The 230,686-nt window shown below is 69.6% G+C and carries 201 protein-coding genes and 1 pseudogene (2 of these 202 running past the window's edge); 95 read left to right on the forward strand and 107 right to left on the reverse strand.

What is annotated here, in order from left to right; translation table 11 throughout:
- Positions 1–269, forward strand: the final stretch of a protein-coding gene (locus tag ACQP2T_RS19630) for a hypothetical protein (protein ID WP_433519801.1). The gene continues 283 nt to the left of window position 1, outside the view; 269 of the gene's 552 nt are visible here — the last part of the coding sequence; the start codon falls outside the window, past its left edge; it ends in the stop codon at positions 267–269.
- Between the two features lie 72 nt (positions 270–341).
- Here the strand turns inward: ACQP2T_RS19630 and ACQP2T_RS19635 are convergent, their stop codons facing one another.
- Complete coding sequence (locus ACQP2T_RS19635; protein WP_433517549.1) at positions 342–680, reverse strand: hypothetical protein; 339 nt, start codon at positions 678–680, stop codon at positions 342–344.
- Positions 681–906: 226 nt separating this feature from the next.
- On the opposite strand from ACQP2T_RS19635, the gene ACQP2T_RS19640 reads away from it, so the two are divergent.
- On the forward strand, positions 907–1,884 hold the full coding sequence (locus ACQP2T_RS19640) for a trypsin-like serine peptidase (protein ID WP_433517550.1): 978 nt from the start codon (positions 907–909) through the stop codon (positions 1,882–1,884).
- A 28-nt stretch (positions 1,885–1,912) separates the two neighbouring features.
- Here ACQP2T_RS19640 and ACQP2T_RS19645 read toward each other — a convergent pair whose 3' ends face one another.
- From ACQP2T_RS19645 to manD, 4 genes are read right to left on the reverse strand one after another with little or no spacing between them, the layout of a single operon-like run.
- The gene (locus ACQP2T_RS19645) at positions 1,913–2,950 is read right to left on the reverse strand and encodes an L-idonate 5-dehydrogenase (protein ID WP_433517551.1); all 1,038 of its coding nucleotides are present in this window, start codon (positions 2,948–2,950) and stop codon (positions 1,913–1,915) included.
- The gene (locus tag ACQP2T_RS19650; protein WP_433517552.1) at positions 2,947–4,329 is read right to left on the reverse strand and encodes an MFS transporter; all 1,383 of its coding nucleotides are present in this window, start codon (positions 4,327–4,329) and stop codon (positions 2,947–2,949) included. The genes ACQP2T_RS19645 and ACQP2T_RS19650 overlap by 4 nt, the downstream gene beginning before the upstream one ends.
- 13 nt (positions 4,330–4,342) lie before the next feature.
- Complete coding sequence (locus ACQP2T_RS19655; protein ID WP_433517553.1) at positions 4,343–5,839, reverse strand: mannitol dehydrogenase family protein; 1,497 nt, start codon at positions 5,837–5,839, stop codon at positions 4,343–4,345.
- Positions 5,836–7,044, reverse strand: coding sequence for a D-mannonate dehydratase ManD (gene manD / locus ACQP2T_RS19660; protein ID WP_433517554.1), 1,209 nt, complete (start codon positions 7,042–7,044; stop codon positions 5,836–5,838). Before manD ends, ACQP2T_RS19655 begins: the two co-directional genes overlap by 4 nt.
- Positions 7,045–7,160: 116 nt before the next feature.
- On the opposite strand from manD, the gene ACQP2T_RS19665 reads away from it, so the two are divergent.
- The 6 genes from ACQP2T_RS19665 (at position 7,161) to ACQP2T_RS19690 (ending at position 12,198) form a co-directional block, all read left to right on the forward strand.
- Positions 7,161–7,871 (forward strand): GntR family transcriptional regulator, encoded by a 711-nt coding sequence (locus ACQP2T_RS19665; RefSeq protein ID WP_433517555.1) that lies wholly within the window; start codon positions 7,161–7,163, stop codon positions 7,869–7,871.
- Positions 7,872–7,921: 50 nt separating this feature from the next.
- Entirely contained in the window at positions 7,922–8,893 is a 972-nt protein-coding gene (locus tag ACQP2T_RS19670) for a MerR family transcriptional regulator (protein WP_433517556.1), read from the forward strand.
- A gap of 17 nt (positions 8,894–8,910) precedes the next feature.
- Positions 8,911–10,299: an amino acid permease gene (locus ACQP2T_RS19675; protein ID WP_433517557.1), complete on the forward strand. Its 1,389-nt coding sequence runs from the start codon at positions 8,911–8,913 to the stop codon at positions 10,297–10,299.
- 92 nt (positions 10,300–10,391) lie between these two features.
- Positions 10,392–11,192: a PAS domain S-box protein gene (locus tag ACQP2T_RS19680; protein WP_433517558.1), complete on the forward strand. Its 801-nt coding sequence runs from the start codon at positions 10,392–10,394 to the stop codon at positions 11,190–11,192.
- Positions 11,176–11,643 carry a hypothetical protein gene (locus tag ACQP2T_RS19685; protein WP_433517559.1) on the forward strand — a complete coding sequence of 156 codons (468 nt, stop codon included), beginning with the start codon at positions 11,176–11,178 and terminating at the stop codon, positions 11,641–11,643. The genes ACQP2T_RS19680 and ACQP2T_RS19685 overlap by 17 nt, the downstream gene beginning before the upstream one ends.
- Positions 11,644–11,712: 69 nt before the next feature.
- Complete coding sequence (locus ACQP2T_RS19690; RefSeq protein WP_433517560.1) at positions 11,713–12,198, forward strand: DinB family protein; 486 nt, start codon at positions 11,713–11,715, stop codon at positions 12,196–12,198.
- A gap of 9 nt (positions 12,199–12,207) precedes the next feature.
- Here ACQP2T_RS19690 and ACQP2T_RS19695 read toward each other — a convergent pair whose 3' ends face one another.
- From ACQP2T_RS19695 to ACQP2T_RS19705, 3 genes are all read right to left on the reverse strand, one after another.
- The gene (locus ACQP2T_RS19695) at positions 12,208–13,542 is read right to left on the reverse strand and encodes an FtsX-like permease family protein (protein WP_433517561.1); all 1,335 of its coding nucleotides are present in this window, start codon (positions 13,540–13,542) and stop codon (positions 12,208–12,210) included.
- A gap of 73 nt (positions 13,543–13,615) precedes the next feature.
- Positions 13,616–14,281 (reverse strand): ABC transporter ATP-binding protein, encoded by a 666-nt coding sequence (locus ACQP2T_RS19700; RefSeq protein ID WP_433517562.1) that lies wholly within the window; start codon positions 14,279–14,281, stop codon positions 13,616–13,618.
- Positions 14,274–14,798, reverse strand: a complete 525-nt coding sequence (locus ACQP2T_RS19705; RefSeq protein WP_433517563.1) for a PadR family transcriptional regulator — start codon at positions 14,796–14,798, stop codon at positions 14,274–14,276. Before ACQP2T_RS19705 ends, ACQP2T_RS19700 begins: the two co-directional genes overlap by 8 nt.
- Positions 14,799–14,837: 39 nt before the next feature.
- Here ACQP2T_RS19705 and ACQP2T_RS19710 point away from each other — a divergent pair, with 39 nt between their 5' ends.
- Both ACQP2T_RS19710 and ACQP2T_RS19715 read left to right on the forward strand, forming a co-directional pair.
- Positions 14,838–15,836, forward strand: coding sequence for a phosphotransferase enzyme family protein (locus tag ACQP2T_RS19710; protein WP_433517564.1), 999 nt, complete (start codon positions 14,838–14,840; stop codon positions 15,834–15,836).
- A 103-nt stretch (positions 15,837–15,939) separates the two neighbouring features.
- Positions 15,940–18,687, forward strand: coding sequence for a hypothetical protein (locus ACQP2T_RS19715; protein ID WP_433517565.1), 2,748 nt, complete (start codon positions 15,940–15,942; stop codon positions 18,685–18,687).
- A gap of 5 nt (positions 18,688–18,692) precedes the next feature.
- On the opposite strand, the gene ACQP2T_RS19720 is transcribed toward ACQP2T_RS19715, so the two are convergent.
- Genes ACQP2T_RS19720 through ACQP2T_RS19740 form a run of 5 tightly spaced genes read right to left on the reverse strand, consistent with a single transcriptional unit; the run spans position 18,693 to position 23,025 of the window.
- A complete protein-coding gene (locus tag ACQP2T_RS19720; protein WP_433517566.1) occupies positions 18,693–19,349 on the reverse strand; it encodes a nucleoside/nucleotide kinase family protein in 657 nt (218 codons plus the stop codon).
- Positions 19,346–20,221 (reverse strand): sugar phosphate isomerase/epimerase family protein, encoded by an 876-nt coding sequence (locus ACQP2T_RS19725; protein ID WP_433517567.1) that lies wholly within the window; start codon positions 20,219–20,221, stop codon positions 19,346–19,348. Before ACQP2T_RS19725 ends, ACQP2T_RS19720 begins: the two co-directional genes overlap by 4 nt.
- Before the next feature lie 35 nt (positions 20,222–20,256).
- Positions 20,257–21,003 carry an ATP-binding cassette domain-containing protein gene (locus ACQP2T_RS19730; protein WP_433517568.1) on the reverse strand — a complete coding sequence of 249 codons (747 nt, stop codon included), beginning with the start codon at positions 21,001–21,003 and terminating at the stop codon, positions 20,257–20,259.
- Positions 21,000–21,974: an ABC transporter permease gene (locus ACQP2T_RS19735; protein WP_433517569.1), complete on the reverse strand. Its 975-nt coding sequence runs from the start codon at positions 21,972–21,974 to the stop codon at positions 21,000–21,002. Before ACQP2T_RS19735 ends, ACQP2T_RS19730 begins: the two co-directional genes overlap by 4 nt.
- A 7-nt stretch (positions 21,975–21,981) precedes the next feature.
- Positions 21,982–23,025, reverse strand: coding sequence for a substrate-binding domain-containing protein (locus ACQP2T_RS19740; RefSeq protein ID WP_433517570.1), 1,044 nt, complete (start codon positions 23,023–23,025; stop codon positions 21,982–21,984).
- A gap of 130 nt (positions 23,026–23,155) precedes the next feature.
- On the opposite strand from ACQP2T_RS19740, the gene ACQP2T_RS19745 reads away from it, so the two are divergent.
- Together ACQP2T_RS19745 and ACQP2T_RS19750 are read left to right on the forward strand one after the other, a co-directional pair.
- A complete protein-coding gene (locus tag ACQP2T_RS19745) occupies positions 23,156–24,400 on the forward strand; it encodes an ROK family protein (protein WP_433517571.1) in 1,245 nt (414 codons plus the stop codon).
- A gap of 3 nt (positions 24,401–24,403) precedes the next feature.
- Positions 24,404–25,072, forward strand: a complete 669-nt coding sequence (locus tag ACQP2T_RS19750; RefSeq protein ID WP_433517572.1) for an adenylate kinase family protein — start codon at positions 24,404–24,406, stop codon at positions 25,070–25,072.
- Here the strand turns inward: ACQP2T_RS19750 and ACQP2T_RS19755 are convergent.
- The 4 genes from ACQP2T_RS19755 to ACQP2T_RS19770 are packed head-to-tail and all read right to left on the reverse strand — an operon-like array spanning position 25,061 to position 29,982.
- Positions 25,061–26,200, reverse strand: coding sequence for an acyl-CoA dehydrogenase family protein (locus ACQP2T_RS19755; RefSeq protein WP_433517573.1), 1,140 nt, complete (start codon positions 26,198–26,200; stop codon positions 25,061–25,063). The genes ACQP2T_RS19750 and ACQP2T_RS19755 overlap by 12 nt on opposite strands.
- A gap of 2 nt (positions 26,201–26,202) precedes the next feature.
- Positions 26,203–27,765, reverse strand: a complete 1,563-nt coding sequence (locus ACQP2T_RS19760) for an AMP-binding protein (RefSeq protein ID WP_433517574.1) — start codon at positions 27,763–27,765, stop codon at positions 26,203–26,205.
- Positions 27,766–27,784: 19 nt separating this feature from the next.
- On the reverse strand, positions 27,785–28,693 hold the full coding sequence (locus ACQP2T_RS19765) for a sulfotransferase (RefSeq protein ID WP_433517575.1): 909 nt from the start codon (positions 28,691–28,693) through the stop codon (positions 27,785–27,787).
- Positions 28,690–29,982 (reverse strand): DegT/DnrJ/EryC1/StrS family aminotransferase, encoded by a 1,293-nt coding sequence (locus tag ACQP2T_RS19770; protein WP_433517576.1) that lies wholly within the window; start codon positions 29,980–29,982, stop codon positions 28,690–28,692. Before ACQP2T_RS19770 ends, ACQP2T_RS19765 begins: the two co-directional genes overlap by 4 nt.
- A 176-nt stretch (positions 29,983–30,158) precedes the next feature.
- On the opposite strand from ACQP2T_RS19770, the gene ACQP2T_RS19775 reads away from it, so the two are divergent.
- The 5 genes from ACQP2T_RS19775 (at position 30,159) to ACQP2T_RS19795 (ending at position 36,189) form a co-directional block, all read left to right on the forward strand.
- Positions 30,159–31,523, forward strand: a complete 1,365-nt coding sequence (locus ACQP2T_RS19775; RefSeq protein ID WP_433517577.1) for an FAD-binding oxidoreductase — start codon at positions 30,159–30,161, stop codon at positions 31,521–31,523.
- A gap of 117 nt (positions 31,524–31,640) precedes the next feature.
- Positions 31,641–33,425 (forward strand): carbamoyltransferase family protein, encoded by a 1,785-nt coding sequence (locus ACQP2T_RS19780; RefSeq protein ID WP_433517578.1) that lies wholly within the window; start codon positions 31,641–31,643, stop codon positions 33,423–33,425.
- Between the two features lie 25 nt (positions 33,426–33,450).
- Positions 33,451–34,248, forward strand: coding sequence for a family 3 encapsulin nanocompartment shell protein (locus ACQP2T_RS19785; RefSeq protein ID WP_433517579.1), 798 nt, complete (start codon positions 33,451–33,453; stop codon positions 34,246–34,248).
- Between the two features lie 13 nt (positions 34,249–34,261).
- Positions 34,262–35,026 (forward strand): SDR family NAD(P)-dependent oxidoreductase, encoded by a 765-nt coding sequence (locus tag ACQP2T_RS19790; protein ID WP_357960323.1) that lies wholly within the window; start codon positions 34,262–34,264, stop codon positions 35,024–35,026.
- Positions 35,027–35,064: 38 nt separating this feature from the next.
- On the forward strand, positions 35,065–36,189 hold the full coding sequence (locus ACQP2T_RS19795) for an MFS transporter (protein WP_433517580.1): 1,125 nt from the start codon (positions 35,065–35,067) through the stop codon (positions 36,187–36,189).
- A 25-nt stretch (positions 36,190–36,214) separates the two neighbouring features.
- Here ACQP2T_RS19795 and ACQP2T_RS19800 read toward each other — a convergent pair whose 3' ends face one another.
- From ACQP2T_RS19800 to ACQP2T_RS19810, 3 genes are all read right to left on the reverse strand, one after another.
- The gene (locus tag ACQP2T_RS19800; RefSeq protein ID WP_263654476.1) at positions 36,215–36,886 is read right to left on the reverse strand and encodes a response regulator; all 672 of its coding nucleotides are present in this window, start codon (positions 36,884–36,886) and stop codon (positions 36,215–36,217) included.
- Positions 36,887–37,395: 509 nt separating this feature from the next.
- On the reverse strand, positions 37,396–37,953 hold the full coding sequence (locus ACQP2T_RS19805) for an NUDIX domain-containing protein (protein WP_433517581.1): 558 nt from the start codon (positions 37,951–37,953) through the stop codon (positions 37,396–37,398).
- A 50-nt stretch (positions 37,954–38,003) separates the two neighbouring features.
- A complete protein-coding gene (locus ACQP2T_RS19810) occupies positions 38,004–38,549 on the reverse strand; it encodes a cupin domain-containing protein (RefSeq protein WP_433517582.1) in 546 nt (181 codons plus the stop codon).
- Positions 38,550–38,851: 302 nt separating this feature from the next.
- Here ACQP2T_RS19810 and ACQP2T_RS19815 point away from each other — a divergent pair, with 302 nt between their 5' ends.
- The 5 genes from ACQP2T_RS19815 to ACQP2T_RS19835 are packed head-to-tail and all read left to right on the forward strand — an operon-like array spanning position 38,852 to position 47,194.
- On the forward strand, positions 38,852–40,924 hold the full coding sequence (locus ACQP2T_RS19815) for an SWIM zinc finger family protein (RefSeq protein WP_433517583.1): 2,073 nt from the start codon (positions 38,852–38,854) through the stop codon (positions 40,922–40,924).
- On the forward strand, positions 40,921–42,465 hold the full coding sequence (locus ACQP2T_RS19820) for a DUF5691 domain-containing protein (RefSeq protein ID WP_433517584.1): 1,545 nt from the start codon (positions 40,921–40,923) through the stop codon (positions 42,463–42,465). Before ACQP2T_RS19815 ends, ACQP2T_RS19820 begins: the two co-directional genes overlap by 4 nt.
- Positions 42,462–43,526: an ATP-binding protein gene (locus ACQP2T_RS19825; RefSeq protein WP_219536275.1), complete on the forward strand. Its 1,065-nt coding sequence runs from the start codon at positions 42,462–42,464 to the stop codon at positions 43,524–43,526. Before ACQP2T_RS19820 ends, ACQP2T_RS19825 begins: the two co-directional genes overlap by 4 nt.
- Positions 43,523–45,970 (forward strand): DUF5682 family protein, encoded by a 2,448-nt coding sequence (locus ACQP2T_RS19830; RefSeq protein WP_433517585.1) that lies wholly within the window; start codon positions 43,523–43,525, stop codon positions 45,968–45,970. The genes ACQP2T_RS19825 and ACQP2T_RS19830 overlap by 4 nt, the downstream gene beginning before the upstream one ends.
- Before the next feature lie 45 nt (positions 45,971–46,015).
- Positions 46,016–47,194: a VWA domain-containing protein gene (locus ACQP2T_RS19835; protein WP_433517586.1), complete on the forward strand. Its 1,179-nt coding sequence runs from the start codon at positions 46,016–46,018 to the stop codon at positions 47,192–47,194.
- Positions 47,195–47,265: 71 nt separating this feature from the next.
- Here ACQP2T_RS19835 and ACQP2T_RS19840 read toward each other — a convergent pair whose 3' ends face one another.
- Positions 47,266–48,711: an MFS transporter gene (locus ACQP2T_RS19840; RefSeq protein WP_433517587.1), complete on the reverse strand. Its 1,446-nt coding sequence runs from the start codon at positions 48,709–48,711 to the stop codon at positions 47,266–47,268.
- 101 nt (positions 48,712–48,812) lie between these two features.
- Between ACQP2T_RS19840 and ACQP2T_RS19845 the strand changes: the two genes are divergently transcribed.
- From ACQP2T_RS19845 to ACQP2T_RS19870, 6 genes and pseudogenes are all read left to right on the forward strand, one after another.
- Positions 48,813–49,535 carry a TetR/AcrR family transcriptional regulator gene (locus ACQP2T_RS19845; protein ID WP_433517588.1) on the forward strand — a complete coding sequence of 241 codons (723 nt, stop codon included), beginning with the start codon at positions 48,813–48,815 and terminating at the stop codon, positions 49,533–49,535.
- A 110-nt stretch (positions 49,536–49,645) separates the two neighbouring features.
- Positions 49,646–51,019: an MFS transporter gene (locus ACQP2T_RS19850; protein ID WP_433517589.1), complete on the forward strand. Its 1,374-nt coding sequence runs from the start codon at positions 49,646–49,648 to the stop codon at positions 51,017–51,019.
- A gap of 21 nt (positions 51,020–51,040) precedes the next feature.
- Positions 51,041–52,045: an enolase C-terminal domain-like protein gene (locus tag ACQP2T_RS19855; protein WP_433517590.1), complete on the forward strand. Its 1,005-nt coding sequence runs from the start codon at positions 51,041–51,043 to the stop codon at positions 52,043–52,045.
- Between the two features lie 60 nt (positions 52,046–52,105).
- Positions 52,106–54,238 carry a methyltransferase domain-containing protein gene (locus ACQP2T_RS19860; protein WP_433517591.1) on the forward strand — a complete coding sequence of 711 codons (2,133 nt, stop codon included), beginning with the start codon at positions 52,106–52,108 and terminating at the stop codon, positions 54,236–54,238.
- Positions 54,239–54,526: 288 nt separating this feature from the next.
- Positions 54,527–55,191 (forward strand): annotated as a pseudogene (locus ACQP2T_RS19865) (alpha/beta hydrolase).
- A gap of 248 nt (positions 55,192–55,439) precedes the next feature.
- Complete coding sequence (locus ACQP2T_RS19870) at positions 55,440–56,027, forward strand: cysteine hydrolase family protein (protein ID WP_433517592.1); 588 nt, start codon at positions 55,440–55,442, stop codon at positions 56,025–56,027.
- Between the two features lie 4 nt (positions 56,028–56,031).
- On the opposite strand, the gene ACQP2T_RS19875 is transcribed toward ACQP2T_RS19870, so the two are convergent.
- The 11 genes from ACQP2T_RS19875 to ACQP2T_RS19925 form a co-directional block, all read right to left on the reverse strand.
- Positions 56,032–56,841 (reverse strand): hypothetical protein, encoded by an 810-nt coding sequence (locus ACQP2T_RS19875; RefSeq protein ID WP_433517593.1) that lies wholly within the window; start codon positions 56,839–56,841, stop codon positions 56,032–56,034.
- Positions 56,842–57,100: 259 nt separating this feature from the next.
- On the reverse strand, positions 57,101–58,261 hold the full coding sequence (locus tag ACQP2T_RS19880; RefSeq protein WP_433517594.1) for a methyltransferase domain-containing protein: 1,161 nt from the start codon (positions 58,259–58,261) through the stop codon (positions 57,101–57,103).
- A complete protein-coding gene (locus tag ACQP2T_RS19885) occupies positions 58,258–58,392 on the reverse strand; it encodes a hypothetical protein (protein ID WP_433517595.1) in 135 nt (44 codons plus the stop codon). Before ACQP2T_RS19885 ends, ACQP2T_RS19880 begins: the two co-directional genes overlap by 4 nt.
- Before the next feature lie 149 nt (positions 58,393–58,541).
- Positions 58,542–59,201 carry a hypothetical protein gene (locus ACQP2T_RS19890; RefSeq protein ID WP_433517596.1) on the reverse strand — a complete coding sequence of 220 codons (660 nt, stop codon included), beginning with the start codon at positions 59,199–59,201 and terminating at the stop codon, positions 58,542–58,544.
- Positions 59,202–59,464: 263 nt separating this feature from the next.
- Positions 59,465–60,313 (reverse strand): helix-turn-helix domain-containing protein, encoded by an 849-nt coding sequence (locus tag ACQP2T_RS19895; protein WP_433517597.1) that lies wholly within the window; start codon positions 60,311–60,313, stop codon positions 59,465–59,467.
- Positions 60,310–60,834, reverse strand: coding sequence for a DUF6879 family protein (locus tag ACQP2T_RS19900; protein ID WP_433517598.1), 525 nt, complete (start codon positions 60,832–60,834; stop codon positions 60,310–60,312). The genes ACQP2T_RS19895 and ACQP2T_RS19900 overlap by 4 nt, the downstream gene beginning before the upstream one ends.
- Before the next feature lie 2 nt (positions 60,835–60,836).
- A complete protein-coding gene (locus tag ACQP2T_RS19905) occupies positions 60,837–61,109 on the reverse strand; it encodes a hypothetical protein (protein ID WP_433517599.1) in 273 nt (90 codons plus the stop codon).
- 167 nt (positions 61,110–61,276) lie between these two features.
- On the reverse strand, positions 61,277–61,993 hold the full coding sequence (locus ACQP2T_RS19910) for a class I SAM-dependent methyltransferase (protein ID WP_433517600.1): 717 nt from the start codon (positions 61,991–61,993) through the stop codon (positions 61,277–61,279).
- Between the two features lie 73 nt (positions 61,994–62,066).
- On the reverse strand, positions 62,067–63,239 hold the full coding sequence (locus ACQP2T_RS19915) for a hypothetical protein (protein WP_433517601.1): 1,173 nt from the start codon (positions 63,237–63,239) through the stop codon (positions 62,067–62,069).
- Positions 63,236–63,766, reverse strand: a complete 531-nt coding sequence (locus tag ACQP2T_RS19920) for a SigE family RNA polymerase sigma factor (protein WP_433517602.1) — start codon at positions 63,764–63,766, stop codon at positions 63,236–63,238. The genes ACQP2T_RS19915 and ACQP2T_RS19920 overlap by 4 nt, the downstream gene beginning before the upstream one ends.
- An 85-nt stretch (positions 63,767–63,851) precedes the next feature.
- Positions 63,852–64,988: an ROK family protein gene (locus ACQP2T_RS19925; protein WP_433517603.1), complete on the reverse strand. Its 1,137-nt coding sequence runs from the start codon at positions 64,986–64,988 to the stop codon at positions 63,852–63,854.
- Positions 64,989–65,095: 107 nt separating this feature from the next.
- Here ACQP2T_RS19925 and ACQP2T_RS19930 point away from each other — a divergent pair, with 107 nt between their 5' ends.
- Genes ACQP2T_RS19930 through ACQP2T_RS19945 form a run of 4 tightly spaced genes read left to right on the forward strand, consistent with a single transcriptional unit; the run spans position 65,096 to position 68,504 of the window.
- Positions 65,096–66,010 carry a glutamate ABC transporter substrate-binding protein gene (locus ACQP2T_RS19930; protein ID WP_433517604.1) on the forward strand — a complete coding sequence of 305 codons (915 nt, stop codon included), beginning with the start codon at positions 65,096–65,098 and terminating at the stop codon, positions 66,008–66,010.
- Positions 66,010–66,654: an amino acid ABC transporter permease gene (locus ACQP2T_RS19935; RefSeq protein ID WP_433517605.1), complete on the forward strand. Its 645-nt coding sequence runs from the start codon at positions 66,010–66,012 to the stop codon at positions 66,652–66,654. Before ACQP2T_RS19930 ends, ACQP2T_RS19935 begins: the two co-directional genes overlap by 1 nt.
- 58 nt (positions 66,655–66,712) lie before the next feature.
- A complete protein-coding gene (locus ACQP2T_RS19940) occupies positions 66,713–67,555 on the forward strand; it encodes an amino acid ABC transporter permease (RefSeq protein ID WP_433517606.1) in 843 nt (280 codons plus the stop codon).
- The gene (locus ACQP2T_RS19945) at positions 67,548–68,504 is read left to right on the forward strand and encodes an asparaginase (RefSeq protein WP_433517607.1); all 957 of its coding nucleotides are present in this window, start codon (positions 67,548–67,550) and stop codon (positions 68,502–68,504) included. Before ACQP2T_RS19940 ends, ACQP2T_RS19945 begins: the two co-directional genes overlap by 8 nt.
- Here ACQP2T_RS19945 and ACQP2T_RS19950 read toward each other — a convergent pair.
- Entirely contained in the window at positions 68,479–69,903 is a 1,425-nt protein-coding gene (locus tag ACQP2T_RS19950) for an LCP family protein (protein WP_433517608.1), read from the reverse strand. The genes ACQP2T_RS19945 and ACQP2T_RS19950 overlap by 26 nt on opposite strands.
- A gap of 141 nt (positions 69,904–70,044) precedes the next feature.
- Between ACQP2T_RS19950 and ACQP2T_RS19955 the strand changes: the two genes are divergently transcribed.
- Both ACQP2T_RS19955 and ACQP2T_RS19960 read left to right on the forward strand, forming a co-directional pair.
- The gene (locus ACQP2T_RS19955) at positions 70,045–70,911 is read left to right on the forward strand and encodes an enoyl-CoA hydratase-related protein (RefSeq protein ID WP_433517609.1); all 867 of its coding nucleotides are present in this window, start codon (positions 70,045–70,047) and stop codon (positions 70,909–70,911) included.
- Between the two features lies 1 nt (position 70,912).
- Positions 70,913–71,827: an alpha/beta hydrolase gene (locus tag ACQP2T_RS19960; protein WP_433517610.1), complete on the forward strand. Its 915-nt coding sequence runs from the start codon at positions 70,913–70,915 to the stop codon at positions 71,825–71,827.
- A gap of 10 nt (positions 71,828–71,837) precedes the next feature.
- Here ACQP2T_RS19960 and ACQP2T_RS19965 read toward each other — a convergent pair whose 3' ends face one another.
- Positions 71,838–73,331 (reverse strand): alpha/beta hydrolase family protein, encoded by a 1,494-nt coding sequence (locus ACQP2T_RS19965; protein ID WP_433517611.1) that lies wholly within the window; start codon positions 73,329–73,331, stop codon positions 71,838–71,840.
- A 106-nt stretch (positions 73,332–73,437) separates the two neighbouring features.
- Between ACQP2T_RS19965 and ACQP2T_RS19970 the strand changes: the two genes are divergently transcribed.
- Together ACQP2T_RS19970 and ACQP2T_RS19975 are read left to right on the forward strand one after the other, a co-directional pair.
- On the forward strand, positions 73,438–74,550 hold the full coding sequence (locus ACQP2T_RS19970; protein ID WP_433517612.1) for an exonuclease SbcCD subunit D: 1,113 nt from the start codon (positions 73,438–73,440) through the stop codon (positions 74,548–74,550).
- A complete protein-coding gene (locus ACQP2T_RS19975) occupies positions 74,551–78,618 on the forward strand; it encodes an AAA family ATPase (protein WP_433517613.1) in 4,068 nt (1,355 codons plus the stop codon).
- A gap of 43 nt (positions 78,619–78,661) precedes the next feature.
- On the opposite strand, the gene ACQP2T_RS19980 is transcribed toward ACQP2T_RS19975, so the two are convergent.
- Together ACQP2T_RS19980 and ACQP2T_RS19985 are read right to left on the reverse strand one after the other, a co-directional pair.
- Entirely contained in the window at positions 78,662–79,618 is a 957-nt protein-coding gene (locus ACQP2T_RS19980; RefSeq protein WP_433517614.1) for a hypothetical protein, read from the reverse strand.
- Positions 79,619–80,023: 405 nt separating this feature from the next.
- The gene (locus ACQP2T_RS19985) at positions 80,024–80,380 is read right to left on the reverse strand and encodes a hypothetical protein (protein ID WP_433517615.1); all 357 of its coding nucleotides are present in this window, start codon (positions 80,378–80,380) and stop codon (positions 80,024–80,026) included.
- A 31-nt stretch (positions 80,381–80,411) separates the two neighbouring features.
- On the opposite strand from ACQP2T_RS19985, the gene ACQP2T_RS19990 reads away from it, so the two are divergent.
- Positions 80,412–81,341 (forward strand): dihydrodipicolinate synthase family protein, encoded by a 930-nt coding sequence (locus tag ACQP2T_RS19990; RefSeq protein ID WP_433517616.1) that lies wholly within the window; start codon positions 80,412–80,414, stop codon positions 81,339–81,341.
- Positions 81,342–81,350: 9 nt separating this feature from the next.
- On the opposite strand, the gene ACQP2T_RS19995 is transcribed toward ACQP2T_RS19990, so the two are convergent.
- From ACQP2T_RS19995 to ACQP2T_RS20020, 6 genes are all read right to left on the reverse strand, one after another.
- Positions 81,351–82,421, reverse strand: coding sequence for an ABC transporter substrate-binding protein (locus ACQP2T_RS19995; protein ID WP_433517617.1), 1,071 nt, complete (start codon positions 82,419–82,421; stop codon positions 81,351–81,353).
- Positions 82,418–82,945, reverse strand: coding sequence for a SigE family RNA polymerase sigma factor (locus tag ACQP2T_RS20000; RefSeq protein ID WP_433517618.1), 528 nt, complete (start codon positions 82,943–82,945; stop codon positions 82,418–82,420). The genes ACQP2T_RS19995 and ACQP2T_RS20000 overlap by 4 nt, the downstream gene beginning before the upstream one ends.
- 101 nt (positions 82,946–83,046) lie before the next feature.
- Entirely contained in the window at positions 83,047–83,907 is an 861-nt protein-coding gene (locus tag ACQP2T_RS20005; protein WP_433517619.1) for a carbohydrate ABC transporter permease, read from the reverse strand.
- Positions 83,904–84,788, reverse strand: a complete 885-nt coding sequence (locus ACQP2T_RS20010; protein WP_433517620.1) for a carbohydrate ABC transporter permease — start codon at positions 84,786–84,788, stop codon at positions 83,904–83,906. The genes ACQP2T_RS20005 and ACQP2T_RS20010 overlap by 4 nt, the downstream gene beginning before the upstream one ends.
- A complete protein-coding gene (locus ACQP2T_RS20015; protein ID WP_433517621.1) occupies positions 84,785–86,089 on the reverse strand; it encodes an ABC transporter substrate-binding protein in 1,305 nt (434 codons plus the stop codon). Before ACQP2T_RS20015 ends, ACQP2T_RS20010 begins: the two co-directional genes overlap by 4 nt.
- Positions 86,086–86,970, reverse strand: coding sequence for a PfkB family carbohydrate kinase (locus ACQP2T_RS20020; protein ID WP_433517622.1), 885 nt, complete (start codon positions 86,968–86,970; stop codon positions 86,086–86,088). Before ACQP2T_RS20020 ends, ACQP2T_RS20015 begins: the two co-directional genes overlap by 4 nt.
- Positions 86,971–87,131: 161 nt before the next feature.
- Here ACQP2T_RS20020 and ACQP2T_RS20025 point away from each other — a divergent pair, with 161 nt between their 5' ends.
- On the forward strand, positions 87,132–88,223 hold the full coding sequence (locus tag ACQP2T_RS20025; protein WP_433517623.1) for a LacI family DNA-binding transcriptional regulator: 1,092 nt from the start codon (positions 87,132–87,134) through the stop codon (positions 88,221–88,223).
- A 102-nt stretch (positions 88,224–88,325) separates the two neighbouring features.
- Here the strand turns inward: ACQP2T_RS20025 and ACQP2T_RS20030 are convergent, their stop codons facing one another.
- Positions 88,326–89,759: a vanadium-dependent haloperoxidase gene (locus tag ACQP2T_RS20030; RefSeq protein ID WP_433517624.1), complete on the reverse strand. Its 1,434-nt coding sequence runs from the start codon at positions 89,757–89,759 to the stop codon at positions 88,326–88,328.
- 357 nt (positions 89,760–90,116) lie between these two features.
- Positions 90,117–91,118 carry an SIS domain-containing protein gene (locus ACQP2T_RS20035; RefSeq protein WP_433517625.1) on the reverse strand — a complete coding sequence of 334 codons (1,002 nt, stop codon included), beginning with the start codon at positions 91,116–91,118 and terminating at the stop codon, positions 90,117–90,119.
- Positions 91,119–91,254: 136 nt separating this feature from the next.
- Here ACQP2T_RS20035 and ACQP2T_RS20040 point away from each other — a divergent pair, with 136 nt between their 5' ends.
- Complete coding sequence (locus ACQP2T_RS20040) at positions 91,255–91,419, forward strand: hypothetical protein (protein ID WP_433517626.1); 165 nt, start codon at positions 91,255–91,257, stop codon at positions 91,417–91,419.
- Here ACQP2T_RS20040 and ACQP2T_RS20045 read toward each other — a convergent pair.
- From ACQP2T_RS20045 to ACQP2T_RS20075, 7 genes are all read right to left on the reverse strand, one after another.
- Entirely contained in the window at positions 91,416–92,207 is a 792-nt protein-coding gene (locus ACQP2T_RS20045; RefSeq protein ID WP_433517627.1) for an AraC family transcriptional regulator, read from the reverse strand. The two genes, ACQP2T_RS20040 and ACQP2T_RS20045, sit on opposite strands and share 4 nt — an antisense overlap.
- A 28-nt stretch (positions 92,208–92,235) precedes the next feature.
- Positions 92,236–92,877, reverse strand: a complete 642-nt coding sequence (locus ACQP2T_RS20050) for a DUF1579 family protein (protein WP_433517628.1) — start codon at positions 92,875–92,877, stop codon at positions 92,236–92,238.
- Positions 92,874–93,464 carry a class I SAM-dependent methyltransferase gene (locus tag ACQP2T_RS20055; RefSeq protein ID WP_433517629.1) on the reverse strand — a complete coding sequence of 197 codons (591 nt, stop codon included), beginning with the start codon at positions 93,462–93,464 and terminating at the stop codon, positions 92,874–92,876. Before ACQP2T_RS20055 ends, ACQP2T_RS20050 begins: the two co-directional genes overlap by 4 nt.
- A 107-nt stretch (positions 93,465–93,571) precedes the next feature.
- A complete protein-coding gene (locus ACQP2T_RS20060; RefSeq protein ID WP_433517630.1) occupies positions 93,572–94,450 on the reverse strand; it encodes a hypothetical protein in 879 nt (292 codons plus the stop codon).
- A 53-nt stretch (positions 94,451–94,503) separates the two neighbouring features.
- Positions 94,504–95,337: a TauD/TfdA family dioxygenase gene (locus ACQP2T_RS20065; protein ID WP_433517631.1), complete on the reverse strand. Its 834-nt coding sequence runs from the start codon at positions 95,335–95,337 to the stop codon at positions 94,504–94,506.
- A gap of 94 nt (positions 95,338–95,431) precedes the next feature.
- Entirely contained in the window at positions 95,432–95,872 is a 441-nt protein-coding gene (locus tag ACQP2T_RS20070) for a GNAT family N-acetyltransferase (protein WP_433517632.1), read from the reverse strand.
- Between the two features lie 36 nt (positions 95,873–95,908).
- Positions 95,909–97,099, reverse strand: coding sequence for a homocitrate synthase/isopropylmalate synthase family protein (locus tag ACQP2T_RS20075; protein ID WP_433517633.1), 1,191 nt, complete (start codon positions 97,097–97,099; stop codon positions 95,909–95,911).
- A 92-nt stretch (positions 97,100–97,191) separates the two neighbouring features.
- Here ACQP2T_RS20075 and ACQP2T_RS20080 point away from each other — a divergent pair, with 92 nt between their 5' ends.
- Positions 97,192–98,493, forward strand: coding sequence for a citrate/2-methylcitrate synthase (locus ACQP2T_RS20080; RefSeq protein WP_433517634.1), 1,302 nt, complete (start codon positions 97,192–97,194; stop codon positions 98,491–98,493).
- A 75-nt stretch (positions 98,494–98,568) separates the two neighbouring features.
- Here ACQP2T_RS20080 and ACQP2T_RS20085 read toward each other — a convergent pair whose 3' ends face one another.
- The 3 genes from ACQP2T_RS20085 to ACQP2T_RS20095 all read right to left on the reverse strand — a co-directional run bounded on the left by ACQP2T_RS20085 (position 98,569) and on the right by ACQP2T_RS20095 (position 105,484).
- Complete coding sequence (locus tag ACQP2T_RS20085) at positions 98,569–101,979, reverse strand: chromosome partitioning protein ParA (RefSeq protein ID WP_433517635.1); 3,411 nt, start codon at positions 101,977–101,979, stop codon at positions 98,569–98,571.
- 344 nt (positions 101,980–102,323) lie between these two features.
- On the reverse strand, positions 102,324–103,892 hold the full coding sequence (locus tag ACQP2T_RS20090) for a hypothetical protein (RefSeq protein WP_433517636.1): 1,569 nt from the start codon (positions 103,890–103,892) through the stop codon (positions 102,324–102,326).
- A 395-nt stretch (positions 103,893–104,287) separates the two neighbouring features.
- A complete protein-coding gene (locus ACQP2T_RS20095; RefSeq protein WP_433517637.1) occupies positions 104,288–105,484 on the reverse strand; it encodes a hypothetical protein in 1,197 nt (398 codons plus the stop codon).
- Positions 105,485–105,678: 194 nt separating this feature from the next.
- Here ACQP2T_RS20095 and ACQP2T_RS20100 point away from each other — a divergent pair, with 194 nt between their 5' ends.
- From ACQP2T_RS20100 to ACQP2T_RS20125, 6 genes are all read left to right on the forward strand, one after another.
- A complete protein-coding gene (locus ACQP2T_RS20100) occupies positions 105,679–107,841 on the forward strand; it encodes a hypothetical protein (protein WP_433517638.1) in 2,163 nt (720 codons plus the stop codon).
- 15 nt (positions 107,842–107,856) lie between these two features.
- A complete protein-coding gene (locus tag ACQP2T_RS20105; protein ID WP_225289611.1) occupies positions 107,857–108,834 on the forward strand; it encodes an AAA family ATPase in 978 nt (325 codons plus the stop codon).
- The gene (locus ACQP2T_RS20110) at positions 108,835–109,911 is read left to right on the forward strand and encodes a DUF58 domain-containing protein (RefSeq protein ID WP_433517639.1); all 1,077 of its coding nucleotides are present in this window, start codon (positions 108,835–108,837) and stop codon (positions 109,909–109,911) included. It begins immediately after the preceding gene.
- Positions 109,908–112,094, forward strand: coding sequence for a transglutaminaseTgpA domain-containing protein (locus ACQP2T_RS20115; protein ID WP_433517640.1), 2,187 nt, complete (start codon positions 109,908–109,910; stop codon positions 112,092–112,094). Before ACQP2T_RS20110 ends, ACQP2T_RS20115 begins: the two co-directional genes overlap by 4 nt.
- 150 nt (positions 112,095–112,244) lie before the next feature.
- Complete coding sequence (locus ACQP2T_RS20120; protein ID WP_433517641.1) at positions 112,245–112,556, forward strand: DUF6247 family protein; 312 nt, start codon at positions 112,245–112,247, stop codon at positions 112,554–112,556.
- Positions 112,557–112,739: a hypothetical protein gene (locus ACQP2T_RS20125; protein ID WP_433517642.1), complete on the forward strand. Its 183-nt coding sequence runs from the start codon at positions 112,557–112,559 to the stop codon at positions 112,737–112,739. It abuts the gene before it with no gap.
- A gap of 104 nt (positions 112,740–112,843) precedes the next feature.
- Here the strand turns inward: ACQP2T_RS20125 and ACQP2T_RS20130 are convergent, their stop codons facing one another.
- From ACQP2T_RS20130 to ACQP2T_RS20140, 3 genes are all read right to left on the reverse strand, one after another.
- The gene (locus tag ACQP2T_RS20130) at positions 112,844–113,707 is read right to left on the reverse strand and encodes a hypothetical protein (protein ID WP_433517643.1); all 864 of its coding nucleotides are present in this window, start codon (positions 113,705–113,707) and stop codon (positions 112,844–112,846) included.
- Positions 113,704–114,279, reverse strand: coding sequence for an RNA polymerase sigma factor (locus ACQP2T_RS20135; RefSeq protein WP_433517644.1), 576 nt, complete (start codon positions 114,277–114,279; stop codon positions 113,704–113,706). Before ACQP2T_RS20135 ends, ACQP2T_RS20130 begins: the two co-directional genes overlap by 4 nt.
- Before the next feature lie 99 nt (positions 114,280–114,378).
- Complete coding sequence (locus ACQP2T_RS20140) at positions 114,379–114,627, reverse strand: hypothetical protein (protein ID WP_357960150.1); 249 nt, start codon at positions 114,625–114,627, stop codon at positions 114,379–114,381.
- 203 nt (positions 114,628–114,830) lie between these two features.
- Here ACQP2T_RS20140 and ACQP2T_RS20145 point away from each other — a divergent pair, with 203 nt between their 5' ends.
- The 6 genes from ACQP2T_RS20145 to ACQP2T_RS20170 all read left to right on the forward strand — a co-directional run bounded on the left by ACQP2T_RS20145 (position 114,831) and on the right by ACQP2T_RS20170 (position 118,991).
- A complete protein-coding gene (locus ACQP2T_RS20145; RefSeq protein WP_433517645.1) occupies positions 114,831–115,394 on the forward strand; it encodes an exonuclease domain-containing protein in 564 nt (187 codons plus the stop codon).
- 156 nt (positions 115,395–115,550) lie between these two features.
- Positions 115,551–117,047: a YHS domain-containing protein gene (locus ACQP2T_RS20150; protein WP_433517646.1), complete on the forward strand. Its 1,497-nt coding sequence runs from the start codon at positions 115,551–115,553 to the stop codon at positions 117,045–117,047.
- A 10-nt stretch (positions 117,048–117,057) separates the two neighbouring features.
- The gene (locus tag ACQP2T_RS20155; protein ID WP_433517647.1) at positions 117,058–117,309 is read left to right on the forward strand and encodes a toluene-4-monooxygenase system B family protein; all 252 of its coding nucleotides are present in this window, start codon (positions 117,058–117,060) and stop codon (positions 117,307–117,309) included.
- Positions 117,299–117,658, forward strand: coding sequence for a Rieske 2Fe-2S domain-containing protein (locus tag ACQP2T_RS20160; RefSeq protein ID WP_433517648.1), 360 nt, complete (start codon positions 117,299–117,301; stop codon positions 117,656–117,658). The genes ACQP2T_RS20155 and ACQP2T_RS20160 overlap by 11 nt, the downstream gene beginning before the upstream one ends.
- An 11-nt stretch (positions 117,659–117,669) precedes the next feature.
- Complete coding sequence (locus ACQP2T_RS20165; RefSeq protein ID WP_433517649.1) at positions 117,670–117,975, forward strand: MmoB/DmpM family protein; 306 nt, start codon at positions 117,670–117,672, stop codon at positions 117,973–117,975.
- A gap of 2 nt (positions 117,976–117,977) precedes the next feature.
- Complete coding sequence (locus ACQP2T_RS20170; protein WP_433517650.1) at positions 117,978–118,991, forward strand: aromatic/alkene monooxygenase hydroxylase subunit beta; 1,014 nt, start codon at positions 117,978–117,980, stop codon at positions 118,989–118,991.
- Positions 118,992–119,072: 81 nt separating this feature from the next.
- On the opposite strand, the gene ACQP2T_RS20175 is transcribed toward ACQP2T_RS20170, so the two are convergent.
- Together ACQP2T_RS20175 and ACQP2T_RS20180 are read right to left on the reverse strand one after the other, a co-directional pair.
- On the reverse strand, positions 119,073–120,953 hold the full coding sequence (locus ACQP2T_RS20175; protein WP_433517651.1) for a protein kinase domain-containing protein: 1,881 nt from the start codon (positions 120,951–120,953) through the stop codon (positions 119,073–119,075).
- 45 nt (positions 120,954–120,998) lie between these two features.
- Positions 120,999–121,697 (reverse strand): M50 family metallopeptidase, encoded by a 699-nt coding sequence (locus ACQP2T_RS20180; RefSeq protein WP_358436570.1) that lies wholly within the window; start codon positions 121,695–121,697, stop codon positions 120,999–121,001.
- A 241-nt stretch (positions 121,698–121,938) separates the two neighbouring features.
- On the opposite strand from ACQP2T_RS20180, the gene ACQP2T_RS20185 reads away from it, so the two are divergent.
- The gene (locus tag ACQP2T_RS20185) at positions 121,939–122,415 is read left to right on the forward strand and encodes a nuclear transport factor 2 family protein (protein ID WP_433517652.1); all 477 of its coding nucleotides are present in this window, start codon (positions 121,939–121,941) and stop codon (positions 122,413–122,415) included.
- Between the two features lie 23 nt (positions 122,416–122,438).
- Positions 122,439–123,560, forward strand: coding sequence for a magnesium/cobalt transporter CorA (corA, locus tag ACQP2T_RS20190; protein ID WP_433517653.1), 1,122 nt, complete (start codon positions 122,439–122,441; stop codon positions 123,558–123,560).
- Here corA and ACQP2T_RS20195 read toward each other — a convergent pair.
- Entirely contained in the window at positions 123,557–124,096 is a 540-nt protein-coding gene (locus ACQP2T_RS20195) for a hypothetical protein (protein WP_433517654.1), read from the reverse strand. The two genes, corA and ACQP2T_RS20195, sit on opposite strands and share 4 nt — an antisense overlap.
- A gap of 260 nt (positions 124,097–124,356) precedes the next feature.
- Between ACQP2T_RS20195 and ACQP2T_RS20200 the strand changes: the two genes are divergently transcribed.
- From ACQP2T_RS20200 to ACQP2T_RS20210, 3 genes are read left to right on the forward strand one after another with little or no spacing between them, the layout of a single operon-like run.
- Positions 124,357–124,602: a hypothetical protein gene (locus ACQP2T_RS20200; protein ID WP_433517655.1), complete on the forward strand. Its 246-nt coding sequence runs from the start codon at positions 124,357–124,359 to the stop codon at positions 124,600–124,602.
- Complete coding sequence (locus tag ACQP2T_RS20205) at positions 124,599–126,665, forward strand: hypothetical protein (protein WP_433517656.1); 2,067 nt, start codon at positions 124,599–124,601, stop codon at positions 126,663–126,665. Before ACQP2T_RS20200 ends, ACQP2T_RS20205 begins: the two co-directional genes overlap by 4 nt.
- A complete protein-coding gene (locus ACQP2T_RS20210) occupies positions 126,662–127,204 on the forward strand; it encodes a hypothetical protein (RefSeq protein ID WP_433517657.1) in 543 nt (180 codons plus the stop codon). The genes ACQP2T_RS20205 and ACQP2T_RS20210 overlap by 4 nt, the downstream gene beginning before the upstream one ends.
- On the opposite strand, the gene ACQP2T_RS20215 is transcribed toward ACQP2T_RS20210, so the two are convergent.
- The 4 genes from ACQP2T_RS20215 to ACQP2T_RS20230 form a co-directional block, all read right to left on the reverse strand.
- Entirely contained in the window at positions 127,173–128,579 is a 1,407-nt protein-coding gene (locus ACQP2T_RS20215; protein ID WP_433517658.1) for a hypothetical protein, read from the reverse strand. The two genes, ACQP2T_RS20210 and ACQP2T_RS20215, sit on opposite strands and share 32 nt — an antisense overlap.
- Before the next feature lie 255 nt (positions 128,580–128,834).
- The gene (locus ACQP2T_RS20220) at positions 128,835–129,206 is read right to left on the reverse strand and encodes a hypothetical protein (protein WP_433517659.1); all 372 of its coding nucleotides are present in this window, start codon (positions 129,204–129,206) and stop codon (positions 128,835–128,837) included.
- A gap of 62 nt (positions 129,207–129,268) precedes the next feature.
- Positions 129,269–129,514, reverse strand: coding sequence for a DUF6247 family protein (locus tag ACQP2T_RS20225; RefSeq protein WP_433517660.1), 246 nt, complete (start codon positions 129,512–129,514; stop codon positions 129,269–129,271).
- Positions 129,515–129,746: 232 nt separating this feature from the next.
- Positions 129,747–130,562 (reverse strand): SAM-dependent methyltransferase, encoded by an 816-nt coding sequence (locus ACQP2T_RS20230; RefSeq protein ID WP_433517661.1) that lies wholly within the window; start codon positions 130,560–130,562, stop codon positions 129,747–129,749.
- Between the two features lie 634 nt (positions 130,563–131,196).
- Between ACQP2T_RS20230 and ACQP2T_RS20235 the strand changes: the two genes are divergently transcribed.
- Positions 131,197–131,730, forward strand: a complete 534-nt coding sequence (locus ACQP2T_RS20235) for an ATP-binding protein (RefSeq protein ID WP_433517662.1) — start codon at positions 131,197–131,199, stop codon at positions 131,728–131,730.
- Positions 131,731–131,831: 101 nt separating this feature from the next.
- Here the strand turns inward: ACQP2T_RS20235 and gap are convergent, their stop codons facing one another.
- Complete coding sequence (gap, locus tag ACQP2T_RS20240; RefSeq protein ID WP_433517663.1) at positions 131,832–132,827, reverse strand: type I glyceraldehyde-3-phosphate dehydrogenase; 996 nt, start codon at positions 132,825–132,827, stop codon at positions 131,832–131,834.
- Positions 132,828–132,874: 47 nt separating this feature from the next.
- Between gap and ACQP2T_RS20245 the strand changes: the two genes are divergently transcribed.
- Positions 132,875–133,462, forward strand: coding sequence for a MarR family winged helix-turn-helix transcriptional regulator (locus tag ACQP2T_RS20245; RefSeq protein WP_433517664.1), 588 nt, complete (start codon positions 132,875–132,877; stop codon positions 133,460–133,462).
- A 152-nt stretch (positions 133,463–133,614) separates the two neighbouring features.
- Here the strand turns inward: ACQP2T_RS20245 and ACQP2T_RS20250 are convergent, their stop codons facing one another.
- The 4 genes from ACQP2T_RS20250 to ACQP2T_RS20265 form a co-directional block, all read right to left on the reverse strand.
- Positions 133,615–134,457: a hypothetical protein gene (locus ACQP2T_RS20250; RefSeq protein ID WP_433517665.1), complete on the reverse strand. Its 843-nt coding sequence runs from the start codon at positions 134,455–134,457 to the stop codon at positions 133,615–133,617.
- A 154-nt stretch (positions 134,458–134,611) separates the two neighbouring features.
- A complete protein-coding gene (locus ACQP2T_RS20255; RefSeq protein ID WP_433517666.1) occupies positions 134,612–135,043 on the reverse strand; it encodes a nuclear transport factor 2 family protein in 432 nt (143 codons plus the stop codon).
- A gap of 59 nt (positions 135,044–135,102) precedes the next feature.
- Entirely contained in the window at positions 135,103–135,750 is a 648-nt protein-coding gene (locus ACQP2T_RS20260) for a response regulator (RefSeq protein ID WP_433517667.1), read from the reverse strand.
- Positions 135,725–136,903: a sensor histidine kinase gene (locus tag ACQP2T_RS20265; RefSeq protein ID WP_433517668.1), complete on the reverse strand. Its 1,179-nt coding sequence runs from the start codon at positions 136,901–136,903 to the stop codon at positions 135,725–135,727. The genes ACQP2T_RS20260 and ACQP2T_RS20265 overlap by 26 nt, the downstream gene beginning before the upstream one ends.
- Positions 136,904–137,033: 130 nt before the next feature.
- On the opposite strand from ACQP2T_RS20265, the gene ACQP2T_RS20270 reads away from it, so the two are divergent.
- From ACQP2T_RS20270 to ACQP2T_RS20280, 3 genes are read left to right on the forward strand one after another with little or no spacing between them, the layout of a single operon-like run.
- The gene (locus ACQP2T_RS20270; protein WP_433517669.1) at positions 137,034–137,747 is read left to right on the forward strand and encodes an ABC transporter ATP-binding protein; all 714 of its coding nucleotides are present in this window, start codon (positions 137,034–137,036) and stop codon (positions 137,745–137,747) included.
- Positions 137,744–138,478, forward strand: a complete 735-nt coding sequence (locus ACQP2T_RS20275) for an ABC transporter permease (protein ID WP_433517670.1) — start codon at positions 137,744–137,746, stop codon at positions 138,476–138,478. Before ACQP2T_RS20270 ends, ACQP2T_RS20275 begins: the two co-directional genes overlap by 4 nt.
- A 1-nt stretch (position 138,479) precedes the next feature.
- Entirely contained in the window at positions 138,480–139,733 is a 1,254-nt protein-coding gene (locus tag ACQP2T_RS20280; protein ID WP_433517671.1) for an erythromycin esterase family protein, read from the forward strand.
- Here ACQP2T_RS20280 and ACQP2T_RS20285 read toward each other — a convergent pair whose 3' ends face one another.
- A complete protein-coding gene (locus ACQP2T_RS20285; protein ID WP_433517672.1) occupies positions 139,734–140,486 on the reverse strand; it encodes an IclR family transcriptional regulator in 753 nt (250 codons plus the stop codon).
- Between the two features lie 47 nt (positions 140,487–140,533).
- Between ACQP2T_RS20285 and ACQP2T_RS20290 the strand changes: the two genes are divergently transcribed.
- Genes ACQP2T_RS20290 through ACQP2T_RS20300 form a run of 3 tightly spaced genes read left to right on the forward strand, consistent with a single transcriptional unit; the run spans position 140,534 to position 143,187 of the window.
- Positions 140,534–141,574 carry a cupin domain-containing protein gene (locus ACQP2T_RS20290; protein WP_433517673.1) on the forward strand — a complete coding sequence of 347 codons (1,041 nt, stop codon included), beginning with the start codon at positions 140,534–140,536 and terminating at the stop codon, positions 141,572–141,574.
- 40 nt (positions 141,575–141,614) lie between these two features.
- A complete protein-coding gene (locus ACQP2T_RS20295) occupies positions 141,615–142,436 on the forward strand; it encodes a fumarylacetoacetate hydrolase family protein (protein WP_433517674.1) in 822 nt (273 codons plus the stop codon).
- The gene (locus ACQP2T_RS20300; RefSeq protein WP_433517675.1) at positions 142,429–143,187 is read left to right on the forward strand and encodes a maleylpyruvate isomerase family mycothiol-dependent enzyme; all 759 of its coding nucleotides are present in this window, start codon (positions 142,429–142,431) and stop codon (positions 143,185–143,187) included. Before ACQP2T_RS20295 ends, ACQP2T_RS20300 begins: the two co-directional genes overlap by 8 nt.
- A gap of 18 nt (positions 143,188–143,205) precedes the next feature.
- Here ACQP2T_RS20300 and ACQP2T_RS20305 read toward each other — a convergent pair whose 3' ends face one another.
- From ACQP2T_RS20305 to ACQP2T_RS20315, 3 genes are all read right to left on the reverse strand, one after another.
- Positions 143,206–144,777, reverse strand: a complete 1,572-nt coding sequence (locus tag ACQP2T_RS20305; RefSeq protein WP_433517676.1) for a heparinase II/III domain-containing protein — start codon at positions 144,775–144,777, stop codon at positions 143,206–143,208.
- 178 nt (positions 144,778–144,955) lie between these two features.
- Complete coding sequence (locus ACQP2T_RS20310) at positions 144,956–145,813, reverse strand: CU044_5270 family protein (protein WP_433517677.1); 858 nt, start codon at positions 145,811–145,813, stop codon at positions 144,956–144,958.
- A complete protein-coding gene (locus tag ACQP2T_RS20315; RefSeq protein ID WP_433517678.1) occupies positions 145,806–146,453 on the reverse strand; it encodes an RNA polymerase sigma factor in 648 nt (215 codons plus the stop codon). Before ACQP2T_RS20315 ends, ACQP2T_RS20310 begins: the two co-directional genes overlap by 8 nt.
- A 206-nt stretch (positions 146,454–146,659) precedes the next feature.
- On the opposite strand from ACQP2T_RS20315, the gene ACQP2T_RS20320 reads away from it, so the two are divergent.
- Positions 146,660–148,321, forward strand: coding sequence for an LLM class flavin-dependent oxidoreductase (locus ACQP2T_RS20320; RefSeq protein WP_433517679.1), 1,662 nt, complete (start codon positions 146,660–146,662; stop codon positions 148,319–148,321).
- A 40-nt stretch (positions 148,322–148,361) separates the two neighbouring features.
- On the opposite strand, the gene ACQP2T_RS20325 is transcribed toward ACQP2T_RS20320, so the two are convergent.
- Positions 148,362–150,581, reverse strand: coding sequence for a thiamine pyrophosphate-dependent enzyme (locus tag ACQP2T_RS20325; protein WP_433517680.1), 2,220 nt, complete (start codon positions 150,579–150,581; stop codon positions 148,362–148,364).
- A 198-nt stretch (positions 150,582–150,779) separates the two neighbouring features.
- Between ACQP2T_RS20325 and ACQP2T_RS20330 the strand changes: the two genes are divergently transcribed.
- Positions 150,780–152,129 (forward strand): hypothetical protein, encoded by a 1,350-nt coding sequence (locus ACQP2T_RS20330; RefSeq protein WP_433517681.1) that lies wholly within the window; start codon positions 150,780–150,782, stop codon positions 152,127–152,129.
- Positions 152,130–152,192: 63 nt separating this feature from the next.
- Here ACQP2T_RS20330 and ACQP2T_RS20335 read toward each other — a convergent pair whose 3' ends face one another.
- The 6 genes from ACQP2T_RS20335 to ACQP2T_RS20360 all read right to left on the reverse strand — a co-directional run bounded on the left by ACQP2T_RS20335 (position 152,193) and on the right by ACQP2T_RS20360 (position 156,135).
- Positions 152,193–152,714, reverse strand: a complete 522-nt coding sequence (locus ACQP2T_RS20335) for a hypothetical protein (RefSeq protein WP_433517682.1) — start codon at positions 152,712–152,714, stop codon at positions 152,193–152,195.
- A gap of 101 nt (positions 152,715–152,815) precedes the next feature.
- Complete coding sequence (locus ACQP2T_RS20340) at positions 152,816–153,670, reverse strand: ABC transporter permease (protein ID WP_433517683.1); 855 nt, start codon at positions 153,668–153,670, stop codon at positions 152,816–152,818.
- A gap of 2 nt (positions 153,671–153,672) precedes the next feature.
- Positions 153,673–153,867 (reverse strand): hypothetical protein, encoded by a 195-nt coding sequence (locus tag ACQP2T_RS20345; RefSeq protein WP_433517684.1) that lies wholly within the window; start codon positions 153,865–153,867, stop codon positions 153,673–153,675.
- Between the two features lie 2 nt (positions 153,868–153,869).
- Entirely contained in the window at positions 153,870–154,850 is a 981-nt protein-coding gene (locus ACQP2T_RS20350) for an ATP-binding cassette domain-containing protein (protein WP_433517685.1), read from the reverse strand.
- A gap of 3 nt (positions 154,851–154,853) precedes the next feature.
- Positions 154,854–155,465 (reverse strand): PadR family transcriptional regulator, encoded by a 612-nt coding sequence (locus ACQP2T_RS20355; protein ID WP_433517686.1) that lies wholly within the window; start codon positions 155,463–155,465, stop codon positions 154,854–154,856.
- Positions 155,466–155,550: 85 nt separating this feature from the next.
- On the reverse strand, positions 155,551–156,135 hold the full coding sequence (locus tag ACQP2T_RS20360; protein ID WP_433517687.1) for a TetR/AcrR family transcriptional regulator: 585 nt from the start codon (positions 156,133–156,135) through the stop codon (positions 155,551–155,553).
- A gap of 64 nt (positions 156,136–156,199) precedes the next feature.
- Here ACQP2T_RS20360 and ACQP2T_RS20365 point away from each other — a divergent pair, with 64 nt between their 5' ends.
- Genes ACQP2T_RS20365 through ACQP2T_RS20380 form a run of 4 tightly spaced genes read left to right on the forward strand, consistent with a single transcriptional unit; the run spans position 156,200 to position 161,903 of the window.
- Positions 156,200–157,768, forward strand: a complete 1,569-nt coding sequence (locus ACQP2T_RS20365; protein ID WP_433517688.1) for a carboxyl transferase domain-containing protein — start codon at positions 156,200–156,202, stop codon at positions 157,766–157,768.
- Positions 157,769–157,788: 20 nt separating this feature from the next.
- Positions 157,789–159,849, forward strand: coding sequence for a biotin carboxylase N-terminal domain-containing protein (locus ACQP2T_RS20370; protein ID WP_433519802.1), 2,061 nt, complete (start codon positions 157,789–157,791; stop codon positions 159,847–159,849).
- Positions 159,849–160,760 carry a hydroxymethylglutaryl-CoA lyase gene (locus ACQP2T_RS20375; RefSeq protein ID WP_433517689.1) on the forward strand — a complete coding sequence of 304 codons (912 nt, stop codon included), beginning with the start codon at positions 159,849–159,851 and terminating at the stop codon, positions 160,758–160,760. The genes ACQP2T_RS20370 and ACQP2T_RS20375 overlap by 1 nt, the downstream gene beginning before the upstream one ends.
- A 6-nt stretch (positions 160,761–160,766) precedes the next feature.
- Positions 160,767–161,903, forward strand: a complete 1,137-nt coding sequence (locus tag ACQP2T_RS20380; RefSeq protein WP_433517690.1) for an acyl-CoA dehydrogenase family protein — start codon at positions 160,767–160,769, stop codon at positions 161,901–161,903.
- On the opposite strand, the gene ACQP2T_RS20385 is transcribed toward ACQP2T_RS20380, so the two are convergent.
- Genes ACQP2T_RS20385 through ACQP2T_RS20400 form a run of 4 tightly spaced genes read right to left on the reverse strand, consistent with a single transcriptional unit; the run spans position 161,900 to position 167,349 of the window.
- Positions 161,900–162,664 carry a hypothetical protein gene (locus ACQP2T_RS20385; protein ID WP_433517691.1) on the reverse strand — a complete coding sequence of 255 codons (765 nt, stop codon included), beginning with the start codon at positions 162,662–162,664 and terminating at the stop codon, positions 161,900–161,902. The two genes, ACQP2T_RS20380 and ACQP2T_RS20385, sit on opposite strands and share 4 nt — an antisense overlap.
- Positions 162,661–164,229, reverse strand: coding sequence for a serine/threonine-protein kinase (locus tag ACQP2T_RS20390; RefSeq protein WP_433517692.1), 1,569 nt, complete (start codon positions 164,227–164,229; stop codon positions 162,661–162,663). Before ACQP2T_RS20390 ends, ACQP2T_RS20385 begins: the two co-directional genes overlap by 4 nt.
- 2 nt (positions 164,230–164,231) lie before the next feature.
- Entirely contained in the window at positions 164,232–165,833 is a 1,602-nt protein-coding gene (locus ACQP2T_RS20395; protein WP_433517693.1) for a serine/threonine-protein kinase, read from the reverse strand.
- Positions 165,834–165,837: 4 nt separating this feature from the next.
- Positions 165,838–167,349, reverse strand: coding sequence for a serine/threonine-protein kinase (locus ACQP2T_RS20400; protein WP_433517694.1), 1,512 nt, complete (start codon positions 167,347–167,349; stop codon positions 165,838–165,840).
- A 164-nt stretch (positions 167,350–167,513) separates the two neighbouring features.
- Here ACQP2T_RS20400 and ACQP2T_RS20405 point away from each other — a divergent pair, with 164 nt between their 5' ends.
- The 3 genes from ACQP2T_RS20405 to ACQP2T_RS20415 all read left to right on the forward strand — a co-directional run bounded on the left by ACQP2T_RS20405 (position 167,514) and on the right by ACQP2T_RS20415 (position 171,981).
- Positions 167,514–168,449 (forward strand): hypothetical protein, encoded by a 936-nt coding sequence (locus ACQP2T_RS20405; RefSeq protein ID WP_433517695.1) that lies wholly within the window; start codon positions 167,514–167,516, stop codon positions 168,447–168,449.
- Between the two features lie 109 nt (positions 168,450–168,558).
- On the forward strand, positions 168,559–168,993 hold the full coding sequence (locus ACQP2T_RS20410) for a GNAT family N-acetyltransferase (protein ID WP_225289643.1): 435 nt from the start codon (positions 168,559–168,561) through the stop codon (positions 168,991–168,993).
- 54 nt (positions 168,994–169,047) lie between these two features.
- Positions 169,048–171,981: a helix-turn-helix transcriptional regulator gene (locus ACQP2T_RS20415; protein ID WP_433517696.1), complete on the forward strand. Its 2,934-nt coding sequence runs from the start codon at positions 169,048–169,050 to the stop codon at positions 171,979–171,981.
- 52 nt (positions 171,982–172,033) lie between these two features.
- On the opposite strand, the gene ACQP2T_RS20420 is transcribed toward ACQP2T_RS20415, so the two are convergent.
- From ACQP2T_RS20420 to ACQP2T_RS20435, 4 genes are all read right to left on the reverse strand, one after another.
- Positions 172,034–174,856: a hypothetical protein gene (locus tag ACQP2T_RS20420; RefSeq protein ID WP_433517697.1), complete on the reverse strand. Its 2,823-nt coding sequence runs from the start codon at positions 174,854–174,856 to the stop codon at positions 172,034–172,036.
- 83 nt (positions 174,857–174,939) lie between these two features.
- Positions 174,940–175,869 carry a carbohydrate kinase family protein gene (locus ACQP2T_RS20425; protein WP_433517698.1) on the reverse strand — a complete coding sequence of 310 codons (930 nt, stop codon included), beginning with the start codon at positions 175,867–175,869 and terminating at the stop codon, positions 174,940–174,942.
- On the reverse strand, positions 175,866–176,792 hold the full coding sequence (locus tag ACQP2T_RS20430; RefSeq protein ID WP_433517699.1) for a pseudouridine-5'-phosphate glycosidase: 927 nt from the start codon (positions 176,790–176,792) through the stop codon (positions 175,866–175,868). The genes ACQP2T_RS20425 and ACQP2T_RS20430 overlap by 4 nt, the downstream gene beginning before the upstream one ends.
- A gap of 100 nt (positions 176,793–176,892) precedes the next feature.
- Positions 176,893–177,909, reverse strand: a complete 1,017-nt coding sequence (locus ACQP2T_RS20435; RefSeq protein WP_433517700.1) for a YeiH family protein — start codon at positions 177,907–177,909, stop codon at positions 176,893–176,895.
- A 70-nt stretch (positions 177,910–177,979) separates the two neighbouring features.
- Here ACQP2T_RS20435 and ACQP2T_RS20440 point away from each other — a divergent pair, with 70 nt between their 5' ends.
- From ACQP2T_RS20440 to ACQP2T_RS20450, 3 genes are all read left to right on the forward strand, one after another.
- Positions 177,980–178,870, forward strand: a complete 891-nt coding sequence (locus tag ACQP2T_RS20440; RefSeq protein WP_433517701.1) for a LysR substrate-binding domain-containing protein — start codon at positions 177,980–177,982, stop codon at positions 178,868–178,870.
- Between the two features lie 42 nt (positions 178,871–178,912).
- Entirely contained in the window at positions 178,913–179,776 is an 864-nt protein-coding gene (locus ACQP2T_RS20445) for an SDR family oxidoreductase (protein ID WP_433517702.1), read from the forward strand.
- Positions 179,777–179,859: 83 nt separating this feature from the next.
- Positions 179,860–181,362, forward strand: a complete 1,503-nt coding sequence (locus ACQP2T_RS20450) for a phytoene desaturase family protein (protein ID WP_433517703.1) — start codon at positions 179,860–179,862, stop codon at positions 181,360–181,362.
- Here ACQP2T_RS20450 and ACQP2T_RS20455 read toward each other — a convergent pair.
- Positions 181,351–181,926, reverse strand: coding sequence for a TetR/AcrR family transcriptional regulator (locus ACQP2T_RS20455; protein ID WP_433517704.1), 576 nt, complete (start codon positions 181,924–181,926; stop codon positions 181,351–181,353). The genes ACQP2T_RS20450 and ACQP2T_RS20455 overlap by 12 nt on opposite strands.
- Before the next feature lie 89 nt (positions 181,927–182,015).
- On the opposite strand from ACQP2T_RS20455, the gene ACQP2T_RS20460 reads away from it, so the two are divergent.
- The 13 genes from ACQP2T_RS20460 to ACQP2T_RS20520 all read left to right on the forward strand — a co-directional run bounded on the left by ACQP2T_RS20460 (position 182,016) and on the right by ACQP2T_RS20520 (position 208,976).
- A complete protein-coding gene (locus ACQP2T_RS20460; protein WP_433517705.1) occupies positions 182,016–183,215 on the forward strand; it encodes a cytochrome P450 in 1,200 nt (399 codons plus the stop codon).
- Between the two features lie 64 nt (positions 183,216–183,279).
- Positions 183,280–183,975, forward strand: a complete 696-nt coding sequence (locus ACQP2T_RS20465; protein WP_433517706.1) for a response regulator transcription factor — start codon at positions 183,280–183,282, stop codon at positions 183,973–183,975.
- Positions 183,972–185,309, forward strand: a complete 1,338-nt coding sequence (locus tag ACQP2T_RS20470; protein ID WP_433517707.1) for a sensor histidine kinase — start codon at positions 183,972–183,974, stop codon at positions 185,307–185,309. The genes ACQP2T_RS20465 and ACQP2T_RS20470 overlap by 4 nt, the downstream gene beginning before the upstream one ends.
- A gap of 43 nt (positions 185,310–185,352) precedes the next feature.
- Positions 185,353–186,522: a glycosyltransferase gene (locus ACQP2T_RS20475; protein ID WP_433517708.1), complete on the forward strand. Its 1,170-nt coding sequence runs from the start codon at positions 185,353–185,355 to the stop codon at positions 186,520–186,522.
- Positions 186,523–186,598: 76 nt separating this feature from the next.
- Positions 186,599–188,971, forward strand: coding sequence for an ArnT family glycosyltransferase (locus ACQP2T_RS20480; protein WP_433517709.1), 2,373 nt, complete (start codon positions 186,599–186,601; stop codon positions 188,969–188,971).
- A 204-nt stretch (positions 188,972–189,175) separates the two neighbouring features.
- Positions 189,176–189,373 carry a hypothetical protein gene (locus ACQP2T_RS20485; RefSeq protein WP_433517710.1) on the forward strand — a complete coding sequence of 66 codons (198 nt, stop codon included), beginning with the start codon at positions 189,176–189,178 and terminating at the stop codon, positions 189,371–189,373.
- A 75-nt stretch (positions 189,374–189,448) separates the two neighbouring features.
- On the forward strand, positions 189,449–190,225 hold the full coding sequence (locus tag ACQP2T_RS20490; RefSeq protein WP_433519803.1) for a type II toxin-antitoxin system VapC family toxin: 777 nt from the start codon (positions 189,449–189,451) through the stop codon (positions 190,223–190,225).
- Positions 190,226–190,476: 251 nt separating this feature from the next.
- Positions 190,477–197,895, forward strand: coding sequence for an RHS repeat-associated core domain-containing protein (locus tag ACQP2T_RS20495; protein WP_433517711.1), 7,419 nt, complete (start codon positions 190,477–190,479; stop codon positions 197,893–197,895).
- Between the two features lie 32 nt (positions 197,896–197,927).
- Entirely contained in the window at positions 197,928–198,422 is a 495-nt protein-coding gene (locus ACQP2T_RS20500) for a hypothetical protein (protein ID WP_433517712.1), read from the forward strand.
- A gap of 418 nt (positions 198,423–198,840) precedes the next feature.
- Positions 198,841–199,638, forward strand: coding sequence for a transposase family protein (locus ACQP2T_RS20505; RefSeq protein ID WP_433517713.1), 798 nt, complete (start codon positions 198,841–198,843; stop codon positions 199,636–199,638).
- Entirely contained in the window at positions 199,638–199,943 is a 306-nt protein-coding gene (locus ACQP2T_RS20510) for a hypothetical protein (protein WP_433517714.1), read from the forward strand. The genes ACQP2T_RS20505 and ACQP2T_RS20510 overlap by 1 nt, the downstream gene beginning before the upstream one ends.
- A gap of 598 nt (positions 199,944–200,541) precedes the next feature.
- Positions 200,542–208,533, forward strand: coding sequence for a polymorphic toxin-type HINT domain-containing protein (locus tag ACQP2T_RS20515; protein WP_433517715.1), 7,992 nt, complete (start codon positions 200,542–200,544; stop codon positions 208,531–208,533).
- Between the two features lie 23 nt (positions 208,534–208,556).
- Positions 208,557–208,976, forward strand: a complete 420-nt coding sequence (locus tag ACQP2T_RS20520) for a hypothetical protein (RefSeq protein WP_433517716.1) — start codon at positions 208,557–208,559, stop codon at positions 208,974–208,976.
- A gap of 254 nt (positions 208,977–209,230) precedes the next feature.
- Here ACQP2T_RS20520 and ACQP2T_RS20525 read toward each other — a convergent pair whose 3' ends face one another.
- From ACQP2T_RS20525 to ACQP2T_RS20545, 5 genes are all read right to left on the reverse strand, one after another.
- Complete coding sequence (locus tag ACQP2T_RS20525) at positions 209,231–209,395, reverse strand: hypothetical protein (protein WP_433517717.1); 165 nt, start codon at positions 209,393–209,395, stop codon at positions 209,231–209,233.
- Positions 209,396–209,468: 73 nt separating this feature from the next.
- Positions 209,469–210,011, reverse strand: a complete 543-nt coding sequence (locus ACQP2T_RS20530) for a hypothetical protein (protein ID WP_433517718.1) — start codon at positions 210,009–210,011, stop codon at positions 209,469–209,471.
- Between the two features lie 134 nt (positions 210,012–210,145).
- Positions 210,146–210,535: a hypothetical protein gene (locus ACQP2T_RS20535; protein WP_433517719.1), complete on the reverse strand. Its 390-nt coding sequence runs from the start codon at positions 210,533–210,535 to the stop codon at positions 210,146–210,148.
- Positions 210,532–211,860 (reverse strand): hypothetical protein, encoded by a 1,329-nt coding sequence (locus tag ACQP2T_RS20540; RefSeq protein WP_433517720.1) that lies wholly within the window; start codon positions 211,858–211,860, stop codon positions 210,532–210,534. Before ACQP2T_RS20540 ends, ACQP2T_RS20535 begins: the two co-directional genes overlap by 4 nt.
- Positions 211,857–213,044 (reverse strand): hypothetical protein, encoded by a 1,188-nt coding sequence (locus ACQP2T_RS20545; RefSeq protein WP_433517721.1) that lies wholly within the window; start codon positions 213,042–213,044, stop codon positions 211,857–211,859. The genes ACQP2T_RS20540 and ACQP2T_RS20545 overlap by 4 nt, the downstream gene beginning before the upstream one ends.
- Before the next feature lie 333 nt (positions 213,045–213,377).
- Here ACQP2T_RS20545 and ACQP2T_RS20550 point away from each other — a divergent pair, with 333 nt between their 5' ends.
- From ACQP2T_RS20550 to ACQP2T_RS20565, 4 genes are read left to right on the forward strand one after another with little or no spacing between them, the layout of a single operon-like run.
- Positions 213,378–214,142: an ATP-binding cassette domain-containing protein gene (locus ACQP2T_RS20550; RefSeq protein ID WP_433517722.1), complete on the forward strand. Its 765-nt coding sequence runs from the start codon at positions 213,378–213,380 to the stop codon at positions 214,140–214,142.
- Positions 214,139–215,122 carry an ABC transporter permease gene (locus ACQP2T_RS20555; protein ID WP_433517723.1) on the forward strand — a complete coding sequence of 328 codons (984 nt, stop codon included), beginning with the start codon at positions 214,139–214,141 and terminating at the stop codon, positions 215,120–215,122. The genes ACQP2T_RS20550 and ACQP2T_RS20555 overlap by 4 nt, the downstream gene beginning before the upstream one ends.
- 10 nt (positions 215,123–215,132) lie before the next feature.
- Positions 215,133–216,092, forward strand: coding sequence for an ABC transporter substrate-binding protein (locus tag ACQP2T_RS20560; protein WP_433517724.1), 960 nt, complete (start codon positions 215,133–215,135; stop codon positions 216,090–216,092).
- Positions 216,093–216,111: 19 nt separating this feature from the next.
- On the forward strand, positions 216,112–216,729 hold the full coding sequence (locus tag ACQP2T_RS20565; protein ID WP_433517725.1) for a TetR/AcrR family transcriptional regulator: 618 nt from the start codon (positions 216,112–216,114) through the stop codon (positions 216,727–216,729).
- Positions 216,730–216,765: 36 nt separating this feature from the next.
- On the opposite strand, the gene ACQP2T_RS20570 is transcribed toward ACQP2T_RS20565, so the two are convergent.
- From ACQP2T_RS20570 to ACQP2T_RS20590, 5 genes are all read right to left on the reverse strand, one after another.
- Positions 216,766–217,032: a hypothetical protein gene (locus tag ACQP2T_RS20570; protein WP_358175893.1), complete on the reverse strand. Its 267-nt coding sequence runs from the start codon at positions 217,030–217,032 to the stop codon at positions 216,766–216,768.
- Between the two features lie 69 nt (positions 217,033–217,101).
- Positions 217,102–217,953: a helix-turn-helix domain-containing protein gene (locus ACQP2T_RS20575; protein WP_433517726.1), complete on the reverse strand. Its 852-nt coding sequence runs from the start codon at positions 217,951–217,953 to the stop codon at positions 217,102–217,104.
- Between the two features lie 56 nt (positions 217,954–218,009).
- Entirely contained in the window at positions 218,010–218,270 is a 261-nt protein-coding gene (locus ACQP2T_RS20580; protein ID WP_433517727.1) for a hypothetical protein, read from the reverse strand.
- Between the two features lie 88 nt (positions 218,271–218,358).
- Positions 218,359–219,369: a phosphotransferase family protein gene (locus tag ACQP2T_RS20585; RefSeq protein ID WP_433517728.1), complete on the reverse strand. Its 1,011-nt coding sequence runs from the start codon at positions 219,367–219,369 to the stop codon at positions 218,359–218,361.
- A gap of 56 nt (positions 219,370–219,425) precedes the next feature.
- The gene (locus ACQP2T_RS20590) at positions 219,426–220,232 is read right to left on the reverse strand and encodes a GNAT family N-acetyltransferase (protein ID WP_433517729.1); all 807 of its coding nucleotides are present in this window, start codon (positions 220,230–220,232) and stop codon (positions 219,426–219,428) included.
- A 65-nt stretch (positions 220,233–220,297) separates the two neighbouring features.
- Between ACQP2T_RS20590 and ACQP2T_RS20595 the strand changes: the two genes are divergently transcribed.
- Positions 220,298–221,170: an ROK family protein gene (locus ACQP2T_RS20595; RefSeq protein WP_433517730.1), complete on the forward strand. Its 873-nt coding sequence runs from the start codon at positions 220,298–220,300 to the stop codon at positions 221,168–221,170.
- Position 221,171: 1 nt separating this feature from the next.
- Here the strand turns inward: ACQP2T_RS20595 and ACQP2T_RS20600 are convergent, their stop codons facing one another.
- The 8 genes from ACQP2T_RS20600 to ACQP2T_RS20635 all read right to left on the reverse strand — a co-directional run.
- Entirely contained in the window at positions 221,172–222,302 is a 1,131-nt protein-coding gene (locus tag ACQP2T_RS20600) for a methyltransferase domain-containing protein (protein ID WP_433517731.1), read from the reverse strand.
- Entirely contained in the window at positions 222,299–222,448 is a 150-nt protein-coding gene (locus tag ACQP2T_RS20605) for a hypothetical protein (RefSeq protein WP_357951012.1), read from the reverse strand. The genes ACQP2T_RS20600 and ACQP2T_RS20605 overlap by 4 nt, the downstream gene beginning before the upstream one ends.
- A gap of 59 nt (positions 222,449–222,507) precedes the next feature.
- A complete protein-coding gene (locus tag ACQP2T_RS20610) occupies positions 222,508–224,223 on the reverse strand; it encodes an acyclic terpene utilization AtuA family protein (protein ID WP_433517732.1) in 1,716 nt (571 codons plus the stop codon).
- Complete coding sequence (locus ACQP2T_RS20615; RefSeq protein ID WP_433517733.1) at positions 224,220–225,002, reverse strand: enoyl-CoA hydratase-related protein; 783 nt, start codon at positions 225,000–225,002, stop codon at positions 224,220–224,222. The genes ACQP2T_RS20610 and ACQP2T_RS20615 overlap by 4 nt, the downstream gene beginning before the upstream one ends.
- On the reverse strand, positions 224,999–226,852 hold the full coding sequence (locus ACQP2T_RS20620; protein WP_433517734.1) for a biotin carboxylase N-terminal domain-containing protein: 1,854 nt from the start codon (positions 226,850–226,852) through the stop codon (positions 224,999–225,001). Before ACQP2T_RS20620 ends, ACQP2T_RS20615 begins: the two co-directional genes overlap by 4 nt.
- The gene (locus ACQP2T_RS20625; protein WP_433519804.1) at positions 226,849–228,381 is read right to left on the reverse strand and encodes an acyl-CoA carboxylase subunit beta; all 1,533 of its coding nucleotides are present in this window, start codon (positions 228,379–228,381) and stop codon (positions 226,849–226,851) included. Before ACQP2T_RS20625 ends, ACQP2T_RS20620 begins: the two co-directional genes overlap by 4 nt.
- A 53-nt stretch (positions 228,382–228,434) precedes the next feature.
- Entirely contained in the window at positions 228,435–229,067 is a 633-nt protein-coding gene (locus ACQP2T_RS20630) for a TetR/AcrR family transcriptional regulator (RefSeq protein ID WP_357951022.1), read from the reverse strand.
- Between the two features lie 86 nt (positions 229,068–229,153).
- On the reverse strand, positions 229,154–230,686 hold the 3' portion of the coding sequence (locus tag ACQP2T_RS20635) for a serine/threonine protein kinase (protein WP_433517735.1). 780 nt of this gene lie beyond the right edge of the window; only the last 1,533 of its 2,313 coding nucleotides appear in the window; its start codon lies off the right edge, out of view — the gene reads right to left on this strand; its stop codon occupies positions 229,154–229,156.

The raw sequence follows: 230,686 nt of genomic DNA on the forward strand, positions 1-230,686 counted from the left end.
AACGCCTCGGCCTGACGATCGTCCAGGTCGACCCGCCACAGAGCGCCGACGAGGTCTTCCTGACGCCGACCCCGCCGGAGGGCGCGATCGGCGAGTCGTGGGAGCTGCCGTACGACGAGCTGGACCAGCTGTGGCAGCACCTCGGAGTGCGCGATGACGCACCCCGTGAGGTGAAGAAGGTCAAGCTGGCGGCGATGACCCGGGCTCCCGTCTGGTCCTCCGCCCCGGTCCGGCTACGCCGTCAAGCCGCTGACTTCCTGCGCGACTGACGCCCAGCAGGAAACTCACCGACGGCCCGCTGACTGCGACCGCCTCACTGACGCCGGCTGACCGCGACCGCCTCACCGTCTGCCGATGAACGTCTGACCGAGCAACTCCTGAGACAGATCCCTGGCCAGGCCCGCGAGCGCCTCCCCGCTGTCGCCAGGCCCGAAGGCGGCGCCGGGGGACAGGCGCGCGGCCAGCTCGTCCAGCAGGTCGGCGATGATCATCGCCTGGAGCTCCGTGACGGTCACGTTGCGGGCCGGCTCGCCGGGCTGCCGGTCGTCGAGCCCACGATCGCCGGCCAGCCGCTGCCGCAGGTCCGCCGCCCGCTGCTCCAGAGTGATGGGCTCGCCCGGACCGTCCCCCTCATAGCGCAGGGACGTCAGGCAGTGCCGGGACGGATCCAGCTGCGACATTCGGGCTTCGTCCTCTCAGCGGGCGACATCGTCAGGACCGCCATGCTACTCGCGACGGATCACCCGTGCCCTGTCCTGGATGGGTGACCGCGCTCGCGCCGCCCAGGTCGTGCGCGAGGCGAGCCGGCCGCCCCTCACCTCCTGCCAGCGGCGTACCTGCGGTAATTGCAAGCTTTGTCAACTTCTGTGGTAAATCTCCGTAGTCACGGTTGTCACGGAGGTTCGCATGCGTATCTTGGCCATCGCCGGTATCACCAGCCTCGTGCTGGGATTGAGCGTTCCGGCGGGGTCCGCCGATTCCGCTCCCGAAGAGGGGCCGGTCGGTCACGTGGCGCCCACGACGTTCGCCGCGGCGGGGGAGTATTGGACGCCGGAGCGCATGCGTGACGCCGAGCCGCTGGTGGAGCCGGCGCAGGGCGCGAGCCCCTCAGTGGCCGCGGTCCCGAAGGCCGCCGGGGAGCAGGTGGACCTGCCTCCCCTGGTCGTCGCCCAGACCAGCAGCTGGGTCCGCCCGTACGCCGCCTCGGCCGCCAAGCAGCAGACGTGGCGCTCCGGCGGTCTCATCGCCAAGACCGCCGGCAAGGTCTTCGGCACCGGCGGCAACGGCAACGACTTCGTGGCCTCCGGGAACGTGGTGCGCAGTAAGGACGGCGACGTGGTCGTCACCGTGGGGCACGCGCTCGTCGACGGCCAGGGCCGGTGGAGCAAGAACCTCGTCTTCGTCCCGGCCTACAAGAACGGGGCGGCTCCGTACGGCAAGTTCGCGGCGCGGAAGATGTACATCTGGTCCGGGTACATCAAGGACAACGCTCACTATCCGCCGTTCGACTTCGGCATGCTGGTCGTCAATCCGGTGAAGGGCAAGAAGGTCCAGCAGACCGTGGGGGCGCAGGGCATCCGGTTCAACGCGACCGCCGCCGGCGCCTCCAACCTGCTGCTCGGTTACCCCAGCAACGGCAACGGCGGTCGTACCCTGCAGTACTGCAGCGGCGCCTCGGTGACGCCGAGCTACAGCATGAAGTACGCGATGGTGTGCGACATGGGCGGCGGCTCCAGCGGCGGGCCGTGGTTCCAGGACTTCAACAAGATCACCGGGACCGGCTACCAGATCTCCGCGCACGCGCTGCGCAACACCACCACGAGCTATGGCGCCTACTTCGGCCCCGAGGCGCTGAAGACCTTCCGCGCCGCCGAGGCTTCCTGACCCTTGGCCGAAGCCGCCTGACCCGCGCTCACCGCGCCGTCCCGCCGAGCCGCAGCATCACCTTGCCGCTGCCGCTCGCGGGGTCGGCGGCGATGGCGAGCGCCTCGGCCGCCCGGTCGAGGTCGAAGCGGTGGCTGATGATCGGGGAGACGTCGAGGCCGTCCCGCATGGCGCTCAGGGCCTCGTCGATCTCCTCGGCGAAGCGGTAGGAGCCGATCCAGGTGATCTCCCTGGTCACCAGGTCGCCGAGGGCCGCCGAGACGGCCGTGCCGGGCAGGCTGCCGACCTGGACGAGGGTGCCGCCACGGGCGGTCGCCCGCAGGACGGAGCCGAGCGCGGCCGGGCTGCCCGAGGCCTCGAAGACCAGCTCGACGTCCTGGGGGAGCGTGGCGTCCCCGCCGACCTCGACGGTCTCGTCCGCGCCCATCGCGCGGGCGACGGCGAGCGAGGCCGCGGAGAGGTCCGAGGCGATGATCATGCCCGCCCCACGGTGTTTCGCGGCGGCCACGACCAGTGAGCCGATCGAGCCGGAGCCGTTGACCAGCACGGTCTTCCCGCGCAGGTCCCCGGCGCGGCGCACCGCGTGCATCGCCACGGCGAGGGGCTCGGCGAGGGCGCCGCGCTCGGTGTCCACGCCCTCGGGCAGCGGCCGGATCTGATCAGCGCGGACCACCCGGTACTCGCTGAACCCGCCGTCGGTGTGCGGGTCGAAGGCGGCCGACCCGAAGTAGCGGACCCGGGGGTAGAGGTTCGTGCGGCCGGCGAGCCGTTCGGGCAGGCGGCCGTCGCCGACCAGTTCGGCCGGGTGCACGGTGACCGGCTGCCCGACCGTCAGTCCGCTGACGCCCGCGCCGATCCCGGCGATCCGGCCGGCGACCTCGTGTCCGAGCACCAGAGGGTGCTTGAGCACGGCGGTCCCGGACGCCCCGTTCTTCCAGTACGAGATGTCGGAGCCGCAGATTCCGCCCCACTCCATGGCGAGCAGGACCTGCCCTTCGCCCGCCACCGGGTCGGGGCGCTCGTCGATCCGGAGGTCACCGGGACCGTGTACGACGGCCGACTTCATACCGCGTCCTCCAACCGGACCAGGTCGCGCTCGCGGGTCTCAGGGGAGAGGACCGCGGACAGCAGGGTGATGAGCGAGTAGACGACGAGCATCGCCGCGATGGGCCACCAGCTGCCGGTGACGGCGGTGAGGGTGGCGGCCAGGACCGGGCCGATGGCGGTGGCCAGGATGCCGCCGATCTCCTTGGCGAGCGCGAGCTGGGTGAAGCGGGTCCGGGAGCCGAACAGCTCGGCCATCGTGACGCTCTCCAGCGAGAACAGGCTCAGGACGCCGATGTTCAGCCCCAGGATCATGCCCAGCATCAGGGCCGCCGTGCTGCCGGAGATGATCATCAGCATCATCGGGAACGCGAAGGCGATGGTCAGCAGCGTGACCGCGATGTACATCGGGCGGCGGCCGAAGCGGTCACCGAGCAGGCCGACCACCGGCACGGTGACGAAGCCCAGCAGCGAGCCGTAGACGATGGCGCTGGTCGGGATCGACCGGTCGACGAGCAGCGTGGCGGCGATGTAGCCGACGAGGAAGGTCTGGGCCAGGCCCGAGTTGCCGGCCTGGCCGAACCGCAGGCCCAGGGCCAGGAAGAACGCCTTGCCCTTGCGCTGCTTGAGCCCGGCTTCGAGCACGCCCTCGTCCTTCTTCTGGAAGGCGGCCTCAGCCTGGCTACGGGACATCGCGACGCCGTCCACGACGTCGGGGCGTTCCTCGAAGACCGGGCTTTCCTTGAGATTGCGGCGTACCCAGACCGCGAAGATCATGAGCACGAAGCTCAGCAGGAACGGCACCCGCCAGCCCCACGACAGCAGCTGATCCTCACTCAGGACGGCGAGCAGGATCGCCCACAGGCCCGACGCCGCCAGCGTGCCGGTGTTGGTGCCGAGCGACACCAGTGAGGCGACCAGGCCGCGACGCCGCACGGGGGCGTACTCCGCGAGCATGACGGTGGCCCCGGCGATCTCGGCGCCGGCCCCGAAGCCCTGGATGAGCCGCAGGGCGACCAGCAGGATCGGGGCGAGGATGCCGATCACCGCGTAGGTCGGCAGAACGCCGATCAGCGTGGTCGAGGCGCCCATGAGCAGGATGGTGATGATCAGGACCTTCTTGCGGCCGATCCGGTCGCCCATCCGGCCGAAGTAGATGGCGCCGGCCAGCCGGGCGACGTACCCGACGCCGTAGGTGGCCATGGCGGCGATCAGGCCGATGGCCGGGCTGACGTCCGGGAAGAAGATCTTGTTGAAGACGATGGCGGCCGCCAGCGAGTACAGCTGGAAGTCCATGAACTCCATCGCCGTGCCGAGCCAGCCGGACATGGCCGCCCTGACGAGGTCGCGGGTCGTTCTGGTCACGGCGCCCGCGGGCTCCATGTGCGTGCTGTCTGTCATGGTGAACTCCGGATCAGATTTCGACATGGCCGGCCCGCAGAGCGGGCAGCCGGTCGGCGATGCCGGCGACGAGCGCGCCGTCACCGGCCAGGTCCGCCGCGCCGAGCACGTGAAGCAGGCGGCGGATGGTGTCTTGGTGGTCGGCCGCCTCACGCCAGCAGGCCGCCAGCTGCGCGGCGGCCGGGTCGGTCGTGCCGAACAACTGGCCGGTGGGATCTGGCGCGTCGGACGGACGGCCGCCGTCGGCGGGGCGGGTGGCGTTCGCCCATGCGGCGAGCGCCAGTTCGAGCGCCAGGGTGCCGGCGCGGGCGGCGCGCAGCGAGCGCAGGGCGCCGAACCAGCGTTCCGGGATCTTCCGGGAGCCGTCGGAGCCGATCTGCCGGAGCAGGTGCCGAATTTTGCGGTTACGGAACCGTTTGACCAGGTCATCAGTGTAGGCGAGCGGGTCGGGGCCGCCCTCGGGCAGCGTCGGCGTGACCTCCGCGCTCAGCGCCCGGACCAGCCGCTCCCCCCAGCCGGTCTCCAGGACGTCGGCGATCGTCGCGCAGCCGGCCGCCGCGCCGAGATAGGCCAGGGCCGAGTGGGACCCGTTCAGCAACCGCAGCTTGATGAGCTGGTACGGCACGACGTCGGGGACGAACAGCGCGCCGTCGAGCTCCCATGACGGCCGGGGTCCGGCGAAGGAGTCCTCCAGGACCCACTGCCGGTACGGCTCGCCGACCACCGGCACCTCGTCCCACACGCCGAGCGCGGCGCGGGCCGCCTCCCGGTCCGCGTCGGTCGTCGCCGGCACGATGCGGTCGACGATCGTCGAAGGAAAGGCCACCGACGTCGCCATCCAGTCGAGGACGGCCTGCCGGTCCGGCCACGACGAGGCTTCGACGAAGCCGCGTACCACCGTGCCGAGCGCGGCGCCGTTGGCGGCCATGTTGTCGCAGGACACGACGCTGATCGGGGCGCCGCCGGCGCGCATCCGCGCGGCGAGCCCCACGGCGAGCCGGCCGACGACCGTGGCGATGTCCGCGGTCCGCGCCGCCGCGAGGTCCGCCGCGATCTCCGGGGCGCCGGTGTCGAGCCCGTCGGCTCCGGGGCGGCGGTAGTGGCCCGCCTCGGTGATCGTCAGGGTCAGCACCGTGACGCCGGGATCGGCGAGCAGCTCGTCGACCCGCTCGGCGTCCTGGCGCATCCCCAGGGCGCCGACGATGGATCCGATCGCGCGGGTGGTGGTGGCCGCGGGGTGGCGCTCGGCCGCCGAGTACAGGCAGTCCTGCACGCGCATCGCCTTGACCACCCGCGTCGAGCGTGGGGCCACGGCGACGATTCCCCACGGCTCGCCGCTACGGGCCGCCGCGCTCTCGGTGTAGACCGCCTGGTGGGCCCGGTGGAACGCGCCGAGGCCGAAGTGGACGACCTTCGGGCGCAGTTCCCGGGGATCGACGGCCGGGCGCAGGTCAGGCGCGATCCGGTCGAGCGTGGCGAGGCTCAGCGAGGGCACGATCGAGCTCTTCACCAGTCATGCACCGAGCCGTCGAGGCGCCGCGCGACGGGCAGGTAGCGAGCCTCATAGGGGAAGCGCGCTGCCTCCTTCTCGTCGTACTCGACGCCGAGACCGGGCTCCTCCGACGGGTTGAGCATGCCGTCGGCCAGCGTCACCCCGCTGCGGAAGACCTCCGCGGCCTCGTCGGGGTGGCCCATGTACTCCTGGATGCCGAAGTTCGGCACCGAGAGGTCGATGTGCACCGCGGCGGCCAGGGTGATCGGTGAGAGGTCCGTCGCCCCGTGGGAACCGGTTCTGACCTGGTAGAGCGCGGCCAGGTCGAAGATCCGGCGCAGGTGCGTGATCCCGCCGGCGTGGACGACGGTGGTGCGCACGTAGTCGATGAGCTGCTCGGTGATCAGATGCTGGACGTCCCAGATCGAGGTCAGCGTCTCCCCGACCGCGATCGGCGTCGTCGTGTGGTGACGGATGAGCCGGAACGACTCCTGGTTCTCGGCCGGTGTCGGGTCCTCCATCCAGAACAGCCGGCAGTCCTCCACCCGCTTGCCGAAGCGGGCCGCCTCGATCGGCGTGAGCCGGTGGTGGATGTCGTGCAGGAGGTGGAAGCCGAAGCCGAAGCGCTCGCGTACGGCTTCGAGGTAGGTCGGGGCGAATCCGAGATAAGCCTCGGTGTCCCAGGGCTGCTCGTCGGGCAGCGAGGACGCGGCCGGTTCGTACACCTTGCCCTTGCGGATCCCGTAGGTGCCGCCGACGTCCGGGACGGCGGCCTGGGCGCGGACGGCCTTGTAGCCGAGGTCGAGGAACCGTTCGACGTCGTCGAGCAGGGAGGGGACGTCCACGCCGCTGGCGTGCGAGTAGACCATGACGCCGTCGCGGGAGCGCCCGCCGAGCAGTTGGTAGACCGGCAGGCCGGCGACCTTGCCCTTGATGTCCCACAGGGCCGTGTCCACGGCGGAGATGGCCGTCATCGTGACCGGGCCGCGACGCCAGTACGCGCCACGGTAGAGGTACTGCCACATGTCCTCGATCCGCGCCGGATCCTTGCCGATCAGCAGCGGTACGAGGTGCTCCTGCAGGTAGCTCGCCACGGCCAGCTCACGGCCGTTCAGTGTGGCGTCGCCGAGGCCGGTCACACCGTCCGAGGTCGTGATGCGCAAGGTGACGAAGGTCCGCCCCGGGGAGGCGACGAACACCTCGGCACGCTCGATCTTGCTCACAGATGCCACTCCTTCGGACGATCTCCGACATTCGGTAGTCGAGCAGTACTGATATACAAGCATCTGTCGCACAGATGCGCAATACTAGTTGTGCGATGACCGGGTAGGGTGGGCGTGTGGCCGGATCGAACCAGCGGCGGACCAGCCGTCGCACTGTTTACGAGGCTCTGCGCCGCAAGGTCCTGACCCTTGAGCTCCCGCCGGGGACCGCCCTGTCCGAGAACGAGCTCGCGGCCGCGCTCAAGGTGAGCCGCACGCCGGTTCGGGAGAGTCTGATCCTGCTGTCCGAAGAGGGCCTGGTCCAGATCTTCCCCCAGGTCGGCTCGTTCGTCTCCCGCGTCGACCCGGCCAGGGTGGCCGACGCGCAGTTCCTGCGTGAGGCCGTGGAGCTGGCCTCACTCGACGACCTGCCCGCCGAGCTCGACCCCGGCCTGATCGAGGAGCTGCGGCAGAACCTCAGGGACCAGCAGCGGCCCGACCTCGACATCGAGGGGTTCTTCGCCCTCGACGAGGCCTTCCACCAGGGCCTGCTGCGGCTGAGCGGGCACGGCAACGCCTGGACGACCGTGGCCTCGGCCAAGGGGCATCTCGACCGCGCGCGCCGGCTCGGCCTCCATGTGACCTCCCCGACGAGCTTCGCCGCCCAGCACGTCGAGATCCTCGACGCGGTGGTCCGCGGCGACGTGGTGCTGGCCCGCACGGCCATGCGCACCCACCTGAGGGCGGTCTTCAACGACGTCGAACGCATCCGGGAGCACTCGCCGGAGCTGTTCGCCACGGACTCCGGCTCGGCTCCGGTGCGCCGCAACGTCGTCGTCTGGGAGTAATGGGATGTGCGCTTGAGTCTCCACTAAGGGGAGGCACAAGGGTGGAAGGCATGGACGGCGACACGCTCTACTCGATCGGCGAACTGGCGCGGCGGACCGGCCTGACGGTCAAGGCCATCCGGTTCTACTCCGACCGCGGGATCGTGCCGCCGGCCGGCCGAAGCCCGGCCGGCTACCGCCGCTACGACGTCGACGCCCTCGCCCGCCTCGAACTGGTGCGGACGCTGCGCGATCTCGGGCTGGACCTGCCCACGATCCGGAAGGTCGTGGACCGGGAGGTCTCGCTCGCCGAGGTCGCCGCGGCGCACGCCGACGCGCTGGCGGTGCAGATCCGCACGCTGCGGCTGCGGCGCGCGGTGCTGACGGCGGTGGCCAGGCGCGGGTCCACCCCTGAGGAGACGGATCTCATGCACAAGCTGGCCAAGCTCTCCGAGGACGAACGCCGCCGGTTGATCGGCGACTTCCTCGACACCGCCTTCGGCGGCCTGGACGCCCACCCCGAGTTCGCGGGCGCCAGAAGCTCGATGACCCCCGAACTGCCCGACAATCCCGAACCCGAGCAGGTCGAGGCATGGGTGGAGCTCGCCGAGCTGTCCCAGGACCCGGACTTCCGGGCCGTCATGCGGCGCCTGGCCGAGCAGCACGCGGCCGAGCGGGCCTGGGGCGACACCACACTCCCGCGCCGCGGCTCCGCCGCGATGGTCCGTGACGAGGCGGGCCCGGCCCTGGCGGCCGGCATCGACCCGGTCTCGCCCCAGGCGGAGGCGGTCGTGGCGGCGGTCACGGCCCGATACGCGCACGTATTCGGCCGCCCCGACGACGCCGATCTCCGGCGCCGCCTGCTGGTACGGCTGGAGAGCGCGAACGACCCTCGCCGGGAGCGCTACCTGCGGCTGCTCGCGGTGATCAACGGCTGGCCCGCCCCGGAGAGCCTGGCGCCGGTGCTCGACTGGTTCATCCGCGCCCTGCGGGCCGGCGGCACGCATAGTGCCAGTTCAGAGGGGAAAGAGGGACGCATGTAGCCATTGATGGGGGCGTCATGGTCTCTTCGCAGGGTGTCTTCAGGCGCAAACCGGTGGAGCAGATCGCCACCGAGCACGAGGGAGAGCTGTCCAGGTCACTCGGTCTGTGGCAGCTCACCGCCATCGGAGTGGGCGGCATCATCGGCGCGGGGATCTTCGCCCTGGCCGGCGCGGTCGCCAACCAGACGGCGGGGCCGGCCGTGCTGGTGTCCTTCCTCATCGCGGGGGTGGCCAGTGCCGCCGCCGCGTTCTCCTACGCCGAGTTCGCGGGCATGATCCCGAAGTCGGGCTCCGCCTACACCTACGGGTACGCGGTCCTGGGAGAGATCGTCGGCTGGTTCATCGGCTGGGACCTCCTGCTGGAGTACACCGCCATCGTCGCGGTCGTGGCCATCGGCATCTCGGGCTACTTCGGCTTCCTCGTCCAGCAACTCGGCTTCACGCTGCCCGCGTGGATGCTCGGCGCGCCCGGCACCGGCACCGGGCACGTGGTGGACCTGTTCGCGGTCCTGTTGTGCCTGCTCATCGCGTACCTGCTGAACCTCGGCATCCGCGCCGCCGCCAGGTTCGAGACGTGGGTGGTGGCCATCAAGGTCGCCGTCGTGGTGCTGGTGATCGCGGTCGGCTTCTTCTACATCAAGCCCGCCAACTACACGCCGTTCTTCCCCTTCGGAGTCAGCGGCGCGATCACCGGGGCCGCCACCGTGTTCTTCGCGGTGTTCGGCTACGACGCGATGAGCACCGCGGCCGAGGAGTCGCGGGACGCCCAGCGGCACATGCCGAAAGCGATCGTCTACTCGCTCACCGTCTCGATGATCCTGTACGTGCTGGCCACGCTCGTGCTCACCGGCATGCAGAACTACCGCGACATCGACCCGGAGAGCGGCTTCGCCACGGCGTTCGCCTCCGTCGGGCTGTCCGGGCTGGCCTCGCTGATCGCGGCCGGCGCCGTGGTGGGCATCCTCACGGTCATGTTCACGTTCATGCTGGGCGTCACCCGGGTCTGGTTCTCGATGAGCCGCGACGGGCTGCTGCCGCAGTGGTTCGCCAAGCTGCACCCGGTACGCCGGGTGCCCACGCGGGTCACGTGGATCGTGGGAGTCGCGTCGGCGGTGATCGCCGGGTTCCTGCCCATCCGGGAGGCCGCAGAGCTGACGAACATCGGGATCCTGCTCGCGTTCGTGGTCGTGTGCGTGGCGGTGATCGTGCTCCGCTACCGGCAGCCCGAGCTGCCGCGCACGTTCCGCACACCGGGCATGCCGGTGGTGCCGGCCCTCGGGGCGCTGTTCTCGATCTGGCTGATCACGTTCCTGGATCCGCTGACGTGGCTGCGGTTCGCCGTCTGGTTCGTACTGGGCCTGATCATCTACTTCACTTACAGCCGTCGGCACTCTCAGCTGGCCTGACGCTCCCTGGACCAGTTCCCGAGGGGTGAGGCCGCGCGGGTGGGGTGTGGATAAACCCTCGATGGCTAACTATGTGCATTAGCCTAACCACCGTGAGTAACAGAGCCGTTGCCGGCACCCCCCTCTTTCGCCGTACGATCGCCCGCGTTCTGCGCCGCATCGGGCGGCGCGGCGCCTCCCTGGCGTTCGTCGGTCTGCTGAGCATGGCCATCGCCGCGTCCCTCGCGTTCGTGCCGGCCGACCAGCGGGTCGCCCCCGGCTACGCCATGCTGGCCTCCATCGCCCCCTTGACCGTCTGGGCGGTGGTCTGGTGCGCCACCGGCGCTCTGTGCCTGGTGCAGATGTTCATGCGCTCGGATCGGGTGGCCTTCGCCGCCGCCACCGCGCTGCTCATGATGTACGGCCTGGTCTACCTGCTCTCGACGTTCACCGGCGTCAACCCACGGGGGTGGGTCGGCGGCGCGGTCTGGCTGGCCTTCGGCGGCTGGATCGCGCTGATCGCCACCTGGCCCGAGGCCGTCGTGGTGAGCCGCTTGCCGGGTGACCGGGCCGACCCGGCGGCCGTCATCGTCGCCGACGGCGCCGGAGTCATCCGGTCGTGGAATCCCCAGGCCGCGACCCTGTTCGGCTGGAGCATCGACGAGGCGGTCGGACGGTCGCTGACGATCCTGATGCCGCCCCGCTTCCGCGGCCAGCACGCCGCCGGCCTGGCCAGGGTGGGCTCCACCGGCCGCTCCGACCTGGCCGGGCGGGACATCCCGCTGGTCGGCCTGCACCGCGACGGCAGCGAATTCGCCATCGCCCTGACCGTCAACGCCTGGCACAGCGATGACGGCGTCACCTATACCGGCGTGGTGCGGCCAGTCGGAGGCGGCAGTGTCCAACCTGAGTAACATCCTCATCCAGCTCTCCGTAGGCATCGTCCCGCTCGGCGTGGCCTACCTCGCCTTCCGCTCGGCCACCGACGCCAACAAGAAGACGCAGCAGACGGCGCTGATGCAGGCCGAACGCCACGCCGAGCTCGAACGCTCCAAGGTGGACGCCGACGCCTTCGTCCGCGCCAAAACGATCTACGAAGACGCGTTGACCCAGATGGAGAAACAGGTCGCCCGTTTGCAGAGCCAAGCCGCCCAGGTCAGCGCCGACCTGGTCAGCGAGCAGACCGGCGCGGCCGCGATGCGCGAGCAGATCAGCCAGTTCCAGGCCCAGATCCGCGCCCTCGAACGTACGGTGATCGCGCTGCGCGCCCAGCTCATCGCGGCCGGGCTCTCTCCCGTGGCCGTCGCCGAGACCACCGGCCCGTTCATGATCGGGCATCCGCCGCGCCCCCGAACGGCGGAATGAGGCGGTCTGTCATCACCGCGCGGGCGGTCGCTAAGATCGGCGCCACCCCGAACGGTGGAGGAACCGACCATGACCAAGGAGACGGAGACGCTCCTCGCGTCCCTGAACAGCCAGCGTGAGCACGTGCTCGGGATCCTGGACGGCCTTCCGGCGGACGCGCTGCGGCGGCCGGTGCTGCCGTCGGGGTGGACGTGCCTGGGACTCGTCCGCCACCTCGCCCTCGACGTCGAGCGCTTCTGGTTCCGCGCCGTCGTGGCCGGCGAATCGGTCGAGCTCGAAAGCGGGGACGCCGCCTGGCAGGTCGCCCCGGACGAACCGGTCGAGACCGTGCTGGACTTGTACCGGCGGGAGATCGAGCTGGCGAACGCCGTCATCGCCGCCACCCCTCTCGACGCCGGACCGGCCTGGTGGCCCGACGAGCTCTTCGGCGGCCCACCGCCCCGGGACCTGTTCGCGGTCATCCTGCATGTGATCACCGAGACGGCGTGCCATGCCGGGCACCTCGACGCGGCACGCGAGCTGACCGATGGCCGGACCTGGCTGGTCCTGACGTAGCCCGGCCCGTCACTCGGTACGGAGTTCCTCGGGGTGCAGGGTGCGGCGGAGGAGGGGGCGGGCGGCGCTGGCCATCAGGACTGCTGTCACTACGCCGATCAGCACCATGAGGATCGCGCGGATCGCCGTCCAGATGAGCGCTTCCGGCTGGTCCTGGAAGGCGCTGCTGCTGGGGATCACGGCGACGCCTACCCCGGTGAGGGCGGCGACCAGGCACACCGGGATCGACGCGGTGAGTGCCTGGCGGATGAGGACTTGGCCCAAGGCGGCCACGGGCGTGCCGCCGCCGGCCAGGGCTGCGAACGAACGTCGATGATCCAGCAACGCCTCCGCCTGATGCACGACGAGGGCGGCGGCGGAGGTGGCCAGCGCTACCAGCAGAGCGAGGTCTATCAGCAGGTAGGCCGTCATGAAGTAAGAAGGGATGTCGCTGACGCCATGAGAGAAGGCGATCCCCTGGTTGGCGCCCACAGCCGAGCCGAAGAACACGGTCAGTCCCACCACTGACAGGGCGCGGGCCCAGCCCCGTGGGTCTGCTTCCACGAGCCGGGCCGCGAGCAGGGTCTCGGCCGCTTGTGCGCGTCGCCCTACCCACCGTGCGGCTGCCCTGATCAGCCAAGCGGTGGCGAGGACCAGGCCGAACAGCAGGAGCACCATGCCGATGACCATGATCAACGCCGCGCCATACGGCCCGATCAGCCAGAGATACTCGCTGACGAAGTCTCGGCCCTTGAGGGTCGCCATGGCGGCGAGCGCCCCTACCCCCACCGCGACCAGCACCAGGTCGAGCGCTCTCGGGCCGGTCGGCCGCGCTCGCCGGACCACACCCAGCGGAGAGGACACCACGTGCCGTCCCGCCTTGAGCCCTGAGTATGTGCCGCTGAACGTCACTACGGCGAGGATCGCCGGCATCAGGAGGGGGCGGTGCAGCGGCAGCGGCCACGTCAGCGCCAGGTCGATCAGCAGGTACACCGCGATGCCGATCAGCCCGCCCAGCGCCGACCGCCATCCGCTCTCGTAGGCCCCGAGCAGGCGCACGTGGCGCGGCGTGGCCCCGGCCAGCCGGAGGGCGGCCAGCCGCCGTTCCCTGGTGGCGCCGGCCAGCCGGCTCACCTGGTAGAGGAAGGCCATCGCCGGGAGGATCAGCAGGGCCAGCCCCAGCGAGGTGAGGGCGCGCCCGTCTTCGCTGAAGAAGGCGTCGACACGGGCGTCCCACGCCTGCAGCAGGCTCACCGCCACGCAGAACAGGAAGGTCGCGAGCGCCGCCCCCGTGGTCATGAGGCGCCCCCGAATCCGTTCGCGTCGCGACCCGCCCTTGGCGAGCATGCGCATCACGGCGATCATGCGGTCACCTCCGCCGCGAGCACGCGGAGGACGGCGATCACGTTGCTGACGGCGATCGCGTCTTGGATGGCGATCACGCGGCCACCTCCGCCGCGAGTTCGCCGTCGCGCAGCACGAGCTCCCGGTCGGCGTAGGCGGCCACCCGGTTGTCATGCGTGACGATCACCAGGGTGGTCCCGTCGGCGCGGGCCTTACGGGTGAGCTCGTCCATCAGTTGTTCGCCGGCCAGCGAGTCGAGCGCGCCGGTCGGCTCGTCGGCGAAGACCACGCGCGGGCCGGTGACCAGCGCGCGGGCCATGGCGACGCGCTGGATCTGGCCGCCGGACAGCGTGCCGGGCCGCTGGTCGCCGCAGTCGGCCGCGTTCAGGCGCTCCAGCCAGGAGCGGGCGGCCTTCAGCGACTCCTGGCGGCCGTGCCGGTCGAACAGCAGCGGTAGCGCCACGTTCTCCGCCGCCGTCAGCTCGGGCACCAGCTGGCCGAACTGGAAGACGACGCCGAAGCTCTGCCTGCGCAGGTTCGTCCGGTCGTTCTCGCCGAGCGTGTCGATGCGTTTGCCGTCGAAGCGGACCTCGCCCGACTCCGGGCGGATGATCCCGGCAAGGCAGTGCAGCAGCGTGGACTTGCCGGAGCCGCTCGGCCCGGTGATCGCCACGATCTCGCCCGCGCCGATCTCCAGGGAGACCCCGTCCAAGGCGACGGTCGAGGCGAACGTCTTGCGCAGCGCGCGTGCTTCAAGCATCAGAGTCCTCCTTCAGATCGGCCAGCCGTCGCATGGCCGTCTCGATCCAGCGCAGGTCGGCGTCGAGGTGCTGGAGCGCGTAGTCGGCGGCCAGCGCCTGGGCGGGGGAGCCCGCCGAGCGCTCCGCGGTGAGCTCGCGCATCCGCGCCAGATGCGCGGCCCGCTGCCGCGACAGATAGCCGTCGGCGGCGCCGCCGGCCACGGACGCCACCACCACGCGCGACAGCAGTGCGCTGGACAGATGCGGCGCCGGCGCCTCCACCCCGTCCAGCCACTGGGCGAGCTCGGCGAGCCCTTCGCCGGTGATGGCGTACACCGTGCGTTCCGGGCCGCCGTCCTGCACCGTCTCCGCGACCTCGGCGAACCCGTCGCGCTGCAGGCGCTGCAACGTCGCGTACACCTGGCCATAGGCGAGCGGCTTGGCGCCGGGCAGGCGCCGGTCGTGCTCGCGTTTGAGTTCGTATCCATGCTTCGGGCGCTCCACGAGCAGCCCGAGCATGACATGTCCGGTCGACATGGCCAGGACTATACATTGAATGAATAGTGAAGCGCGATCATGGTCGATAACCTGGCGGGCATGAAGGACCGGCCGGCGGGAGTCGACGAGCGGGCGTTGCGGGATGCCCTGGAGAAGTGGGGGATCGGGGCCGTCTCGCTGGAGTACGCGCCGGTCGGGTTCGGGGACTACCACTGGATCGCGGCTGACGCGGATGGGCCGCGGTGGTTCGTCACGGTCGCGGACCTGGCGCAGAAAGGCCAGGCCGGGGACGGGGAGAGCGCGCTACGCCGGGCCATGGACACCGCCGTCGCCCTGCGCGGGCAGGGGCTCGACTTCGTCGTCGCGCCTTTGGCGGATGCTGGGGGCGAAACGCTTCAGCTGCTCGGGTCCCGGCACGCGGTGAGTGTCTTTCCGCTGGTGAGCGGGCGTCCCGGGGAGTTCGGCGACCGCCTGACGGCCGACGAGCGCCGGAAGACCGTGGAGATGCTCGCCGAGTTGCACCGTACGCCGCCCCCGGCGTCGACTCCCGTCCGGCCGTTGCGCGTTCCGATGCGGGGCCGGCTGGAGGAGGCCATCGAGGCGTCGGGCGGCGGGGTTTGGCGGGGTGGGCCGTACGCGGAGCCCGCCCGCGCTCTGGTGGCCGACTCCGCCGGGCGGTTGCGGGAGCGGCTGGCGGAGTTCGATCGGCGGGTCGATGAGGCGAGCGGCGCGGACCTCGTGGTGACCCACGGAGAGCCGCATCCCGGCAACCTGGTGATGGTCGAGGGCAGCCCGGTGCTGGTGGATTGGGACACGGTGGGGCTGGCGCCACCCGAGCGGGATCTGTGGCTGGTCGCCGGCGGGCCGGATGACCTGGCGCGTTACGCGGAGCTCACCGGGCGGCGGCCCGACCCGGAGGTGATGGAGCTCTTCCGCCTGCGCTGGGCCATCGAGGACGTGGCCCTCTACGTCGAGGATCTGCGCTCGCCCCATGAGCTGAGCGCAGACACCCGGGAGGCGTGGGAAGCCCTCACCGACACCGTGCGTGAGCTGACAGCTCCGGTGTCAAACAGCTGACATCTCCTGCAAGGTGCGGAAAATCTCGGCATAGTAGGAGAGATCGTGGTGTGCCGGAGAAAGAAGAGGATCCCGAGGGCTGAGTTCCATGTGGCTTGACGGGATGGAGATCCCCGGGTGGCTGCGGCCGTGGGTCGGCTGGGTGGTGGGCTCGGACTGGCCCCAGGCCGACGAGCGGGTGCTGTTCCGGATGGCAGACGCGTTGGTGCGGGCCGCGCGGCGGATCGTGGCCACGGACGACGAGTCGGGACAATGGCTGACCGGCGGGGTACGGGGGGAGTGGGACGGCGACGCGCTCAAGGCGTTCGTGAAACGGGTGGGGGAGGTCGTCGGGGGGCGGCAGGCCGATCTCGTGGAACAGCTGGTCACCATGGCCATCGGGCTTAACGACCTGGGTGTGCAGGTGCAGTACACCAAGCGGATGATCAAGCTGACCGTGCTGCTGTTCGTGGTGCAGATGTTGTGGCTGACGTGGGCGCTGCTGCATCCCGCCGGCCGGCTGACGGTGCGGGGGCTGTTCAAGGCACGGGCGCAGGTGGCGCGGTGGACGGTCCGGCAGTTCGGACAGCGCCTGGCGGTCAACGTGGCCTCTTTCGGGCTCCTGATGGGCGCTATGGACCTGTACGTGCAGGGGACCCAGTCGCGGCGCGACGCCATCGACTGGAAGCAGGTCGGCACGTCGGCGGGGATGGGGGCGCTGAACGGCGGGTTGCTCACGGGGCTGGCGTGGGCGCTCCCGACGCGGTCGTTGTGGATGTTGATGGGGCACACGGGGGTGGCGTCCGCGGGTGCGACGGTGGCGGGTGCGCTGCTGAGCGGTCAGCCGGTCAGCTTGAAGATGGTGGCCGAGGCGTTCACCTCGGGTGTGGTCAGTGTCGCGGACGGCCATCTGGCTAGCTGGAGTCCGCACGGCCCCCGCGCCGACGGTGGCGGGGCGGCCCGGCCCGATGCCGAGCGGCCGGCCCGCATCGGGGGCGAGGATCCGAGGCCGCAGGAGCCGGTGTCCGCACCTGAGGGGCCCGAACCGCACGTGGCGCAGGGTGCGGACGCGCCCCACACCGACCTCGCCCAGGTACGAGAGGGCACCCACGGCCGCAGCATCGACCAGCTCATCAACCGGGGCGAAGACGCTCTGGTGCACCACTTCGGCCGGAACGGCGATGAACCGAACGCTCAGCACCACGTCGGACGGGACACCGAGGTGGCGGGCACCGTCTACCGGAGGGTCGACTTCCCGGTCAGGGACATGCGGCCGGGCGCCGAGTTCACCCTGCCCGACACGGTGCTCAACACGCGGTCCTACACCGCCGATCACCTCGCCCCAACGGAGATCGTCACCTTCTCCAGAACGGGCAGGGACCTCGGCGACGGTCAGGTGGCCCAGGCGCCGGGCACCAAGATGCGGGTCCTCGGCGCGCACGAGGGCGCCTACATCGCGCCGGACGGCCAGGCCGGGACCAGGGTCTACCTGGTCGAGATCGGGCAAGACCCGTTACCCGTACAGCCGGCGCCGCACCTCGAACCCCGGCACGCGGAGATGATCGGCCGCTTCCGGGAGGAGGTCGCGGCGGGCGTGTGGTACCGCGACCCGGGGTCCATGTCGATGCCCACCGCCGACCCGCGGCTGCTGTCGCCCACCTCCGGCATCATCGACGTCGGCGTCGCCGCGGACGGCACCCACTTCCTCATCGGCGAGCATCGGCTGACCGCCGGCGATCTCGGCACCATGCTCGTGCACGACCCCCGGCTGGTGGCCGCGCCCGACGCGGCCCTGCGGGTGCTCGGTTGTGAGACCGCCACCAACCTCGGCCTGCTGCAGGAGCTGGCCGACACCACCGGCCGCGAGGTGATCGCGGGCGACAGGTACGTCTACATCGGCGCCGACCGGCAGGCGCACACCGCGAACATCCAGGGCTATACGGCGGACGGCCGCCCGATGTTCCCCCACCGGGGTGACGGCGCCTGGCACATCGCCATGCCGGAGGCCAGGGTCGAACGGCCGGCGGTGGCCGCCGAGGTGAAGCCGCCGAGGGCGGGCGTACCGGCGGCTCCCGAGTCGCTGCGCGCGGCGATCGACGCGGAGGACGCGACCTACGTCCCCATCCGAGGGGGATCGGATGGGAAAGTCGACATCATCACGCTGGACGACGTGCCACAGGCCGTCAGGAAGGAGATGCACGGCAGGGCGGAGCGCCCGGCGCGCATCGAGGTGGTGGTCTCCCAGGTGGGGCGGGCGATCGGGGCCAACGTGGCCCGCGCCATGCTGGACCCCTATGCCAAGGGCGCCGTGCTCGCCGACTTCATCAACGCCTCGGGCGCCGACAAGGTGGCCCACATCCTGTCCGGCTTCAAGGGCAGGCGGGACGCGATCCTCATCGGCCTGCTCGACGTGCTGACGGCGAACTCCGACCGGGCCGCCCGCAACCTGATGCGGACCGACGACGGCCGGTTCTTCGCCATCGACCACGCGCGGTCGTTCGACGGCGACCGGATCACCATGCACCGGGACCAGCCGTTCGCCTCGAACTTCGTCGGGCGGCGGCCCGACGGCCTGTTCGGCTGGGTCGACAACCCGCTCACCAGGCAGGACGTCGACCTCATCACCGAACGCCTCCAGGCACTGCGGCCCGAGTTCGAACGGTATGGCCTGCACGCCGAGTACGAGGTCATGATGGACCGCCTCTACCAGGTGGCCGACCACGCGACAGGGCGCACCTCGCTCATCGCCGTCGGGTCCGGCCCGTCCGCCCGGCTCGAGCACCACTTCGGCTGGGACCTCGGCGCCCTCCGGTGGATCTACGACGAGGCCGTCCACCGCCTCGAACAGGGCGAGGACCCCGGCGCGATGTGAGGGGGTCAGGCTTTCAGCGTGCGGAGGGTCGGGTCGGAGATCACCAGGTCGGCGTGCGAGCGGGTGCCGTTGACCAGGTTCGCGTTGCGCTGGTCGGTCCCCATCACCCAGGCCACGGCCGCGTCGTGCTCCTTGCCGAACCGCTCGTGGCGGGCCACGAGCCGCCGCACGCGCTCGTCCTCGTCGAGATCGCAGTACCAGACCTCGTCGAGCTCGGGCCGCACCCGGGCCCAGTCGCCGTCGTGGAGCAGCAGGTAGTTGCCCTCGGTGACGATGAGGCGGGCGGTGCGCGGGACCGGGATGCTGCCCGCGATCGGTTGCTCCAGGTCGCGTTCGAACGCGGGGGCGTAGATCACGTCGTCCTCGTCCTGGCGCAGGCGGCGGAGCAGCGCGGCGTACCCGGCGGCGTCGAAGGTGTCGGGGGCGCCCTTGCGGTCGCGCCGGCCGAGCCGATCCAGCTCCACGTCGGCGAGGTGGAAGCCGTCCATCGGCACGTGCGACACCCAGTCGAGCGCGGGCTGATCCTGTCGCAGCAACTGGACCAGGTTCTCGGCGAGCGTGGACTTGCCGGCTCCGGGGCTGCCCGTGATGCCCAGGACCGCGCGGTGGCCGTCGCGTACGAGGGAGCGGGCGCGGGCCGCCAGATCGTGGAGGGTCATCATCGAGCCCGGCTCGCGTGGAGCTGGCCGGTGATGAAGCCGTGGGCGTGACGGGCCAGGTCCTCGCCGTCGGACCACAGGTTGCGCCAGATGGCCAGGTCGTTCGACAGCCCGCGCATCACCACGGCCGAGGAGAAGGACTCGAAGGTGATCGGCCCCTGGTAGCCGATGTCGGCCAGCGCGTGGAAGAACGAGGTGAAGTCCAGGTGGCCGGAGCCGAGGTAGCCCCGGTGGTTCTCGCCGATGTGGACGTAGCCGAGCCGGTCGCCGACGTCGTGCACCGGGCGTACGAGATCGTCCTCTTCGATGTTCATATGGTAAGTGTCGAGGTGAATGAGGACGTTGTCCTCCCCGATGTCATCGGCGAGCCGCAGCGCGTCGCGCGCGGTGTTGATGACGTTGGTCTCGTAGCGGTTGCAGATCTCCAGGCCGAGCGTCATGCCGCGCCCCCGCGCCTCCTGCGCCAGGCGGCGCAGCACCGTCACCACGTTGCGGCGTCCGGCCAGGGTGAGCGGGCGGTCGTACTTGCCCAGGGCGCTGTACAGGGCGCCGGTGAAGTGCGTGCCGCCGAGCTCGTGGGTGACGATGAGCGAGTCGTGCAGCAGCTTCTCGCCACGCGCGACCACGTCGGTGTCGTCGCTGGAGACGTCGGCGTCGAAGGCGAGGCCGCGCGAGCAGGCCACGCCGAGGCCCGCCGACCGCAGGGCCTCACGGGCGGCCGCGACGTCGAGGTTGGCGGAGTCGTGCAGGGACAGTTCGAGCAGGTCGAACCCGGCCTCCTTCGTCTTGCGGATCGCGTGCTCCACCGACGCGGGCGTGGTGTCACCGACCCAGACGAGGGCGTGCACGCCGATGGGGTTGGTCGTGGTGGTCATTCTGGTGCTTTCTCTTTGGTGGACAGGTACGGGGCTCACTGGCCGGCGGCGCCGGTGACCAGGGAGACGATCTCCTCGCCGGTGATCTCGGACGTACGGCGGCCGCCGACGCAGCGGCCGGCGCGCATCACCCAGACCTGGTCGCTCAGCCGCATGACCTGCGCGAAGTTGTGGCTGATGAGCAGCACCGTGTGCCCCTCGTCACGCAGTCGCAGGATGAGCTCCTCGACCCGGGCCGTCTCCTGGACGCCGAGCGCGGCCGTCGGCTCGTCCATGATGACCAGCCGGGAGCTGAAGCCCGCCGCGCGGCAGATGGCGACGGCCTGGCGCTGCCCGCCGGACAGCCGGCGGACGCGGGACTTCACCGCGGGGACGTTGACCGCGAGCGTGGAGACCATCTCCCGCGCGCGGGCCTGCATCGCCCGCCGGTCCAGGAACGCGATGGGACCGAACCCGCGGACGAGCTCGCGGTTGAGGAAGAGGTTCTGCCACACGGTGAGGTCCTCGACGAGGGCCAGGTTCTGGTGGACGGTCTCGATGCCCGCCGTACGGGCCTCGTCGGGGGAGTGGAAGTCGGCCTTCTCCCCCTCGAAGAGGATGTGGCCGCTGTCGGGCCGGTGGATCCCGGAGATGCAGCGCACCAGTGTGGACTTGCCCGCGCCGTTGTCGCCGACCAGCGCCGTGATCTCTCCTTTGCGCAGGGAGAGCGAGACGTCGGCGAGGGCGCGGACGTTGCCGAACGACAGGGACACGTTCTGACAGTCGAGCAGGGTGTTCGTCATCGCTGGAACCTTGTCAGGAGCGCGGCCAGCACCACGACGATGCCGACGGCGAGAGGCTGGTAGAACTGCGAGACGCCGAGCAGTGTCAGCCCGTTGACCAGCGCGACGAGCAGGAGCGCGCCGATGACCGGGCCGATGATGCTGCCCCGCCCGCCGAACAGGCTCACCCCGCCGAGCACGACCGCGGCCACGGAGTTGAGCAGGAACGAGGTGTTGGCGGCCGGCTCGGCCGCGCCGATCCGGGCCACCAGCAGGATGGCCCCGAGCCCGGCGAGCACGCCGGAGATCGTGTAGACGGCGATCTTGACGCGCTGGGTGCTGATCCCCATGGCCGTCGCGGACTCCGCCGCCCCGCCCGTGGCCAGCACGTGCGTGCCGAACCGGGTGCGGAACAGCAGGACGTGCCCCACCACCGCGACGACCGCCGCGATGATGAACGACCAGCCGAAGATCCCGATCCCGCCGGTCGACAGGCGCAGCAGCGCCGCGTCGATGATCGTCACGGGCTTGCCCTCGGACAGGATCAGCGCCAGCCCGGAGGCCGCGGAAAGGGTGCCGAGTGTCACGATGAAGTCGGTGATCTTGCCTCGGGCGATGATCACCCCGTTGACCACGCCGACCAGGCCCGAGGCCACGATGGCAGCCAGGCACGACAGCGTCAGCCCCCAGCCCATCGAGTAGGCCTGGCCGAAGGCGACCGCGCCCAAGGTCATCGCGGAGGCGATCGACAGGTCGATGCCCGCCGTGGCGATGACGAACGTCTGGCCCACGCTCAGGATGATCAGGATCGCCGCGGCGACCAGCATCGAGGCGATGTTGCCGGCGCTGAGGAAGGTGGGGTTCAGCGCCTGGAAGACGATCACCAGGACGATCAGCCCGACGAGGGCCGCCCACTCGGCCCAGAAGCCGACGTCCTTCAGGCGCGCGGCCCAGGCATCGTGGTTGGGTGCGGCGATTGCGGTGTTTGCCATCTCTGTCCTACTGGATGAGGCTCTTGAAGGGGTCGGTGTAGGTGCCGAACGGCTTGGGAGTGGCCGCCAGCGCCTTGTCCGCGTTGTCCTTGGTGACCAGCTCGACCGGGGACTTCACCTTGGCCGGCAGTGTCTTGCCCTTCGTGGCGGCCTGGCACGCCTCGACGCCCATCAGGCCCATCGCGTACGGGTACTGGGCGACGGTGCCGTCCAGCGTGCCGGCCTTGACCGCGTCGAGGGCGTCCTTGATGCCGTCGACGCTGATGACCTTGATCTGTCCCGCCTTGCCGGCATTGGCGATGGCCCGCGCCACGCCGAGCCCCATGTCGTCGTTGGCGACGAAGAAGCCCCGCAGATCCGGCTTCGCGCGCATGACGTCGGTCGCGGCGGTGAGCGCGGTCTGGCGCTCCCAGTTGGCGGCGACGGTCTGGACGACCTTGAGATTGGGCCCGATGCCCTGCTGGAACCCCTCGACCCGGGCGCCGCTCGTGACGTCGCCCGCGATGCCGCCGATGACCGCGACGTCACCGGCCGGCACGAGCTCGCTCATCCGCTTGCCGGCCATCTTGCCGGCCTCGACGTTGTCCGTGCCGATGTAGGTGGCCAGCTTGACGTTGGCGCTGCCGGCCGCCCCGGCGTCGACCGGGCTGTCGATGTTGACGATGGGCTTGTTCTGCGCGCCGATCTTGGCCAGGCCCTGGATGAGGTTGGTGCCGGAGATCGGGTTGACCACGAAGCAGGAGAAGGGCTGCCCGGCCAGGCCGTTGAGCTTGTCCGCCTGCCCGGTGGTGTCGGTGATGGAGGTGGCCGCCTGGACCGTGAGAGACAGGCCGCCCGTCTTGGCCTGGTCGTCCATGCCCTGCTTCATCGTCTGGAAGAAGGGGTTGTCCAGTCCTTTGATCACCGCGGCGACGCTCGGGGCTTCGGCGGCGGCGCTCTTGCCGGACGGACCGGCGGACACGCTGGAGCCGCAGGCTCCCAGAGCCAGTGTCCCGGCCGCCAGCACGGCGGTGACCGTCGTCGCTCGCCTTCCATGCGAGGTGATGTGCATCGGATGCCCCTTTCGGCGTCAATGGGATGACCGTATGACTACTTCTGGCCCCTGACAACCCATGTTTCGACTTTTTAAGTCGAAACATTCTTGACTTACGAGCACTCCCGGTCGCCGATAGAGTGGGTTAATGGCCATAACCGGTGTGTCCGCCCTGCGGATGGGAGTCAGCTCGGGCGAGATCCTCAGCCTGTTCCGCGACATCCCCGACGGGCTCACCAAGGCCGACGTCATGCGGCATACCGGCCTGTCGCGCACCACGGTCAACCAGCGCCTCGACGGGCTGCTCAGCGCCGGGCTGCTCATCCCCGCGCCCACGGAGGCGCGCACGGGCGGGCGGCCCGCCGGTCAGTTCGTCGTCAACCGCGACCGGGGCGTGCTGCTGGTGGCCGACGTGGGCGCCACCGGCCTGCGCACCGCCCTGTGCGACCTGGGCGGGAAGGTGCGGGCCGAGCGGGACGTCCGCGCCGAGGTGACCAGCGGCCCGGAGGCGATCCTCACGATCGTGTCCGAGCTGTTCGCCGAGCTGCTGGACGAGCGCGGCCACCAGCCGGGCGACGTGCTCGGCATCGGCATCGACGTGCCCGGTCCCGTCGACTTCGCGAGCGGGCGGGTGGTCAGCCCGCCGATCATGACCGGCTGGGACCGCTTCGACATCCCCGGCTGGTTCACCGCCCGCTACAACTGCCCGGTGCTCGTCGACAAGGACGTCAACGCGATGGCGTTCGGCGAGCAGCGCCTGCGCTACCCCGACGTCCCGCACCTGCTCATGGTCAAGATCGGCACCGGCGTCGGCACCGGCCTCATCGCGGGCGGCCAGGTCCACCGGGGCGCCGACGGCGCGGCCGGCGACATCGGCCACATCCAGGTCGTGGTCGACGACGTGGCCGAGCCGCCGTTGTGCCGGTGCGGCAACCTCGGCTGCGTGGAGGCCTACGCCGGGGGCTGGGCGCTCGTCCGCGATCTCCAGGCGGCGGGCCACGACATCACCACCGTCGACGACGCCGTACGCCTGATCCGCTCAGGAGATCTGGCCGCGGTACGCCTGGCGCGGCGCGCCGCCCGCATCCTCGGCGGCGCCATCGCCGACACGGTCAACCTGTTCAACCCGCGCATCATCGCGATCGGTGGCCAGCTCGCGCACACCGACGAGCAGCTCTTCGCCGGCATCCGCGAGATCGTCTACCGGCGGTCACTGCCGCTGGCCACCCGCAATCTCCAGATCGTCCGCAGCGACCTCGACCCCGACGCGGGCATACTCGGGCTCGCGCAGCTCCTCGTGGACGGGATCTACGCTCCCCAGCGGGTTCAGGAGCTCGTCGATCGCGGTGCGGCGGGCGCTGAGATCATGCTCCCCGTCTCCGGGGGACAATGAGACATGCGGAAATACGTGATCCTCGGGGTGCAGGGCAGCGGCAAGGGCACCCAGAGCACCCTGCTGGCCACCGACCTCGACCTCGTGCACATCAGCGTCGGCGACATCTTCCGCTGGCATGTCAAGAGCCACACCAAGCTCGGCGCCCAGGTCCGCCGCCTGGTCGCGGCCGGTGAGCTCGTGGGCGACGACCTGGTCGAGGCCGTCGTCAGGGAGCGCCTCCAGCAGCACGACTGGAACTGGGGCTTCATCATCGACGGCTTCCCGCGCAGCCGGCGGCAGGCGGAGTTCTTCCTGGAGAGCTACGACATCGACGGCGTGATCCACCTCGACCTGCCCGACGCGGAGGTGCGGCGGCGGGTGCTGGCCAGGCGGCTGTGCTCGCGCTGCGGCATGGACTACAACCTGATCGCCCACCGGCCCGCGACCGAGGGCAGGTGCGACGTGTGCGGCGGCGAGCTCGTCACCCGCGAGGACGACGCCCCGGACGCGCTCGCCACGCGGCTGCGCGAATACCACGACAAGATCGACCCGGTCGTGGAGCTGTTCCGCGGCAAGGAGTACGTCGTGTCGGTCGACGCCCGCGACGACAAGGCCACCGTCCAGCGCAACATCCGCGACCGCCTCAACCTGCCGCCGTACGCCCCAGAGACGGCAACCTCAGGGCGCTGAGTCGCGGCCGAGTAGCTGCCGGGCGACCACCAGCTTGGTGATCTGGGCGGTGCCGTCGGCGATCTGCAGCGCGATCACGTCGCGCAGCCGCTGGGCCTGCCGCAGCTCCTCCGAGTAGCCGGCCTGCCCGAACGTGAGCAGCGCCTGCTGGACGGCGTCCGCGGCCATCCTCGGCACCCACCACTTGACCATGTTCGCCTCGGTCGTGTGCGGGAGTCCCTGGTCCTTGCGCCACAGTGCCTCGTAGCAGAGCGCTCTGCCCGCCCGCAGCTGCGTGGCGTACTCCACCAGGGGGAAGCTGAGCCCCTGGAAGGCGCCCAGCGGACGGCCGAAGGCGCTGCGGGTGCGCGCCCGCTCCAGCGCGTCGTCGATCGCCGCCTGCGCGGTGCCCGTCGCCATCAACGCGATCAGCGCCCGCGAGTAGTCGAAGCCCCGCATGACCTGGACGAAGCCGAGGCCCTCGCCGCCCACGATCGTCTCGGGCCCGGTGGTCAGGCCGTCGAAGGTCAGGTGGGCGCGGCCCACGGCCCGATTGCCGAGGTCGGTGAACGCCTCCCGCTTCGCCGCGGCCAGGTCGGCGAGGAAGGCGGTGACGCCGCGCGCGCCAGGACCGCCCGTCCTGGCGAAGACCAGGCCGTGCGTGGCGGTCATGCCGAGCATGATCGAGGTCTTCTCGCCGTGCAGCAGCCAGGCATCGTCCTGGACAGTGGCGCGGAACTCTATGGCGGCGGCGTCCGAGCCGTGCTCGGGCTCCGTCAGGCAGATGGCCGGGATCAGCTCTCCCGAGGCCAGGGCGGGCAGCCAGTCTCCCCGCTGCTCCGGCGAGGCGTTGGCCTGCAGGATGTCGGCCACGAGCGCGGCGTTGAGCACCAGGTAGCAGCTGTTCACGTCGGCGCGGGCGAGCTCTTCGAGCACCAGGCCGGTGGTCACGGCGTCGGCGCCCGCGCCGCCGTACTCCTTACGGACGCGCAGGCCGAGCAGGCCCATGCGGGCCAGCTCGCCGGGCAGCTCGGGGCGCATGGCCGCGGCCCGGTCGTCGGACTGGTAGTGCGGGGCGAGGCGCTCGGCCGCGAAGTCGCGCACCCGGGCGCGCAGCCGCTCCTGCTCGTCGTCGAACGCGAAGTCCATGCTCAGCCCATCCGTTCGCGCAGCTCGAACTTCTGTACCTTGCCCGACGCCGTCTTCGGCAGCTCGGCGACGACCGTCAGGCGTTCCGGCCAGAACTGCCGGGCCATGCCGAGCCGTTCCAGATGCAGCTGTACGTCGGCGAGCGACGGCGGCTCCCCGTCCGGGACGACGAAGGCGCACGCCCGCTCGCCGAGACGCTCGTCGGGGTAGGCCACCAGCGCGGCCTCCTTGATCCGCGGGTGCCGCCACAGCGCGGCCTCCACCTCGACCACGGGGATCTTCTCTCCACCCCTGACGATCAGGTCCTTGGCCCGGCCGGTGATCCGGATGCCGCCCTCGCCGTCGTCCCTGGCCAGGTCGCCCGTGTCGAACCAGCCGTCGCCGGTGAGAGATTCGGCGTACAGGTCGGGGCGTTTCCAGTAGCCCACGCACTGGTTCGCGCCGCGTACCTGAAGGCGGTCGCCGGCGATCCGGACCTGCATCCAGGGGGCGGGCCGGCCGTCGGAGCGCGCGGCGAGATCCGGCGGGTCCTCGGGGCGGGTGATCGTGACCGTGGCGTTCTCCGTCATGCCCCACAGCGCGTACATGCGCACGCCGAGCACCTCGCCCGCCTCCTCCACGACCTTCGGCGGGATCGGCGACCCGCCGCACGCGAAGGAGTCGAGGGTCCGCAGGTCCCGGGGCCGGGCCCGCTGCGCGGCGATGGCGTCGACCACGAACGTGGTGGCGCCCATGCCGAAGTTGACGCCCTCCGACTCGACCAGGCCGAGCATGACGTCCGGGTCCCACACGTCCTGGAACACCGCCCGGCCGCCGAGCTGGAGCGGCATCAGGAAGCAGTAGAGGTACCCGGCCTGGTGGGTGAGCGGCGAGCCCATGTGGACGACCAGGTCCTCGTCCAGCCCGAGGGCCTCCGCCTCGGTGCGGATGCCGGCGTACAGCGTGTTGTGGGTGTGCATGACGCCCTTGGGCTCGCCCGTCGTGCCCGAGGTGAACATCACCTGGGCCAGGTCGTCGGGGCCCGCCTCCGGCTGACCGAGCCGGACGTCGCCGCCGGACATGAAGACGTCGTCGAAGTCGAGCGGGCCGCCACCGATGGTCACCGCGTGCCGCAGCGTCGGCACCTCCTTGGCGATCTCGGCGAGCATCCCGGCGTGGTCGAAGCCGCGGAACGACGCGGGCGCGACGCAGACCTTCGCTTCCGTACGTTCCAGCATGAAGCCGACCTCGCGTTTGCGGAGGATCGGGATGATGGGGTTGACGGCCGCGCCGACCCGCATGCAGGCCAGCGCGAGCGGCGGGAACTGCCACCAGTTCGGCAACTGCAGCCCGACCACGTCACCCGGGCCGACGCCCAGCTCGGTCAGGGCCCCGGCGAACCGCTCCACGAGTCGCGATAAATCCGCGTACGTCAGTTTGACCAGGTCGGCGGCGCCCGCCTGGTGCGCCGTGATCGCGACGCGGCCCGGTGAGCGCTCCACGGCCCGCCGGAGATCGTCCAGAGGCGTGCCGTCGCGCCACCAGCCTTCCCGGTAGCAGTGCTCGGCGTCGCTTCGCCAGTTCATGGGTGCTCCCATCGGCTTGTCAGAGGCGGTAGCCGTACCTGCTCATGAGCGGCAGCGCGGCGAGGGTGCTCAGCGCGACGCTCGAGGCCGGCAGTGCGGTGCGCCAGGCGTCGTCGGGCCTGATGGCCACCGGCCCGGTGCGCAACCGGTCGGGATTGCCGGTCACGGTGTGATTGACGCCGAGCCGGGCGGCGTTCCCGTCGATCACCGGGCCGGGCGGCGGGAGACCCGCCCACGCCATGACCTGGCCGATCGTCTCGGCGGGCCGCGCGGCGAAGTCCTCGTACCTGAGCCTGAGGCACCTGCCGGGATAGGCGCGCGCGATCCACTCCGACGCCGCGTTGAAGCCGGTCCAGTACGCGCTGCTGCGCAGAGGGCTCATGGCCGGGATGTAGCCCTTGGCGCGGTGCCACGAGTAGGCCGTCGCCCTGGGGTCGCGCACCAGGTGCAGCACCTGGGGCCGCAGGTCGGGCAGGCCCATGAGGTGGGCCGCCTCGGCGGGGAACTTGGAGGTGTCGACGATCACCTCGGCGTCCAGCGCCGCGCCGATCGCGGTGTAGAGCCGCCGCTTGACCTCGCTGATGCGCCGCACGTCGCGCGGCGGCCGGGCCATGCCCCGGGCCTCGCGCAGCCGCTCCTGGGTGAAGCGGGTGCGCAGGCGCGCGTTGTGCAGGCCGATCATCTCCGTCGCGAGGGTGTGACCGTCCAGCTCACGCAGCACCCGCCGCCACACGTCGCAGTCCTGGAGGTCCTTGCCGCAGCCGCAGGTGCTGTTGGTGCCGGCGCCGAGCACGCCGTTGGACCACAGGTAGTTGAGCTCGCCCACGTGGGCGACGCCCGGCAGCTCGTTGAGCAGGTTGCCGAGCAGCGTGCTGCCCGACCTGCACCAGCCCGTGACGTAGAGCACTCGCGGCGCTGTGGGCGTCATCGGCTCGCGGTCCGTCCGGCGACCGCGCTCTCGCTGCCGGGCCCTGCGACGGCGGGCTTCGCGACGGGTGCTCTTCCGGTGGCGGCCCTTCTGACGGCGGCTTTTCTGACGGCGGTCACCAGGCGGTCGCAGTCGGCCAGGTCCAGGTTCGCCGAGAGCGGGATGTCGATCGCCTCGCTGACATAGCGCGCCGACGTCGGGAAGAGGCTCCGCGCGGCCTCCGGGTCGTCGCCGAGCAGGAAGCGCCAGTTCCAGAAGGCGCGTACGTTGACGTCGTCGCGGTCGCCGAGCGCGCGGGCGTCGACCCCTTCCGCCTTGACGGCCTCGGCGAACGCGACGCATTCGCGCGGCGTGGCCCCCGGCAGCCGGAAGACCAGCGCCTCGCCGAGGTAGGCGCCCGGCGCCACGGGCTGCCGCAGCGCGATCCCGTCCAGGTCCGCCAGCCGCTCGGCCACGTGGTCGTGGTTGCGGCGATGGGCGGCCAGCCGGTCGGGCAGCCGCTGGAGCAGGGCTCCGGCCAGCGCCGCCCTGATCTCGTCCATGCGGAAGCTGAAAATGGGGTACGCCCGATCGTCGACCTCCGGCACCTTGCCGGGGAAGTGGCGGGCCATCCGGCCTTCGTAGGCGCCGCTGTAGACCACCGCGCGGGCGTACGCCTCGGGGTCGTCCGTGAGCAGGAACCCGCCTTCGCCGGTGTTGAGCGACTTGTCGGACTGGGTGCTGAAGGCGCCGAAGTGGCCGAACGTACCCAGGTAGCGGCCGTCGAGCCGCGCGCCGAGGGCGGGCACCGCGTCCTCGACCACCAAGGCGCCGTACTCCTCCGCCAGCCGGCATATTTCCGGCATGTCGCTGGCGAAGCCGCGCATGTGCACCACCACGACCGCCTTGGCGCCCTCGTCGAACACCCGGCGCAGGTCGCGCACGTCCAGGTGCAGGTTCTCGTCGCACTCCACGAGCACCGGCCGGTGCCCGGCGAGCAGGATCGCGCTCGGCGTGGCCGCGAAGGTGAACGCGGGGCAGGCGATCGGCGAGCCGGCGGGCAGCTGGAGCGCGAACAGGCTCAGGGTGATCGCGGTGGTGCCGCTGGCGCAGGCCAGCGCGTGCCCGGCGCCGAACACCTCGCACAGCCGCCGTTCGAAGAGCCCGGTAAATGTCTCCTCGTGCGGCCGGAAATCGTAACGGAAGAACAGCCGGGCGCGCAGCGCCTCGATCGCCGCGGCGATGTCCTCCGGGCTGAGGAAGACATCTCCCTTGTCATAAGTGGGCCAGGTGGTCAGGGGTGGATTCACCGGTCCCTCGAATCTGTTGGTACAAATAACGTGAGCTATTTGGTCGGGTAGTGAATTACGCGCTGGACCTAAGAGCCGACTATCGCGGCAAGTCTCCGGAAAGACAACCCCCTCGCGTGTGTCACAAATGCGTGATAAGCCGTCGAAGAACCTCGGCCCGAGAAAGGAACGAGCCAGTGACGGTCTCCACGCTGAACGCCCTGAACGCCGCCTGCCCCGATCGGGTGGTCGGACCCGGCCACCCCGCTTATGACGAGGTGCGGCTGCTCTTCAACGGCATGCACGATCTGCGGCCACGGCTGATCTGCCTGCCGCGTGACGTCGCGGAGCTGCGCGCGGTGATCCGTACCGCCCGCGAGTCCGGGCTGGTCACGGCGGTACGCGGCGGCGGGCACAACGTCGCCGGGTACGCCTCCGTCGAGGACGGGTTGGTCATCGACCTGCGGCTGATGAGCTCGGTGACGGTCGATCCGGGCGAGCGCACCGCCACGGTCGGCGGCGGCGCCACCTGGAGCCAGATGGACCTGGCGACCACCGCGTACGGGTTGGCCACCACGGGCGGCACCTTCGACACCACCGGCGTCGGCGGCCTGACCCTGGGCGGCGGCCTCGGACACCTGATGGGCAGATACGGCCTGACCTGCGACAACGTGCTCTCCTACCAGCTCGTCACGGCCGCGGGGGAGGTGGTCGAGGTGGACGCGGAGCGTGATCCGGAGCTCGACTGGGCGCTGCGCGGCGCGGGCCACAACTTCGGCGTGGTGACGGAGTTCCGCTTCCGTACGCACCCGGTGGGCCTGCTCTACGGGGGCTGCGTGGCCTATCCGCGCGCCGAGCTCGGTCGGGCCGTGCGCCTGTTCCGCGAGCTCATGCTCGACGCGCCCGACGAGCTCAACTGCACGCTGTTTCTGAAGAGGTACGGACCCACGCACGTCCCGGCGGCGGTGATCTGCGTGGCCTACAGCGGCGATGACGAGGGATACCGGACGGCGCTGGAGAAGCGGCTGCGCGGGCCGGAGATCCTCGACTGGCAGCTCATGCCCAGGTCGTACCTGTCGCTGCAGGCCGCGCTCGGCCGCCTGGCGTTCGGGCTGCGGCACTACTGGAGCGCCCGCTTCGCCGACGCCCTGCCGGACGCGCTGGCAGACGCGCTGGTCGAGCGGTTCCTGGCCGGCCGCTGGCTGGGGCCCTTCAGGGACGGGATCCTCGTCGAGGCGCTGCACGGCGCGGTGCGGCGGGTGCCCGCCGAGGCCACGGCCGTGCCCTTCCGCGGCGCCGCCTTCAACGTCACGGGCACCGCGATCTGGGCCGACCCGGCCGCCGACGAGGAGCAGACCGCCTGGGCGCGGTCCGTCTCGGCCGCCGCCGAGCCGTACAGCCGCTGGGGCGACGGCTACATCAACTATGCGTCCACCGGCGACCGAGCCAGGAAGACCTTCGGCGAGACGGCCTTCGACCGGCTGACCTCGGTGAAACGGCGGCTGGACCCGGACAACTTCTTCCGCGCCAACTACAACGTCGCGCCCTCACCCGTCCGCTGAGCCGCGTCCACCGGCTCAACGATGCGTCGCCCCCGGGGTCATCACCAGGTGGACGCCGTCCAGGGCGGCATGACCTTCACTGGTGGGACCCGAGTCCTTCACCGCCAAGGAGTTCTCGTGATCGTCCTCGGATACAACGGGTTCGGTAAGGTCGCCGAACTCTTCGCGCGTTATTACGGGTCGACGGGAATCGACCGCCACATGCTCTACGGCCACGATTCGTCGGCGGCCCTCATGGTGGACGGGGAATTGGTCGCGGCCGTCGAGGAGGAACGGCTCAATCGCGAGAAGAAGACCGCCAGGTTTCCGGCCCGGGCCATCGAATGGGTCTTGCGAGAGGCCGGGAAAACGTACGAAGAGGTCGATGTCTTCGCGCATTCCTGGCGTTTCTCACAGGACGTCATGAACAATATGATCGCCGAGATCGTGGACGCCGACGCGCCGGTGGACAAGAAATTCGCCAGGCTGCGGCGGCTCGACGACACCTATACCAGGATATTCAGCCAGGAGGCCATTCTCGCCGACTTCCGCGAGCACACGGGCCACCCGCTGACCGCCGAGAAGCTGGTCACGGTGCCCCATCACCTCGCCCACCTGATGACGGGATACCACCTGTCCGGAGGCCGGGAGGCGGCCTTCGTGGTCAGCGACGGCCGGGCGGAGTGGCTGTCGGCGATCCTCGGCGAGGTACGCGACGGCAAGGTGCGCCTGTTCGACGACGCGACCGTGGACGGGGACAACTCGCTGGCCCTGCTGTTCGCGGTGCTGACCAGGTATCTCGGCTTCATGCCCAACAACGACGAGTACAAGGTCATGGGCCTGGCCGGCCACGGCCCGCCGCCAGAGCCCAACCCGCTGCTCAAGCACGTGGTGGCGCTGACGGACAACGGCCGCTACACCATCCCCTACGCGCCGCGGGCCGTACGCGCCTATTACGCGCTGTTCGACCGGATCTTCGACACGGACCCGGACGGCAGGGAGGACTTCGACGTGCGGGTCCGGGTCGCCGCGGCCGCCCAGGAGATGGTCGAGGCGGTGACGGCCCACCAGCTGCGCGCGCTGGAGGAGCGCAGCGCGCTCCCGAGGCTGCTGTTCGAGGGCGGCCTGGCGCTGAACTGCGTCAACAACACCAAGCTGCTCGAAGGCTCCAGGTTCGCCGAGATGGAGGTGAGCTTCGGCGCCAGCGACCCGGGTGTGGCCATCGGCGCCGCCTTCTACGCCAGTCAGGAGGCGGGCGACAAGCCGCGGGTCTCCGGCTCGCCGTACCTGGGGCCCGCGTACGGCGACGACGAGATCCTCGCCACGCTCGAAGCCCACGCGGGGGGCGTCGAATGGCGCGAGCTGGCACCCGGTGACGTGGCGCGGGAGACGGCCACGCTGCTGCGGGAGAAGTGCGTGCTCGGCTGGTTCCAGGGCCGGACCGAATACGGGCCGCGCGCGCTGGGCAACCGGAGCATCCTGGCCAATCCCTGGTTCGGCGATATCAAGGACATCATCAACGACCGGATCAAGCACCGGGAGCCGTTCCGGCCGTTCGCGCCCGTCGTCCTGGAGGACGTGGCCCCCGAGGTGTTCGAGATGGGGAAGAAGCGGGCCTCGCCGTACATGACGTTCGTCTTCCCCGTACGGCCCGGCTACCGCGACCTGATTCCCGGCGCCACGCACGTGGACGGCACGTCCAGGATTCAGACGATCCGTGAGGAGGACAACCCGCTGCTGGCGGAGTTGCTGCGTGCCTTCACCGAGCTGACCGGGGTGCCCTGTCTCATCAACACCTCGTTCAACGTGGCCGGCGAGCCCATCGTGTGCTCTCCGGCCGACGCCATGGACTGCTTCCTGAAGACCGAGATGGATTACCTCGTGCTCGGACGGTTTGTAGCCACCAAATCAGCTCAGCGTTGACAACGATTTCAACGGAGGGACGGGCATGTCTCCTGGCGAGGAGTTCGCGTGGGCGGTGGCGGGCTCGCGGAACGGCGGCGACGTCGAGGTACCGTACCGGCTGGCGCTGACCGAGGCGTTCCCGCTGTTCAAGACCCGGCCGCGCTACACGGTCCGGCACCTGCTGAAGAGCGTGAAGGTGGGCGACGGGCAGGTGCCCTACGTCCACGAGGCGCCACCGCGCGAGCTGACGCCGTCGGGGACGTCGTACGCCGAGACGCCCGAGTCCGTCTTCGCCGCCAGCGTCCGCGTGGCCGGCCTGACCGAGGTCAAGGTCGGCGTGCCCGTGCCCAAGGGCGTGCTCGACGAGCCCGGCCTGCTCGCCGCCTTCGTGGACTACCGCGTGCTCGTACGGCTGTCCACGGTCGAGAACCAGATCCTGCTGCACGGATCTGGCGACGGCGCGATCGACGGGCTGCTGCACCTGGCGGAGTCGCGCCACGCGCCGTTCGACGGCGATCCCGAGGACGTGCTGACCGAGGCGGCGGCCGAGGTCGAGGAGACCGGCGGCTCGTGCGACGGCATCGTCACCCACCCCGGCCTGTACTGGAAGCTGGTCCGGGACGGCGCGCTCGACCGGCTGGCGACGGCCGGGATCCGCGTCTCGCGCACCCGCATGATCGGCGCGGGGGACGCACTGCTCGGCGACTTCCGCGCGGCCGTGACACTGCTCGACCCCGCGCAGTCCACGCTGCGGCTGCGCAGGGACACCGAGGTCATTGAGGCGAGCACCCGCGTCGGCCTGGCCGTACATCTGCCGCAGCACTTCCTGCTGGTCTCCTGAGAGGTGTCTGGTCATGGACCTTGGGTTGAACGGACGGGTCGCGCTCGTGGCGGCGGCCAGCAGCGGGCTCGGGCTGGCCGTTGCCCGCACGCTGGCGGCCGAGGGCGCGCACGTGTCCATCTGCGCGCGCGAGCCCGACCGGCTGGCGCGGGCGCACGCCGAGATCGACGCCGCGGGTCCGGGACGGGTGCTCAGCACCAGCGTGGACGTGCGCGACGAGGCGGCCGTGGCCAAGTGGGTGGGGCGCACCGCTGACGAGTTCGGCTCGCTGCACATCGTGGTCAGCAGCTCGGGCGGGGTGCCGCACGGGTCGCTGGAGGAGTTCGACGTGCCCGTGTACCGGCGGGCGCTGGAGGACAACACGATCCCGCACGTGAGCGTCGTCCTGGCCGCCCTGCCGCACCTGGACACCGGCTGGGGCAGGGTGCTGATGCTCACCTCCGAGGCGGTACGCCAGCCGCTGCCCCTGACCGGCCTGTCGGCCGTCGCCCGGCTCGGCGTGCTGGGCTTCGCCAAGGGGCTCGTACCGAGCCTCGGCCCGCGCGGCATCACCGTGAACGTCCTCGCCCAGGGCTTCCACCGCACGCCCGCGCTGGACCACCAGTTCGGCGACGAGGCGGACGCGGCGCTGGCACGGGTGGCCGAGGGCCTGCCGATGCGCAGGATCGGGCGGCCGGGCGACTTCGGGGCGATCGCCGCGTTCCTGGCCAGTGAGCACACCTCCTTCATCACGGGTGTGGTGCTGCTGGTGGACGGTGGCAACACCCGCGGCCTGTGAGCGGTCCCGCTGATGAACGACGGACGATGATGCCCTGGGTGCGGACGTTCGCCGGGCTGATGGTTACGCTGTTCGTCACGTTCACGGCGTTCGGCGCGGCGGTGCCGGTGATCCCGCGGCTGGTGACCGAGGAACTGGGCGGCACCCCGTTCGCCGTGGGCGCGGCCTTCACCGCGACCGCGGCGGTGACACTGGCGCTGCGCCCCTACGGCGGGCAGCTGGCGCAGCGGTTCGGCGGTCGCCGGCTGATGCTGGCCGGCTCGGCGCTGGCCGCCGTCGTCGGCGCCCTGTACGCGCTCCCGTGGGGCCTGCCCGGCCTCATCACCACCCGGCTCGTCATGGGCGTCGCCGAGGCGCTCCTGTTCACGGCGGGCTCGGTGTGGACGGTCCAGCTCGCGCCCGAGAACCGCCGGGGACAGATCGTCGGCTGGTACGGCCTGGCGATGTGGGGCGGCTTCATGGCCGGGCCCGCCCTGGGCGAGTCGCTGTATCGTTTCGGCTCCTACCCGGCGGTGTGGGCCGCCGCCGTGCTCCTGCCGCTCCTCGCCGTCGCGGTGCTGAGCCTGCTGCCGTCCGGCGCGCGGCTGCCGGTCGTGTCGCGCAAGCTCATCCCGGGCGCGGCGGTGCTGCCGGGGCTGGCGCTGGGCATGGGGGCGTTCGGGTACGGCGTGCTGGTCGGCTTCGGCGCGCTGGCCCTGTCTTCCAGAGGGATCTCCAACGGGCCCGTACTGCTGAGCGTGTTCAGCGCCGCGTACATTGTGACCCGGCTCGTGGCCGGGCGCCTCCCGGACCGGCTCGGCCCGATGCCGGTGATCGTCGCGTCGAGCCTCGCGCAGGCCGCCGGCCTGGCCATGATCGGATTCGCGCCCGGCTGGTGGGTGGCGGCGGTGGGGGCGGTGCTGTCGGGGGCGGGGTTCACCCTGCTCTACCCGTCCCTTGCGATGATCACGATCAGCCGGGCGCCGGAGGCGGAGCGGGGGGCGGCGCTGGGGGCGCTGAGCTCGCTGTACGACATCTTCTTCGGGCTCGCGGGGCTGGTCGGCGGGGTGGTCGCGGACATCAGCTACCCGGGGACGTTCGCGCTGGCGGCGGCCGTCGTACTCGGCTCACTCGCGCTCGGCCCGCTGGCGACGCGCCAGACCTCTGCGCGGCGGTCAGGTTGATCTGGGGCCTGAGCGGCAACGGCCGTCAGGTTGACATGAGGCCGGAACGGTAGGCGAAGGAGACCAGCTGGGCTCGGTCCTTCGCCTTCAACTTCGCGCGGAGCCGGTGCAAATGTGTCCGTACCGTACTGACCCCGATGTACAACTCGCCCGCCACCTCCTCGGTCGACCGCCCCTGCGCGACCAGGAGCAGCACCTGCTGTTCGCGCGGCGTCAGCCCGGCCAGCGTGGGCTGCTCCAGCTCGGCGGGAGGGGGCTCCCGCTGCCTGAACCAGTCGACCAGCCGCTGGGTCACGACGGGCGAGAGCATGGTCTGGCCCCGGCCCGCCGCCCTGATAACGGCGACGACCTCGTCCTGCGTGGAATCCTGGGTCAGCAGCCCGTTCGCGCCCGCGCGCAGCACGTCGGTGACCGTCTGGTCGGTGTGGTCGACGGTGAACACGACCACCCGAGGCTCAGGGTCCAGCTTCTCGGCCCGTAATCGCTGGATCAGCTCCAGCCCGGACAGCCCGCCGAGGGTCAGCCCCGTGACCACGACCTCAGGATGATGCTTGCGGGCGAGCATGATCGCATGGACTCCGCTGTCGGTGGTCTCGATCACGTTGACGTCGTCCCGGGAGGCCAGGATCGACAGTAGGCCGAACCGCGTAATCGCGTATTTATCACAGATAATCACTCTTAGTGACGCACCGCACATGCGAACTCTTTTCCGTGATTTGTGGGCAGCATGTCACATCTGTTCGGTTACGCCGGGGATGTACACGCGAAATCAGGGATTTCTAGGGGGTGCGGCATCTTGACATTTGGTCCGACTTGGAGCTGGACGAGTGGGTAATGCGCCGTGGCGTGTGCGACAGGTGGGGCTGGCGGTGGCCACTGTCCGTCTTCACGGCTTGTCCCGTCGCCCGCTCAATGGCCTCGTGATCACCCCGCCGTCCCGCCGCGCTGCTGCTCAACGCCCCGGCCGCCGGGTAACCCTGGCGTGGCCGCGCGGATTCCGGAACCGCTCGCGGGCGTGGCCGCGCGGATCCGGGAACCGCTCGCGGTGGCTCCCTTGCGAGGAAGCTGTGGAAGCCGCGGGGCGAAAAGGCGCAATTCCCTGCAGACGGGGCTTTAGCTGCCGTCCTATGGAATCCGAGGACCCAGCGGAATTCTCGATCCCGTCTTTAAGCCGATTTGCCCTTGGTGTCGTTCGAGCGGGATGACCTACTGGTTCGAGAGCAAGAACAGTGTGTAGGCCGCCAGCGTCGCGGCGTCCGTGATCTCGCCGTCGCGGATCATGGCCTCGAAGTCCGCGCGCTTGAACCACCGATGCAGCAGGTCCTGCTCCTCGACCTCCAGCTCGTTGGGCCCCGGCTCCAGCCCGGTGGCCACGAACACGTCGAAGCTCTGTGACGACATGCCCTTGGCGCAACTCAGCCGGCCCAGGTGCCGCATGTCCGCCGCCGTCAGGCCGGTCTCCTGGCGCAGCTCCTCGCGTGCCAGGTGCTCGGGGTCACCGGTCCGCATCTCCGGGAACGTGCCCTGCGGGAACTCCCACGACCGGGCGCGGATCGGGTAGCGGTACTGCTCCACCAGGTGCAGCCCGTCGTTCTCGACCGGGATGACCAGCGCGTAGTCGGGCTTCTCGACGTACGAGTAGATGCCTTCGGACCCGTCCAGGCGGCGGATGCGGTCCTCGCGCATGCGCAGGTACGGGCTCTCGTACACGACCTCGGTCGAGAGGCGCCTGATCGGGTGCTCGCTGTCGGGTCGTACGTCCATGGCTCCTGCTCGATTCGCGCGGTGAAGTCCGTCCATGGCTTCCACTCGATTCACGCGGTGAAGTCGGCGAAGTCGAATCCCGGTGAGACGACGCAGCTGACCAGGACCTCCTCGCCGCCGGCGGGCCGGGCCGACTGCCACACGCCACCCGGCACCACGGCCTGCGGCACCTGGCCGTCCTCGACCAGCGGGCCCAGGATGACGCTCTCGTCGCCGATGGTCAGGTCCAGCGGGCCGCCCCGATGCCACAGCCACACCTCGTCGGACCGGACCACGTGCGGCACCGACTCCTCACCGGGACCCAGCAGGAAGTAGATGCCGGTGGCGGAGGCGCGGGGCCCGGGATAACCGGCGGGCAGGAAGGTGACGGGACTCCGCCAGGTCTCGCGGAACCAGCCGCCCTCGGGATGGGGCAGCAGGTCCAGGGCGCGGGCGATGGGCGGGCGCTCCACGAACGCGATCGCCGCGCCGGTGACGTCACGGCGCAGGAAGCGGGTGCCGTCGAGGACCAGCTGGCCGTCCAGCTCACTGGCCAGGGCCTCGGCCTCGTCGGCGACCTTGATGGACGGGCCACTGGGATAGATCGTCAGCTCCACGTGGGTGATCCTACGTGCTGGAGTTCGCGACAGCGGTGAGGTCGTTTGGTGGCGAACGGATCGCCTGGGTGCCGACGAGTGCGGTGGACCGAGCGACAGGAGTGGGGTGGACCGAGCGACAGGAGTGGGGTGGACCGAGCGACAGGAGTGGGGTGGACCGACTGACAGGAGCGCAGGGGAGCGACCGACAGGAGTGAGGTGGAGCGACGTCATCTCACCCTGACCAGCAGCCGTGTGGATCTTCTTGGTGGATCGGTTGGAGCGGGCAGTAATTGTCGGTCGAGCTGGCTAGTCTGCGGCAAGTGATCGAACGGTGGAGCCGTGATCAGGTGCTCGCTCTCGCCCCCGACGCCTCGTCCCAGAAGGCGGCGCAGGGCGTGGCGGCACCTGGCAAATGGAGCTTGCGCGGCACGACTGACGACGTGCTGTTCGGTGAGTGCAAGGGGAGTGGAGCCACGCCCTACATGGCGTGTGTCGATCTCTCCGAGCCCGCATATCGGTGCAGCTGCCCCAGCCGGAAGTTTCCGTGCAAGCACGCGCTCGGGCTGCTGCTCATGTGGTCGGCAGACGGGGTTCCGGCCGCCGATTCGCTGCCGCCGTGGGCGGCGGAGTGGATCGCCATGCGTACGGAACGTGCCGCCAAGGCGGCGGCCAAGCTCGAGGCCGCCCGCGCCCGTGCCGCCGAAGAGGCCGAGAGCGACCCGGAATTGGCCGACTGGCCCGACTCGGATCCGACGCCGAACGCCGGGTCGAGTGCCGACCCAAGCACCGCGTCGGATCTGGGCACAGGCTTGGACGAAGGGTCTCTTTCGGAAGGCGTATCGGGTACGGCGTCGAGCACGGGCATGGGCCTGGGCGGCGGGTCCGGTTCGGAAGGCGGATCGGGTACGGCGTCGGGCATGGGCTTGGGCGGCGGGCCGGGAACGATCTCGGGCACTGATTCGGGTGCGGCCTCGGGCCCGGATGGTGGGCTGGGCTCAGATTCGGGCTTGGCCTCGGGTGCGGGCACGGCCTCGGGCTTGGGCGTGGAAGGTGGGCGTAGCTCGGGCTTGGCGGCCGGTGATGGTTCCGGTCTGGGCTCGGGGGCGTCGTCCACTGGTAGGTCGGGTGGTGGGCGGGGTGCGGGGTTCGAGTCCGTTCGGCATGCGCGGGTCAGTGCCGGACTGGCCGAGCTCGAACGGTGGCTGGCCGACCAGGTGCGGCAGGGCCTGGCGGGGACCGATGCCGACGAATGGGACGACCTGGCCAAACGCCTCGTCGACGCCCAGGCGCCCGGCGTCGCCAACACGCTCTCCCGGTTACGGGAGGTGCGCATGGCCGACGACTGGCCGAGTCGGTTGCTGGCCGAATACTCGCTGATCAACCTGCTGGCGGTCGCCTACCGGCGGCGAGCCGAGCTGCCGGGGCCGTTGCGCCAGACCGTCCTGATCCGCGCGGGCTTCCCCGTCGCGCGGGAGGACGTGCTGGTCCGGCCGGTCGTACGCGACCGGTGGCACGTGGTGGGCAGGCGAGACGAGGAACACGACCGGCTGACCGCCCGCCGGGTCTGGCTCCGGGGCCACGACACGGGCCGGGCGGCGCTGATCCTGTCCTTCGCCGCCTCCGGCCAGCCGCTCGACGCCTCGCTGGTCACCGGCACCACGATCGACGCCGACGTCGCCTTCTACCCAGGCGCCGCACCCCTCCGCGCCCTGGTGGCCACCCGCCACGCCACCTCTCGAAGCCTTCCCGCTGACCGGATGACCTTCGCAGGCCAGAGCGACGCCGCAGGCCGGAGCGCCCCCAACGGCCGGGCGGGCCTTGCCGGTGGACCGGATTCCGGAGGCCGGAGCGTCCCTGACAGTCGGGCGGATCTCGATAGTGGGAGTGATCTAGGCAGTCGGACAGACCTTGCCGGTGGACCGGATTCCGGAGATCGGAGCGTCCCCGACAGCCGGATGGATCTCGACGGTCGGACGGGTTCCGGCAGCCGGAGTGATCTCGTCGGCCCTATGGACCCCGCTGGTGGGGCGGATCTCGACGACCGGGCGGAACTCGGCAGCCGGAGTGAGCTCACCGGTCGGGGTGATCTCGACGGTCGGAGTGAGTTCGCCGGTCGGGTTCCGCCCGGGGTGTCGCCGGAGGAGGCGCTTGGCGAGATCGCCGCCGCCGTGACCGCCGACCCGTGGACCGACTCCTGGCCCGTCGTGCTTGCGGGCGTGGTTCCTGGCCGCACTTCTGTGGGCGGGTTCCCGCTGCACCCGAGGTCACATGACCCGTGGCGGCTGATCGCCGTCTCCGGCGGGCGGCCGGTGACCGTGGCCGCCGAGTGGACCCCACTGGGCCTGCGCCCGCTGACCACCTGGGCCGACGACGGAACGGCGGTGATCCTGTGACCTGGGACGACCTGGCATCGACGGCATTGGTCGGCACCGACCGCAGGCCGTACGAGGGGGACCTGCTTGAAAGCGCCGCCGTAGAAGTGGTGCGCCGCCGCGCCGGCCAGCAACTCATCGAGCCGTCCAGGAACGGCAGGACCGAGGACCAGACGACAGCGGGCGAGCAGGCCGAGGGCGAGTCGACCGAGGGTCAGAGGGCCGGGGGCGAGACGACAGCGCGTGAGGCGACAGCACGCGAGAGGGCCGAGGGCCGGACGACAGCGCGTGAGGCGACGGCAGGCGAGGGGGCCGAGAGCAAGGCGCTGGCGGGTGAGACGACGGCGGGTGAGGCCACCGAGCAGGGGTGGGCGAACGACGAGGAGTTGCCCGCCGTGACCGCCCAGGCCGCCGAGCGCCTGGCCAGGATCCTGGGCGGCGAGTACGACCGCCTGCTCCCCGAATGGCTGGCCGCCGCCTCCACCGCAGGCCGCAGAGTGCCCCCGTACGTCCTGCCCGAACTCCTCGACCGGGGCAGACGCGACCAGTCGATCAGAGCGAATCTCGGCCTGGTCGCCGGGCAGCGCGGCAGGTGGCTGGCCGCCCTGAACCCGGACTGGGCGTACCTGCTCGAAGAGCCGACCGGCGAGACATGGGAGCTGGGCAGCTCGGCCGACCGGCGCGCCTACCTGAGCCACCTCCGAAGGCACGACCCCAAGCAGGCCAGGGCGCTGCTGGAGGCGGGCTGGGAGCGTGAGGGGCCGGACGACCGGGCGGCGTTCGTCGAGGTGCTGGCCGACGGGCTGTCGATGGACGACGAGCCGTTCCTGGAGCAGGCCCTCGACGACCGCAGGAGAGAGGTACGCCAGCAGGCCGCCAACCTCCTCACCCGCCTCCCCGAGTCGCGGCTGGCCCAGCGCATGGCCGTACGCGCGCGAAGCTGCCTGACCGTCACCAGAAGCACGATCATCGTCGAGGCGCCCACAGCGTGCGACAAGGCGATGGAGCGTGACGGCATCCGGGCCAAGCCCCCGCGAGGCACCGGAGAGCGGGCCTGGTGGCTCCAGCAGGTCATCGCCCGCGCGCCCCTCGCTCTCTGGGGCAGCCCCGCCAAGCTGCTCAAGATGAAGATCCCTGACTGGGACGGTGAGGTGAAGACCGCCTGGGTGCGCGCGGCCGTGCTGCAGCGGGATCCGGAGTGGGCGCGGGCGATGTTCGCGTGGGACCCGATCGCGGACCTGCTGGAGGCGCTGGGGTCGGACGAGCAGCAACAGCTTGCCGCCGATTTCGTGAAAAAGCATGACCTGGACAGCCAATTGATCATGGTGCTGGGCGGCGTGTCCTCGCACTGGCGGGAGAAGCTGGCGACGGCGGTCCTCCGCAAGATCACCAAGGTGGCCACCACTCAGCCGTGGAACCTCGGCGAGCTGATCAAACTGGCCGGCGAGCACATCGACCCGGCGCTCGCCGAGCTGGCCGAGAACTACTCGCCCGTCCAGCCCATCCAGCAGGTCGCCGCCCTGCTGCGCTTCCGTGCCGACCTGATGAAGGAGCTCTCATGACCGTTCTGCGCCCCCATGCGGAAGATCAGTACGCCGAGGAGCTGGCCGTACTCGCCAAGGACGACGACCGGACCAGGCCACCCGGCTGGAAGCTGTCACCGTGGGCCGTGACCACGTACATCCTTGGCGACGGCCGGCAGATCACCCCGAAATACGTGGGCGCCCGCCGCATCGTCGAGGTCGCCGTCGCCACCCTGGCCACCGACCGCGCGCTGCTGCTGCTCGGTGTGCCCGGCACGGCCAAGACCTGGCTGTCCGAACACCTGGCCGCCGCGATCAGCGGCGACTCCACCCTTTTGGTGCAGGGTACGGCCGGGACGGCAGAAGAGGCCATCCGCTACGGCTGGAACTACGCGCGGCTGCTGGCCGAGGGCCCGTCCGTGGAAGCGATGACCCCGTCGCCCGTCATGCGGGCCATGGCCGAGGGCCGGATCGCCCGCGTCGAGGAGCTCACCCGCATGCCCTCCGACGTACAGGACGCCCTGATCACCGTCCTGTCGGAGAAGACGCTGCCGATCCCCGAGCTCAACCGGGAGGTCCAGGCCGAACGCGGCTTCAACGTCATCGCCACCGCCAACGACCGCGACCGGGGCGTCAACGAGCTGTCCAGCGCCCTGCGCCGCCGCTTCAACACCGTCGTGCTCCCGGTGCCCGCCACCGCCGAGGAGGAGGTGGACATCGTCTCGCGCCGCGTCACCCAGCTCGGCCGCTCGCTGGAGCTGCCCGAGACCAGCACGGGGCTGGCGGAGATCCGCCGCGTGGTGACGGTGTTCCGGGAGCTGCGCACGGGTGTGACGGAGGACGGCCGTACCAAGGTCAAATCACCCAGCGGCACCCTGTCCACGGCCGAGGCCATCTCGGTGCTGACCAGCGGCATCGCCCTCGCGGCCCACTTCGGCGACGGCGTGCTACGACCCTCTGACGTGGCCGCCGGGATCGTGGGCGCGGTGGTGCAGGAGCCGGTGTCCGACCGGGTGGTGTGGCGCGAATACCTCGAAACGGTCGTCCGCGAGCGCTCCGACTGGCGCGACTTCTACCGCGCCTGCCGCGAGGTGTCATGAGCGTCTCGATCCTTGGTGTCCGGCACCACGGCCCCGGCTCGGCGCGCGCCGTGCGGGCGGAGCTCGAACGCCTCCGCCCCGACCTGATCCTCATCGAGGGACCGCCGGAGGCCGACGCGCTGGTGGCCCTCGCGCCCGAGCTCGAACCGCCGGTCGCACTGCTCGCGCACGTGCCCGGCCAGGCGTCCAGCGCGGCCTTCTGGCCGTTCGCCGGGTTCTCGCCCGAGTGGCAGGCCATCCTGTACGGCACGGCGGCCGGCATCCCGGTACGTTTCTGCGACCTCCCGGCAGCCCACACCCTGGCCGAGCCCCCCGACACCGACGCCTCCGAGACCGTCACTCCCGACGCTCTTGACGCTGACGCCCCCGAAAGCGTCACTCCCGGCACCTCCGACGCCGACAGCCCTAACCCCGACAGCCCCAATCTTCGGGCTGCCAACCCTGAGCCAGGCCCCGACGCGGGTCCCGAGCCCGGCCCCGAGGCGCGTCCCGAGGCGGGTCCTGAGCCCCGGCCGGGCTCCGATCCCGAGCGTCTGCGGGTCGATCCCATCGGCACCCTGGCCGCCGCAGCCGGTTACGACGATCCCGAGCGCTGGTGGGAGGACGTCGTCGAGCACCGGGGCGACACGCCGTTCGAGGTGATCGCCGAGGCCATGGCCGCGGTCCGCGAGGGCCACGAGCCCGACGAGCGTGAGGCCAGGCGCGAGGCGTACATGCGCAAGACCCTCCGCACCGCCATCAGACAGGGCCACGACCGCATCGCGGTGATCTGCGGTGCCTGGCACGTCCCCGCCCTGACCGCCCCGCTGCCCCCGGCCAAGGCCGACGACGCCCTTCTGCGCGGCCTGCCCAAGGTGAAGGCGCAGCTGACGTGGGTGCCGTGGACGTACGGGCGGCTGGCCTCGTGGAGCGGCTACGGCGCGGGCATCTCCTCGCCCGGCTGGTACCACCACCTGTTCACCGCCCCCGACCGCCCCGTGGAGCGGTGGCTGGCCGGAGCGGCGGCGGTGCTCCGCGACGAAGGGCTCGCGGTGTCGTCCGCGCACGTCATCGAGTCCGTACGCCTCGCGCACAGCCTGGCCACCCTGCGCGGACGCCCGCTGGCCGGGCTCGGCGAGGTCACCGAGGCGGCCAGGGCGGTGCTGTGCGAGGGCGACGACCTGGCGGTGGAGCTGATCCAGCGGCGCCTGGTCGTCGGCGACCGGCTCGGCCACGTCTCCGACGGCACGCCCATGGTGCCGCTCCAGCGCGATCTGCGTGAGCAGCAGCGACGGCTCAAGCTGAAGCCCGAGGCGCTGGACCGCGCGTTCGGGCTCGACCTGCGCAAACCGCTCGACCTCGACCGCAGCCACCTGCTGCACCGGCTGCGGCTGCTCGACGTGGAGTGGGGGGTGCTCGGGGAGGCCAGGGGGAAGGGGACGTTCAGGGAGACGTGGACGCTGCAGTGGCGGCCCGAGTTCGACCTGGCGCTCGTCGAGGCGGCGGCCCTCGGCATCACGGTCGCCTCCGCCGCCGCGCAGCGGGCCCGCGACCTCGCCTCGGCGGCGTCGGTGACGCTGGCCGACCTGACCGGGCTGGTCGAACGCTGCCTGCTGGCCGACCTGCCGGAGGCGCTGCCCGAGGTCCTGGCCGCCCTCTCGGCCAAGGCCGCGCTCGACACCGACGTCACCCACCTGATGGCCGCGCTGCCGGCGATGGTCCGCGCCCATCGCTACGGCGATGTACGCGGCACGTCGGCCGAGGGCCTGGCGGTGATCGTCCGGTCCATGCTCGACCGCATCTGCGTCGGCCTGCCCGTCGCGGTCACCGGCCTCGACGACGAGGCGGCCGCCGCACTGCTCACCGGCGTCGATGCCGTCCACGCGGCCGTCGCACTGATGTCAGAGGAACCGACCGGCTCACCGCCGGAAAATCCCGCCGGGCAGGAGCCGACCTCCCGTCAGGCGGCGTCGCCGCTCAGCCGGTGGCTGGTCACGTTGCGTGGGATGAGTGACCGCCCCGACCTGCACGGGCTGATCGAGGGGCGGCTGACCAGGATCCTGCTCGACGCCGGCGAGCTCGACGACGCCGGCGACCGGATGTCGCGGGCGATGTCCAGGGGCCACGCGCCCACCAGGGCCGCCTCGTGGATCGAGGGCTTCCTGGGCGGCGGCGGGCTGCTGCTGGTGCACGACCCGAGGCTGCTCGGCCTGGTCGACGCCTGGCTGACCGGGCTGGACGGCGAGCAGTTCGTCGATGTGCTGCCGCTGCTCCGTCGTACGTTCGGGAGCTTCGCCGCACCCGAACGCCGGGCGATCGGCGAGCGCGTCCGATCGGCGGAGCGGTCGGACTGGTCGGGACGGGCGGGGGAGCAGGCCGTGGACGAACAGCGGGCGGCGGCGGCCGAGCGGACCGTACTGGCGATTCTGGGGAGAGCGCGGATCGGCAGGGGAGAGCATGGCTGAGCGTGCTGGCGATCTTAGGGAGAGCGCGGAACGGCGGGAGAGAGCATGACTGAGCGGATGGACGAGCGGCTGCGCAGGTGGCGGCTGGTGCTGGGCGGTGGCGACGCCGACGGCATCTGCGCCGGTCGCCAAGGAGGCGCGGGCGGGGCGGGCCTCAGCGGGCTTGAGGGCGCCGACGCGGACATGGACCGGGCGCTGGCCGCCGTGTACGACCGCGACGGCGGTCTAGGCGCCTCGGCGCCCCGGGTGGCGCGGTGGCTGGGCGACATCAGAACCTATTTCCCCTCGACCGTCGTCCAGGTCATGCAGAAGGACGCGATCCAGCGGCTCAATCTCACCAGGCTGCTGCTCGAACCCGAGATGCTGGAGGCCGTCGAGCCCGACGTACACCTGGTCGGCACGCTGCTGGCGCTCAACCGGGTCATGCCCGACCAAGCACGCGAGTCGGCCAGGGCGGTGGTGCGCAGGGTCGTACAGGAGCTCGAACGCAGGCTCGCCCAGAAGACCAGGGCCGCCGTCACCGGCGCGCTCGACCGCTCGGCCAGGACCCACCGGCCCAAGCGGGTGTCCGACATCGACTGGGACCGGACGATCAGGGCGAACCTCAAGAATTACCTGCCCGAGAAGAACACGGTCGTCCCCTCGCGGCTCGTCGGCTACGCGCGCAGGCAGCGGTCCGTGCAGCGCGAGGTGGTGCTCGCCATCGACCAGAGCGGGTCGATGGCGGCCTCGGTGGTCTACTCGAGCGTGTTCGGCGCGGTGCTGGCATCGATGCGGTCGCTCAAGACGTCGCTGGTGGTGTTCGACACGGCCGTGGTGGACCTGACGGATCAGCTGCATGATCCGGTCGAGCTGCTGTTCGGCACGCAGTTGGGCGGCGGTACGGACATCAACCGGGCCATCGCCTACAGCCAGGGCCTCATCACGCGGCCGGCCAACTCGATCTTCATCCTCATCAGCGACCTCTACGAGGGCGGCGTACGGCAGGAGATGCTGCGCAGGGTCGCCGCGATGACCCAGGCAGGCGTTCAGGTGATCGTGCTGCTGGCGCTGTCCGACGAGGGCGCGCCCTTCTACGACCACGAGAACGCCGCCGCGCTGGCCGCGATGGGGGTCCCGGCCTTCGCGTGTACGCCCGACGCGTTCCCGGACCTGATGGCCGCCGCGATCGAACGGCGCGACATCGCCCAGTGGGTCGAACGGCACGTCGGCATGGGTTCCTGAAACATGGCGAAAGGGCCGCGACACCAGGTCGCGGCCCTTTGGAACAGGTGTGGGTTTCAGAAGCAGGTGGGTCAGTGCCCGGGCTGCTCCACGCTGGCCTTACGCGGCAGCAGGTACGCCAGCAGGAAGGTCAGCACCAGCAGCCCGATCTCGACCCAGATGGTGACCTGCATCGCCGAGCCGAAGCTCCACTGGCTCTTGAGCAGGTTGAAGAAGAGCGTGCCGAGCAGGGCGCTGCCGAGCGCGCCGCCGAGCTGCTGGGTCGCGGTCAGCGTGCCCGACGCCGAGCCGGACTCGTGCGGCTCGACGCCCGAGAGCACGATGTCGAAGAACGGCGCCATGGTCAGGCCCATCCCGATGCCCACGAAGGCCAGACCGGGGGACAGCTGCCAGGGGCTGACGTCGGTGCCGACCAGGTGGATGGTCAGGCCCAGCACGCCCGCGCCCACCGCCATCACCGCGGTGCCGATCTGCAGCAGGCCCCGCCCGAGCTTCTCCTGCAGGCCCGACATGGCCAGGCCGAAGCCGATCACGCCGCCGATGGCCTGCGGCAGACCGGTGAGGCCGGCCTTGAGCGGGCTGTAGCCGAGCCCGACCTGGGTGTAGAGGGTGAAGACGAGGCTGAGGCCGATCATGCCGGAGAAGAAGGCCAGCCCGGCCACCAGGCCGCCGGTGAAGGCGCGCTTGCGGAACAGGCTCGGCGTGACCAGCGGGTCCTTGCCGGAAGCGGCGCGGCGGCTCTCGTACCGGCCGAAGACGGCGAACACCACGATCGAGGCGGCCATCGACACGAACGTCCAGGCGGGCCAGTCCAGCTCGCGGCCCTGGATGAGCGGGAAGATCAGCAGGAACGCGGCGGCCGAGACCAGCAGCATGCCGACCAGGTCGAGCCGGGTGGCGTTGGAGAGCCTGAACTCCGGCAGGAACCGCATCCCGGCCAGCGCGGCGGCCAGCCCGAGTGGCAGGTTGATCAGGAAGATCATGCGCCAGCCGGTGCCGAACAGGTCGGCGTCGATCAGCCAGCCGGCCAGGATCGGGCCGCCCACGGACGAGATCGTCATGACCGGGCCGAACATGCCGAACGCCTTGCCCATCTCCTGCGGCGGGAACATCTCCTTGATCAGACCGAGCCCCTGCGGCAGCATCACGGCGCCGAACAGGCCCTGCACAACGCGACCGGCGATCAGCATCTCCGGGTTCGCGGCGATCCCGCACAGCAATGAGGCGGCGGTGAAGCCCAGGGCGCCGATCACGAACATCCGCTTGCGGCCGTAGAGGTCGCCGAGTCGGCCACCGGTGATCAGGCCGACGGCCATGGCCAGCGTGTAACCGGCCACCAGCCACTGCACCAGGCTCGACGAGCCGCCCAGATCCTTCTGGATGGTCGGTGCGGCGATGGAGGTGACCAGCGCGTCCAGCAGGTCCATGACCTCGGCGGCCAGGATGACGAACAGCGCGACCCAGCGCCAGCGGTAGGGCTGGACCTCCGAGTCCGCCTGGGGGGCGGTGACGGTCATGGGGGACTCCTTGGTAGAACACCGTTTTTAACTACGAACACCGTTCGCTACGAACACCGTTTTAGTGGCGAACAGTGTTCGTGTCAAGTACAGTGTTCGTCATGGGAAGCAGCGAGAACGTCCCGACCCCGCCGTGGCGTAAGGCGCGTAAGCCGGTTCAGCTCAGGCGGCAGCTGAGCCAGGACCTGATCGTCGAGACGGGATCGCGGATCCTTGACGCCGAGGGCCTCGACGGGCTGAGCATGCGCCGCGTCGCGCAGGAGCTCGACACCGGGCCCGCCTCGCTCTACGCGCACGTCGCCAACAAGGAGGAGCTCCTGGAGCTCATCTATGACCGGGTGCTCGGCGAGATCCACCTGGCCGACCCCGACCCGGCCCGCTGGAAGGAGCAGCTGCGCGAGTACGCGATCGAGTGCCACCGGGTGCTGGGCAGCCATGCCGACGTGGCCAGGGCCGCGCTGGCCAGCATCCCCGTCGGCCCGAACGCGCTGCGGATCGCCGAATACGTCTTCGGCCTGCTCATCGACGCCGGCATGGCGCCGCGTGACGCCTCGCTCGCCGTCGACCGGATCTCCCTCTACATCACCGGCGACGCCTTCGAGGGCTCGCTGCACTTCGGCAGGATGCGGGCCACGGGTCTCGGCCTGGAGGAATACTTCAAGTCGTTCGTCGGCCACATCGAGAGCCACTACCGCGCCCTGCCTGCCGAGCGGTTCCCGCACATCGCCGAGCACGTCGACGATCTGATCGCCGACGACGGGCAGGCGCGCTTCGAGTACGGCCTCGACCTGATGATCGACGGTCTCGCGGCGCGGATGCCTTAGGCCACGGGCCCCGGATGCCTTAGGGCGACCGGCCCCGGATGCCCTAAGCCCAAGGGCCTAGGGCCGGCGCCCGATGTGCTGAGCAGGGGGTTCGGCATAGTTTGCCGAGCATGACCGCAACTCTTGAAGCACCTCCCGTCAGTGTGGTGTCGGCGAAGTACCGGGCGCTCAGCGTGGGGCTGGTGGCGCTCGTCATGTTGGTGGCGTTCGAGGCGATGGCGGTGGCGACGGCGATGCCCGTCGTGGCGCGCGAGCTCGGCGGCATGCACCTGTACAACCTGGCCTTCAGCGCCACCCTCGCCGCCAGCGTGATCGCCACCGTGCTCGGCGGCAGGTGGAGCGACGTGAAGGGCCCGCTGCCGGCGGTCGGCACCGGCGTGGCGGGCTTCGTGGCGGGACTGCTGGTGGCCGGGTTCGCGCCGAACATGGAGGTGTTCGTCGCCGGACGGTTCATCCAGGGGCTCGGCGCGGGCCTGATCCAGGTGGCCCTCTATGTGCTGGTGGCGAGGGTCTATCCGGGTGAGATGCATCCCAAGGTGTTCGCACTGTTCTCGGCCGCATGGGTGGTGCCGTCCATGGTCGGCCCGGCCATCGCCGGATTCGTGGTGGAGAACGCCGACTGGCGGTGGATCTTCCTCGGCGTCTCCCTGATCGTCGTGCCCAGCGCGCTGCTTCTGTGGCGCGGCACCGCGGGCGCGGGCCTGCGCGGCGGCGAGGCCGAGCCCGCCCCCGGCCTCGGGCGCAAGCTGGTCTGGGCCACGCTGACCGCCGTCGCCGCCGCGCTGATCCAGTACGGCAGCGCGCTCCAGCTCCGCGGCCTGCCCCTGCTCGCGGGCGGGATCGTCCTGCTGGCCGTGTCCCTGCCCAGGCTGCTGCCCCGCGGCTCGCTCCGGGCCGCCCGCGGGCTGCCGAGCGCCCCGGTGCTCCGCGGCCTGGCCTACGGCTCGCTGGTGGCGGCCGAGGTTCTCATCCCGCTCATGCTGATCAGCGATCGTGGCCTGACGCCCACGGGCGCCGGCATCGTCCTGACCGTCGGCGCGCTCGGCTGGTCCACCGGATCCTGGATCAAGGGCCGCGGCACCATCAGCCACCTGGCCGCGCTGCGCGGTGGCGCCATCATGATCGCCACCGGCATCGCGCTGATGTCGCTCGTGCTGATCGACTCCGTGCCGATCGCCCTCGCGTACGTGGCCATGGCCATCTCCGGGCTCGGCATCGGCGCGCTGCATCCCACGGTGTCCGTACTGGTGCTGGAGATGTCCGCGACCGGAGAGGAGGGCCAGAACACCGCGGCCCTCGGCGTCGGCGAGTCCGTGTTCACCGTCGTCGCCGTCGCGGTCACCGGGGCCCTGTTCACCGCCACCGGCGAGACCTATCTGGTGGGCTTCGCCTTCACCTTCGCCCTCGCCGTGCTGGCCGCCGTCATCGCCCCGCGTTTTGCCCAGCACACGAAGGCAGGCACACTGGAAGGAGTCGTTTCTTAGCTTCGTCGCAGAGGGGGGTACATGCCGCGAGTGCGGGAGCTAGAGGTCTTCCGGCTGGTCCTGCCGTACGGTAGGCGGTCGGAGAGCCTGCTCGTCAAGCTCACCGACTACGCCGGCATGACCGGCTGGGGTGAGGCGCTGGATCCCCAGCCCAAGACCTGGGCCCGGCTGGAGGAGTCGCTGGCCGCCCAGCTCATCGGCGTCGACTGGGAGCACCCCGACGCCGTCCTGAGCGGTGACCCGGCCGTCGACATGGCCTGCTGGGACCTGTGGACCAGGATGCGCGGCGTGCCGCTCGCCGAGGCGATCGGCGGCACCCGCACCTCCCTGGTGGCCACCGTCCGGCTCGAACCCGACCCGTCGCTCGAAAGCCTGGTCTCACGGGTCAACCAGCAGGTCTGCGCGGGCTACGGCCACGTGACGCTGGACGTGCGTCCCGGCTGGGACGTCGAGCCGGTGCGGGCCGTACGCCTGGCCTATCCGGCTCTGACGCTGGCCGTCGACGGCGGCTGCGCCTATTCCGAGGGCGGGCAGCTCGCGGCGCTGGACTCGTACGGCATCGAGGTCATCGAACGGCCCTTCCCCGTCGGCGACGTCTACGCGCACGCCTCGCTGCAGGACGAGGTGACGGCGTCGGTGGCGGTCGAGGTGCGCTCGTCGGCGGAGCTCGACGACTACCTGACCCTGCGGGCCGCGCGGGTGCTGATCCTGCGGCCCACCGCCTTCTCGTCGCTCAGCGAGGCCCGCCGGGCGCACGACCGGGCCGCCGCGGCCGGCTGGGACATCCAGTGCGCGGGCGGCCAGGGCGCCGGACTGGCCCGGGCGGCCACGGTGGCGCTGGCCAGCCTGCCGGGATGCACGCTGCCGTGCGACGTGACGCAGCCGCCGCGCAACAACCAGATCGTGACACCGATCGTGGGGGCGAACGGCGGGGTGGTGGCGGTGCCGCTGACGCAGGCGGGGCTGGGGCACGTCATCGACGAGGCCCGGGTACGCCGGATGGCCAAGGACTCGTTTCTCGCGTGACGGCTATGTGATCTAACCCCCCTACCTTTATCCCGAAATTTCGCGATAAAGGGGCTTGATGTGGGGGATGTACCGGCGTTGACCAGGTGGCGGACGCTGGTCGCCATTCTGCGACTGAACCCAGGGGGTTTGGGGCCGGAGTGGCTGCAACTGCTCGTCCGCCTGGCCGCTGTCGGTGGTGTGGGCGGCGGGCTCATGTACGTGGCCGCACCGCTCGACTTCCTGGCGTCGATGTTGGCGACAGGGGCCCTCGCCGCATGCCTGATCTCCGGAGCGAAGAGCTGGTGGCCTCGGGCAGAATGGAGATCACCGACCCTGCCTCTGGACGATCATCCGCGGCTGCGTCGCGTCCTCGACTCGGCGTCCGAGCTGGCGGGCTGGCGGCCCACCTCGGTCGAGGTCCGCCTGAGCGCCTGGCCTCGTCTGGCGGCCTGGCCCGACCGGCGCGACGGATATGTCCTCTTCCTCGGCCTGCCGCTGCTCATGGGCTTGGACGAGGACGATCTGCGCGCTCTGATCGTCAGGGAGCTGACCCTCGCCCCGTCGGCGACCTGGCGGGTGCGCTGGATCCTCTACCTCAATTTCCTGGACCGCGGCCGGGAGGTGAAGGGCAAGTCGCTGCCACAGCGGGAATGGCTGCGGGTGCACGCGCACCGGATCCGCAGTGACCTCTGGTCGGCGACCGCCGAGCTGGTGGGACGTGATGTACTGGCCCGCGCCACGCGACGGGCTTGCATGATCGACTGCGCCTTCGACTGGCACCTTGAGCGGTACGTGGGCCTGGTGATGTCGCCTGGCGGGGGTTATGTCTCGGACATCTATGAGAGCTTCCTCTGGAAGATCAGGGAAGACGGCCTACTCGGGCGAATGCAGCCGAATGTCGACTCCTTCGTGGCGGAGGATTTCGAGCGCTACGAGGCGAGGCTGCTGGAGGAACTGGGGTGGAACACCGGCGAGCCCGTTGACCCGGTCGCCGACCCGGTCGTCGCCGGCGTCACGGAGAAGCTGGAACGCAGGCTCGGGCAGGTCGTCCTGTGGGAAGTCACCAAGGCCGCCAGCCCGCGCATTCCCTCCCACTCCCTGCATGACATTCCTTGGGACGAATGGGGCTCGCTTCAAGCACATTGGCGGGACCAGGTCATCGGCGCCGCGAGCAAGCTGCTTGGGCAGGAGGCCACCGCGCGGGACATCGTCCAGCTGGCCGTCGACGGCCGGGCGGGGGAGCTCTCCTGGTGGCACGCCGACCTCCCATGCCCTCACCCCAGCCCGGCCGTCTGCGTGCTGATGCCGTTCATCGACATCGAGTTGCGGCGTTTGGGGTACGTTGCCCAGTTTCTTCAGCAGCGCAGCTTTGTCGGGCCGCTGGGCGATACGGTCGACTTGGTGGCACTGGTTGACAGAGCGGGGCGCGGGCTGTCGTATGGGCTCGAGCTTGGAGGATCCTTGACGGAGCGGGACCGGGACGAGGACTCCCGGCGGCTGGCGGCGGAGTCACTGGCGGCCGGCGATCCGACGGGGTGGTTCGAGCGCCTGTACGCGGAGTCGGCGACGGGTGAGGCGATCGTCCCGTGGGACTCACAGACACCTCACCCACTGCTCGTCGAGTGGCTCTCTTCAGCGTCGGGTTCCGGCTCGGCTTCCGGCCCCGGTCTGGGCTTGGGTTCCGGCTTCACCCCCAGCTTCGGGGCGGAAGCGGGGGCCAGATCGGGGGCGGGTCGGCGAGCGCTGGTGGTCGGGTGCGGGCTGGGGGACGACGCCGAGTACGTGGCGCGGTTCGGCTACGACACGGTCGCCTTCGACGTCAGCGAGTCGGCCGTACGTCTGGCCCAGGAGCGCTTTCCGGACTCCACGGTGGACTATCGAGCCGCCGACCTGCTCGCCCCGCCCACCGAGTGGCGCCACGCGTTCGACCTGGTGGTGGAGATCATGACCGTCCAAGCCCTGCCGGAGCACCTCCACGCGCAGGCCATCGACTCGGTCTCCGGCTTTGTCGGGCCGGGCGGCTCGCTCCTGGTGATCGCCTCGGCCCGGGAGGAGGGCGGCCCGGTGTTCGCGCCGCCGTGGCCTCTCACGCCGTCCGAGATCGCGGTCTTCGCATCGGAGGGACTGGTCGTGGACCGCGTCGAAGACCTCCGCGACCCGGAACGCCACCGCTGCCGCGCCGCCTTCCACCGCCCCGCTGCCAGCGAGTAAGACAACGGCAGCGTCAGCGGGGAAGACCGCCCTGCCGTCGACGAGTAAGACCGCGGCAGCGTCAGCGAGGAAGGCCGTGACTTTCCTCCCCTTAAAGGGTGACTTAAAGGACGACCTCTATCATTCGTTGGCGTGTCCCGATATCTCGCCAGTGAACTCCGTGAGAGCGCGCGGAGCCGGAACGGCACCCGACCGAAGGGGCCCGGCCTGCCGCACGTCGCGGACGTGACCGGCCCCTCAGATCTGCCGCTGCGCCACTATCGGCCGTCCGTCGAGCCGCGCCCCCTGATGGTGTTCCTGCACGGTGGCGGATGGGTCTTCGGTGACCTGGAGACGCACGACAGGACCTGTCGCCGCATCGCCAAGGAGTGCGATGTCGAGGTGCTGGCGGTGGACTACCGGCTGGCTCCGGAGCATCCGTTTCCGCCGCGATCGACGACGTCGTTGACGTGCTTCGCTGGGCCGGGCCGGTGGCCGTGGCGGGTGACAGCGCGGGAGGATATCTCGCTGCCATGGCCTGCCTGCGGTTGCGGGACGAGGGCGGTCCGCTGCCTGCCGTACAAATCTTGATATGTCCGAACACCGATCTCACACTCTCCCAGCCGAGCGTCACCGAGAAGGGGACCGGCTACGGGCTCGACGCCGACATACTGGGCTGGTTCGTCGCCCAGTGGGTGCCTGACCCGGCTGGGCGCCGGTCGGCGAGTCTCCTGCACCAGCCGGACCTGTCCGGTCTGCCGACCGCCCTGGTGGTGACCGCCGAACACGACGCGCTGCGCGACGAGGGCGACGCCTACGCCCGCCGCCTGGCCGAAGCCGGAGTCGACGTCACGCACCGGTGCGAACCCGGCCTCGTCCACGGATTCATCCAAGGCATGGACCTGACCAGCCCGGAGGCGGCGGCCGCGCACAAACGGTTCTTCGCCGACGTCCGGGGGCTGATCCCGCGATAGAGGGTCCCGCGTGGCCTCCGGACCTCGGTGTACGACCCCGAGAGCGGCCGGTTGCGCCTCGGCGCCGAGGCGCAACCGGCCAACGGCGCGATGGCGGCCAAAGGGGCCGGCCGAGTCGAAAAGCAGAAGCGATTCTGGAAACCGACCACCAGCCCTGGTGCGCCTTCGCGATGGGAGTGGATTCTGTTTCTTGTGGGGCCGACCATCGGCCGCGCGGGATCCCCTCGCCAACCTCGAAGGAAGCGCCGATGAACGCCGCCGCCGTCCTCGTCATCGACATGCAGAACGGGTTCTGTCATCCCCGAGGTTCCATCGCGTCTCTGGGAGGCGAGCTGCCCGACCTGCCCTCGGTCGTCGCCGCGAACCAGGAACTGCTCACCGCCGCGCGTGCCGTTCACCTGCCGGTGATCTATACGCGGCATGTCTTCCGACCCGGCCTGATCGACATGCCGGCCCGCTCCGCGAACCTGTGGCCGCGCGATCCGGAGCCGCTCGTACGGGGGTCCTGGGACGCCGACATCATCGACGAGCTCACACCTGTAGAGGGCGACCACGTCATTGACAAGAACCGCTACGACGCCTTCCTCTACACCGATCTCGAGGTCCTGCTCCGCGGCCTGGGGATCAAGCGGCTGCTCGTCGCCGGCATCCTCACCAACGTCTGCGTGGAGACCACGGTGCGCTCCGCCGACCAGCGCGGCTTCGACCCGTATGTGGCCAGTGACTGCACGACCGCCTACGGAGAGGCGCGTGACCCGGCGCTGGCCGCGATGTCCGTGGTGTTCGCCACGGTCGGCAAATGGCGCGAGCTGTTCGACCTGGTGGGCGAGGAGTAGCGCGTCAGCAGCGTCGGGTCCAGTGCTTGCGGGCCCAGATATTGCGGCACTTTCTTGACGGCGTCCCGAGATAACCGTCCTCGGTCCTGGTGCAGACGCCGTTCATCGTTTCTGTGCACTCATTGGTGGCGACGCACTCATTGTTGACGGTCGTGGTGCAGTATTCCTCGTCATCGCCGTCCTCTGTATCGCCGTCGTCTGTATCGCCGTCCTCTTCCTCGGGGTCGGGGGCGTCCGGATCCTCGTAACCGATCGCTGCCTTGGCAGCGTCGCCGCCTTTGCCACGCGCGTTGTACGCCTCCGCGTACGGCTCACGGAAAGAGCCGTCGTCGGCTTTCTCGCCCATCGCCGGGACGGTTCCGTCGATGCGAATGTAATACCAGCCGTATCCCTTCTCGCCGTCGTCGCACCTGATGTTCGCGACCCGGATCCGCGTGGCCTTTCGCACGCAGACCTTCACCCGGTCGTCGACGTCGGCGATCATCACGTCCGAGCCCGAGCCACCCTTGGCGGGGGCTCGATACGCGTCGCCTCGTGGCTGCTTGAACGAGCCGTGCTTGGCCTTGGAGCCGGTGGCGGTCACTCGCGCCTCCAGCGGGAAGAAGTACCAGGCGGCGCCGGGCCGCGCGTCGTCACACGGCCGATAGTTGATCCGCAGGCGCGTCTTCTTGTTGACGCAGATCTCGAAGAAGCCCGCGTCATCGTCGTCCGCCGAATTCGTCGAATCCTCCGGCGTCGGTTGTTCGGCGACGGGATCAGCGGTTTTGGTCTCGGCCGGTGGGCTGGTGGTGGTGCATCCGGCGACCAGGAACATGGAGGTGAAGAGGAAAACGAGTCGTAACGGGATGGGCGACAAAGGACCTCACATTGTGCGACGACGACTGGGATCCCGATTTATCAAAGGCACGTTAGCGTAAAAGCGCCCGCCACCGTGGTGACGGGCGCTTCGGGCGTGTCACGAGGACTAATGGCCACCTGAACCAGACCACCGCCTGAATCAGATGACGCCTGAACCGGACGGCCCCTAACCAGCGCCGCTTCCGGCAGGAGCGCTCCGCGCGTCTGTTCAGGGCTCAGGTGCTGCTCAGCACTCGTTTCGGTGTGTCCAGCCAGATCGACTGGCCGTCCGGCGTGACGGTGAGGCCGTAGCGGCGCCAGTGCGGTTCGCCCCAGCTCACCCATTGCGTGTACGCCTGGACGACCTCGTCCCACACCGGTCGGTTGCCTACCTGCTGAACCCCATGGCCCGCTCTGTCGGGCCGCCACGTGGCTACGGCCCACGAGCGGGCGTCGTCCGGATCGTAGATCCACGTGCGCACGTACTGGCCGTCCTCATCAGCGCCTTCGGTGGTGTGCGACCGTAGACCTGTCAGCGCACCGATGGCCAGATCCGCGCTCGCGCCCAGCTGGTCCAGCGCTCGTGGGTCGAGTGCCGTCCGGTAGTGCCGACGGCCTTTGCCCGGAGGCGGGTCCTCGCTCGGTCTCGGACGCTGGGATCGCATCATCATGTAGCCGGCGTACCCGACCATCCGCCCGATGGCGGTGCCGTCGTGTTGCACTTCCAGGCGTAGTGCGTGGCTGGTGCCGTAGCCGGGATGCCACGGCAGCACGATCACGCCGCCGGGGCGGGTCTGCGTCACCCAGGCGTAGGGAATCGTGCGGATGCCGCAGGTGATGTGCACCCGGTCGTACGGCTGTCCGTCCGTGTGGCCGAGCGCGCCGTCGCCGACGAGCAGCCGCGGATGGGTCCCGGACGCGGCGAGGTTCTTCGCCGCCTGCTCGGCAACCTGTGGGTCCACCTCGATGGAGGTCACCTCCCCTTGATCTCCGACGAGATGGGACAGCAGCGCGGCGGTGTATCCGGTCCCCGTACCGATCTCCAGCACTCGATGGCCGGGCTCCAGCCGCAAGTGGTTGAGCAGGTCGGCGACCGTGGACGGTGCGGAGGCCGACGAGGTGGAGTCGCCCCGCAGCTCGCTCAGTTCGGTGGCGCCGTCGTCGAGTTGCGTGACGATGATGCTGCGCGAGTAGACGGTGTCCCACCAGGTGCCGGGATCGGCTTTCCGGTCTATCAGGTATGGCTCTCCCTCTTCGACGACCAGACCGACCGGGGGGATGAACAGGTGGCGTGGCACAGCGCGGACGGCGTCCAGGATGGGCTTGCTGATGTCTCCGGATCCCTCGGGGTCGAGCGCGGTGATCAGTCGTGCGAGGCGCTCGGGTGTGGCCCTCACTTCCCCTTGCCCTTTCCGTCCGCGTGGTCGCCCTGGGGTTCCTGCTGCTGGTCGTTGGTGCTGCCGGTGCCGCCCTCCTTGCCGGTGACCTCCTTATCCTTGGGACTGTTCGGGTCTTCGTGTCGGCCCACTGCTGTCTCCTCTCGTGGTGTGGTGGCGGGGTGAGACCTGGCAGGTAGGTATCTGGCCGGTCCTGCCTGGGATCTTGGGGCGGAGCGGCGGCCTTTGGAGGGGTGAGGCGGACCACCGCCGAGTCCGGCGGTGACGTGCCGGGCCGTCTTCAGTCGCGCCCTGGTATGGGCTCGTCTCTCATGTCCTCCAAGGCCAGCCACGGCTGCTTGCCAAGCGCGAAGCGCCGCCAGTACGCCGTCTCTGGCCCGTACGGGATGTTGATCTCGTGTCGGACCTTCACGGCCAGGGCCGGGAAACCCTCGCCCGGCTCGTACAGGTCGGCGGTGACCGCGAACGGCCTGGTGCTCGCTACGGTGACGAGCCGGGCCCGCTCGATCAGGCGCGGGCACGTCGCCAGCGACTCCGGAATGCAGTCAGGGCACGTGGGCGGCAGGTTCGTGATCGGCGTGCCGTCCGGTGCGGTCGCGGGGTCGTCCACGAACAGCCACGTGGTCCGGCCGCCCTTCTTCCAGCGGCACGAGCCGGTGCACACCATGCACAGGTGATCGTTCATCATGCGGCGGGTGCGTGGCGTGTTGATCGCCCGCCACTTGTACGCCCCGGACCGGTCCTGACCGTGCCGCAACCAGAGAAGGCCGTGTTCCCAGTCGTCCGGGCGTGGGTCCTCGTACGTCAGGAACAGCGCGCTGGCTGCGAGGTCGAGGGCGAACGCGAGTGGGCGCTCCTCGACCTCGCCGGTCCAGAGGTTCTGGTCCGGGATCCGCCAGCCGCCCCGAGTGCGGTGCACGGCGTGGATGGGGGCGGTCACTGGGTCAGCTGCGCGAACTCGATCAGGTGCCTGGCCAGCGCGACCACCTCCGTGCAGTGCAGCCGCGCGACCGACATCCTGTCGCGGTGGAGGTGAGTCAGCGGCCAGTTGGCGCCGAGTCACGGCGTCGGTGCCGACCGGCCTGCATGTGACGCCTGTGTCCGGCGGCATCGGGGCGGGCTTTTGCCAAGGAGGTTCGGACCCGTGACTGTCCATGCACGGAACGCTACGTACTGAGGAGTGCGGAGCTCAACGAAGTTGCTCTAGATTTCTCCTTGATCGGTCAATGCGCGTTCGACCAGGCGGCGTGCCGCCTCGCCGCGCACCGCCAAGGCCAGCAGGCGATCGAATGCCTTCTCATAGATCGTGACTTCGTGGCGCTGTCGCAGCGTCAGCTCGGCGGTGTACGTGGCCACGGTCACCATGCGGCTGTCGTAGATGGTGAACGCGTTGTTCCTGGGAACCGTGTACGGCGCTGCCAGCGGCACGATGCCGAGGCTGAGACGCGGCGCACGAGTGGCATCCAGTAGCCGGCGCAGCTGCTCCGCCATCGTCGCGCGGTCGCCGACGGCGGTGTACAGCGCTGCCTCGCCGAGGAGGAACAGGAACCGGCGATGGGCGCGGTCGAGCACCCGCTGGGCCTGCAGCCGGGCCTGTACGCCCTCCTCGACGTCGTCAGGGATGCCGTGGAAATCGACAACCGTCGTCAGGATGCCGCGCGCGTACGGGGCCGTCTGGAGCAACCCAGGGATGACCGTGGGCTCCCAGGACCGGATGAGCTGGGTCTTCTCGTAGGCATCGATGTTGGCGCGCTGGCGACGCCGCGTACCGGTCTTGAGGGAGCGCCTCCAGTCCATGTACTGAGCGTCGATCGAGCGGACAGACTCGATCAGATCGCTGATCTCGCTTGGGAATTGGCAGGCCACACACCAGTCTCGGATGTCGTCCTCAGAGGGAACCTGCTTCCCGAGCTCGATCTTCGACACCTTCGACGGCACCCATCCGCACGAGATGGCGAGCGCGCGGCCAGTCAGCCCGGCATCGCGCCTCAGGTCTCGCAGGCGGATGCCGAGTGCTTGAACGGCTTGCTGGCCGAGGAGGGGTTGATTCACAGGAGGTGCGCGGCGAATTCGTCCAGCAATTGGGCGTGCTTCAGGGCCAGGTCCTGCCACACCAGGTGACGCGAGATGGCCTCGCGATCGGTGATGAGCTCGGCGCCGACGAACGTGTCGTCGGCGTCGTCGAAGTGCAACCAGATCAGGCGGGAGTCGTCGAGCAGCCAGGCGTCATACGGGTCGAGGCCGAACTGCTCGGCCGCGTCGCGGCGCAGATAACGGATGTCCTCCCCGGCACGCACGCTGAGCTGAGCCACCTCTATGCCGTACCTCGTGTAGTCGGACGGCGGCATGGACACGATGCGGACTCGCTGCCAGGTCTTCCCGGACGCGACGTCACGGCTGATCTTCTCCATCCAAGACCGATGCCACGCGTAGTCGTCCGGCTCACCGGCCTGCCACTTGCGGAACGACTCGGCGCCTACGGTGCTGTTGTAGCGCTCGCGTAGCTCGAACCGGAATGCGCTGGTGGTGAAGGTGGCGAGCAGGTGACCCAGCTCTGCCTCGGATAGAAGCACGGTCAGGCCCGGGGGAAGTGCGGCAGAAGGTCCTTGGGGATCTCGATGATGATCTCGTCGGGGGCCAGATTAACGGCATCGCCGAGGGCATCGGGGTCGGTGATCGCCTTTCCCTGGACTGCGATCGTGCCGCGGTCCGTCTCGTAGACGGCGGGGCAGGTGCCTTGCTCACTAGTTGCTTCCGAGGAATCGCAGGCGCATGGCCACTCCTTGATCGGATTGCTTGAAATTTCTCGACTCTCGCTGATCGTCCATCGGCATTTAGGCCCTGTCAAGGACGACGCGACACCTCTCCCGGCGTAAGGAGATGACGGGGCCCATCCGGCTGCAGCACGGCCCGGAGGCAGGTTGATGATGCGTCTGGTGGGCCTTCCCCACATCGGCTGCCGGACGCCCGGCTGTGCGGCCCCCAGAGTCGTGCTTGTTCTCATCAATTCAAACCTCAGCGGCGTACGGCGATCACGCTGAGCCACGTGCGATAGGCGGTGTGCAGTCCGTGCCCGACGACCTCGAAGCCGGTCCTGGCAAGCAGGTCCAGCAGCGCTCGCGGGTCGCGGTGCACGAACCAGCGGTGAACCTCGGTGGCGTACGGAACGGGCTCCCAGCCCTCGCCGTCGCCCGCCGAGGTGCTCAGGCCCAGCGCTCCACCCGGACGCAGGGTTTGCGACCAGGTGCGGAGCGTGTTCTCCGTGTCCTGCGGGGGCACGTGCAGGAGGGCCGCGGACGACCACAAGCCGGTCAGTGAGCCGGGCGCGAGCGGTGGCCGGCGCAGGTCGCCGAGAAGGACGGGCACGCCGCGGGCCGCGGCCAGGCGGGCCATCCCGGGCGAGAGGTCCACCCCGATCACCCGGTGCCCCAGCCCGGCGAGCCAGGCGGCGTCGCGGCCGGGCCCGCAGCCCAGGTCGGCCACCGTGCCGCCGGAGGGGATCGTGTCGGCGAAACGCCGCCTGTGCTGGACGAACACGTCGTCAGGCTGCTTGGTGCGGGCATCGAACACAGAGGCGATGCGGTCGTAACCGGCGGTGGTGACCGCGATCGGATCGCTCGGGCGGCCTCCGGCGGTGGTGACCGCGATCGGATCGCTCGGGCGGCCTCCGGCGGTGGTGACCGCGATCGGGTCGTTCGGGCCTCCGGGGGTGGGGAAGATCGGCTCGCTCATGCCGGTGAGACTGCCATGTTTCGGTGCGGGACGGGCGTGGGTACGATCGCCGCTCGGTCACATCGAATGTGCGTCAGAAGCCGGGGATCGACATGTCACCCGCCCATGCGCGATAGGTGTACTTGGCGAGCATGCGGACCCGACCGGAGATGACGTCAACGCCGTAGGTGATGTCCCCCAAGGTCGGTACGGATTCCGGACCGCTTCCACCCCACGCCCCGCGCGCCTGGTCGGCAACGATCACTTCTGTGGGGCTGAGCCAGCCGCCGATCCGCATGGGGAGGAAGCGCTTCGGCGCCTCGCGCAACTCGATCTTGCCCGAGGTCTTTCCCGACGGCAGGTAGATGGTGTGAAGGGTGAGGTTCAGCTTTCCCATGCCGCTGCGGACCGTGCCGGAGTCCATATAGGCCAGCGTGTGCCCGTCCGGCGACAGTTCGCTGACGTTGAGCACGTTGGCATCGGTGGTGAGGGCTTTGACCTGGCCATCGGTCAGCAAGCCGAGCTGGCGATCCTTCATCACGACCACCGGGGCGCCGCCGTTGGGCACGCGCCGTACCTGCCAGCCCTGGGGAACCTCCGTCATCTTTCCGGTCTCCACCTCGAGGACCGCGCTCGGCCGGCCTGCGCCGGACATGCCGAGGAAGCGTCCGTCCGGTGAGATCTGCAGCAGCCCGCCCGACTTGACCATGGCCGCTCTGGTGACGGTCTGCGGCGAGAGCCAGATTCGGCCGCTGGACAGGTCACGGACCGCGAACCGCTGGTCCTTCCCGCTGTAGTAGGCGATCCGCCGTCCATCGGAGCTGATCTCCAAGGGGCCGGAGGTGTTCATGTAGTTTTCGGCGCTCTGCTCGCTGTAGACGCTCACCGCCTCCGGCACCCTGAAACTCTGGCCGGTACGGGTCACCAGCCGCCACTGGGCGCACGTCCTGTCGCCGAGGGCGGCGGTGTTGCGTCCGGGGTTCCACTGCCGGCCGCAGAAGTTGTGATAGGCGTGACTCGCCGCGCCCACGCCGGACGCGGGCAGGACGTCCGTCACCTTGCCGCTGATGGTGCCGCCGCCCTGCGAGCCGCCCATCACGACGGCGCCGGTCAGGGTCAGGGCGAGCAGCGCCGCCGTCACGCTCGCCAGGGTGAACGTCCTCTTCCTCTGGCGCCGGTTGCCGCGCAGCGCCTTTTCGGCCAGGTCGGCCGGGCCGTCCGACGCCTGGTCGGCGATCAGCCGGAGTTCGTCGCTGAATCTCGTCATCGGACCGCCTCCTGAGGATCGACATCGTGGAGCAGGTAGGCCAGTTCGGGGGCCAGGACGCGCAACCGGCCGAGGGCGTGGCTGGTCTGGCTCTTGACCGTGCCGGCCGAGCAGCCGAGCAGGTCCGCGGTCTCTTCGACGCTGCGGTCCTCGTAGTACCGCAGCACCAGGACGGCGCGCTGCCGCGGCGTCAGTCGCAGGAGAGCCTCGTGGAGCGCGAGGCGGTGCAGGCTCTCGTCGCTCGGATCGCGCCCCTGCCCGGCTTCCGGCAGGTCGGCGCGCGGAGTCTCCACGCGGCCACGAGTGCGCCGATACCAAGAGACGTGCTCGTTGTACAACGCCCTGCGCACGTACGCCTCGGGGTTGGCGTCGGAGGCCAGCTTGCGCCAGTGCTTGGCAGTCCGCATCAGCGCCGTCTGTAACAGGTCCTCGGCCTGTGGGCTGTTGCCGGTGAGCAGGTACGCGGTGCGCATCAGCGCGGGCTGGCGCAGGCGTACGAACTCCCGGAAGCCCTCATATGGATCCATGAAACTCCCTTCACCCGGTATCAAACGTGGGTGAAGCCGTTCGCGTTGGAACCCGCCTAAGCCGCCGCTCTCGTTGGAATCCCGCCTAAGCCAGCGCCGCTTCCAGCAAAAGTGCTCCGGCGCCCAGGAGGGCGGCGTCCCGGCCGGCCCGGGCCGGGGCGATCTCCAGGTCGCGGGTCGCCAACGGCAGGCAACGCTCGTACACCGCCGCCCTGATGGAGGTGATCAGCGGTTCGGCCGCAGACAGACTGCCGCCCACCGCGATCACGTCCGGGTTGAAGAAGTTGACCAGCACGGTGAGCACCTCGCCGATCCGCCTCCCCGCGCCCCGGACCAGGCTGGTGGCTTCGGGGATCGCGTCGTCCACCAGGCTCACGATGTCCGCGGGACGGGCCACGGTGATCCCGGAGTCGGCGAGGGCCGACATGAGGGCGGCCCCGCTCGCGTACGCCTCCAGGCAGTCGGGGTGGCCACAGGCGCACAGGACGGAAGAGTCGGAACGTACCCGAACGTGGCTGATGTCGCCCGCCGCGCCCCGGCCCCGGTGCAGGTGGCCGTTGACGATCACGCCGCAGCCGATGCCGGTCCCCGCCTTGAGCACCATGAGGTTGTCGCAGCCGGGCCAGTGCCTGGCCTCGCCGGCGGCCATCAGGTTGGCGTCGTTCTCGACGAGGATCGGCAGGTCGTAGCGCAGGCCCAGGTGTTCGGCGACGGGGAAGCCGTTCCAGCCGGGCATCCGCGACGGCGTGACCACGCGGCTGGTGGCCGGGTCCACCGGGCCGGGGATGCCGGTCCCGACCCCGCGCAACGGCACGTCATCCGGCACATGTACGGCCAGCAACTCGTCGAAGGCGTCCGACAGGAGGTCCAGCGTGGCCTCCGGACCCCGGGCGATCTCGCAGGGCCGCTCCTCGATCACCAGCGGGGCGCCGCTGAGGTCGAGCAGCCCGAGCCGGGCATGGTGCGCGCCGAGGTCGGCGACCGCCAGCACCCCCGCCGACGGCGACAGGCGCAGCCGCCTGGGTCGCCGCCCGCCCCGTGACGTGCCCGAGCCCTCCTCGCCGAGCAGGCCCAGCGAGATCAGCTCCTCGACCCGGAGCGACACGCTGGAGGCGGCCAGCCCGGATAAGCGGGCGAGGTCGGCCCGCGACTCGGCCCGGCCGGTGGCCACGAGACGCAGCAGGTCTCCCTGTGCCCCGCTCACGGGCAGCCGCTGGTTCATGCTGAGAGGAATATCATGTCCGGACTTCCTGCGACAACGTATTGACTTCGTACGAAATTTCCCACTACGTTCCGCTTCATCTTCGATTTCGAAGGAAGTGGATGGTCATGAAGAGACTTGTCGCTGCCGTCGCCGTTTCCCTGTTAGGCCTGGCGGCCTGCGGCGAGACGAGCAGCCCCGCCGTGCCCGGAGGAGAGACCAAGAAGGACGCCACCACAGACGTCCTCGCGCAGGCGCCGGTCGCGGCCGCCGCGGACATCCTGCCCGGCTCCACCATGGAGAAGATCAAGCAGCGCGGCGAGCTGATCGTCGGCGGCTCGCTGGACGCGCCGTTGCTCTCCCAGCAGAACCCGGCCACCGGCCAGGTCGAGGGCTTCGACGCCGATCTGGGCAAGGCGCTGGCCAAGTACATCATCGGCCAGCCCAAGGTGAAGATCGTCAACTCGGCCTCGGAGACCCGCGAGGCGCTGCTCGCCAACGGCACCGTGGACGTCGTCTTCCAGACGTACACGATCACGCCGGAACGGGCGAAGCAGGTGGCGTTCGCCGGGCCGTACTACACCTCCGGCCTGACCATCGCGGTGAAGAAGGGCGCGACGGGCATCGCCAAGCCCGAGGACCTGAACGGCAAGAAGGTCCTCGCCGGCGCCAACACGCCCGCCATCCCCGCGATCAAGAAGTTCGCGCCGCAGGCGGAGATCATCACGTTCGGCAGCGACCCGGAGTGCCTGCAGGCGCTCAAGCAGGACCGAGGCGTCGCCTACGTCCAGGACGAGACGCTGCTGATCGCCGACGCCAAGAAGGACCCGTCGATCCAGATCGTCACCAAGCCCTTCACCGTCGACCCCTACGGCATCGGGCTCAAGCACGGTGACGACCAGTTCAAGACGTTCACCAACGCCTGGCTGAAGAAGATGCAGGACGCCGGGGCCTGGCAGAAGATCTGGAAGAACTCCATCGGCACGGTCGTCGTGGGCGACGCTCCGCCGCCGCCCCAGATCGGCTCCGTGCCGGGGTCCTGATGTCCGTCCTCCTCGACCACCTGCCCGAGCTGTGGCAGGGGCTGCTCGTGACGTTCCAGCTGACCGCCGCGTCGTTCCTCGGCGCGGCGGTCCTGGGCGTGCTGGTCACCGCCCTGCGGGTGAGCCCGGTACGGGTGCTGCGCGCCCTCGGCGCCGCCTACGTGGAGACCTTCCAGAACCTGCCGCTGCTGGTGCTGCTCGTCCTGGCGTTCTTCGGCCTGCCGGAGATCGGCATCAAGGCCGACCTGAAGGTGACGGCCATCGCGGTGATCGCCGTCTACGAGGCCGCCTACATCGGCGAGGCGCTGCGGTCCGGGGTGAACTCGGTGGCCAAGGGGCAGGGCGAGGCGGCCCGCGCGATCGGGCTGACGTTCGCCCAGTCGCTGCGGCACGTCATCCTGCCGCAGGCGCTGCGTACGGTGGTGCAGCCGATCGGCAACATCTTCATCGCGCTCACCATGAACACGGCGCTCGCGGCGGCCGTCGGCGTCGTCGACCTGACCGCGGCGGCCAACCGGGTGAACCTCCTCGAGGCCCAGCCCATCCCGATCTTCGTCGGCGCGGGCGCGGCGTACGCGCTGATCGCCGCCTGCGCGGGCTTCGTCACCGGCCGGCTCGAACGACGACTGGCGATCCTGCGATGAGCATCGGCGATCTCAAAAGAGCACTGGGCGATTTCAACAGAGCACCGGGGGTAAGGCCATGAGCACCGCTCTGTTCGACGAGCCGGGCCCCCGGGCGCGGCGGCGCATCCGGATCGCGACCGTCGTCGGCGTACTCGCCGCCGTCGCCCTGCTCGCGCTGGCCGTCCGGCAGTTCGCCGCCAACGGGCAGCTCGACGCCGCGCGCTGGCAGCCGTACGCCACCTGGCCCATGTGGCGCTATCTCCTGACCGGGCTGTGGTCCACCGCGCTGGCCGCGGTGGTCTCGGCCGCGCTGGCGATGGCGCTCGGGCTGGTGCTGGCCCTGGGCCGGCTGTCGCGCCACCGCTTCCTGCGCGTCCCCGCCGCCGTCTACGTCGAGGTGGTCAGGACCATCCCGGCACTGCTGCTGGTGTACGTGGTGCTGTTCGCGCTGCCGAAGTACGGGCTGGACCTGCCGTTGTTCTGGAAGCTCGTGGTGCCGCTGTCGGTGTCGAACGCGGCGGCGTTCGCCGAGATCTTCCGCGCCGGGATCCGCTCCATCGAGCGCGGCCAGGGCGAGGCGGGCCTGGCGGTCGGCCTCACCCACGGCCAGACCATGCGCCTGATCGTGCTGCCGCAGGCCGCCCGCCGGGTGCTGCCGTCGATCGTCAGCCAGTCGGTCGGGCTGCTCAAGGACACCGCGCTCGGGTTCGTCGTCAGCTACGCCGAACTGCTCTACAGCGGCAAGGTCCTGGCCGCCTACAACGGCTATCTCATCCAGACCTACCTCGTCGTCGCGCTGGTCTACCTGGTGGTCAACGCGTCGCTGTCCAAACTGGCCCGTACGCTGGAGGCCCGCCGCGCGGCCCCCGTCAGTCCCAGAACCATCCCCAGAACCAGAAGGAGATTCGCTCGTGCCTGAACTCGCCCTCCTCGCCGAGGTCGTGCGCTCCGGATTCGTCGAGAGCCTCCACTACGGCAGCGCCGTCGGCCTCGACCCGTCGGGCCGGGCCGCGGTCGAGCTCGGCCGGGTCGAGGCTCCGGTGCTGCCCCGCTCGTCGGCCAAGCCGTTCCAGGCGCTGGCCTGCCTCGTCGCGGGCGCCGCCCTGACGGGGCCGAGCCTGGCGATCGCCGCGGGCAGCCACACGGGCGAGGACTTCCACGTACGGCTGGTCGGTGAGCTGCTGGCCGACTACGGGCTGGACTTCGGGGCGCTCGGCTGCCCGGCGACCTGGCCCGAGGACCAGGCCACCATGCACGCGCTGATCAGGCAGGACCAGGGCGTCTCCCGCGAGCGGATGAACTGCTCGGGCAAGCACGCCGCGATGCTGGCCGCGGCCGTGGCCAACGGCTGGGACGTGGACTCCTACCTGGCCGCCGAGCACCCGGTGCAGCTCCGGGTGCGTTCGGTCACCGAGGACCTGGCGGGGGAGAAGGCCGCCCACGTGGCCGTGGACGGCTGCGGGGCGCCCTTGTTCGGGCTCTCGCTGACCGGCCTGGCGCGGGCCGTACAGGGGCTCGTGCTCGCCGCGCCCGGCAGCGCGCCGCGCCAGGTCGCCGACGCGATGCGCGAGCACCCCGAGTACGTCGGCGGGACCGGCCACCAGAACACCGAGCTCATGCGCGCCCTGCCCGGCGCCCTGGTCAAGGGCGGCGCGGAAGGCGTGCTGGTCGTGGCGATGGAGTCCGGGCACTCGGTCGCGGTGAAGGTCATCGACGGCAGCCCGCGCGCCACCACGGTCATCGCTCTGTCCGTGCTCCGCGAGATGGGCTGTGAGGTGTCCTCGGCCGCCGCGTTCGAGAGCGTGGCCGTGCTCGGCGGCGGCGCGCCGGTCGGCCGGATCGTCACAGCGAGCCGCAGCCCTCGGTAAGGGTCTTGGTCGGGTCGCTCTCCTTCGGCTTCTTCGGCGACTTGGTGGACTTGGGTGTCGACTCCGGAGAAGCGGTCGCCGCGGTCGGCCGCCCGCCCGCCGAATCCCGGATGGCCTTCTCGGTGATGGAGCGGATCTTCGCCCAGTCCGGGGAGACGGTGCTGATCAGCGGCGGCACGAACTGGATGCTCGTCACCTTGGCGTTCTTGACCTGCAGCGCCAGCGGCACCAGGTGCTTGAGCATCGGCCGGGGGATGTCGGTCCTGATCAGCTCCTTGGTGGCCCCGGCGATCCGGTTGAACCTGGTCAGCACGGTCGCCGGGTCGGCCTGGTCGAGCAGCGCGCCGATCACGCACCGCTGACGGCGCATCCGGGTGAAGTCATCGCTGAAGGTACGCGAGCGGGCGTACCACATCGCGTCGGCGCCCTTCAGCTTGCGCGTGCCCGCCTTGACCAGGCCCTCGTTGTAGCGGCCGAACACCACGTCCTGCTCGACCGTGAGCGTGACCCCGCCGATCGCGTCGATCAACCGGGCGAACCCCCACATGTTGACCAGGGCGTACCAGTCGACCTTGAGCCCGAGGGTGTAGCCGATCGTGTCCATCAGCACCTTGGGGCCCTGGTGCTGCTTGCCGCCGAAGATCTCGGGGTGCGCGTCGGCGTACTCCCAGACGCTGTTGAGCAGGTCGCTGCGGCCGCCGCCCGGATCGGGCGGCAGGCGGAACCCGTTGGGGAAGTGCTGGGCCATCGGCGTGCCCGGACGGAACCGTACGTTCTCCAGGTTGCGCGGGAGGCTGACCAGCACGGTGTTGCCGGTCTTCACGTCGACGGTGGCCACGTTCATGCTGTCGGTGCGTACGCCGATCCGGTTGTCGTCGGCGTCGCCGCCGATGAGCAGGATGTTCACCCTCGTACGGCCTGCCCACGGGTCCTCGGGGCGGGGCGTCGTCTGCTCGGCCTGCGGGTCGGGGGTGTCCTCGGTGCCCTCATTCACGAAGATGTCGTTGAGCGCGTTCCGGGACGTCCAGACGTAGCTCGTGACCATCCCGAACGGCAGCACGACCATGACGGCGAGCAGCCCCGCGAACGTGCCCACCAGGACCTGCCCGGCCTGCGGCAGACTGCCGGGCCGCAGCACGATGAACGAGTGGACGATCAGCGCGAACCACGCCACCCCGAGCACGACGGCGCCGGCGGTGATGCCTGTCAGCCAGCTGTCCTGGGTCAGATCGCCCAGCAGGTTGTCGGTGCTCAGCCTGACGGCGAGAAGGGCGAGCAGTCCCGCCGCGTAACAGTTGAGCAGTATCAGACCCGTCTTGCGCCATCCGGCCCGCAGATGGGCGGCTCCTGGCGCGAGCGCGGCCAGCACCAGCCAGCCGAGAACCGCCGCGGCGCTCACCGGTTTCCTTGCCTGCTTCACGCCATCCCCGTTTCCCCGCGAACTTCACCGTAGGCCGAATCGCGGCGGCAGCCTACGGACAGAATGCGAAATATGTCTTTAGGGGAGAGTGAACATTAGTAACCGAATAAGATTCGGCCTATGTCCTTCTCCCAGATCGACTACGGCGTGACCAGCCGGGTCGCCACGATCACATTGAAGCGCCCCGAGAGGCTGAACGCCTTCACCTTTGCCATGCGCGGAGAGTTGATAAAGGCGTTTGACCTCGCGGACGCCGATGACGACGTACGTGCCGTCGTGGTCACCGGCGCGGGCCGGGCCTTCTGCGCCGGGGCCGATCTGGGCGGCGGCGGTGACACCTTCAGCCAGCGCGAGGCCGGCGAAGGCGAACTCGTCGACGGCGTGCCGCGCGACGGCGGCGGCACGGTCGCGCTGCGCATCGCCCGGTCGCTCAAGCCGGTCATCGGCGCCATCAACGGCCCCGCCGTCGGCGTGGGCGTCACGATGACGCTGCCGATGGACGTCCGGCTGGCCGCCGACACCGCGAAATTCGGCTTCGTCTTCGCCCGCCGAGGGATCGTCACCGAGGCCGCGTCGAGCTGGTTCCTGCCCAGGCTCGTCGGCATCGCGCAGGCCATGGAGTGGGTGGCCACCGGGCGTGTCTTCCCCGCCTCCGAGGCGCTGGAGGGCCGTCTGGTGTCCCGCGTACTGCCCGCCGAGGAGCTTTTGCCCGCCGCCTACGCGCTGGCCCAGGAGATCGCCGACAACACCTCCGCCGTGTCGGTCGCCGCGATCCGCAGGCTGATGTGGTCGGGGCTGTCGGCCTCGTCGCCCTGGGAGGCGCACGCGGCCGACTCCCGGCTGATGGCCGAGCTCGGGTCCGCGCCGGACACCGTGGAGGGAGTGACGGCGTTCCTGGAGAAGCGGCCGGCCGAGTTCCCGATGAAGATCAGTGAGGACCTACCGGGGAGTGTCCCGTCTTGGCCGGTCAATCCTTATCGTGTCTAGCATGTACGACACCACCGTTCTGTCCATGGCGCCCGACTACGAAGGCGACGTCGTAGCGACGCTGATCTCCCGCCGAGCCGGTTCCCGCAGGGCGGTGCTCTATCTTCACGGGTTCACCGACTACTTCTTCCAGGACCACCTCGCCGACCACTACCTCGGGCGCGGCATCGACTTCTACGCCCTCGACCTGCGCAAGTACGGCAGGTCGCTGCTGCCGCACCAGACCAGGGGCCTGGTCAGGAGCGTCACGGAGTACTTCCCGGAGATCGACGAGGCCGTACGCGTCATCAGGCGCGACCACGACGAGCTGACGATCAACGCGCACTCGACCGGCGGCCTGGTCGCGCCGCTGTGGGCCGACCGCGTCCGCGGCCAGGGCCTGGTGCAGGGACTCGTGCTCAACAGCCCGTTCTTCGACCTGAACGTGCCCGCTCCGCTCCGCCTGGCCGCCGACCTGCTCAAGACGCCGCTGTCGTACTCCAGCCGGGCGCTGCCGCTGGGCGTCAGCTTCGCGTACGGCCAGAGCCTGCACCGCACCGAACAGGGCGAATGGGACTACGACCTGGAGCTCAAGCCGCTCGGCGGCTTCTCCGTGCACGCCACCTGGCTGGCCGCCATCCGGCGGGCGCAGCGGCGGCTGCACGCCGGGCTGGCCGTGGACGTGCCGGTCCTCGTGCTCGCCTCGAGCACGGGCCTGCGGGTACGCGACTTCGTCCCCGAAGCCCGCTCGGCCGACACCGTACTCGACCCCCGGCACATCGCCCGCTGGGCCACCTGCGTGGGCCCGCACGTCACCTGCGTACGCATCCCCGACGGCATGCACGACCTGGTGCTGTCCGCCGAGCCGGTACGCAAGCAGGTGTTCGCCGAGATCGACAGGTGGCTGAACGCCTTCGTCCACCAGACCGGAAGCTGAGCGCGTTCCTTCACCAGGGGAACGCGAACAACCCGTAATAGGCCGCCGCCACCAGCAGCAGCCCCGTGCCGCCGAGCACGCCCGCGATCGCCACGTGCTGCCAGCGGCTCGGCCGCATGCCCTCCCGCAGCCCCGCCACAACCGCCGCCACCGCCGTGACCTCCTGCACCAGCATCAGTACGGCCAGCACCCGCACCACCAGCCAGCCGGCCAGCACGGCCGGCCAGGCCCCGGCCTGGTTCACCGAGAACAGCACCAGCACCGTGATGAACGCCAGCACCGAGACCAGCAGCCCCAGCCCCGTCCACGCCATCCGGCGCAGCCTGCGCCTGATCGGCGGCCAGAGCCGGGCGTTGGTGTCGGCCGGGGTCTGCTGACGGCCGCGCAGGCGTACCACCATCGCGGCCACGGGACCCGCCACATAGCCGACGGCGGCCAGGCAGATCGTCAGCCCCAGCATCGTGCCGCCCGCGTACCACGGAGCGGCGGGGACGTCGCTGGCCTCGAAGCGCTGCACCGGCGTCGTGCCCGCCACGTGCAGCTGGGGCCGCGCCGTGCCGGGCAGGCCGATGATCCAGTTCGCCAGCGTCTCCAGGTAGCCGTGCGCGAACGGGCCGCCGTTGATCCGCATGGCGTGGTCGGCCTTGTCCATGAAGCGGATCGTGTACTGGTCGTTGCCCGCCGCCTTGAGCGCGGTGATCAGGGATTGGGACGACTCCACGAACGGGATGGACGGGTCCATCGTCCCGTAGAACGCCAGCACCGGCTGCCTGATCTGGCGCAGCGCGGGCATCGCGTCATAGCGGAGGAAGTTGAAGCCCACCCCGCCCATCGCCCTGGTGAGCAGGTCGCGCACGCCGATCGGCGCGCGCAGGCGCAGCAACTGCTCGTTCAGCGCCCAGGCCACCTGCCTGAGCGGCGACACGTTCGGCGACGACACCAGCACCGCGAACCCCACGTCGCGGCTCTTGGCCGCCGCGATGGGCACCACCCAGCCGCCCTCGCTGACCCCCCACAGCCCGGTGCGCGCGGGGTCCACGTCGGGACGCGTGCGCATGTACTCGACCATGCGCAGCGCGTCGTCCGCGAGCAGCCCGAAGTCCCGGTCGCGGAAGTTGTAGCCGACCGTCCGCTTGTCGAAGGCCAGCGTCACCACGCCCGCCTTGGCCAGGAACTCCGCCTGCGGCGTGAACTCCGTCCGCGAGCCGTTGCCCGACCCCGACACGAACACCATCGCCGGATGCCGTCCCGGCGTCATGGGGGCCCGGACCGTTCCGAACAGTGTCTGGCCCTCAGCCGGGAGCGAGATCTCCTCGCGGTGCACGGGAGTCACCGCGACCACGGGCCGCAGCTCGTTCGCGGGCTGGGGCGGGAGCGCCTGCATCGTGTGATCGGCCTGGAGTGGCGGAGGGTTGAACGCGGGTGGCAGAACGTAGCCGACCGCGGCCAAGGCCACCAGCACCAAACCTGCGGCGACGCTCACGGTGCCACGGCCAGTGCGCATCGGCCTCCCCATGTGGGTTGAATTGCCCGCCGATCAATCAGCCTACTCCTGAGACGTGTGACGCAGGGGACCGCATTTGTCGGTGAGACCTGTTAGCTTCCTGCGAATGCGGATCCTGCACACCTCCGACTGGCACCTGGGGCGTTCGTTCCATCGCGAGAGCCTGCTCGAAGGTCAGGCCGCGTACATCGACCACCTGATCGAGACGGTGCGTGCCGAGAAGGTCGACGTCGTGGTGGTGTCCGGCGACGTCTACGACCGCGCCCTGCCGCCGGTCGACGCGGTCGCGCTCTGCGGCGACGCGCTGCGCCGCCTGATGGGCACCGGCGCCCGCACCGTGCTGATCAGCGGCAACCACGACTCGGCGCGCCGGCTCGGGTTCGGCGCCGACCTGATCGACGCCGCCGGGGTCCACCTGCGCACCGACCCGTCCCGCGCCTGGGAGCCGGTGCTGGTGGACGACGTCGCCTTCTACGGCATCCCCTACCTGGAGCCCGAGCTGGTCCGCGGCCCCTGGGAACTGCCCGACCGCAGCCACACCGCCGCACTGTCCCACGCCATGGCGCACATCCGCGCAGACGCCCCGCGACACCGCCACTCGGTGGTCCTGGCCCACGCCTTCGTCACCGGAGGAGAGGCCAGCGACAGCGAGCGCGACATCAGCGTGGGCGGGGTGGCCCATGTGCCGCTGTCGGCCTTCGAGGGGGTCGACTACGTCGCGCTCGGCCACCTGCACGGCCGCCAGCGGATGTCGGAGACGGTCCGCTACTCCGGCTCCCCTCTGGCCTACTCCTTCTCGGAGGTCAACCAGAAGAAGGGGTCGTGGCTGGTCACGCTCGGTTCTATGGAGATCGACTTCGTACCCGCACCCGTGCCCCGGCCGATCGGCCGCCTGCGCGGCCTGCTGGAGGACCTGCTGACCTCCTCCGCATATGACGACGTGGAAGACCATTGGCTGCAGGTCATCCTGACCGACCCGATCCGCCCCAAATCAGCCATGGACCGGCTGCGCGCCCGCTTCCCCCACACGCTGGCGCTGTCCTTCGAGCCTTCAGGCGGAGCCCCCGTCTCCCAGCCCGCCCGCCTCAGCGGCCGGCCGGAGGCGGAGGTGGCGCTCGACTTCATTCGGGAAGTACGCGGCGAGCCTGCCGGACGTGACGAGGAAGACCTGCTAAGACAGGCGATCGAGGCGTCCAGGGTGAAGGAGACGATGGCGTAGATGCGGCCGCACCGGCTCTCGCTCACGGCTTTCGGGTCCTTCCCCGGTTCGGAGACGGTCGACTTCGACGCTCTGGCGGAGGCGGGCCTGTTCCTCGTCCACGGGCCGACGGGCGCGGGCAAGACCACGATCCTCGACGCCCTCTGCTTCGCCCTCTACGGCCAGGTCCCGGGCCAGCGCAACAGCGCCCGCGCGCTGCGCTGCGACCACGCCCCGCCCTCGGCCGGGCCCTCGGTCTCGCTCGAGGTGTCGCTGCGGGGCCGGTTACTGCGCATCCAGCGTTCTCCGGTGTGGCAGCGGCCCAAGTTGCGCGGGTCCGGGTTCACCGAGGAGAAGGCCAAGGTCATCGTCGAGGAACGGGTCGGGTCCGCCTGGCACGGCCTGACGACCCGCTCCGACGAGGCCGGTGACCTGGTGGGCGGGCTGCTCGGCATGAACGCCGACCAGTTCTGCCAGGTCGCGATGCTGCCGCAGGGGGATTTCGCCAGGTTCCTGCGCGCCGACGGGGATGACCGGCGGCGGCTGCTGGAGCGGCTGTTCACCGTGAAGGTGTTCACCCAGACGGAGGCCTGGCTGGCCGAGCACCGCAAGGCGGCTTGGCGGGATCAGCAGGAGCTGCGGCAGCAGGTGGACTTCGCGATCCAACGCTTGGAGGAGGCGGCAGGCGACCTCACTTCTCCCGCTGCCCTTACGTCCGCTACCGCCCTCACGGCTGCCACTCCCTTCACGTCCGCTCCCTCCTTCGCCTCTGCGACTTCCTCCGCCCCGCCTTCGGAAGTCGCTTCCCCGTCCGGTGCCGACGCCGCGCTGTCCGATGCCGCCGCGTCCGGTGCCGCCGCCGCTGCGCCCGATGTTGCCGCGTCCGGGGCCGACGCCGCCGCGCCCGGTGCTGACGCCGAGCCGCCTGATTCGGACACCGACCCGCTGGGGTGGGCCGGAGCGCTGCTCGCCGCCGCCCGCGCAGTCGTCGTCCGGACGGCCGAGCGACACGCGGCTGCCGGGCACGCGCTGCGTTCGGCGCGTACCCGCTTCGAGCAGGCGACGTCGCTGGCCGACCGCCAGCGCCGCCACGCCGAGGCCCTGACGCTGCGTCGCACCCTCGACGAGCGAGCCGAGGAACGCGCCGAGCTCCAGGCCATCCTCGACGACGCCGCCCGCGCGGACCGCGTGCTTCCGCTCATCCGAGCCGCCCGCCAACGCGCCGAAGCCGCCGCCAAGGCCCACTCCCTGGCCACGGACGCCGTCGCCCGCGCCTACCCCCTCCTGAAGGCCACCCCCACCCCGGCCACCCCGAAAGCCACCTCCTCCCCGGCAGCCCCGTCGGCCCACGCGCCCACCGGACCCTCCACCCGCGCCGACGCCGCGCCCACCGCGCCTTCCACACGCGCCGACATCGCGCCTTCCACCTCCGCTGTCGCGGCCGACGCCGCGTCCGCACCTCTGGCTCCCGTCGATGCTGCGTCCGGACCTCCGACTCTCCCCGATGCACCGTCCGGACCTCCGGCTCACGCCGAGGCGCCTGCGGCCTACCCCGTTGACTGGCCGCTCACCGAGTCCTCCGATCCCTTCTCCGACTTGTTCGACTTTTCGGACGACGGTGGCGAGTCCCGGGACGGCGGTGCTCCGGCGGCTAGGGTGGGAAGTCTGGTCGGGTGGGTCGAGCCCGAGCGGCTGCATGCCATGGAGCGAGCCCGGCAGGCGGAGATCGCCCGCCTGTCGGAGCTGCTCACCGAGGAGGCCAGACTGCTGGTCGTCCGCCGCGACCTCCAGCGCGTCGAGCAGGAGCTGACCGGGCTGGCCGCCGAGGATGAGACCGCCGCCACCCGGCTCGCCGCCTTGCCCGCGCTCGTCGAGGAGGCCGAACGCAAGCTGGCGCGGGCCCGCCTGGACGCCGCCAGGATCCCGGCGGCCGAGGCCGTACGGACCGCGGCGGCCGAGCTGATCGCCGTCGACCGGGAGCTGGCCGGCCTGGCCGTGGAGCTGGACCGCCTCACCCAACGCGAGGCCGAGGTGGCCGCCGCCGACGCGGAGTTGCCCGGACGGCTGGCCGACGTCAATGCCCGCCTCGCGGAGGTACGAGCCGAGACGGCCGCCATCCCCGCCGCCGTCGCGACACTCGACGCGGCCAGGGCCGTAAGAGATGCCGCCCACCGGGCCGAGACGCTGGCCGCCGAGCTGGAGTCCGCCACCGCCGACCACCAATCGCTTGTGGACCGGGCCCAAGGCCTGCGCGAGCACTGGCTGGACGTACGGCAGGCACGCATCGACGGCATGGCCGCCGAGCTGGCACGCGACCTGTCCGACGGCAGCCCGTGCTCCGTGTGCGGCTCCGACCACCACCCCCACCCGGCTTCACCCGCCCCCAGCGCCCCGTCCGCCGACGACGAACTGGCGGCGGAGCAAGCCCACGAGGCGGCCCTCTCCGAACGCGAGGCGGCCGAACGCACACTCGCCTCCCTGGAGTCCCGCCACGCCGACGCCGTGTCGGCGGCGGGCGGCCTCGACCCCGGCACCGCGGAGACCACGGCACTCCAGGCGCGGGAGGAGCTGGCCCGCCTGGAGGCAATCGCCGAACGCGAGCCCGCACTGGCCGCCGAGTTGGACCGCATCGAGACGGAACGCGACCGCGTCCGAGACCAGGCCCGCGAGCTCGGCGAACTCCTCACGGCCCACCGCACCCACCACACCCACTACCAGGCCGAACGCACTCGCCTCGTCACCCGCCTCCTCCAGAGCGGCCTCCTCGACACTGACGCCCGGTTCCCCGACTCCGACATCCGCGGTGGAGCGGAGATCGGTCCCGAGTCGGCGCCCTCCGTGCTGGCCCAGGCCGAGACAGAAGTGCAGCGGCTTCGGGAGTCGGCCGGGCGGGAGCCCGGGCTGGCGCGGGAGGCCGCCGGGCTCAACCAGGAGCGGGTGACGCTGGAAGAGCGGGCGCGCCGGGTCACCGCCCGCCTGGCCGCCTGCCGTACCAGGCAAGAGGAGCTCAGCGGTGACGCGGGACGGCTCACCGCGCGGCTCGACAGCGCGCGCGGCGACGATCCCACGCTCACCGCCCGCCTGTCCAGGCTGAACGACGAGGCCGAACTGCTACGGGAGGCCCTGGAAGCCACGCAGGCCGCCGCCGCCACCGAGGCTGAGCGGCTCAGCGCGGTGGAGGCGGCCCGACGGGCGGCTCTGGAGGCGGGGTTCGGCGACGTGGCCGACGTGGAGGCCGCCGCCAGGAGCGAGTACGAGCGGGACGGCAAGGCCGAGCTGCTGCGGCGCCTCGACGCGCAGCACGCGGCCGTGACCAGCACGTTGGCCGATCCCGAGTTGGTGGCCGCCGCGCGGCAGGACGTACCCGATCTGGCCGCCGCCGAGGCGGCGCGTGACGAGGCCGAGCAGGCGCACACAGCACTGGCGTCGGCCAGGGACCGAGCCGCGCGGCGGGAGGAGCGGGTGGCCGAGCTGGGCGCGGAGCTGGCCGCGTGCATCGAGCGGTGGCAGCCCGCCGCCGACCGGCACCGGCTGGCCGAGCGGCTGGCGGCACTGGCCAGTGGTACGTCGAGTGACAATCAGTGGAACATGAGTCTGTCGTCGTTCGTGCTCGGCGAACGGCTCCGGCAGGTGGTGGACGCCGCCAACGAGCGTCTCGACCACATGTCGGCCGGGCGTTATCTGCTGCGGCACGACCTGCGGAAGACGGCCGGAGCCAGAGGGCGTTCGGGTGGCGGGCTGGGGTTGCGCGTGGCCGACGGGTGGACGGGCGTCGACCGTGACCCGGCCACGCTGTCGGGCGGGGAGAGCTTCATCACCTCGCTGGCCCTCGCGCTCGGCCTGGCCGACGTGGTGACCGCCGAGGCGGGTGGCGCCGAGATCGGCACGCTCTTCGTGGACGAGGGCTTCGGCACGCTCGACGAGGACACGCTCGACGGCGTGCTCGACATCCTCGACGGGCTGCGCGACGGAGGGCGGGCGGTCGGCATCATCAGCCATGTCGCCGAGCTGCGATCGAGGATCCCAGCCCAGCTCAGGGTCTCCAAGGCGCGCACCGGATCTACGCTGTCGGCGGTCGGGGTGAGCTGACGACCGGTCTGGGCCAGCGCCCAGCCTGGGGGCGCGCGCCGTCTCATCGGGGAATCGGCAGCACGCGGTCGGGCTGGTCCTGCTGGTACGCCTGGCCATCCGGATATATACGCCACGAGTCGCCCGACACCCGCAATATTGGGCTCCGCCACGCCTCGGTCGGGCGCGGAAGCACGATGTGCCGGACACGCCGCAACGCGTCCCAGATCAGCAGCCCGCGGATCTCTCCGAGCAAATTGATCTTGGCCGGATCGTAGAGCGGATGGTCCCAAAGGCCGCCGATCTCGGTACAGACGAAGCGATCGTCCAGCCATTCGGCGAACTGCTCGCACAACGGACCAAAGTCCTGGTCACACGGCACCGGCACCGACTCGCCGTCGACCCAGAGCAGCGTACCGATCCAGTCCGGCCCTCCGATCAACATCGCTTGATGCCGAAGATCGGCGGAGAAGAAGACACGGATCGTGCTCTTCCCCGTCTCGTCGAGGTAGTTGAACGCGCACCGCTCGTCCTCGAACTCGTAGCCCAGCTCCCGGTAATCGGCAGGCGTCACGCCAGCGGGCGGAGCCGGGTACACCTGTGCCCATCCGCGCCGGTCGCGCGCCGCGATGCGCCCAACCTCGGTCATCCAGCCCCACATCGACAGGGCGAGCGCCGGGTCCTCTCCGTCGCCCAGGACCCTCATGGTGAAGCGATGCTCCAGCCAATGTGCCAAGGACGCGCTCCTGACGCCGCCGTCGAGACCGACCGGCGCCGACGCCCGGCGGCCGTCGATCCACACGAACGTCCCGTGCCTGTCTCGGCGCGCTTCGAGCAGCACGGCGTGGTGCCGCGCGTCATAGGAGAAGTAAACGCGTACTGTGACGCCCGCGTGGGAGCGTCTCAGGCAGTTGCCGTACGGCCGAAAGCCCGCGCCCAGGCAGTCCTCAACGGTCAAGCCGGTCGGCGGGGCCGCAGGCTCATCCGCGGCATGCGCTGCGCCCCACTCGACCTCGCCCACGGCACCGCGCCCAGGACGCGTCGCTCCGCGCCCGACCTCGCCCACGGCACCGCGCCCATGACGCGTCGCGACACGCACGGCGTCGTCCATCCATTGCGTCAGCGCCTCAGGACTCATCCGCGCCAACCGCCGCAGTCACGCTTCACATCCTGGATCACCTATCCCTGTCACACCGGTATCTGACGCTATTTCGGCGTATGACGCCACTTCATATGCGAAAGACCCTCGGTGGCACGTGGGGCAGCATGTGGCCTAGCCGGTCTGCGCCAGATCCAGTGCGCCGCATCTGACCTGCACGGCCGGAGGGGAGAGGTACGCAGACGCTTCGGCCGTCAGGCATCGACTCGTGCACGAGTCGGCGGCGGAACCCGTCGAAGGAAACGCCGCCGCGCGTCTGCTCAGGACTCAGGTGCTGCTCAGCACCCGTTTCGGTGTGTCCAGCCAGACCGACTGGCCGTCCGGCGTGACGGTGAGGCCGTAGCGGCGCCAGTGCGGTTCGCCCCAGCTCACCCATTGCGCGTACGCCTGGACGACCTCATCCCACACCGGCCGGTCGCCTACCTGCTGAACCCCATGGCCCGCTCTGTCGGGCCGCCACGTGGCTACGGCCCACGAGCGGGCGTCGTCCGGATCGTAGATCCACGTGCGCACGTACCGGCCGTCCTCATCAGCGCCTTCGCTGGTGTGCGACCGCAGACCTGTCAGCGCACCGATGGCCAGATCCGCGCCCGCGCCCAACTGGTCCAGCGCGCGTCTACCCATGCCGCACCGGTGTCTGATGATATTTGGGCCTATGGCGCTTCTTCTTACGCGAAAGACCCTCGGTGGTACGTGGGGCACCGTCCTGCTGCCGCTTCGCCCTGACGACTCCATCGACTTCGCCCGGCTGGTCGACGAGCTGGACCGGCTGGCCGTGGCGGGTCTGGACGGCGTGTACGCCCACGGCACGGCGGGGGAGTTCCACGCCATAACCGATGAGGAATACCAGCAGGTCAACGAGTTGCTCGCCGAGCGTTGCGCCGGCCTGCCGTACCAGATAGGCGCCAGTCACATGAGCGCCACCACCTGCCTGCGACGAGTGGAGCTCGCCCGTGAGCTCCGCCCCGGGGCCATCCAGGTGATCCTGCCGGACTGGGCGCCGGCGTCGCCTCCCGAGGTGGTGGCCTTCCTTGAGCGAGTCGCCGAGGTCGCCGATCCTGTGCCGCTGGTCCTGTACAACCCGCCGCACGCCAAAACCCGTCTCACGCCCGCCGACTTCGGCATGCTGGCCGCACGGGTTCCCGCGCTGGTCGGGGTGAAGGTCGCGGGTGGGGATGCGGGTTGGTATCGCGAGATGGGGGACGAGGCGGCCGATCTGCCGGTGTTCGTGGCGGGGCACACCCTTGCCACCGGTATGGAGCTGGGCGCGGCGGGGTCCTACTCGAACATCGCGGCGTTCAGCCCGGCCGGCGCCATGGCCTGGCAGCACCTCATGCGCACCGACCAGGCGGCGGCGCGCGACGTGGAGCGCCGGATCGGGCTGTTCTTCGCCGAGCACGTCCAGCCGCTGGCCTCCGGTGGGTACGCCAATCCGGCGCTCGACAAGTTCCTCGCTCATGTCGGTGGCTGGGCGGACATCGGTACCCGGGTCCGCTGGCCGTACCGGTCGGTGGAGGAGGAGCACGCCGAGCGGCTCCGCCCGATCGCCAGGGCGGCCCTGCCGGAGTTGTTCCCCCTCCCGTAGCGCCCGGGCTCACCCGCCCTTCACAACCGTGTTCCTGACGTCTACCGGGTGTTTGACCAGCTTGTAGGCGCGGGCTAGATCAGCGACCCGCTGGAGTTCTGTCAGATCCAGCCGGGCGGGATAGGAGCCGAACGCAACGCCTGCCGCCAAATTCGGGGGGACCTTGGCGAATTTGAGCAGAGCGTCGCGCATCGACTGGGGGTCGGTCGAGATCAGGCGCTGCGCCTTGGCCAGCGCCCGCTGAAAGGCCGCCAGCGTGCGAGGGTGCTCGCGAACCCACTTGTCATCGGCCATCATGCCTGCGGTGTACAGGTTCGCGAACTCCTGGGTCATCACGTCAGCCACGATCCGTACGTGCCTGATCTCGCGGCCTACAGTGATGAACGGTTCGGTCATCAGGGCAGCGTCAACCTGCCCCTTGGCCATCGCGATGAAGATGTAGTGATCGGGCACCACGGTCAGCCGGACGTCGTTCATGGTCAGTCCGCCCCGCTTCAGTAGGGCGGTCAGCGCCAACTGCCCGATCCCCGCGAGGCTCGAGACCGCGATCCTCTTGCGTTTGAGGTCGGCCACCGTCTTGATCTTGGACTTGGGGTTCACGGCTACCGCGAAACTTCCTGGCGCGGCCTGATACAGGCTGGAGACGATCTTGAACTTCTTGCCCACCTCGTTCGCCAGGAAGACTGTGACGTAGTCGGTCTGCGCCAGATCCAGCGCGCCGCTTTCAATCTGGGAGAACGCGGCCGGCGGGGCGACGATGGTTCTCGACTCCACCGTCAGTCCTTCCTCCTTGAAATAGCCTTTGTTCAGGGCCACGACCACGGGCACCGACTCCACGGTCGGCACCACCCCGACCCTGATGGTGGACTGCTCGGGCGGGGGAGTGGCGGCGCGCGGCTCCGCGGGCAGCGCCCGTACCGCGACGGTGGCGGCGAGCACGGTGACCACGACCACCACGGCGGCGGTGAGCGCCATGAAGTTGCGCCGCCTGCGCTGATGGATCTCGCGCGCCCTGGCGGCCAGATCGCGCTCCGGCATGTCGTCCGCGATGCGGCCGAGTTGCTCTCCGAGCCAGGTCATCGGCGTGCCTCCGCACTGTGGTCGTCCAGAACGGGCAGTCTCGGCGCCAACTCGGGTGCCAGCGCGCGCAGGCGGGCCAAAGCGTGGTGCGCCTGGCTCTTCACGGTGCCGACGGAGCAGCCCAGCAGGTCGGCGACGTCACGTTCGGTCCGATCCTCGTAGAAGCGCAGGACGAGTACGGCGCGCTGCTTGGGCGTCAGCCGCATGAGTGCCTGACGCAGGACGATCCGCAGGACGGCGGAGTCCTCGGGCGAGTAGGCGCGGTCGGGTGGCTCCGCGCTCGGCACCTCGTCGGAGCCGCGGCGCCGCCGCCACGAGATGTACTGGTTCACCATGGTCTTGCGCGCGTACGCGTCGAGGTTGTCGATGTGGCCTAACTTCGCCCACCGCCCGATCATGCGGACCAGCACGCTCTGCACGAGGTCCTCCGCGAGGTGGACCTCTCCGGTGAGCAGATAGGCCAGGCGCATCAACGGGCGTTGGTGAGCAGCCACGAACGCCTGGAAACTGGCATCGCGATCCAACGTCTCTCCTCAAGTCGACAACCTCCAGACGCAGTGGGCGCGGCGAAAGGTTGGCACTCCTGAGGTCGGATGTCACCCGTTGAGACGTCAGGGCCGCGCGGTCACTTGCCCGCCCCTTCCGTGAGGCCGCGCAGGAACTGCCGCTGGCCGATCAGGAACAGCACGATCGTCGGCAGCGCTGCCATGGTCAGCCCAGCCATCATCACAGGCCAGTCCGTGAGCAGGCGGCTCTGCATGGCCATCAGCCCGACCGGCAGCGTCTTCAGCGCGTCGTCACTGACGAACACCAGCGCGAACGCGAACTCGTTCCACGCGAACAGCGCCTGCAGCAACGCCGCCGACACCAGGATGGGCCGCGACATCGGCAGGATGATCCGCCAGAAGATCTGCGTGGTTGACGCGCCGTCGATGGTGGCCGCCTCGTCCACGGAGCGCGGCAGCTCGATCATGTACGCCCGGATCAGGAAAATCGTGAAAGGCACCCGAAAAGCGGTATAAAGCACGATCAATGCCCAGTACGTGTCGAAGAGCCCGATCGACGTCAGCAGCCGGAAGAGCGGGATCAGCGCCACCGTCGGCGACAGCAGCAGCCCGCCCAGCACCAGCAACGCCACCCCGTTCCCGAACGGCAGCCGCAACCGGCACATCCCGTAGGCCGCCCACGCGCTGATCAGCGTCGTGGCCACGATCGACGCCGAGGTGACGATCACGCTGTTGGTGAAGTAGCGGACGACACCCAGGTCCCAGGCCCGCGCCCAGTTGTCCCAGCGCAGCTCGCCGGGCAGCCCCCACGGCTGGTTGAAGATCTCCTGGTTGTCCTTGAACCCGCTGAGCACCATCCACAGCACCGGATAGAGCACGGCGATCCCGAACCCGGCCAGCAGGCTCCACCCCAGCAGCCGCCCGACCACCGCCCTCAACCGGATGGACGCGGCCGGGCGGGTCAGGCTGGTCGAGATCACGAGTCGTACCTCCGGCGGCGGGACACGGCCAGTTGCCCGGCTGCGATGGCGAACGTGATGACGAAGATCACTGTGGCTACGGTGGCCGCGTAGCCCATGTCGTCCTCCATGAACGCCTTGCGGTACAGCCACGTGCCGAGCACCTGGCTGGAGTTGTCAGGGCCGCCGGCCGTCATCACCATGACCTCGTTGAACACCAGGAAGGCGCCCGAGATCGTGAGGATGACCACCAGCGTCGTCATCTCCCTGACCATGGGCAGCGTGATGGAGAAGAACGTACGCACCGGGCCGCCGCCGTCGACCTTGGCGGCCTCGTAGTACTCGCGGGGGATGCGCCGGATGGCCACCACGAACAGCACGGCGGTGTAGCCGACCGACTGCCACTGGCTCATCGCGATGACGCTCCAGATGGCCGAGCCCTCCTCGCCCAGCCACGCCCTGGCCAGGTGACCGAGGCCGAGGCCGTTGAGCGCTTCGTTCAGCAGGCCGTACCGAGGGTTGTACAGGAAGGAGAACAGCACCCCCACGACCGTGATCGACATCGCGGCGGGGATGAAGTAGAGCGTGCGCAGCAGGCCGCGCGTCCGCCGCCCGACGAGCTCCTCCAGCAGCGCGGCCAGCACCAGCGACAGCCCGCCCTGGAAGACCAGTGAGACCACGGCGTAGGCGGCGTTGTTGCCCAGCGCCCGCCAGAACACCGGGTCGCCGAACGCCTCGGCGTAGTTGTCCAGGCCCACGAACCGGGGCTCGGGCGAGAAGGCGTTCCAGGAGAACAGGCTCAGCCGCAGGTTGTCGGCGATCGGGTAGTAGACGAACACCAGCAGGAGGACGACGGCGGGCAGCACCCAGGCCCAGGCCCGCCACCGCCTCAGCACGCTCACCCGACTTCCTTCTTGGCCTTGGCCGCCGCCTTCTGGACGCCGGCCATGACCTGCTCGGGAGTGCGGGAGCCGGACAGCATGCCCTCGACTCCGGACAGGTACGCGCCGGCCACCTCGGCGTTGGTGATCGTGTCCAGCCAGATGGCGAAGCTGCCGGCCTTGCCGATGTCCTTCAGGGCGTCGGTGAGCTGCGGGTAGGAGTTCGCGGAGGTGGCCGAGTCCTTGACCGGGCTGAGCCAGCCGATGTCCTTGGTCATCGTGGCCGCGTTCTCCTTGCTGGACAGGAACTTCAGGAAGTCCACGGCGAGGCCCGCGTTCTTGCTCTGACCGTTGACCAGGAAGCCGTCGGGGGCGCCGGTCAGCGCGTTCGTGTCGCCGGGGGCGCTCGCCGGGGCCGGCAGGCGCAGGAAGCTCCAGTCGAGCTCCGACTTGTCGAGCACGTCGAACTCGACCGACTCCAGATAGTGCATGGCCGCCTTCCCGGACAGGAACTGCGCCTGCGCGGTCTCGTGCGACAGCCCGTTGGCGTCCTTGGTGCCGCAGCGGGACACCAGATCGCCGAACTGCTTGAGCGCCGTGACGTAGCCGGGATCGGTGAAGGCGCCCGTCGCCGGGGCGTAGTCGGTCTCCAGCGTCTTGGGGGCCACGTCGTAGGCGTTCAGCTGGGTGATGAAGTGGATGGCCGCCCAGCCGTACTGGTTGCCGAAGGCGATCGGCTGCACGCCCCCGGACTTGAGCGTGTCGCAGGCGGTCAGCAGCTCCTCGAACGTCTTGGGCACCTGAACGTCCGCCTTGGTGAAGACCGCCTTGTTGTAGGCGAGGTACTTGCCGTCGAGGTCGACCGGCATGCCGTAGTACTTGCCGTTGTACTGGAACGCCTTCAGCGCGGCCGGCGCGAACGTCGAGCCCCACGGTGTGTCCGGGCCGATGACGCCGGTCAGGTCGGCGGCGAGCCCGGCCCGGACGAACTTGTTGGCGAAGTCGCCGGCCCAGGAGAAGTAGATGTCCGGCAGGTCCTTCGACGCCGTGAGCACCCGGATCTTGTCCTTGTACGGCTGGTCGCCGACCTGTTCGAGCTTGATGTCGACCTTCGGATTGGCCGCCTTGTACGCCGCCACGACCTTCTCGAAGTAAGGAGCGTACTTCGGATCGGCGAACTTGGTGACCATCGTCAGCGTGCCCGACTTGTCCTTGGGCGCGGACAGATCGGCCTTGGCGGGCGCGCCGGCCGAGCCGCCGCCGCAACCGGCGGTGACCAGCGCCGTGCCCAGCAGTAGGGCGGTCCAGCGGTGCGTGTTCATCGGGTCTCCTTGCTCAGGGGGGCTTCGTGTCCGAAGGCACCGTAGGAGGTGCAGGCGTGGGAGGCGTAGGCGGTGGCCGCGACGGCCAGCGCGGGCAGGTCCTCGCCGCGGGCCAGGCCGACCAGCAGGCGGGCGATGAACGCGTCACCGGCGCCGAGCGTGTCCACCACGGCGACTGGCTCGGCGGCACCCCAGGCGACCACGTCCCCGGAGCCGCCTAAGGACCCGGCCGCTTCAGCAGCGGATCCGGCCGCTTCAGCGGCTTCCGAGACCAGGACGGCGCCGTGGGCGCCGAGGGTGACCGCCACCGTGGCCGGGCCCAGCGCCCGTACCCGCCGCGCCAGCGCGAGCGCCTTGTCCCGCGAGCCGGACGGGCTGGACAGGATCGCGATCCCGGCGTGCCGGGCATGCTCCTCGACGTAGTCCCACGGGCGTTCGGAGAAGTCGAACGACAGCCGCCTGGCGTGCGCGGCCAGCTGGTCGAGCTGGCCCTCCAGGAACGAGCACTCGCCGGTGTGCACGATGTCGGCCGCCGCCAGCCGTACCAGATCCGCGGGGGAGAGGCGGAAGCGCGAGACGCCCTCGCGCCCGCCGGTGAACCTGCGCTCGCCCGCGACGAGACGGACGGTGGCGAAGGCGTTCGGCCCGTCCACCGTCCGCAGCAGTGACAGGTCCACGCCCTCGGCGGCCAGCGCGTCGCGCACCACGCGCCCGGCCTCGTCGGTGCCGACCGCGCCCAGGTAGCCCGACTCGGCGCCGGTACGGCGGGCGTGCACGGCGACGTTCACGGCGTTGCCGCCCGGATACATGACGCCGAGATCGGGATAGCGGTCGACGACGTTGTCCCCGACGGCCACCAGGCGAATCAAGCGTGGCTGCACACGTTCTCCTGAGAATGGGAAGGTTCTCACTCGCTTGAGTGAGAACGTTCTCAATCGCTGAGACGCATGTCAATAGCCCTCGGTAAATCCGCTACGGTGATCGCCTCCCGTCAGTGGGAGCATGATGGTGTGGACACGATCTAGCAGCACCGGGGGTGCGGATGAGCGGCAGCGCTCGGCGGAGCATGCCGTCGATCGAGGTCGTCGCCAAGGAGGCAGGGGTCTCCACCGCGACGGCCGGGCGGGCACTCGGCGGCTACGGCTCGGTGAGCGGCAAGAGCCGCGAGGCGGTGCTGGCCGCGGCCGAACGCCTCGGCTACCGGGCCAACAGCCTGGCGCGCAGCATGATCACCGGGCTGACCCACACGCTCGGCGTGCTCGTACCCGACATCGAGAACCCGTTCTTCTCCCGCGCCCTGCGCGGCATCGCGGACGTGGCGCACGAGCGCGGCTGGGAGGTGCTGCTGGTCAACACCGACGAGGACCTCTCGCTCGAACGCAAGGCGCTCGGCGTGCTCGCCGAGCGGCGCGTCGACGGCCTGGTCGTCGCGCCCACCGACACCGCCGACCGCGACGCGCTGAAGGATGTCATCGACGCCGGGATCCCCGTCGTCCTGCTCGACCGGCGGGTCCCGGGGCTCGAGGCCGACACGGTCGGCATCGACAACCGCGCCGCCGCCAAGGACGCCACCGAACGCCTGCTCGCGCTGGGACACCGCAACATCGCCTTACTGACCGGCGGCGATGAGAAGCTGCGGCCCCGGCTGGCCCGCCCGGGGCTGCGCGGCGTCGAACGCCTGGGCGCCACCACGGTCGGCGCCCGCGCGGCCGGATACCGCGACGCCCTGGTCGAAAGCGGCATCGAGCCCCGGCCCGAGCTGGTCAGCGCCGAGGGCTTTCGCAGGGAGGACGCCGCCGCGGCCACAACCCGGCTGCTCGCACTGCCCGACCCGCCGACCGCGATACTCGCCCTCGACAGCCTGCTCGCGCTCGGGGTGCTCCAGGCGCTGCGGCGGCTGGGGCTGCGCTGTCCCGCCGACGTGTCGCTGGTGGGCTTCGACGACGCCGACTGGGCGGAGGCGATCTCCCCGCCGCTCAGTGTGGTGGCCCAGCCGGTGTACGAGCTGGGGGCGGAGGCGGGCCGCCTGCTTCTGGACCGCGTCCAGGGCACCGACCGCCGCCCCGTACACCGCCGCCTGCCCACCCGCTTCGTCGAGCGCGAGTCGGCCAGATCCGTCCGGACGCCCGCCTGATCGACGGGCAGAGAATCCCCGTAGCCGAAGCGATCAGAGGGCCGTGTCGTACGCGGCGTGGCACGCCGTCCGTGCGTGCCACGCCCAGCGTGTGGTGCTCTCTCAGCCGCGTCCCGACCAGTAGGCCGCCGCGCGCTGCCACGCCGCGACGCCCACCGCCCGGCCGAGGGTGCGGCCCTGTAGGTCGCCGGCCCGGAAGTGGATGCCGCCGTATCTCCGCGACATCCCGGCCTCGTCGGCGGCGTCGCTGAAGGTGCGCCAGCTCAGCGTCAGGTCGTTGGCGGGACTCACCCCGGGCTCCACCAGCGACGATCCCTTGGCGATCAGCGCCGAGCCGCCGAACGCGTCGCCGCCGGTGAAGCGCCGCAACACCTCGGCCGCCGCCGCGCTGAACGTGCTGTGGCCCGAGACGTACTCGGCGAATGGCGGCGTCGGGAACGTCGGCACCTGATAGGGCACCCACGTCGCGCCGTCGATCACCCGGCCGCCCCAGGTGGCGATCTGCTGCCCCTGGTAGAGGAAGCGGACCGCGGTGATCGGGCGTACGGAGTCGAAGACGCGCTTGACCTCCCACGAGGCGATCCCGGCGTCCTGCACCGAGTTGGCCAGCGCGAAGAACATCTTCACGTCCTGGTCCAGGCCATGATGGTCACGCGCCGACACCTGCTGGGCGAACAGACTCCAGTGGCCGGGCGGCGTCTCGCTGTTGGGGCCGTCGGCCCAGTATTCCGCGATCGCCTTCTGGCGGTCGGTCAGCGCGGCGGTGCCCGCCACGATCTCGGCGGCCTGGGTGCGGTAGGCGGCCGAGCCGTACGTCGCCGGCGCGGGCACCTTGTCGGCCAGGTCGCGCGCGTGACCGCTGAAGGAGGCGACCCCGCCCCAGTGCGGCGCGAGGAACGGTGGCGTGACCACCACGCCCGCCTTGTTGCGGAAGGTGAGCGGCTGCCAGCGGCTCGGGTCGTTGACCGTGGTCAGCGGATCGGCGACCACCATCGGAGCGTTGACCGGCGCGTAGCCGGTGGTGTCGGCGTAGCCGCCGAGCTGGTTGGAGCCGTCGGCGTGCCGGTATTGGAGCACGGCCGTGCAGGCGGCCAGGCCGGTCTGGGCCGGCTGGCTGGACTGGTCGGCCGGGTCATAGCCCAGCTCGGTCATCAACGCGTCGAAGGTCGCCCGCTGCGCCGGATAGAGGTCCACGGCCGCCTGGTGGGCCGCGTAGCTGATCGCCTGGGCCCGGTTGGCGTCCGTGCGTTCGGCGACGGGCCGCCGCAGCGTGCCGCCCAGCCGGGTGCCGACGGCGACCGGATCGTAGGCGGCCCAGGCGTCATAGGCGCAGGTGTGCACGGTGGCCAGCGCCCTGGCCACCAGCGGCGGCCCCAGCGTGCCGCCGCGCACCGCCGCCAGCAGCGCCGTGTTCCACCTGACCACCACGTTGGGCTGCGCCGTCGCCGCCGGGTGGGCGGGTGTGACGGGTAAGACGAGCGCGGCGCCGGTCACCAAGGTGAGCGCTGCCGCGCGTAAGGACATCAGAACGGGCATGGCAAGTCTCCTCGCGTCGTGGGCCCCCGTGCGCCCCCATACGGAGAGGCTAGGTTTCCATGCTCGAACTCACTTTCGAGCTATCTCGCGGGTAAGAGCTGCCTTCCCCCATGGGTTCGGCACCCTGATGCGCCTCCTGGTTGCCGGGGCAGGAGGCGCACGTAGCGGCGGCCCGCCCCGTGCGGGGTCAGCAGGCGTATTCCTGGAGGCCCTCAGCCACGTGCGGTGGGTGGGGCCGGCCCATGCTTGCCGTACAAAAGGAGGTCTTAGGTAGGAAACGGAGAGCGGCGCTCAGGCAGAAGGTCGGTGCCGCCGGGCGGCGGAGTGCCGCCCGGCGACGGTCCTGGAACGTGCGGATCAGTAGTCCACCTGGAACATGTAGTTGCGCTTGTCCAGGTCGTGACCGCGCACCGCCTCGTAATGGCGGGCCAGCCGGTCCATGAGCACGGCGATCGCCAGCGGGGACACCTCGCCGCGCAACGCCTTCGGGATGCCGGGCAGCGTGAGGTCCGCCGTGTCGATGTGGAAGGTCTTCTTGGTCGCGTACGTGTCGAGGAAGCGCCTGGCCCGTTCGGCCATGGCCCGCGACGGGTCCTCGCCCAGCAGGTTGATCACCGCCACGTCGTCGTTGACCACCTCGAACGCGCCCTGGAAGAACTCGCCCGAGTTGAAGCCCGCCGCGTGCTTCCACTGCATCTCCTGCAGGAAGCACATGGCCAGCCCGTACGCCCACGCGTAGCTGGGACCCGAGCCGAGCACGTACGTGATCGGCTCGTCCTTCAGCGTCTCGGCGATGACCCGCGCCCGCTCCTCACCCTCGTGCGCGGTGGCCACCAGGGCGTCCGGAAGCGCGTCGAGAGCCTGGTCGAGCAGCGCCCAGTCACGTTCGACCCCGGCCCTGCGTAGCAGGGCATAGGCCGCCAGCTGCATGAACAGGTCACTCTTGCCGGTGAAGGCAACGTCGGCCGCCTCGGCCAGCGGGCCGCCCTCCTGGGTCACCACGACCACGGTCGCGCCGGTGGTCCTGGCGTACTGCGCGGCGGCGACGGTCTCCTTGGTCTTGCCGGTGTACGAGGCCAGGAAGACCAGGGAGCCCTCGCCCATGCGCCGGGGGCGGGCGGTGTTGAGCTCGTCGCTCTGCAGCTTGTAGACGGGCCAGGTGCCTTCGCGTTCGAGCAGGTAGTGGGCCGGGTAGGCGGCGATGAGCGAGCCGCCGGCGCCCACGAAGAACACATTGCGCAGACCCTTGTCGATGACGTCCGAGACGAGCTCCGCCAGCTGGGGGTGTTGGTCGAGCGTCGCGCGGATCTTGTCGGCCAGGTCGGACTCGATCGGTTTGAGCGGCAGCAGGTCGGTCACAGGAGGCTCCCTTTTGAGAACGTTCTCAGTCAGACGTTGATAACGTTCTCACTCAGAGCGAGAATGAGTCAAGAGGTCACATGGCAGCCCGGCTGACAGCGTCTGCGTATCACTCCGCAAGACACGGATTCGCATAGTGAGACGTCATGCCACTTTCCCCACAACCAGGACGGCGCCCGGCCGGTCGAACGTCGCGGCCGTCTCGATGCCGGTCATGGGTCTGTCCATGGTCGCGATCGGGCTGCCGCCCGGCCACGCGATGCTGCTCGGCCTGCCGGAGGCGGGGGAGCGGCCTCTCTAGGCGCGGTCGTCGCGCCAGGCGGTCGGGCCGGTACGTCCGAAGAAGGACGCGGGCGTCACGCCGATTTCGCGGCAAAAGGCGGCGACAAAGGCGCTGGGCGTTTCGTACCCGACTCTGTGGGCGACGGCGGCCACGCTCATGCCCGACGCGAGGTGCGGGAGTGACTCTCGTATGCGCAATGTCATGCGCCATTGCCGGAAGGTGAGCCCGGTCTCCTGGGTGAAGAGGCGGGTCAAGGTGCGTTCGCTGGTGTGTACGGCGCGCGCCCATGCCTGCAGAGACCGGCAATCGGACGGATCGGCGATCAGGGCATCGGCGATGTGGCCGGCTCTCGGGTCGGTGGGCATCGGCAGCCGGACCGAGGTGACGGCAACGGGCTCGAAGAGGTCGAAGACGACCGCCTCCGCACGTAACCGGGCGTCATCGCTGAGCCCGTCCCGAGCGAGGTACTCGATGAGCTGGTGAAGGAGCGCGCTCACGCTGAGGACCGTGGGCGTGGGCCAGCGGACGGGGCACCGTTCGGGACTGAAGTACAGGCAGCGCATGGCGGCGCCGAACGTGGTGTCGATCGCATGCCGGTGCCCCCCTGGGATCCAGAGCGCGCGCGAGGAGGGCAGGACCCAGGTGTCGGCCGCCGACGATCCCTCGATGGTCACCGTCAGCACGCCCTTGGACGCCCACGTCAGCTGATGGGTGGCATGCTCGTGGGGCTTGAAGCGATCTCCCTGACGCAGGCTGAATGTGCGCACCACGAGGGCGCCCGTGGCTCGGTGGCTAGAATTCGGCATTTATCGGGATTTTATGCTGTTCTCGCCATCATGACCCGGCCTTTCGGGTGTAGACGACGCGGTCCACCAGACGCTCCCGTTGCCCGGGTGGCGTGAAGTACAGGTCGAAGACGTGCCGGTTCTTCGATTCGATCTTTATCACGGAGCGCATCGGGATGCGCTTGCCGGTGTACTCGGGGCCGAGCACACCCGGGTCGGTGAACGCTCCAGGAATGGAGATCGTGGAGGAATCACCGGTATCCCGCTCGCCGCGATAGGTCATGCTCGTCGGGGTGACGCTGTCGAAAGTGGTCCACTCGAAACGCCGGTCGACGTTCGAGTAGCCCATGACACCCAGCCGATAGTACGGCCGGCCGCCCAGCGTTCCCTCGGTCTTCTCCTCCAGGAACCGGCCACCCGTCTTCGTGATCCAGCGGGTCTGGACCTTGAAGTCGCGGGACACGATCGGCCGGCCGTTCTTGCCGAGGATCCAGTTGTACTTGGTCGCCTTCCAGGTCCCCACCAGCGGATCGAGTCGACGGTGCTGTTTGCCTGGCGTGAGAGTGTCCTCCTGGCCGGGCGAACTCGGGCGGATCGCCGTGGTGCGCGGTGCGGCGGATGCGTGGGCCGTACCGAAAAGCCCGGCAAGCGCGAGGATGGACCCGATGATCAACGTCGTACTTCTGGTCATGAGTTCTCTCCCTCGGCTTTGCGGGCGGCGAATCGAAATGATCTCCTCGGCTTGGCCGCCCGCTCGATCCGGACATCGGCGAAGCCGGCCCTTCTCAGGCGTCCGTCGAACGTGTCCGGATCGACCACCACCATGGTGTCGCCCAGATGAAGCAGCCGGAAAGGAAGGGACATCCCGCTGTCGCTGCCCGCGAAGACGCCCCCGGGCCGCAGCACTCGGCGTGCCTCGGCGAAGAGCCGGTCTTGCAGCTCGGCGGACGGGATGTGGTGCAGCATCGTGAAGCACACGACGGCGCTGAACGAGTCGCCGGCGAACGGCATCGCCGAGCCGTCACCGTGAACGATGGTCGCCCGGTCGCCCAGTGTGCGTTCCAGGTCGCCGGCGAGCAGCGGATCGAGCTCGACGGCCGTGAGGTTCGGAACGAGGTCGATCAGCGCCCGGGTGGTCGGGCCGTACCCCGGCCCGATCTCGAGCACATCGTCGCCGAGGTCCAGGCCGTGCAGCGCCCATGGGATCATCCACTCGTTCACGCCCCGGGCCCATTCGTCGGACTGGCACAGGCGCTGGTGCGCGCGGTTCATCGGCATGTGCTCGACGATGACACGACGGCGGGACGGCGTGAACAGCGCAAACTGTCACCCGATATCGCGTTTCGGACAGGCCGCCTCGGCCGACGCGCCCGGAACGGCCGCGCTCAGAGCTTCCAGCGGCCGAACTCGGAGTCGAGGCGGTCGCCGATGCGCCCGGCCTTGGGGAAGAAGACGGAGTAGAAGTCCTTGCCGCACTCGAGGTCGTCGAGGGCGGCCTTGATCTCCTTGGCGAGATACTGATTCGCGGCCGCCTGCGACAGCCGTGGCTGGTAGACGGTGTTCTCGTCGGCGTCTTCTTCGGCCTGGCCCTGCTTCTTGGCGATGGCGTTCATTTGTGCCGAGAACTCTCGCCAGCCGCGCTCCGCCATGCTCGTCGGGCTGACGGAGTCCACACGGTAGCCCTTGCCCTTGACGCAGTCGCCCATGGTCGCGGCCAGCTCGACCAGCTTGGGGTCGCCGTTCAGCTCACGGTCGCTGGCGGCTTTGTAGGCCTTCTCGTACTGCTCGTACTCGTCGTCCATGCTCTTGACGACCTTGCCGGTCACGTCCTTGAGGGCCTTGACGTTGCAGTCGTCGAGGACCTTGTCGTAGCTGCGCAACTGCGCCTTCGACAGCGAGTCCCTGATCGGGGAGTTGGGATCGTCGTCGCGGGTGTAGGCGGCCTGCTTCCGCATGGCGGCAGGGTCGGCGACTGGGTAGAAGACATTGAAGCCCTGCTTCGAGCGCACCCGCTTCATGTCGTCGTAGTCGCCGCTGACGCCCTTTTGAGTCTCCGTCTCCGGCTTGGGCTGCGGGACCCAGGCGACGTAACGGAATCCCTTCTGCTTCATACAGTCGGCGATGGCCGACTGAATCCTCTGCGGTTTGTCCGACTTGCCGCTTACGGCCGTCGTCTTGGCAGGCTGTGCCTCTGGGCCGGAGGAGCAGCCGGCGAGCGTGACGGCGCACAGCATGGTCACGGCAAGAGTTGATCTCTTGAGCATGCGGGAGACAATACTCCGTTAAACGAAATATGGTCAACTTGCCTTCAGGGTGCTCAGTCCAGCCAGATCCGGGCCAGGCGGCGACGGGCGCGCGGGTCTTCGGTGAACGCCGTACGGCCGTGCAGGACCACGTCATTGTTGACGAGCAGCAGATCACAGGGGCGCAGTGGGAAGCGCAGGACCATGTCCCGGTCGGCGAGGATCCCGTCGAAGGCGTCCAGCGCGGCCACGGCGCCGGAGGTCAGCGGTTTCCCGGCGGCTTCCTGGCCGCGTTCGATCCAGTGGCGGTTGTACTGGACGCGGAGCCGCCCCGCGCGCCACTCGAAGACGGGGTAGACGCGGTCGAAGTTCGAGACCGGGCCCGCGCCGAAATGGAAGTTCTCATAGAGCTCGGCCAGCAGGTCGGGCCGCTCATCCAGCAGCCGGTCGTGTACGGCGTGGCCGCTCACCAGCAGGGATTCCCCACCGTGGACGGCCGCGCGCAGGCAGAGCAGGCCCAGCAGGTGCGGTGGCCCGGGCGGTCCGGCCCGGTCGGTGTGGAAGGCCAGCCCTTGGTCGTCCATGCCTCTGCGGGAGTTCTCGCCGGTGGTCACCAGACCGGCCTTCTGGGTACGCGGGGTGCCGATGAGCGAGCCGAACGTGTAGCACAGAAGATCGATCTGCTCCTCGGGCCAGTCCGCGATCGACCATCCCCGGATCACCACCAGGCCGGGACCCGCTTCGAGCGCGGTCTTGGCTCTCTCGGCCAGGAGCGTCAAGGCCGGGACGTGGAGCTCGGGTTGGGTCCGGGTGAGTGGTTGGTCGATGTGGAGCAGCCAGTCCTGTTCGCGCAGGGTGGACCGGGTCCATGCGGAGGGCCCGCCGACCGGTGTCGCGTTGGTCCGCATCGTGGTCTCTCCCGGTGGTCGTGCCGCCTGCTTTACGGCTTACCCGCCCGGGGCACGAGGTCCACGCGCCGGCGGCTGGGGGAGGGGTGTGGGCTCAGAAGAAGCCCAGGGTCTTCTGGTAGCAGCGGGTCAGCGGCTGGTCCACGTACATCCCGTACGACTCGACAAGCACATACCCGCTGCTCTCGTACAAGGCGATGGCCTCAGGCTGCTTGACCCCGGTCGCCAAGCGCACGATCTCGTAGCCCATGTCCCGAGCCAGATCCTCCAAGGCCGCCAAGAGCCGTCTGGCGATCCCCTGACCTCGGAACGCGGGATCCACGTACATCCTCTTGAGCTCTCCCATATCCGGACCCACCGGCTGGATGGCACCACATCCGGCGGGGTGCTCCCCGGCGTAGGCGACGAGGTAGCGGGCCTGCGCCTTGACGACGGAACGCCCTTCGGGCCCGTAGCGCTTCACCAGCTCGTCGAAGGCGGCCGCGAGCAGGGCGGTCAGGTCGGCGTCGGCAACGGTCCGTTCCTCGATCTGCATGCGCTCATGCTATGAGCCGCCAATTAGGCCGGGGTTTCACGCGTACTCCGGGAACAGCAGCGCCAGCTCCCGCGGATACTCGGCGATCAGCCGCAGCTCATCATCGGTGAGCGGCCGGCCGGTCATCGCGTTGCAGAGCTGCACCAGCCGGAACGCCAGGTCCTCCTCCCGCACGTCCACGCCGAGCCCGTCCATGACGTGCCGGAATCCGGCCTTTCCGCCGTACTCGCCGGTCAGCACGACCCGCCCGGCGCGCGCGTGCCAGTCCTCGGGGAACGGCCCGAGCGTCGCCTCGTCGTACAACTCGTAGTTGCCGTGATCCTTCAGCGCCCCGTCGGCGTGGATGCCCGACTCGTGCGCGAACGCGTTGCGCCCCACCCCCACCTGGTTGTACGGCAACGGCTGCCCGAACGCGTAACTCGCCCACAGCCCGAACCTGCGCGCCCACGACAGGTCGATGGCGTCACCGATCTCCGCCTGCAGCCCGAAGCCGTGCTCGAAGGCGAGGATCGTGGACAGCAGGTCGGCGTTGCCGGAACGCTCGCCGATGCCGTTCACGCAGGTGTTGATCCACGCGTCCTGCCCGGCCTCCAGGTCGCCGAGCGCGCCCGAGATGGAGTTGGCCACGGCCAGGCCGAGGTCGTTGTGGCAGTGCGTCTCGATGGGCATCCCGACGGCCGAGGCCAGCTTGGCGAAGCGTTCGCGGATCCGGTCGGGGGTGTCGCCGCCGATCGTGTCGCAGTAGCGGACCCGGTCGGCGCCCGCCTCCTTGGCCGCCAGCGCGAACTCCAGCAAGAACCCGTCATCCGTCCGCGACCCGTCCTCCGCGTTGACGCCCACGGTCAGCGCGCCCGCCGCCTTGGCCGCCCGCACGGCCGCCGTCATTTCCCGCATGATCGCGCCGCGGTCGAGGCGGCCGCGGAACTTGTTCTGGATCATGTAGTCCGAGGTAGAGATGGACAGGTTGTAGTGCTTCAGGCCGAGCGGCGCCGCCTTCTCCACGTCCTGCGGCACGCCACGGCACCAGCCCGACAGCCGAAGCTCGCCGAACGCGCCCGCCTCGGCCAGCGCCGTCTGCGCCCGTACGTAGGGCACCTCGTGGAACAGGAAGGGGAAACCGATCTCGGACTGAGCCACCCCGAGCTTGGCCAGATAGAAGTTGACCATGGTCTTGCCGAACTTCGACAGGCCGGTGCGCGCGGTCTGCACGCCGTCTCGGTTGGTCACGTCAAGAAAGTGAACTTTGGGCATGGCCACACGTTGACACGCTTGCTCAATGTGTATCAATATTGATTTTCATCAATATGGGAGGCTTTGGCGTGGAGTGGATCGACGCGGCGACGGCAGCCGAGCGGCTCGGCGTGAAGCCCGCCACTCTCTACGCGTACGTGAGCCGGGGCGTGCTCAAGCGACGTCACAGCGAGGACCGGCGCAGCCTGTTCGACGCGGCGGAGATCGAGCAATTGGCCCGGCGCGGGCGGCCACGCGGCCAGCCGCCGGAGCTGGTCATCGAGTCCGGCATCACCGCGCTCGGTCTCGACCGCCCTTACTACCGCGGCCGCGACGCCCTCACCCTGGCCCGAACCGCCGCCTTCGAGACGGTGGCCGAATGGCTGTGGACAGGCGACCCTGACGTCTTCGCCTCGGACCATGCGGCGCGGAGCCGGGTACGTGGTCCAGAGATGTCCGGCAGTGGGGCGCGCGATCCAGAGACCTCGGACGGCCGGGTGCGTGATTCCGAGGCGTCAACCGGTGCGGCGTGGGGTTGGGCGCGTGATCCGGAGACATCGCAGGTCGCCATCGCGGCTCAGCGCGGTCTTCCCGAGGGTCTGCCGCTTCTGGACCGCCTCCAGGTGATCACCACGGTCCTCGGCGCCGCCGACTCCCTCCGCTATCAGCTCGATCCCGCCTCCGTCGTCGCCACCGGCCGACGCCTCATCTCCGGTCTGGTCGACGCCCTCCCAGCGCTCCAGCCCCCCGGCGGTGAGTCGATCGCCGAGCGGCTCTGGTCCCGTCTGTGCCCGCGGCCCGCGACCCCCGCCCTCCTGGCCGCGCTGCGGGCCGCGCTCGTGCTGCTCGCCGACCACGAACTGGCCGCCTCTACGCTGGCCGCCCGGGTCGCCGCCTCCGCTCGCGCCGACCCGTACGCCGTGGTGCTGACCGGCCTCGGCGTGCTCGGCGGCCCCCTGCACGGCGGCGCGTCCCACGCGGCCGAACGGCTGCTGGCCGAGGTGACCGAACCCGGCCAGGCCCCGCGCGCGATCACCGATCGGGTACGTCGGGGCGAGCGCATCCCCGGCTTCGGCCACAGCGTCTACAAGAACGGCGACGCACGCGGCGGCCTCCTGCTCGACCTGGTGAAGCAGGCCGCGCCGGACCACGAACGCGTCGCCGTGGTCCAGGCCGTACTGGCTGAAGTCCGTCGGCGTCGCCTGCCCGAACAGAACGTCGACTTCGCGCTCGCCACCCTCGCCGGAGTCGCCGGGATGGTGCCCGGCTCCGGCGAGGCGATCTTCGCGGTGGCCAGGACCGCCGGGTGGCTGGCCCACGCGATGGAGGAATACGCCAAGGGCTCCCTCCTCCGCCTCCGCGCCTCGTACGTCGGCCCGGCGATCAGGTGACAGCCCCACGTATGGGGCGCGTCCGCTGATCACGTCGGGTCCGCACGCGCATGGAGCGGACCCGCTGATCAGGGGTCAGGTGACAGCCACGGGGGAGGGCCCGCTCCTGTCCACGTAGGCGGCCAACGCCCGCACGCGCTCCGCGTGCTCGTCGTGCCCGACGATCACCGGTGGCTCGTTGTACGGCATCGCGTCCGACGAGCGCCTGAGCTTGATGTACTGTCCGCAGGCGTCGATCGCGTACGGCTCCATGTCGTCCTGGAGCGCCCCGATCACCGTGATCCCGTACGTCTCGCCGATCCGCCGGAACAGCGCCACCGCCTCCCGCCGGTGCTCCTTGCCCAGGTTGCGGCCGAGCTCGTCGAGCACCAGGCACAGATGCCCGCCCCCGGACGACGCGATCGCCGCCGCGCACACCAGCTTGACCGCCTTCTCGTCCATGAGCGCGGTGTTGGCCCGCCGGTTGTACGGGACGAAGCCCTGGCCCTCGCCGCGCCGCCACTTGGGCGTGACGCGCCATTGCCAGCGCTGTTCCGGGTCGGCGGGCGCCGGTGGCACCGGGAACTCCAGCGTTGCCCCGTAACCTCCGTAGGACGTGTCGAGCTGCTCGAACTCCTCGGCGACCCGTGTGAGCCGAGCCTTGATCGCCGCCGTCAGCGCCGCCCGGTGCACGGCCGTCGAACTGGCCGCCTCCTCCGCCCCCTTGTCGGCCGCGGCCAGGTCACGCTGCCTCGACACGACCTGCGCCTCGATCTGACGCCGCTGGTGCTTCTCGTACTCTTCCTGCCCGCGCAGGTAGGAGGCCAGCGAGCCGCACACCGCCGCGAACGTCGCCTGCTCCCGCGCCGTGCTCCCCCCACGCTCGGACAGCAGGAACCGCAGCTCCTCCGGAATCTCCGCGTCCTCCTCCGGGAACGTGTCGCGCAACGCCTGGTCGAAGTGCCGTTCGGCGACGCGCCACCATTCCTCGGTGGTGCGCGCTCGTTCGCCCTCGGGCAGCGCCTTGAGCCACTCCCGCGCCCCCTCGGCGGTGCCGCCCCAGTCGGCGGCCAGCGCCTCGACCTTGAGCGCCTCCCGTTCGCCGCTCACCCTCGTCTCGTCCTGGCGCGACCGGGCCCGCTCGCCCTCGTGCCGCTGCCGCCGCCCCTCCAGGCGTTCGATCTCCATGTCCTTCGTGCGGGCCCGGAAGTCGAGCGCGGCCGCCTGCCGCTCGGCCTCCGCCACCGCGGGCGCCAGCTCCTCCAGCGCCGTCGTCAGCTCGCCCAGCCGCGCCCGCCGCCCGGCCAGCTTGGTCTCCAGCTCAGCGAGCCGTACTCCCGCTTGCGCCCCCTCCAGCCGCCGCTGTCCCTCCGCGACACCTTCCTCCCCATCGCGTACGGTCTGCGCCGCGGTCTCCTGGGTGTCCTTGGCCCGGTTGAGCCGGTGCTCGGCGGCCTTGATCCGCGCCTCCCGGCCGGTCGCCTCCCCGTCGAACGCCCCCACGACGCTCACCCCGGCGGCACTCACCAGGACCGAACCGGGCAGCTCGACCAAGGCCGCGGCGGCCGCGTCGAGCTGGCCGGCGTCGACGATCACGGCGTGCTCGTGCGGCCACCCCCGCAACTCCTCCAACCCGAGCCCGGCCCCACCAGCGTTCGCGACTCCTCCGCCGGCCGCCCCAGCGTTCGCGACTCCTCCGCCGACCGCCACAGTGTTCGCGATTCCTCCACCGGCCGCCCCAGCGGTCGCTTGACCGGCGACCCTCGCGGCTGCCTTGGGGGATGTCCGGCCGGCGGAATCACCATGAGCGTGGGAGTAGTCGCGAGCTTGTTCGGCCACGTCCAGCGCGTCCAGGAGACCTGTCGCCACGACGCCCGCCGCGGCCAGCGCGTTGAGCTGGGCGGCGGCCGGGCCGCCCTCGGCGTCGTCCAGCGCGGCCTGGGCGGAGGCCACCTCGCGATCGGCCACGCCCAACGCTTTCAGCGCCTCGTTCAGCCGCAGCCGCGCCTCCCGCAGCTCCCGCTCGGCCGTGGGCACATCGCGGCCGTCCGAGAACCGGCGCGTCTCCTCCAGCGCCGGGATCAGGCCGCGCAACTCGTCGGCGGAGTTCTCCGCCACGGCCCGGTCGGCGTCGAGCTTGGCGGCCCGCGCCTGCATCGCGGCCAGCTCCTTGCGCGCCTCCGCCACCCTCCGGTCGAGCGTGTCGTCCTTCAGGGTGGTGATCTCGGCCTTCACTATGGACAGCGCCTCGGCCGCCGTCTCGCCCGCGGTCCGGTGCCGTTCGAGCTCGGCGACCAGCAGCTCGTCCTTGGCCGCCGCGTCGTCCAGCTTGCGAGCCTGGCGCCCACGCCAGCATCGCAGGGCGTCGGCCAGCCGGATCCGGGCCTGATCGCGCCGGTCGAACGTGGTCAGCAACGCCCGCGACTCCGCCTCGAACTCGGCCAGCCGATCGGCCGCCTGCGCCGCCCGTACACGCTTGGCGTGCTCGTCCCGGCGAGCCTCGCGCTCCTGCTCGAGCTCGGCGTCGAGGCCGGTCAGGGCTGCGATGGCCTCGAACACGCGCTCCGGCGAGATCTCGTTGAGCGGCTGGGAGAGCAGGTTGGTGGCGACCTTGCTCCGGACCGAGGTCGACAGGAACGACACGCAGCGGATGCGGTCGCCGTAGAGCACCTTGGTCAGGTCGCGGGCCACCACATCGCGGCGCCCGGCGGACTTGGGCAGCGTCGCCCACATCTCGTCGGCACGCACCACGCGCTCGGCCTCGGACGCGGCGGAGGCCAGGTGCACGCCCTCACGCCAGCGGATCTCCAGGTGGGGGGCCTCCTGGTTGACCTTGAGCCACACGGTGACGGCCCCGCCGGATGTGTCGGGCACGGAGAACAACTCACCGTCATCCGGTACGTCCGGCTCCACGCCCACGCTGATCTGCTGAGACCCGGCTCCGTTGCGGGTACGAGCCTCCGAGGTCTCCAGCGTCGCCGCCACGCGAGACGCTGAGCGCTCGGACGCAGGAGTTACCTCGCCAGGAGCCACATCGTCCGAGGCGGAGTCGTCACGCCCCGGTCTGGTGGCTTGGTCCGTAGTGGAGGCGCCATGCCCTGGTCCGGAGGTCTCTTCTGAGGCGACGGCGCCGGGAACCGGGCCGGTGGCCCGCAGGGGCAGGTCGTAGGACGCGCCGGGCCGCCCGAACACGCCGACGATGTAGCCGTGATCGGCGCTGGCCCACTGGCGGGCGCCCGCGCCACTGGCCAGCTCGGCGTTGAACAGCAGCTCCGACACCGCCTTCGCGCCCGAGGCGAAACGCCACTGCTCGTCACCCAGCAACGCCGTGATCGACGCGATGAACGACGACTTGCCCGCGCCGTTGGAGTCCTTGGGCCCGGCCCCCGCGACGACGATGAGCGTGCCGGGGACGGTCGGCACCGGATGGGTCGAGAGCCGTGAGATGTTGACCGCCTGCATGGCGATCAACACCCGGTCCCCGACGACGTTCTCCACCTGCGACACCTGTGACCCCCGTAGTCCTTCCGTTTCACCGCGCCGACCCGGGCGGGGCTGACGCATGCTGTCTGTTCGCCGTGCCGCCCGGGTGAGGGCGGACGCTTGCTGCTCGTACCCGCGCCGACCCGAGCGGGCCGACGCTTGCTGTCTGTTCACCGTGCCGACCCGGCGAGGGCGACGCTTGCTGCTTGTTCACCGCATCGACCCGGCGGGGCTGACGCTTGCTGTCCTTGCACCGTGCCGCCCGGTCGAGGACGCTTAGCTCCTGTTCACCGCGCTACCCGACCGTGTTTGACGCTTGGCGCCTGCCAGGCCCCGGGTGGCAATCCGGGCCTGGCAGGTCCGGGTGGCTACCCTGTCGATCTCCGCGCTCGTACGGCCGCGGCCAGCGGGCTGTGTGGTCCGGCCGCCAGGATCAGCTCCTCCTGCAGCCGTCGCCGCGCCGCCGGAGTGAGCCGGTGGAACTGCGGCCCTGGCGCGTAACCTCCGGCTTCCTCACCCGCTTTGACCTGAGTCAGCAGCCCGGCATGTCGCAGCATCCGTAGCGCCGCCTCCAGCTCGCCGATCGGCAACTGGGTGTGGCGGCGCAGCTCGTCGACGGGAGTCGGGTGCGGCGAGAGCCAGGTGTCGTCGGGCAGCAGCCCCTCCGCCCTCGGGATCGCCACCGAATGCACCAGCACCAGCGTCAACACCGCCCGCTCACTCTCACCAAGCCCCGCCGCTGCCCCGGACCCGGACGACCCGGCCCCGACCCCGGACCCGGCGCCCGCGGGCGCCGGCTCGGCGCGGTAGGCGTCGTCGTAGCCCGAGGTCCATCGCTCGCGGTGCTGGATCAGCGTCCGGCCTCGCCGGGCGAGCATCTCGCCCAGCGTGTGGCGGAGCGCGGGGTCGCGCAGCCCACCGAACCGAGCCTCCAGCACCGGCTCGGCGCCATGCTCCACGGCCATGAACGCCGCCACCAACTCGGCCCGCCGCCGCTCGTCATAGCCGCCCAGCAGCTCGTCGAACTCCGCCGCACCGCCTTCGACCCGGCCTGCTACCGCCGTTGGCGCCATCGCCGTTGCCGCCACCGCCACTGTCGTTTTCGCCGCCACCGTCGCTGTCGTCCTCGCCGTCGCGGGATCCTGTGCCTGGACCCGCGCCTCGGACGTCTGCTGCACGGTGGGTGGTTCTTGTGCGTCAGGTGATGGCCGCACGACCAGCGGTCCTTGCGCGAGAGGCGATGCCTGCGCCTCAGATGGTCGCTGCGCAGCGGGCGTTTCCTGCGCCTCGGGCGGTTTCTCTGCGGTGGGCGGTCCTTCCACGGTGGAGGGCTGCTGTACGCCCAGCGGTCCTGGCGCGGCGGAAGGTTGTTCCGCAGCGGGTGGTTCCTGCAGCCCTTGGGATTCCTGCGTGGCGGCTGCCACGATGTCGGCGTCCGCGACCACCGTGAGGTCCCGTTGCTCCGGTGTGGGAATGCGCCGGACCAGCTCCTTCAGCTGGGCGTGCGACTCGACCGGCCACAGGGCGCAGCGCGGGCCCAGCGAGACCACGCCGTCGGACATGACGATCCACGCCGAGTCGTGCAGTCGACGCAGCGCCCCGATGGCCCAGTTGCGCATCAGGTCGTCGGCCCGGCCGATCAGCGCCCGGTAGGTGTCGAGGATCAGCTCGACCGGCGCCGGCGTGCCTGGCCACGGGTCGACGGACAGGTCGCTCCAGCAGCACTTGAGCGTCGCCGCCAGCACTCGCCGGGTCTCGCCCGAACGTTCGACCGGGACCGGAGCCACCTGGTATTCGTCGAGGAGTGACGGGGTGGCCGCGTCGGGCCACACCGGCAGGGCCTGGCCGGTGGAGTCGGGGCGCGTGAGCCGTACCATCCCGGGTGGCGCCGCGACGCCGGCCCCCAGCCGCAGCGGCCCGCCCGACCGCGCCCGCACGTGAGCGACCGCGTCGTCCCCGAGCGCACGCCGCGCACCAGCGCCTCCCGAAGCGCGGCCCCCACCCGTACCCGCCGAGGTGCGACCCCCACCGACGCCCGCTGAAGTGCGACCCGCAGCGGAGCCCGCCGAAGATCGACCCCCACCGGCGTCCGCCGTAGTGGAGCCCTCCGAAGTGCGACCGGCACTGGCGCCTTCCGAAGTGCGATCTGCACCGGTGCCATCCGACGTGCTACCGGCGCCTACCGCAGAGCGATCTGTAGCGGTGCCATCAGGAATGCGACCGGCGCCTTCCGAAGAGCGATCCGCAGCGGAACCCCCTGAGGAGCCGCGCGGACCAGCGCCCTCCGAGGAGGGAAGGTCCGGGCCGGCGGCCTCTGACGAGAGTCGGGTCATCAGGTGCGCTCCAGGTAGCCGTGGGACAGCCAGGCCGGTTCGCCTCCTGGCGAGATCGTGAGGTCGTCGGCCCACACGAGCCGATAAGGCAGCTCAGGCCGCAGATCGACCGTCGTCAGGTCGGCCAGCAGCCGGCGGGCCGACGGCCAGTCGGACCGGAGCACGTCGGCCAGGGCCACCCGCGTCGACGCCCCCAGCAGCGATTCCGCCACTTCGGTCAGCCGCTCGATCGCCGCGTTGGGCGCGGAGTCGAGCGAGCCCTCGGGGCCCGCGTCGGCGAGGTTGGAGCGTGGGGGAGTGGGCTGGGCCGGAGCCGGGCGGGGTGCCTCGTCGACCGCGCGGGCGATCGCCGCCGGGTCGTGCCAGGGCGCCGGAGCGTCGAACACGAAGCCGTCGAGCACCGCCGCGAGCCGCTCGCGCGAAGCGGTCTGCGAGAACGTGCGCCACGTCTCGGTGGGCAGCAGTGTCAGGTTGCGGGTCGTGCCCGCCGAGTCGGCCAGGCGCCCCGCCGCCCGCCGGGAGGCGTCGCTGTAGGCGTAGATGGCCGCCCGCAGATCGGTGCAGACCCGGTCGAGCGCGGGCCAGCGGGTCAGGATCGTGCCGTGCAGGCTCTGCGCCCGGCGCGCGATCTCCTCGGTGCCCCACAGCTTGGGCGCCTGCTCGCGCAGCTCCTCGATGGTGCCCATGGTGAGCGTGATCAGCTCCAGCGCCCACAGCCGGAACGCCCTGGCCAGGTTGGCGGCGCTCTGCCTGGCCTCCTCCATCGTGGTGCGCGGGTCGGCGACGTTGAGGTCTTCGAGCGCGAGCAGCCGGTGCATCTCCGACTGGCCGCCGTCGTCCATCATCCGCCTGATGAACATCAGCCCGACCACGCTGGTGAACGACGCCCGATAGCGCAGCTGGTTGGGCTTGGGGAACACCTCGCGGATCGCGCCCAGCCCCTTGAGCACGCGCAGCCGGTTGTCGAACTGGTCGCCGGGATAGGCGCGGCAGGCGAAGCGCATCTGCTCGTGCGTCAGCCACTCCTCGCCCGCCTCGGCGAACGCCGCGAACAGCGTCTCGGCGATGTCGACCAGGGCCGGGTCGTCGACGACCGCGCCGCTGTCGCGGGCCAGCGCCGCGAACATCCGGCGGTAGGTCGACAGCACCGCCTCCTCCGAGAGGGCGGCGTCGAGGGTCAAGGGCTGTTCGGACACGGGCTCTAAGGTACGGCTTCGGGCCGACAATCTCGGCCCGACCTGACGGGCTCAGCTGCGAGTAGTGCCCGACCTGGCTGGCTTTCTTGCGAGTAGTGCCCAAACCTGCCGTGCTTACCTGCGAGTAGTCACGCCGCACGCTAGGGTGATCCAGGGTAATACGGGGGCAAACGTTCAGTAATCGTACGTACGGGGTGAGTGACGCCTTGCGTATCCGCGTACTTCGCGGAGACCGTGCCACGGCCGTGATCGCCGGCGCGGTGGCCGTGATCCTGGTCGCCTTGGCGGCCGTCTTCGGCGTGGGCGTCTCCAGCGCCACACCCAAACTGGCCGACGTCGGCGCCTGGCTCTGGACCCAGGCCCGAGGCAAGATCGTGCACGTCAACGGCCTGTCCGGCGAGGTCGACGGCTACCTCGACAAGAAGTCGGCCCAGCGGCTGCGCATCGTCCAGGACGGCTCGAACGTCCTGCTCGTCGACGACGGCAGCGGCTACGTCAGCCGGATCGAGCCCGGCCAGCTCAGCGTCGCGCAGACCCGTAACTTCGGCACGGCCGGCCTGCAGATCGTCGTCTCGGGCGCCGCCGGCTACGCGGTGGATCCGGAGGGCAAGGTTCAGCAGATCGACCCGGCCACGCTCAACTCGGTCGGCGCGCCGCTGTCGCTGCCGGGCCCGCTCGGCTCGGCCCGCATCGACGGTGGCGGGCGGCTCTGGGTGCCGGTGACCGCCAAAGGCGAGGTCGTACCGGTGACCAAGGGCGTCGCCGCGAGCGCCGTCAAGGTCGGCGAGCCGGGCGAGGAGCTGGCCGTCACGATCGCGGGCGGCCTGCCGGTGATCGTCAACACCCGCGCCGCGACCGCCACGATCGTCGGCGCGGACGGCGGCGTGGGCGAGATCACGCTGCCCAAGGAGGTCGCCCAGGCCGCCAAGGGCGGCGTCCTGGCGCCGGCCTCGACCGAGGGCTCGCAGGTGCCGCTGCTCACGCCCGGCGACTCCGGGCTCCTCGTGGTGGTCGACACGGAGTCGAACTCGGTGCTCAACACCAAGTTCGCGGTGAAGGACCCGGCCGCGCTCGGCGTGCCGCAGATGCTCGGCTCGAAGGTGTACGTCCCGGACCGCAGCACGGGCGGCCTGATCGTGTGGGACAGCGCTGCGGGCGGTCAGCCCACCAAGCTCCAGGTGGCGCAGGGGCCCGGCCCGGTCGACGTGTTCGTCAAGGACGGCCTGCTCTGGGCGAACGACGAGAACGGCGACAAGGCCGTCGTCGTCGACACCGAAGGCCGCAAGCACGACGTCGACAAGGACGACTCGGACGTACCAGGACCCACCAACACCCCCAAGCCCAAGCAGACGCCACGGCCCGAGCCGACGAACACCGACCCCAGGCCCGACCCGACCAGGACGACGGACGCCCCGGAGCCGACGCGGACGGACGCCCCGGAGCCGTCGCGCAAGCCCACCAAGACCCCGACGTCGACCCCGACCCCGTCCTCGGCCACCCGCAGCCCCACTCCCACCCCCACGCCCAGCGCGCCCACCAAACCCGGCGCCGTCAGCGCCAAGTCGGGCCCCGGCCACGTCAGCGTGAACTTCAGCCCGTCCAGCGGCGGCAAGGTCGACCGCTACACGCTCAAGGTGTCCGGCGGCGACGGCAGGACCACGCCGCAGTCGGTGGACGCCGACGGGCCGTTCCAGTTCGAGTTCTCCGGCGGGAGCTGCGGCGCCGAGTACACCTTCACGGTCGTCGCCCACTGGTCGGGCGGCCAGGTCGAGTCGGAGCCCAGCGCCGGGGTCAAGCCGTGCGTGGCCCCCGGCAAACCGGCCAACTTCGCGGCCAAGCCCAAGAACCGCGGCGCCGAGCTGACCTGGGACGCCCCGGAGAGCGGCGGCGAAGGCATCACGTACGTGCTCTCCGGCGCGGTGAGCAACGACAGCGTCAAGGGCACGTCGTTCACCGCCGAAGGGCTCAAGAACAACCAGAAGCACGAGTTCAGGCTCAAGGCCAAGAACGACGCGGGGGAGAGCCAGGACGCCGCCACGACGGACGTGGACCTGGCCTACCCGCGGCAGCAGTACCAGAACGCCAGCAACAACGACACCAACACGCTCATCCGGCCGGGCCCGTCGGCCGACGGCGACGCCAAGACGGGGACGATCCCGAAGGGGCAGTACATCACGCTGACCGTGATCTGCCAGGTCAAGGGCGCGGCCTACACCGACTCCTCCACCGGCAAGTCCAGCGACATCTGGAACCGGATCGAGTCGTCGGCGGGCAACGGCTACCTCAACGACACGCTGGTGGCCACACCGGACGGGGGCGGCTTCCCGGAGGCTCCGCTCTTCGAATGCACCGACTGAGATAGGGGACCTCAGTTGTACAACGAGCAGACGCAGCAACCGCAGCAGCTTGCGGCACAGTTCGCCCAGCGCTTCCAGATGCTGGCCCAGAACATCGAGCGCATCATCCGCGGCAAGCACGAAGCCATCGAGCTGGCCCTGATCTGCCTGTTCTCCGAAGGACACCTGCTGATCGAGGACGTGCCCGGCACCGGCAAGACCACGCTGGCCAGGTCCATCGCCGCCAGTGTGGACGCCGAGTGGCGGCGCATCCAGTTCACGCCCGACCTGCTGCCCAGCGACATCACCGGCGTGTCGATCTTCAACCAGGCGCACCAGAAGTTCGAGTTCCACCAGGGGCCGGTGTTCGCCAACATCGTGCTCGCCGACGAGATCAACCGCGCCTCGCCGAAGACGCAGTCCGCGCTGCTGGAGGTCATGGAGGAGCGCCGGGTCACGGTCGACGCCGAGCCGCATCCCGTACCCAGGCCGTTCCTGGTGGTCGCCACGCAGAACCCCGTCGACATGGACGGCACCTACCCGCTGCCGGAGGCCCAGCTCGACCGCTTTCTCATGCGGATCTCCGTCGGCTACCCCGACCACGTCTCGGAGGTCGAGGTGCTCAAGGGCATGCCGACCGGGCCGCAGGTCGAGCGGCTGCCCGTGGTGGCCCGCGCGTCGGATGTGGCCGGGATGATCGAGTTCGCCACCCGCATCCACGTCGCCGACCCGGTCTACGACTACATCGTCGCCCTGTGCGGCGCCACGCGCACCAACCCGCACCTGCGGCTCGGCGCCTCCCCGCGAGGCAGCCTCGCGCTGCTGCGGGCCGCCCGTGTCAAGGCCGCCGCCGCCGGACGCCACTACGTCGTGCCGGAGGACGTCAAGGCCCTGGCCGTCCCGGTCATCGCGCACCGGCTGATCCTCACCCCGGAGGCCGAACTACGCGAGGTCACCGCGGCGCACGTGCTCGGCGAGCTTCTCGCCGGGATGCCGGTGCCGCAGGCGGCCTAGGTGCTGACACCGCTGGGGTGGGGCACGCTCGCCGGCTCCGTGATCCTTTACGCGGCCGGGTTCGCGCTCGGCTACCCGGAGCCCGTCGTGCTGGCCACCGGCGGGGTGCTCGCGCTCGCCGCCGCCCTCGCCTGGACCGCCCCCAGACCGAGTCTGGAGGTGCACCGCGAGGTCACTCCGCTCAAGGTGCCGCGCGGGGACGCGGCCGTGGCGGTCCTTCACGTACGCAATCTCGGCCGCCGGGGCCTGTCAGGGCTGCGCGCGCAGGACCGGATCGGTACGGCCGAGCACACGGTGGACCTGCCCCGCCTGCCCCGGAACGCCACCAGGACGGTGTCGTACCCGCTGCCCACCGGCGTGCGCGGCGAGATCCCCGTCGGCCCGCTCCTGCTCGTCCGCGCCGACCCGTTCGGCCTGACCCGCAGGATCAGGCGGTACGGCCAGACGGCCACGCTCCTGGTCCGCCCGCGTACGGTCGCGCTGCCGGTGCCCGCGTCGGGCAAGGCCCATCACCTGGAGGGCCCCACCAGCGACAACGCCCCCAGCGGCACGGTCACCTTCCACACCCTGCGCGAGTACGTCGTCGGCGACGACCTGCGCCACGTCCACTGGAAGTCCAGCGCGCGCACCGGCACGCTCATGGTGCGCCAGCTCATCGACGCCAGCCTGCCCACCACGACGGTCGTCCTCGACACCCGTCACCTCACCGAACTGGCCGTGGACGCCGCCGCCTCGGCCGCCGTCGCCGCCGCCCGGTCCGGTTTCCCCGTGCGGGTGCTCACGGGCGACGGGCCGCTCGCCGAGACCAAGACCGACCCCGAGCTGCTGCTGGACCGCCTCGCCCTGGTCGGATCCGGTACGTCCGGCGTCGGCGAGGCGGTGCGGCTGGCCCGCGGCGGCTCGCTCGTCGTCATCACCGGCGACCCGGCCGAGGCCGCCCGAGCGGCGGGGGCGCGCCGACGGTTCGACCGCATCATCTGCGTATATGTCGGCACAGGTCCACTCAGCGCCCCCGGCGTGACGGTCGTCCCCGTCACGGAGCTGGCCGCGCTACCGCCGGCCTGGGGCACGCGATGAAACGCCGCCGAATGGAGCCCGGCGACGGCCCCCAGCCGGGCCCAGGTCCGGCCCCGCCCCACCGATCTCCGTCGGCCACGCCGCCGATGCCCGTACCTCCGCAGATCGCCGCCTCTCCGAGCGGCACGCGGCGCGACGGTGGGCCGGTGTGGCGGCGGGCGGCCGGATTGGTCGTCGTGGCGGCCGTCACCGGGGCCGGTGGGTGGGGGTTCCATCGCGTCTTCCCCGACACCGAGCTGCTCCTGGCCGTAGTACCCGCTGCGACGGTCCCCGCCCTGGTGGCCACGCTCACCTGGCGGCGGCCTCTCTGGCTGGCGCTGGTGCTCGACCTGGTCCTGTGGTTCGGCGGGACCGTGCCGCTGTACAAGGGCATCGCGCCCGGCCTGCTCGGTGACCTGGCCGACTCGTGGCGGGCGCTGCTCACCACGCTCCTGCCCGCCCAGCCGGAGCCGCGGCTGCTGGTCCTCGTGCACACGCTCGTCTGGGCCGCCGCCGTGGTCGGCACCGAGACGATGACCCGCACCAGGACCCGCGTGGCCGCCGCGGTGCCCGGACTCGTGGTGTACGGGGTGGCGCTGCTGTTCGGGGTGGACGGGGCGGGCTCGAACCTGCCCGTCGCCGCGGCCCTCGTGGTGCTCATCGCGGCCCTGGCCCTGCTCCGGGACGACCGGCCGGCGCTGTGGCTGCTCGCCGGCATCCCGGCCGCCGCCGCGCTGGCCGCCGTCGCCCTGGTCGCCGGGCCGCTGCTGCCCATCGCCGCCGAGCCGTACAACCCGCGCGACGACGCCGAACCCCCGCCCCCGGTACGCGTCGACAGCGTCAGCCCGCTCGACCGCGTGTCCGCCTGGCTGCAGATCCCCGACCGTGACCTGTTCACCGTCAAGGCGGCCAAGCCCCTCAACTGGCGGCTGGCCGTACTCGACCGCTATGACGGCGTCCGCTGGACGTCCGGCGCCCGCTTCCAGCCGACGGGCGGGCGGGTGCCCGCGGGGGACTGGACGGGCAAGGCGCAGACCGTACGCCAGACGATCACGTTCAGCGGCCTGCCCGGCACCTGGCTGCCCGGCGCCGAACGTCCCGTCGAGGTGGACGGCGTACGCGGCCTGGCCGTCGACCCCGGAAGCGGCGCGCTGCTGGCCGCGAGCCGGCCGGCCAAGGGGTTCACGTACGAGGTGACGTCGCGGGTGGCGGAGCCGTCGAAGGCCGACCTGCTCGCGGCCACGCCGGTCGATGATCCCGCGCTGACCGCGTTCCCGGCCGGGCCTCAGGAGGCGCTGTTCCGCAAGCTCGCCCAGCAGGCCACCAAGGGCGCGGACGTGCCGATCAAGCAGGCGTACCGGCTGCAGAGCTACCTGCGCACCAGCGCCACCTACGACGTCACCGCGCCGCCCGGGCACTCGCTCAAGGGCCTGGAGTTCTTCCTGGAGACCACGCACAGGGGGACGTCGGAGCAGTTCGCGTCGACGTTCGCGCTCATGGCCAGGACGCTCGGGCTGCCGTCGAGGGTCGTGGTGGGATTCCGGCCGGGGCAGGCGTCCGACGGGATTTACCACGTTAAATCTGGTCATGTCATGGCGTGGGCGGAGATCAAGTTCGACAAGCTCGGCTGGCGGCCCTTCTACCCCACGCCCGGCCGCGGCGGCGCGAAGGACGACCACGACGTGGTGTCCTCCGCTCTCAAGGAGAGCGAGGAACTGGAGGGCGAGTTCACCCAGGGCACGGTGAACAAGCCGAAGGCCGGTCAGAAGCCCACGGCGGGCGGCGGCCGCGAGACCTCGGCCGGGCCGCCGCTGTGGGTGATCGTCCCGGTGGTGGGGGCGGGGATCCTGGTGGTGTACGCGGGTACGGCGATGGTGCTGCCGTGGTGGCGCAGGCGGGCCCGCAGGAGCGTGACGGGCGCGGAGCGGCGGGTGCTCGGCGCGTGGTCGCAGACCTGCGACGACCTCGGCCTGAAGGGGGAGCGGGCACTGACCGCCGAGGACGTGGTGGCCCGGCACCCAGCCGACATATCCGCCCATCTCCGACCACTCGCCGATATTTCCAACTTCGTCCGCTACGCCCCTGACGACGTGGCCCACGAGGCCGCCGACGCGGCCTGGCGCCACAGCGACGCCGTCCGCCGGGCCGTACGCGCCAGAACGCCGCTCAAAACCCGCCTCCGCAAGCGACTGCTCCTCCGGTGACCGCATAGGGGACCATTGCCGGCATGAGAAGCGTCGAAGCCCAGCTGCCGCACCGCCCGCCGGGCCTGTGCGCAGGTGGGATCGCGAACGTCCGGCGATTCCTCGGCTGTCCTCGGTAGGGTGTTACGTGTACCGAGAGGAGCCGCTGCCATGACCGCCCAACCGCATGAAGTCTCCAGCTCGGCAATCGAGCGAACGTTCACCGCAGTGAGGGCGTCGCTGCCTGCCGTCAACGTGGCCGCGTTCGACGCCGAACTCGCGGCGATCACTCATGCGGACGTGGTGGACCTGGCCGCGTTGGACGACTTTCTCACTGGATGGTGGCGCATCGCGGTCCGGGCGGCCGGTGACCCCGAGGACTGGCAGCGCATGCACACCGAGGCTGAGTTGATTCGCTCCGGCGAGCGCTCAGCGAGCCCGTCGCTGGCCGAGGTCCTGGCCCGGCGGGGAGTCCAGATCTAGGTGTACGACATCAGGATGGGCAGCTCGATCGCCGAAGCCCAGATCGACGCCATGTCCGACCCGGAGATTGACACCCTGCTGGAGATCTACGAGGTGCTGCGGCTGAAGCCGGGCAACGGTCGCCAGCTCACCCTGACCGGCAATATGCACGTGTGGGACCACAAGGGCATCTCGGTTACTTAGGTCCTCATGGACCCTCAGCGCGAGGTCGTGGTGCTGCGTGTCGACCGCCACCCGATCTAGCCGTACATGGCGACCGCGCCTCTCACGCAGTCGGCGCGGTATCGCTAGGGCTTCTGGAGTTTCTGCGTGACCATCAGGCGGATCACTCCCTTCTCCGGCTCGTCCGCCTGCCAGACGAACCAGTCCGCACCCACCGGAGTGCCCTGCTTGGTGGGGTACATCAGGTACGGGTCGCCCGGATAGCGCTCGGGAGGGACTTCGGTGATCAGGTAGGTGACCTTGAGGCCGCGCTTTTCGACCTCCCGCAGGACCTCGCCCACGGTTTTGCCCTCCACTCGGTACTCGCCCAGCGACGTGGCCTCCAGGAAGGGCATCTTCGGCACGACGTGCTGTACGTCGTCGGGGACCAGCTCGCAGGGCGCCACCGGGTCCCGCATGAGGATCGTGGTGGTGCCGATCCATCCCATGACGGGATCTTCCTCAAGGGTCCAGACGAAGGTCTGGCCGGGCTTGAACAGCTTGGTGTTGATCTGCATCTGCCAGCCCGGGCCATTGTCGTCCCCAGGGATGTTCCTGGGCGCGTAGTACAGGCCGCGCGGGATGTCCGTCACGATTTCAGCGCGCGGTTCCTTGCACTTCTGGCCCGCCGGGACGAAGTCCACGATGGCCGGCACATTGAGGCTCCTGAGCTGCTTGGTCAGTCCCTCCACGTCCCGGAAGTCCCGTACGGTGACGTACACGATGCCGTCGGAGTCCTTGGTGACGGCGTAGGCGCGGTCGGCCCCGCCCATGGACGAGACCGTGACCACGCTCGATACGGCGGCGACCGCCACCCCCGCCGCCACGGCCAGGACGGCCCGGCGGCGCGGCCGCCTGGCGCTGGCCCGCTCGGCCGCCGCCCGCTCCGCCACATGCTCCTTCAGCTCGGCCAACCGGCGCTCTTCGAATCCGGCGAGAGATCTGTTCATGACGATCCTTCCAAGATGGCTTCCGGGTGGTCGCCGGACTCGATCATGAGCCGGCGGTGCGCGCGATGCAGCCGCACCCGGGCGGTGCCGACGCGGATGCGCAGGGCCATGGCGGCGTCGGCGACCGACAGGCCGTCGATGTCCACCAGTTCGGCTACGGCCCTCAGGCTCTTGGGCAGCTTCGCGATGGCCGACAGCAGCGGGCGGGCGGCCCGCTCGGCGTCGATGCGCTCCTCCAAGCGGGCGATGTCGTCGGCGTCCAGCGTGCGCCGTCCGGCCGCCCTGCCGCTCTTGTGCAGCTCTCTGGCCGCTCTGCGCAGCTCGGACGCCACCACGTTGCGCGCGATGCCGAACAGCCACGCCACCTCGCCGCCCCGCTCGGCCTGGTACGTGCCCGCGGTGTCGATGGCGGCCAGGAAGATCTCGGTGGTGAGGTCGTCCACCGTGTGCGGATCGGTCACCTGGCGGGCCACGAAGCGGCTCACGCGTTCGGCATGTCTTCGGTAGAAGACCTCGAACGCCGCAGGATCCCGCATCGTCCGCAGGAGGCCCTCCGATGAATTGTCTGCCATCCACTGCGCCTTCCGCTTGCTCGGGGCTTTCCCCTTATTGGCGAGCAAGGGCGCAGAACATTACATCCCTGGCAGATCTCTGCAAGGCGGGCGAACGCCTCAGTTCACGTAGGCCCACAGGTCGTAGGTGTAGAACATCGGGTTTTCGGGCTGGTGGGTGCTGCACCACCAGGTCTGCCAGCGTCCGGTCTCCTGGCCCGACCGGCCGAAGCTGATGCAGACGTCATAGGGCAGGTTGCTGTAGACGACTTGGAGCGTGGACGAGGCGTGCGCTGGCGTGCTCGTGGCCAGGATCGGCGTCAGAGCGGTGACCGCGAGAAGTGACAAGGCGGTGATTCGGCGACGCACCAGTTCTCCCCTCATGAAGGGCCGGAAATCGCGAAGAGCGATCACCGTGAATTGGACGACAAGCACCGCACCGCCGCAAGATCCGCCCCCGCTCGGCCCCGGCGACCAGCGCGAACATCGCGGACGCGATGAAAGCTTCATCTCGGGCCCCGCCAGCGAAATCCTGATGACCCGGGGCAAGGCTGCTTCTACGCTCACTCCTCATGGACGTTAACGAGCACCTGCTGAACGTGGTCGATGTCGAAGCGACATGCTGGGAGGGACAGCCGCCGCCCGGCCAGGTGAGCGAAATCATCGAAATCGGGCTCACTGTCGTTGATCTGCGCGCGGGCGAGCGCCTCGCCAAGCACCGGCTGCTTGTACGCCCAGCCCGATCGAGGGTGAGCCCGTTCTGTACGGAGCTGACAGGGCTGACGCAGACCGAGGTAGACGGGGGCCTTCCCTTTGCTGAGGCGTGCCGAGCGCTGGCGGCTCGGCATCAGACGGCCTTGCTGCCCTGGGCCAGTTGGGGTGACTACGATCGTAACCAGTTCACCCGCCAGTGCCACCAGACAGGTACGGAGTACCCCTTCTGCCGCCGTCACACCAACGCGAAGGTCGCCTTCACCGTCTCTAACGGCCTGCGACGACGCCCTGGAATGGCCCAGGCGTTGATGATGGCCGGCCTCCCGCTGGAGGGCCGCCACCACCGAGGCGACGACGACGCGTGGAACATCGCTGCCCTCGTGCTCCATCTGGCGAGGCGCGGAGACTGGCCTGCCGGCTAGCCTTCCCGATTCACGGGGACTGATGGACACAGTTATTTGACACAAGCGCGATTCCGTGACACCGAAGAGTCTGGAATGGTTCTTCCCTCGGAATCGAGGGAGCCGTCGTGAAGTCCGTACGCCAACGAATGGTTCGGGCGCCGGGAAGGGGCAGTGATGCCGAAGCTTTCACGTAGCGACTGGTACGACCTATCACGCGACACCAATTGGACGTTCCGCTATGTCACCGAAGAAGCGGCATTTCCGGAGGAGTTATCCGGCTCTCACCGAGTTTCCAGTGAGGCATGGACGCGATGGGATGAGCCGTACAAGATCAGTTACCGCGAGTACGTCCACAACCAGGTCACCAAGGACACCGCCACTTACTCGCTGAAGAACGCGATCAGCCGCTCCAAGCTGTTCGACCAGCTGGACCCCGGCTGGAAATCGGTGATTCTCGCGCACTACGGGGCCATCACGATGCCGGAGTATCTGGCCGCCATCGGGGAGGCGCGCATGGCCCGGTTCGGCAGGTCGGCGGCCTGGCGCAACACGGCGACCTTCGGCGCGCTGGACGAGATGCGGCACGGGCAGATCCAGGCGTTCTTCCCGTACGGGCTGCTGGACAAGGAGCCGCGTGCCGACTGGGCGTTGAAGTCGTTCCACACGAACAACTGGGTAGTGCTCGCCGTCCGGCACCTCTTCGACGACATGTTCGTCGCCAACGACGCGGTCTCCATCGCGCTGCAACTCACCTTCACCTTCGAGACGGGTTTCACGAACCTGCAGTTCCTCGGCATGGCGGCCGACGCGATGGATGTCGGCGACCTGGAATTCGGCGCGCTGATCTCCAGTATCCAGACCGACGAGGCGCGCCATTCCCAGCAGGGCGAGCCGACCATCAAGGTGCTCATCGACAATGGGCACAAGGAATGGGGGCAGTTTCTGATCGACCAGATGTTCTGGCGTTCCTGGAGAGCGTTCGCGGTGCTCACGGGGCTGTCGATGGATTACTACATGCCGCTGGAAAGCCGCCGGATGTCGTTCAAGGAATTCATCGAGGACTGGGTCGTCAAGCAGTTCGCCGAGCAGTTCCGTGATTTCGGCCTGGACCATCCCTGGTATTGGGACCAGTTCATCGACGAACTCACCTGGTACCACCACGCCGTCCACCTCGGCGTCTGGAACTACCGGCCCACCGTGTGGTGGAACCCGGACGCGGGCGTCTCCGCCGACGAACGCCAATGGCTGGAGGAGAAGTACCCGGGCTGGAACAGCACGTTCGGCCGCAACTGGGACGTCATCCAGGACAACGTGCGCAGCGGGAACATCGCGGCGACCTTTCCCCGGACACTGCCAATCACCTGCAACCTCTGCCAGATCCCGATCGTCCGCGCGGCGGGCGTCATGGCGGGCGCGCTCGACTCGGCCGCCCCGCTGCGGCACACCCACCACGGCCGGACGTACCTGTTCTGCTCGGAGCCGTGCAAGTGGATCTTCACCCAGCGGCCGGAACGGTTCGCCGGGCACAAGTCGCTCATCGACCGCTTCCTGAGCGGCGACATCGCTCCCCCTGATCTGGCCGGCGCGCTCGCTTACATGGGGCTGTCCGAGGCCGAGCAGGGCCGCGACGCCACCGACTACGCCTGGGCATTCGGCCCGGCCGCCGATTGAGGGGGATCTGATGGCGTTGCTACCGCTGAGCGCGAATTTCGAGAACGATCTGGTCGCGCTGCTCGTCCCCGTCGACGATCAGGACACGGCGGAGGTCGTCGGCCAGAAGATCGCCGAGTACACCGTCGGTCACCGGGTGGCGGCCAGGCCGGCCCCGATCCGCGTTCGCCATGAGGGCCGCGTGCTGCCGCCCGAGCAACGCATCGGCGAGGCGGGGGTGGGGCCGCTCGATCACGTGGAAGCGTTCTTCGATGAATCCTGAGGAACCGTCGTGGACGGGCGTCTGCACCCTCGACGAACTGTGGGAAGGCGATATCGCCGAGGTCACGGTGGGGGAGGACCAGGTGCTGCTGGTCCATCTGCCGGGCGGCGAGTTGCGGGCCTACCAGGGTATGTGCCCGCATTCTGAGGTTCCGTTGGCGGAAGGCGAGTTCGACGGCGAGGTGCTCACCTGCTCGGGCCACGGGTGGGAGTTCGATCTGACGACCGGCCGGGGGAACAACCCGGACACCTGCCGGCTGTACGCCTTCCCGGTTCGCCTGGTCGGCGAGCGGATCTACGTAGCCGTGCCGGCGGACGGCCGGCGTCACCACAACCGATGCCGCGGATGAGGAGCACAGTCGTGGCCGATGACCGCAAGCAACTGGTGGGACCCGTGGCCAGGGGATTCGATCCCGAGGTCGTGGACGCGCTGGTGACCGCACTTGAGAAGGACAATCCAGACAAGGAGCTCCGCGTCGAGGACCACGGCGGCTATGTGCGCATCCACGCTCCCCATCTGCTGCGCCTGACCCGCGCCAGCCTGGAAGATGCCGCGGGACATCCGTTCCCGCTGGCAGCTCTGGAACCCGCGATCGCGAGCTTCGCGGGCCGCATGCGGTACATCGGTGACGACGAACTCGTCTGGTACCTGACCAGGGAGGATTGACCATGGCCACGACCCGGCGGCGCACCTGGAGCCTGTTCGACGGCGAACGCCGCAGGCCCACCGAGTACGACATCGTCACCCGCGGCTTCCACTACCACTACGGCCGGCAGCCGGCCCCGTTCGACCTCGACCCCGGCAGCGCGATCAACCAGTGGTACCTGCGGCACCGGGAGGGCTCGCCCCTGCAGGCCCCCGACTGGGACGGCTTCCGCGACCCCGCGCAGCTCAACTACCGGCGCTACATCGCCCTGCAGCACGAACGCGAGATCTACGCCGAGGGCGTCGTCGACAGCTTCGAGGCCGACGACCACGACGCGTGCCTCGACCCCGCCTGGGTCGCCGTGCTCGGCCGCCTGTACCTACCGGCCCGTTTCGCCTTCCACGTTCTGCAGATCACCAGCGAGTACGTCGGCCAGCTCGCCCCGAGCACCGCCATCATGAACGCGGCACTGTTCCAGGGCGCCGACGAACTACGCGCGCTGCAATGGATCGCCTACCGGGCCAAGTCGCTGTCGCTCACGCACGGCGCCGCACTCGCCGACGGGACCACGGCACGCGCCATCTGGGAGGACGACCCGGCCTGGCAGCCCGCCCGGGAGACTCTGGAGACGCTCCTGCTCGCCTACGACTGGGGCGAGGCGTTCACCGCACTCAACCTCGTCGTCAAACCCGCCTTCGACGCCCTGCTCAAGCAGTGCTTCGCCGATCTCGCCCTGGCCAACGGCGACGGCCTGACCACCCGGCTCCTGCGCGACTCCGGGGCCGACACCGCCCGCAGCCAGGACTGGAGTGCGGCACTGGCCCGGTACGCCATCGCCGCCCGCCCGGAGAACCTGAAGACCATCACCGCATGGGAGGACACCTGGCGGCCCCGTGCCATGGCCGCGGTCGAGGGCCTGGCCACGCTGTTCGCCGCGGCCCCGAAGCCCGCCGATCCCGGCGAGGCGGTGACCGCCATCACCGCGACGGCCGAGCGATTCCGCTCGACCATCCTCACCGGCCAGAGCGAACGGTGACGCCTGTACGGGACGACCGGCGGGAGTTCAGCTGCGCCGGCGCTGTACGGGACGGCCAGCGGGAGTTCAGCCGCGCTGGCGCTAGCCGTTCTTGGCCACCGCGCCTCTGACGCAGACGGGCTTGGACCAGGCGACCTTGCTCGTCTTCGAGATCTGCAGCGGTACGCCCACCAGGAAGCAGTAGCCGGTGTCCGGGTCCAGGCCGCTCACTCGGGCCGAGGTGGTGCCGGGCTGGAGGGCGGTGATCGCCTGCTCGCCCTGCTTGGCCGGGGAGCGCTGGACCACGACCGGGTAGCGGGCGGACTCCTTGGGCAGTGCCCACCGCAGCTCCACCAGTGTGCTGCGGTCGGCCACCACGCGTACCCGACGCGGGGCCAGTGCGGCCAGGGCTTCCTTGCCGACGTTCTCGGACGGCTCGGCGGCGGTCGACGGGGGCTGGGACCGCTGCGGGTCGGCCTGGGGGGCTTCGTTCTGTATCGACAGGTAGACGGCGAATCCGGCGCCGGCGAGTGCCACGATCGTGGCGGCGGCTCCGATCGCCATCACCCGGGTCCTCGTACCGCCAGGCGCCCCCCTACCGTCAGACGGAAGTCCGCTCGACACGTGCGCGGGACCGGCTGGGTATGCGGCGCCGAACGAGGAGCCGGTCTGCGCCGGGTGCGCCGGTGGGACCGTGGCGGGGGCGCTCGACCCGTCCGTGCCGAGTTGGGAACCGGTCGCGTGCGGGCCGCCGAACTGCGGGCCCGACGGCTGGAGCCCAGCGGGGTGGTAGCCGGACTGGTGCGCGCCGGACGGCTGCGGCGCGAAAGGACTCTGACCAGGCGGTTGAGGTCCCGAGGGCTGGGGCGGCGCGAAAGGGCTCTGATCAGGCTGCCGAGGTCCAGATGGCTGCGGGGCGAAGGGGCTCAGATCAGGCGGTTGAGGTCCCGACGGCTGCGGCGCGAAAGGGCTGTAGCCGGTCGGCTGAGGGCCGTTCGCCTGGCCCGCCGGGTTGGGTGCGTAGGCACCAGTCGCGGGCCCGGCCAAGTGCGCGCCCGTCGAGGGGCCGGGCATCGGGGGCTCGCCGCTGTCGGCTCGCCGGGGACCGGTCGAAGGCACCGGCCCCGGATCCTGCCCGACCAGGTCCGTCACCGATAGTCCCAGCTCCGCCTGCACCTGCCGCAGCCGCTGCGCCAACTCGCGCGCCGAGCCGTACCGTACCTCCGGCTGCTTCGCCATCGCCCGCAGCACCGTCTCGAACACCACCGGCGGCACGTCGGCGCGGTTGATCGGCGGCGGATCCGCGCTCAGCACCCGGTACATCAGCGGCGCGATCGACGGGTCCGTCGGGCTGTGGAAGGCGGGCTGCCCGGCGAGCAGATGGTAGAGCGTCGAGCCGAGCGAATAGATGTCGGACGAGGCGGAGTGCGGTTGGCCGGTCAGCACCTCCGGCGCCGCGTGCAGCGGCGTGAACGCCTGCGCCGTGGCCGAGATCTCCGCCGAGTCGACGACCCTGGCCACGCCGAAGTCGGCCACGGCCGGCTCACCGTATCGGGAGATGAGGATGTTCTGCGGTTTGATGTCGCCGTGCAGGACCCCCGCCTCGTGTACGGCGGCCAGCGCCCCGGCCAGCTTCACGCCGGTGCGCAGCACGTCGGCCACCTGCAGCGGCCCCTCCTTGCGGACCTTGTCGCGCAGCGAGCCGTTCTCGAAGAAGTCCATGGCGATGTACGGCTTGCCGGAGCGCGTCACGCCGGTGTCGAACACGGTGACCACGTTCGGATGGCCGGTGAGCCGGCCGGTGAGCTGGAGTTCGCGCTGGAACCTGCGCATGGTCCGCTGGTCGACCCGGTCCACGGACAGGACTTTCAGCGCCACGATCCGGTCGAGGCGCTCCTGGTAGGCGCGGTAGACGATGGCGAACCCGCCCTGGCCGGCCTGATCGAGTACCCGGTAGCCGGGCGCGTCCTCGACTGGCAGCACAGTACTCCCCCCTGTCACGGGCGAGTTTAATGTGATTTTTCCTGACTAGAGCGGATTCATGAGATAGGCGCCCGCCACCACGGAGGCGCCCGCCACGAGCAGGAAGAAGAACACATAGAAGCCGCCGGGCAGGATGGTCAGCCTGGCGAGCTGGTCGGCGTCGGAGTCGCGCGCCTGCCGCCTGCGCCGCTTGCGCTGTAACTCGATGATCGGCCGCACCCCGCCGAACAGCAGGAACCAGACCGCCACCAGGGCCACGACCTGCTGCACGTTGTCCGGCGCGTACATCGACAGGGCGAACACCGCGCCACCCGTCGCCAGCAGGATCAGCGCGCCGTACAGGTTGCGGATCAGCAGCAGCATGCAGACCAGGAACAGCAGCACGGTCCACATCAGCAACGTGATGCGTCCCTGCTCGGTCAGCCACGCGGCGGCCAGTCCGAGCAACGACGGCGCCAGATAGCCCGCCAGCGCGGTCAGCACCATGCCGGGGCCGGTGGGCCGGCCTCTGGTCAGCGTTACGCCGGAGGTGTCGGAATGCAGGCGAATGCCTTCGAGTTTCCGGCGGGTGACCAGCGCCATCAGCGCGTGGCCGCCTTCGTGGGCGATCGTGATCAGGCCCCTGGACAGTTGCCAGGACATGCCGAAACTGACGATCGCGAGCGCGACGAGTGCCGAGACCACCACGACCCACGGGTCGGGGGCAGGCTGAACCTCGATCAGGTGAGCCCAGAGCTTGTCCATCGAGGTATGACCCTATCCAGGTAAAGACCCGCTCGTGCTCACAGAATAAGATTCTGACGCCGTACGTCTTTTCCGCCAAGTCGCCGCTTGATCTGGTTCCTGCGGGGAAGGTGGTGCACGGCACAGATTTCCCGACAATTCCCCACTCGTACGCGCACAGGCCGGCCGCTCTTCACCCGTTCGACCTGGGAGACGACTGGCCGGGGGCCGTATGCTGGCATAACGGTACAACCATGATCTGATGGGCAAGGTGAACGACCAGCACGTGGCGCTGATCCGCGCCTTCTACGAGGCACTCGGCCGCACCGACTACGCGGCGATGGAGAGTTGCTACCACCCGGAGGTGAGCTTCGGCGACCCCGTCTTCCAGGAAGTGGAGGGACGGCCCAGGGTGATGGCCATGTGGCGGCTGCAGCTGGGCGTGAGCGACGGGCTGAAGTCGGAGTTCAGGGACGTGACGGCCGACGACTTCACCGGCACGGCGCGCTGGACCTCCCGCTACACCTTCTCCCGTACGGGTCGCGAAGTGGTCAACGAGATCGACGCGCTGTTCAGGTTCGAGGACGGCCTGATCGTCAGGCACCACGACGACTTCGACTTCAAACGCTGGTCCCGGATGGCGCTGGGCAGGCCGCACGGCCTGCTGTTCGGCTGGACGCCCATGTGGCGCAAGTCGATCAGGGACCGGGCGACGCGGGCACTCGACGACCTCGAGTAGGGATTTTGGCTAAGGGGCGGGCAATGGCACGGATGAAGGGGTTCGGACGCGGCGGCGGCAGCGCCCGCGAGCCGGCGCCTGAGCACTCGATGGATCCGCGAGCCGGCGAAGAGGCCCCCTATCAGCCCACCGTCATCGACAACGCGATCTACCAGGACGGCAAGCGGATCGACAACCCCGCCTCGCTGGCCGACGCCTTCGAACGCCTCAAGGAAATGCCGGACAGCCTCGCCTGGATCGGCCTCTACCGGCCGAAGGACTGGGAGCTGGCCAAGCTGGCGGAGGAGTTCCAGCTGCACCCGCTGGCCATCGAGGACGCCATCGTGGGCTCCCAGCGGCCCAAGGCCGACCGCTACGGCGACATGCTGTTCGTCGTCCTGCGCGCCGCCCGCTACCTCGACGACGTCGAGGAGGTCGCGTTCGGCGAGCTGCACGTCTTCGTCGGGCCCAACTTCGTGATCACCGTACGGCACGCGGAGGCGCCTGACCTGCAGGCCGTACGCAAGCGCATGGAATCGGACCCCGACCTGCTCCGCCAGGGCCCGCAGGCGGTGCTGTACGCCATCCTCGACGCCGTGGTCGACGGCTACGCCCCGGTGGTCGCCGGGCTGCAGAAGGACATCGAGGAGATCGAGGCCCAGGTGTTCGGCGGCGACCCGTCGGTCTCCCGGCGCGTCTACGAGCTGTCGGGCGAGGTCATCGAGTTCCAGCGGGCCACCACGCCGCTGGTACGGATGATCGACGGGTTCATCGCCGGGGCGACCAAGTACGGAGTCAACGAGGAGCTGCAGAGCTACCTGCGTGACGTGGCCGACCACGCCATCACGGTCAACGAACGCGTGGCCTCCTTCCGGCAGATGCTCCAGGACATCCTGCTGGTCAACTCGACGCTGGTGACCCAGGCGCAGAACGAGGAGATCGCCAGGATGACGGAGGCCAGCATCCGGCAGGGCGAGGAGGTCAAGAAGATCTCCGCGTGGGCGGCCATCCTGTTCGCCCCGACCTTGGTCGGCACCATTTACGGGATGAACTTCGACTTCATGCCCGAGACGCACTGGGTGTTCGGCTACCCGTTCGCGATGCTGCTGATGGGCCTGGTCTGCCTGGTCCTCTACACGGTCTTCAAGCGCCGCGACTGGCTCTAGCAGGCCAGTTCGAGCGCCATGCGGGCAATGCGGCTCTCGTCCCCCGTCTTGACGCCGCACTCCACCGTCCCGCCGGAGTCGCCGTACTGCCAGGAGGTGGCGTGTCCCGAGCCGAGCCGCTTCCCACCGCATTCCATGACGAAGTCGGCGTCTACCAGGTGAGGCGCCACCTGGTAGACGACGTACCGTCCCGCGGCACCGAAAGAGTTCTCACCGTGACGACCCTTGGACGGATACATCTGGCCGATCGGTGCCAACGACTGGCCGACCCGCTTGCCCAACGACGTGATCGCCGTCTGCGGGTTGTCGAGCTTCACCCCGGTCACCTGCGCGACGCCCGACCGCAGCACATGCATGGACGGGACCCACTTCTCGCCCTTTGCCAACGTTCTCGCTTCGGAGACCGCGGTGAGGACGTCACGGTCGTCGATGTTGGACCAGGTGAACGTGCACGACTCCTGGGAGGCAGTCACGGCTGTCGTGGTGCAGGCGGACGAAAAGATGAGGATGCCGCCCCCGATGATGGCTGCGGTCACGATCTTATGCATGATGCGTAGGACGCGAAGAACATCCCAAAGGTTCCCACGCGCCATGGCGATGGCCAACCAGGACCTCACACCAGAACGTCGGCGGATCCGCTGATCTCAACTCCGTACAGGCCCTCTAGGCCATTCACCCGGAATCCGCGCGCATACATAGCCATTCCGCTTAATTGCCGCATTCCGCTTCAACATCTTCTTCTCCCTGGTTACCATCCAATCGACCCCGCCTCCACGAGATCGGGCGAGATCAGGCCATGATGGCGACGCAGGCACAGATCGACGCCGCCAGGCGGCAGATCGAACAGCTACGCGATCAGCATGCGAATGACGTGATCGCGCTGGCTCGCCTGGTCGATGACGGCGCGCTCAAAGGCTCGGCCGGGGACAGACTCGCCGCCGATCTACGCGCGTGGGACAAGGGCTTCAAGGACCTGTTCACCCGGGCCTTGTCGCTGCTGGACTCTGTCAAGCCGTCCGATCCGGAGGCGTCCACCCGATGAGTCCGCAGGTCGGCATCAACCCCACGCTGATGACGCAGCTGATCAACGGCATGAAGCGGGTCAGCACCACGATTCCGGACGTCGGCCTCCAGGTGGAACGAGCCCTGACCTCGCTGAACATCCCCCTGTGGGGCCCGACCCCGCTCCCGGCCATCGGCCGCCAGATGAGCGACCAGATCCCCTCACTCCAGGGCCGCCTCGACCTGATTCTCGCCGAACCGGACCGCAAATCCGGCAAGGGCGGCATCCTCTGGGCCAACGAATCCGACTGGCTGTCGAAGTCTCCCGCCGAGGGCGCGGCATCCGCCAAGACCCTGGCCACGAAGTTACGGGATCAGGTCGAGAGCCACTCACTCGACGCCAAGACGGTGGCCGAACTCGAGCGGCACAAGAACGATCCGTTCTTCGCCGTGGCCTTCGCCAAGGAAATAGCGCCACGTGAGCTGAAAGCCCTGATCTCCAGGGCGTACGGGTCCGATCTCCCGCCGTCGGAACGCCCGCTCCAGCACGACGTCGCCACGCAGGAGCGGCTCGTCACCATGCTCAGCACGATTCTGGGTACGGCCTCGCGTGGAGTGGGCCGGCTGAAGCTGGCCGACGACTACGCCGACCAACTGGTCGACCGCATCGAGGACCCGCAGAACGCGTTCGCGGTGAAAAGGCTGCTCCAGGACGGCGAGTTCGACCATGCGTTCCTGCTCACGCTGGCCCGGAAGCTCTACGACAAAGACGTGGCGCATCCCCCTGACCCGGCCCGCCAGCGAGACCCCTGGGCGAGGCCCGGTGCCAAGGACATGTCACCGGGCGACCTCAGCCCCTTGGGTACGGCGTTGGTCGCGCTGGCTCACCATCCTGCGGTCGCCCAGGATTTCTTCACTGACCCGCAGCGCAAGCCCCTGGCTTACCTGATGAGGCAGCACTCCTGGGATGGTGACGCGGACGGGGATCTTGGCTGGGCCATCGAGGTGGCGAGTACGGAGTTCCGCGACCATGATCTGCCGCCGGGTAATTCGCGTGGTTACAAGTCCGCGCTGATCGCCTCGTGGGCGGTCCGGTTCTGGAGCGACGACAAGGTTCAGGCGAATCTTCCTCATTCTCGCGCGCACCTTGGCACGGTCTTGGCGCAGTACATCGGGGACGTGCATCGCGACACGGAGTCCTTCACCAACAAAATGCCGGGCGTGGTGACGGCCCAGGACCCGGACAAGAACCTGCAAGGCGCAGAACCATTTGGTGCCAAGTTCACCGCGAATGAGATCAAGAAGGCCATGACATGGGCGTTTGAGGACGACGACGCGTTCCAGACCGTGGCCGCTGCGCATGGGCAATATTCCAGCAAGATGCTGGACGAGTTGGCCACCAAGATCGCAGCGGAGGTCAAGACCGACTTCACGGCCTGGCAGAAGTCGCACCCGGACGCCACGCGCCAGGAAATTGACGCCATGCGACAGGACATACTCGAAGAGCGTATGAGCCGCAGTGGCGGTAGGGAGTTTGCCCGAGCGGCGCGTGGCCTCAGCGTAACGACCTGGGTGATCACCGATGCTTCCAACATCGCCAACATCGAAGAGGCGAAGGCGCACGACGCACGCTTCGCCGCCTTCAAGGAAATGACCGAAAAAGTGGTTGGGTTGGCCCCAGGGCCGCCGGGGAAGTTTGTCGGGCTCTTGGTCGACACGGCTAAGGGGTCGATCTTCGGAAAGATCAAGTCCGGCCACGAGGACCAGGCTCGCGCGGACGCGGACACCGCGTTGGGAGCGGCCAAGCACATGTTCGCCGATCTTACGGCCGCCGCGATGATGCGGCACGGCTTGTTCGGAGACGGATCGGTGCCCGCCGAGACGCACCCATACCGCCACAAGGACTTCTCCCCAGCCTCAAAAGGTCATTTTATGGAGAATGGGAAGATCAAGCCCTGGGCTGAGATGAATGCCGACGAGCGGGATGCCTACGACGAGTGGCTGGGGCTGAACGATACGGGCCGCGTTTTCAATGGACCGGACGAGGCCATCGAGCTTGGCTTCAAGGAGGCCGACACCAACTATTCAGGGTCCGGATCATGAGAATCCAGGTGTTGGCGGTCGCTGTTCTGGCCCTGGCGGCGGCGTGTTCGTCTCCGCCCGCTCCGCCGCCGGACACTCGGTCGTTGGGCAATGTGACAGCCGCCCCACGAGAATGTGAATTGATCTCCGCGAACACCATCAAGCTGGCCACCGGCTTCAAGGACTACACGGCCGTCGGCACGAAGATGGACAAGGGCCGGTTCGCATCGTGCTCCGTGGCCGAGGATTTGTCGCCAAAAGGCAAACTGGGACTTGTGATTGAGGTCTTCGACCCGTCCCCGCATGACGCGGAAGACCTGGAGAACACCAAGCTGTCAACCCAAGGGAATGACCTGCCCGACGCATTGGGGCCTGGCTTCGCAGCGCGGCGGAAGAACCCCAGGGGCGAGACCATTGCCTTTGTCTACGGATGGACGCCTGACTACAAACGTCTTCTTACCATCACCATCTATAGGGGCGCACCGGGCCGGGACTCTCTGGCGGACGCGACCGAGTTCTTCCGCCAGCTCAAGCCACTCCTGCTGGACAAACCGAAGTGAGGCCCCACGATCGCAGGGTGTCGTCCAGCTGGCGAACGTAACTGGTGTCCGCCCATGGCTCCATCCGGGCCCGCGCCTGACCGATCTCATCGGTCAGGCGAGCCGAGCTGTGCTGCCTGGTGATGTCGGCGGCCTCTGTCAGCTTGGCCGCCGCCTCGGGAATCTCCTTGACCAGCGTCAAACCTCTCGCGTACCGGGCAAGCACCAACCCCCGCTCCTTCTTGAGCCCTGCGCCATGCTCGGCCAGATATTGTTCGGCCGCCTTATTGACGTCCTCGGGTCGATTCAGCCGGACCAGCAAAGCGGTCCTCCGAGAGTCCACCACCGCTGGCGAGACCCAGTACAGGAACACCGGTTCGTCGTCCTTCGGCGCTCCCGCCAACGCGAGCGAGCTCTCGTGCGCGCGGGCGCACGCCGCCGCATCATCCTCGGCGGCGTGGGCGAGTGAGAACAGCGATTCGCGTAGCGATGCCAACAGCTTGCTCGGAGACCGGGCGGCCCAGCTCTGAACGGCGAAGGCATGGTCGAAGACGGCGGCCGTCCGATCCTGGTCAGCGGCCATCCTGCCGAGCCAATAGTGCACGTAGCCGACCAACGTCGGATTGCCGAGATCGAGTGCCGCGCGTAGTCCGTCACGCAACAGTTGCTCGGCCGCTGCGTAATCACGCAGTTCGTAGGCGAGATAGCCGGCCAGTTGCGACAGCTGCGCATACGTGTCGAGGAGCCGGACGTGCAGGCTCGGCGGCATCGACTCGCGGGCAAGGAGCCTGCCGACCGCTGCCCGCTGCCCATTGACCACCGGCAGCAGCGTCGCGGGCCCGGACACGTCGTCCGCCCGCCGCGCGTGCAGCGTCAGCTTCTCGAAGGTGCGCACGGTGGCCTCGTCCACCCGCCCGGTGCTGCGCAGCACCCCTGCCAAGCGCTCCTCCTCTTCCGGGGTGAGGATCCGCAGCAGGTCAAGTACCCTGCTGCCGCCGAGCACCAGGGCTAGTTCGAAGAGCAGTTCCCGTCGCTTCACATCGGCCTCCTCGATGCCGGTGGCATGAAGCAACCGCACGCACGCTGAGGCGTCCAGGGGCGACATGTCAGCGGGTGGGGCTGCCGCGCTCACCTCCATGGTGACACGCGCTCCAGCGGGCCGATTGGCGTCCAGGTCGCGGAAATCCGCACCGTCGATCAGCTCGCGATCAGCAACCCCGTATGCCACAAGGTCTTCTCCTCGCGCCAGGTTGCGCGCGGCGGTCTGGTAGATCTTGGCCAGTACAGTGAGCAGACGTACGGGCGGCCGGCGCCCCGCCTCCGGCCAGGACTCGTAGTCGTACAGCCGCGACTCGCGCAGCGCGGCCGTGCCCGCCGGGTCGGCGTCGTTGACCATGGCCACCACGTCGGCCGCGGTGCGGCCGTGTGTGCCAGCCGATAGAGCCGCAATGGGCTCACCTGATGGGTGAGCGCGAGCACATCGGCGATCTGATCCCACGTGAAGCTCTTCTTTCTGAGGTGCTGACTCCAGGAGCGAGCCTGCAGCAACACCCGATAGCCGTCGCCGGACATCCGCACCCCCTCTGGCCTGGGATCGCGTACGCATTGTAAAGCGGCGATCACATTCCGCGCGAGCGGATAGGCAGATCGATCAAGGCCGCAGCGGGCCGCCACACGGATGCCTGCATGGTCCGATTCCACTTCCCGGAGGTGTCAGCGCGTTCCGGCTGCCGAGGTCGGTGCGGTGCGAAGTCCTCAGTCGTTTCCAGAGCTCTGAGTCATCCGGCCCACACGATCTCGTAACGCGGATCAGCTCCTGGTCGTCGTCCACGACGAACCGCATGATTCCGAACGCGCCGAAGGTCGTCTCGCGGAAGTCAGTTCGGTCGGGGTAGACGGGAAAGGCGTCCCAGGGGGCGTCGACCAGGTGCGCCGACCGTTCGACGAGTGCGGTCATGGCCTCGTCGGGGAAGTTGGCCAGTTTCGCGAGCGCGGCGGGTGCCAGCTCGATTCGGTGACTCACCGGCGGCGGGCCCCACGCAGCCGGTGCTGCCAGCCGGGGATCGCTTCGGTGAGGGGGACGCCCTAGCCGAGTTCTGCCAGGATTTCCTCCGGCGTCCGGTCGAAGTCCGGGTCAGTCGTGTAGATCTCGGCCTTCAGCCACCAGGTGTGCAGCAGCTCATGCAGTCGGTTGTAATGGCGGGGGTGCCGGGCAGCCTCGACGGCTTCCTCATACAAGGCAAGGAAGTGCGCCCGTTTGGCGGGCGGCAGGGAATTCAGGATCGCGACAGGGTCGTACTGCGGGGCGTCCTGGACGGGCTGCGCGCTCATGGGACCACGGTACGTCGTGCCGTCACCGCAGTCCTCGTCACGGGCGCGGAACCTACGCGGTCTGCTGCTCATCTGCCGATCACGCAGCAACACCAGCCGAGCTGAAGCAGGTCGCTGACCCTCGTTCAGCTCGGCGCAGAACCCAACCCGCCGTTGAGCCCCATCGACTGCCGAGCGCGGGCCCTCCTCGCAGGCGGCGCAGCGCAGCTCGACCGGAACGCCTAGAGGGTCGTCAGGGCACGCGACCCACGCCGCAGAGCATGTCAGCTCCACCAGGGCCGGCGAGCGACGGATCAAGAGTGTCTTCGGCGCGCCAGTCGGTCGTCGACACCAGGCCCGGCTCCAGCATCTCCAGGCCCTCGAAGAAGCCGGTTATGTGCTCACGCGTGCGTGGGGTCACGTTGCCCGCCCTGGTCTTGCCGTAGACCTCACGGCCTTGGCCCACCACGTCATTGTCGAGCTCGCCCGTGGTGACGTGGGAGATGATCAGATGGCTTCCTGAGGGCAGGGCTTCGCGAATGGAACTCACGATGCTCTGGGCCTGATCGTCATCGGGAATGAAGTGCAACACCGCGAGGAGCAGTACGGCCACAGGTCGCTCGAAGTCGAGGTGCCGCGTGATCTCCGGGTGGCCGAGAATGGCCTTGGGGTCGCGCATGTCGCCCTCCACCACGATGGTGTCGGTGGTCTCCGCCAGCAGAGCGCGGGCATGCACCAGTACGATCGGGTCGTTGTCAACGTAGGCTACGCGCGAGCCGGGAGAGATGCGCCCCGCCACCTGATGGACGTTCTCCTGGGTCGGCAAACCGGTACCGATGTCCAGGAACTGCCGGACCCCGCTCTCGGCGACTACGCGGACGGCACGGCCCAAGAACGCCCGATTGGCCTGCGCGACCTCCTTCGCATTGGGCGACAGCCGAATGATCTGCGCCGCTGCCTCACGGTCGGCGGCGAAATTGTCCTTGCCATCCAACAGATAGTCATACATCCGGGCCACACTCGGCACCGTCGGGTCCACTCCCGCAGGGGCCCGCTCCAACTCGGTCATCCATCCCCCTTGATCTGATACTTCGTAAGGGATCTTAAAGGATCACTTCAGGTGCTGATCGGTTGAGACCAGGACGAACTCACCGGCCAGCGGACCGCCGACGAACGTCTCGCGGCGGCCGGACGTGGTGGTGCGAGTAGGGGGCTGCCCGGACCTTATGTCGATCTTCGATGAAGATCATGCCTCTGACATGCTGGTTTGCCTCGAAGGCATGTCCAGATCGCGGCTTGGGTCGTGGATCGGCGCCGGTTCTGGCCGTACCTCGGCTGGACCCGTGGAAATCCCAGAGTCGCCGCGAACCCAAGGGTCGGCGCGGAGCCGTTGGGGTGGTCTGGGTGGAGATGTACCCATGGGTTTACGGGGGCCGGGTGGTCCGTGTGAGGCCCGGCCTCGCCGCCTCCCCGGGCTGTGTTGGGGAAGCGGCGACAATCCGTGTTCACCGGTTGTGTCGTGCGTGAGAGATCAATCAGGACCGCATCGGGGCGCCTTTCCTCGACGCCGGCAGATTCGCGCAGGTCAGCGTCTATGCCGCAAGGGTGATCAATGACGACCTGATGGGGATCCACGCGGCACGCCCGGCGGGGCACCGTATGGATGACGAGCCGAACAGCTCACGTGTCCATGGAGGATCCCAGTGCCCGACATCACCGAAACGATGGACGTACCTGCGCACGTGCACATTCCCCGGCAACGTGAGCAGGACCCGAGCGCTTGGCCATCCTGCCCGGTCCTACGCGAGCATGTCGAGGCGATGATCGACCTGCACCCCGGCGGCCTTGTCTGGCGGCGCACCTTCCCGGGCGCCCTCGACCGGATCCCGCACGCCCGCCACTTCACCCGATACCTCCTGGTCGATGCCCCTTGCCGGGACGACGCGGAGCAGATCGTCGCGGAGTTGGCCGCGAACGCCCTGCGGCACACGGGCAGCGGCCGCCCCGAGGGGACCTTCATCGTCGAGATCACCCGCACGACCGCCACGATCACTGTCGCGGTCTACGACTGCGGTTGGGGTGGCCGCCCCCGCTTCGGCGCGACCTGCCGGACCGATGCGGAACGTGGCCGGGGGCTGGCCCTCGTCGCCGCGATCGCCGACCAGGTCGGGTACGAAGGTGACGATGAGGTGGGCCACAAGGTGTGGGCGAAGATCCGCACCTACCCAGGACTATAGATTCCGTCCGGTCCGCTCGCCTTCAACCAGGCGCTCGTGGCTGCGGAGGCGCTGCTCAGTGAGCAGGGGGCAGCAGGCGACCAGAGGTCTCTTTCTGTTCGCTACAGCATGAGGGCCAGGTCGATGAGGCGGTTGGAGTACCCCCACTCGTTGTCGTACCAGCCGACGACCTTGACCTGTGAGCCCATCACGCGGGTCAGCTCGGCGTCGAAGACGCACGAGGCCGGGTCGCCGACGATGTCACTGCTCACGATGGGCGCGTCGGTGTAGGTCAGCAGGCCCTTGTACGGACCGGCCGCGGCCTCGGCGTAGGCGTCCTTCACCTCCTGCACGGTGGTGGCGCGGCTGGTGGTGACGGTCAGGTCGGTGACCGAGCCGTTGGACACGGGCACCCGCAGCGCGAACGCGTCCAGCCGGCCCCGCAGCTCCGGCAGCACCAGGCCGATCGCCTTGGCCGCCCCGCTGGAGGTGGGCACGATGCTGAGCGCCGCCGCCCGGGCCCGCCGCAGGTCCTTGTGGGGCGCGTCCTGGAGGTTCTGGTCCTGCGTGTAGGCGTGGACGGTGGTCATCATGCCCGACTCGATGCCGACCGCGTCGTGCAGCACCTTGGCCAGCACACCCAGGCAGTTGGTGGTGCACGAGGCGTTGGAGATGATCGTGTGGCGCGCTGGGTCGTAGACGTCCTGGTTCACGCCGAGCACGATCGTGACGTCCTCCCCACTGGCCGGTGCGGCGATGATGACCTTCTTCGCGCCGCCGTCCACGTGCGCGCGGGCCTGTTCGGCCTTGGTGAAGATCCCGGTGGACTCGATCACCACGTCCACGCCCAGGTCACCCCAGGGCAGGTCGGCGGGGTCACGCTCGGCCAGAACCTTGATGGTCGCGTCACCGGCCCGGATCGCGCCCGGCTCGGCAGCGACCTCGCCGGGGAAGCGGCCCATGATCGAGTCGTACGCCAGCAGATGCGCCATGGTCGCCACGTCGCCGAGGTCGTTGACCGCGACGATCTCGATGTCGGCGTCGGCGCGAGCGGCCACCGCGCGGAAGACGTTCCGGCCGATCCGCCCGAACCCGTTGATGCCCAATCGAAGTGTCATGCCGGACATCATAAGCAACTTAAATAAGTTTGCGATATATTTCCGACGTGAACACCACGCCGGACGAGACGCCGGACCAGACATCGGGCGAGGCGCTGGGCGACCGCGATTCGGACCGCGACCCCGCCCAGGACGCCGGCCGCGACGGCGATTCGGACCGCGATCCCGCTCAGGGCGCCGGCCGCGACGGCAACCTGGACGTGAATGCCTTCGCCACCGCGATCGAGAACTTCAACCGCTTCTACATCCGCCTCCCCGTGCTGGAGAAGCTGTCGTTCACGACGCTGTCGGTGCTCGACACCCTCGCAACCCGCGGCGCCCCCATGCGGCTGACCGACCTCACCAAGACCGAGCAGGTCAGCCAGCCCGGCATCACTCAGCTCGTCACCCGGCTGGAGCGCGACGGACTCGTGGAACGCCGCCCCGACCCCAGCGACCGGCGCGCCGTCCTGGTCCACATCACTGAGGCCGGACGCCAGATCGGACGCTCCCGCCACGACGACCGCACCCGCCACCTGGTCCCGCTCATCGCCCAGTTGACCCCCGAGCAGCGCCGGGCGATCACCGACGCCCTCCCGGCCCTGACCCGCTTGGCCGAACTCGGACAGGCGGGCGCCGAATCAGTCGTCCGCTGAATCCGGGACTCCCGCGGGCTGACCCGTCCAACCCGCGGAAGCGGTCACTGACCGGTCCGGGTGATTTCGGCGCACTCGTGTGTCGCGGCACTCCTCTAGTAGTTGCGGTAGTCGGGAGAGGACGTGGACGGATAGCAGGCTTGGCGGTGCTCTCAGTCTGATTCGTTTTCGGCGAAGAGGTCTTGGAGGGTTTGGGCGGTGGCCGCGCGGGTGAGCCAGGTTTCGAGTTGGGCGAGGTCTGTGCAGGTGGTGATCTGGGCGTGAATGTCGTCGGGGACGTTGAAGTCGCGGGCGCCCAGTACGAGCAGCACCGATCTGGCGGCCTCTTCCGCCCTGGCCTCCGCTTTGGCCTCCGCTCTGCCCTCGGCTTTGCCGCGGCCGAAGTGTTCGCGGGCGAAGGGGCTGTAGACCGGCCATGTGGCAGATGCGGACTTCATGAAGAGGTCTTGGAGGGTCTGGGTGGTGGCTGCGTCGGTGAGCCAGGTTTCGAGTTGGGCGAGGTCTGTGCAGGTGGTGATCTGGGCGTGAATGTCGTCGGGGACGTTGAAGTCGCGGGCGCCCAGTACGAGCAGCACCGATCTGGCGGCCTCTTCCGCCCTGGCCTCCGCTTTGGCCTCCGCTCTGCCCTCGGCTTTGCCGCGGCCGAAGTGTTCGCGGGCGAAGGGGCTGTAGACCGGCCATGTGGCAGATGCGGACTTCATGAAGAGGTCTTGGAGGGTCTGGGTGGTGGCTGCGTCGGTGAGCCAGGTTTCGAGTTGGGCGAGGTCTGTGCAGGTGGTGATCTGGGCGCGAATGTCGTCGGGGACGTTGAAGTCGCGGGCGCCCAGTACGAGCAGCACCGATCTGGCGGCCTCTTCCGCTTTGCCCTCCGTCCTGCCTTCGATCATGCCTTCCGCTTTGCCGCGGCTAAAGTGCACGCGGGCGAAGCGCCTGTAGGCCGGCCATTCGGCAGGCGCGGACATGTTGACGAGGGCGTCATGTGGGGGAGACGACATGTCGCTCATTGTTACAGCAAGAGCGCGGAATGTGATGGTCATTCGCGTGCCTTCGGCATGGAGCCCCTGCCCGAAGCCATGGGAAATCGCCTGATAAGAGCGGTTGTTCTTAGCGGCTCGCTGATGCCGGAGTGCTCACCTCACTCTCCGTTGCCTAAACGCTGAGGGCGTTCGCGACCGTGAGGCTGTCCTCGTAAATGTGGTATCGGGTGATGAGTCCGTCCTCGACGGTGAGGTGCAGCGCGAACGGTGAGGTGTACGCGGTGCCGCTGCCCCGCACCGTCTGCACGATCTCCCCGAGGACGACGGCGTCCGCCCCGTCGACCAGGATCCGCGCCACCGACGTGCCGTTCAGCTCGGGCACGTGATGGGCCTCCAGCGTCCGGAAATGGTCCGCCACGTCGGCTCGGCTCGATCGCGGCCGGATCCACGGCACCGCCGGATGTCCCTGGGCGGGCCAGTCGAGCTGCCAGTCGATCGGCTCGGCGAACAACTCGGCGACACGGTCGTGATCGCCCTCGGCGATACGCCGCAGCAGCGCTTCCACGATGTCACGGGTGGCGTCGGCAGCAAAAGCATCAGTCATGCCGCAAGTCTTTCCGGGGGTGGCGGGGCCTGTCGATTACCTCCCAGATAAGCGGATCCCTAGAGGAGGCCGGCGTCGCGTACCTTCATGGCGACTTGCACACGGCTGTCGCTGCCCAGCTTCGCGAAGATCCGGGTGATGTTCGCCTTCACGGTCGCGACGCTCATGTGGAGATGCCCGGCGATTTCGGCGTTCGATTTGCCCCGGGCCACCTCGATCGCGACTTCTCGTTCGCGGTCGGTGAGCCTGGCCAGCTCCCGCGGCGCCTCCGGGCGCTGCGGTTCGCCCGCGCCGGTGGCCGCGGCGATCACTTGCCGGGCGATGCTCGGCGACAGTACCGGCTCACCCCTCGCCACGGTGCGGACCGCCTCGATCATCTTCGGTGGGGGCGTGTCCTTCAGCAGAAAGCCGTCGGCGCCGAGCCGCAGAGCGCGTAACACCATGTCGTCGGCGTCGAAGGTGGTGAGTACGAGGATCCGGGGCGGGTCCGGCTGGGCCAGCAGCAGCTCGGTGGTGGTCAGCCCGTCCTGGTTGGGCATCCGGATGTCCATCAGCACGACATCGGGCCGCAGGTCGCGGATCACGCCCATGGCCTGCCGGCCGTCCCCGGCCTCGCCGACCAGGTCCAGGTCGGGCTCGCCGCCGAGAATCAGGCGCAGGCCGGTGCGTACCATCGGGTCGTCATCCACGATCACCAGTCGAGTCACGGCGTGAAGTCTCCCATGGCAACGTGGCGTCGAGGACGAAGCGTCCGTCGCGTACGGCGTGGCTGAGAGTGCCGCCGGCCATCCGGATGCGTTCCGCCAAGCCGACCAGCCCCAGCCTCGAGCCGGGTCCCGCGGCTGTCGCGAACAGCGCCGGGTTGCTCACCAGGATGCGCAGGCCGTCGCCCGGCCGCCCGCCGAGCTTGGCCGTCACCCGGCTGCCCGGCGCATGCTTGCGCGCATTGGTAAGAGCCTCCTGCACGATCCGGTACGCGTGCCGCCCGGTCGGCGTCGGCAGCAGTTCCCGGTCACCGATGGTGTCGTCCACCTCGACCTGCTGGCCGGCGGTGCGCACCTCGTCGAAGAGGGCATCGAGATGGGTCAGGTCCGGCTGCGGAGCTTCCAGGGATTCGTCGTGCCGGAGCGAGCCGAGCACGGTGCGCAGCTCGTTCAGTGACTGGTGCGCGTTCTCCTGGATGGCCAGTGCGGCCTCGCGGGTCTCCTCGGCGCTGAGGTCCTTCCGGTACGCCAGGCCGCCGGCGAGCATGGACAGCAGGGAGATGCGATGAGCCAGGACGTCGTGCATCTCGTGGGCGATCTTGAGCCGTTCCGCCAGCTTGGCCTGCTCGATTTGCTGCAGCTGCTGGCGTTCGGTGAGCAGTGCCGCCTCTTGCTGTGAGGCGGCCAGGTCTTGGCGCTCGCGAAAGTAAAGACCGAAAAGGGTCAGCCCGCCGAGGACGACAGTTCCGATCATGATGGAGGTATAGGTCGCTTGGGTGATGGCGGGCAAGGTGGCGTACGCCACCAGAGCCAGCCAGGACACGATCGCGACGGGGATGATCTGACGCCACCGACGATGCATGCACAAGGAGACATACGTGACGTATGTGGGGCCGCTCACTGTGCTGGAGAACGCGCTCAGCAGGGCGGTAGCCAGGGCGATCTGCCACGGCCAGCGACGACGCCATCCCATCAGGACCAGACCGAACACGCCGAGCCCCACATCGACCAGCGCCGACGGAAGCCGGTCAGGATTCCGGGAAACGACCACGCCCCAGACGACTCCATGGAACAGCATCGGCAGCAGGGCACCCACATAGCGCAGTGTGATAGCCCGCGGGTCCAGGGGCGCCTGGCTCTCCTTCAGCTCGTGCACGCCCCACAGCCTAGAGACAGTCCGGCCGATGCCTTAGCGACCCAGGTCCACATCCAGGTGGCCAAAGGTCTAGAACCGGACTCGACCTGGGTCCGATGACCGGCGGCGTCGCGTCCGGTGAACTTGATCCATGATCGAGTTCAACCACGTCAGCAAGTTCTACAAGAACGTGAAGGCACTGGACGACGTGTCCTTCACCGTCGAAGCGGGCAGTATCACCGGGTTCCTCGGGCCCAACGGCGCCGGAAAGTCCACGGCCATGCGCATCCTGGCCGGGCTGTCCCGGCCCACCTCGGGCTCGGCCACCGTGCTGGGCCGGCCGTACAGCGAGCTGGACTGCCCGGGTTCCCAGGTGGGCGTGCTTCTCGACGCCGCCGCCCAGCATCCCGGCCGGACCGGCAGGGAGATCTTGACCCTGAGCGCGATGCTGCTCGGACTGCCGAAGTCGCGGGTCGGCGAGGTCCTCGACCTGGTCGGACTGTCCGCCGGGGAGAGCCGGCGGACGGTCGGTGGCTATTCGCTCGGCATGCGGCAGCGGCTCGGCATCGCTCACGCGCTCCTCGGCCGGCCCAAGGTGCTCATCCTGGACGAGCCCGCCAACGGTCTCGACCCCCAGGGCATCCACTGGATGCGCGGGCTGCTGCGTAACCTCGCCGACTCGGGTTGCGCGGTGCTGCTCAGCTCGCACCTGCTGCACGAGGTGGAGCGGGTCGCCGACCACATCGTGATGATCGGCCGCGGCCGCGTCCTCGCCCAGGGGACCGTCGACGAGCTCGGCCGGGGCCGGGACCTCGAACAGACCTTCCTCGAACTGACCGCCAACGCCGATCGGAGTGCGGCATGACCACGTCCATCCCGTTCCACCGGCTGCTGTCGGTCGAGGCTCGCAAGCTCTTCGACACCCGCAGCGGCAAGATCATGACGGCGATCCTGATCCTTCTGACCCTGGCGTCCATCGCGGCGCGCGGCATGGTCTCCGGTCCGCGACTGGGCACCTTGATCGGGACCGCCGGAATCGGATTCGGCACCTTGCTCCCCGTCATCGGCATCCTCACGGTGACCGGTGAATGGAGCCACCGCACCGCCCTGACCACCTTCGCGCTCGAACCTCGGCGCCTGCGGGTGCTGGTGGCCAAGTGCCTGCCTCCGTTGCTCACCGCCATCGCGGCCTCCCTGTTCGCGATGCTGGTCGCGGTGCCGGTGACGGCTGCCGTCGCCGGCGCCCAGGACGTCCCGGCGGACTGGGAGATCACCCCGCTCACCCTGCTGGGCTGGACCGCGGCGAACGTCCTCGTGGTCGCGATGGGGCTCGCCGTCGGCATGCTGCTCCTTAACGCGCCGGCCGCGATCGTGATCTGCCTGGCGACCCCGATGCTGTGGAGCGTCGTCGCCAGGCTCGGTGCCACCGGCGCGGCCCTGACCGAGTGGCTCGACCTGGGCACCGCCACCACCCCTCTGATGGTCGGCGACATGACCGGGGGCGACGCCGCACGGCTGGCCACGTCCATGATCTTTTGGATCGTCGTCCCGATGACGCTCGGCGCAGTGCGCGTGCTCCGCAAGGAAGTGAACTGACATGAGTCGCAAGCTCGTCCTGAGCATCGCACTGATCGGCCTGGCGGCGGCCGGGTGCGCGGGTGTGGACACCTCGCGAGTGACGTCCGACGCCGTGGTCCCTCTCGACCAGGCCCCCCTCGCCGACGCCGCCGGCAAACGCGTGGTCGGGATCGGTGAGGCCACGCACGGCAACAAGGAGTTCGTCCAGGCCCGCGGATTGATCATCCAGAAGCTGGTGCGTGAGCACGGCTTCCGCACCGTCGCCCTGGAGGCCGACTTCGGCGGCACGGCCACGGCCAACGACTATGTCATGAAGGGCCAGGGCAGCGCGGAGGACGCGGCCAGGGCGCTCGGCTTCGACATCTACCGGACCCGCGAGATGGCGGATCTGCTCAAGTGGATCCATGACCACAACGCCACCGTCGCCGACGCGGACAAGGTGCGTCTCTACGGCTTCGACATGCAGCGGTACGACCGGAACAAGGAGCGGCTGCTGCGTTATCTCGCCACGGTCGACCCCGCGCGGGTCCGCCCGGTCCAAGAGTCGCTGGCCGTCCTCACCGATGCCAGCAGGGCTGAACAGGACGAGAAAAAGATCGTCACCGCAGGCACCGCCGCCGAGCGGCTCGTCGACGAGATGACGAGGAATCGGGAGAAGTACGTAAAGCTCAGCTCCCAGGAGTCGTTCGCTCTCGCTGTGCACCACGCCGAGACGATCCAGCGCGGCGCGCAGCTGCAGGCTTCCGAGAACGGGAACGACTACAACAGCAAGCGGGACGCCTGGATGGCGGAGAACGTCCGGTGGATCGCCGACACGGAGGGCGCCCAGGGCCGGAAGAAGATCCTCCTGGGCGGTCACAACGGCCACATCGACAAGAGCGGCGCGGCGTTCTCCTATGAGTCGATGGGGCGGCGCCTGGCCAAGGCGTACGGCAAGGACTACTTCACGATCGGCACCGAATTCGGCACGAGCACCTTCGTCAGCAGGGACGACGGCTCGGGGGAACGCACGCGGTTCACCGTGAGCCAGAGCTCGCCTTTGGCCAAGCTGTTCGGCGACCAGCCGCTGGGCTACGTGAACCTCACGCAGGCCGCGTCGCAACCCGGCAACCGTGAGGTGCTCACCTCGGAGATCCCGATGGGCAGCGTCGGTGACGGCTTCCGGTCGATCTACAGCTCCCTGAGCTGGACGTACACCGTGAAAATGGTGCCCGCCAAGGCCTACGACGCCCTGGTGTACGTGCCGCGTGCCAGCCCGGTCACACCATTGTGATCAGTCGGGAAAGTCGGCCAGGGCCTGCTCGACCTCGGCGACCGCGCGTCTCAGCTCCCCCGCGAGCATCTCCACCTGATCCCCGCCGAACCGGGTGGAGGGCACCGCGATCGACAGCCCGGCCACGGCCGATCCCCGGCCGTCGCGCACGGCGGCGCCGATAGCCGAAACGCCCTGCTCGGTGTTGTCGATGTTCAGCGCGTAGCCGCGTACCCGGATCTCGTCGAGCTCGCGTGCCAACGCGGCCCGCTCCGCGTCCGGCAGGTCGGGGTAGAGCTCCCACAGCCGCTCGCGCGGCAGCGCGGCCAGCAGCACCTTGCCGCCGGAGGCGCGCTCGGCGGGCAGGATCGTGCCCCGGCGGTCGCCCACGCGCAGGATCTGCGCGGACTCCGCGCTGGCCAGGAAGCGCACCTCCGTTCCGACCCGCACCGTGAGGTTGACGGTCTCCCGCACCCGCGCGCACAGCGCCTCCATCGCCGGCCTGGCCCTGGCCCGCAACTCGCGCAGCGCGGAACCGCTCGCCACGCCCGGCGCGGAGGCGAGGAAGGGGCCCGGCAGGTACGTGTGATGCTCGTCCTGGACGGCGAAGTCCCGATAGACCAGCATCGCCAGCAGGCGGTGCGCGGTCGACCGGGCGATGCCGAGCTCCCGCGCCACGTCGGTGACCTTGAGCCGGCCCTGGTCGCGCAGCATGTGCAGGAGGAGCAGCACGTTGTCGACCGAGCCCAGGGCATAAGGAGGCCGGTTCTTCACAGCAGAATGCTAATGCACTATGCAGAATCCCCTCCTAACGTGGACCCATGACCCCAGAGGAGAGGCTTTACGCCGACTTCACGGCAGAACACCTGATTCCGCTCTGGACCCAGGTCGGCGATCTGATGCCGGCCCACCCCAAGCCGAAGGCCAGACCCCACGTGTGGGCGTGGAAGACGCTGCATCCGCTGGCCGAGCGGGCGGGCGACCTCGTGCCCGTCGGCCGGGGCGGCGAGCGGCGGGCCATCGCGCTGGCCAACCCCGGCCTGAGCGGCCTGCCGTACGCGACGCCGACGCTGTGGGCGGCCATCCAGTACCTGGGCCCGCGCGAGGTCGCCCCCGAGCACCGGCACACCCAGAACGCCTTCCGCTTCGTCGTCGAGGGCGAAGGCGTGTGGACCGTGGTGAACGGCGACCCGGTGGCGATGCGCCGCGGCGACTTCCTCCTCACTCCCGGCTGGCACTTCCACGGCCACCACAACACCACGGACGCGCCCATGGCCTGGATCGACGGGCTGGACATCCCGTTCGTCCACCAGACCGACACCTCGTTCTTCGAGTTCGGCCCCGACCAGGTCACCGACAGCACCACCCCGCACGTCTCCCGCTCCGAACGGTTGTGGGCACACCCGGGGCTGCGGCCGCTCTCGGCCTTGGGGGCCACGCCCAGCTCGCCGATCGCCGCCTACCGCTGGGAGCACACCGATCGCGCGCTCGACGAGCAGCTTGCCCTGGAGGACGAAGGCCATCCCGGGCCGGTCGAGCCGGGCCACGCCGCCGTCCGCTACACCAACCCGACCACCGGGGGCGACGTCATGCCGACGATCAGGGCCGAGTTCCACCGGCTGCGTCCCGGCGCCGTCACCGCCGCGCGCAGGGAGGTCGGGTCGTCGGTCTACCAGGTGTTCGAGGGCGAGGGCGCGGTCACGCTCGACGGCGTGGAGCGTCCGCTGACCCGGGGCGATCTCGTCGTGGTGCCGTCCTGGTGCGCGTGGTCGTTCCGCGCCGGCAGCCGCTTCGACCTGTTCCGCTTCGCCGACACGCCCGTCTTCGAGGGCCTGCACCAGTACCGAGAAGAGCTTCTGTGAAGTTCCCTTCCATCAAGAACCCCCACCGAGAGGAAACCGCGTGAAGCTCGCGACCCTGCGGCTGCCCCGCCGTACCACCGCCGCCCGCGTCGACGGCGAGCACGCCGTGGAGATCGGCGCGCCCGACGTCGGGGCGCTGCTCGCCGAGCCCGGCTGGCGCGAACGGGCCGCCACCGCGGACGGCCCCAGGCACCCGCTCGCGGGCGCGGACCTCGCTCCCGTGGTGCCACGGCCCGGGAAGATCATCTGCGTGGGGCTCAACTATCGCACCCACATCCTGGAGATGGGCCGCGAACTGCCCGCGTACCCCACGTTGTTCGCCAAGTTCGCCGAGGCGCTGATCGGGCCGTACGACGACATCGTGCTCCCCGCACTCTCGCCGGCCATGGACTGGGAGGCCGAGCTCGCCGTCATCATCGGCACGGAGGTACGGCACGCGTCGCCGGAACAGGCGCGGGCCGCCATCGCGGGCTACTCGGTGTTCAACGACGTCACGGCACGCGACTACCAGAACCGTACGTTGCAGTGGCTCCAGGGCAAGACGTTCGAGTCCACGACCCCGTTCGGCCCGTACCTCGTCACCCCCGACGAACTCGACGGCCCCTTGACCATGCGGTGTGAGGTCGACGGGGAGGTGGTACAGGAGGCGGACCCGGCCGACCTGGTGTTCCCGCCGGCCGAGCTGATCGCGTACGTGTCACAGATTCTCACACTGCGGCCGGGCGACGTGATCGCGACCGGCACGCCCGGCGGGGTCGGGCACGCCCGCAAGCCGCCGCGTTACCTCGCCGACGGCCACAAGGTCGTGACCCGGATCGCGGGCGTCGGCGAGCTGGTCAACATGGCGCGCCGCGATGGCTGACCTCACCTGGCTCGACTCCGGCACCGCGTACTTCGCCGCCCGCCTCGACGCCGCCGACCTCGACCGGCCCAGCCGCCTTCCCGGGTGGACCGGACGGCACCTGGTGGCCCACGTCGCCTGCAACGCCTCGGCGCTCGGCCGGCTCACCCATTGGGCGCGGACCGGCGAGGAGACGCCGATGTACGCCGGTGCGGAGGCGCGCGACGCCGAGATCGAGGAGGTGGCGCGGCTATCGCCGGCCGAGCTCGTACGCCTGGCCGAGGAGAGCGCGGACCGGCTGCGGGCCTCGCTGGAGGAGTTGCCGGACTGGGACGCGCGGGTGCGCACCGCGCAGGGCCGCATGGTGCCCGCCTCGGAGATCCCCTGGATGCGGGCCCGCGAGCTGTGGGTGCACGCGGTGGACCTGGGGACGGGCGGCCGGTTCGAGGACTTCCCGCCCGAGTTCGTGGACGCGCTGCTCACGGACGTGACGGAGACGTGGGAACGGCGGGGGCAGGGGCCCGCCGTGGTGCTCGCCCCGACCGACCGGCAACGGGTCTGGCGAGTGACCACCGAAGCCGCCGCGACCGACCGGCAGCGGGTCTGGCGAGTGACCACCGAAGCCGCCACCGGCCAGGACGCGCACCAGACGGATGACCCGGCCGAGTCGGGCCGGGTGGTGAGTGGGACGGCCGCCGAGCTGGCCGCCTGGATCACTGGGCGTGGTCCCGCTCCGGAGAGTGACGCACCCGCGCTCGGCCGCTGGCTGTAACCGGCTAGGGACAAGGGCTCATAGCCCCGACCCCCGGAAGGTGACCGGCCCGTCAGGCGTGCCCACCGTGATCAGGTCGCCCTCGGCTGAGACCGCCGGGTCCGCGCTGCCCGGCACGATCACGGTGAGCAGCCGGGAAGCCTCCGGGGAGGACACCGTCACGGTCTCCGCGGTCCGGAGGTACCCCAGTGAGACCGTGCCCGGCCGTACCGTCTGACCGCCCACCGGCCTGCCGTCGGCTGTGAGCTGCAGGAGCGTCACGCGGCGGGCGTCGTCGCCCAGCACCACGACGCCGTCGCGCTGGTCGACCAGCCGCAGTGACGGGTCGAAGTGCCACAGGTCGCGCACCGCGTGCCCCTTCGGCACCGAGTCCAGTACGGCCATCAGGTCCGGTCCATGACTGACCAGGACCTCGCGCGTGCGGCGCACGCCGTACGCCTTGTCGCTGAGCCGGTACGACTGCCGCGACGGGCCGATGTCCGACGCGTCCAGGCGCGTGTCCGTACCCGCTCGGAAGTCGGCACCCACCACGGAAGGCACGTTGTGCGCGTCGGGCGACTTGGTCCACTCCACGTAGTCCGTCTTCTCGTAGGAGTGGAAACCGGCCTCGACCAGCACCGGGCGGCCCTGCGCGTAATAGGTGACGCCCAGATGGTCCTCGTGCCCGTGCAGCCGCCGCCCCGGCCCGAACCTGATCGAGTAGAACGCCGAGTCCGGATCGTCCCATGCGGTCCGGCCGAAGACGTACCCGCCGTCGAAGACCCGCACCGTCGCCCCGTCGTGCGCGAAACCGTCCGCCCGGTTGTCCGCCGGGCTGTCCCCGAGGGGTGCCAGGAAGCCGTCGGGCTGCGTGGCATGGGCCACGTACGCTTCGAGGGCGGTCCGGCGCGCCGTCAGCCGGTTCGGGATCTTGGCGCCGCTCTCCTCGATCGCCCGTAACGCCACCCCGAGCCGCCGGTGCACGTACAGCCCGTATCTCGGCGCCTGTTCGTGCAGGACGCCCTGCTCGTCGATGGCGAGTTCGGCCGAGGCGAGCATCCGGCGGATCGCCAGGTCACGCCACTCCTTCCGGCCCAGGCGGCAGCCCACCACCAGCAGCGCGATGTCCTGGTCCAGGCCATGGTTGTGGCCCTGCCGGTAGAGCGCCGGGTCGGACAGGACCTCGCCGTGCTCGGCGAGGCTGTCCAGCAGGCGGCGGCTGTCGACGTGGGCGCTGAGGCACACCAGCACGGGGGCGCGCAGCGCGACAGGGTGCTCGGCCCAGGCCCAGGGGCTGATGTCGGCATGGTCGCGCGGGTTCTTGCGGATCCAGTCGTCGGCCAGGGTCTCGGCCCGGTCGAGGTAGGCCCGCTCACCCGAACCCTCGTACTCGGCGACCAGACGGCCCATCCAGCGCAGGGCGTGCAGGTTCAGCGCCCAGGAGCGGTTGCCGTGCGGGTTCAGCCGCCAGTCGATGTCCTGACCGAGGTCCACCGGAGGCAGGCCGACGAAGGTCACCCGCCCGGCCATCACTTCTGGCACCTTGATGTTGGGGAACTGGTGGGCCAGGCAGATGGCCCGGCCGGGCTTCGTACGGGCACGCCAGAACACGTGGTGACTCCTGATTTCGGGCGCGCGAAACCCACGCGCGGCGCGAACGGCGACGCGCGGGCTTCACGTGCGGGGGAGGGCCGCGGCGCGCGAGAACCGAGCGCGGCGGTGTGAGCGCGCGGCGCAAACGCCCGCGCGGCGGTGAGGTCAGGGCACGGGCCTGCCCTGACCTATGGGGTTATGGACGGGTGCTTGCGGATTCCTCCGGACCCTTGTCGGTCCAACCGGCACCCAGGACCACCTCGGACATCTGCGGGCCGCTCGCCCCCGAGGTGTTGGAGCTGGCCAGCACCTGCGAACTGGCCACATCGATGATCAGTGTCCGCTGGACCGGCCGATCGCCGTTCAGAGTGAAGGTGAACGCGTCACCGGTACGCCCCCGCTGGTCCGTCTTCCGGCCCAGGTAGCGGACGTTCGGCAGGTCGCCCAGCAACCGGTAGGCCGCCGCCCGGACGGCCGGTGGCGACGGCTTGCTCCACAGCAGCCCGCTGAGCGCGTCCGCCAGGACATCGTCGCCGGACCCGGCGGGCAGCATCCCGATCACCCACTCCTTCAGCGCGGCCGGGTCGGACGGCAGCCGCTGGATCTGCTCGACCGTCAGATCCTTCCCCGCCATGCTGAACGGCGCCCGGCCCGAGACCGCGACGACCTTCGCGGGCCGGCCCGTCACCCGCTCGCCCGTCCACGCCTTCCCGTCGGAGGTCGCCCAGAGGTCGGTGACCTTCGTGCCGTTGTGGAGCTTCTCGATGTGCCAGTACGTCCCCTTGTCAGCGGGACCCGACGCCGCCGTGGTCGCCGCGGCCAGCAGGATCGACCGTCCGGAGACCACCGAGTCGGGCGTACGGGGCGAAGCGAGCGCCACCACGGCCGTCACGGCGACCGCCGCCGCGGCGAGGCCGCCCACAACTCCTCTCCAAGACAGCCACGACGTACGCGAGGAGCGCTCGGCGGCCAGCCGCTCGCGGACCCTGGCCTTGAGCGCCGGGTCGGCCGGCGGCTCGCCGTACAGCTCGCGGATCGACGACAGCTCATCCATGGTCGGCCTCCTCGGGGGCGAGCAGCGGATTGGTGTCGCCCAGGGAGCCGCGCAGCTTCTTCCTGGCCCGGCTCAACCGGGAGCCGACCGTGCCGTACGGGATGCCGAGCGCCGTGGCGATCTCCTCATGGCTCAGCCCGGCCAGCGCCACGAGCAGGATGACGTCGCGGTCGCGCTGATCCAGCGCCGCCAGGGCGGAGGCCAGGTTCGGCTGCAGGCTCTGGGCGCTGACCCGCGCGGTCACCCGGTCCTCGTGCCCCGGCGCGTCGCGGTCGGGGCCGTACCGTCCCAGCGCGCGCAGCGTCCGCGCCTCCAGGCGGCGGTGCTTGCCGATGAGCTTCGTCGCGATGCCGAACAGCCAGGCCCGCACGGTCGCTCGCGCCGGGTCGTACTGCGCGCGCTTCCTGAAGGCGATGAGGAACGTGTCGGAGACGACGTCCTCGGCATGGTCCGCGCCGAGTCGCTGGGCGACATAGCCGTGGATCTCGCCGAAACAGGCGTCGAACACCGCCCCGAACACCTCGGCGTCCACGAGCGACCCCGGCACGCCCCCAGCCCTGTCGACCGCCCCCGCGTCATCGACCGGACCCGGCACGGCGTCGGCGGAGTGGCCCGAGATCCAGGACAGTGCCGTCACCACGGCCGCCCCTTCACGATGCTTGCCCCGTCATGTGCCACCCTTCGAACGATCAGCGGATATCTCTTATCCCCCGATCCGCTCGATCGCTTTCACGCCCGCCCCTGGGCAAGTATTCACCCTGCCGGATGAGCTCCTTGGGAAGTCCTATTGACGGCATATCCAGTTCGGGAGACGGTCAGCTAAAAGGCCAGGTAGGGAGACTTGAGGTGCGGTTCGGAATCTTCTACGAGCATCAGCTGCCCCGCCCCTGGGAGCCGGACAGCGAGCAGCGCCTGTACGCCGACGCGCTGGAGCAGGTCGAGATCGCCGACCGGGTCGGGTTCGACTACGTGTGGGAGGTCGAACACCACTTCCTGGAGGAATACTCACACTCGGCGGCACCCGAGGTGTTCCTCGCCGCCGTCTCCCAGCGCACCAGGAACATCCGGCTCGGCCACGGCATCGTGCAGGTGCCGCCGCCGGTCAACCACCCTGCCAGGGTCGCCGAACGCGTCGCCACGCTCGACCTCGTCTCGGGCGGCCGGGTCGACTTCGGCACCGGGGAGGCCAGTTCGGCGGCCGAGCTGGGTGGGTTCGGCGTGGATCGGGAGCGGAAGCGGGCCATGTGGCAGGACTCGCTGGACGCGATCACCCGGATGTTCGTCGAGGAGCCGTTCGCCGGGTGGCATTCGCCGTACCTGCGGATGCCGCCGCGCAACGTGATCCCGAAGACCGTGCAGAAGCCGCACCCGCCCCTGTGGGTGGCCTGCTCGCGGCGCGAGACGATCCATCTGGCGGCGCGGAACGGGATCGGGGCGCTGTCGTTCGCGTTCGTGCATCCGGAGGACGCGGGGAAGTGGTCGCGGGACTACTACCAGCTGCTGGAGTCGGCGGAGTGCGTGCCGGCCGGGTTCGCGGTGAACGCCAACCTGGCGGTCGTGCTGCCGATGATGTGCCACGAGGATCCCGCCGAGGCCCGGCACCGGGGCGCCCAGGGGGCGGCCTTCTTCGCCTATGCGCTGGCGCATTATTACGGGCCGTCGAAACACACTCCCGGCCACAGCAGCATTTGGGGAAATTTCACGAAAGATCAGCCAAAGGTGGGGGCGCAGGGGAGGGATCCGCTCGCGGGCGCATTGGGGAGTCCGCAGCAACTCATCGACCTCATTACCCGCTACGAGGTGGCGGGCGTGGATCAAATGATCTTCGTACTCCAGGCCGGTCCGAATCGCCATGAGCACATTTGTGAAAGCCTTGAATTGTTCGGGAAAAAGGTTCTGCCCGCATTCACCGAAGGGCGCGAAGAGCGCGAGCGCGCCAAGTCCGCCCGGCTCGCTCCGGCCATCGAAGCCGCCCTGTCCAGGCGTTCTCCGGCCAGGACGCTCTCCCCGCCGTACGTGATCGACGAGGACGCGGAGCTGTCCCGCGTCACCCACCGTCCGCCGCCCACCCCGGCGGACGTCCTCGCCGCGGCCCGCAAGCGAGCCCGCCTCACGGGCCAGCACCTTCTGTCCCGCTTCGTCGCGGGCCGGTCCGACGAGGACCTGGCTCGCCGGCTGAGTCCTGGCCGTCAGCGGTTCCTGTTCTCTCTCATGGCCCGCTCCTTCAGACCGGACAGGGCTTTCGGCTTCCAGGGCACCCTCGAATTCCGTCTCCAACCCCGCGCCACCTGGACCATCGCCATCCGAGGCACCCGGGCCCGCGCCTTCCCCGGCCCGGCCCGTGCCCCGTCCATCACGCTCACCCTCCCGGCCGCGGACCTGCTCCGCATCGTCGCGGGCACGGCGAACCCGGCCGCCCTGCTGATGTCGGGCCGCCTCCAGATAACGGGCGACGTGACGCTGGCCTCCAGGGTGGGAGAGATGTTCGGCGGCGCTTCGCCGTACTGAGCAGCACCGAGCCCGTACCGAGCCGTACTGAAACCAGAGGTCAGCCCAGCAGCTTCCGCGCCGCCTGCTCGATCTCCTCCTCGGACATCAGCACGTGAGCGGCCGCCTCGCCCAGCGGGATGAAGCTGTCCGCCGAGGTCACCCGTCCCACCTGCCCGGAGAACCCCGCGTCCATCAGTTCGGCCACGATCCCCTCCGACACCCCGCCGGTGTGGCGGGTCTCGTCGGCGATCAGCACCTTGCCGGTCAGCTCCGCCGCCCGCACCAGGTCCTCCACCGGCAGCGGCGCCAGCCAGCGCAGGTCCAGCACCCGGCAGCCGTAGCCCTCCTGCGTGAGGCGTACGGCGGCGCGCAGGCTCATCCGCAGCCCGTTGCCGAAGGTGACGATCGTGAGGTCGCGCCCGTCGCCATAGGACCGCGCCCGCCCGATCGGGACGTGCGTCTCCGGCCAGCGCGACGGCGGCGCGTAGGGCGCCAGCCAGCCCGCGTCGCCCTCCTCGAACAGGTCGCGCGTGTGATAGAGCGCGATCGGCTCCAGGAACACGCACACGGAACCCTCCGTGCGGGCCGCCGCCAGGCAGGTGCGCAGCATGGCCGCCGCGTCGTCGGGCCGCGACGGCGAGGCGATGACCAGGCCGGGGATGTCGCGCAGGGCCCCCACCGCGTTGTCGTTGTGGAAGTGGCCGCCGAACCCCTTCTGGTAGGCGTAGCTCGCCACCCGCACCACCAGCGGATTGAGATAGGCGCCCTGCGAGAAGAACGACAGCGTCGACGCCTCGCCCCTGAGCTGGTCGAGCGCGTTGTGCAGGTACGCCAGATACTGGATCTCCGGCACGGGCAGCAGCTTCGACACCCCTGACCCGAGCGCGAGCCCCAGGATGGACTGCTCGTCGAGGTGCGTGTCGAACACCCGCCCGCCACCGAACCGCTTCTGCAGCCCCCGGGTGACGCCATAGACGCCGCCCTTCTTGGCGACGTCCTCGCCGAAGACCATCATCTCCGGGTAGACGGAGAGCGCGTCGGTCAGCGTGCGGTTGATGGCCTGGGAGAGCGTCAGCGGCTTCTCGGTCTCCGGCAGGGAGCCGGCGAAGGCGCGTTCTCTGACCGACGCCTCGGCCGCCACCGGGCTGATCCTGGCGATCATCTCGGGCCGGCGCGGCGCGAGCGGCTCCATGATCTCCTTGGCCGAGCCGAGGCGCGGGCTGCGGGTGGTCTCCAGAGCGATCCGCAGTATGTGCTCGCGCGACGACTCGTACTGCATGAGCAGCTCGTCGGGCGTGACCAGCCCCGCCTCGACCAGCAGCCGGGCGGTGGCCAGAAGCGGGTCGCGCTCCATGTCGGCGCGGATCTCCCGCTGGGTGCGGTAGGCGGACTCGACGTCGGACCCGGCGTGGCCCATGAGCCGGACCGTGCTCAGGTGCAGGAACGCGGGGGAGCGGTTGGCGCGTACGTGCTGGACGGCCCGGACGGCCGTGTCGTAGGCGTCGGCCAGGTCGCAGCCGTCGGCGGCGAAGTATTCGATGCCCGGACGCCGCGCGCTCGCCGCCACCCAGCCCTTGGGCGTGCGGACGCTGATGCCGATGCCGTTGTCCTCGCACACGAACAGGATCGGCAGCGCCTGCCCCTGGTGCGTGGCGTAGGCGGCGGTGTTGAACCCGGTCAGCGCCGTGGCGTGGTTGACCGAGGCGTCGCCGAAGCTGCACACGGTGATCGCGTCGTCCGCCCACGGCGTGGGAACGCCCAGCGCGCGGCCCCGCTCGATGGCGAAGGCGACGCCCACCGCGCGCGGCAGGTGGCTGGCGATCGTCGAGGTCTGCGGGATGATCGCCAGGTCGGGATGGCCGAACACCTTGTGCCGGCCGCCCGCGATCGGCTCGTCCGCCGCGGCGGCCAGCCCCATGAGCACGTCGCGGATGCCCTGCTCGGGCAGCCGACCGGCCTGCTCGGACCTGGTCAGGTAGAAGGCGCCGGAGCGGTAGTGCAGCAGCGCGGGGTCGCCGGGCCGCAGCGCGGCGGCGACCGCCGCGTTGCCCTCGTGCCCGGCCGAGCCGATCGTGTAGAAGGACTGCTCCTGCGCGCGCAGCCAGCGGGCCGCGATGTCGAGCAGGCGGCTGTCGAGCTGGCGCTGGAAGAGGGTGCGGCACTGCTCGCCGGTCAGCGACGCGCCCTCGCGGACGGGCCGCCCGGGATCACGGGCCGCGCCCCCCTTCAGCGTCGCAATGGCCTGGGTGAAATGAGTCTCAACAGTGTCGCGCGCCACAAGGCGATTATGTCGCCCCGATCCCGGGTTCGTCTCCCCGTCGGGAGTGACATGTTGTGGAGCGGTCCGATTGACCCTGATCTATAACAAGTTGTCAGATTTCGCAACTTTCTGGCCAACCTGAATGTCTACTGGGAAAGATAAGCGTGGCACCCTCAATGCCGCGTTGAGCACCAGGGGATCCAGAAAGGAACCCGCATGTTACAACGCATCCGTGTCGCCGCCGTCGCGCTCGCGACGGCCGCCGGGCTTCTCGCCCTGGCACCATCGGCGTCGGCCACGGCCAAGGCCCCCGCCATCTCCGACGTGGACCTCAGTCCGGGCTCCCCGGTCGTGGTCTTCGACAAGCCGGTCACGGTGACGTTCACGTTCACCACCAAGGACGCCGGAAAAGCCGAACTCCAGCTCAAGCCGCCCGGCCTGAGCGTCGGCACGCCCATCGACCTCAAGTCGGCGCCGTTCGGCGGGTGGGCGAAGTGGACCGGCACGAAGAGCTTCGAGGCGAAGGACGCCGGCAAGTGGAGCTTCCTCGCCATCGCCCACGGTGACGGCGACAAGTCCGCCAGCGGCACCTTCGACGTCCAGAAGGCCCTCGTCACCAAGATCGTGGACTTCGGCGCCAGCCCCGGCCAGGTGCACCGCGGCGACATGATCAAGGTCTCCGGCCGACTGCAGGCCGACGGCAAGGGATACGCCGGGGTCGTGGCGATCACCTTCCGTGAGCGGAGCGCCGACGCCTACCGCCGGGTCACCACGGTCACGAGCGGCGGCGACGGCTGGTTCAGCACCAGGGTGCGCGCCGATGCCACCGGCTGGTGGCGGGCCGAGTTCGGTGGGAACAAGGAAGCCAGGGCATCGGTCAGCGACAGCGACCGGGTCGACGTCCGGATCAGGCACAATCCCGACAGCAGGATCATCGGCTTCGACGCCACCCCCGCGCCCGCCGACAAGGGCGCCCGGCTGAACTTCACCGGCTCCCTGCAGGTCGAGCGCTGGCAGGCCCTGCCCGGCCAGCGGGTCTCGATCTACTTCAAGCAGGACGGCTCGCGCCGCTGGGAGTATGTCACCAGCGACGTGACGAACCGCGACGGCCGCTTCTGGGCCACCGCGACCGCGCAGTCCTCGGGCTGGTGGCGGGCCGCGTTCGAGGCGACCAGAGGCGTCAAGGGCTCGGTCTCCGACGCCGCCTGGGTCAAGGTCGTCGAGCCCACCCCGCCGCCGACGGCGGACAAGTCGGCCAGCCGGGTGATCAAGTTCAACGCCTACCCGGAGCCGGTCAAGCGCGGCAGATACCTGAAGGCCAGGGGCGTGCTGCAGATCGACGACAGCGGATCCTGGGAGGGGTACGCGGGCAAGGTCGCGCTGTACTTCAAGCCGGTCGGCTCGCACAAGTGGCAGTACGTGAAGACCACGCGGTCCGGTGACAGCGGCAAGCTGTATGTCCGGGTCAAGGCGTGGAAGTCGGGCTCGTGGAAGTTCGTGTTCGGCGGGGACGATGATTTCTACGGAGACGGTAGCCGTAGTGACTATGTCCGCGTGAAGCGGTAACCGGTTCGGAACGGCAGGATTGAGGCCCGGGGGCGCGGTTGCCCCGGGCCTCAGCTGTCGGTGCTACGACTCGGGGGCCTTCGCGCCGAGGCTGATGAGCATCGACTTGAGCTCACCGAACCCGGTCTTGAGCTCACCGACTCCGGTCTTGAGCTCGGCTATGTCCTTGTCGACCTTTTCGAACCGCTTGTCGACCTTTGCGAACTTCTCGTCCATGACCGACTCGAGGCCGTCGATCCTCTCGTTGACCTTGCCGATTCGCAGCTCGACGCTGGCCATATCCCGATTTACCCGGTCGAAGCCATTCTCAGTGTCCTTGCTGAGCAGAAAGACCTTCTCGTGGAGCAGATCGGTTCGTGCGTCGATCCGCTTTTCGAGTTGCTCTGCTCGCGTCTGGATCTTCTTGTCGAGATCTTTCGTCCGCTTGTCGATCCTATCGAGGACGTTGTTCCCGACGATGTCCACGCGGTCGTGCAGGCTAGTGAACCGTTGTTCGATCGAGGTACCAGGCACACCACTCACCGTAGTGGACTCGAGCGCGGAGATTCTCTTGAGCAAACTTCCGTATTCCAGGTCCAGTGACAACGCTGGTTCTCCTTTGGGGAAGGGGGATGGGTTGAGAACCCATCCGGAAAGTTACCCTCCGTGAGGGAACCGTCGCAGTCGGATGTGAAAACTTGTGCGACCTACTCCGCCCGCCTGAACTGCGCGATCCCAACCCCCAGCAGCACGGCCCCCAGCAAGGCCACAACCCCCAGCTCCACCCCCACCGGCACCTGGAAGTCGAACCACCGGACCCCGGGATTGAGCACCGCGGTCACCTGCGCGGGCACATCGAGGTGGGAGAACACCGCGTGCCGCATCGGGTCCACCGCGTACGTCATCGGGTTGATCACCGTCAGCAGGTGCAGCCACGACGGCAGGTTGGCCAGCGGGAACATGGCCCCCGACAGGAACAGCATCGGCATGATCACCATCTGCATGAGGCCGAAGAAGGTCTGCATGTTCCGCATCCGGGCCGCCAGCATCACCCCGAACGCCGTGATCGTGAACGCGGCGAGGAACATCTCCGCCAGCATCGTCACGATCAGTGCCGGCGAGTACGGTACGCCGACCAGCCCGGCCATCGCCAGGATGATGACGCCCTGCCCGGTGGCCACCACGGCCCCGCCCAGGCACTTGCCGACCACGATCGCCGCGCGTGAGACCGGGGCGACGAGCATCTCGCGCAGGAAGCCGAACTCGCGATCCCACACGATGGACCCGGCCGAGAACATACCGGTCATGATCACGGTCATCGAGATCATGCCGGGATACATGAAGGTGCGGTAGTCGATGCCCGGGATGGCGCCGCGCACCAGTGAGCCGAGCCCGGTGCCCATCACGAACAGCCACAGCACCGGCTGCAGCAGCATCGACAGCATGCGGGTGCGGTCGTTGACGAACCGCAGCAGCTCTCGGTGCAGCACCACCTTGACCGCCCGGAGGTCGTGCCCGGCGCTTCGCACCGGCACCCGGACACCGATCGCCTCTGTCGCCACGCCTACCACCCCGCCATCGCATCGAGCCGCGCCGTCACGTCGAGCCGCGCCGTCACGTCGAGCCGCGCCGTCACGTCGAGCCGCGCCGTCACGTCGAGCCGCGCCGTCACGTCGAGCCGCGCCGTCACGTCGAGCCGCGCCGTCACGTCGAGCCGCGCCATCGCCCTGATCCGCGCCATCGCGTTGATCCGCGCCATGCCTACCGCCTCGCCATCGCTCTCATCCACGTCCGGCCGCCCGACTCGCCGCCTTCCTCGGCGTCGCGGATCGTGGAACCCGTGTAGCTCATGAACACGTCGTCGAGTGAGGGCCGTGAGACGCTCACCGACCTGATCGGCATGCCCAGTTCGGCGAACAGCCGGGGCACGAACTCCTCGCCCGACGCCACGGCGAACGTCACCGCGCCCTCGTGCACGGCCGCCTCCAGGCCGAACTCCTCGCGCAGCGCCCGGATCGCGGCGGCGTCGTCGCCGGTGTGGATCTGTACCCGGTCCTTGCCGACGCTGGCCTTCAGTGCCTCCGGCGAGTCGATGACGACGACCTCGCCGTGGTCGATGATCGCGATCCGGTCGCAGTACTCGGCCTCGTCCATGTAGTGGGTGGTCATGAAGATGGTGATGTCCTCCAGGCGCCGGAGCTGGTTGATGTAGCCCCAGATGGCCGAGCGGGTCTGCGGGTCGAGGCCGACCGTGGGCTCGTCCAGGAACAGCACCCGGGGTGAGTGCAGGAGCCCACGGGCGATCTCCAGCCGCCGCTTCATGCCGCCGGAGAACGTCATGACCTTGGCGTCCTTGCGGTCCCAGAGCGCGACCATCTCCATGACCTGCCGGATGCGGTCGCCGACGACGCTCTTCGGCACGCCGTACAGTTCGGCGTGGAAGCGCAGGTTCTGCTCGGCGCTCAGGTAGCCGTCGAGCGTCGGATCCTGGAAGACCAGGCCGATGTTCCGGCGTACCTCGTCGCGCCGGCGCACCACGTCGTACCCGGCGACCGTCGCGCTGCCGCCGGTCGGGTTGACGAGTGTGCAGAGCATGCTGATCGTGGTGGTCTTCCCGGCTCCGTTCGGGCCGAGGAAGCCGAAGACCTCGCCGGGGGACACGTCGAAGTCGATGCCCTTGACGGCTTCGATCTTCCCGTAGTCCTTCCTCAATCCGTGTACGGCCACCGCCGCGTCTGTCATCGCTCAGTCCTCCGCGAGGATCTGGAAAACGGACTTGCGCGTCTGCCTGAGCAGTTTCTTGGCCTGGGCGACCTGCTGGTCGTTGGCCGTCCGCGCCAGGTGGCTGAACGCCTCGTTGAGCTGGGCCCACAGCAGCCGCAGCTCGTGCCGGTCCTCGGGCACGGAGCGCGCCACCTCGTCCCAGGGCGGCTCGCCGTCGAGGTGGCGTACGGCCCGCTCACGGCCCTGCTCGGTCAGGCTGTAGAGCCGGGAGCCGCCGGTGTCGTCGCCGGTGACCAGGCCCTCGTCCTCCAGTTGCTGGAGTGCCGGATAGACCGAGCCGGGGCTGGGCCGCCACACTCCGCGGCTGCGCTCCTCTATGTCCTGGATCATCTGGTAGCCGTTCTTCGGCCCTTCGGCGAGCAGGCTCAGCAGCGCGGCCCTGACGTCTCCCCGCCGTACGCGCGGAGCGCCGCCCTCCCAGCCCATCGGCGGCGCATCGGGCAGGCTGCCCATTCCCGGCCCGCCGCCCGGAAAGACCGGCGGACCAGGCGCGCCCGGGGGAAGTGGGGGGTGCGGGGGGTGCGGTGGCGGTGGGGCGCCGGGCGGCTCTTCCCACATGTGTGGATCACGCATCACGCCTCCAACTATCGAGATAGCGTGACGATATATCTAGATAGTTGGCATGAATAGCCCCATTTTTGGGTGTAGTGGCACCGTGTTAGTGAGCGTTAACCGAGGCCGCGATGGCGGCCCGGGCCATCGCGTGCAGGAGGAGGCGCATGGCGCGCGCGGGCAGTTCGCCCGCGCTGTGCGGCGTGGAGTTGAGCAGCCCGAAGACGGCGTGCGTGGCGGCCCGCAGGCGCGGGGGCGGGCACGACGGGTGCAGCTCGGCCAGCACGGTGACCCACTCCTCGACGTACAGCCGCTGCAGCCGCCTGATCTGCCGCCGCTCCGGCTCGGGAACGTTGCCCAGCTCCCTGTCGTGGACGGTGATCAGCGCGGGCTGTTCGAGCGCGAAGGTGATCTGCACGTTCAGGAGCGCGTCGAGCGTCTCCTCGGGCCCGCCGGGCGAGGTGACCGCCGCGGCGGCCGATTCGCGCAGCCGCGAGCTGATGCCCAGCAGCATCTCGGCGAGCAGCGCCTCCTTGCCGCTGAAGTGGCGATAGAGCGCCGGGCCCGAGACGCCGACGGCGCCGCCGATGTCCTCGATCGAGACGCCGTGGAAGCCGCGCGCGGCGAACAGGTTCGCGGCCGCGCCGAGGATCTCCAGGCGCCGGTTGCCCCGGCTCCGCGTCGTCGTCACGTCTCACATGGTAGACGGTTACGTTAATGATGACTAACATCGGCCTCATAACGGAGGGGGATACATGAGCGACTGGCCGGTGCTGAACTCGGCCGCGGACCCCGGAAGCGAGGCGTACAAGCACAACGCCGAGCTCAACGAGCGGCTCGCCGCCGACCTGCTGGAGCGCCTGGCCGCGGCCGCCGCGGGCGGTCCCGAGCGGTCACGGCAGCGCCACGTGGAGCGCGGCAAGCTGCTGCCGCGCGACCGCGTCGACGGCCTGCTCGACCCCGGCTCACGCTTCCTGGAGCTGTCGCCGCTGGCCGCCAACGGCCTCTACGACGACCAGGCGCCGGCCGCCGGGATCATCACCGGCGTCGGCCGGATCGCCGGGCGCGAGTGCGTGGTCGTGGCCAACGACGCCACCGTGAAGGGCGGCACGTACTACCCGATCACCGTCAAGAAGCACCTGCGCGCGCAGGAGGTGGCGCTGCACAACCACCTGCCGTGCGTGTACCTGGTCGACTCGGGCGGCGCGTTCCTCCCCAAGCAGGACGAGGTCTTCCCCGACCGGGAGCACTTCGGCCGCATCTTCTACAACCAGGCCACGATGTCCGCGCGCGGCATCCCGCAGATCGCCGCCGTGCTGGGATCGTGCACGGCGGGCGGCGCGTACGTCCCGGCCATGAGCGACGAGGCCGTCATCGTGCGCGACCAGGGCACGATCTTCCTCGGCGGCCCGCCGCTGGTGAAGGCGGCCACCGGCGAGGAGGTCACGGCCGAGGAGCTGGGCGGCGGCGACCTGCACGCCCGCGTCAGCGGCGTCACCGACCACCTGGCCGACGACGACGCGCACGCGCTGGCCATCGTTCGCGACATCGTCTCCACGCTGGCCCCGAGAGCCGAGCGCCCTTGGGACCGGGCCGAGCCCGAGGAGCCCCGCCACGACCCGCGCGACCTCTACGGCATCGTGCCCGCCGACACCCGCCGGCCGTACGAGGTGCGGGAGATCATCGCGCGGCTCGTCGACGGCTCGCGGTTCCTGGAGTTCAAGGCCGAGTACGGCGCGACGCTGGTCACCGGCTTCGCCCACCTGCACGGGCACCCGGTCGGGATCATCGCCAACAACGGCATCCTGTTCAGCGAGTCCGCGCTGAAGGGGGCGCACTTCATCGAGTTGTGCGACCGGCGGCGCATCCCGCTGGTGTTCCTGCAGAACATCAGCGGGTTCATGGTCGGCAAGGCGTACGAGGCGGGCGGCATCGCCAAGCACGGCGCCAAGATGGTCACCGCGGTCTCCTGCGCCAGGGTGCCGAAGTTCACCGTGGTGATCGGCGGGTCGTTCGGCGCGGGCAACTACGCGATGGCCGGGCGGGCGTACTCTCCCAGGTTCCTGTGGATGTGGCCGAACGCCCGCATCTCGGTCATGGGCGGCGAGCAGGCCGCGAACGTGCTCACCACCGTCGGCAACGCCGACGCGGAGGCCATCAGGGCGCAGTACGAGCACCAGGGCAATCCCTACTACTCCACGGCCCGGCTGTGGGACGACGGCGTGATCGACCCGCTCGACACCCGTACGGTCCTCGGCCTGGCACTCTCCGCGGCGGCCAACGCCCCGCTCGACCCCGTCGGCTACGGCGTCTTCCGGATGTGACCACGTTGACCACGCTGCCCATGTTCACCCGTGTCCTCGTCGCCAACCGGGGCGAGATCGCCGTCCGGGTCATCCGCACGCTGCGCGCGCTCGGCATCACGTCGGTGGCCGTCCACACGGCCTCGGACGCGGACGCTCGCCACGTCCGCGAGGCTGACACCGCCCTCCAGATACCGAAATATCTGGACATGGGGGCGATGGTGGCGGCGGCCGAGGCGTCCGGGGCGCAGGCCGTACATCCCGGATACGGGTTCCTCGCGGAGAACGCCGAGTTCGCCCGCCGGTGCGCCGAGGCGGGGCTGGTCTTCGTCGGCCCGCCGCCCGCGGCCATCGACGCCATGGGAGACAAGATCCGCGCCAAGGCCACCGTCTCGGCCGCCGGGGTCCCCGTGGTGCCGGGCGGCGCCGAACCCGGCGACTCGCTGCTGTCCTGGACGGACTTCCCCGCCCTGATCAAGCCGTCGGCGGGCGGGGGCGGCAAGGGCATGGTGCTGGTCCGTTCGGCCGCCGAGCTGCCCGACGCGCTGGAGTCGGCCCGGCGTACGGCCCGCTCCGCGTTCGGCGACGAGACGCTGCTGATCGAGCGCTACGTCGAGAACCCCCGCCACATCGAGATCCAGGTGCTGGCAGACACCCACGGCAACGTCGTCCACCTGGGCGAACGCGAGTGCAGCCTGCAACGCCGCCACCAGAAGATCATCGAGGAGGCGCCGTCCCCCTTCGTCGGCGCCGCGACGCGGGAGCGGATGGGCGCCGCGGCGGTGGAGGCGGCCCGCGCGGTCGGCTATGTGAGCGCGGGCACGGTCGAGTTCATCGTCGACGGCACGACCGGCGAATACCACTTCATGGAGATGAACACCCGCCTCCAGGTGGAGCACCCGGTCACCGAGCTGGTCACGGACCTCGACCTGGTGGAGCTCCAGCTCCGGGTCGCGGCGGGCGAGCCGCTGCCCTTCACCCAGGACGAGGTACGCCTCCACGGCCACGCCGTCGAGGCCCGCGTCTACGCCGAGGACCCGTCGCGCGGCTTCCTGCCCACGGGCGGCCGGGTGCTGCGCCTGGCGGAGCCGGGTGGCTTGGGGCTGGGAGAGAGCGGTGTCCGGGGTGGCCCGGGGCCGGCCGAGAGCGGCGTCCGGGTCGACTCCGGGCTGGTCGAGGGCGGTGTCGTGGGCAGCGAGTTCGACCCGATGCTGGCCAAGGTCGTCGCGTGGGCGCCCACGCGGGAGGCGGCCTTCCGGCGGCTCGACCAGGCGCTCGCCGAGACGGTCGTGCTCGGGGTGATCACGAACGTGCCGTTCCTGCGGGCGCTCGCGGCGCACCCGGAAGTGCGGGCCGGCGAACTCGACACCGGGCTGGTCGAGCGGGTGCTGCCCGCGCTGGTCCCGGCCGCCGACCCGCACGACGAGGTGCTGGCCGTCGCCGCGCTGGTCTTCCACGCCGTGCCTCAGGGCTCGGATCCGTGGGAGGTCGCGGACGGCTGGCGGGTCGGCGAGCGCGCGTGGACGGCATGGCGGCTGGAGTCGCGGGACGGCGTCCACACGATCCAGGTACGCGGCCTGCCCGAAAAATCAGCAGAAATCCGCATAAAGCCCCCAGGGTCCACAGCCTCAGGGGCCGCGACCGGTGCGACCGGCGGGGTCGTGCCCGGGGCGGCCGTCCCGGCCAGGCTCCTGGTCGACGGCGCCAAGCTGACCGTCACCCTGGCCGGCCGTACCCACCACTACACCCACGCCCGCCACGACGACACCCTCTGGCTGGGCAGGGACGGACAGTCCTGGGCCCTGACCCGCCACCGCATCGGCGACCCAGGCGACCGCCCCGGCGCCGCGCACGCGGGCGACGGCGTGGTCAGAAGCCCCATGCCCGGCACCGTCCTGGTCGTCAAGGCCCAGCCGGGCGACCAGGTGAGCGCGGGCCAGCCGCTCCTCATCGTGGAGGCCATGAAGATGGAACACACCGTCACCGCCCCCTGCGACGGACGGGTCACCGAGCTGCCCGTGCAGGCGGGCCAGCCGGTCGACATGGACGCCGTCCTGGCCGTCGTCTCGGCGGACGCGGCAGTCTCGGCGGGGGAGTCGTGATGCGCAGGCCGTACCCGATGGAGGGCCTTCCGCACCAGGTCACCGTCTACGAGGTGGGCCCGCGCGACGGCCTGCAGAACGAGTCCGCGATCGTCCCGGTCGAGGTGAAGGCCGAGTTCATCGACCGGCTCGCCGACGCGGGCCACCGGGTGATCGAGGCCACCAGCTTCGTCCATCCCACCTGGGTGCCGCAGCTGGCCGACGCGGAAGAGCTGCTCACCAGGCTCGACCGGCGGCCGGGCGTCCGCTACCCGGTGCTCGTCCCGAACGCGCGCGGCCTGGACCGGGCGCTGGCCCACGACGTCGAGGAGATCGCCGTCTTCGCCAGCGCCACGGAGACGTTCGCCGCCAAGAACCTGAACCGGAGCCTGGAGAGCCAGTTCGACATGTTCGAGCCGGTCGTGGCCAGGGCGCTCGACAACGGCGTCAAGGTCCGCGCGTACGTCTCTATGTGCTTCGGCGACCCGTGGGAGGGCCCGACGCCGATCGCGCAGGTCGTCGCGGTCGGCGAGCGGCTGCTCGGCCTTGGCTGTCACGAACTGTCGCTCGGCGACACGATCGGTGTCGGCACCCCGGGCCACGTGACCGCGCTGATCGAGTCGTTCCGCGATCCCGACCGGCTGGCCGTGCACTTCCACGACACCTACGGCCAGGCCCTGGCCAACACGCTGGCCGCGCTCCGGTCGGGAGTGACCGTCGTCGACGCCTCCACCGGCGGCATCGGCGGCTGCCCCTACGCCGAGTCGGCCACCGGCAACCTCGCCACCGAGGACCTGGTGTGGATGCTGCACGGACTCGGCATCGACACCGGCCTCGATCTCGACAAGCTCGTGTCCACGAGCACCTGGCTGGCCGAGCGGCTCGGCCGCCCCAGCCCCTCCCGTGTCGTCCAGGCCCTCGCGAAAGGCTGACCCGCCATGCTGACCGACGAGTACGAAGAGCTGCGCAAGACCGTCGAGGCGTTCGCCCGCGACGTGGTGGCGCCGGTGATCGGCGACTACTACGAGCGGGAGGAGTTCCCGTACGACATCGTGCGCCGGATGGGCGCGATGGGCCTGTTCGGCCTGCCCTTCCCCGAGGAGTACGGCGGCATGGGCGGCGACTACTTCGCGCTCTGCCTGGCCCTGGAGGAGCTGGCGCGCGCCGACTCCAGCGTGGCGATCACGCTGGAGGCCGCGGTGTCGCTGGGCGCCATGCCGATCTACCGATTCGGTACGCCCGAGCAGCGGGCGACCTGGCTGCCGGCGATGGCGGCGGGCGAGACCCTCGGCGCGTTCGGCCTGACGGAGCCCGGCGGCGGCTCCGACGTGCCCGGCGGCATGCGCACCACGGCCACGCTCGACGGCGCCGAGTGGGTGATCAACGGCACCAAGGCGTTCATCACCAACTCGGGCACGGACATCACCGGCGTGGTCGGCGTCGCCGCGCTGACCGGCGAGCGGGAGATCTCCACCATCCTCGTGCCGTCCGGGACGCCCGGATTCACGGTCTCGAAGAAGTATTCCAAGGTCGGCTGGAACGCCTCCGACACCAGGGAGCTGTCCTTCTCCGACTGCCGCGTCCCCGCCGCGAACCTGCTCGGCGAGCGCGGCCGCGGCTACGCCCAGTTCCTGCAGACGCTGGACGAGGGCCGCATCGCCATCGCCGCCCTCGGCGTCGGCCTGGCCCAGGGCTGCGTGGACGAATGCCTGCGCTACGTCAGGGACAGACGCGCGTTCGGTCACCCGATCGGCCACTACCAGGCCATCCAGTTCAAGATCGCCGACATGGAGGCCCGTACGCACACCGCCCGCCTGGCCTACTACCACGCGGCCGAGAAGATGCTGGCCGGGGTGCCGTTCAAGAAGGAGGCGGCGATCGCCAAGCTCGTCTCCTCCAACGCCGCCATGGACAACTCCCGCGACGCCACCCAGGTCTTCGGCGGCTACGGGTTCATGAACGAGTTCCCGGTGGGCCGCTTCTACCGCGACGCCAAGATCCTGGAGATCGGCGAGGGCACCAGCGAGGTGCAGCGCATGCTGATCGCCCGCCAGCTCGGCCTGGGTGACCTCTAGTTCGACGTGCCGAGCTTCTCGGCGACCGATCTGGCCACGTCCAGGGCGCCCTTGGTCAGCCGGCCCGCCGGATCCTCGGTGACGTGCCGCTGGTAGGTCACCTGGATCACCGCGTTGCTGACCCGGACGCCGGCGGTCGCGATGGTCGGCCCCTTGCCCGTGTCGCCGGGCAGCGTGTAGAGGGTGGTCCAGGAGGCGTCGCCGATGGGCGGCTCGGCGGGGGTGGAGGTCTTGGCGAGGAGTACGGCCTCCTGCCGCTGCGCGACGAACTGCTCGTGCGCCGCCGCCACGTCACCCGGGAAGACCTTCACGTACACCTGGAGCCGGAACTGCATGTTGCCCGGCATCCCCGACCCGGGCGCGAGCGTCGACCACTCGCACTCCTCGGCCTTGATCTGCGTCTTGTCCGGGAACAACGTCAGCTTCTTGACCAGGTCCTCGTCCGTGACCGTACAGGGGTCGACGGTCTTGGTGAACGTGGCGGCCCCGGTCGGCGCGGGCTCGCTCGTGGTGGCCTGCTCGCTGGGTGAGGGCTGACTGGCTGAGGGCTCGGCCGCCCGCGTGGTCTTGACGGGTACGGCCACGGCCTCCGGCTTGTCGGGCTGCCGGGTGAGCAGGAACAGGACGGTGAACAGCATGAGCACGACCACGGCCGCCGCCCCGCTCAGGATCGCCGGCGTCACCCGCAGCCCGGAGCGGGACTGCTGGGTGGGAGCGGTGCGCGGCACGGCCGCGGTGGGGAAGTCATTTTGCTGGTTCATCGCGCCTTCTGGAGGGTGTCGGCCACCGCGCGGGCGGTCTTGAGAGCGGTGTCCCGGAGTTGGGGGGTCACCTTCGTTCGCTTCGGATTGCTGGCCTCCACCTGGATGATCACATTGCTGACCCGCATCCATATGGTGGTCGTCGAGGTGTGGGTGATGCCGGCCTCGGTGTCCTGGGCGGCGGCCTCGTCGCCCGCGCGCACCGTCCTGGTGCGCGAGGTCGTCACCGTCTGCTGGCTGCCCGCCTTGCTGTCGCGGGACCGTACGGTCTGGGTGAAGGCGTTTTCGGCGGCCTTGACCGTGCCGGAGTACTTGACCTTGAGGTTGATGGACGGGCGCTCGATGAGCCCGATGGTGCCGACCGACCAGTAACATTCGCTCTCGTCGTAGAGGGCGGGCTGCCGGGAGTGGGAGCCGGGCAGGACGGTCTGCGCCTGGTCGTCGGTGAGCAGGGAGCACGCCTTCGGCGGCTGACCGAACTGGCCGTCGCCCCTGGCCGGTGCGGTCGGGGGCGCCGTGGTCGGAGAGGGTGCCGGGGTCTGGGGCGCCGTGGTCGAGGCGGGCTGGGCGACCGGAGTGGCCGGCGCCGTGATGGTGGGAGAGCCTCCGGAGCTGTTGACGAGTACGACCGCCGTGACCGCTACGGCCGTACCCACTGCCAGACCGCCCAGCACGAGCGGTGTACGGCGGCGCGACCCCGTCCGGACCGGGATCGTGGCGGGCGCGGTCTCGCGCGGCCGGATGGGCAGCGGGACCGCCAGCGACTCCAGGTGCGCCCTGATGGCCCGAGGGTGCGGACGGGCGGCGGGGTTGCGGTCGAGCATCGCCAGGAGCAGGCCGCCCAGCGGGCCCGCGTTGACGGGCGGCGGTGGCGGCAGAGTGAGCACGGCCGCGACGATCGCCATCGCCGAGTCGCGCTCGAACGGCGCCCGGCCCTCCGCGGCCAGGTACAGGGTGGCGCCGAGCGACCACAGGTCGGCCATCGGGCCCGCGGGCTCGCCGCGCAGGTGTTCGGGCGCGATGTAGCCGGGGGAGCCCGCGACGCCGCCGGCCTGCGCCGCGGCGGCGGCCGTACCCGCGCCGGGGACGTCGCCCGTGTGCGCGGCGATGCCGAAGTCGGTCAGCACGACCTCGCCGACATCGGTGATCATCACGTTTCCGGGCTTCACGTCCCTGTGCAGGATGCCGCGGTGGTGGGCGGCCTCCAGCGCGTCGAGCACGCGCAGGCCGATCGTGGCGACGTGGCCGGGCGGCAGCGGGCCGCGCGTCCTGACCAGCTCGCCCAGCGAGGTGCCCGCGAGCAGGTCCATGATGATCCAGGGCTGGCCGCCCTCGGAGATCACGTCGTGCACGGTGATGATCGACGGGTGGTTCAGCGCCGCCGCCGCCCTGGCCTCGCGCAGCGTGTCGATCAGGGCCCGCTGCTGGTCCTGGCCGGGCGGCAGGCGTACCTCCTTGACCGCGACCTCGCGGTGCAGCAGCTCGTCACGCGCCCGCCACACCGTGCCCGCGCCGCCCGCCCCGAGCGGGGCGAGCAGCTGGTAGCGTCCGGCGATCACGCGCATGGTCAGGAGGCCTTGGCGTCGAGGTTCGCGGCCAGGAACTTGGCCGCCCGCGCGGCCTTGTCCCGCAGCGTGGCGTCCTTGGCCACGTCGTGCACGAAGCGGAACTCGCCCACCATGTTGCCGGTGCGGAAGAGCACGTGTACCTCGGCCTCCGCCTTGTTGCCGAACTTCACCCGGGAGATCTCGTATGCGATGGCCTCCTCGCCCGCGCCGGGGATCTCGAAGACCTCGCCCTGCTTCTCGCCCGAGCCGCCCCTGCCCGCCTTGTCCTCGGCTTCCTTCCGCGCCCCCGCGACGTGCTCCTGCGCGAGCGTGGTCTCGTAGCCGTCGCCCTGCGGCGCGTAGAGCCAGAGCGTCAGGAAGACGCTCAGCTGCTTGCCCCCCGATGGGAGGCCCGCGGTGGACCACGCGCACCGGAACGTCGGGTCGGTCGAGGAGGTGATGAACGCGCCGACGAGCTGGGTGGCCTGCGCCCTGGTGAGCAGCTGGCAGGGCCGGGGGACCTTGGAGAACTTACCGGCCGGCAGTGTGACCGCGGGCGAGGGATTGGCGGAAGCCGAGGCCGTGGGCGCCGCGCTCGTCGGGGCGGCCTCGCTCGGCGCCGGTTTCGTGGTCCGTGCCGCCGCCGACGGCGTGGCCTGCGGCGGCGCGGCGGACGACCCCATGGTCAGGATGAGCGTGACCGCGACGACGAACGCCACGACCACGACCGCCGCCGAGCCGTACGCGGCCGTGCGCGAGACCACCCACGCGGGCGCGGGCGTCCTGACGGTGGGCACCGCGTGGCCCGCCGCCTGCTCCAGCCCCCGCCGCAGCGTGCGCACGTCCGGCCGGTGGGCGGGGTCCTTGGCCAGCAGGCCGAGCAGGAGCGGGGTGAGCGTGCCCGCTCGCTGCGCCGGCCTGGGCGCCTCGGTCATCACCGCGCCGAGCGTGGCCATCGCGGTGTTGCGCTGGAACGGCGGCACGCCCTCCACCGCCGTGTAGATCGTCGCGCCGAGCGAGAACAGGTCGGACGGCGGGCCCGGCGCGATGCTCTCGGTGAGGCATTCGGGCGCGGTGAACCCCGCCGTGCCCACCGGCACGCCGCCCTGCCCGCCCGCTTGAGAGGGCGCACCCGTCGGGGCGGCGATGCCGAAGTCGGACAGCAGGATGCGGCCGTCGTCGGCGAGCAGCACGTTGCCCGGCTTGACGTCGCGGTGGAGCAGGCCGCGCGTGTGCGCCGAGGCCAGCGCCGACAGCACGAACAGCCCGATCGAGGCCGCCCACGGCGCCCCCATCGGCCCGCCGGTCTTGACGACCTGGTCGAGCGAGCGCCCCCGGACCAGCTCCATGATGATCCACAGCTGGCCGCCGTCGTCGATCACGTCGTGGATGCCGACCACCGCGGGGTGCCGGATCCCGGCCGCCGCGCGGGCCTCGTGCAGCGTACGGTGGCGCAGCGCGGCCTGGTCGGCGGGGGAGAGGTTCGGCGGGAGCAGCACCTGCTTCACCGCCACCTCGCGGCCGATCATGGTGTCCTGCGCGCGCCAGACGATGCCCATGCCGCCGCGGCCGAGCTGTTCGAGCAGCTGGTAGCGGCCGCCCACGAGTCGCGGTTGGTTCATTGCCTCACTCCTGGCGGTTCAATGCCTCGGCCAGCCATCGCGCGGCGTCGCGTGCCCCCTTGCGCAGGGCGGCGTTGTCGCCGATCTTGTTGACGTTGACGTAGCCGATCTGGACGTTCACGTTGCTGAGCCGGAAGACCACGGTGATGTTCTCGGCGTTGCCCTTGGGACTGACGAGCTCGTAGCCGTACGCCTCATCGCCGATGCCGTCGATGTCCTCGACGTGGCGGCGCTGCTGTTTGATCCCCTTGGTGATGCCGACCTCTGGCCAGGTCCACGTGATCTCCGCTCCCTCGCGGGCGCCGTTGCGCCGGCCGATGTAGTCCTCCTCGGCGTCTTCCGGGACTGTGCTCCACCTCTCGGGCCCGCCGATGATGGCCAGCACCTCGACCGACAGTCCCTTGCCACGGGTGGTCCACTCGCACATGTCGCCGTCGCGCTTGCCCTTGCCCGCGCCGGGCACGAGCTTGGCGACCTGCGTGGGGGTGAGCAGCGTGCACAGGTTGACGGCGGTGGTGAACTTGGGGGTCTTCGCCGGCTCGGGTTCCTTCGTCGGTTTCTGGGTGGGGGTGGGAACGGCGGAGGTGGTGCGCGTCGCCTGCGTCACGGTCTCCGCCACGGGAGTCGCGGGGGTGTCCGCGGGCCGCAGGGCCACGAACGCCACCGTACCCGCCACCACCGCCGCCGCGACCACCGCGCCGCCGACGATGAGCGGCAGCCGGTTCGCGCGCCCGGCCATCGGCTGCGTGACCGCTATCGCGGGGCCGCCCTCCGCGACCCGCCGCAGCAGCTGCTCGGCCGCCTGCGGGGCGGGTCTCTGGTACGGGTCGCGGGCCAGCATCATCATCAGCACCGGCCCCAGGTTCCCGGCGCGCTGGGGCGGCCGGGGCGGCAGGGTCAGGGCGTCACGCAGCACCGACATGGGGGAGGTGCCGACGTACGGAGCCTGGCCCTCCACGGCCGCGTACAGCGTGGCGGCCAGCGACCACAGGTCAGACTCGGGCCCGCCGCGCTCGCCGCGCAGCCGCTCGGGGGCGATGAACCCGGGCGATCCGATCAGCAGCCCGGACTCGGTGATCGTCGCCTGGTCCTCCAGCCTGGCGATGCCGAAGTCGGTCAGCACCACCCGGCCGTCGTCGGTCAGGAACACGTTGGCGGGCTTGACGTCGCGATGTTGGATGCCGTGGGCGTGGGCGACGGACAGCGCCTCCAGCACCCGTAACCCGATCGCCGCCGTCCGCTCCGGCGACCACGGGCCCTCGGCGGCCACCGCGTCCTTGAGGTCACGGCCTCGGAGCAGCTCCATGACGATCCACGGCCGTCCGTCCTCGGACAGTACGTCGTGAATGGTGATGATGCCCGGATGCCGCAGCTGGGCGGCCGCCATCGCCTCGCGCATGGCCCGCTGAAGCGCCTCCGCGCGTTCGGCCGGGGCGAGAGACTGCGGGAGCAGTACTTCCTTGATGGCGACCTGGCGGTCGAGCAGCTCGTCGTGAGCCAGCCAGATGGTGCCCATGCCACCCTGACCGAGCGCCCGTAGCACTCGATAGCGGCCTGCGATTTTGGAATCTCCCAGACCAGGCACGTTGGAGACCATAGTGGGCTGACTTTCGGTTCGCTATATTTCCATCCCGGACGCGGCAACAGCATCCCATTCGTAATGATCCGCCGCGATGAGGGGTGACCATGATCCAGGGCCCGCAGGCACCGCAGGCACCGCCCGTTCCGCCGGCCTCGTACTGGCCGGACGGCGGTGGCGAGCGGCCCGTCTCGCCGAAGGCGCCCGGCTGGGCCAAGGGCGTGCTGGCGGGCGCCGCGGCGGTGGCGGTGCTGGGCGGGGCGCTCATCGCGGTACGCAACGTCGGCCAGGAGGCGCCTCCGGTCGCGCTGCCGTCGCCCTCGTTCGACCTGCCCTCCACGCTGCCCTCCGACCTGCCGTCCACGCTGCCGTCGACCCTTCCCTCGTCGCTGCCTTCGTCGTCCGGACTGCCTTCGGAGGCGGCTTCGTCGGGTCCGGCCGAGACGCCCGCGGCCACCTCCACCTTCCCGCCGCTGAAAGCGGTGCCGGAGGTGTGCGACCTGCTGCCCGCGAGCCTGACGACGCGGCTCGCGCCCAAGTCGCAGTCCGCGCCGGGCGTCCAGAAGGACGGGTACGGAGCGCTGCGCAAGGGCTGCGAGTGGACTCAGACGGCCAAGAACATCAAGAACGGCACCCTGGAATCGCGGACCATCCACCTGGCCGTCAACGTCTGGCCCGATGTCGCGGCCGCGAGGGATGACGCCGAGTTCAACTTCGGCTCGATGAAGGACATGGCGGGAACCAAGGAGGACAACCCCGGCCTGCGATACCTGAGCACGTACGGGGAGATGAAGGACTGGGACGGCGTCGGCGACGAGACCCACGCCATGTACACCGAGAACCTCAAAGGCACCACGAACGTCTGGGCCTACATCGTGATGGGCAACACGACGATCAACGTCCGCTACTTCGGCACCGACAACAAGAACGGTGACATCCTCGCCCAGGGCAAGGACACCGAGCCGGTCGCCGAGGACGTGCTCATGAAGGGCGCCCAGGAGGTCGCAGAACAGGCCGTCAAGGCGCTGACGAGCTGACCTGACCGGGCCGGCCCGCCGCCCTGAACGGGCTGACGAGCCGACATGACTCGGCTGACGGGCTGACCTGAGTGGACGGCGGCCACGCCACGACTTAAGGTCGTACGACATGACGTCAGACGATCTCCACATCAGGCGAGCGGAGAAGGCCGACGCGGACGAGCTGTTCGCCTTGGCGATGGAGTTCGGGCTGACCTTCAGGCCCGAGCGGGAGGCCTTCGACGCGGCGCTGCCGCAACTGCTGCGCGATGACGACGTCATGCTGATCGCGGCCGTGGTGGGCGGCCGGGTGCACGGTTATCTGCTGGGGTTCGTCCACCTGACGCTGTTCGCCAACGGGCCTGTCGCCTGGGTCGAGGAGGCGATGGTGCAGAGCGGGTCGCGCCGGCAGGGCATCGGGCGGGCGCTGCTGGTGGAGTTCGAGGCGTGGGCCCGCTCGCGGCAGGCCGGTTACGTGGCCATGGCCACGCGGCGGGCGCCCGAGTTCTACCACGCGCTGGGCTACGAGGCGTCGGCGACGATGTTCAGAAAGATCCTCCGTTAGCGCCTGATCAGGCCCGGGGCCGTTTCTGTCGCCGCCGGATGGCATTCTTGGGGCGTGAGCATCCACGCGGTGAGCCCGCTCTTCGTCGGCCGCGCCGGCGAGCTGAGCGCGCTCGAGCGGGCGCTGGCCGGCGCCCGGACCGGTGCGGCGGCCACCGTGCTGGTCGGCGGCGAGGCGGGCGTCGGCAAGACGCGCCTGGTCAGGGAGTTCGCCGACCGGGCGGGCGAGGCGATGGTGCTCGTCGGCGGCTGCATGGAGCTCGGCACCGAGGGCCTGCCGTTCGCCCCCTTCACCGCGGTGCTGCGCGGGCTGGTGCGCGAGCTCGGCCGCGACGGCGTCGCGGCGCTCGTGCCGGGCGGCACCACGCGCGGGCTGGCCCGGCTGCTGCCCGAGTTCGGCGAGCCCGACGGTGACGGTTCCGAGGCCCGCGCCCGGCTCTTCGAGCAGCTGCTCGGCCTGCTGGAGCGGCTGGCGGAGGACCGGCCGGTCGTCCTGGTCATCGAGGACGCCCACTGGGCCGACCGCTCCACCCGCGACCTGCTCTCGTTCCTGGTCCGCTACCAGCGCTCCGGCGTACGGCTGCTGATCGTCGTCACCTACCGCGCCGACGAGCTGCACCGCACCCACCCGCTGCGCCCGCTGCTGGCCGAGCTGGGCCGCGTCGACTGGGTGGCCAGGCTGGAGCTGCGCAGGCTCACCCGCAAGGAGGTCGTCGAGCAGGCGGCGAGCATCCTGGAGCGCGAGCCGTCCGGCTCTGACATGGACCTGATCTACGCGCGCAGCGAGGGCAACCCGCTGTTCGTCGAGGCGCTGCTCAGCGAGTCCGGCGTCGGTGAGGCGCTGCCCGAGTCGCTGCGCGACCTGCTGCTCGCCGGCGTCGAGCGGCTGCCCGACGACACCCAGGAGCTGCTGCGCGTGGCCAGCGCGGGCGGCCAGCGCATCGAGCACGACCTGCTGTCCGCCGTCGCCGGGCGGGACGACGTGGCGCTGTCCAACGCGTTGCGGCCCGCCGTGGCCGGCAACGTGCTGGTCGTCGACGGCGAGGGCTACTCCTTCAGGCACGCGCTGATCCGCGAGGCGCTCCACGACGACCTGCTGCCGGGCGAGCACACCCGCCTGCACACGCGCTTCGCCGAGGCGCTGGAGCGCGACCTGTCGATCCTGCCCGTCCCGCGCGGTGCGATCGAGCTGGCCCACCACTGGCACGCAGCCCACGACACCACGTGGGCGTTGATCAGCGCCTGGCACGCCGCGGCCGCCGCCCGCCGCTCCGCCGCCTATGACGAGCAGCTCAGGATGCTGTCCCGGGTGCTGGAGCTGTGGGATCAGGTGCCCGACGCCGTGGAGCGCATCGGAGCCGACCACGTCGAAGCGCTCAGGCAGACGGCCACGGTCGCTCACCTGGCGGGCGAGTACGAACGCTCGATCGCCCTGGCCACCGCCGGGCTCGCCGAGATCGACGAGACGGCCGAGCCGGCCAGGGCCGCCAGGCTGCTGCGGCAGCGGGGTCTCACCGGTTACGACCTCAGCCGGCCCGGTCATGTCGACGACCTGCGCCGGGCGGCGTCGCTGGTGCCCGCCGACAAGCCGAGCCGGCTGCGGGCCCAGGTGCTGGAGAGCCTGGCACGCATGCTCTACGACGACTGGCAGGAGAGGATCTCGACGGCTCAGCTGGCCATGGAGCTCGGCCACGAGGTAGGCGACGCCAACACCGAGGCGCACGCGCTGATCAGCCTGACCTGGGCGCGCTGCCAGTTCTCCGACATCGACACCTATCTGGACGGGTTCGCCGAAGCACGCCGCATCGCGGCCACGGCCGATGCCCACAACGCGATGCTGCGCGGCGCCATCTCCGAATCCGACGTGCTGGAGGGCGCCGGCCGACACGAACGCGCCGCGCAGGTCGCCCGCGACGGCATCGCCGAGGCCGAACGCTATGGCGTGGCGCGCACTTCGGGCACGTTCCTGGCGATCAACCTGGCGGAGCCGCTGGTGTCGCTCGGCCGTTGGGACGAGGCGCTGAAGGTGATCGAGCAGGCCCTGGAGCTCATGCCGCCGCCGCCTTACCGGGCCAGCCTGCAGGGGCTGGCCTTCGAGATCGAGCTCGCGCGCGGGCGGGTCGATCGGGCCGGGGAGTTGTTCGCGGCCTCACGCAGCGTGCTGGTGCGCGGGCGCTTCCGCGACCAGAGCGTGCTGCCGCACGCCCGCAGGGAGGTCGAGCTCCTGCTGGCGCGAGGGCGCCCGGACGAGGCGCGTGAGGCGGCCGCCCGGACGCTGCGTGAGCAGGATCTGCTGGCCAGCCCGCGTTACGCCTGGCCGCTGCTGGTGACGTTCGCGCAGCTGGGCGGGGACCTTGTGGGGGAGTTGCGGTCGGTCGCGGGGCGGCTGGAGGCTGAGGGCGCCTGCCAGGAGGCGCACCGGCTCACGTTCATGGCCTTGACGGGGCTGCCCGAGTCCGAGCTGGGGTCCGGTTCTGGCTCGGGCGTCGGATCCGAGTCTGATCCCGCGGCCGGTCTCGATGGCGCGTCCTGGCGGCTCAAGGCGTGGGACGCGGCGGTGGCGGCTTGGGCGGAGCTACGGCAGCCCTACTCCGAAGCCCGGACCCTGGAGGGTGCCGCCCGAGCGGCGCTGGAGGCCGGTGATCGGCAGGGGGCGGGGGTCAGACTGGCGAGAGCCTGTGAGCTGGCCGAGCGCCTCGGTACGGCGCCGTTGGCCGAGCGGCTGGACGCGTTCGCGCGGCGGGGTCGTGTCGCCGTGGCCGACGAGCCGGCGCCCGACGGGCTGCCGTTGGGCCTGACGGCGCGCGAGCTGGAGGTGCTGCGGCACGTGGCCGAGGGGCACAGCAATCGGGAGATCGCGGGGGAGCTGTTCATCTCGGTGAAGACGGTGAGCGTGCACGTCTCCAACATCCTGGCCAAACTGGGCGTCGCCTCCCGCGGCGAGGCATCCGCGGTGGCCCATCGGATCCGCCTCTTCACCGACGACTGACCGGCACACCGCTTGGCCTCTGCGGGGCAAGCGGCGTACCGGGCGGTTGTGGTCAGCCGGTGAGCTGGGCTTCCAGGCGGTAGCCGTCGACCGTGACGTACACCTGGTCGCCGGGGCGGGCGTTGAGGCGCATGAGGACCGGCTGGAGGGAGTCGAAGACCGGCTGGTGGCCCTGCCAGACCAGGACGATCGCGTTGTCGCCCGGGCCGGTCACCGACAGGAGGGTGCCGGGGCGCATGCCGAGCTGCGTGGCGTACCCCTCGGGCACCGGGACCGGGCCGCCCCGGAGGTGTTCGTTGGTGACCTCGATGCGCTGCCAGCGGCGCGGGTCCGAGGAAGGGCCCGGCAGCGGCGGCGGTGGGGTGGCCGGAGTGCCCGCGAGCGTGGGGGGCAGCATGCCGGACCGGCCGCCCGACAGTGCGGAGAGTGTGGCGAGGGCCGCCGACGGGTCGATGGCGTTGCTCTCGGCCGAGGGGATGGGCTGGCCGCCCCTGTGGTGGTGGCCGTTGGCCCCGGGGGTACGGCGGGGGAGCGGCTGGGCCGGTGAGGGGGCGGACGCCACGGGGTCCGACGTCTCCGGCAGCGCGTCGAACCACGCCTTGGCCGAGTGCGCGCGGATGCCAAGCTCGCTGAGCAGCTCCACCACGTCGGCGTCGGCGGGCTGACCGGCCAGCAGCTGCCTGGTACGGGCCTGCAGGCCGTGCAGGTCGCCTACCACCAGCCAGCCGTCCTGGAGGCGGCGGTCGGGCATGAGGGTCACGAGGACGCGCCAGAGCGGAGTGCGCAGCGACGGCACCATCACCGGGTGCGCCGGGTCGGCGCCGATGAGCTGGTCCTGCGTGGCGGCCGCGCCGAGCCACTCCGTCAGCCGGAACATGTGCCCGGTGACCGGCGCCGACTCCGACGAACGCAGCCAGTGCAGCACGCGTTCCTCGGCCGTCCGCTGCGCCTGGGAGAGCGCGTCGCGGTCGACGAGCATCTTGTGGGCGAGCGTACGCAGGCTGACGGGGTCTTCGGCGAACAGGCGGTGTACGGCCACCGCGAGCGCCAGCTTGTCCAGGCTGCGGAACAGGCTGTCGACGACCCGGACCATGGCGTGGTCGGTCTCGGAGGGCGCGGGCGTCGCCGGCGCGGGTGTGTCGTACGCGCCGCCGAGACCCGGAACGTTTGTCACCGGGATAGAGACGTCACCGGTGTGGCTGGAGGAGTCCGCGTTCGGGGTGCGGGGCGTGGCGCCCAGGTCGCCTGGGAAGGCGCCTCCGGGGCGCGATCCCGTGCCGGCTCCGGTGGATGATCCGTTGCCTGAGGGCGTTCCGGTGCCCGCGAGTGGCCCGACAGCGGGGAACGAGCCGGTGCCTGTGACGGACCCGACCGCAGGGAAGGAGCCGGTGCCGCTGACGGACCCGTTGCCCGCGGGCGTTCCGGTGCCCGCGAGCGGGCCGGTGGCGGGGCGTGGCCCGGTGTGGGGTGTTCCGCCGGGGAGGCGGTCGGCGCCCGGGAGAGCACCCGGCTGGGCGCCCGGTTGGGCTGTCCCGCCAGGACGGTCGGCACCGGACCGGGGGTCGGTGTGCGGGCCACTGGGCGGCAGTTGACCGCCGGCGGGCGACGTACCGGCCTGAGGGCCGCTGGTGGGGTGCGAGCCAGTGTTCGGGCCGACGGTCGAATGCGGACCCGTGTGCGGACCGGTGGCAGTGGGGTGCGGGCCCGTGTGCGGGCCGACGGTGGGATGGGGACCGGTGTGCGGGCCGGTGCGCTCGGGGTCCGCGTTGCCGGGAACGTTGGCACCCGGAAGTGCAGTGCCCGAGGCGGACCCGACCGCTGGGAAGGAGCCGGTGCCTGGACCGTTGGCCGGGAGGCCGGTGTTCGGGAACCCGCCGCTCTGCTGGCCACCGCCCTGCTGTCCAGTGCCCGGGGCACTGGTGCCGGGGAAGAGGCCGCCCTGCGGGGCAGTGCCGGGGGGATTGGCGCCGGGGGCGTTCGTGTCCTGGCGGGCGGCCTGGGGGCCGGACTGAGGTTGTGGAGCGGACAGGGGCTGTCGGCCGGCCGTGGGCGACGGGGTGCCCTCGTTCTGCGCCGGGAATGAGCCGGTCTGGCGGGCGGCCCCGCCCAGAGCGGCGAAGGAGCCGGTCTGCGGCCCACCCTGGTCAGGGAAGGAACCCGATCGCGGGGCCCCCTGGACGGGAAAGGAGCCGGTCTGGCGGGGAGAGCCACCGTTGTCCTGGGCCACGGCCGGCTGCGGGCCGGTGTGCGCCGGGCTCTGGCCCGGACCCCCGTCGCGCTGGCCGGGGACCGTGCCGCGCTGAAGCGGGCGGGTCACCTCTGGGTGGCCCTGTCCCGGATGGGCGGCGGGCTGGCCCTGCCCGGGATGGGCGGGCTGGCCCGGCCGGGTCTGTGCCGGGTGACCCTGCTGTGCGGGCGGTGCGGGCTGGGCGGCGGGCTGGCCGGGTTCGCGTTGGACCGGGATGCGGCTGAGCACCTCGCGGAACACCGAGCCGATCACCACTTCGGGCGTGGCCGACGGCGTTTTCAGGTCGCCGGGCGACAGGCGGCGCAACCGCTGCCAGCCCCCCAGGCCGGTGATCGCCGTCCTGGTGGCCTCCGGCCAGCCGGGCAGCGCCGGGTCGATGGGGTGCACGGTCAGCGCGGGCAGCACGTCCGACAGGGCGAGGTGGTCCCAGCGGGCCGAGGCCAGCAGGGCGAGGCGGTCGCAGATCCAGTCGAGTCCGGTCGTGTTGAGCGCCCTCGACAGAGCGACCGATGACCACCACCCGGCGGGCAGGCGCGGGTCGCCCAGCGCCTCCGCGATTTGCTGGGGACGGCTCCAGCGCAAGGCAGGGACCAGGTCGCTCAGGCAGATCGATGACTCGACTTCCATCGGCGGACCTTATCCTCCCCAGTGAGCCGCGTGATGCCACTCAATACGCATGTGGTTCATGGTGCAGCCTACGCGGCAAGCTATCAATCGGTGTGAATAGGGTAAAGAAGGTTCAGCTCCAAACCGTACCGTGGCCGACCGCCCACCAGGGCCACGCACTCGGCTCCGGCCCGGCATCCGGCGTCCAAAGACTGCCCTTCACCGGCACCGTTCAACCTCGCTGTGAGATATCCCGCAGCGAACGCGTCGCCCGCTCCCGTCGAGTCGACGACCTCGGCTGGAACCCCCGCTGCCGCCGCCGTCACCGTGCCCTCCGAGGCCGCCAGAGCACCCTGGGGTCCCAGCTTGACGATCGCGGTGCCGTACCTCTCGCTGAGGAGCTCGGCGGCCCGCTCGGGCGTCTGCGCGCCGGCGAGCAGGAGGGCCTCGTCCCGGTTGGGGATGATCAGGTGGGCGGGGGCGGATTCGCGCAGGAAACGAGCGACACCGAACTCCCGCAGGAAGCCGGCCGAGGCGGGATCCATGCTGACGGTCACCCCGGCGGCGCGGGCCTCGGCCATGGCGATCCTGGCCAGCGCCAGCCCCGCCTCCGCGAAGAGCGTGTAGCCGGACAGGTGCAGCCGGCCCACGCCGTCGAGCAGTGAGCCGTCCCAGTCCTCGGCGGAGATCTGACCGCCCGCGCCCCGGTTGGTGAGGAAGGAGCGTTCCCCGGTCCGGTCCACCATGGCGATCACGATCGCCGTCGGATGGTGGGGATCGACGCGTACGTGCGGGCGTACCCCGGTCTTGCGCAGTTCGGCGGTGTGCCACTCGCTGCTGTCGTAGCCGAGCCGGGCCAGCAGCCGTACGTCGGCGCCCAGGTGGGCGGCCCAGGAGGCGGTGTTCGCGCCCGAGCCGCCGGGACGGAGCACGATGTCGGCGGCCGTGTCGGTGCCCGACATGACCGGAGTGTCGTGCAGGGCCACCACATCGGTGACGACGTCGCCGATGACGAGGAGGCCGCCGCCGCTCACGCTCGGGACCAGGAGAGCGCGATCTGGGCCGCGAGGGCGACGTTGCCGCGGACCGCGGCCAGGTTCGCCTCCAGGGAGGCGCCGCCGGTGCCGCGTACCAGGTAGCCGAGCAGGAACGGGGTGATCTTCTGCCCGGTCACGCCCTCGGTGTCGGCGGCGGCCAGCGCCTCGCTCAGCACGCGGTCGTGCAGCGCCGGATCGAGCTGCCGGTCCACCGGGATGGGGTTGGCCACGATCAGCGCGGTCTCCTGGCCGCCGAAGGCGTCCTGCCCGCGCATGATGGCCGCGGCCTCGTCGGCCGACTCGATCCGCCAGTCGATCGGCTCGCCGGAGGAGTGCAGGTAGAAGCCCGGGAAGGTGTCCGTACGGTATCCCGCCACGGTCACGCCACGGGTCTCCAGGCGCTGGAGGGTCGCGGGCACGTCCAGGATCGACTTGACCCCGGCGCACACCACGGTGATGCGGGTACGCGCCAGCGTGTCGAGGTCGGCCGACTCGTCCTGCGCCTGAGTCCAGCCCCGGTGCACGCCGCCGAGCCCGCCCGTGGCGAAGATCCGGATGCCCGCACGGGCGGCCAGGAACGAGGTGGCCGACACGGTCGTCGCGCCGCTCGCCTTCAGCGCCGCCGCCACCGGCAGGTCGCGCTGGCCCAGCTTGCGCAGGCCCGACTCGGTGGCGATGCGTTCGAGCTCCGCCTCGTCCAGGCCCACGCGGGCGACGCCGTCGAGCACCGCGATCGTGGCCGGTACGGCGCCCGCCGCCCTGACGATGTCCTCCAGCTCCCGGGCGACCGCCAGATTGCGCGGCTGCGGCAGGCCGTGCGAGATGATCGTGGACTCCAGGGCCACGACCGGAGCGCCGGTGGCAAGGGCTTCGGCGACCTCGTCGGACGGCCGGAGGATGGGGTCGGCGGCGCTGCGCATGTGGGTTTCGTGCTCCTTCGTAGGACGGCTTGGTGGAACGGTGTATTTTACGAAGTTCGTTCCGGATAAGCACGTTACGGAGGAGGACGTCCGCCGGTGATCACACGAGCAGCATGGCACCCGCGAGCGAGATGGTCCCGATCAAGCCGGTGGCCATGGCGCCGAGCAGTAGCGTCCGCCCGTCCTTGATCAGCGCGCGGGCGTCGATCCCCGTGCCGAGGCCGAACAGGGCGGCGGCCATGAGAACGTTCGTGAGCTGGGGAATCACGGTGGTCACGGCGGCGGGGACCAGGCCGCCGCTGCGGAGCGCGACCATGGCCAGGAATCCGGCCACGAAGAGCGGGATGACCGGCGGGCGCTTGGTGTCCGGCCGGGCGTGGTCATGGCGGCGACGGTACGAGGTCAGGGCGACGATCGGGGCGAGCAGGATGACGCGGCCCAGCTTGACCGTGACGGCGGTGGCCAGCACGCCCGAGGCGGCCCCGATCGCCGCCACCTGAGCCACCTCGTGCACCGCCGCCCCGGCCCACACCCCCAGCTGAGTGGCCGACAGCCCGAGCCAGGAGGCCGCCAGTGGCACCACGGCGATGGCGGCGGTGCCGTAAAGGACCACCACGCTGAGCGCGCCGGCCGCGTCCTCGTCGGAGGAGCCGTCGGTGCTTTCGCGCATGGCCGCGATCGCGGCGGCGCCGCAGATCGAGACACCGGTGGCGACCAGCAGTGACGCGCCCGGCGTGAGGCCGAGTCGGCGGCCGATCAGCGGAGTGAGGGTGAACGTGACGCCGGTCGCCACCACCACGATGGCCACCGTCCGCCACCCCAGCGCCAGCACCTGCGGCACCGCGATCTGCAGGCCGAGCAGCACGATCGCGATACGCAGCACCCGCTTGGCGACGAACCGCAGGCCGGGCTTGAGCCGCTCGCCGACGCCCACCAGGTTCGCCAGCGCCGCGCCCGACACCACGGCGATGGCCGCGGGGCTGAGCACGGGCACGAACCGGTTCACCACCAGCGCGAACACCACCGCCAGCGCCGCCGCGCCGACGCCGGGCAGGCGATCGTCCCGCAGGCGATCACCGGGCGGACGATCATGCGGTGCGCGGGTGGTGAAGTTCATGATCCCAGTGTTCTGAGCGCCGGGAGGGCTCGGTAGCCACGCGTTGCCTGGTAGGTCATAGCCTTGGGCTATGAGTACGCTGCCGGATCTCGACTCGCTCAAGCTCCTGGTCGACGTGGGCGAGCTGGGCAGCCTCGGGCAGGCGGCCAAGGTCGCGGGCATCGCCCAGCCGTCGGCCAGCAAGCGGATCGCGTACCTGGAGCGCCGCCTGGGCCTGCCGCTGCTGGAGCGTACGCCGCGCGGGTCCACACTGACCGCCGAGGGCAAGATGGTGGCCGGATGGGCCGCACAGGTGCTGGCCGCCGCCCAGGAGTTGATGCGCGCCGCCCAGGCGGTACGGCGCAGCGAGGCGGCCCATCTGCGGGTGGCGGCGAGCATGACGGTGGCCGAGTACCTGGTGCCGCGTTGGCTGGGCGAGCTGCAGAACCGCGAGCCTGACGTGCAGGTCGGCCTCGACGTGGTGAACTCCGCCGACGTCGCCGCCCGGGTCCTGGCCGAGGAGGTGGAGCTGGGCTTCGTCGAGGGTCCGAGCGTGCCCGAGGGGCTGGCCAGCCGGGTGGTGGGCACCGACCGGCTGGTGGTCGTGGTGGCGCCTGGGCACGCCTGGGCGCGGCGCCGTACCGCGCTGATGGGGGCGGAGCTGGCCGCCACGCCGCTCGTCGTCCGCGAACCCGGCTCGGGCACCCGGGAGACGCTGGACGTGGCGTTCAAGAGCCTGCACCGGGCCAGCCCGCGCCTGGAGCTGGGCTCGAACTCGGCCGTCAAGGGCGCCGCCCAGGCCGGGGCGGCGCCCGCGGTGCTCAGCGGGTACGCCGTGGAGGCGGAGGTGGCCACGGGCCGGCTGGTGGAGGTGCCGCTGGCCGGGATCAACCTGGTCAGGAGCCTGCGCGCGGTGTGGCGCCGCGGCCGCTCACTCGCCGCTCCGGCCGCCACCCTCCTGGCGATCGCCAGCCGCCCATGAGGACACTTGTCACCGAGAGCACCCGACCGGAAAGGTCCGCACATGACCAGCCCGTCCAGCCACACCGCCGGCGCGAAGCTCGCGGTGACCGGTGTCACCGGCAACCTCGGCGGGCGCGTCGCCCGGCGGCTCGCCGCCGCCGGCAGCCCGCAGACCATGGTGGTCCGCGACCTGGACCGGGCGCCGCGGCTGCCCGGCGCCACCGCGGCTCGCGGCGGTTTCGGCGACCGTGACGCCCTCCTGCGGGCCCTGGACGGCGTCGACCGGGTCCTGATGGTGTCGGCCTCGGAAACCCCCGACCGCCTCCGGCAGCACCGCACCTTCGTCGACGCGGCCGCCGAGGCCGGAGTCGACCACCTGGTGTACATCTCCTTCTACGGCGCCGCCCCCGACGCCACGTTCACGCTGGCCCGCGACCACTGGGCCACCGAACAGCACATCCGCGCCAGCGGCCTGGCCTTCACCTTCCTGCGCGACAACCTCTACGCCGACTTCACGCCGGCCCTGGTCGGCGACGACGGCGTCATCCGCGGCCCCGGCGGGCAGGGGCGAGCCGCGGTCGTCGCGCAGGACGACATCGCCGACGCCGCCACCGCCGTCTTGCTCCACGCTCCCGAGCACGCCGGAGCCACCTACGACCTGACCGGCCCGCAATCGCTCACCCTCGCCGAAATCGCCGCGACCCTGTCGCGGACCACGGGCCGTGCCATCACGTACCACCCCGAGGGTGTGGAAGAGGCATACCGGTCCCGCGCCTCCTACGGCGCCCCGGACTGGCAGCTCGACGCCTGGGTCTCCACCTACACCGCCATCGCCAACGGCGAGATGGACGGTGTCAGCGACGCCATCCCTCGCCTGACCGGCCACCCCGCCAACCCGCTGGCCGACGTCGTCTCAGGTACCTAGAGCTTGCGCATGGTGACGCAGGCCGTGTGCTCGCTCGTCATGCCCCGGACTCTACGAGAGCGATCACTATGTATGGTGCCGGTATGGGGTCCTATGACGTCGTTGTCGCGGGTGGCGGGCACAACGGGCTGGTGGCGGCCGCGTACCTGGCGCGGGCCGGGCGGCGGGTGCTGGTGCTGGAGCGGCTCGGGTACGTGGGCGGCCTGGCGATCTCCGCGCGGCCCTTTCCCGGCGTGGACGTACGGTTGTCGCGCTACTCCTACCTGGTCAGCCTCCTCCCCACGGAGATCGTCCGCGACCTGGGGCTCCGCCTGGACCTGCGCCGGCGGCGCTACTCCTCCTACACGCCCCACGGCGACACCGGCCTGCTCGTGGATGACGGCGACGAAGGCGCGACCGCCGCCTCGTTCCGAACCGTCACCGGAGGCGACGCCGACCACCGGGCGTGGCGGGAGTTCTACGGGCTGACCGCCGAGGTGGCCCGGGTCCTGGCGCCCACGTTGCTCGAACCCCTGCGTACCCCGGCCGAGATCGAGCGCTTGGTGGGTGCCGAGGCGTGGCGGGAGCTGTTCCAGCGGCCGATCGGGCAGACGGTGGACGAGCGGTTCGGTGACGACACCGTACGCGGCGTGGTGCTGACCGACGCGCTGATCGGGACGTTCGCCGACCCCGCCGCGGACCTGCTGGCCAACCGGTGCTTCCTCTATCACGTGATCGGCGACGGGACGGGCGACTGGAACGTGCCGGTCGGCGGCATGGGCGCGGTGTCAGGGGCGCTCGAAGCGGCCGCCAGACAGGCGGGCGCCGAGATCAGGACCGGTGCGGAGATCATCGGGATCTCTCCGTCGGGTGAGGTGGCGTTCCGCGCGGACGACGGCGAGCACACGGTCACGGGACGGCACGTGCTGGCCAACCTGCCGCCGGCCGTGCTCGACCGGCTGCTCGGCGCGACGCCGGAGGTGCCCGAGGGCGCCCAGCTGAAGGTCAACATGGTGCTGAGCAGGCTGCCCCGGCTCAAGGACGACTCGGTGGACCCGCGCGCGGCCTTCAGCGGTACGTTCCACATCAACGAGAGCCGCGACCAACTGGCCCGCGCCCACGCGCAGGCGGTGGCGGGCCGGATCCCCGACCTGCCGCCCGCCGAGGTCTACTGCCACTCGCTGACCGACCCGTCGATCCTCGGCCCCGAGCTGCGCGGCCGGGCGGAGACGCTGACACTGTTCGGGCTGCACATGCCCGCCCGCCTGTTCCGCGACAATCCGGACAAGGCGCGGGAGGAGGCGCTCAAGGCCACCCTGGCCTCCATCGACAGCGTGCTGGCCGAGCCGATCGAGAGCTGCCTCCTGCGTGCCCCCGACGGCACACTCTGCGTCGAGGCCAAGTCGCCGGTGGACCTGGAGAACGAGGCGGGCCTGCCCGGCGGCCACATCTTCCACCGGGACCTGAGCTGGCCGTACGCGGAGGAAGGCGGCTGGGGGGTGGAGACCGGGCACGAGCGGATCCTGCTGTGCGGCGCGGGCGCCCGGCGGGGCGGCGGCGTCAGCGGCATCGCCGGCCACAACGCGGCGATGGCCCTACTGACCTGAGGACTCGTGGTCTGAGACCAGCCGGACCGCCACGGTCATGGCGGCGGCGGCCAGCTCGGACGGCGGCAGGTCCATGCCGAACAGCTCCGGCACCCCGCCCAGGATCAGCGCGAACACCGCCAGCCGCGCCTCGAACTGCGCGATCGCGTCGGCCCCCGGCCTGCTCAGCACCGACACCAGCGCGACGATGCGCTCCTGCATCCGGTCGCCCACCGACGACTGGGCGAACGCCCCCTGGTTCATCTGCGCGAAGCGCATCAGCGGCCGCCACTTGTCCTCCAGCAGTTCGGAGATGCGCCGCAGGATCTCCTGCCGGGCCTCGAACGTGTCCGGCTGCTGCGTACGGGCCCACTCCGCCAGCTCGTCGAGCGAGGCGATGAACCCGTCGGCGATGCTGGCGAGAATCTCCTCTTTCGTCCGGAAGTGGTAGTAGAGCGCCGGCCGGGTGATCTCCAGCCGCTCCGCGACCTCCTGCAACGTGGTCTTCTCGTACCCACGCTCGGTGAACAGCTCCATCGCGACCCGCTGGATCCGCTCACGTGTATCGGTCCGCCGCCCTGCCATTCCACTCCGTTCGCTTGACGGCCGGGCCCATCATTGCTTACTTTCGCGTAAGTAAGCAATGCGATTCCGGCTTCGTAGGGAGCAAGACTATGACTACCTCCTTCCCTGTCCCGCGCACGTGCCCGTACGCGCCGCCGCCCGAGTACGAGCGGATGCGCGAGGAGGCGCCGCTCGTGCGAACGTCGCTGCCCAACGGCGACGTCTGGCTGGTCACCAGGTACGCCGAAGCCAGGCAGGTGCTGAACGGCCAGGGCATCAGCACCAGCCCGGCCACCCCCGGCCATCCGAACAACGCCTTCACCACCGAGGAGCCCACCCAGGAGCAGCGCGAGTTCATGGAACGGTTCAGGGTCGGCACCTTCATCGACATGGATCCGCCCGAGCACGGCCGATTCAGGCGGCTGCTCATCCCCGAGTTCACCGTCAGGCGCGTCAAGGAGATGCGGCCCGGCATCCAGCGGACCGCCGACCTGCTCATCGACGACATGCTCGCCAAGGGCCCGGTGGCCGAGCTGGTCGCCGACTTCGGGCTGGCGCTGCCGTCGCTGGTCATCTGCCAGCTGCTCGGCGTGCCGTACAGCGACCACGAGTTCTTCCAGTCGCGTACCCGCATGATGGTGTCGAGCGACGACCCGCAGGCGAGCATCGCGGCGATCATGGAGATCAAGGGCTACCTCGACGGGCTCGTCACCGAGGCCGAGAAGCAGCCCAAGGACGACCTGCTCGGGCGGCTGATCGTGGCAGGAGAGGTGAACCACGACGAGATCGTCGGCATGATCTCGCTGCTGCTCATCGCCGGCCACGAGACCACCGCCAACATGATCCCGCTCGGCGTCCTCACCCTGCTGCGCCACCCTGACCAGCTGGCCAGGCTGCGCGAGGACCCGGGACTGTGGCCGATGGCGATCGAGGAACTGCTGCGCTACCTGTCGATCGTCGACTGGGTGGCCTTCGACCGGGTGGCCATCGAGGACCAGGAGATCGGCGGCCAGCTCGTCAGGAAGGGCGAGGGCATCTTCGTGCTCGGCGCCTCCGCGAACCGGGACGAGCGGGCCTTCGAGCGGCCGGACGAGTTCGACATCGACCGAGGAGCTCGCCACCACGTCGCCTTCGGCTACGGCGTACACCAGTGCCTCGGCCAGAACCTGGCCAGGGCCGAGCTGGAGATCGCCTACCGGACGCTGTTCGAGCGGATCCCGTCGCTGCGACTCGCGGTGGACGAGGAGGAGGTGCCGTTCAAGTACAGTCAGGTCATCTTCGGGGCGAACGCCATGCCCGTCACGTGGTAACACTCATGAAACCGCCCCGGAACCGTTCATGGCGTTCTCATGATGGGGCCTTAGCGTAAAGATTATGAGTGAGCCCGCACGGTTGCTGGTGGTGGACGACGAGCCCGCGTTGCGCGAGGCGCTGCAGTCGAGTCTCGAGTTCGAGGGCTACAAGGTCGTCACCGCCAACGACGGGCAGGCGGCGCTCGACGAGCTGGGGCGCGAGGCGTACGACGCGGTGCTGCTCGACGTCATGATGCCGCGCCTCGACGGGCTGACCGCCTGCCGCCGGCTCAGGGCCATGGGCAACCACATCCCTGTGCTGATGCTGACCGCGCGCGACGCGGTCGGCGACCGGGTCTCCGGGCTCGACGCGGGCGCCGACGACTACCTGGTCAAGCCGTTCGAGCTGGACGAACTGCTGGCCAGGGTCCGCGCCCTGCTGCGGCGGGGCGCGCTCAACTCGGCCGCCCCGGAGGTCACGCTGACCTACGGTGACCTGCGCATGGACCCCGACACCCGCGAGGTCACCAGGGGCGAGCGGCGGCTGGACCTGACCAGGACCGAATACCTGCTGATGGAGCTGTTCCTGACGCACCCGCGCCAGGTGCTGACCCGTGAGCAGATCCTGGGAGAGGTGTGGGGGTTCGACTTCGAGCCGACGTCCAACTCGCTCGACGTGTACGTGATGTACCTGCGGCGCAAGACCGAGGCCGGCGGCGAGCCGCGGGTGATCCACACCGTCCGCGGCGTCGGCTACACCCTCCGGACCGCGCCGTGAGGCGATACAGCCTGCGCTCCCGGCTCACCCTCCTCGTCACGGTCGCCGTGGCGGTGGCCATCGCGGCCTGCGCGGGGTTGTCGTGGTTCATCGTGCGCGAGCAGATGGTCCGCCAGCTCGACCAGACCATCATGGACCCCGAGTCCGGGAAGGATCAGAGATGGCTGAGGGACCATTGCTCGGCGGAGGGAACCCCCGCCGAATACGCCGCCGGCCTGGTGACGTTGCTGTCCGGGGACGGTAGTACCTGCTCGCTGGGCTCGCCAATCGCGGTGACCGAGGAGGACAAACCGGCCATCCCCCACCCCGGCCGGCCGATCTACCGTTACGGCGTCACCAAGGACGGCATGCCGGTGCGCGTCGTGACGGTGAACTTCTCGCCAGGTGTGGCGGTCCTGGAGGCCAGGCCCCTGTTCCACCTTCAGGACACACTGCGCAACACCGCGTTCGCGCTGGCCGCCGTCGCCGCTCTGGGCGTGCTCGGCGCCGGATGGGCGGGCCTGGCCATTTCCCGTACGGCTCTGGCGCCCGTCGGCCGCCTCACCAAGGCTGTCGAGCACATCGCCCAGACCCAGGACCTCGACACCCCCATTCCCGTCAAGGGCAGCGACGAGATCGCCCGGCTGAGCCTGGCGTTCAACGGCATGATCACCGCCCTGGCCGGGTCGCGGGAGCGCCAGCAGCAGCTCGTCGCCGACGCCGGGCACGAGCTACGCACCCCGCTGACCACCCTGCGTACCAACATCGACCTGCTGCTGCGCAGCGAGCAGACCGGCCGCAGCCTGGACCCCGGTGCCAAGGAACGCCTGCTGGTCAACGTGAAGGCCCAGTTCGCCGAGCTCACCGCGCTCGTCGGCGACCTGCTCCAGCTGGCCAGGGGCGACACCGACCACGAGCCGCACGTCGAGCTGGGCCTGCACCAGGTGGTCACGGCCGCCGTCGAACGGGCCAGGCTGCGCGGCGCCGACGTCACGATCGACCTCCAGCCTTGGTACGTCGTCGGCAACGCCGCCTCCTTGGAACGTGCCGTACTCAACCTCATCGACAACGCCGCCAAGTTCAGCCCGGACGGCGAGGTCCAGGTGATCTTGCGACAGGGCGAGCTGACCGTACGCGATCACGGACCCGGCATCCCCGAAGAGGACCTGCCGCACGTCTTCGAGCGCTTCTGGCGCTCCCCGGCCGCGCGCGGCCTGCCCGGCTCCGGGCTCGGGCTGGCGATCGTCGCTCAGGCCGTGGCCGAGGCGAGCGGAAAGGTACGCCTGGAGAACGCCCCCGGTGGCGGCGCGGTCGCGATCATCGAACTGCCCGGGAATCTCACCCCTCACTCATAATCGGCTAATTCCCGTTAAAGACCCCAACGATGGGATCTGGGTCATGCACACAACAGTGAAGACCCGGCTGGTCGAGGTGGTCGTCCCGGTCTACAACGAGCAGCGGGCCCTGCGCGACAGCATCGGCCGGCTGCACGCCTACCTCTCGGGCACCTTCCCCTACGACTACCGCATCACGATCGCCGACAACGCCAGCACCGACGAGACCTGGCAGCTGGCCCTGGAACTGGCCGCCGAACTGCCCCACGTACGGGCCGTACACCTGGACGGCAAGGGACGCGGGCGGGCGCTGCGCCAGGTGTGGTCGGACAGCGACGCGGACGTCGTCAGTTACATGGACGTCGACCTGTCCACCGACCTCGACGCGTTCCTGCCGCTGGTGGCCCCCTTGCTGTCGGGCCACAGCGACCTGGCCATCGGCACCCGGCTGGCCAGGGCGTCGCGGGTGGTGCGTGGGCCGAAGCGCGAGTTCATCTCCCGCTCCTACAACCTGCTGCTCCACTCGGTCATGGGCGCGAAGTTCTCCGACGCCCAGTGCGGCTTCAAGGCCGTACGCACCGAGATCGCGCAGGCGCTGCTGCCCGCCGTCGAGGACGAGCAGTGGTTCTTCGACACCGAACTGCTGCTGCTGGCCGAGCGGCACGGGCTGCGCATCCACGAGGTACCCGTGGACTGGGTGGACGATCCCGACAGCCGGGTGGACGTCTTCCAGACCGCCATGGACGACCTGCGCGGCCTGGTCAGGGTGGCTCGCAAGACGTTGTCCGGCGCGGCCCGCATCCCGGTGCCCGCTCGGGTGTCGGAGGCCCAGCTGCCGCGTGGGATGGCGGCGCAGCTGCCCAGGTTCGCGGTCGTGGGTGTGGTGAGCACCCTTGCCTACCTGCTGCTGTTCTCGGGGCTGCGGCAGGCGATCCCGGTGCTCGCGGCCAACGCGATCGCGCTACTGGTGACGGCCGTGGCCAACACCGCCGCCAACCGCCGCTTCACCTTCGGCGTGACGGGATCGGCGGGGGCCATGCGGCACCAGTTCGAGGGGCTGATCGCGTTCCTTGTGGGGCTGGCGCTGACCTCGGGTGGGCTGGCGCTGCTGCCGGACGGGGTTTCTCACGGGGTGGAGCTGGTCGCGGTCGTGGTCGCCAACGCGCTGGCCACACTGGTCCGCTTTCTGCTGCTGCGCGTCTGGGTCTTCAACCCTCGCCGGAGGGCGTCATGACGATGACCCTCGACCGTCCGACGCACGTGCGTGTTTTCAGCCCTCGCCCTCGCTTTCGCCCTCGCCGGAGGATGGCATGACCACGACGACCCTTGACCGTCTGGGTCACCACCGTATGTCCCGTCCAGCCCAGATCTGGCGCGGCGCCCCGCAGGACCCCCGCTGGTCCCGGCCCGCGCTCTGGGCCGTCCTGGCCGTCGCCCTCGTCCTCTACACTTGGGCACTGAGCGGCAACGCCAACGAGTACTACTCCGCCGCCATCCTGTCGGGCACCAAGAGCTGGAAGGCGTTCTTCTTCGGCGCGATCGACTCCGGCTCCTTCATCACCGTCGACAAGCCGCCGCTGGCGCTGTGGGTGATGGGCCTGTCGGCGCGGATCTTCGGCTTCTCGACCTGGAGCATGCTGATCCCGCAGGCACTGGCTGGCGTGGCCTCCGTCGGTCTGGTCTTCTCCGCCGTACGCCGGGCCTATCCCGTCGTCGTGTCTGCCCACTCGGAGGTACGGCAGGCACACGTGGCGGGCCTGATCGCGGCCGTGGTCATGACCCTCACCCCGATCACCGTGGCGATCAACCGCGACAACAACCCCGACACGATCCTGGTGCTGCTGCTCGTCCTGGCCGCCTGGTTCTGCTTGGAGTCGCTGCGCACCGGGCGGCTGCGGTCGCTGCTGGTGTGCGCGCTGTTCGTGGGGCTGGCGTTCAACGTCAAGATGCTGCAGGCGTATCTGGTGGTGCCTGCTTTCGCGCTGGCGTACCTGCTGTGTGCGCGGGTTTCGTGGGTCAAGCGGGTCGGGCATCTGCTGGCGGCGGGGGCCGTGATGGCGGTGTCGAGCGCCTGGTGGATGGTGATCGTCGACCTGTGGCCCGCGGACTCGCGGCCGTACGTCGGGGGCTCGACCGACAACACCGTCTGGGACCTGGTCATCGGCTACAACGGCCTGGGCCGGATCTTCGGTCAGGGCGGCGGCTCGGGTGGCGGCGGGTTCGGTGGCGGGGGTGGGGCCTCGTTCGGCGGTGCCGCTGGGGCCGATCGGCTGTTCAACGAGACGATGGCGGGCCAGATCTCCTGGCTGCTGCCGTTCTGCGGCCTGGCCCTGGTGTTCGCGCTGACCGCCCGGTGGCGACGTGCCAAGTTCACTGCGCCGCAAGGGACCGAAAACGCCCGGTGGCGACGCGCCAAGCCCACTGCGCCGCAAGGGACCGACACGGACAGGAGCACCGTCGCCATGCCTGGGGCCGCTGCGGGCGCGAGCGTCCCTGCCAAGCCTGGGGCGGCCACGCCTTGGATCGGCCTGGTCACGCCCGAGGTCGGCACTGTGCCCGAGGTCGGTACCGCGTCCAAGGCCGGCACAACGCCGCAGGTCGGCACTGCGCCCAAGGGCGGCACCGCGTCCGAGGCCACTTCTGCTTCCATAGCCGCTGGCGCTTCGAGGTCCGCCGCTCAGCCTGGGGCAAGCCTCGCCGCGTGGCTGGTCTGGGGTGGCTGGCTCGTCGTGCACTTCATGGTGTTCAGCTTCGCCAGCGGCACCTTCCACCCGTACTACACGACCGCCATGGCACCCGCCGTCGCCGCCGTCACCGCTTTCGGCGGGCTGGCCATGTGGGACGCGTACCGCCAGTCCGGGGTGTGGGGCTGGGCGCTACCTCTGGGGGTCGCCGTCACGGGTGGGTGGTCGTTCGCGGTGCTCCGCCGTACGCCCGACTTCCTGCCGTGGCTGGCCTGGCTGGTCCTCGCCGCCACCGTGGTCGCGACGGCCGGACTCGTACTGGCCAGATTCCGGCGCGAGATTGCGGTACGACTGGTCGCGGTCGCGCTGGCGGCGGCAATGATCGCCGGACTCGCCGGACCGGCCGCGTACGCGGTGTCACCCTTGGGATCGCAGGTCAACGGCTCTAACCCGACAGCGGGACCATCCACGGGCGGAATGGGCTTCGGCCCTGGAGGCGGCTTCGGCGGCCAGATGCGCCCCGGCCAGGACGGTCAGCCACCGACAATGGGCCAGGGCCAGCCTCAGGACGGTCAGTTCCCGAACGGGCAGACTCAGAACGGCCAGACTCAGGAGGGGCAAGACGCGGGGCGGCGGTTCGGGCGAATGGGCGGCGGCGGTCCCGGCGGCGACGTCAGCAGCTCGATGATCTCCTACTTGACGGCCAACCAGGGCGAAGCCGAGTGGCTCGTCGCGGTGAGCAGCGCCATGCAGGCATCGTCGATCATCCTGTCCACGGGCAAGCCGGTCATGGCCATGGGCGGCTTCACCGGCAGCGACCCCGCTATGACCGTCACCCGCCTCAAGGAGCTGGTGGCGTCCGGCAAGCTCCGCTATGTGCTGGCCGGCGGCGACGACCGAGGCGGCCCCGGCAGGGGCAACAACGAGGTCACCACCTGGGTGCAGGCCAACTGCAAGGCCGTGACCGGCCAGGACGGGCTGTACGACTGCACCGCATGATCCGAGGCAGGGGCGCCGCGCTCAATGGCGGCGCGGCGCCCCAGCGTCACCCACCTCGAACAGCAATACGGCGTCGCAGGCCAAACGGACCGGATGCGAACATGGCGGCGATAGAGGAAACGAAGAGTGAAAGCCCAGCATCCACGAGGGCTGGGCATCGTATGCTGAGTTCTGCCAGCTAGCAGCGCTCCGGAGGAGGCCCTCTTGAGCACATCCGGAGCAGACCACCTCGCCTACCCGCCGATCAGGCCCCGCTTGTCAGTCGAGGAGTTGCTCGCGGCCAAGAACACCCAGCCGATCCGCTCCGTGGAAGACCTCGCCGCCGACAACTTCGAGTCGGACGAGGAACTGGAGGAGTTCCTGGCCTTCACCTACGCCGAGCGCCATCGCGAAGTAACCTGAACCGACGCCGCGCAACCTGTCATCTTCGACACCGACGTCGCCTCGCTGATCCACAAGCGCAAACTCGCCGGCCCGCTGGCCACCCGCCTGATCGGCCGTAAGCCGCTGATCACTTTCGTGACCTTCGGCGAGCTGACCAAGTGGGCCGAGATCCGCCGCTGGGGCACCCGCAGCCGCCAGGAGCTGGCCGACTGGCTCTCTGATATCCCGATCCTGCCCGGTGACGAGCCGGTCGCGGCGATGTGGGGCCGGCTGTCGGCCGCCGACATCCAGCGTGGACGCCCCCGCCCGATCAACGACATGTGGATCGCCGCCTGCTGCCTCACCTACGACCTGCCGCTGGCCACGCTTAACCTCAAGGACTACGAGGACTTCAAGGCCCCCACGGTCTGCGCATCCTCGGAACCGACTAGCCCCCGCGAGCGCTCGCCCTCGGCGACGAAGTGGCCGGGTTCCGGCTTCCGAGCGGTGATCTCTGGCAGGGCGTGGCCCATGGCGGGCAACGCGGAGGCCGACCTGGCCCGGATCGCCCGAAGTCAGCCGGATTTACACGGCGACGACCGGGGCGGCCCAGGCCGGGGAAACACTGAGGTCGCCAGCTGGGTGACGGCCAACTGCAAGGTCGTGACCGGCCAGGACGGTTGTACGACTGCTCCTCATGATCTAGCCAAGGGGCCGCGATCCGTAGCGATGCGGCGCCCCAGCGCGCCTTCAAGCGGCGGAGAGTGCCTCCAAGGAACCGCAGCTCTGGCGTACGCGGACAAGCAATCCGTGGGCTCGGTTCAGCTGGCCGATGATGCCCTGAACTTGCCACTGGCCTCTTCTAAACGCCTTTCTGCCCAGCAAACCTGAGAGATCTATCACTCCTTCGCTCGTCATGCGCATACATGTCACCATGCACGCCTGATCATGCGGTAAGTCGCATTCCGTGACTCTTGATCGCAAAAATCGATCTTGTGTCCGTTTTATGCGCAGCTTACGCTTTGCCCGTTTGGCAATCTTGCTCCGAGCCGCATGGGTCAAGAATCTTCGGGTTCGTACCGGGTGGGTGGAGCTTCGTCCGGCGCTGCGAGGCGCCCCGCGTGGTTCGGAGTGTGACGGCTATGCGCCGGTTGTTGTCATGGGTTCGTATTGGGATTGCGGTCGTCCTTGTCACTTTGCTGCCGAGTTTGTTATCTCTGACCGCTGTACCGGTTGCCGCGCAGGCAGAGGTGGTCAGTGAGATCGCGGATTCGCAGGCTGCGCCGGTCACGCCCAAGCAGATGATGGGGTCGGCCAGTCGTGTGCCGAGTTTGGTGCGTACGTCTGCCGTTCCATCTGGCGAAGACACAGTCACGGCGAGAGGAAAGCGCGTGCGGGGCGCGCTGCCGTTGGAGATGCGTCCCGCGGTGCGGCGGGAGGCGAAGAAATCGGATCTTCCGGCCGGAGTGCAGCGTGCGGAGCTGGCGGATCAGCAGACAGGGCCGTTGGGTGATACCTGGCCGATGATCGATAGTGCCTATCCGGAGCCTGGGGCGCTGGTGAGCGCGACGCCGCTGCTGCAGTTGGAGTACACACGGATCGGGGCGGGGACGGGCGTTCCCAAGGGGTTGGACATCTCGTTCAAGATCTGTGAGGTTCTGGAGGACTCTGGTCTCCCTCCGATCCCTCCGTTCCCGCCTGCCCCCACACCGGTGTGCGTGGAGTCCGGTTGGCTGGGATGGGTGCACACCTGGCGGGTTCCGGCGGGCAAATTGGAGTGGGGCAAGCAATACGAGTGGTCGGCGCGGGTCCGCGACCTGGACTCTGGCGCTACGGCTGATAGCGACAAGTTCGTGCTGACGACGGGGGCGCGTCAGCCACTGACCAGCGCGCATCTGGGGGAGCGGGCCGGTGAGGGGCAGGAGTTCTCACCGATCGTGGGCAACTACACCTCCAGCTTCGTGGACGCGCGGGTAGCCGTGGCAGGGCCGCCGCTGACAGTGGCCCGCACATACAACAGCCTGGACGCGCGTACCGACGGGATCTTCGGGGCGGGCTGGTCGACGCAGTGGGACATGAAGGTTGTCGCGGAGCGGACGGGTACGGCGGTTACCGGGCTACTGGTGACCTATCCGGACGGTCGGCGGGTGCGGTTCGCCAACCGCGGCAATGGCACATATCAGCCGCCGCCGGGGATGAAGGATGCGCTAGCCGACGTGACTGGTGGCGGCTGGCGATTGATGGATACCTCGTCGAATGTGTACACCTTCGACGTGGCGGGCCGGCTGACGAAGATCGCTGATCGGCGGGGGCGCAGTCAGACGCTGACGTACGGGAGCGATGGCACTTTCAGTCAGATCACCGGTGCCGGCGGGCGGGCGCTGCACTTCACGTGGAACGGATCGCGGGTGGCGTCGGTGTCGACCGATCCAGTCGATGGCCAGGCGTTGACGTGGAACTACACCTACATCGGCGGCAATCTGGACACGGTCTGCGCGCCGGTGGCGGCGCCGAACTGCACCAAGTACAGCTATGCGGACGGATCGCGTTACCAGAGCATCGTGCTGGATGCCGAGCCGGTGGGGTATTGGCGGCTGGGAGACAGCACGGATTCGTCGGCGGCCAACCTGGGCAGCGAAGGCGGTGCCGGCGTCTACACCACGGTGACCGTGGGCCAGCCGGGTGCCCTGGAGGGCAGCACGGACACGGCCGTCGGCTTCACCAAATCCTCCGTGATGCTGCCGCCCGACCAACTGGTCCATGCGCGGGATCAACTGTCGATCGAGGGCTGGTTCAAAACCTCGCAGAACGGCATCATCTATTCTGCTGGTGATTCCGTCCGTCAGTATGGTGGTTCCAAGCCGGTTCTTTATGTCGGCACGGACGGGAAGTTGCGCGGTGAGTTAGGCGATGTCAGGAATAGCGCTGGCACTTTCGTGTACACGCCGATTACCTCCGCTGGTGCGGTAAACGACAACCAATGGCATCACACGGTCCTCACCGTGTCGGGCACGCAACAGAAGATGTTCCTGGACGGTCAGCTTGTCGGCCAGCTGAACGGCGATATCTATCGGGACTATCTCGACTCCGGCTACATCGGCAGCGGGGACAAGGCCATCTCGTGGTCCGACGTCCCGGGCGGTCAGACAGCCTCAGGCGTGTTCGCGTTCAAGGGATCGATCGACGAGGTCGCGCAATACGACAGGCCGCTGAGCGACGCGGAGATTCAGGCGCACTGGGCGGCTCGCACCAAGGTCGCCAACAAGCTGACGCAGACCACGCTGCCGTCCGGCCGGATCTGGGCCAAGAACACCTACGATCAGGGCACCGACCGGCTCAAGACACACATCGACCGTAACGGCGGCACCTGGCAGATCGGCCAGTCCGAGATCGACTGGTTGGAGCATGAAACCACGATCACGGTGACCGACCCGCGCAACGGTACGGTGAAATACAGCTATGACAGCGGGCGCGGTGACAGGCTGGTGTATGGGCAAGATCAACGTGGCGCCAAGACCAGCTACGAATACGACACCGGTGGTTTCACAGCGAAGGTGACCGACGGTAACGGCAACGTCTTCCAGCAATCGAATGACAAGCGCGGCAACCCAATCGAGGGTAAGTCATGCCGTACGACGTCCAGTTGCCAGACCGCTTATGCCAGCTATTACTTCAACAAGGACGACGAGTTCGATCCGCGCAACGACAAGATGCTCATCTACCGTGACGCACGCTCGGCCAACGCGGACAGCAACACGTACGCCACCAACTTGGAGTACAACCAGTACGGTGAGCAGCTCAAGGAGACGTCCCCGGCCACGCCGGACTTCCCCAACGGCCGTTCGACCAGCGTCACCTACACCGACGGCAGCGAGGCGGCGATCGGCGGCGGCTCCACCCCGGCAGGCCTGATCGCCTCGCAAACCGACGCCCGGGGCAACACCTGGACCTATCGCTACACCGCCGCCGGAGATCTCGCCGAGCAGAGCAATCCCGCCGGTCTGCTGGTCAAGCTGAGCTACGACGCTCTGGGGCGGCTACGCGAGAAGTCAGAGGTATCACAAGCTCATCCGGACGGGGTGAAGACCGCCTTCACCTATGACGGACTGGGCCGCCCCGCGACACAGACCGAGCCCGGCGTGAAGAACGAGGTCTCCCAGGTCACGCACACCAAGCGCACCACGTTCGCCTACGACCCGGACGGCAACAAGCTCAGCGACACCATCACCGACCTGACCGGCGGAGATGCCGAGCGTGCCACCGTCTACACCTACGACACCCACGGCAAACTCGAAACGACCACCGATCCCGAGGGCGGCGTCGTCCGGCAATCCTGGAACGCGATTGGCCAACTGGCCACGACCACCGACGCCCGCGGCGCGTTAGTGGAATACGGGTACGACGGGCGCGGCCTACTCCTCTCGCGCACGTTGAAGGGCTGGACCGGCAGCCCGGTCAACCCGCAACCGGCCAAGGACGAGGTTCTGGAGTCGTTCACCTACGACCCAGGCGGCCGCCTTGAAACTCAGACGGACGCGATGCGCCGCACGACCTCCTACAGCTACTTCAAAGACAACCTGCTGGAGAAGAAGACTGCCGCAGGCGCCCTGCTGAACGACTCCACGACCACTACCAGCGATGTGGTGCTGGAGAATCACACCTATGACGCGGCAGGCAACCAGACCCGACTGGTCACCGGCGGTGATAAGTCGATCACCACCGACTATGTCTATGACGCCGCCAGCCGACTGACCTCACAGACTTTCGATCCCTCAAGCCTGGCCCGCAAAACGGCCTTCGTCTATGACGCCAACGGCAATGTGCTCAAGTCCACCCGCACCGGCACCGGCTCCACTCGGGCCGAGGTGACCGAGTACGCCTACAACAAGGTCAACCAGCCCAACAAGACCACCGTGGAGAACGGTGACCAAGACCTGGTCTCCACCACCACGTACGACGAGCGCGGCCTGGCCGTCGCCAGCACCGACCCGCGCGGCAACGCCACCGGCGCGAATGCGGCCGACTTCACCACCACCATGCGCTACGACGCGCTGGGCCGGCTGATCGAGGCGAGCGGCCCCCAGGTCAAGGTAGAAAAGGCCGGCACATCCAGCGACGCGCATCCCACCGCCCACTTTGGCTACGACGCGTTCGGCGCCAAGACACACGAGACCGACGCCGAAGGCCGTACGGTCAGCTCGGTCTTCGACAAGGCCGGACGGCTGACCAGCCAGAGCGCACCCAGCTATACCCCGCCGGGCGGCAGCGCCATCACCCCCACCACCGCGCACACCTACGACCTGGCCGGTCAGCTGATCACCACGACCGACCCGCGCGGCTACGTCACGACGTTCGAGTACGACAAGCTCGGCCGCCAGGTCCGCATCACCGACCCCGCCCCAGACGGGCAGAGCCCCGGCCGGTCGATCATCGAGTACTACATGGACGGCTCGAAGAAGGCGACCGTCGACCCCACTGGCGCGCGCAGCGAGGCCACCTACGACGGTCTGGGCCGTCAGGTCACCCAGACGCAGATCGAGCGCAAGCCGGCCGCGGCCGTTTACACCACCAAGCTGTTCTATAACCAGGCTGGCTTCCTCTACAAAACAGAGGCGCCCGGCACCAAGACCATCGACTACTCGCCGAACGCGGCTGGTGAAGTCGAGACACAGATCGTCGCGAAGGGCACGGCCACGGCGATCACCACCACGATGCAGTACGACCTGGCCGGCCGCCTGATCAAGACCGCCGACGGGCGAGGCAACTCCACCACCACCGAGTACGACCTGGCCGGCCGCAAGATCGCTGCGAAGGACCTGGAAGGCGCGACGGTCCGGCGCACCACCAGCGCTGGCTACGACCCGGCTGGCAACCAGACCAGTGCTACTTCCGGCGAAGGCCACACCACCAAGCAGACCTTCGACGCCCTCAACCGCGCCACCTCGCTGATCGAGCCGACCTCGGCCACCGACTCGATCACCACCAGCTTCGGCTACGACGCCACCGGCGCCCGCACGCGGCTCACCGACGGCCGCGGCAACGCCACCTGGACCACCTACAACAGCCTTGCACTAGCCGAAACGGTCACCGAACCGGCCACCACCGCCCACCCGAACGCCGCCGACCGTACCTGGACCACCGGCTATGACGCGGCCGGCAACCCCAATGTGGTCATCCAGCCCGGCGGGGTGCGCATCGACCGCACCTTCGACCACCTCGGCCGGCTCACCAAGGAGAGCGGCGCGGGCGGCGGCGCCGCCACTGCGGAGCGCACCTTCGGCTACGACCTGGCCGACCGCCCCACCACTATCGGCGACCTGACCGTCGACTACAACGACCGCACCCTGCCCCTGTCGATCAAGCGCGGCGCAACTCAGCTGACCGGCTACGCCTACGACGGCCTCGGCCAACCAACCCAACGCGTGGACGCCGCCGGTACCGCCATCTTCACCTGGGACGCCAACAACCGCCCGGCCACCGCCACCGACCCGGTCACCGGCCGCAAACTCACCTACGGCTACGACGCGGCCGACAACCTGTCCTCGCTGACAGCCACCACCGGTACCACCACGGTCGACACCCAGATCTTCACCTATGACTATGCCGACCGTCTGGACTCCCAGACGCTGCGCAAGGGCAGCAGCACCGGTACCCAACTCGCCAAGATCACGTACGGCTGGGACAAGGACGACAACCTCACCACCAAGACCACCGCCGGGTTGGCGGGAGCGGGCACTAACACCTACGGCTATGACCACGCCGGACGCTTAACCTCCTGGACCGCCCCAGGTGGCACCACCACAGCCTACGAGTGGGACAAGTCCGGAAACCGCACTAAGGCCGGCACCAAGACCTACGTCTACGACGAACGCAACCGCCTAACCTCAGGCGACGGCACCGACTACACCTACACCCCGCGCGGCACCCTGGCCACGGAAACCAAAGCCGGCGCCACCACCAACTACACCTTCGACGCCTTCGACCGGCTCATCGCCGACGGCGACTCGCTGTACAGCTACGACGCCCTCGACCGCGTCAACTCGCGCATGAAGGGGGCAGTCAAGCAGAATTTCGCCTACGCCGGACTGAGTAACGACCTGGCCGCCGTGACTGACAGCAGCGGCGCGGTCCAGGCCAAGTACGGCCGCGATGCAGGAGGCACGCTCCTCGGCCAGCAAGAGGGCACCAACCCCGCCCTGGCCACGCTGACTGACCTGCACGGCGACCTGGTCGCCACCTACAGCACCACCGCGCTGGCCACCACCACCGCCTATGACCCGTTCGGTACCGTCACTGCCCAAACCGGCGTCAAGACCACCCTCGGATATCAGGGCGAATACACCGACCCGGACACCGGCAAGGTCAACATGCACGCCCGCTGGTACCAGCCTCGCACCGGCACCTTCACCAGTCGCGACACTGCCATCCTTAAGCCCAGCCCATCCGTGAAAGCCAACCGCTACACCTACGCCAACGCCTCTCCCCTGACCGGCACCGACCCTACCGGTCACGCCACCATTGTCATCTCCGGCGATGCGGTTGGCAGCACTTGGGACTCGCCCTACACGCCAGGCGCCGACCACCAAACAGCCATCGACTACTACGCCCAGCATGGCATCGTCCAGGCCACAGGCGCAGGAAGCGGACTGTGCATCGGCAGCTGCGGCTCAATCGGCAACTACTCGGCCGGTGCCATCGCCTGCGATATCTGGGGATGCGCCGGCGCCATCGTCGACCCGAGCTGGGTCCGGTACATCGAGCTGGAGACGGAGAAGAAATACTGGTTCGGTGACGACGAACTCAAGAGATTGGGCTGGAAGGTCATGCATAACGGCAGGCCAGTCGAGAAGGGCGTGCCTTATTGGAAGATGTCGAAGGAAGCACAAGAAAACTTCCTGGAGCTCTACGTGCCTTACCTCAAGTCCGCTGAGGAATACCAGATCCTTGCAGGACTGGCAATGCTGGCAGCGGGCGACCTAGACCGATACATAGCGTCCGGCCCGGCTGCGGGGGATTATTCGGCGGCGAAAAAGGCAGGAGTCCCCGAATGGCTCGCTGGCGTATTCAACAGCATGCAGAAAGGAGTAGGGGCTGCCGTCGGATTCATCAAAGATCTTGGTGCCAAGGCGATCGAGATCGGAGAAAAAGCCTTCCGTAAGCTCTACCCTTACATACCCAAGAATGTCGTCGCCGCTATATTCGCCAATAGCAACCTCAGGGACGTAGAACGCGCCGTCATGGACTGGGCTGATTTGGTAGGGGGAAATTGCGGCACACATCGCGGGATGTTGATGTGTACGGGGATGCCGGATAAGTGGATCCCGAATGGGCGTAGCGGTTATACGATCGCCGGTGTATTCGTTACCAAGCTATGGTCAAAGGAAATCGACGAGAAGCTTGCCAATCACGAGAAGGTTCATCGCGACCAGTGGTACTACTATGCCAATCAAACCGGATACTGGTTCACCTTCCCCATTCTCTATGCGGCCGCCGGATCCAACGCATGCAAGAACCGCTTTGAAATAGAAGCGGGCCTGGGCGATGGCCGGTACACCTGTTGACTTACCGTAACACTGTCGCGAGGATCCATAGCATGAAGAAGACCGTAACCTTTTTGACGCTCAGCTTCCTGCTGGTGGCCTGTGGCTACGGCAGCCCGGCGCAGACGGGCGCGACCGGGGTCACCGTGACTGCCGACGGGCAGCTCGTGATGGTGACGTCCTGGTGCGGGAGCGCCCCGGACGGTGTGCGGGTCTACCGTTACGACACTGCTGGCGAACTGCAGAACCAGGCAGACATCAAGGCGCCGTCGCTGACCGGCGGCAGCGCCTCTCTGAACTTGGAGGAGATACCCGCCGGGTGGTCTCTCCGGGAAGGAAACCTGAAGTTCGAGGACGGGGTGAAGTATAGGGTTGCCGCCTATTCCTCGAAAACTAATGCCATGCTCAGCCCTGTTGATTTCACGACCAAGGTGAAGAAGGATATCCCGATCGACAGGATTTTGATCCAGGAGTACCTGTCCGACCGTGACAAGAATGTCCTTCTGACTGACGGCGAGTTCAAGGCGCGAGCGCGACTCCATTGCTGAGTAAAGTGTGCTCACGAAAAGAGGCTACAAGAGTCTCGCATCGCGTCACCTTGGTGGCGACCTCAATGCCGTGCCGGCGGGTCGTGACAGCTTGGGCCTTCTTCCCCACTTTCGCGACGCCTGCGCCTGCCACGCTTGATGCGCTTCTAGCGCTTCGCTCGTTCGTCAGTAAGAGGGCTCTTCCTTGTTTCTTTCGAGGGTAGGGCTGGTTGGTGTGCCGCGATTGAGGAGCGTCGTAGTCTGGCATCATCTGTCTTGCCCTTTCGGGCCAAAAGGAAGGGCGCACGCAGTGAGGGCTTTCCAACCTGAAGCCGCAGGTCGAGGGCATGCCGCGCGGATTGGCCTGATCGACAAGTAGAAGAGCCCCTGGTAGAAGGGTTGTCGACCAAGATCAACCTTCGCAACCAGAGGCTCTGAGGTGTTGTTGTACCGTGCCGCGCTGCCATTGTCATCTCGGACACTGTCCTACCTGTCCGGCATCCTGCGCCGGCACCGCAAGACGATCGGCACACCCTGGCGCCGCCTCAACCCCGGCCAGCAGGCCCTGCTCGTACTCGTCCACCTGCGCAAAGGCGAAACCCTGACAGAGATCGCGGCCGGCGTCGGCGTCGGCATCGCGACCACCTGGCGCTACATCCGCGAAGCCGTCACCCTGCTCGCACACCGCTCGCCCCATCTGGACCAGGTGCTACGCGCGGCCAAGCGGGCCGGCTACCCCTACCTGATGCTGGACGGCACGCTGATCCCCATCGACCGGGTAGCCGATGACCGGCCCTACTACTCCGGCAAACACAAGAAGCACGGCATGAACATCCAGGCCCTGTCCACCCCCGACGGCACCCCCTTGTGGACCTCCGGCTCCCTGCCTGGCTCGGTGCACGACCTCAAGGCGGCCCGGATCTGGGGCATCCTCCGCCGTCTGCAAGCCGCCGACCTGATCACCTTCGCCGACAAGGGCTACGTCGGCGCTGGTGAGCACGTGTGCGTGCCCTACAAGGGGCGCAACAAGCCCGCTTCGCAGAAGGCCGCCAACGCAGCCCACGCCAAGCTCCGCGGGCCTGGCGAACGCGCTAACGCCCAGCTGAAAACCTGGCGGATCCTCCGCAAACTCCGCTGCTGCCCACTCCTCGCAGGTCAGCTAGTCAAAGCAATCTTTGTCCTTCAGCTCCGCGAAGCGAGATCAAAGCCACTCAATGGTCCAGGAAGGGTGGGCTGATGGGCCTCTACAACCTGCTGCTGGTCGAGCTGAAATGCCCTCGATGCCTTGCGCATGCGATGTGCGAGGTGGAATTCAAGCTCGGGCTTCTGGACCTGCAGAGATACCGGCTCGGGGACACCTTGCGATGGGCTGGTGGATACCGGAACAAACCGCCGCGACGCCCGGACGGGGGCACAGCCGACGGTGAGGGCTACACCGAGTGCCCTCGCTGCGGCAAGGACTTCTGGGTTCACGTGTACGTCCGCGAGGACCAGATCTTGGAGGCGTGGCCCGATCCCGATCGCCCTGGCTACATCGCATGACAACAATCACTAGGTCCGCTGTTGACTGGGCCATCAGGATGAAAAGGCCTCAGTGAAGAACTGCGGGAGTTTCGTACAGGCCGGAGCGGACTTCATCGCGCATATCGTCGTGGATTCCAAGACACGCATCATCAACCGGCGGGCCAGCGAATCAGAGCGTGGGGAACTCGACCCTTTCCGACGACGGCTGGGTAACCGTGGTCGAACTGGGGGCAATGTGGAAGTCCTGCCTGTGGACAAGGTTGAGATCCGTGGCGCCGCCAACTGATTCAGAAGGGCCAAGCTTCAACTGGAGAGTATGCGCAGCCAACCTGCCCTGAACACCCTCCCTGTCCAGCGAACCTGCGCGATCTATCACTTCTTGGCTCTGTGTGCGCCTGCATATCAGCATGTGAAACTGATAATGCGGTAAGTTGCATTCCGTGACTCTTGATCGCAAAAATCGATCTTGTGTCCGTTTGATGTGCAGCTTACGCTCGGTCCGTTTGCGGTCATGCTCCGAGTCGCACGAGTCGGGAACCTTCGGGTTCGGTTCGTGGGCGTGGGGCTTCGTCCGGCGCTTTTGAGGCGCCCTGCGTGGTTCGGAGTGTGACGGCGTATGCGCCGCTTGCTGGCATGGGCTCATTCTGCTCGTTTCCGGTTCGGCCTTGTGTTTTTGGCCTTGGTTGCGACGCTGCCGGGTCTTCTGGCTTTGCAGCCGCAGCCGGTCGCCGCTGATTCCGCGAACTCTGTTACGGCCTTGGGAAGTGTGCCTGACACGCCAAAGCAGATGTCGGGCACTGCTGCCGGTTTGCCGTCGCTGTTGTCTGCTGAGGCGACGAGGGCGACGGCGGATCCGGGTACGCCGAAGGCGAAGGTCGTGGTCCCGAAGAGGGCGTTGCCGAGGGAGGTGCGGGAGGGGGTAGTCCGCACCAAGCAGGCCGGTCCGCTGGCGGCGTCATTGATCCGTGGGGCGGCGCCGGTGGCGGTTGCGGCGGCTGGTCCGCCGTGTGGCTCGTATTCGCCGTGGCAGCGATCGGTGTATGTGGCGTACGGCACGTATGTGGCGTCGGGTCAGCGTATTTGGAAAGCGATTCAGAACATTCCTGCCAACCTTAATATCTATCCTCCTGAGGAGGAGGGGACCGGTTGGTTGCTGATCGGGGATTGTCCGAAGGCGCCGCCGCCCGCGGTGACGTCGATGTCTCCCGATAATGGCATCCAGTTGATGACCACGGAGCCGACGTTGACTGTTCAGGCCACGACGTGGCCGGGTGGCTCGATCGGATATGACTTCGAGGTTTGCGACAGCCCTTCCATGACGGGTTGCGTGACGGAAGATCCTTTCAACAATAGTTGGACGGTTCCCAAGGACACGTTGGGGTGGGGTCGTCAGTACTGGTGGCGGGTGCTGGTCAGTGACGCGTCGACGATTGGCGGGTCGAGTGGGTATTCGCCGACGTATACCTTCGTGATCGGTGTGCGTCAGCCGACGATCACCTCGCAGTTGTCGGTGCGGGGGGTGAACGGGCAGGAGTTCAACCAGCAGTCCGGCAACTACACCACGACGTTCACTGACGCGCAGGTGGCCACGGCTGGGCCGCCGTTGTCGGTGGTGCGTGCGTACAACAGCATGGATCCGCGCCGTGACGGCGCGTTCGGGGCTGGCTGGTCGACGCGCTGGGACATGCGGATCGTGGCGGAGAGTGTGCGCGGGCGTGATGCCGCGCTGGTGACCTATCCGGATGGCCGTCAGGTGCGGTTCGCCAAGAAGGACGACGGGACCTTTCAGCCGCCGCCGGGCATGTACGCGACCCTGGCCAAGAACGCCGATGGCAGTTGGCGGTTGATGGACAAGGCGTCTACCTCGTATCTGTTCGATGGCGGCGGGCGCTTACTGAAGGTGGCTGACAGCCGGGGTCGTAGTCAGGAGTTGACGTATGGGACGGACGGCAAGCTGGCCAAGGTCACCGCACCGGGAGGCAGGTCGCTGACGTTCTCCTGGACCGGCGCGCACGTCACCACCGTCTCAACGGACGCGGTGGACGGCAAAGTCCTGAGCTGGGCGTACTCCTACAACGGCGACATGCTCGAGAAGGTGTGTGACCCAAGTACGGCCTGCACGCTCTACCAGCTCAACACCGGGTCGCTGTATCGCAGTACGGTGCTCGATTCCGACCCGATGGGCTATTGGCGGCTGGGCGAGAGCACCGGATCGACCTCGAAGAACCTCGGTTGGGTGGGCGATGACGCCCATTACAACGTCGGTTACACGCTCGCCAAGCCGGGCGCGCTGGCGGGCACCACGGACACCGGGGTGCAGATCGCCGCCTCCAGCAATCCGAATATCAACCTGTCCTCCGATGCCATTTCGCGGATCGGGGCGTGGGGGTCGGTGGAGACCTGGTTCAAGACCACCGCCACCGGTACGCTGATGACCACCGGATATGGACCCCTCAGTGAGCCGCATCCGTTGTTGGAGGTGACGGCTGCCGGCAAGCTGTCGGCCGCTTATCAGGAGAATTCCACGCCGATCGTCACCAGCGCGTCGGTCAAGGATGGCTTGTGGCACCATGCGGTGTTCACTGTCGGTGGCACTGTGCAGACGCTGTATGTGGACGGCCAGCCGGCCGGGACGGTGACCGAAAGGCTCGCAGGCTTCTCCGATAATGAGGGGCTGGACATCGGTGGTGGGATTGCCGCCACCGTCGATGACACCGCCGTCTACGATCGACCGCTGTCGGCGGTGGAGGTGGCCCGCCATTACGCGGCGCGTGTGGCGGCGCCGCACGAACTCACCAAGATCACCCTGCCGTCGGGGCGGGTCTGGGCCGCCAACACCTACGACTCCTCCACCGAGCGGATCAAGACCCACACCGACCAGCATGGCGGCACCTGGCAACTTGCCGAGCCGACCCTGGATCGCACAGCGGGCACCTCCACGATCGTGGTGACCGACCCGAAGAACGAGAAGCTGACGGCCGTTCACGACGTCTGGCGCGGTAACCGGCTGATCTCCACGACCGATCAACTCGGCAAGAAGACCAGATACGACTACGACACCGGCGGCTTCCTGTCGGAAATGACCGACGCGAACAACAACACCACCACCTGGTACAACGACAAGCGCGGAAACACGATCTCCACCGGCACGTGTCATACGGACAGCAGCTGCCAGACCGCCTATACGGAGTTCTACTTCAACAAGAACGACCAGTTCGACGCGCGAAATGACCGCGTGTCGAAGGTGCGCGACGCCCGCTCATCGGGATCCGCCGACAACACCTACGCCACCAGCTACGAGTACAACCAGTACGGCGAGCCGGTCAAGAAGACGACGCCGAAGACGCCCGACTTCCCCAATGGCCGTTCGGCCGTCATCGCCTACACCGACGGCAGCGAAGCGGCGGTCGGCGGCGGTGTCACCCCGGCGGGGCTGGTCGCCTCGCAGACCGATGCGCGGGGCAACGCGTGGACCTACCGTTACACCGTGACCGGCGACCTAGCCGAGCAGCACAACCCTGCCGGCCTGCTGGTCAAGCTCGGTTACGACACGCTCGGCAGGCTTCGGGACAAGACGGAGGTGTCCCAGGCGTATCCGGATGGTGTGAAGACCACCTTCACCTACGATGAACTGGGTCGGCCTGCGACGAAGACCGAGCCTGGCGTGAAGAACGAGGTCTCCGGTGTCACGCACACCAAGCGCACTGCGTACGCCTACGACTTGGACGGTAACAAGCTCAGCGAGACCATCACCGACCTGACCGGCGGCGACGCGGAGCGCGCCACTGTCTACACCTACGATGCCCAGGGGCGGGTGGAGACGGTCACTGACCCCGAGGGCGGTGCCGTCCGGCAGAGCTGGAACACCCTCGGCCAGTTGGCCACGGTGACCGATGCTCGAGGCGCAGTGGTCGACTACGGCTACAGCAAGCGCGGCCAGTTCACCTCGCGCACGTTGAAGGGCTGGACCGGCAGTCCGGTCAACCCGCAACCGGCCAAGGACGTGGTGCTGGAGTCGTTCAGCTATGACGACGGGGGCCGGTTAGCCACGCAGGAAGACGCGATGGGCCGCAAAACCTCCTACACCTACTTCGCCGACAATCTGCTGGCCAAGAAGTTCGCCGACGACGTCAAAGTGAATGACTCCAAAACCGTCAGGGATGTGGACCTGGAGGTCTACGCCTACGATGCGGCGGGCAACAAGACCGAACTGGTCACCGGCGGCGAGAACAACGTGACCACCGGCTACGTCTACGATGCGGCCGGCCGCCTGACCTCCCAGACGTTCGACCCGGATGGACTGAACCGCACAACGGCCTTCGTCTACGACGCCAACGACAACCCCCTCAAAGCCACCCGTACCGGTGCCGGAAGCACCCGCACCGAGGTCACCGAGTACACCTACAACAAGGTCAACCAGGTCACCAAGTCCATCGTCGAGAACGGCAGTGTAGACCTGGTCGCTTCCATCGACTTCGATGACCGAGGTTTGGTCACCGCGAGCACCGATCCGCGGGGCAACGCCGAAGGCGCGACCAAGGACGAGTTCACCACCACCATGCGTTATGACGCGCTGGGCCGCCTGGTGGAGGCGAGCGGCCCACAGGTCAAGGTGGACAAGGCGGGTGCGGCTAGCGATGCACATCCCACCGTCCATTACGGCTACGACATGCTCGGTGCCACGACGCACGAGACGGACGCCGAAGGCCGCACCGTGACCTCGATCTTCGACAAAGCAGGCCGTCTGAAGAGTCAGATCGCGCCGACCTACACCCCGCCGAGCGGGACGCCGGTCACACCGACGACCTTGCACATCTACGACCCGGCCGGTCAGCTGATCTCCACCACCGACCCGCGCGGATTCACCACGACGTTTGACTACGACAAGCTGGGTCGCCAGGTGCGCATCACCGACCCGGCCCCGCAGGGGGAGACACCCGGCCGGTCGGTCATTGAGTACGACCTGGCAGATGAGGAGTTGGCCGCCGTCGACGCGACTGGTGCCCGCATCGAGGCCACTTACGACGGCCTGGGCCGCCAGATCACCCGAACCCAGGTAGAACGCAAGCCCACTCCCGCCGCCTATACGACCACGCTGACCTATGACGACGCCGGCTACCTGACCAAGTCGATCGCACCCGGGCCTGGCAACAAGACCACCGAATACAAAGTCAACGCGGACGGCTCGGTCAAGACCCAGACCGACCCCATGCTCAACAAGACCACCCTGGACTATGACCTGGATGGCCGCCCCGTCAAGGTCACCGATGCGCGCCTCAACGTCACCACCGCCGAATACGACCTGGCCGGCCGCAAGATCGCCACCAAGGACCTAGACTCCACTGGCGCCGTGTTGCGCACCAGCAGCGTCGGCTACGACCTGGCGGGCAACCAGATCAGCACTACTTCAGGCGAGAACCACACCACCAAGCAGACCTTCGACGCGCTCAACCGCGTCACCTCGCTGATCGAGCCGGTCTCCGGCACCGAGGCGATCACCACCAGCTTCGGTTACGACGCCACCGGCGCACGTACCCGTCTGACCGATGGCCGCGGCAACGCCACCTGGACCGCTTACAACAATCTCGGCCTGGCCGAAACAGTGACCGAGCCGTCCACCACTGCCCACCCAAATGTCGCCGACCGTACCTGGACCGCCAGCTACGATCAGGCAGGCAACGCGGTGGCGGTATTACAGCCCGGCGGCGTGCGCATCGACCGTACCTTCGATCACCTCGGCCGTCTCACCGCGGAGAGCGGTGCCGGAGGCGGCGCGGCCAGTGCCGAACGTAGCTTCGGCTACGACCTGGCCGGTCGCCCAACGGCCATCGGTGACCTGACCGTTGACTACAACGACCGCACCCTGCCGCTGAGCGTAAAGCGCGGAACCACCCAGCAGACCGGCTATGTCTACGACGCGCTCGGCAACCCTCTGCAGCGTGTCGACGCCGCAGGTACCGCCACCTTCACCTGGGACAACAACAACCGACTCGGGTCGGCCACCGATCCGGTCACCGGCCGCAAACTCACCTACGGCTACGACCAGGTCAACAACCTGACCTCACTGACCGCCACCACCGGCACCACTACCACCGACACTCAAATCTTCACCTACGACAACCTGGACCGGCCGCAAACCCACACCCTGCGCAAGGGCACCAGCACCGGCACCCAACTCGCCAAGATCACTTACGGTTGGGACAAGGACGACAATCTCACCACCAAAACCACCACTGGCACCGCCGGAGCTGGAACCAACACCTACGGCTACGACCACGCCGGACGCTTAACGTCCTGGACCGCCCCCGGTGGCGCCACCACTACCTACGCCTGGGACGCCTCTGGCAACCGCACCAAGGTCGGCGACAAGACCTACACCTACGACGAACGCAACCGCCTGACCAGCGGCGACGGCGCTGACTACACCTATACCCCGCGCGGCACCTTAGCCACCCAGACCAAGGCAGGTGTCACCACCCAACTCACCTTCGACGCCTTCGACCGGCTAATCGCAGACGGTGACAGCCTTTACAGCTACGACGCCCTCGACCGGGTCACCACCCGTATCAAAGGCGCGGCCAAACAGACCTTCGCCTACTCCGGCTTCGGCACCGACCTCGCCGCGATCAACGACAGCGGGGGCGCAGTACAAGCCAAGTACGGCCGCGACGCCTTCGGCGCCCTGATCGGCCAGCAGGAAGGCACCAACCCGGCCCTAGCCACCATGACCGACCTGCACGGCGACTTGGTGGCGACCTTCTCCGCCACCGCCCTGGCCACCACCACCGCCTACGACCCCTTCGGCGCCATAACGGCCCAAACCGGGGCCAAGACCAACCTCGGCTACCAGGGCGAATACACCGACCCGGACACCGGCAAAGTCAACATGCACGCCCGCTGGTACCAGCCCGGAACCGGCAGCTTCGCATCACGCGATACCTGGACCCTGCCTCCATGGCCGTCGGTCCAAGCCAACCGCTACACCTACGGCAACGCCAACCCGCTTGCCAATAGTGACCCCACCGGCCACGGCCCCTGCCACCCCGACAGCTGGTATTACCAGCAAACCTCCAGTCACAGCGGCGGCGACCCATGTAACACCGGTAATAACAGTGGAAACAAGGACGGTAGGGACGGCAGGTCGCCGGATGGCACACCTATAACTGTCAGCAGCACTGAAAGGGTGGTGGATCGCCACCCCACCCCCACTCCCCATGTCAGGAAGCCAACCGTTAAGCACCCGGGAACCGGGCAGCCGACAGTAAAGGAGCCGCCCAGACAGTCGCAAGGGGAGCCCGGGGGGCCCAAGATACCACCCAAGGGGAGTAAAAAGGATCGGAATTCTAGGGATCCGAAGAAGAAAAAGAAGCCTGCTAAGCCTGAAGTTCAGGTGGTCTACGGGGATCAGATCGCAGAGAATTACGGTGTCGACTATCCAGATGAACCCGATGGTGGGACGCCGACCATAAGCACGGTCGGTTTTCCCACGGACGATTCGCCACCCGATGGGACGCCGCCGTTCCAGCCCACTGACGATTTCTGGCGAGGAGTAGTCGACTCCAGCGCGGGTATTTTCGAGTCCGCATGGAATATGACCTGTGTTGTCTGCCACCTCGTACCGGGCTTTACCGATCTTCCGCAACTTCCCGCACAGACCCTTTTTGGAACTGATCCGACGTCACCCGAATATAAAACCGGTTACTGGGGCGCGAACGTACTCTCCATGCTCATCGCTCCGGAAGCAGAAGCCGTCAGGCCCGGAACTGTACCCAAGGTCGGCGGCGGGGTGGTAAGGAATCCGTGCCTGAACAGCTTCGCGGCCGGTACCCAAGTCCTCATGGCCGACGGAACTCGAAAGAACATCGAGGACGTCAAGGTCGGCGACGAAGTATGGGCCACCAACCCGGAGACGGGCCAGGCCGGGGCTAGGAAAGTGACCGCGGTCCACCGCAATGTCGACACCGAGATGGCGGATGTCGCCGTCCAATCCGACGATGGCATGCCCAGCACGCTCCACACCACGATGGAGCACCCCTTCTGGGACGGCGCGCACAAGATGTGGGTGGACGCTGGCGACCTGCACCCCGAGGACACGCTCCAGACTGCCGACGGACGGCCTGCTGAAGTGGTAAAGGTGCGCACCTTCGACTCCGTGCGGTTGATGTACAACCTGTCAGTCGACGACCTGCACACGTACTATGTACTGGCTGGAACCGCACCGATCTTGGTGCACAACACCCCGTATCCCTGTGATTTGCCTGCCTCTGAAGCCAACGGTGGCCATGCGATAGAGAGACATGTCGGAAAGGATGATGCGTACCTCCGAGGGCGAAATCTTCCGAATGCCTCTACATATAGAGATCTGGCAGCGGCGACGCGTGAGACGCAGGCTAATCTTGACGCACACGCTTCCGATATACGGTCGTGGCTCTCAGGGAGTAGTCCTCAGACCACGATCCGCAATCCGATCTTGGACCCCGCTGATGCGCGCGTTCTAAATCGAGCAACGGGTGGTGAAGTGCCAGGGAGAACCGTCGTCACGACTCTTCGTCGGGACGCGAACATGCCGGACGGTTTCCGGATTCACACATCCTATGTTGATCCTTGAGATGTTGGAAATGAGGAATATGTATGGCAGAAGCAAGGAAATTCCGGATAAACAGCTTTGACGAGCTTCGCTTCCTTGACCTTAAGGCGTTTCCCATCGCGGCGGACTTCACTATCGAGCTGGCCGATGAGGGGATGGGATCATCGATTCGCTTTCTCGCCCCTGAGCTTAGTGTCGTCGTATCGTTTCCGTGGTGGGAAAATGTAAAGGAAGAAATCAGCGAGTGGTCTCTGGCCGATATTCCAAACGGATCCATTGAGTCCCCCTATTGGGACATGGATCAAGGTTGGCATATTTTGATATGGCAATCCAATGGGCTCGTTTATGTCGCGCAAGGAGGGGAGGTGGAAGGCGAGTACGACGACTGGTTCTCATTGCCAGCCGCGCTCTACCGATCTGAGTGGAATAAGGTAATTCGGCTCGCTTCGTCCACCGGGCAATGAGGTGATCTCGTGCGCCCAGCAGAGCAGGAAGTGGGCTCCATTCGCCTCCAGGATCTTGAAGATCGAGCCATGTTGCGATGTGTGAGGTCTGCTGAGGCGCGAGTGGAACTAGAGTCCGTAATGCGGTTAAGTAGGCCTGTCCTGCTGAGCGAGGTCGTGGATGGCGAATTGGTAGGCGTGCAGGCGGCTGCCGCGGGTGGGCTGGGATCGGTGATCTGCGCCGACAGGGATCAGGAAGCGCAGGGCCAGGTGAGTCAGGAAGTAGTCGGCTCCGCCTCGGACTTGGCGTCGGCGCGGCTACAGAGCATGTAGCCGATCTCGGCCAGGAGCGGCGCGGGCAGCAGAGGCGAACCGAGGTAATTCTGGAGCCGTTCGACGCACTGTAGGTGCCAGTCGTCCTTGCGGTTGGCGTCAGCCACCACGGGGCCGGTTCGATCACGCGCTCTGGGGCTGCTCGCTGGCCTAAGCGCGGACGATCTTCTTGCAGCGCGCTCAGATCAGATTCGCCGTCGAAGGCGGCAGTCGTGCCCAACTGGCGGCGAGGGGGTTCGCCGCGCTCCACCTCGGCCCACTGGCGCAGCACTTCGGTGGCGGGGCCAGCCCTCTGGGACCGCGTCGAGCATGCGGTGTGCTTCCTCGCGTACGGTCACAGGTCCGGGACCGCTCCCAACCCAGGAGTGCCCGGACCCCCACCCGCTCGGCGCGCTCGGCGGGCAGCAGGGTGCCGGTGTCGTAGACGATCGTGCGCACTACCCGACCGCCGACCACGGCTCGTCGTCCAGCAGTCCGGCCTCCATGAGGAACTGGCGCGCGCTGCCTCGACTCCTCGGGGAGCTTGCCGTGTTCGCTCTCGTACTCCGCCACCAATTCGCGCGCAGTGGCGCGGCCCTGGGCGTGCAGGAGATCGGTTTGCGCCTTCTCGACAGCAGCTTCCACCAGCCAGGTGGCGACCGGTTTGCCTTCTTCGGTGGCTGCAGCCCTGATCGTTTCTTCGACCTCTGGCGGCACCGAGATCGACAGCTTCCGTGCCGTCATGCATTCACCGTAACGAACGGCAGGAAGACGTTCCTGCCGTTTTCGCGAGAAGGTTCGGGCGTGGCTGTGCAAGCTGATAGATCTGGACCGCCGTCTACCAGGATCTCGCGCCATGCTGACCGATCGTGCGCCGATTAGCCGGTGATCGGCGCGTTCACGGTCAATACCTCCTCGCCCGCAGGCCCGTTCAGCCGAATTGAGAGCTCCCAGACGCCGGTCATCGGGAAGAACTCGCCCTCTGCGACGAAGTGGCCGGGTTCCGGCTCCCGGGCGGTGATCTCCGGCATGGCGTGGCCCATGGCAGGCATCACGGCGGACAGTGCCGCGCTGCCCGCGTCACCTGAAGTCAGCCGCACGTCCACGACGACGCGTCCCGTGGTCGGTCGATCCACCGAGACGGTGGCGGCGTAGTGCGTTCCCCTGGCGGTCACCTGGAGCGGGTCGGGTGCCGAGTTTCTTCCTACGATGAGGAACGTCACCACTGCCACCGCAAGGACGGCGACGGCCACGGTTGCCCGCTTCACTGCGAGGCTCCCGATGCCGTGACGTTGATGGTGAAAGGCGCGGTCACGATGTGGTCGCCGGTCGCGTACTGGGTCCATGCGAGGTAGCGGCCAGCCGACGGGAAGCTGAAGGTGAAGCGGAGCCGGGGGCCCGGCGTTCCCATCTCGTGTACGTGGCCGAGGAAGGTGCCGTCCTGGCTGCGGACGATCAGGTGGCCGGTCATACCTAACCAGGGGCGTGGGGTGCCGGACGTGCTGAGTTCGATCGTCGTCGGGCGGCCCGCGACGGGAGCGGCGGGGTTCAGGAGCGGCGTGACGGCCTCAACGGGTGTCTCCGCCTCAACAGAAGCGTGAGAGGCGTCACCGTTGACGCTGAACTCGCCGGTGATCAGTTGCCCGCCGGAGTCCTCGCGCTCCAGTTCGGCGTACGCCAGATACCGGCCTGGCCGGTCGGCTCGCATCTTGACCTCCAGTCGCCCCGGCGCCTTGCGCAGTGGGTGTACGTGGCGGAAGTAGCGCCCGTCCTCGCTGGTCACGATCACGTGGGCGAGGGCCTCGTGATGCAGGACGAGATCGTCCACGGGCCGGCCGGTGGATCCGTCGATGAGGTCGAGCCGCAACGTGAACTCCGCTCCGGCGGCCGGGCGGGCCGGGAGCGTCGCCATCCGGCCCTGCGCGAACGGGCGTCCGCCGATCTGCGCCCCTGACGCCGCCCCAGCTCCTGCCCCCGCTCCCACCGTCGGCGCCACCGTGGGTGGGGCGCCGTCGGGCGGGGCGGCGGGCAGTATCGGTTCGAAGATGACGATCATGGCGGCGACCGTCAAACCGATCGCGGTGCCGCCGGCCAGCAGCATCGCCGGCCCAGGGCGGGTCAGTGCCCCGGTGAGCAGGCCGCCGATCATCAGCAGAGCCGCCACGAGCAGGCCGCCGTAGATCAGCAGCTCAATCGCCGACCTGCGGTCCACCAGGACGCGGAACGGCACCACGGCGGTCTCGTTCCCGGCCCGCAGCGTGAGCTCATGCGGGCCGGTCCGGTCCACCTTGAGCTGAACATACTGAGGTTCGTACGCCGCCCGCGCCACGCCCGTCACCGTACGGCCGTCCGCGACCGAGCGCAGCTCCAGGGAGACCGGCAGGTCGGTCACCGGCTGGAAAGCGATGACACCGATCTGCAACGGCCCGGGCACCCGCTTCGTCCCCTTGATGACGACGGTGACCTCCGTGCCCGCGATCGTCTGGGCGATCCGCAGATCCGCTCCGACCGTGACATTGTGCGCGGCGGCCGGAGCGGCGCCCGCCAGCAGCAGGACGGCGGCCAGACAGAGGACCCGGAGGACTCGGATCATGCCCGGTCGGCGTCGGCTGCGCTGGGCGAAACCGGCTCGGCAGTGACCGCGCTGGGCGGGGCGGGCTCGGCGTCGGCCGCGCTGGATGGAGCAGGCTCAGCAGTGACAGCGCTGGACGGAACCGGCTCGGCGGTGACCGCGTTGGGCAGGAACAGTGCCCCGAGCGCGAGCCCGACCAGCCCGGCCACGACCGGCGCGCCGGTCCACAGCTCGGTGACGGCAGGCAGCCCGCCGCCCGCCACCGACGCCGCCCCCATGTACAGCGACCAGGTGAGGAAGCCCGACAACCCGGCGAACGCCCAATAAGCGCCCCGTCGCTCGCCCGAGGGCTTGAGCCAGAGGATCAGCAGGTCGCTCACAAGCCCCGCGGCCACGAACGTCAGCAGCACCGCCAGGTTCCCGAACGCGGTCTGCGCGCCCGACATCAGGATGCCCACCGCGTGCAGGATGGTCACGCTACCGAACGGCAGGCGCCAGCGGCGCGCCAGCAGCAGTACGGGGGCGAGCGTGACGACGTTGCTGATGACCAGGCCGCCGGCCAGCCGGTCGGCGCCCTGGCCTTCCATGTCGGAGAAGGCCCTGACGATGCCCTGCGGGCTCCACTGCAGGGCATCGGCGTACCCCAGGAACAGCGACACCAGCGTGGTGGCGAACGCGAGCCCGATCAGTGCCGGGAGCATCCGGCCCAGCGAAGGGCTCGGGCCAAGGCCGGGGGCGTTCCACAGGGAGCGGAGCGGTGTGGTGATGATGAGGAGCATCGTCACGATCAGCCCGAGATGCGAGGGGCTGAACAGGATGTTGAGGGTGGTCTCGATGCCGAGGAAGGTGTGCCACATCATGTCCGCGAGCCCGAAGACGGCGAACCCGGGAATCGCGAGCAGCCCGGCCAGGTAGCCCGTGGGCACCGCCGCGACCCCCTGGCGGCCGGTCTGGACGTTGCGCCACACCTGCCAGATGATCCAGCCGGACACCACGGCGAACCCCGAATAGAACGCCGCGTGCCAAGGCGTGAAGAACGTCTCCAGCTGCGTGAGGTTCGAGTGCGCCCACGCGTCGATCATCAGCCCGATGCCGAACCAGACCCCCAGCAGTGCGGTGACCAGGTCCGTTCTGGGTGACACCCAGCCGCGTTGCTCCCCCGAGTCCGCGAGTAATCGCCGTATTCCGGTGTCGGTCACTGCCATGTCAAGACTCCCTCCTTCTAGATCGAATAGATCGGACAGCTCGCATCCTGGCAGACGGAGCTGGGAGATGAGCGCCCGGGTGATGATCTTCTCGAAGGTCGATCGTCATCGTCCCGCCCGGCCGCGTGGGGAAGGGGACGTACGATGCACGTCCGGGTCCTTCGTGACGCCAAGTCCCCAACAGCGTAAGCGTCCGGGGGCTCGGGGAGCTTCGCACGGCCATACCAAGCCATGTGAAGATCGGGGTTGACAACGATGTCATACGCGGCACTTGATAGTTCTATGTCCGCACCGCTGCTGGAAGCCCGGGGGATCGTCAAGAGTTACGGCCACGTGGAGGCGCTGCGCGGCGCGGACTTCGCGCTGCTTCCCGGCGAGGTCGTGGCGTTGATCGGCGACAACGGCGCTGGGAAGTCGACGCTGGTCAACATCCTTTCGGGCGCCGAAGGACCGGACGCCGGCGAGATCGTCGTAGACGGCGAGTCCGTGGAGTTCGGGTCGGTTGAGGACGCCAGGGGAGCCGGAATTGAGACGGTCTATCAGGATCTCGCGCTGTGTGCCGATCTGAGCCCGGCGGCGAACTTCTTCCTCGGCAGGGAACTGCTGCAAAAAGGTCTGCGCGGTCGGCTCGGGCTACTCGACAACGCGGCCATGCGGGCCCGTACCAGAGAGGCCTGTGAAACGCTCGGAGTACGGCTCATGTCGCAGAGCGCGCCTGTCTCCACGTTGTCGGGCGGGCAGCGGCAGGGGGTCGCGGTCGCGCGGGCGGTGACGTGGGCGCGCCGGGTGGTGTTCATGGACGAGCCGACCGCCGCGCTCGGGGTCGTGCAGACGCAGAAGGTGCTCGATCTCATTCGCCGGGTGCGGGATACCGGGGTGGCGGTGGTGCTGGTCAGTCACAACATGCAGGACGTCAAGGCGGTGTCCGACCGGGTTGAGGTGCTGCGGTTGGGGCGGCGGGTGGCCAGGTTCGAGACGGCGCGGGTCTCGATGGAGGATCTGGTCGGCGCCATGACAGGCGCCATCGAACAAGCCTCCGGTCAAACAATCGAGCCAGCCGAAGGCCAGGTCGCCGAGCAATCGGAGATTCCCAAGTGAGTGTCATCGAATCGCCGCCCGAAACGAGCGCCCCCGAGAAGACCCGCCTGCGCGACCGCCAAGTCGTCTGGATAGCCGCCGTCCTGGCCGCCCTCCTGATCCTCTTCTCGATCCTCCGCCCGACCAGCTTCGCCACCTCCTTCAACCTCCTCAACCTGGTCAGCGACGCCGCCATCCTGCTCCTCCTCGCCACCGGCATGACCTACGTCATCATCACCGCGGGCATCGACCTCTCCGTCGGGGGAGTGCTGGTGTTCAGCGCGGTCGCGGCCACCAAGCTCATGGACGCCACCGGCTCACTCCTGCTCGGCGCCGCCACCGCCGTACTGACTGGCTTGGCCTGGGGGCTGCTGAACGGCTTCCTGATCGCCAAGGGCCGCATCCCGGCGCTGATCGTGACGCTCGGCACGCTGGGCATGTCGCTCGGCGGCGCGCTGCTGCTGACCGGGGGCGTGGATCTGCGCGCGCCCGGCGACCTCAACCTCGGCCTGGGACTGGCGCGCTGGCTCGGCGTGCCGACGATCGCGTGGATCTGCGCCGTGATCACCGCCGTGCTCGGCGTCACGCTGGCGCGCACCCGCTTCGGCCGCCACACGTACGCGATCGGCTCCAACGCCAAGGCGGCCCGCCGCGGCGGCGTGGCCGTGAACAGGCATTTGATCAAGGTGTACGGCCTGGCGGGGCTGCTGGCGGGCCTGGCCGGGTACCTGTCGCTCGCCAAGTACGGGATCACCGGCGTCTCCGCCCACTCCACCGACAACCTGCAGGCCATCGCGGCCGTGGTGATCGGCGGCACCTCGCTGTTCGGCGGCGTGGGGACCGTGGTCGGGACGGTCATCGGGGTGTTCATCCCGGTGGTGCTGCAGAACGGGTTCCAGATTCTCGGGGTGCGGCCGTTCTGGCAGCAGGTGGTGGTGGGCGCCGTGCTCGTCGCCGCCGTCTATGTCGACCAGTGGCAGCGCGGCAGGCGCGACCAGTAAGGAGACAGGCATGCGTAAGGCTCTGGCACTCGCGACGCTGTTGCTCACCGTCGCGGCCTGTGGTGGTGGGACGACGACAACCGAGAGTGGGCCCACCAAGATAACGCTCATCCAAGGTCTGGCGGGGGAGGAGTTCTACGAGACCATGGCCTGCGGCGCCAAGGCCAAGGCCAAGGAGCTGGGTGTGCAGCTCGACGTACAGGGGCCGCAGAAGTTCGATCCGACGCTGCAGACGCCGATCGTCAACTCGGTCATCGCCAGCAAGCCCAACGCCATCCTGATCGCGCCGACCGACGTGAAGGCGCTGATCGCGCCGCTCACCCAGGCCAAGCAGCAGGACATCAAGATCATCCTGGTGGACACGGTGGTCGAGGACCCGAGCATCGGCCTGTCCCGGATCAGCACCGACAACGTCAAGGGCGGTGCCGCCGCCGCGAAGGCGCTGGCCGAGCAGATCGGCGACAAGGGCAAGGCGCTGGTCATCTCCACCGACCCGGGCGTCAGCTCGGTGGACGCCCGGATCAAGGGCTTCGAGGAGGAGATCAAGGCGAACCATCCGGGGATCTCCTATCTCGGCGTCCAGTACTCGCACAACGACGTCAGCGAAGCCTCCAAGATCGTCAACGCCGCGCTGGCCAAGGACCCGGACCTGGCCGGGATCTTCGCCACGAACCTCAACTCCGCTACCGGCGCGGGCTCCGCGCTGCAGCAGGCGGGCAAGCTGGACAAGGTGAAGATGGTCGGCTTCGACGCCGGTCCCGCACAGGTCAAGCAGCTCCAGGACGGCGTCGTGTCCGCCCTGATCGCCCAGTTGCCCGGCGAGATCGGCGCCAAGGGCGTCGAGCAGGCCGTCGCCGCGGTGAAGGGCCAGCCGGTCACCGCCTCGATCCCGACCGACGCCACGATCGTCACCAAGCAGAACCTGAACACCCCCGAGATCCAGAAGGTCCTCTACAAGTCAGGCTGCTGAGGGCGGATAGGCTGACCCGGTGCGGAGTACGAACCGGGCCGAGCAGGCAGACCAGCGCAGGGCCGAGCTCCTGGAGGCCACCCGCAAGGTGGTCCTGGAGCGCGGCCTGGCTCACACCCGGATCGCCGACATCGCCAAGTCGGTCAACGTCAGCGGTGGCCTCATCCACTACCACTTCGCCACCAAGGACGAGCTGATCACCGCCATGCTGCGGGCCACCCTCGACATCGAGGGAGCCCGCCTGGGGGAGCTGGCGGCCGGCCCCGGCACCGCGGTCGAGCGCCTGGACCGGGTTCTGCGCTATTACATCCCGGAGTCCCGTTCCGACCAGAGCTGGCTGCTGTGGATCGACGCCTGGAACACCGCCCTCCGCGAGCCGGCAGTCAGCGAGATCATGCTGGAGCTCGAATCGGCGTGGCTGGGGGCCCTCACTCAGGTCCTCGCGGACGGTACGGAATCGGGTGAGTTCAGGTGCGAAGACCCGGCGGCCTCGGCCGAACGCATCGACGCCATGCTGGACGGCCTGGTCATCCGCTACACGCTCCACCCGGCGGTCCTGACCCGCTCCCGCCTGCTGGACCACGCGCACACGGCGGCGGCCAGAGAGGCCGGGATCCAGCCTTCGGCGTTCGAATAGGGAAGGCGCTTTCCCGACGGGCCTAAAAAAAAGGGCCTAGGCCGGCAGCGCGGCCAGGAGGAAGGCCAGCCGGGCGGCCGCGCCCTCGACGTCGTCCGTCGTTCCAAGCCGATAGCCCCACGAGGTGAGGAAACTCCCACCCTCGGAAAGGGTGACGGTTTCGGCCAGGTTCGCGGAGAAGCGGTTACGCACGGACACATAGGCGGGGTCGCTGGAAAGAGCGACGTTCTGAATCGCCAGGTCGGCGTGTCGTCGCGCATACCACGCGAACCGCTCGAGGCTGAGCGCGGTGTCGAGCATCATGCATCACCTCCGCAACGTCTCGCGACAGAATTGCACGATCTTGTGGTGGGAGGCAAGCAATTGCGATGGTTAATGTGAGGATTGTTTCCGGTAGTCGTTAAGAATGCCGATGATGACGTCCCGGCCCGCCTCGTCGAACTCCGCGCACTTCGCGTAGTCCTCGAAGGCCCGCACGTAGAAGGCGATGTCGTCGGGGTCGCGCAGCACCAGGTCCTTCGTCATGGTGGCCAGCCCGATCATGGCCTCGTTGTAGATCCAGAACCCGTTGATCGGCGACGAGGGGATCTCGGTGCTGAACGGGATGACCCCGAACTCCACGTTCGGCAGCGTGCTCACCGCCAGCAGCCGGTCGAGCTGGCCGTGCATGACGTCGAGCGGGGCGATCCGGGTGCGCAGCGCCGACTCCGTCACGACGAACCTGAACGTACGGCTCCGGTCATAGAGGATCTCCTGGCGCTGCATCCGTACGCGGACCGCCGCGTCGATCTGGTCGGCGGCGCTGTAGAGGCGCTTGACCTTGCGGAAGACGTGCCTGGCGTACTCGGAGGTCTGCAGCAGCCCGATGACGATCGCCGGCTCGAACACCCGGAAGAGCTTGGTGCGTGCCTCCAGGTCGCGGATGTCCTCCTGGAGGGCGGCCAGGCCGCTGCGGTGCCGCTGCTTCCAGTCGTCGTGCCGCTCCAGCAGCGCGATGGACTGCCGGATCAGGTCGTCGGCCGTCTCCGAAGGCGCGTGTACGGCAGCCGCCCAGACGACCACGTCGTCCTCTGTGGCGGTCTGCCGGGCGTTCTCCAGGCGTGACACCTTCGACGGCTGCCACCGGAGCCTTTCGGCCAGGTCTTTGCCCGAAAGGTGGGCGGCCTCGCGCAATTGGCGTAGCTGGCTGCCGAGGTCGACGCGCGCCTGCTGAAACGACGTCACCGCATGAGGCTAGACCGGGTTGCGTGGATCATGCCAGAGCCGGTTTGCAATCGTGATCAATCGGTCGCGGCGGGTGTTCCGTCCCTGCTCGGGAAAGCGGTTACCGGAGTTTCGGCCAGGACTCGGCGCGCTATTTCGGTAATGAGCTCGCGGGGAACCTCCACTGCCGTCTCGCCATCGAGGATGTCACGGAGGTCCGCGAGGGCTTCTTTGTCGGTGAGTTCGAGGCCCTGAACGACGATCGTGCCCCGATCGGTCTCGTACAGGGTGGGGCAGGCGCCCGCCTCCGAGGTGGAGCCGAGGAACCGCATCCGCATATCTATCCTTCCCCGAGTATCAACTGCAATTGCGCGCAATTGTATGACTCAGGCGGACATAAGTGATCGTTTTAGGAAAAATCGGTATTTAGAGCAGCCCTCCCATGAACTCCTGAGCCCTCGCGAACAGGGCCAGCGTGGTGGCGTGCAGCCGATCCCCGATGTCCTTGGGGGCCTGGCCGGCGCAGGCCCTGGCATGGGTGCCTTCCAGCACGATGCCCAGCTTGAAGCAGGCCAGCACGGCGTACCAGTCGATGGCCGACAGATCGCGCTCGGACAGCGCCGCGTAGTAGGCGACGAGCTCTCCCGGCGGCGGCAGGCCCGGGACGTGGTCGTTGTTCGACGGCCAGGTGGCCAGCAGCCAGCCCAGGTCGAGCAGCGGGTCGCCGATGGTGGACATCTCCCAGTCGACGATCGCCGCCACGCGGGGGCCGTCGTGGGCGAACATCAGGTTCGCGAAGTGGTAGTCGCCGTGCATGACCCCCGGCGTGAACGTCGCGGGCCGATGCCGCTCCAGCCACTCGGCCGTCTCGGCCAGACGCGGGATGTCGGGTCCGGGGTAGCCGTCGAGCCTGCCGTACGAGTCGAGCTCCTTGAGCCAGCGCGGCACCTGCCGTTCGAGGAACCCCTCAGGCCGGCCGAAGGCGGGCAGTACGGCGGGATCGACGCGCCCCAGCTCGGCCAGCGCGCCCGCCGCCTCCAGGCCCATCCGGTGCCGGATCGCGGGGTCGGAGGCGTGCGGTTCGGGCAGCCCGTTCGACGGATTGAAGCCGTCGACCGGCTCCATCAGGTAGTAGACCGGCTCGTCCGCCGTCTGCGCGGCCACCAGCCTCGGCGCGGGCACCGGGGTGTCGCGCAGCGCCGCGAGCACTCGCGCCTCCCGGCGCAGCACCTCGTTGCTCTGCTGCCGCGCGTGCAGGGGAGGTCTGCGCAGGATGTACGGGGTGTCGCCGCGTTGGAAGCGGACCATGACGTTCTGCGTGCCGCCCAGGACCGGGACGGCGTCGCCGATGTCGCCGCCGGGCAGGCCCTGGGCGTCCATCCAGGCGCCGAGCGCGCCGAAGTCGATGGCGCCGACGTCGATGTGGGTGGAGGTCATCGCCGCCCTCTTGTAGAATTAAGTTCTAGCACCCTATGAGAGGCGCGTTCGGCCGGTCAACCGAGCGCCTGCATGTACGGCAGGAACTGGCGGGCCCGATCCCCCGGAAGCTCGCCGCCCAGCACCATGAGCGAGACCGGCCACGGGTTGCCGATGCCGTGCTCACCCGCCCACCTGACCAGGCCGTCCTTGGCCAGGTCGAGGTCCAGTCGCACGACGCCGCCCACGTCCAGGGCCAGGTCGCCGATCAGCGCCTCGGCGGTCGCCTGGTCGCGCGCCACCACAGGGCCGATGACCACGTTGCCGTCGTTGCGCCACGCCTGCCCGAACCCGCCCTCGGCGACCCGCACCTGCTCCCCGAACCCGAACATGCGGCGCAGCAGCGCCGACCTGTCCGTGCCGAACACCTCCGCGTCCAGCGCCAGGATCGCGCCGAGATCCTCCTGCGTGGCGGGCCGGGTCCGGCCGGAACGCTCGCCCTGGAAGACACCGGTATGCGCGGCGACCCTGCCGACGGTACGGAAGCCGAGCCGCTCGTACAGCGGGCGCCCGTTCTCGGTCGCGTGCAGCCAGACGACACGCTCTCCCGCCTGCCCCAGCACATGCTCCATCAGCTTGCCCGCAAGCCCCTGCCTGCCGTACCGGGAGGCGGTGAGGACCATGCTGATCACGGCGTGGCCGTCGCCGTAGCGGGTCAGGATGTTCGTCGCGGCGAGGCCGTCCCCGTCGGGCGCGTCGATCCCGTACACCTCGCCGACCTCGAACAGCAGCCCCCACTTGTGCCGCTCGGGCGGCCACTCGCGGTCCTGGGCCAGGCGGGTGCAGGCGTCGAGGTCGGCTCGGGACAGCAGGCGCGGGTTCATGCCGCACAGCCTTCCTGGTCGCCGGTCGCTCGTTCAAACGATTTACTAGGCGGGTGGAATGCGTGGTGGCGGTCGATGTGGGTGGGACGACGCTGAAGGGCGGCCTCGTCGGCCGCGACGGGACTCCGCTGTACGTGGAGCGCCGGGCCACGCCCCGCGCCGAGGGCCCCGAACGGGTGATCGCCGCCATCTCGGCCTTCGTCACAGACCTGTCCCGCCGCCGCACGTCCGGCGGTCTGGAGCCCGTCGCGGTGGGGCTGGCCGTGCCGGGGCTGGTGACTGCCACGCACGCGGTGTTCTCCGCCGCGATCGGCTGGCGCGACGTGCCCGTCGAGGCGTTCACCGAGGTCGACCTGCCGGTCGCGCTCGGCCACGACGTCCGCTCGGCGGGGGAGGCCGAACTGGCGTACGGCGGCGGGTCGGGAGACGTGGTGTACCTCCCCATCGGCACCGGCATCGCGGGCGCGGTGGTCCTGTCCGGCAGCCTGTACGGCGGAGCCGCCGGCTGGGCCGGCCAGATCGGCCACATCCCGGTACGGCCCGACGGCCTCCCCTGTGCCTGTGGCCAGCGCGGCTGCCTGGCGGCGTACGCCTCGGCCTCGGCCATCGCGGCCCGCTGCGGCGAGGACTCCGCCGCCGACGTGGTCGCCCGCGTGCTGACGGGCGACGCTGAGGCCGTGGCGGTCTGGGATGAGGCGGTGGAGGCGCTGTCCCTGGCCCTGGCCACGTACACGCTGCTGCTCGACCCGGCCCTGGTCGTCATCGGCGGCGGCCTCTCGCTGGCGGGCGACACCCTGATCGCGCCCCTCCGTGACCGGCTGTCGGCCCTGCTCACCTTCCGTCATCCACCGGCCCTGCGCGTCTCGGCCCTCGGCGTCCACGCGGGTCTGCTGGGCGCGGGCCTCCTGGGCTGGCGCGCCCAGGAGGCTCACGTATGACCTATCGGCTGATGACACGCTCCGGTGTGTCCAGCCAGATGTGCTGGCCTTCGGGGGTGACCGTCATGCCGAACCGGTCACGGTCGGGCTCGCCCCAGCTCACCCACCGGTAGTAGGCGTCCACGGCCTCCTGCCAGACGTCCCGGTCGCCGATCTGGAAGACCTCGTAGACGTCCCGCTTCGGCTCCCAGGTCGCCGCCGCCCACCGGCCGCTGTCGCCGATGACCCACATGCGATAGAGATCAGCCTCGCGGTAGGTGCGAGATTGCAGGCCGGTCAGCGTCGAGATCGCCAGGTCGGCTCCGGCCGGGGCGTAGGCGAGGGTGCGCGGGTCGATCCTGGTGGTGGACAGTTGCGCCTGGTCGGGGTCGAAGTCGCCGATGTCGGTGCTCCGCTGGGAGCGCATCATCATGTATGAGGCGAAGCCGGGGAAGCGGCCGATCGCCGTGCTGTCCGGCCTGACCACGAGCCGCAGCGCATTGTTGAGGCCGAAGCCGGGACAGTATGGGGCGACGATCACCGCGCCGGGCCGGGACTGTGCGATCCAGGCGTAGGGCACGGTGTGGATGCCGCACGTGACATGCACCCGATCGAAGGGGGCGTGGTCGGGGAAGCCGTACGCGCCATCGCCGACGAGAAGATGCGGCTGTACTCCGGCGGCGCCGAGGTTCTTGGCCGCCTGCTCGGCGTTAGCCCTGTCGATCTCGATCGAGGTGACGTTGGTCGCGCCGGCCACGTGAGAGAGCAGAGCGGCGGTCCAGCCGGTGCCGGTGCCCACCTCGAGCACCCGATGGCCGGGTTCGGGGTCCAGCCATTGGAGCAGGTCCGCTACGGTGCTGGGCGCGGAATTGGACGAGGTGGAGCCTCTGACGCCGAGCTTGATCTCGGTGGCACCGTCATCGACCTGTGTGACGAGCACGCTGTCGGAGTAGACCACCTCCCACCAGGTATCGGGGTCGGCGTCGCGGTCGACGATGACCTCACGCTCTTCCAACCCGACGAACGCCTGCGCGATCGACGGGATGAACAGGTGACGGGGTACGGCTCGCAGTGCGCTGAGCACCCACTTGCTGCGCGTGGAAACGGCCTGGATCTCGTCGAGCATCCGCTCGATTCGGCTGGGGGCGTTCACTTCTTGTCCCCGTTGTCTTTGTTGTCCTTGTTGTCGCCCTTTCCGCCGCTGTGCTTGCCGTTTCCGCCGCACAAGGTGTCTTCGTCCTTGGCCTTGGGGGCAATGTACGGCTTGTACTTCTTGGGGTCGCCTTCGTGCTTACCCATGACGATCTCCGTCGCCTAGTTAGCGACTCCGCATAGTCATCCCGCCGGTAACAATAAGACTACGGACTGTGATCGGGCAAGTGGATTCCGCTTTCGGCCAGCAGCATCTCCGGCACGTCGACCGGCTGGGCGCGTAGCTGCTCGCCCAGCGCCTTGGCCTGGGGATCCATGCGAGGACTGGCCGCCACGCCCCTGCCCAGCAGGCCGTGGACGACGAAGTTGAGCGCGTGGAGGTTCGGCAGCTCGTAGCGGGTGATCCGGTGGGCCGCCAGGCCGGGGAGGAGCTCCTTCAGGCGGTCCGTCGTCAGGTAGGCCGCCAGCCAGTCGTACCGCTCCACCGTGTCGACCCAGACGCCGAGGTTGGCGTTGCCGCCCTTGTCGCCCGAGCGGGCACCCGCCAGACGGCCCAGCGGGAGGCGGACGGTGGGCTGGTCTGTCGAAAGCCGCGACGGGGGACGCCGTACAACGTCCGGCGCCGAGTCGGCCGCTGCCGAGACGTCCACAGGCACAGGGACCTCCTCGCCGTCCAGGAAGACCCGGGCCCGCACCTCCGCGGCCGGTATCAGCACCGGCCAATACACTCCGTACGGCGAAGCGTTGCCCGGCGGCGCGAGACCGTAGAAGCCGGGGTAACTGGCCAGCCCCGTCTCCACCACGGCCGAGGAGAAGGCGCGTCCGGCCCGGCGCTGGTCGGCGTCCATGACCGTGATCCGCAGCAGCCCCCCGTCCGCGAGCGTGACGTCCACGTCGTCGAACGACTCCTTCGGCACCCTGGCCCAGAGAGTCTCCTCCGCCAGGCGGGCCTTGGCCTCGATGTCCAGGCCCGTCAGGACCAGCGTCATCGTGTTGCGGTATCCGGCCAGGTAGTTGACCGCGACCTTGAGCGTGCCGGGCGGCGGCTCACCGCGTACGCCGGAGACGCGCACCCGGTCGGGGCCGTCGTCCGACAGCGTGATGGTGTCGAAGCGGGCCACCACGTCGGGCCCGAGGTAGCGGGGGCCGGCGATCTCGTAGACGAGCTGGGCCGTCACCGTGCCGATCGAGACCAGGCCGCCCGTCCCCGGGTGCTTGGTGATCACGGAGGAGCCGTCGGCGTGCAGCTCGGCGATGGGGAAGCCGCAGTGCGCCAGATCCGGTACGTCCTGGAAGAACGCGTAGTTGCCGCCCGTGGCCTGGCAGCCGCATTCGATGATGTGGCCCGCGACCACCGAGCCCGCCAGAGGGTCGAGCTCGTCAGGCTGCCAGCCGTACCGCCAGATGCCAGGGCCCGTCACCAGGGCGGCGTCCGTGACGCGGCCGGTCACCACGACGTCGGCACCCGCCGACAGGGCCGTCGCGATCGGGCGGCCGCCCAGGTAGGCGTTGGCGGTCAGGGGCGTCGCGGTGAGCTTCTCGCCGGTGTCGGCGTTGGTCAGGTCCAGGTCGCGGCCGGTGAGGTCGTCGCCGGTGACGTGGGCGACCTTGGGGGAGAGGCCGAGGCGGGCGGCGAGCTCGTGTACGGCGGCGGCGCACCCGGCCGGGTCCAGCCCGCCGGCGTTGGTCACGATCTTTATGCCGTTGTCGAGGCAGGTGCCGAGAACCTCTTCGAGCTGCGTCAGGAACGTCGGCGCGTAGCCGGGGCGGCCCTTGAGGCGGTTGCCGGCCAGGATGAGCATCGTCAGCTCCGCCAGCCAGTCGCCCGTGAGCACGTCGATCGGCCCGCCCTCGACCATCTCCCGCGCGGCCGACAGCCGGTCACCGTAGAAGCCGCTGCAGTTGGCGATGCGCAGTGTCATGAAGAGGGAACCCATTTGGCGGGGCGCTTGCCCATGAAGGCCGCGATGCCCTCCTGACCCTCCTCGGAGGTGAAGCGCTGGGCGGACAGCGCGGTCATCTGCCGCAGCCCCTCCTCGAACGCCACCTGCGGCAGCTCCCTGACCAGCCGTTTCGTGATGGCCAGCGCCTCGGGGCCGCCCTTGAGCAGCATCCCGGCGTAGTGCCGCACGGTCGCGTCGAGCTCCTCGGCGGGTACGGCCCGCGTCAGCAGCCCGATCTCCACGGCCCTGGCCGCGTCGAACACCTCGCCGGTCAGGAAGTATTCGGCCGCAGCTCGGGGGTCGAGCCTGCGCAGGACCGGTACGGCGATCATCGCGGGCACGACGCCGAGCCGTACCTCCGTGAACGCGAAGGAGGCCGTCACCGGCGCGATGGCGAAGTCGCACGCGGCCACCAGGCCGAGCCCGCCCGCGCGGGCCGTGCCGTTCAGCTGGCAGATGATCGGCTTCGGGCTCTCCCAGATCAGCGAGAGGATCTCCGGGAACGACGCCGTCACCGGCGCGTCACCGACCCCGGAAGCGGGCTCGACGCGCTGCTCCTTCAGGTCGGCGCCAGAGCAGAACACCGGGCCCGCGCCGGTCAGCACGATCACCCGGACGTCCGGTTCGGTCAGCGCCCAGTTCAGCCGGCGTTCCAGGTCGCCGAGCAGCCGTACGGACAGCGCGTTCCTGTTGGCCGGCGAGTCCAGCGTGATCGTCGCGATGCCGCCGGCCAGCTCCTTGTGGACCAGGCTCGTCATGAGTCCCCTTCCCGGATGATCGCCAGCACGGCGCCCGCCTCGACCTGCTGCCCCTTCTCGACGTGTACGCCGGAGACGACGCCCTCGGCGGGCGCGGCGATCTGATGCTCCATCTTCATCGCCTCCAGCACCAGCACCGCCTGGCCCTTCGCCACGCGGTCACCCGGCTCGACCTCGACCCGCAGCACGCTACCCGGCATGGGGGCCAAGAGTGAGCCCGGCGCGACCTGCTCGACGGGCTCGGGCAGCCGTGGCGCGGGCGTCAGCTCGACGGAACCGCTGGGGGAGTCGACGCAGACCTTCCCGTCGTAGTGGGCGATGTCGAAGGTGTGCCGTACGCCGCCGCGTTCCAGGACGATGCTGGACGGGTCCGCATGGACCAGCTCGATGCCGTCGGGAAGCGGCTCGTAGACGACCTCGGCCTCGTCGAAGACGACGCGCGAGGGCTGTGACCGGACGTTGCGCCAGCCGGAGGGCAGGCTGCGCAGGACCGGCGCGGCGGCCCGGTTGGCGGCGGCCTGCGCCAGGGCGGCGGCCAGCACGGCCAGCTCATCGAGGCGCCCCGGCTCCTGCTGGTGCTCGTCGAGGAAGCCGGTGTGCGTGTCTCCGGCCATGAAATCCCGATTTGTCAGGACGCTCACCAGCAGATCAAGGTTGGTGGTGAGCCCGTGGATTCGAGCGCGTCGCAGCGCCGTGGTCAGTTTCCGTACAGCCTCATCCCGGGACGAGCCATGAGCGATCACTTTGGCGAGCATCGCGTCGTAATGAGCGGAGACGACCGATCCGGCCTCCACCCCTGAATCAACCCGTACGTCCCCAGGCACCTCGAACCGCCGCAAGACCCCGGTCTGCGGAAGATAGTCCCCGTCCTCCGCGTACAGCCGCACTTCGACCGCATGCCCCTGAGGCGGCGGCGGGGAGTCCGGCAGCGCCAGCCCTTCGGCCACCTCGATCTGCAGCCGCACCAGGTCCACCCCGTAGACCAGCTCGGTGACCGGATGTTCGACCTGGAGCCGGGTGTTCATCTCCAGGAAGGCCACCTGATCGCCCTTGACCAGGAACTCCACGGTCCCGGCGCCGACGTATCCGATGGCCTTGGCCGCCCTGACCGCCGCCGCGCAGAGCTCGTCCCTGACCCGCTGGGTGATGCCGGGCGAGGGGCATTCCTCCACGACCTTCTGGTGCCGGCGCTGGATGCTGCACTCCCGCTCGCCGAGCGCCCAAACGGTGCCGTGCCGGTCGGCCAGGATCTGTACCTCTACGTGCCTGGCCCCTTCGAGCAGTGGCTCGACGAACACGGTCCCGTCGCCGAACGCCGACTCGGACTCGCGCCGCGCCGACGCGATCTCCCGCTCCAGCTCGGCGGGGTCGCGCACCACCCGCATACCCCGCCCGCCACCACCGGCGGACGCCTTCACCAGCACGGGGAAGGCCGTGACCGCCGCCGTCAGCGATGGCAGCACCGGCACTCCAGCGTCGCCCATCAGCCGCTTGGCCTCGATCTTCGACCCCATGGCCGCGATCGACTCCGGCGACGGCCCCACCCACACCAGCCCGGCATCCAGCACAGCCTGGGCGAAGTTCGCGTTCTCCGACAGGAACCCATATCCCGGATGCACGGCGTCGGCACCCGCCGCCTGGCAGGCCGCCATGATCCGGTCGATGTCCAGATAGGTCTCCGCGGGTTTGGCGCCGGGCAGCCGTACCGCGTAGTCGGCCTCGGCCACGTGCGGCGCTCCGGCGTCGGCGTCGGAGAAGACGGCCACGGTCTCGATGCCGAGCGAGCGGCAGGTACGGAAGACGCGCCGGGCGATCTCGCCCCGGTTCGCGACCAGCAGACGAGTGATCACGGCCGGAACACCCCGAATCCCGCCGCCTCTGGCACCGCGGCACTGTTGATCGCCGACAGGCACAGCCCCAGCACGGTCCTGGTGTCGCGCGGGTCGATCACCCCGTCGTCATAGAGCCGCCCCGACAGGAAGAACGGCAGTGACTCCGCCTCGATCTGCGCCTCCACCATCGCCCGCATGGCCGCGTCGCCCTCCTCGTCGTACACCTGACCACGTGCCTCGGCCGACGCCCGCCCGACGATCGACAGCACCCCGGCGAGCTGTGCGGGCCCCATCACCGCCGACTTCGCGCTCGGCCACGCGAACAGGAACCGCGGATCGTAGGCCCGGCCGCACATCCCGTAGTTTCCGGCGCCGTAGGAGGCGCCCATCACCACGGTGAGGTGCGGCACCGTCGAGTTGGACACCGCGTTGATCATCATCGCGCCGTGCTTGATGATGCCGCCCTGCTCGTAGTCCTTGCCGACCATGTAACCGGTCGTGTTCTGGAGGAACAGCAACGGAGTGCGCGACTGGTTCGCGAGCTGGATGAACTGGGTCGCCTTCTGCGATTCCTCACTGAACAGCACGCCACGCGCGTTGGCCAGGATCCCGACCGGATAGCCGTGCAGCCGCGCCCACCCCGTCACCAGCGAGGCCCCGTACAGCGGCTTGAACTCCTCGAACTCGCTGCCGTCCACGATCCGCGCGATCACCTCGCGCGGATCGAAGGGCACCTTCAGGTCCTGCGGCACGATCCCGAGCAGCTCTTCAGCCGGATACAGCGGATCTTGTACGGCCTGAGGCCGCGTGCCGAGCTTGCGCCAGGCGAGCGACCGGACGATCTGCCGCCCGATCCGCAGCGCGTCGTGCTCGTCGAGGGCCAGGTAGTCGGCCAGGCCGCTGGTGCGCGCGTGCATGTCGGCCCCGCCGAGCGACTCGTCGTCGGACTCCTCGCCGGTCGCCATCTTGACCAGCGGCGGCCCGCCGAGGAACACCTTGGCCCGCTCCCTCACCATCACCACGTAGTCGCTCATTCCGGGCACGTAGGCGCCGCCGGCCGTGGAGTTGCCGAACACGAGCGCGATCGTCGGGATCCCCGCCGCCGACATTCGCGTCAGGTCACGAAATATCCGCCCGCCCGGGATGAAGATCTCCTTCTGCGTCGGCAGGTCCGCGCCACCGCTCTCCACCAGATTGACGTACGGCAGGCGGTTCTGGAGCGCGATGTCGGCGGATCTGAGCGACTTCTTGAGCGTCCACGGGTTCGACGCGCCGCCCCTGACCGTGGGATCGTTCGCGGTGATCACGCACTCGACGCCCTCGATCACCCCGATCCCGGTGACCATGCTGGCGCCCACCGGGAACTCGCTGCCCCACGCGGCCAGCGGCGACAGCTCCAGAAAGGGGGAATCGGGATCGATGAGCAGCTCGATCCGCTCGCGGGCCAGCAGCTTGCCCCGTTTCCGGTGCCGCTCCACGTATTTGTCGCCGCCGCCCGCGACCGCCTTGGCCTGCTCGGCGTCGAGCTCTTCCAGCTTGCCCAGCATCGCCGCGCGCCGCTCCCGATGGTCGGCGCCGCTGGGATCGAGCCTGCTCCGGATCACACGCCCTCCTGTTGCCAACTTGACGCCGATGTCAACCCGATGGCCCTGGCCCAGAGCTTGGTGAGCAGCTCCACGGCCGTCCGCTCGTCGGCCCGCTCGCCCAGGTCAAGCCAGACGTGGGCGAAGTGCTCCACCATCCCGCCCAGCATGACGGCCGTCAGCCGGGGATCGAGGGCCGGGTCGGCCAGCCCCTGCTCCTGCAGCCGCCGCAGCCCCTCGGCGCCGCGCCGGACGAACACCTCGCGCAGCTCCAGCAGCAGGCCACGCAGGCCCTCCTCGGCGGTGGCGGCCTGTTCGAGCATCCTGACCAGCCGTGAGTTGGCCGCCCAGGCCCGCAGGTAGAGCCGGTTGGCCGCCTCGATGCGCGCGTACGGGTCGCCGGGAACGCCGGGACCCACGACGCTCGCCGTGAACATCTCCCCGACCACCGCCGCCGCCACCTCGCGGAACAGGGCTTCCTTGGCGTCGAAGTAGGTGTAGAAGGTGCCGTGGGAGACGCCGGCGCGGGCGCACACGTCGTCGATGCGCACCGCCTCGTAGCCGTGCTCGTCGAACGCCTCCCGGCCCGCCCGTACGAGTGCGTCCCTCGTACGCCGTCCTCGGGCGGTCAGCTCGGACTTGACGATCACGTCAACTAGGGTAACCCGCTTGTCCGGCACGCGAAAAGCCCTCCACGACGATCCTTTCCGTCGTGGAGGGCTTGGGTTCCGCTGTCTCAGGTGCAGTGGCTCCAGCCGGACTTCCAGGACGCGGTGCCCCAGGAGCCGCCCCAGATCACGCACTTCTTGACGGCCGCCACCCGCACCGGGCCCGCGTAGGCGGTGAACTTGCCCGGGTTGCTGCCGCTGCCGCCGTTCTTTACCTGGAGGGTGGCGTTCATCGAGACCTTGCCGGGATACACCAGCTTGGACATGGTCACGACGCAGTTCTTGCCGTTGCCGTACAGCAGGTAGATCGTCGCATTGCTGCCCAGCGTGTGGCTGTCGATCACCTTGAAGCCGGAGCCGCACACCGCCGTGGCGCTGAAGGTGTTCGGCTTGGGACTGGCGGTCGGCTTCACCGTCGGCTTCGTCGTGGGCTTCACGGTCGGCTTCGTCGTGGGCTTGGAGGTCGGCTGGGGGTTCGGGTCGTCCGTGTCGTCCACGGTGGGCGAGGTCTTGGGGTCGGGATCCGGGTCCACCATGTTGGTGGGCTTGGCCTTGGTCTTGGTGGCCTTGGGCTCCGACTCCGGCTGGTGCGTCGTCGGCTTCGACGTCTGCGGGACCGTGGGGACGGTGACCGGGACCTGGCTGCTCGGGTCCTGGATCACCTGCTCCTTGGTCTTGGTCTTGGTGGGCTCGGGCTGCTCCACGCTCGGGACCGGCTGCGAGACGACCGGGCTGTCCTCCGTCAGGGGCGGCTCGACGGGCTGTCCGCCCCCGGAGCCGTCGGTGGGGGTGGCCTCGGAGGTGTTGCCGACGGCGACCACCTTCTGGACGTCGCCGCTGTTGGCCTGCACGATCACCGCGCCGCCCACGACCAGCAGGGCCGCGGCGGCGGCGCCGGTCAGGGCGAAGGTGAGGGTACGGCGCTGCTTCGCCGACCCGGCGTCAGCCGCCTGCGGCCGCTGCCCCGGCCCGTTCGTGCCGGGCCCACGACCGCCAGGGCCGTTAGGGCCGCCGGGGCCATACGCCGGGCCGCCTGCGCCGAAGCCCGGAGCACCGCTCTGCCCCGGTACGCCGCCCATAGGCTGCCCGGGAGCGCCGCTCTGTCCTGGTACGCCCATCGGCTGTCCCGGAGCGCCGCCCATGGGCCGGCCGGGAGCGCCCGCCCCCTGAGCCATGGGGCCCTGCTGCTGCGTCGGACCGCCGGGTCCTCCCTGGCCGCCGACGGGCATCCCGGGGGCGGCCGACGCGTTGCCGTGCGGCATGTTCTGGCCGCTCGGGGGGTTGCCCTGGGGTGTCCCGGCCGCTGCGGCCATGGGAGCCGGGGCGCCGCTCTTGGTCGCGCCGGGAAGGCCGAAGTGACCGGTCTGACCGGTCTGGCCGGTCGGACCCGTCTGGGAGGCGGCGCTGGGCCGCATCCAGGGGCCGGGGTAGGAGTCCTGCGGGTTCGCGCCCGGCTGTGGCCCCGTACCCGCCGGGGCGCCCATGACGGCGCCCGTCTGAATGTCAGGCTGAGGACCGTTGCCCTGGCGGTTCGGGCCCGTGATCAGCGGGTCCACGGACGCGGGCGGTGCCGGCTGCCCCGTGAGGTGCACGATCAGCTG

The organism is Nonomuraea sp. CA-143628 (assembly GCF_050942315.1).
Taxonomy (GTDB): domain Bacteria; phylum Actinomycetota; class Actinomycetes; order Streptosporangiales; family Streptosporangiaceae; genus Nonomuraea.

Coding starts and splice junctions, on each gene's coding strand:
- ACQP2T_RS20300 (WP_433517675.1), top strand. CDS start 142,429: ATGGCTGACCTCACCTGGCTCGACTCCGGCACCGCGTACTTCGCCGCC.
- ACQP2T_RS19640 (WP_433517550.1), top strand. CDS start 907: ATGCGTATCTTGGCCATCGCCGGTATCACCAGCCTCGTGCTGGGATTG.
- ACQP2T_RS19800 (WP_263654476.1), bottom strand. CDS start 36,886: ATGTGCGGTGCGTCACTAAGAGTGATTATCTGTGATAAATACGCGATT.
- ACQP2T_RS19700 (WP_433517562.1), bottom strand. CDS start 14,281: ATGCTTGAAGCACGCGCGCTGCGCAAGACGTTCGCCTCGACCGTCGCC.
- ACQP2T_RS19755 (WP_433517573.1), bottom strand. CDS start 26,200: ATGGACTTCGCGTTCGACGACGAGCAGGAGCGGCTGCGCGCCCGGGTG.
- ACQP2T_RS20225 (WP_433517660.1), bottom strand. CDS start 129,514: ATGAGCGCGCAGCCCGTCCAGGACGCCCCGCAGTACGACCCTGTCGCG.
- ACQP2T_RS19990 (WP_433517616.1), top strand. CDS start 80,412: ATGGCGCTTCTTCTTACGCGAAAGACCCTCGGTGGTACGTGGGGCACC.
- ACQP2T_RS19935 (WP_433517605.1), top strand. CDS start 66,010: ATGTCCGTCCTCCTCGACCACCTGCCCGAGCTGTGGCAGGGGCTGCTC.
- ACQP2T_RS20450 (WP_433517703.1), top strand. CDS start 179,860: ATGGGGTCCTATGACGTCGTTGTCGCGGGTGGCGGGCACAACGGGCTG.
- ACQP2T_RS19695 (WP_433517561.1), bottom strand. CDS start 13,542: ATGATCGCCGTGATGCGCATGCTCGCCAAGGGCGGGTCGCGACGCGAA.
- ACQP2T_RS20540 (WP_433517720.1), bottom strand. CDS start 211,860: ATGATCCGAGTCCTCCGGGTCCTCTGTCTGGCCGCCGTCCTGCTGCTG.
- ACQP2T_RS20460 (WP_433517705.1), top strand. CDS start 182,016: ATGACTACCTCCTTCCCTGTCCCGCGCACGTGCCCGTACGCGCCGCCG.
- ACQP2T_RS19735 (WP_433517569.1), bottom strand. CDS start 21,974: ATGGCAAACACCGCAATCGCCGCACCCAACCACGATGCCTGGGCCGCG.
- ACQP2T_RS20420 (WP_433517697.1), bottom strand. CDS start 174,856: ATGGAAGTCGAGTCATCGATCTGCCTGAGCGACCTGGTCCCTGCCTTG.
- ACQP2T_RS19955 (WP_433517609.1), top strand. CDS start 70,045: ATGTCCTTCTCCCAGATCGACTACGGCGTGACCAGCCGGGTCGCCACG.
- ACQP2T_RS20170 (WP_433517650.1), top strand. CDS start 117,978: ATGGCCACGACCCGGCGGCGCACCTGGAGCCTGTTCGACGGCGAACGC.
- ACQP2T_RS20185 (WP_433517652.1), top strand. CDS start 121,939: ATGGGCAAGGTGAACGACCAGCACGTGGCGCTGATCCGCGCCTTCTAC.
- ACQP2T_RS20580 (WP_433517727.1), bottom strand. CDS start 218,270: ATGCGGATGCGGTTCCTCGGCTCCACCTCGGAGGCGGGCGCCTGCCCC.
- ACQP2T_RS19985 (WP_433517615.1), bottom strand. CDS start 80,380: ATGGGTAGACGCGCGCTGGACCAGTTGGGCGCGGGCGCGGATCTGGCC.
- ACQP2T_RS19805 (WP_433517581.1), bottom strand. CDS start 37,953: ATGGACGTACGACCCGACAGCGAGCACCCGATCAGGCGCCTCTCGACC.
- ACQP2T_RS19690 (WP_433517560.1), top strand. CDS start 11,713: ATGACCAAGGAGACGGAGACGCTCCTCGCGTCCCTGAACAGCCAGCGT.
- ACQP2T_RS20530 (WP_433517718.1), bottom strand. CDS start 210,011: ATGACGGCACGGAAGCTGTCGATCTCGGTGCCGCCAGAGGTCGAAGAA.
- ACQP2T_RS19825 (WP_219536275.1), top strand. CDS start 42,462: ATGACCGTTCTGCGCCCCCATGCGGAAGATCAGTACGCCGAGGAGCTG.
- ACQP2T_RS19745 (WP_433517571.1), top strand. CDS start 23,156: ATGGCCATAACCGGTGTGTCCGCCCTGCGGATGGGAGTCAGCTCGGGC.
- ACQP2T_RS20545 (WP_433517721.1), bottom strand. CDS start 213,044: ATGGCAGTGACCGACACCGGAATACGGCGATTACTCGCGGACTCGGGG.
- ACQP2T_RS19750 (WP_433517572.1), top strand. CDS start 24,404: ATGCGGAAATACGTGATCCTCGGGGTGCAGGGCAGCGGCAAGGGCACC.
- ACQP2T_RS20210 (WP_433517657.1), top strand. CDS start 126,662: ATGAGAATCCAGGTGTTGGCGGTCGCTGTTCTGGCCCTGGCGGCGGCG.
- ACQP2T_RS20155 (WP_433517647.1), top strand. CDS start 117,058: ATGGCGTTGCTACCGCTGAGCGCGAATTTCGAGAACGATCTGGTCGCG.
- ACQP2T_RS20055 (WP_433517629.1), bottom strand. CDS start 93,464: ATGCCGATGAACCGCGCGCACCAGCGCCTGTGCCAGTCCGACGAATGG.
- ACQP2T_RS20115 (WP_433517640.1), top strand. CDS start 109,908: ATGAAACGCCGCCGAATGGAGCCCGGCGACGGCCCCCAGCCGGGCCCA.
- ACQP2T_RS20180 (WP_358436570.1), bottom strand. CDS start 121,697: ATGGACAAGCTCTGGGCTCACCTGATCGAGGTTCAGCCTGCCCCCGAC.
- ACQP2T_RS20145 (WP_433517645.1), top strand. CDS start 114,831: ATGGACGTTAACGAGCACCTGCTGAACGTGGTCGATGTCGAAGCGACA.
- ACQP2T_RS20200 (WP_433517655.1), top strand. CDS start 124,357: ATGATGGCGACGCAGGCACAGATCGACGCCGCCAGGCGGCAGATCGAA.
- ACQP2T_RS20520 (WP_433517716.1), top strand. CDS start 208,557: ATGGCAGAAGCAAGGAAATTCCGGATAAACAGCTTTGACGAGCTTCGC.
- ACQP2T_RS20280 (WP_433517671.1), top strand. CDS start 138,480: ATGAGTCGCAAGCTCGTCCTGAGCATCGCACTGATCGGCCTGGCGGCG.
- ACQP2T_RS19925 (WP_433517603.1), bottom strand. CDS start 64,988: ATGAACCAGCGGCTGCCCGTGAGCGGGGCACAGGGAGACCTGCTGCGT.
- ACQP2T_RS20130 (WP_433517643.1), bottom strand. CDS start 113,707: ATGAACAGATCTCTCGCCGGATTCGAAGAGCGCCGGTTGGCCGAGCTG.
- ACQP2T_RS20230 (WP_433517661.1), bottom strand. CDS start 130,562: ATGACCGAGTTGGAGCGGGCCCCTGCGGGAGTGGACCCGACGGTGCCG.
- ACQP2T_RS19875 (WP_433517593.1), bottom strand. CDS start 56,841: ATGTTCCTGGTCGCCGGATGCACCACCACCAGCCCACCGGCCGAGACC.
- ACQP2T_RS19910 (WP_433517600.1), bottom strand. CDS start 61,993: ATGAGCGAGCCGATCTTCCCCACCCCCGGAGGCCCGAACGACCCGATC.
- ACQP2T_RS20070 (WP_433517632.1), bottom strand. CDS start 95,872: ATGCAGATCGAGGAACGGACCGTTGCCGACGCCGACCTGACCGCCCTG.
- ACQP2T_RS20435 (WP_433517700.1), bottom strand. CDS start 177,909: ATGAACTTCACCACCCGCGCACCGCATGATCGTCCGCCCGGTGATCGC.
- ACQP2T_RS20015 (WP_433517621.1), bottom strand. CDS start 86,089: ATGAACACGCACCGCTGGACCGCCCTACTGCTGGGCACGGCGCTGGTC.
- ACQP2T_RS19995 (WP_433517617.1), bottom strand. CDS start 82,421: ATGACCTGGCTCGGAGAGCAACTCGGCCGCATCGCGGACGACATGCCG.
- ACQP2T_RS20050 (WP_433517628.1), bottom strand. CDS start 92,877: ATGACCAGAAGTACGACGTTGATCATCGGGTCCATCCTCGCGCTTGCC.
- ACQP2T_RS19760 (WP_433517574.1), bottom strand. CDS start 27,765: ATGAACTGGCGAAGCGACGCCGAGCACTGCTACCGGGAAGGCTGGTGG.
- ACQP2T_RS20590 (WP_433517729.1), bottom strand. CDS start 220,232: ATGAACCCGCGCCTGCTGTCCCGAGCCGACCTCGACGCCTGCACCCGC.
- ACQP2T_RS19850 (WP_433517589.1), top strand. CDS start 49,646: ATGACCGCAACTCTTGAAGCACCTCCCGTCAGTGTGGTGTCGGCGAAG.
- ACQP2T_RS20400 (WP_433517694.1), bottom strand. CDS start 167,349: ATGGGCACCATCTGGCTGGCTCACGACGAGCTGCTCGACCGCCAGGTC.
- ACQP2T_RS19845 (WP_433517588.1), top strand. CDS start 48,813: ATGGGAAGCAGCGAGAACGTCCCGACCCCGCCGTGGCGTAAGGCGCGT.
- ACQP2T_RS20045 (WP_433517627.1), bottom strand. CDS start 92,207: ATGCCGAATTCTAGCCACCGAGCCACGGGCGCCCTCGTGGTGCGCACA.
- ACQP2T_RS19645 (WP_433517551.1), bottom strand. CDS start 2,950: ATGAAGTCGGCCGTCGTACACGGTCCCGGTGACCTCCGGATCGACGAG.
- ACQP2T_RS19790 (WP_357960323.1), top strand. CDS start 34,262: ATGGACCTTGGGTTGAACGGACGGGTCGCGCTCGTGGCGGCGGCCAGC.
- ACQP2T_RS20120 (WP_433517641.1), top strand. CDS start 112,245: ATGACCGCCCAACCGCATGAAGTCTCCAGCTCGGCAATCGAGCGAACG.
- ACQP2T_RS19830 (WP_433517585.1), top strand. CDS start 43,523: ATGAGCGTCTCGATCCTTGGTGTCCGGCACCACGGCCCCGGCTCGGCG.
- ACQP2T_RS19835 (WP_433517586.1), top strand. CDS start 46,016: ATGACTGAGCGGATGGACGAGCGGCTGCGCAGGTGGCGGCTGGTGCTG.
- ACQP2T_RS20570 (WP_358175893.1), bottom strand. CDS start 217,032: ATGATGCTCGACACCGCGCTCAGCCTCGAGCGGTTCGCGTGGTATGCG.
- ACQP2T_RS20610 (WP_433517732.1), bottom strand. CDS start 224,223: ATGACACTGCGCATCGCCAACTGCAGCGGCTTCTACGGTGACCGGCTG.
- ACQP2T_RS20275 (WP_433517670.1), top strand. CDS start 137,744: ATGACCACGTCCATCCCGTTCCACCGGCTGCTGTCGGTCGAGGCTCGC.
- ACQP2T_RS20135 (WP_433517644.1), bottom strand. CDS start 114,279: ATGGCAGACAATTCATCGGAGGGCCTCCTGCGGACGATGCGGGATCCT.
- ACQP2T_RS20205 (WP_433517656.1), top strand. CDS start 124,599: ATGAGTCCGCAGGTCGGCATCAACCCCACGCTGATGACGCAGCTGATC.
- ACQP2T_RS19720 (WP_433517566.1), bottom strand. CDS start 19,349: ATGATGACCCTCCACGATCTGGCGGCCCGCGCCCGCTCCCTCGTACGC.
- gap (WP_433517663.1), bottom strand. CDS start 132,827: ATGACACTTCGATTGGGCATCAACGGGTTCGGGCGGATCGGCCGGAAC.
- ACQP2T_RS20355 (WP_433517686.1), bottom strand. CDS start 155,465: ATGCGTGATCCACACATGTGGGAAGAGCCGCCCGGCGCCCCACCGCCA.
- ACQP2T_RS20310 (WP_433517677.1), bottom strand. CDS start 145,813: ATGGATGAGCTGTCGTCGATCCGCGAGCTGTACGGCGAGCCGCCGGCC.
- ACQP2T_RS20380 (WP_433517690.1), top strand. CDS start 160,767: ATGCTGACCGACGAGTACGAAGAGCTGCGCAAGACCGTCGAGGCGTTC.
- ACQP2T_RS20465 (WP_433517706.1), top strand. CDS start 183,280: ATGAGTGAGCCCGCACGGTTGCTGGTGGTGGACGACGAGCCCGCGTTG.
- ACQP2T_RS19715 (WP_433517565.1), top strand. CDS start 15,940: ATGGAGATCCCCGGGTGGCTGCGGCCGTGGGTCGGCTGGGTGGTGGGC.
- ACQP2T_RS20385 (WP_433517691.1), bottom strand. CDS start 162,664: ATGAACCAGCAAAATGACTTCCCCACCGCGGCCGTGCCGCGCACCGCT.
- ACQP2T_RS19670 (WP_433517556.1), top strand. CDS start 7,922: ATGGACGGCGACACGCTCTACTCGATCGGCGAACTGGCGCGGCGGACC.
- ACQP2T_RS20025 (WP_433517623.1), top strand. CDS start 87,132: ATGAGCGGCAGCGCTCGGCGGAGCATGCCGTCGATCGAGGTCGTCGCC.
- ACQP2T_RS20430 (WP_433517699.1), bottom strand. CDS start 176,792: ATGCGCAGCGCCGCCGACCCCATCCTCCGGCCGTCCGACGAGGTCGCC.
- ACQP2T_RS19635 (WP_433517549.1), bottom strand. CDS start 680: ATGTCGCAGCTGGATCCGTCCCGGCACTGCCTGACGTCCCTGCGCTAT.
- ACQP2T_RS20585 (WP_433517728.1), bottom strand. CDS start 219,369: ATGACCTCCACCCACATCGACGTCGGCGCCATCGACTTCGGCGCGCTC.
- ACQP2T_RS19675 (WP_433517557.1), top strand. CDS start 8,911: ATGGTCTCTTCGCAGGGTGTCTTCAGGCGCAAACCGGTGGAGCAGATC.
- ACQP2T_RS19740 (WP_433517570.1), bottom strand. CDS start 23,025: ATGCACATCACCTCGCATGGAAGGCGAGCGACGACGGTCACCGCCGTG.
- ACQP2T_RS19970 (WP_433517612.1), top strand. CDS start 73,438: ATGCGGATCCTGCACACCTCCGACTGGCACCTGGGGCGTTCGTTCCAT.
- ACQP2T_RS19915 (WP_433517601.1), bottom strand. CDS start 63,239: ATGACGAGATTCAGCGACGAACTCCGGCTGATCGCCGACCAGGCGTCG.
- ACQP2T_RS19730 (WP_433517568.1), bottom strand. CDS start 21,003: ATGACGAACACCCTGCTCGACTGTCAGAACGTGTCCCTGTCGTTCGGC.
- ACQP2T_RS20160 (WP_433517648.1), top strand. CDS start 117,299: ATGAATCCTGAGGAACCGTCGTGGACGGGCGTCTGCACCCTCGACGAA.
- ACQP2T_RS19855 (WP_433517590.1), top strand. CDS start 51,041: ATGCCGCGAGTGCGGGAGCTAGAGGTCTTCCGGCTGGTCCTGCCGTAC.
- ACQP2T_RS20215 (WP_433517658.1), bottom strand. CDS start 128,579: ATGGTCAACGACGCCGACCCGGCGGGCACGGCCGCGCTGCGCGAGTCG.
- ACQP2T_RS20480 (WP_433517709.1), top strand. CDS start 186,599: ATGACCACGACGACCCTTGACCGTCTGGGTCACCACCGTATGTCCCGT.
- ACQP2T_RS20625 (WP_433519804.1), bottom strand. CDS start 228,381: ATGCTGGGCAAGCTGGAAGAGCTCGACGCCGAGCAGGCCAAGGCGGTC.
- ACQP2T_RS20390 (WP_433517692.1), bottom strand. CDS start 164,229: ATGCGCGTGATCGCCGGACGCTACCAGCTGCTCGCCCCGCTCGGGGCG.
- ACQP2T_RS20350 (WP_433517685.1), bottom strand. CDS start 154,850: ATGACAGACGCGGCGGTGGCCGTACACGGATTGAGGAAGGACTACGGG.
- ACQP2T_RS19930 (WP_433517604.1), top strand. CDS start 65,096: ATGAAGAGACTTGTCGCTGCCGTCGCCGTTTCCCTGTTAGGCCTGGCG.
- ACQP2T_RS20365 (WP_433517688.1), top strand. CDS start 156,200: ATGAGCGACTGGCCGGTGCTGAACTCGGCCGCGGACCCCGGAAGCGAG.
- ACQP2T_RS20410 (WP_225289643.1), top strand. CDS start 168,559: ATGACGTCAGACGATCTCCACATCAGGCGAGCGGAGAAGGCCGACGCG.
- ACQP2T_RS19765 (WP_433517575.1), bottom strand. CDS start 28,693: ATGACGCCCACAGCGCCGCGAGTGCTCTACGTCACGGGCTGGTGCAGG.
- ACQP2T_RS20290 (WP_433517673.1), top strand. CDS start 140,534: ATGACCCCAGAGGAGAGGCTTTACGCCGACTTCACGGCAGAACACCTG.
- ACQP2T_RS20330 (WP_433517681.1), top strand. CDS start 150,780: ATGTTACAACGCATCCGTGTCGCCGCCGTCGCGCTCGCGACGGCCGCC.
- ACQP2T_RS20395 (WP_433517693.1), bottom strand. CDS start 165,833: ATGAACCAACCGCGACTCGTGGGCGGCCGCTACCAGCTGCTCGAACAG.
- ACQP2T_RS20510 (WP_433517714.1), top strand. CDS start 199,638: ATGGGCCTCTACAACCTGCTGCTGGTCGAGCTGAAATGCCCTCGATGC.
- ACQP2T_RS19710 (WP_433517564.1), top strand. CDS start 14,838: ATGGTCGATAACCTGGCGGGCATGAAGGACCGGCCGGCGGGAGTCGAC.
- ACQP2T_RS19840 (WP_433517587.1), bottom strand. CDS start 48,711: ATGACCGTCACCGCCCCCCAGGCGGACTCGGAGGTCCAGCCCTACCGC.
- ACQP2T_RS19785 (WP_433517579.1), top strand. CDS start 33,451: ATGTCTCCTGGCGAGGAGTTCGCGTGGGCGGTGGCGGGCTCGCGGAAC.
- ACQP2T_RS19725 (WP_433517567.1), bottom strand. CDS start 20,221: ATGACCACCACGACCAACCCCATCGGCGTGCACGCCCTCGTCTGGGTC.
- ACQP2T_RS19965 (WP_433517611.1), bottom strand. CDS start 73,331: ATGCGCACTGGCCGTGGCACCGTGAGCGTCGCCGCAGGTTTGGTGCTG.
- ACQP2T_RS19870 (WP_433517592.1), top strand. CDS start 55,440: ATGAACGCCGCCGCCGTCCTCGTCATCGACATGCAGAACGGGTTCTGT.
- ACQP2T_RS20445 (WP_433517702.1), top strand. CDS start 178,913: ATGACCAGCCCGTCCAGCCACACCGCCGGCGCGAAGCTCGCGGTGACC.
- ACQP2T_RS20345 (WP_433517684.1), bottom strand. CDS start 153,867: ATGGCGCGGATCAACGCGATGGCGCGGATCAGGGCGATGGCGCGGCTC.
- ACQP2T_RS19705 (WP_433517563.1), bottom strand. CDS start 14,798: ATGTCGACCGGACATGTCATGCTCGGGCTGCTCGTGGAGCGCCCGAAG.
- ACQP2T_RS19650 (WP_433517552.1), bottom strand. CDS start 4,329: ATGACAGACAGCACGCACATGGAGCCCGCGGGCGCCGTGACCAGAACG.
- ACQP2T_RS20370 (WP_433519802.1), top strand. CDS start 157,789: ATGTTCACCCGTGTCCTCGTCGCCAACCGGGGCGAGATCGCCGTCCGG.
- ACQP2T_RS20255 (WP_433517666.1), bottom strand. CDS start 135,043: ATGACTGATGCTTTTGCTGCCGACGCCACCCGTGACATCGTGGAAGCG.
- ACQP2T_RS20030 (WP_433517624.1), bottom strand. CDS start 89,759: ATGCCCGTTCTGATGTCCTTACGCGCGGCAGCGCTCACCTTGGTGACC.
- ACQP2T_RS20605 (WP_357951012.1), bottom strand. CDS start 222,448: ATGGGTAAGCACGAAGGCGACCCCAAGAAGTACAAGCCGTACATTGCC.
- ACQP2T_RS20250 (WP_433517665.1), bottom strand. CDS start 134,457: ATGTCGTCTCCCCCACATGACGCCCTCGTCAACATGTCCGCGCCTGCC.
- ACQP2T_RS20440 (WP_433517701.1), top strand. CDS start 177,980: ATGAGTACGCTGCCGGATCTCGACTCGCTCAAGCTCCTGGTCGACGTG.
- ACQP2T_RS20560 (WP_433517724.1), top strand. CDS start 215,133: ATGCGTAAGGCTCTGGCACTCGCGACGCTGTTGCTCACCGTCGCGGCC.
- ACQP2T_RS20475 (WP_433517708.1), top strand. CDS start 185,353: ATGCACACAACAGTGAAGACCCGGCTGGTCGAGGTGGTCGTCCCGGTC.
- ACQP2T_RS20515 (WP_433517715.1), top strand. CDS start 200,542: ATGCGCCGCTTGCTGGCATGGGCTCATTCTGCTCGTTTCCGGTTCGGC.
- ACQP2T_RS20270 (WP_433517669.1), top strand. CDS start 137,034: ATGATCGAGTTCAACCACGTCAGCAAGTTCTACAAGAACGTGAAGGCA.
- ACQP2T_RS20500 (WP_433517712.1), top strand. CDS start 197,928: ATGAAGAAGACCGTAACCTTTTTGACGCTCAGCTTCCTGCTGGTGGCC.
- ACQP2T_RS20150 (WP_433517646.1), top strand. CDS start 115,551: ATGCCGAAGCTTTCACGTAGCGACTGGTACGACCTATCACGCGACACC.
- corA (WP_433517653.1), top strand. CDS start 122,439: ATGGCACGGATGAAGGGGTTCGGACGCGGCGGCGGCAGCGCCCGCGAG.
- ACQP2T_RS20065 (WP_433517631.1), bottom strand. CDS start 95,337: ATGCGGACCAACGCGACACCGGTCGGCGGGCCCTCCGCATGGACCCGG.
- ACQP2T_RS19975 (WP_433517613.1), top strand. CDS start 74,551: ATGCGGCCGCACCGGCTCTCGCTCACGGCTTTCGGGTCCTTCCCCGGT.
- ACQP2T_RS19920 (WP_433517602.1), bottom strand. CDS start 63,766: ATGGATCCATATGAGGGCTTCCGGGAGTTCGTACGCCTGCGCCAGCCC.
- ACQP2T_RS20060 (WP_433517630.1), bottom strand. CDS start 94,450: ATGCTCAAGAGATCAACTCTTGCCGTGACCATGCTGTGCGCCGTCACG.
- ACQP2T_RS20495 (WP_433517711.1), top strand. CDS start 190,477: ATGCGCCGGTTGTTGTCATGGGTTCGTATTGGGATTGCGGTCGTCCTT.
- ACQP2T_RS20375 (WP_433517689.1), top strand. CDS start 159,849: ATGCGCAGGCCGTACCCGATGGAGGGCCTTCCGCACCAGGTCACCGTC.
- ACQP2T_RS19960 (WP_433517610.1), top strand. CDS start 70,913: ATGTACGACACCACCGTTCTGTCCATGGCGCCCGACTACGAAGGCGAC.
- ACQP2T_RS19940 (WP_433517606.1), top strand. CDS start 66,713: ATGAGCACCGCTCTGTTCGACGAGCCGGGCCCCCGGGCGCGGCGGCGC.
- ACQP2T_RS20455 (WP_433517704.1), bottom strand. CDS start 181,926: ATGGCAGGGCGGCGGACCGATACACGTGAGCGGATCCAGCGGGTCGCG.
- ACQP2T_RS20615 (WP_433517733.1), bottom strand. CDS start 225,002: ATGACGAGCCTGGTCCACAAGGAGCTGGCCGGCGGCATCGCGACGATC.